The organism is Serratia sp. root2, from assembly GCF_031931805.1.
Classification (GTDB): domain Bacteria; phylum Pseudomonadota; class Gammaproteobacteria; order Enterobacterales; family Enterobacteriaceae; genus Serratia; species Serratia inhibens.
Genome location: NZ_JAUJXB010000002.1, coordinates 114,602 through 345,287 on the forward strand (window position 1 = coordinate 114,602; position 230,686 = coordinate 345,287).

At 56.6% G+C, this 230,686-nt stretch carries 203 protein-coding genes, 4 tRNA genes, 4 pseudogenes, 1 riboswitch and 1 other annotated feature (2 of these 213 cut by a window edge); of the genes and pseudogenes, 83 read left to right on the forward strand and 128 right to left on the reverse strand.

Features of this window, described 5'->3' with window-relative positions; genetic code table 11:
* The 7 genes in view from mraY to mraZ are tightly spaced (at most 42 nt apart) and all read right to left on the reverse strand, a layout consistent with a single transcriptional unit that may run on beyond the window.
* A protein-coding gene (gene mraY / locus QZQ97_RS14250) for a phospho-N-acetylmuramoyl-pentapeptide-transferase (RefSeq protein WP_004950137.1) crosses the window boundary here: on the reverse strand, window positions 1-538 show its 5' end (the start). 545 nt of this gene lie to the left of the window's left edge; the window shows 538 of its 1,083 coding nt (coding positions 1-538); its start codon is at window positions 536-538; its stop codon lies off the left edge, out of view.
* Entirely contained in the window at window positions 532-1,893 is a 1,362-nt protein-coding gene (murF, locus tag QZQ97_RS14255) for a UDP-N-acetylmuramoyl-tripeptide--D-alanyl-D-alanine ligase (protein WP_311994009.1), read from the reverse strand. Before murF ends, mraY begins: the two co-directional genes overlap by 7 nt.
* Window positions 1,890-3,377, reverse strand: coding sequence for a UDP-N-acetylmuramoyl-L-alanyl-D-glutamate--2,6-diaminopimelate ligase (gene murE / locus QZQ97_RS14260; protein WP_311994010.1), 1,488 nt, complete (start codon window positions 3,375-3,377; stop codon window positions 1,890-1,892). The genes murF and murE overlap by 4 nt, the downstream gene beginning before the upstream one ends.
* Complete coding sequence (locus QZQ97_RS14265; RefSeq protein WP_311994011.1) at window positions 3,364-5,127, reverse strand: peptidoglycan glycosyltransferase FtsI; 1,764 nt, start codon at window positions 5,125-5,127, stop codon at window positions 3,364-3,366. The genes murE and QZQ97_RS14265 overlap by 14 nt, the downstream gene beginning before the upstream one ends.
* A gap of 42 nt (window positions 5,128-5,169) precedes the next feature.
* Complete coding sequence (gene ftsL / locus QZQ97_RS14270) at window positions 5,170-5,490, reverse strand: cell division protein FtsL (RefSeq protein WP_004950132.1); 321 nt, start codon at window positions 5,488-5,490, stop codon at window positions 5,170-5,172.
* Window positions 5,487-6,428, reverse strand: coding sequence for a 16S rRNA (cytosine(1402)-N(4))-methyltransferase RsmH (gene rsmH / locus QZQ97_RS14275; protein WP_311994012.1), 942 nt, complete (start codon window positions 6,426-6,428; stop codon window positions 5,487-5,489). Before rsmH ends, ftsL begins: the two co-directional genes overlap by 4 nt.
* Window positions 6,429-6,430: 2 nt before the next feature.
* Window positions 6,431-6,889 carry a division/cell wall cluster transcriptional repressor MraZ gene (gene mraZ, locus QZQ97_RS14280; RefSeq protein WP_004950128.1) on the reverse strand — a complete coding sequence of 153 codons (459 nt, stop codon included), beginning with the start codon at window positions 6,887-6,889 and terminating at the stop codon, window positions 6,431-6,433.
* Window positions 6,890-7,760: 871 nt separating this feature from the next.
* Here mraZ and QZQ97_RS14285 point away from each other — a divergent pair.
* Entirely contained in the window at window positions 7,761-8,201 is a 441-nt protein-coding gene (locus QZQ97_RS14285; protein ID WP_311994013.1) for an L-alanine exporter AlaE, read from the forward strand.
* Between the two features lie 47 nt (window positions 8,202-8,248).
* Here QZQ97_RS14285 and cra read toward each other — a convergent pair whose 3' ends face one another.
* From cra to leuO, 5 genes are all read right to left on the reverse strand, one after another.
* Complete coding sequence (gene cra / locus QZQ97_RS14290; protein ID WP_004950124.1) at window positions 8,249-9,253, reverse strand: catabolite repressor/activator; 1,005 nt, start codon at window positions 9,251-9,253, stop codon at window positions 8,249-8,251.
* 217 nt (window positions 9,254-9,470) lie between these two features.
* Window positions 9,471-9,962, reverse strand: coding sequence for an acetolactate synthase small subunit (gene ilvN / locus QZQ97_RS14295; protein WP_004950121.1), 492 nt, complete (start codon window positions 9,960-9,962; stop codon window positions 9,471-9,473).
* Between the two features lie 2 nt (window positions 9,963-9,964).
* A complete protein-coding gene (gene ilvI / locus QZQ97_RS14300; RefSeq protein ID WP_311994014.1) occupies window positions 9,965-11,683 on the reverse strand; it encodes an acetolactate synthase 3 large subunit in 1,719 nt (572 codons plus the stop codon).
* 316 nt (window positions 11,684-11,999) lie between these two features.
* Window positions 12,000-13,808: an AMP-dependent synthetase/ligase gene (locus QZQ97_RS14305; protein ID WP_311994015.1), complete on the reverse strand. Its 1,809-nt coding sequence runs from the start codon at window positions 13,806-13,808 to the stop codon at window positions 12,000-12,002.
* A gap of 464 nt (window positions 13,809-14,272) precedes the next feature.
* Window positions 14,273-15,220, reverse strand: a complete 948-nt coding sequence (gene leuO / locus QZQ97_RS14310) for a transcriptional regulator LeuO (RefSeq protein ID WP_311994016.1) — start codon at window positions 15,218-15,220, stop codon at window positions 14,273-14,275.
* An 871-nt stretch (window positions 15,221-16,091) separates the two neighbouring features.
* On the opposite strand from leuO, the gene leuA reads away from it, so the two are divergent.
* Genes leuA through leuD form a run of 4 tightly spaced genes read left to right on the forward strand, consistent with a single transcriptional unit; the run spans window position 16,092 to window position 20,776 of the window.
* A complete protein-coding gene (leuA, locus tag QZQ97_RS14315) occupies window positions 16,092-17,666 on the forward strand; it encodes a 2-isopropylmalate synthase (protein WP_311994017.1) in 1,575 nt (524 codons plus the stop codon).
* A gap of 2 nt (window positions 17,667-17,668) precedes the next feature.
* Window positions 17,669-18,760: a 3-isopropylmalate dehydrogenase gene (leuB, locus tag QZQ97_RS14320; RefSeq protein WP_311994018.1), complete on the forward strand. Its 1,092-nt coding sequence runs from the start codon at window positions 17,669-17,671 to the stop codon at window positions 18,758-18,760.
* A 1-nt stretch (window position 18,761) separates the two neighbouring features.
* The gene (leuC, locus tag QZQ97_RS14325; RefSeq protein WP_006317581.1) at window positions 18,762-20,162 is read left to right on the forward strand and encodes a 3-isopropylmalate dehydratase large subunit; all 1,401 of its coding nucleotides are present in this window, start codon (window positions 18,762-18,764) and stop codon (window positions 20,160-20,162) included.
* Between the two features lie 11 nt (window positions 20,163-20,173).
* Complete coding sequence (gene leuD, locus QZQ97_RS14330; RefSeq protein ID WP_311994019.1) at window positions 20,174-20,776, forward strand: 3-isopropylmalate dehydratase small subunit; 603 nt, start codon at window positions 20,174-20,176, stop codon at window positions 20,774-20,776.
* Between the two features lie 134 nt (window positions 20,777-20,910).
* Here the strand turns inward: leuD and QZQ97_RS14335 are convergent, their stop codons facing one another.
* The 3 genes from QZQ97_RS14335 to sgrT form a co-directional block, all read right to left on the reverse strand.
* Window positions 20,911-22,383 (reverse strand): DASS family sodium-coupled anion symporter, encoded by a 1,473-nt coding sequence (locus QZQ97_RS14335; RefSeq protein WP_311994020.1) that lies wholly within the window; start codon window positions 22,381-22,383, stop codon window positions 20,911-20,913.
* A 142-nt stretch (window positions 22,384-22,525) separates the two neighbouring features.
* A complete protein-coding gene (locus tag QZQ97_RS14340; RefSeq protein WP_311994021.1) occupies window positions 22,526-23,731 on the reverse strand; it encodes an MFS transporter in 1,206 nt (401 codons plus the stop codon).
* 158 nt (window positions 23,732-23,889) lie between these two features.
* Window positions 23,890-24,066, reverse strand: a complete 177-nt coding sequence (gene sgrT, locus QZQ97_RS14345; protein ID WP_311994022.1) for a glucose uptake inhibitor SgrT — start codon at window positions 24,064-24,066, stop codon at window positions 23,890-23,892.
* An 87-nt stretch (window positions 24,067-24,153) separates the two neighbouring features.
* Here sgrT and sgrR point away from each other — a divergent pair, with 87 nt between their 5' ends.
* The 7 genes from sgrR (at window position 24,154) to ilvN (QZQ97_RS14380) (ending at window position 31,602) form a co-directional block, all read left to right on the forward strand.
* Window positions 24,154-25,815, forward strand: coding sequence for an HTH-type transcriptional regulator SgrR (sgrR, locus tag QZQ97_RS14350; RefSeq protein WP_311994023.1), 1,662 nt, complete (start codon window positions 24,154-24,156; stop codon window positions 25,813-25,815).
* Between the two features lie 37 nt (window positions 25,816-25,852).
* Window positions 25,853-25,978, forward strand: a riboswitch (TPP riboswitch).
* Window positions 25,979-26,033: 55 nt separating this feature from the next.
* Window positions 26,034-27,020, forward strand: coding sequence for a thiamine ABC transporter substrate binding subunit (gene thiB, locus QZQ97_RS14355; protein WP_311994024.1), 987 nt, complete (start codon window positions 26,034-26,036; stop codon window positions 27,018-27,020).
* A complete protein-coding gene (gene thiP / locus QZQ97_RS14360; protein ID WP_311994025.1) occupies window positions 26,996-28,603 on the forward strand; it encodes a thiamine/thiamine pyrophosphate ABC transporter permease ThiP in 1,608 nt (535 codons plus the stop codon). Before thiB ends, thiP begins: the two co-directional genes overlap by 25 nt.
* Window positions 28,590-29,294 (forward strand): thiamine ABC transporter ATP-binding protein ThiQ, encoded by a 705-nt coding sequence (gene thiQ, locus QZQ97_RS14365; protein WP_311994026.1) that lies wholly within the window; start codon window positions 28,590-28,592, stop codon window positions 29,292-29,294. The genes thiP and thiQ overlap by 14 nt, the downstream gene beginning before the upstream one ends.
* A gap of 88 nt (window positions 29,295-29,382) precedes the next feature.
* Window positions 29,383-29,499, forward strand: a complete 117-nt coding sequence (gene ivbL / locus QZQ97_RS14370; protein ID WP_208295193.1) for an ilvB operon leader peptide IvbL — start codon at window positions 29,383-29,385, stop codon at window positions 29,497-29,499.
* 111 nt (window positions 29,500-29,610) lie between these two features.
* Window positions 29,611-31,305 (forward strand): acetolactate synthase large subunit, encoded by a 1,695-nt coding sequence (ilvB, locus tag QZQ97_RS14375; RefSeq protein ID WP_311994027.1) that lies wholly within the window; start codon window positions 29,611-29,613, stop codon window positions 31,303-31,305.
* Window positions 31,306-31,308: 3 nt separating this feature from the next.
* Complete coding sequence (gene ilvN, locus QZQ97_RS14380) at window positions 31,309-31,602, forward strand: acetolactate synthase small subunit (protein WP_311994028.1); 294 nt, start codon at window positions 31,309-31,311, stop codon at window positions 31,600-31,602.
* Between the two features lie 81 nt (window positions 31,603-31,683).
* On the opposite strand, the gene QZQ97_RS14385 is transcribed toward ilvN (QZQ97_RS14380), so the two are convergent.
* Window positions 31,684-32,451, reverse strand: coding sequence for a DedA family protein (locus tag QZQ97_RS14385; RefSeq protein ID WP_311994029.1), 768 nt, complete (start codon window positions 32,449-32,451; stop codon window positions 31,684-31,686).
* Window positions 32,452-32,634: 183 nt separating this feature from the next.
* Here QZQ97_RS14385 and QZQ97_RS14390 point away from each other — a divergent pair, with 183 nt between their 5' ends.
* The 3 genes from QZQ97_RS14390 (at window position 32,635) to rluA (ending at window position 38,885) form a co-directional block, all read left to right on the forward strand.
* A complete protein-coding gene (locus QZQ97_RS14390) occupies window positions 32,635-34,998 on the forward strand; it encodes a DNA polymerase II (RefSeq protein ID WP_311994030.1) in 2,364 nt (787 codons plus the stop codon).
* Between the two features lie 269 nt (window positions 34,999-35,267).
* Window positions 35,268-38,174, forward strand: coding sequence for an RNA polymerase-associated protein RapA (gene rapA, locus QZQ97_RS14395; protein WP_311994031.1), 2,907 nt, complete (start codon window positions 35,268-35,270; stop codon window positions 38,172-38,174).
* 60 nt (window positions 38,175-38,234) lie between these two features.
* Window positions 38,235-38,885, forward strand: a complete 651-nt coding sequence (rluA, locus tag QZQ97_RS14400; RefSeq protein ID WP_311994032.1) for a bifunctional tRNA pseudouridine(32) synthase/23S rRNA pseudouridine(746) synthase RluA — start codon at window positions 38,235-38,237, stop codon at window positions 38,883-38,885.
* A 143-nt stretch (window positions 38,886-39,028) separates the two neighbouring features.
* Here rluA and djlA read toward each other — a convergent pair whose 3' ends face one another.
* Window positions 39,029-39,835 carry a co-chaperone DjlA gene (gene djlA / locus QZQ97_RS14405; RefSeq protein ID WP_212558482.1) on the reverse strand — a complete coding sequence of 269 codons (807 nt, stop codon included), beginning with the start codon at window positions 39,833-39,835 and terminating at the stop codon, window positions 39,029-39,031.
* A 228-nt stretch (window positions 39,836-40,063) separates the two neighbouring features.
* Here djlA and lptD point away from each other — a divergent pair, with 228 nt between their 5' ends.
* The 6 genes from lptD to apaH all read left to right on the forward strand — a co-directional run bounded on the left by lptD (window position 40,064) and on the right by apaH (window position 46,825).
* Entirely contained in the window at window positions 40,064-42,427 is a 2,364-nt protein-coding gene (gene lptD, locus QZQ97_RS14410) for an LPS assembly protein LptD (protein ID WP_311994033.1), read from the forward strand.
* A gap of 65 nt (window positions 42,428-42,492) precedes the next feature.
* On the forward strand, window positions 42,493-43,791 hold the full coding sequence (surA, locus tag QZQ97_RS14415; protein ID WP_311994034.1) for a peptidylprolyl isomerase SurA: 1,299 nt from the start codon (window positions 42,493-42,495) through the stop codon (window positions 43,789-43,791).
* Complete coding sequence (gene pdxA / locus QZQ97_RS14420) at window positions 43,778-44,770, forward strand: 4-hydroxythreonine-4-phosphate dehydrogenase PdxA (RefSeq protein ID WP_311994035.1); 993 nt, start codon at window positions 43,778-43,780, stop codon at window positions 44,768-44,770. Before surA ends, pdxA begins: the two co-directional genes overlap by 14 nt.
* Complete coding sequence (gene rsmA / locus QZQ97_RS14425) at window positions 44,763-45,581, forward strand: 16S rRNA (adenine(1518)-N(6)/adenine(1519)-N(6))-dimethyltransferase RsmA (RefSeq protein WP_311994036.1); 819 nt, start codon at window positions 44,763-44,765, stop codon at window positions 45,579-45,581. Before pdxA ends, rsmA begins: the two co-directional genes overlap by 8 nt.
* Before the next feature lie 12 nt (window positions 45,582-45,593).
* Entirely contained in the window at window positions 45,594-45,971 is a 378-nt protein-coding gene (gene apaG, locus QZQ97_RS14430; RefSeq protein WP_311994037.1) for a Co2+/Mg2+ efflux protein ApaG, read from the forward strand.
* A gap of 2 nt (window positions 45,972-45,973) precedes the next feature.
* Window positions 45,974-46,825 carry a bis(5'-nucleosyl)-tetraphosphatase (symmetrical) ApaH gene (gene apaH, locus QZQ97_RS14435; protein WP_311994038.1) on the forward strand — a complete coding sequence of 284 codons (852 nt, stop codon included), beginning with the start codon at window positions 45,974-45,976 and terminating at the stop codon, window positions 46,823-46,825.
* Between the two features lie 48 nt (window positions 46,826-46,873).
* Here apaH and QZQ97_RS14440 read toward each other — a convergent pair whose 3' ends face one another.
* The 4 genes from QZQ97_RS14440 to QZQ97_RS14455 all read right to left on the reverse strand — a co-directional run bounded on the left by QZQ97_RS14440 (window position 46,874) and on the right by QZQ97_RS14455 (window position 50,829).
* Entirely contained in the window at window positions 46,874-48,763 is a 1,890-nt protein-coding gene (locus tag QZQ97_RS14440; RefSeq protein ID WP_311994039.1) for a PhoX family protein, read from the reverse strand.
* A gap of 179 nt (window positions 48,764-48,942) precedes the next feature.
* Window positions 48,943-49,425 carry a type 3 dihydrofolate reductase gene (gene folA, locus QZQ97_RS14445; RefSeq protein WP_004950065.1) on the reverse strand — a complete coding sequence of 161 codons (483 nt, stop codon included), beginning with the start codon at window positions 49,423-49,425 and terminating at the stop codon, window positions 48,943-48,945.
* Window positions 49,426-49,567: 142 nt separating this feature from the next.
* Window positions 49,568-50,032 (reverse strand): threonine/serine exporter, encoded by a 465-nt coding sequence (locus tag QZQ97_RS14450; protein WP_043912103.1) that lies wholly within the window; start codon window positions 50,030-50,032, stop codon window positions 49,568-49,570.
* Complete coding sequence (locus QZQ97_RS14455; RefSeq protein ID WP_311994040.1) at window positions 50,029-50,829, reverse strand: threonine/serine ThrE exporter family protein; 801 nt, start codon at window positions 50,827-50,829, stop codon at window positions 50,029-50,031. The genes QZQ97_RS14450 and QZQ97_RS14455 overlap by 4 nt, the downstream gene beginning before the upstream one ends.
* 129 nt (window positions 50,830-50,958) lie before the next feature.
* On the opposite strand from QZQ97_RS14455, the gene QZQ97_RS14460 reads away from it, so the two are divergent.
* Entirely contained in the window at window positions 50,959-51,573 is a 615-nt protein-coding gene (locus tag QZQ97_RS14460; protein WP_311994041.1) for a LysE family translocator, read from the forward strand.
* A 138-nt stretch (window positions 51,574-51,711) separates the two neighbouring features.
* Here the strand turns inward: QZQ97_RS14460 and kefC are convergent, their stop codons facing one another.
* The 9 genes from kefC to pvcA all read right to left on the reverse strand — a co-directional run bounded on the left by kefC (window position 51,712) and on the right by pvcA (window position 63,450).
* Window positions 51,712-53,565, reverse strand: coding sequence for a glutathione-regulated potassium-efflux system protein KefC (gene kefC / locus QZQ97_RS14465; RefSeq protein WP_311994042.1), 1,854 nt, complete (start codon window positions 53,563-53,565; stop codon window positions 51,712-51,714).
* Complete coding sequence (gene kefF / locus QZQ97_RS14470; protein ID WP_311994043.1) at window positions 53,558-54,115, reverse strand: glutathione-regulated potassium-efflux system oxidoreductase KefF; 558 nt, start codon at window positions 54,113-54,115, stop codon at window positions 53,558-53,560. The genes kefC and kefF overlap by 8 nt, the downstream gene beginning before the upstream one ends.
* 181 nt (window positions 54,116-54,296) lie before the next feature.
* On the reverse strand, window positions 54,297-57,521 hold the full coding sequence (gene carB / locus QZQ97_RS14475; RefSeq protein WP_311994044.1) for a carbamoyl-phosphate synthase large subunit: 3,225 nt from the start codon (window positions 57,519-57,521) through the stop codon (window positions 54,297-54,299).
* A 17-nt stretch (window positions 57,522-57,538) separates the two neighbouring features.
* Window positions 57,539-58,687 carry a glutamine-hydrolyzing carbamoyl-phosphate synthase small subunit gene (gene carA / locus QZQ97_RS14480; RefSeq protein WP_311994045.1) on the reverse strand — a complete coding sequence of 383 codons (1,149 nt, stop codon included), beginning with the start codon at window positions 58,685-58,687 and terminating at the stop codon, window positions 57,539-57,541.
* An 81-nt stretch (window positions 58,688-58,768) separates the two neighbouring features.
* Window positions 58,769-59,089, reverse strand: coding sequence for a hypothetical protein (locus tag QZQ97_RS14485; protein WP_311994046.1), 321 nt, complete (start codon window positions 59,087-59,089; stop codon window positions 58,769-58,771).
* A gap of 68 nt (window positions 59,090-59,157) precedes the next feature.
* A complete protein-coding gene (gene dapB / locus QZQ97_RS14490; protein WP_311994047.1) occupies window positions 59,158-59,979 on the reverse strand; it encodes a 4-hydroxy-tetrahydrodipicolinate reductase in 822 nt (273 codons plus the stop codon).
* Between the two features lie 262 nt (window positions 59,980-60,241).
* Window positions 60,242-61,501: a glycosyltransferase gene (locus tag QZQ97_RS14495; protein WP_311994271.1), complete on the reverse strand. Its 1,260-nt coding sequence runs from the start codon at window positions 61,499-61,501 to the stop codon at window positions 60,242-60,244.
* A gap of 24 nt (window positions 61,502-61,525) precedes the next feature.
* A complete protein-coding gene (locus QZQ97_RS14500) occupies window positions 61,526-62,389 on the reverse strand; it encodes a TauD/TfdA dioxygenase family protein (RefSeq protein ID WP_311994048.1) in 864 nt (287 codons plus the stop codon).
* A 95-nt stretch (window positions 62,390-62,484) separates the two neighbouring features.
* A complete protein-coding gene (gene pvcA / locus QZQ97_RS14505) occupies window positions 62,485-63,450 on the reverse strand; it encodes an L-tyrosine isonitrile synthase (RefSeq protein WP_311994049.1) in 966 nt (321 codons plus the stop codon).
* 212 nt (window positions 63,451-63,662) lie between these two features.
* Here pvcA and QZQ97_RS14510 point away from each other — a divergent pair, with 212 nt between their 5' ends.
* The gene (locus tag QZQ97_RS14510) at window positions 63,663-64,565 is read left to right on the forward strand and encodes a LysR family transcriptional regulator (protein WP_311994272.1); all 903 of its coding nucleotides are present in this window, start codon (window positions 63,663-63,665) and stop codon (window positions 64,563-64,565) included.
* A gap of 306 nt (window positions 64,566-64,871) precedes the next feature.
* Here QZQ97_RS14510 and ispH read toward each other — a convergent pair whose 3' ends face one another.
* Genes ispH through ribF form a run of 5 tightly spaced genes read right to left on the reverse strand, consistent with a single transcriptional unit; the run spans window position 64,872 to window position 70,588 of the window.
* The gene (gene ispH / locus QZQ97_RS14515) at window positions 64,872-65,825 is read right to left on the reverse strand and encodes a 4-hydroxy-3-methylbut-2-enyl diphosphate reductase (protein WP_311994050.1); all 954 of its coding nucleotides are present in this window, start codon (window positions 65,823-65,825) and stop codon (window positions 64,872-64,874) included.
* Window positions 65,806-66,276 (reverse strand): FKBP-type peptidyl-prolyl cis-trans isomerase, encoded by a 471-nt coding sequence (gene fkpB, locus QZQ97_RS14520; RefSeq protein WP_311994051.1) that lies wholly within the window; start codon window positions 66,274-66,276, stop codon window positions 65,806-65,808. Before fkpB ends, ispH begins: the two co-directional genes overlap by 20 nt.
* A 1-nt stretch (window position 66,277) precedes the next feature.
* The gene (lspA, locus tag QZQ97_RS14525) at window positions 66,278-66,787 is read right to left on the reverse strand and encodes a signal peptidase II (RefSeq protein ID WP_006317538.1); all 510 of its coding nucleotides are present in this window, start codon (window positions 66,785-66,787) and stop codon (window positions 66,278-66,280) included.
* A gap of 13 nt (window positions 66,788-66,800) precedes the next feature.
* Window positions 66,801-69,617, reverse strand: a complete 2,817-nt coding sequence (gene ileS, locus QZQ97_RS14530; RefSeq protein ID WP_311994052.1) for an isoleucine--tRNA ligase — start codon at window positions 69,615-69,617, stop codon at window positions 66,801-66,803.
* Window positions 69,618-69,649: 32 nt separating this feature from the next.
* Complete coding sequence (gene ribF / locus QZQ97_RS14535) at window positions 69,650-70,588, reverse strand: bifunctional riboflavin kinase/FAD synthetase (RefSeq protein ID WP_311994053.1); 939 nt, start codon at window positions 70,586-70,588, stop codon at window positions 69,650-69,652.
* A 390-nt stretch (window positions 70,589-70,978) separates the two neighbouring features.
* On the opposite strand from ribF, the gene rpsT reads away from it, so the two are divergent.
* Window positions 70,979-71,242: a 30S ribosomal protein S20 gene (rpsT, locus tag QZQ97_RS14540; protein ID WP_006317535.1), complete on the forward strand. Its 264-nt coding sequence runs from the start codon at window positions 70,979-70,981 to the stop codon at window positions 71,240-71,242.
* 68 nt (window positions 71,243-71,310) lie between these two features.
* Here rpsT and nhaR read toward each other — a convergent pair whose 3' ends face one another.
* The 4 genes from nhaR to dnaK form a co-directional block, all read right to left on the reverse strand.
* Complete coding sequence (gene nhaR, locus QZQ97_RS14545) at window positions 71,311-72,210, reverse strand: transcriptional activator NhaR (RefSeq protein ID WP_004950031.1); 900 nt, start codon at window positions 72,208-72,210, stop codon at window positions 71,311-71,313.
* A gap of 196 nt (window positions 72,211-72,406) precedes the next feature.
* A complete protein-coding gene (gene nhaA / locus QZQ97_RS14550) occupies window positions 72,407-73,573 on the reverse strand; it encodes a Na+/H+ antiporter NhaA (RefSeq protein WP_311994054.1) in 1,167 nt (388 codons plus the stop codon).
* Window positions 73,574-73,815: 242 nt separating this feature from the next.
* Window positions 73,816-74,946 carry a molecular chaperone DnaJ gene (gene dnaJ / locus QZQ97_RS14555; protein ID WP_126480153.1) on the reverse strand — a complete coding sequence of 377 codons (1,131 nt, stop codon included), beginning with the start codon at window positions 74,944-74,946 and terminating at the stop codon, window positions 73,816-73,818.
* 106 nt (window positions 74,947-75,052) lie between these two features.
* Entirely contained in the window at window positions 75,053-76,966 is a 1,914-nt protein-coding gene (gene dnaK, locus QZQ97_RS14560; RefSeq protein ID WP_311994055.1) for a molecular chaperone DnaK, read from the reverse strand.
* 324 nt (window positions 76,967-77,290) lie between these two features.
* Here dnaK and satP point away from each other — a divergent pair, with 324 nt between their 5' ends.
* On the forward strand, window positions 77,291-77,890 hold the full coding sequence (satP, locus tag QZQ97_RS14565; RefSeq protein WP_311994056.1) for an acetate uptake transporter: 600 nt from the start codon (window positions 77,291-77,293) through the stop codon (window positions 77,888-77,890).
* Between the two features lie 46 nt (window positions 77,891-77,936).
* Here satP and QZQ97_RS14570 read toward each other — a convergent pair whose 3' ends face one another.
* The 3 genes from QZQ97_RS14570 to tal all read right to left on the reverse strand — a co-directional run bounded on the left by QZQ97_RS14570 (window position 77,937) and on the right by tal (window position 81,060).
* A complete protein-coding gene (locus tag QZQ97_RS14570; protein WP_311994057.1) occupies window positions 77,937-79,244 on the reverse strand; it encodes an MFS transporter in 1,308 nt (435 codons plus the stop codon).
* Between the two features lie 124 nt (window positions 79,245-79,368).
* The gene (mog, locus tag QZQ97_RS14575) at window positions 79,369-79,956 is read right to left on the reverse strand and encodes a molybdopterin adenylyltransferase (RefSeq protein ID WP_311994058.1); all 588 of its coding nucleotides are present in this window, start codon (window positions 79,954-79,956) and stop codon (window positions 79,369-79,371) included.
* Between the two features lie 150 nt (window positions 79,957-80,106).
* Complete coding sequence (tal, locus tag QZQ97_RS14580; RefSeq protein WP_006320070.1) at window positions 80,107-81,060, reverse strand: transaldolase; 954 nt, start codon at window positions 81,058-81,060, stop codon at window positions 80,107-80,109.
* A 381-nt stretch (window positions 81,061-81,441) separates the two neighbouring features.
* Between tal and QZQ97_RS14585 the strand changes: the two genes are divergently transcribed.
* The gene (locus tag QZQ97_RS14585; RefSeq protein ID WP_311994059.1) at window positions 81,442-82,866 is read left to right on the forward strand and encodes an alanine/glycine:cation symporter family protein; all 1,425 of its coding nucleotides are present in this window, start codon (window positions 81,442-81,444) and stop codon (window positions 82,864-82,866) included.
* Between the two features lie 278 nt (window positions 82,867-83,144).
* The gene (gene yaaA / locus QZQ97_RS14590; protein ID WP_006320066.1) at window positions 83,145-83,918 is read left to right on the forward strand and encodes a peroxide stress protein YaaA; all 774 of its coding nucleotides are present in this window, start codon (window positions 83,145-83,147) and stop codon (window positions 83,916-83,918) included.
* A gap of 58 nt (window positions 83,919-83,976) precedes the next feature.
* Here the strand turns inward: yaaA and thrC are convergent, their stop codons facing one another.
* From thrC to QZQ97_RS14615, 5 genes are all read right to left on the reverse strand, one after another.
* The gene (gene thrC / locus QZQ97_RS14595) at window positions 83,977-85,266 is read right to left on the reverse strand and encodes a threonine synthase (RefSeq protein WP_311994060.1); all 1,290 of its coding nucleotides are present in this window, start codon (window positions 85,264-85,266) and stop codon (window positions 83,977-83,979) included.
* 3 nt (window positions 85,267-85,269) lie between these two features.
* Entirely contained in the window at window positions 85,270-86,199 is a 930-nt protein-coding gene (gene thrB, locus QZQ97_RS14600; protein WP_004949998.1) for a homoserine kinase, read from the reverse strand.
* 1 nt (window position 86,200) lies between these two features.
* Window positions 86,201-88,660 (reverse strand): bifunctional aspartate kinase/homoserine dehydrogenase I, encoded by a 2,460-nt coding sequence (gene thrA, locus QZQ97_RS14605; protein ID WP_311994061.1) that lies wholly within the window; start codon window positions 88,658-88,660, stop codon window positions 86,201-86,203.
* A 25-nt stretch (window positions 88,661-88,685) separates the two neighbouring features.
* Window positions 88,686-88,804 (reverse strand) — a sequence feature (Thr leader region).
* Window positions 88,743-88,811, reverse strand: a complete 69-nt coding sequence (gene thrL / locus QZQ97_RS14610; RefSeq protein ID WP_071919942.1) for a thr operon leader peptide — start codon at window positions 88,809-88,811, stop codon at window positions 88,743-88,745. Its footprint overlaps the feature before it by 62 nt.
* A gap of 211 nt (window positions 88,812-89,022) precedes the next feature.
* Complete coding sequence (locus QZQ97_RS14615; protein ID WP_311994062.1) at window positions 89,023-89,709, reverse strand: tRNA/rRNA methyltransferase; 687 nt, start codon at window positions 89,707-89,709, stop codon at window positions 89,023-89,025.
* Between the two features lie 631 nt (window positions 89,710-90,340).
* On the opposite strand from QZQ97_RS14615, the gene arcA reads away from it, so the two are divergent.
* On the forward strand, window positions 90,341-91,057 hold the full coding sequence (gene arcA, locus QZQ97_RS14620) for a two-component system response regulator ArcA (protein ID WP_004949989.1): 717 nt from the start codon (window positions 90,341-90,343) through the stop codon (window positions 91,055-91,057).
* A 46-nt stretch (window positions 91,058-91,103) separates the two neighbouring features.
* Here the strand turns inward: arcA and creA are convergent, their stop codons facing one another.
* Entirely contained in the window at window positions 91,104-91,583 is a 480-nt protein-coding gene (gene creA / locus QZQ97_RS14625; protein WP_099063139.1) for a protein CreA, read from the reverse strand.
* A gap of 342 nt (window positions 91,584-91,925) precedes the next feature.
* On the opposite strand from creA, the gene robA reads away from it, so the two are divergent.
* The gene (gene robA, locus QZQ97_RS14630) at window positions 91,926-92,795 is read left to right on the forward strand and encodes an MDR efflux pump AcrAB transcriptional activator RobA (RefSeq protein ID WP_311994063.1); all 870 of its coding nucleotides are present in this window, start codon (window positions 91,926-91,928) and stop codon (window positions 92,793-92,795) included.
* Here the strand turns inward: robA and gpmB are convergent.
* Entirely contained in the window at window positions 92,792-93,439 is a 648-nt protein-coding gene (gene gpmB, locus QZQ97_RS14635) for a 2,3-diphosphoglycerate-dependent phosphoglycerate mutase GpmB (protein WP_119804527.1), read from the reverse strand. The two genes, robA and gpmB, sit on opposite strands and share 4 nt — an antisense overlap.
* 111 nt (window positions 93,440-93,550) lie before the next feature.
* On the opposite strand from gpmB, the gene yjjX reads away from it, so the two are divergent.
* A complete protein-coding gene (gene yjjX, locus QZQ97_RS14640) occupies window positions 93,551-94,090 on the forward strand; it encodes an inosine/xanthosine triphosphatase (RefSeq protein ID WP_311994064.1) in 540 nt (179 codons plus the stop codon).
* Between the two features lie 18 nt (window positions 94,091-94,108).
* On the opposite strand, the gene trpR is transcribed toward yjjX, so the two are convergent.
* Window positions 94,109-94,438, reverse strand: coding sequence for a trp operon repressor (trpR, locus tag QZQ97_RS14645; protein WP_004949979.1), 330 nt, complete (start codon window positions 94,436-94,438; stop codon window positions 94,109-94,111).
* Window positions 94,439-94,493: 55 nt separating this feature from the next.
* The gene (gene sltY / locus QZQ97_RS14650; protein WP_311994065.1) at window positions 94,494-96,422 is read right to left on the reverse strand and encodes a murein transglycosylase; all 1,929 of its coding nucleotides are present in this window, start codon (window positions 96,420-96,422) and stop codon (window positions 94,494-94,496) included.
* A 573-nt stretch (window positions 96,423-96,995) separates the two neighbouring features.
* Here sltY and QZQ97_RS14655 point away from each other — a divergent pair.
* The 4 genes from QZQ97_RS14655 (at window position 96,996) to ettA (ending at window position 101,197) form a co-directional block, all read left to right on the forward strand.
* On the forward strand, window positions 96,996-97,610 hold the full coding sequence (locus QZQ97_RS14655; protein ID WP_311994066.1) for a YfiR family protein: 615 nt from the start codon (window positions 96,996-96,998) through the stop codon (window positions 97,608-97,610).
* Window positions 97,607-98,854, forward strand: coding sequence for a diguanylate cyclase domain-containing protein (locus tag QZQ97_RS14660; RefSeq protein ID WP_311994067.1), 1,248 nt, complete (start codon window positions 97,607-97,609; stop codon window positions 98,852-98,854). The genes QZQ97_RS14655 and QZQ97_RS14660 overlap by 4 nt, the downstream gene beginning before the upstream one ends.
* A gap of 36 nt (window positions 98,855-98,890) precedes the next feature.
* Window positions 98,891-99,388, forward strand: a complete 498-nt coding sequence (locus tag QZQ97_RS14665) for an OmpA family protein (protein WP_311994068.1) — start codon at window positions 98,891-98,893, stop codon at window positions 99,386-99,388.
* 141 nt (window positions 99,389-99,529) lie between these two features.
* Window positions 99,530-101,197 (forward strand): energy-dependent translational throttle protein EttA, encoded by a 1,668-nt coding sequence (gene ettA / locus QZQ97_RS14670; RefSeq protein WP_311994069.1) that lies wholly within the window; start codon window positions 99,530-99,532, stop codon window positions 101,195-101,197.
* A 50-nt stretch (window positions 101,198-101,247) separates the two neighbouring features.
* On the opposite strand, the gene QZQ97_RS14675 is transcribed toward ettA, so the two are convergent.
* The gene (locus tag QZQ97_RS14675; protein ID WP_311994070.1) at window positions 101,248-102,159 is read right to left on the reverse strand and encodes a LysR family transcriptional regulator; all 912 of its coding nucleotides are present in this window, start codon (window positions 102,157-102,159) and stop codon (window positions 101,248-101,250) included.
* Window positions 102,160-102,257: 98 nt separating this feature from the next.
* On the opposite strand from QZQ97_RS14675, the gene QZQ97_RS14680 reads away from it, so the two are divergent.
* Window positions 102,258-103,259 (forward strand): zinc-binding alcohol dehydrogenase family protein, encoded by a 1,002-nt coding sequence (locus QZQ97_RS14680; protein WP_311994071.1) that lies wholly within the window; start codon window positions 102,258-102,260, stop codon window positions 103,257-103,259.
* Window positions 103,260-103,292: 33 nt separating this feature from the next.
* Here the strand turns inward: QZQ97_RS14680 and nadR are convergent, their stop codons facing one another.
* The 3 genes from nadR to serB form a co-directional block, all read right to left on the reverse strand.
* Entirely contained in the window at window positions 103,293-104,552 is a 1,260-nt protein-coding gene (gene nadR, locus QZQ97_RS14685) for a multifunctional transcriptional regulator/nicotinamide-nucleotide adenylyltransferase/ribosylnicotinamide kinase NadR (protein ID WP_311994072.1), read from the reverse strand.
* Window positions 104,553-104,608: 56 nt separating this feature from the next.
* Window positions 104,609-105,994, reverse strand: a complete 1,386-nt coding sequence (gene radA / locus QZQ97_RS14690; RefSeq protein WP_004949941.1) for a DNA repair protein RadA — start codon at window positions 105,992-105,994, stop codon at window positions 104,609-104,611.
* Window positions 105,995-106,207: 213 nt separating this feature from the next.
* Complete coding sequence (gene serB / locus QZQ97_RS14695) at window positions 106,208-107,185, reverse strand: phosphoserine phosphatase (protein WP_311994273.1); 978 nt, start codon at window positions 107,183-107,185, stop codon at window positions 106,208-106,210.
* A gap of 104 nt (window positions 107,186-107,289) precedes the next feature.
* Here serB and QZQ97_RS14700 point away from each other — a divergent pair, with 104 nt between their 5' ends.
* A complete protein-coding gene (locus QZQ97_RS14700) occupies window positions 107,290-107,973 on the forward strand; it encodes a YtjB family periplasmic protein (RefSeq protein WP_212558436.1) in 684 nt (227 codons plus the stop codon).
* A 160-nt stretch (window positions 107,974-108,133) separates the two neighbouring features.
* On the opposite strand, the gene deoD is transcribed toward QZQ97_RS14700, so the two are convergent.
* The 13 genes from deoD to QZQ97_RS14765 all read right to left on the reverse strand — a co-directional run bounded on the left by deoD (window position 108,134) and on the right by QZQ97_RS14765 (window position 120,601).
* Complete coding sequence (deoD, locus tag QZQ97_RS14705; RefSeq protein ID WP_006320026.1) at window positions 108,134-108,865, reverse strand: purine-nucleoside phosphorylase; 732 nt, start codon at window positions 108,863-108,865, stop codon at window positions 108,134-108,136.
* Between the two features lie 99 nt (window positions 108,866-108,964).
* The gene (gene deoB, locus QZQ97_RS14710) at window positions 108,965-110,188 is read right to left on the reverse strand and encodes a phosphopentomutase (protein ID WP_311994073.1); all 1,224 of its coding nucleotides are present in this window, start codon (window positions 110,186-110,188) and stop codon (window positions 108,965-108,967) included.
* Window positions 110,189-110,382: 194 nt separating this feature from the next.
* The gene (gene deoA / locus QZQ97_RS14715; protein ID WP_311994074.1) at window positions 110,383-111,708 is read right to left on the reverse strand and encodes a thymidine phosphorylase; all 1,326 of its coding nucleotides are present in this window, start codon (window positions 111,706-111,708) and stop codon (window positions 110,383-110,385) included.
* 69 nt (window positions 111,709-111,777) lie between these two features.
* Entirely contained in the window at window positions 111,778-112,557 is a 780-nt protein-coding gene (deoC, locus tag QZQ97_RS14720) for a deoxyribose-phosphate aldolase (protein WP_311994075.1), read from the reverse strand.
* A gap of 373 nt (window positions 112,558-112,930) precedes the next feature.
* The gene (locus QZQ97_RS14725; RefSeq protein WP_311994076.1) at window positions 112,931-114,208 is read right to left on the reverse strand and encodes a NupC/NupG family nucleoside CNT transporter; all 1,278 of its coding nucleotides are present in this window, start codon (window positions 114,206-114,208) and stop codon (window positions 112,931-112,933) included.
* A 198-nt stretch (window positions 114,209-114,406) separates the two neighbouring features.
* Window positions 114,407-115,183, reverse strand: a complete 777-nt coding sequence (locus QZQ97_RS14730; protein ID WP_311994077.1) for a TatD family hydrolase — start codon at window positions 115,181-115,183, stop codon at window positions 114,407-114,409.
* Entirely contained in the window at window positions 115,180-116,301 is a 1,122-nt protein-coding gene (locus QZQ97_RS14735) for a patatin-like phospholipase family protein (RefSeq protein ID WP_311994078.1), read from the reverse strand. The genes QZQ97_RS14730 and QZQ97_RS14735 overlap by 4 nt, the downstream gene beginning before the upstream one ends.
* A gap of 10 nt (window positions 116,302-116,311) precedes the next feature.
* Window positions 116,312-116,497: a CsbD family protein gene (locus QZQ97_RS14740; protein ID WP_006320012.1), complete on the reverse strand. Its 186-nt coding sequence runs from the start codon at window positions 116,495-116,497 to the stop codon at window positions 116,312-116,314.
* Between the two features lie 56 nt (window positions 116,498-116,553).
* The gene (locus QZQ97_RS14745; RefSeq protein ID WP_004955572.1) at window positions 116,554-116,715 is read right to left on the reverse strand and encodes a DUF1328 domain-containing protein; all 162 of its coding nucleotides are present in this window, start codon (window positions 116,713-116,715) and stop codon (window positions 116,554-116,556) included.
* A 155-nt stretch (window positions 116,716-116,870) separates the two neighbouring features.
* Window positions 116,871-117,485 (reverse strand): molecular chaperone OsmY, encoded by a 615-nt coding sequence (gene osmY / locus QZQ97_RS14750; RefSeq protein WP_004949915.1) that lies wholly within the window; start codon window positions 117,483-117,485, stop codon window positions 116,871-116,873.
* 532 nt (window positions 117,486-118,017) lie between these two features.
* Window positions 118,018-119,607 carry a peptide chain release factor 3 gene (gene prfC, locus QZQ97_RS14755; protein WP_311994079.1) on the reverse strand — a complete coding sequence of 530 codons (1,590 nt, stop codon included), beginning with the start codon at window positions 119,605-119,607 and terminating at the stop codon, window positions 118,018-118,020.
* Between the two features lie 168 nt (window positions 119,608-119,775).
* A complete protein-coding gene (gene rimI / locus QZQ97_RS14760) occupies window positions 119,776-120,219 on the reverse strand; it encodes a ribosomal protein S18-alanine N-acetyltransferase (RefSeq protein ID WP_311994080.1) in 444 nt (147 codons plus the stop codon).
* On the reverse strand, window positions 120,164-120,601 hold the full coding sequence (locus QZQ97_RS14765; protein ID WP_241921315.1) for a DNA polymerase III subunit psi: 438 nt from the start codon (window positions 120,599-120,601) through the stop codon (window positions 120,164-120,166). Before QZQ97_RS14765 ends, rimI begins: the two co-directional genes overlap by 56 nt.
* A 156-nt stretch (window positions 120,602-120,757) precedes the next feature.
* On the opposite strand from QZQ97_RS14765, the gene rsmC reads away from it, so the two are divergent.
* Window positions 120,758-121,801: a 16S rRNA (guanine(1207)-N(2))-methyltransferase RsmC gene (gene rsmC / locus QZQ97_RS14770; protein WP_311994081.1), complete on the forward strand. Its 1,044-nt coding sequence runs from the start codon at window positions 120,758-120,760 to the stop codon at window positions 121,799-121,801.
* A 58-nt stretch (window positions 121,802-121,859) separates the two neighbouring features.
* Here the strand turns inward: rsmC and QZQ97_RS14775 are convergent, their stop codons facing one another.
* Entirely contained in the window at window positions 121,860-122,852 is a 993-nt protein-coding gene (locus QZQ97_RS14775; RefSeq protein WP_062869563.1) for an aldo/keto reductase, read from the reverse strand.
* Between the two features lie 129 nt (window positions 122,853-122,981).
* On the opposite strand from QZQ97_RS14775, the gene QZQ97_RS14780 reads away from it, so the two are divergent.
* From QZQ97_RS14780 to QZQ97_RS14795, 4 genes are all read left to right on the forward strand, one after another.
* Complete coding sequence (locus QZQ97_RS14780) at window positions 122,982-123,926, forward strand: LysR family transcriptional regulator (RefSeq protein WP_311994082.1); 945 nt, start codon at window positions 122,982-122,984, stop codon at window positions 123,924-123,926.
* 72 nt (window positions 123,927-123,998) lie between these two features.
* Window positions 123,999-124,085 (forward strand) — tRNA-Leu (locus QZQ97_RS14785).
* Between the two features lie 36 nt (window positions 124,086-124,121).
* Window positions 124,122-124,208, forward strand: a tRNA-Leu gene (locus tag QZQ97_RS14790).
* A 44-nt stretch (window positions 124,209-124,252) separates the two neighbouring features.
* Window positions 124,253-124,339 (forward strand) — tRNA-Leu (locus tag QZQ97_RS14795).
* 83 nt (window positions 124,340-124,422) lie between these two features.
* Here QZQ97_RS14795 and QZQ97_RS14800 read toward each other — a convergent pair.
* On the reverse strand, window positions 124,423-124,713 hold the full coding sequence (locus QZQ97_RS14800; protein WP_311994083.1) for a DUF1435 domain-containing protein: 291 nt from the start codon (window positions 124,711-124,713) through the stop codon (window positions 124,423-124,425).
* Window positions 124,714-124,975: 262 nt separating this feature from the next.
* Here QZQ97_RS14800 and QZQ97_RS14805 point away from each other — a divergent pair, with 262 nt between their 5' ends.
* Entirely contained in the window at window positions 124,976-126,052 is a 1,077-nt protein-coding gene (locus tag QZQ97_RS14805; protein WP_311994084.1) for a GGDEF domain-containing protein, read from the forward strand.
* Window positions 126,053-126,104: 52 nt separating this feature from the next.
* Here QZQ97_RS14805 and QZQ97_RS14810 read toward each other — a convergent pair whose 3' ends face one another.
* Window positions 126,105-126,716: a TetR/AcrR family transcriptional regulator gene (locus QZQ97_RS14810; RefSeq protein ID WP_311994085.1), complete on the reverse strand. Its 612-nt coding sequence runs from the start codon at window positions 126,714-126,716 to the stop codon at window positions 126,105-126,107.
* A gap of 125 nt (window positions 126,717-126,841) precedes the next feature.
* On the opposite strand from QZQ97_RS14810, the gene QZQ97_RS14815 reads away from it, so the two are divergent.
* Window positions 126,842-128,032 carry an MFS transporter gene (locus QZQ97_RS14815; RefSeq protein WP_311994086.1) on the forward strand — a complete coding sequence of 397 codons (1,191 nt, stop codon included), beginning with the start codon at window positions 126,842-126,844 and terminating at the stop codon, window positions 128,030-128,032.
* A 35-nt stretch (window positions 128,033-128,067) separates the two neighbouring features.
* Here the strand turns inward: QZQ97_RS14815 and fucP are convergent, their stop codons facing one another.
* The 7 genes from fucP to QZQ97_RS14850 are packed head-to-tail and all read right to left on the reverse strand — an operon-like array spanning window position 128,068 to window position 134,273.
* Window positions 128,068-129,297: an L-fucose:H+ symporter permease gene (gene fucP / locus QZQ97_RS14820; protein WP_311994087.1), complete on the reverse strand. Its 1,230-nt coding sequence runs from the start codon at window positions 129,295-129,297 to the stop codon at window positions 128,068-128,070.
* Window positions 129,298-129,330: 33 nt separating this feature from the next.
* Complete coding sequence (locus tag QZQ97_RS14825) at window positions 129,331-129,690, reverse strand: L-rhamnose mutarotase (RefSeq protein WP_311994088.1); 360 nt, start codon at window positions 129,688-129,690, stop codon at window positions 129,331-129,333.
* Window positions 129,687-130,463, reverse strand: coding sequence for an SDR family oxidoreductase (locus QZQ97_RS14830; RefSeq protein WP_311994089.1), 777 nt, complete (start codon window positions 130,461-130,463; stop codon window positions 129,687-129,689). Before QZQ97_RS14830 ends, QZQ97_RS14825 begins: the two co-directional genes overlap by 4 nt.
* Before the next feature lie 23 nt (window positions 130,464-130,486).
* The gene (locus QZQ97_RS14835; protein WP_311994090.1) at window positions 130,487-131,326 is read right to left on the reverse strand and encodes an amidohydrolase family protein; all 840 of its coding nucleotides are present in this window, start codon (window positions 131,324-131,326) and stop codon (window positions 130,487-130,489) included.
* A gap of 14 nt (window positions 131,327-131,340) precedes the next feature.
* Window positions 131,341-132,618: an L-fuconate dehydratase gene (locus QZQ97_RS14840; protein WP_311994091.1), complete on the reverse strand. Its 1,278-nt coding sequence runs from the start codon at window positions 132,616-132,618 to the stop codon at window positions 131,341-131,343.
* 14 nt (window positions 132,619-132,632) lie between these two features.
* Window positions 132,633-133,478 (reverse strand): fumarylacetoacetate hydrolase family protein, encoded by an 846-nt coding sequence (locus tag QZQ97_RS14845; protein ID WP_311994092.1) that lies wholly within the window; start codon window positions 133,476-133,478, stop codon window positions 132,633-132,635.
* A 54-nt stretch (window positions 133,479-133,532) separates the two neighbouring features.
* Entirely contained in the window at window positions 133,533-134,273 is a 741-nt protein-coding gene (locus tag QZQ97_RS14850) for an SDR family oxidoreductase (RefSeq protein WP_062869541.1), read from the reverse strand.
* A gap of 235 nt (window positions 134,274-134,508) precedes the next feature.
* On the opposite strand from QZQ97_RS14850, the gene QZQ97_RS14855 reads away from it, so the two are divergent.
* Window positions 134,509-135,267 (forward strand): FadR/GntR family transcriptional regulator, encoded by a 759-nt coding sequence (locus QZQ97_RS14855; RefSeq protein WP_311994093.1) that lies wholly within the window; start codon window positions 134,509-134,511, stop codon window positions 135,265-135,267.
* A 235-nt stretch (window positions 135,268-135,502) separates the two neighbouring features.
* On the forward strand, window positions 135,503-136,645 hold the full coding sequence (gene ampH, locus QZQ97_RS14860) for a D-alanyl-D-alanine-carboxypeptidase/endopeptidase AmpH (protein ID WP_311994094.1): 1,143 nt from the start codon (window positions 135,503-135,505) through the stop codon (window positions 136,643-136,645).
* 46 nt (window positions 136,646-136,691) lie between these two features.
* Here the strand turns inward: ampH and hpaC are convergent, their stop codons facing one another.
* From hpaC to QZQ97_RS14915, 11 genes are all read right to left on the reverse strand, one after another.
* Window positions 136,692-137,204, reverse strand: coding sequence for a 4-hydroxyphenylacetate 3-monooxygenase, reductase component (gene hpaC / locus QZQ97_RS14865; protein ID WP_311994095.1), 513 nt, complete (start codon window positions 137,202-137,204; stop codon window positions 136,692-136,694).
* 17 nt (window positions 137,205-137,221) lie between these two features.
* Window positions 137,222-138,784 carry a 4-hydroxyphenylacetate 3-monooxygenase, oxygenase component gene (gene hpaB, locus QZQ97_RS14870; protein WP_311994096.1) on the reverse strand — a complete coding sequence of 521 codons (1,563 nt, stop codon included), beginning with the start codon at window positions 138,782-138,784 and terminating at the stop codon, window positions 137,222-137,224.
* A 160-nt stretch (window positions 138,785-138,944) separates the two neighbouring features.
* Complete coding sequence (gene hpaA / locus QZQ97_RS14875) at window positions 138,945-139,841, reverse strand: 4-hydroxyphenylacetate catabolism regulatory protein HpaA (RefSeq protein ID WP_311994097.1); 897 nt, start codon at window positions 139,839-139,841, stop codon at window positions 138,945-138,947.
* Between the two features lie 169 nt (window positions 139,842-140,010).
* Complete coding sequence (hpaX, locus tag QZQ97_RS14880; protein ID WP_311994098.1) at window positions 140,011-141,381, reverse strand: 4-hydroxyphenylacetate permease; 1,371 nt, start codon at window positions 141,379-141,381, stop codon at window positions 140,011-140,013.
* 11 nt (window positions 141,382-141,392) lie between these two features.
* A complete protein-coding gene (hpaI, locus tag QZQ97_RS14885; protein ID WP_311994099.1) occupies window positions 141,393-142,187 on the reverse strand; it encodes a 4-hydroxy-2-oxoheptanedioate aldolase in 795 nt (264 codons plus the stop codon).
* A 74-nt stretch (window positions 142,188-142,261) separates the two neighbouring features.
* On the reverse strand, window positions 142,262-143,065 hold the full coding sequence (hpaH, locus tag QZQ97_RS14890; protein ID WP_311994100.1) for a 2-oxo-hept-4-ene-1,7-dioate hydratase: 804 nt from the start codon (window positions 143,063-143,065) through the stop codon (window positions 142,262-142,264).
* Window positions 143,066-143,075: 10 nt separating this feature from the next.
* Entirely contained in the window at window positions 143,076-143,462 is a 387-nt protein-coding gene (locus QZQ97_RS14895) for a 5-carboxymethyl-2-hydroxymuconate Delta-isomerase (RefSeq protein ID WP_311994101.1), read from the reverse strand.
* Between the two features lie 9 nt (window positions 143,463-143,471).
* Window positions 143,472-144,329, reverse strand: a complete 858-nt coding sequence (gene hpaD, locus QZQ97_RS14900; RefSeq protein ID WP_311994102.1) for a 3,4-dihydroxyphenylacetate 2,3-dioxygenase — start codon at window positions 144,327-144,329, stop codon at window positions 143,472-143,474.
* A 163-nt stretch (window positions 144,330-144,492) separates the two neighbouring features.
* The gene (gene hpaE, locus QZQ97_RS14905) at window positions 144,493-145,947 is read right to left on the reverse strand and encodes a 5-carboxymethyl-2-hydroxymuconate semialdehyde dehydrogenase (protein WP_311994103.1); all 1,455 of its coding nucleotides are present in this window, start codon (window positions 145,945-145,947) and stop codon (window positions 144,493-144,495) included.
* Window positions 145,944-146,708 carry a fumarylacetoacetate hydrolase family protein gene (locus QZQ97_RS14910; protein ID WP_311994104.1) on the reverse strand — a complete coding sequence of 255 codons (765 nt, stop codon included), beginning with the start codon at window positions 146,706-146,708 and terminating at the stop codon, window positions 145,944-145,946. Before QZQ97_RS14910 ends, hpaE begins: the two co-directional genes overlap by 4 nt.
* The gene (locus QZQ97_RS14915) at window positions 146,705-147,337 is read right to left on the reverse strand and encodes a fumarylacetoacetate hydrolase family protein (RefSeq protein WP_311994105.1); all 633 of its coding nucleotides are present in this window, start codon (window positions 147,335-147,337) and stop codon (window positions 146,705-146,707) included. Before QZQ97_RS14915 ends, QZQ97_RS14910 begins: the two co-directional genes overlap by 4 nt.
* A gap of 357 nt (window positions 147,338-147,694) precedes the next feature.
* On the opposite strand from QZQ97_RS14915, the gene hpaR reads away from it, so the two are divergent.
* Window positions 147,695-148,147, forward strand: coding sequence for a homoprotocatechuate degradation operon regulator HpaR (hpaR, locus tag QZQ97_RS14920; protein ID WP_311994106.1), 453 nt, complete (start codon window positions 147,695-147,697; stop codon window positions 148,145-148,147).
* A gap of 228 nt (window positions 148,148-148,375) precedes the next feature.
* Here the strand turns inward: hpaR and QZQ97_RS14925 are convergent, their stop codons facing one another.
* From QZQ97_RS14925 to QZQ97_RS14945, 5 genes are read right to left on the reverse strand one after another with little or no spacing between them, the layout of a single operon-like run.
* On the reverse strand, window positions 148,376-149,164 hold the full coding sequence (locus tag QZQ97_RS14925; protein ID WP_311994107.1) for an SDR family oxidoreductase: 789 nt from the start codon (window positions 149,162-149,164) through the stop codon (window positions 148,376-148,378).
* Between the two features lie 4 nt (window positions 149,165-149,168).
* Window positions 149,169-149,966 carry a MoaF C-terminal domain-containing protein gene (locus QZQ97_RS14930; RefSeq protein WP_311994108.1) on the reverse strand — a complete coding sequence of 266 codons (798 nt, stop codon included), beginning with the start codon at window positions 149,964-149,966 and terminating at the stop codon, window positions 149,169-149,171.
* A 10-nt stretch (window positions 149,967-149,976) separates the two neighbouring features.
* A complete protein-coding gene (locus tag QZQ97_RS14935) occupies window positions 149,977-150,759 on the reverse strand; it encodes an SDR family NAD(P)-dependent oxidoreductase (RefSeq protein ID WP_311994109.1) in 783 nt (260 codons plus the stop codon).
* On the reverse strand, window positions 150,752-151,339 hold the full coding sequence (locus tag QZQ97_RS14940; protein ID WP_311994110.1) for a DUF3156 family protein: 588 nt from the start codon (window positions 151,337-151,339) through the stop codon (window positions 150,752-150,754). The genes QZQ97_RS14935 and QZQ97_RS14940 overlap by 8 nt, the downstream gene beginning before the upstream one ends.
* Window positions 151,314-152,807 (reverse strand): APC family permease, encoded by a 1,494-nt coding sequence (locus QZQ97_RS14945; RefSeq protein WP_311994111.1) that lies wholly within the window; start codon window positions 152,805-152,807, stop codon window positions 151,314-151,316. Before QZQ97_RS14945 ends, QZQ97_RS14940 begins: the two co-directional genes overlap by 26 nt.
* Window positions 152,808-153,299: 492 nt before the next feature.
* Between QZQ97_RS14945 and QZQ97_RS14950 the strand changes: the two genes are divergently transcribed.
* A complete protein-coding gene (locus tag QZQ97_RS14950) occupies window positions 153,300-153,947 on the forward strand; it encodes a response regulator transcription factor (RefSeq protein WP_311994112.1) in 648 nt (215 codons plus the stop codon).
* A 150-nt stretch (window positions 153,948-154,097) separates the two neighbouring features.
* On the forward strand, window positions 154,098-154,904 hold the full coding sequence (locus QZQ97_RS14955; RefSeq protein WP_311994113.1) for an alpha/beta fold hydrolase: 807 nt from the start codon (window positions 154,098-154,100) through the stop codon (window positions 154,902-154,904).
* Window positions 154,905-154,945: 41 nt separating this feature from the next.
* Here QZQ97_RS14955 and QZQ97_RS14960 read toward each other — a convergent pair whose 3' ends face one another.
* The 3 genes from QZQ97_RS14960 to QZQ97_RS14970 all read right to left on the reverse strand — a co-directional run bounded on the left by QZQ97_RS14960 (window position 154,946) and on the right by QZQ97_RS14970 (window position 157,496).
* Window positions 154,946-155,311 (reverse strand): cupin domain-containing protein, encoded by a 366-nt coding sequence (locus tag QZQ97_RS14960; RefSeq protein WP_241921334.1) that lies wholly within the window; start codon window positions 155,309-155,311, stop codon window positions 154,946-154,948.
* A gap of 21 nt (window positions 155,312-155,332) precedes the next feature.
* Window positions 155,333-156,634, reverse strand: a complete 1,302-nt coding sequence (locus tag QZQ97_RS14965) for an NAD(P)/FAD-dependent oxidoreductase (RefSeq protein WP_311994114.1) — start codon at window positions 156,632-156,634, stop codon at window positions 155,333-155,335.
* Window positions 156,635-156,734: 100 nt separating this feature from the next.
* Window positions 156,735-157,496 carry a response regulator transcription factor gene (locus QZQ97_RS14970; protein ID WP_311994115.1) on the reverse strand — a complete coding sequence of 254 codons (762 nt, stop codon included), beginning with the start codon at window positions 157,494-157,496 and terminating at the stop codon, window positions 156,735-156,737.
* 276 nt (window positions 157,497-157,772) lie between these two features.
* Between QZQ97_RS14970 and QZQ97_RS14975 the strand changes: the two genes are divergently transcribed.
* Window positions 157,773-158,900 (forward strand): iron-containing alcohol dehydrogenase, encoded by a 1,128-nt coding sequence (locus tag QZQ97_RS14975; protein WP_311994116.1) that lies wholly within the window; start codon window positions 157,773-157,775, stop codon window positions 158,898-158,900.
* A 258-nt stretch (window positions 158,901-159,158) separates the two neighbouring features.
* On the opposite strand, the gene QZQ97_RS14980 is transcribed toward QZQ97_RS14975, so the two are convergent.
* Window positions 159,159-160,088, reverse strand: a complete 930-nt coding sequence (locus tag QZQ97_RS14980) for a LysR family transcriptional regulator (protein WP_311994117.1) — start codon at window positions 160,086-160,088, stop codon at window positions 159,159-159,161.
* A gap of 251 nt (window positions 160,089-160,339) precedes the next feature.
* On the opposite strand from QZQ97_RS14980, the gene QZQ97_RS14985 reads away from it, so the two are divergent.
* The 4 genes from QZQ97_RS14985 (at window position 160,340) to QZQ97_RS15000 (ending at window position 165,853) form a co-directional block, all read left to right on the forward strand.
* Window positions 160,340-161,680: an aspartate aminotransferase family protein gene (locus tag QZQ97_RS14985; protein WP_311994118.1), complete on the forward strand. Its 1,341-nt coding sequence runs from the start codon at window positions 160,340-160,342 to the stop codon at window positions 161,678-161,680.
* Between the two features lie 12 nt (window positions 161,681-161,692).
* The gene (locus QZQ97_RS14990; RefSeq protein ID WP_311994119.1) at window positions 161,693-163,201 is read left to right on the forward strand and encodes a CoA-acylating methylmalonate-semialdehyde dehydrogenase; all 1,509 of its coding nucleotides are present in this window, start codon (window positions 161,693-161,695) and stop codon (window positions 163,199-163,201) included.
* Window positions 163,202-163,364: 163 nt separating this feature from the next.
* The gene (locus tag QZQ97_RS14995; RefSeq protein WP_311994120.1) at window positions 163,365-164,741 is read left to right on the forward strand and encodes an APC family permease; all 1,377 of its coding nucleotides are present in this window, start codon (window positions 163,365-163,367) and stop codon (window positions 164,739-164,741) included.
* A gap of 2 nt (window positions 164,742-164,743) precedes the next feature.
* Window positions 164,744-165,853 (forward strand): DmpA family aminopeptidase, encoded by a 1,110-nt coding sequence (locus tag QZQ97_RS15000; protein ID WP_311994121.1) that lies wholly within the window; start codon window positions 164,744-164,746, stop codon window positions 165,851-165,853.
* A 113-nt stretch (window positions 165,854-165,966) separates the two neighbouring features.
* On the opposite strand, the gene QZQ97_RS15005 is transcribed toward QZQ97_RS15000, so the two are convergent.
* The 8 genes from QZQ97_RS15005 to QZQ97_RS15040 form a co-directional block, all read right to left on the reverse strand.
* Window positions 165,967-167,217, reverse strand: a complete 1,251-nt coding sequence (locus tag QZQ97_RS15005) for a phospholipase D-like domain-containing protein (RefSeq protein ID WP_311994122.1) — start codon at window positions 167,215-167,217, stop codon at window positions 165,967-165,969.
* A complete protein-coding gene (locus QZQ97_RS15010; RefSeq protein ID WP_311994123.1) occupies window positions 167,210-167,860 on the reverse strand; it encodes a MotA/TolQ/ExbB proton channel family protein in 651 nt (216 codons plus the stop codon). Before QZQ97_RS15010 ends, QZQ97_RS15005 begins: the two co-directional genes overlap by 8 nt.
* 19 nt (window positions 167,861-167,879) lie before the next feature.
* Window positions 167,880-170,123 (reverse strand): TonB-dependent receptor family protein, encoded by a 2,244-nt coding sequence (locus QZQ97_RS15015; RefSeq protein WP_311994124.1) that lies wholly within the window; start codon window positions 170,121-170,123, stop codon window positions 167,880-167,882.
* Between the two features lie 41 nt (window positions 170,124-170,164).
* Window positions 170,165-170,905 carry an energy transducer TonB family protein gene (locus QZQ97_RS15020; protein WP_311994125.1) on the reverse strand — a complete coding sequence of 247 codons (741 nt, stop codon included), beginning with the start codon at window positions 170,903-170,905 and terminating at the stop codon, window positions 170,165-170,167.
* 1 nt (window position 170,906) lies between these two features.
* Window positions 170,907-171,314 carry an ExbD/TolR family protein gene (locus tag QZQ97_RS15025; RefSeq protein ID WP_311994126.1) on the reverse strand — a complete coding sequence of 136 codons (408 nt, stop codon included), beginning with the start codon at window positions 171,312-171,314 and terminating at the stop codon, window positions 170,907-170,909.
* Between the two features lie 358 nt (window positions 171,315-171,672).
* Window positions 171,673-172,593: a L,D-transpeptidase family protein gene (locus tag QZQ97_RS15030; RefSeq protein WP_311994127.1), complete on the reverse strand. Its 921-nt coding sequence runs from the start codon at window positions 172,591-172,593 to the stop codon at window positions 171,673-171,675.
* A 175-nt stretch (window positions 172,594-172,768) separates the two neighbouring features.
* Window positions 172,769-173,647 (reverse strand): helix-turn-helix domain-containing protein, encoded by an 879-nt coding sequence (locus QZQ97_RS15035; RefSeq protein ID WP_311994128.1) that lies wholly within the window; start codon window positions 173,645-173,647, stop codon window positions 172,769-172,771.
* A gap of 10 nt (window positions 173,648-173,657) precedes the next feature.
* Window positions 173,658-174,038 carry a hypothetical protein gene (locus QZQ97_RS15040; RefSeq protein WP_311994129.1) on the reverse strand — a complete coding sequence of 127 codons (381 nt, stop codon included), beginning with the start codon at window positions 174,036-174,038 and terminating at the stop codon, window positions 173,658-173,660.
* Window positions 174,039-174,155: 117 nt separating this feature from the next.
* Between QZQ97_RS15040 and QZQ97_RS15045 the strand changes: the two genes are divergently transcribed.
* Window positions 174,156-174,977 (forward strand): AraC family transcriptional regulator, encoded by an 822-nt coding sequence (locus QZQ97_RS15045; protein WP_311994130.1) that lies wholly within the window; start codon window positions 174,156-174,158, stop codon window positions 174,975-174,977.
* Between the two features lie 32 nt (window positions 174,978-175,009).
* Here the strand turns inward: QZQ97_RS15045 and QZQ97_RS15050 are convergent, their stop codons facing one another.
* The 7 genes from QZQ97_RS15050 to QZQ97_RS15080 all read right to left on the reverse strand — a co-directional run bounded on the left by QZQ97_RS15050 (window position 175,010) and on the right by QZQ97_RS15080 (window position 182,238).
* The gene (locus tag QZQ97_RS15050) at window positions 175,010-176,146 is read right to left on the reverse strand and encodes a porin (RefSeq protein WP_311994131.1); all 1,137 of its coding nucleotides are present in this window, start codon (window positions 176,144-176,146) and stop codon (window positions 175,010-175,012) included.
* A gap of 362 nt (window positions 176,147-176,508) precedes the next feature.
* Window positions 176,509-177,279 carry a 3-hydroxybutyrate dehydrogenase gene (locus QZQ97_RS15055; protein WP_311994132.1) on the reverse strand — a complete coding sequence of 257 codons (771 nt, stop codon included), beginning with the start codon at window positions 177,277-177,279 and terminating at the stop codon, window positions 176,509-176,511.
* Window positions 177,280-177,291: 12 nt separating this feature from the next.
* Window positions 177,292-178,686: a GntP family permease gene (locus tag QZQ97_RS15060; protein WP_311994133.1), complete on the reverse strand. Its 1,395-nt coding sequence runs from the start codon at window positions 178,684-178,686 to the stop codon at window positions 177,292-177,294.
* 44 nt (window positions 178,687-178,730) lie between these two features.
* Entirely contained in the window at window positions 178,731-179,654 is a 924-nt protein-coding gene (locus tag QZQ97_RS15065) for a 3-hydroxyacyl-CoA dehydrogenase family protein (RefSeq protein ID WP_311994274.1), read from the reverse strand.
* Between the two features lie 15 nt (window positions 179,655-179,669).
* Complete coding sequence (locus QZQ97_RS15070; RefSeq protein WP_311994134.1) at window positions 179,670-180,860, reverse strand: acetyl-CoA C-acetyltransferase; 1,191 nt, start codon at window positions 180,858-180,860, stop codon at window positions 179,670-179,672.
* Window positions 180,861-180,874: 14 nt separating this feature from the next.
* Window positions 180,875-181,528 (reverse strand): CoA transferase subunit B, encoded by a 654-nt coding sequence (locus QZQ97_RS15075; RefSeq protein WP_311994135.1) that lies wholly within the window; start codon window positions 181,526-181,528, stop codon window positions 180,875-180,877.
* An 11-nt stretch (window positions 181,529-181,539) separates the two neighbouring features.
* Window positions 181,540-182,238, reverse strand: a complete 699-nt coding sequence (locus tag QZQ97_RS15080; protein ID WP_311994136.1) for a CoA transferase subunit A — start codon at window positions 182,236-182,238, stop codon at window positions 181,540-181,542.
* A gap of 168 nt (window positions 182,239-182,406) precedes the next feature.
* Between QZQ97_RS15080 and QZQ97_RS15085 the strand changes: the two genes are divergently transcribed.
* Together QZQ97_RS15085 and yncE are read left to right on the forward strand one after the other, a co-directional pair.
* Window positions 182,407-183,309 (forward strand): LysR family transcriptional regulator, encoded by a 903-nt coding sequence (locus QZQ97_RS15085; protein ID WP_311994137.1) that lies wholly within the window; start codon window positions 182,407-182,409, stop codon window positions 183,307-183,309.
* Window positions 183,310-183,513: 204 nt separating this feature from the next.
* Entirely contained in the window at window positions 183,514-184,590 is a 1,077-nt protein-coding gene (yncE, locus tag QZQ97_RS15090) for a 7-bladed beta-propeller protein YncE (RefSeq protein ID WP_442995193.1), read from the forward strand.
* Window positions 184,591-184,626: 36 nt separating this feature from the next.
* On the opposite strand, the pseudogene QZQ97_RS15095 reads toward yncE, so the two are convergent.
* Together QZQ97_RS15095 and QZQ97_RS15100 are read right to left on the reverse strand one after the other, a co-directional pair.
* Window positions 184,627-184,794, reverse strand: a pseudogene (locus QZQ97_RS15095) (helix-turn-helix domain-containing protein); the annotation flags it as partial.
* Between the two features lie 151 nt (window positions 184,795-184,945).
* Window positions 184,946-185,257 (reverse strand): hypothetical protein, encoded by a 312-nt coding sequence (locus tag QZQ97_RS15100; protein WP_311994138.1) that lies wholly within the window; start codon window positions 185,255-185,257, stop codon window positions 184,946-184,948.
* Window positions 185,258-185,512: 255 nt separating this feature from the next.
* On the opposite strand from QZQ97_RS15100, the gene QZQ97_RS15105 reads away from it, so the two are divergent.
* Genes QZQ97_RS15105 through QZQ97_RS15115 form a run of 3 tightly spaced genes read left to right on the forward strand, consistent with a single transcriptional unit; the run spans window position 185,513 to window position 188,205 of the window.
* Window positions 185,513-186,892, forward strand: a complete 1,380-nt coding sequence (locus tag QZQ97_RS15105) for a glutamine synthetase family protein (protein ID WP_311994139.1) — start codon at window positions 185,513-185,515, stop codon at window positions 186,890-186,892.
* A 57-nt stretch (window positions 186,893-186,949) separates the two neighbouring features.
* A complete protein-coding gene (locus QZQ97_RS15110) occupies window positions 186,950-187,489 on the forward strand; it encodes a GNAT family N-acetyltransferase (RefSeq protein WP_311994140.1) in 540 nt (179 codons plus the stop codon).
* 14 nt (window positions 187,490-187,503) lie between these two features.
* Window positions 187,504-188,205: a trehalose-6-phosphate synthase gene (locus QZQ97_RS15115; protein ID WP_311994141.1), complete on the forward strand. Its 702-nt coding sequence runs from the start codon at window positions 187,504-187,506 to the stop codon at window positions 188,203-188,205.
* Between the two features lies 1 nt (window position 188,206).
* On the opposite strand, the gene sfnG is transcribed toward QZQ97_RS15115, so the two are convergent.
* Complete coding sequence (sfnG, locus tag QZQ97_RS15120) at window positions 188,207-189,298, reverse strand: dimethylsulfone monooxygenase SfnG (RefSeq protein WP_311994142.1); 1,092 nt, start codon at window positions 189,296-189,298, stop codon at window positions 188,207-188,209.
* A gap of 313 nt (window positions 189,299-189,611) precedes the next feature.
* On the opposite strand from sfnG, the gene QZQ97_RS15125 reads away from it, so the two are divergent.
* The 10 genes from QZQ97_RS15125 to QZQ97_RS15170 all read left to right on the forward strand — a co-directional run bounded on the left by QZQ97_RS15125 (window position 189,612) and on the right by QZQ97_RS15170 (window position 204,464).
* Entirely contained in the window at window positions 189,612-190,811 is a 1,200-nt protein-coding gene (locus QZQ97_RS15125) for a serine hydrolase domain-containing protein (protein WP_311994143.1), read from the forward strand.
* A gap of 277 nt (window positions 190,812-191,088) precedes the next feature.
* Window positions 191,089-193,269, forward strand: a complete 2,181-nt coding sequence (locus QZQ97_RS15130; RefSeq protein ID WP_311994144.1) for a carbon starvation CstA family protein — start codon at window positions 191,089-191,091, stop codon at window positions 193,267-193,269.
* A gap of 190 nt (window positions 193,270-193,459) precedes the next feature.
* On the forward strand, window positions 193,460-193,663 hold the full coding sequence (locus tag QZQ97_RS15135; protein ID WP_004953088.1) for a YbdD/YjiX family protein: 204 nt from the start codon (window positions 193,460-193,462) through the stop codon (window positions 193,661-193,663).
* 22 nt (window positions 193,664-193,685) lie between these two features.
* Complete coding sequence (gene yjiA, locus QZQ97_RS15140; protein WP_311994145.1) at window positions 193,686-194,648, forward strand: GTPase; 963 nt, start codon at window positions 193,686-193,688, stop codon at window positions 194,646-194,648.
* A 408-nt stretch (window positions 194,649-195,056) separates the two neighbouring features.
* A complete protein-coding gene (locus QZQ97_RS15145) occupies window positions 195,057-195,341 on the forward strand; it encodes a 2Fe-2S iron-sulfur cluster-binding protein (protein ID WP_311994146.1) in 285 nt (94 codons plus the stop codon).
* Window positions 195,342-195,356: 15 nt separating this feature from the next.
* Window positions 195,357-196,286, forward strand: a complete 930-nt coding sequence (locus QZQ97_RS15150; protein WP_311994147.1) for a diiron oxygenase — start codon at window positions 195,357-195,359, stop codon at window positions 196,284-196,286.
* A 269-nt stretch (window positions 196,287-196,555) separates the two neighbouring features.
* Entirely contained in the window at window positions 196,556-202,090 is a 5,535-nt protein-coding gene (locus QZQ97_RS15155) for a non-ribosomal peptide synthetase (protein WP_311994148.1), read from the forward strand.
* Entirely contained in the window at window positions 202,077-202,889 is an 813-nt protein-coding gene (locus QZQ97_RS15160; protein ID WP_311994149.1) for a cyclase family protein, read from the forward strand. The genes QZQ97_RS15155 and QZQ97_RS15160 overlap by 14 nt, the downstream gene beginning before the upstream one ends.
* Entirely contained in the window at window positions 202,886-203,623 is a 738-nt protein-coding gene (locus tag QZQ97_RS15165; RefSeq protein ID WP_122076910.1) for a tryptophan 2,3-dioxygenase family protein, read from the forward strand. The genes QZQ97_RS15160 and QZQ97_RS15165 overlap by 4 nt, the downstream gene beginning before the upstream one ends.
* Before the next feature lie 70 nt (window positions 203,624-203,693).
* Entirely contained in the window at window positions 203,694-204,464 is a 771-nt protein-coding gene (locus tag QZQ97_RS15170; RefSeq protein ID WP_311994150.1) for a thioesterase II family protein, read from the forward strand.
* Between the two features lie 3 nt (window positions 204,465-204,467).
* Here the strand turns inward: QZQ97_RS15170 and QZQ97_RS15175 are convergent, their stop codons facing one another.
* A complete protein-coding gene (locus QZQ97_RS15175) occupies window positions 204,468-205,637 on the reverse strand; it encodes an MFS transporter (protein WP_311994151.1) in 1,170 nt (389 codons plus the stop codon).
* Between the two features lie 104 nt (window positions 205,638-205,741).
* Here QZQ97_RS15175 and QZQ97_RS15180 point away from each other — a divergent pair, with 104 nt between their 5' ends.
* Window positions 205,742-206,509 carry an AraC family transcriptional regulator gene (locus QZQ97_RS15180; protein WP_311994152.1) on the forward strand — a complete coding sequence of 256 codons (768 nt, stop codon included), beginning with the start codon at window positions 205,742-205,744 and terminating at the stop codon, window positions 206,507-206,509.
* Here the strand turns inward: QZQ97_RS15180 and QZQ97_RS15185 are convergent.
* Window positions 206,506-207,540, reverse strand: a complete 1,035-nt coding sequence (locus tag QZQ97_RS15185) for a LacI family DNA-binding transcriptional regulator (RefSeq protein WP_311994153.1) — start codon at window positions 207,538-207,540, stop codon at window positions 206,506-206,508. The two genes, QZQ97_RS15180 and QZQ97_RS15185, sit on opposite strands and share 4 nt — an antisense overlap.
* Before the next feature lie 118 nt (window positions 207,541-207,658).
* Between QZQ97_RS15185 and QZQ97_RS15190 the strand changes: the two genes are divergently transcribed.
* The 4 genes from QZQ97_RS15190 to QZQ97_RS15205 all read left to right on the forward strand — a co-directional run bounded on the left by QZQ97_RS15190 (window position 207,659) and on the right by QZQ97_RS15205 (window position 213,148).
* Window positions 207,659-207,865 (forward strand): hypothetical protein, encoded by a 207-nt coding sequence (locus QZQ97_RS15190; RefSeq protein WP_311994154.1) that lies wholly within the window; start codon window positions 207,659-207,661, stop codon window positions 207,863-207,865.
* Window positions 207,866-207,931: 66 nt separating this feature from the next.
* Window positions 207,932-209,377, forward strand: a complete 1,446-nt coding sequence (ascF, locus tag QZQ97_RS15195; protein ID WP_311994155.1) for a PTS cellobiose/arbutin/salicin transporter subunit IIBC — start codon at window positions 207,932-207,934, stop codon at window positions 209,375-209,377.
* Between the two features lie 151 nt (window positions 209,378-209,528).
* Window positions 209,529-210,959: a 6-phospho-beta-glucosidase gene (locus QZQ97_RS15200; RefSeq protein WP_311994156.1), complete on the forward strand. Its 1,431-nt coding sequence runs from the start codon at window positions 209,529-209,531 to the stop codon at window positions 210,957-210,959.
* A gap of 383 nt (window positions 210,960-211,342) precedes the next feature.
* Window positions 211,343-213,148, forward strand: a complete 1,806-nt coding sequence (locus tag QZQ97_RS15205) for a hypothetical protein (RefSeq protein ID WP_311994157.1) — start codon at window positions 211,343-211,345, stop codon at window positions 213,146-213,148.
* A gap of 68 nt (window positions 213,149-213,216) precedes the next feature.
* Here the strand turns inward: QZQ97_RS15205 and QZQ97_RS15210 are convergent, their stop codons facing one another.
* Window positions 213,217-214,053, reverse strand: coding sequence for an HNH endonuclease (locus QZQ97_RS15210; protein WP_311994158.1), 837 nt, complete (start codon window positions 214,051-214,053; stop codon window positions 213,217-213,219).
* 311 nt (window positions 214,054-214,364) lie between these two features.
* Between QZQ97_RS15210 and QZQ97_RS15215 the strand changes: the two are divergent.
* From QZQ97_RS15215 to QZQ97_RS15230, 4 genes and pseudogenes are all read left to right on the forward strand, one after another.
* A pseudogene (locus tag QZQ97_RS15215) lies at window positions 214,365-214,415 on the forward strand (hypothetical protein); the annotation flags it as partial.
* A gap of 84 nt (window positions 214,416-214,499) precedes the next feature.
* The gene (locus QZQ97_RS15220; protein ID WP_311994277.1) at window positions 214,500-214,817 is read left to right on the forward strand and encodes a hypothetical protein; all 318 of its coding nucleotides are present in this window, start codon (window positions 214,500-214,502) and stop codon (window positions 214,815-214,817) included.
* A gap of 257 nt (window positions 214,818-215,074) precedes the next feature.
* Window positions 215,075-216,196 (forward strand): HNH endonuclease, encoded by a 1,122-nt coding sequence (locus QZQ97_RS15225; protein WP_311994159.1) that lies wholly within the window; start codon window positions 215,075-215,077, stop codon window positions 216,194-216,196.
* Between the two features lie 163 nt (window positions 216,197-216,359).
* The gene (locus QZQ97_RS15230; protein WP_311994160.1) at window positions 216,360-216,806 is read left to right on the forward strand and encodes a hypothetical protein; all 447 of its coding nucleotides are present in this window, start codon (window positions 216,360-216,362) and stop codon (window positions 216,804-216,806) included.
* A gap of 290 nt (window positions 216,807-217,096) precedes the next feature.
* Here QZQ97_RS15230 and QZQ97_RS15235 read toward each other — a convergent pair.
* Together QZQ97_RS15235 and QZQ97_RS15240 are read right to left on the reverse strand one after the other, a co-directional pair.
* Window positions 217,097-217,257: pseudogene (locus QZQ97_RS15235) on the reverse strand (IS3 family transposase); the annotation flags it as partial.
* Between the two features lie 98 nt (window positions 217,258-217,355).
* Window positions 217,356-217,991, reverse strand: coding sequence for a carbonic anhydrase (locus QZQ97_RS15240; RefSeq protein ID WP_062791058.1), 636 nt, complete (start codon window positions 217,989-217,991; stop codon window positions 217,356-217,358).
* 877 nt (window positions 217,992-218,868) lie between these two features.
* Here QZQ97_RS15240 and QZQ97_RS15245 point away from each other — a divergent pair.
* Window positions 218,869-220,287 carry a site-specific DNA-methyltransferase gene (locus tag QZQ97_RS15245; protein WP_311994161.1) on the forward strand — a complete coding sequence of 473 codons (1,419 nt, stop codon included), beginning with the start codon at window positions 218,869-218,871 and terminating at the stop codon, window positions 220,285-220,287.
* Window positions 220,284-221,615, forward strand: a complete 1,332-nt coding sequence (locus tag QZQ97_RS15250) for a DNA adenine methylase (protein ID WP_311994162.1) — start codon at window positions 220,284-220,286, stop codon at window positions 221,613-221,615. The genes QZQ97_RS15245 and QZQ97_RS15250 overlap by 4 nt, the downstream gene beginning before the upstream one ends.
* On the opposite strand, the gene QZQ97_RS15255 is transcribed toward QZQ97_RS15250, so the two are convergent.
* The 7 genes and pseudogenes from QZQ97_RS15255 to lptF all read right to left on the reverse strand — a co-directional run bounded on the left by QZQ97_RS15255 (window position 221,612) and on the right by lptF (window position 227,497).
* On the reverse strand, window positions 221,612-222,772 hold the full coding sequence (locus QZQ97_RS15255) for a phospholipase D family protein (protein WP_311994163.1): 1,161 nt from the start codon (window positions 222,770-222,772) through the stop codon (window positions 221,612-221,614). The genes QZQ97_RS15250 and QZQ97_RS15255 overlap by 4 nt on opposite strands.
* Window positions 222,773-223,116: 344 nt before the next feature.
* Window positions 223,117-223,371: an ogr/Delta-like zinc finger family protein gene (locus QZQ97_RS15260; RefSeq protein ID WP_128865696.1), complete on the reverse strand. Its 255-nt coding sequence runs from the start codon at window positions 223,369-223,371 to the stop codon at window positions 223,117-223,119.
* A complete protein-coding gene (locus tag QZQ97_RS15265) occupies window positions 223,368-224,093 on the reverse strand; it encodes an NAD-dependent aldehyde dehydrogenase (protein WP_311994164.1) in 726 nt (241 codons plus the stop codon). Before QZQ97_RS15265 ends, QZQ97_RS15260 begins: the two co-directional genes overlap by 4 nt.
* A gap of 496 nt (window positions 224,094-224,589) precedes the next feature.
* Window positions 224,590-224,832: pseudogene (locus QZQ97_RS15270) on the reverse strand (Arm DNA-binding domain-containing protein); the annotation flags it as partial.
* 165 nt (window positions 224,833-224,997) lie between these two features.
* Window positions 224,998-225,082, reverse strand: a tRNA-Leu gene (locus tag QZQ97_RS15275).
* 250 nt (window positions 225,083-225,332) lie between these two features.
* Window positions 225,333-226,403 carry an LPS export ABC transporter permease LptG gene (gene lptG, locus QZQ97_RS15280; protein WP_311994165.1) on the reverse strand — a complete coding sequence of 357 codons (1,071 nt, stop codon included), beginning with the start codon at window positions 226,401-226,403 and terminating at the stop codon, window positions 225,333-225,335.
* Entirely contained in the window at window positions 226,403-227,497 is a 1,095-nt protein-coding gene (gene lptF, locus QZQ97_RS15285) for an LPS export ABC transporter permease LptF (RefSeq protein WP_311994166.1), read from the reverse strand. The genes lptG and lptF overlap by 1 nt, the downstream gene beginning before the upstream one ends.
* A gap of 281 nt (window positions 227,498-227,778) precedes the next feature.
* On the opposite strand from lptF, the gene pepA reads away from it, so the two are divergent.
* From pepA to QZQ97_RS15300, 3 genes are all read left to right on the forward strand, one after another.
* Window positions 227,779-229,290 carry a leucyl aminopeptidase gene (pepA, locus tag QZQ97_RS15290; protein WP_311994167.1) on the forward strand — a complete coding sequence of 504 codons (1,512 nt, stop codon included), beginning with the start codon at window positions 227,779-227,781 and terminating at the stop codon, window positions 229,288-229,290.
* Between the two features lie 210 nt (window positions 229,291-229,500).
* Window positions 229,501-229,950 (forward strand): DNA polymerase III subunit chi, encoded by a 450-nt coding sequence (locus QZQ97_RS15295; RefSeq protein ID WP_012005017.1) that lies wholly within the window; start codon window positions 229,501-229,503, stop codon window positions 229,948-229,950.
* Between the two features lie 13 nt (window positions 229,951-229,963).
* Window positions 229,964-230,686, forward strand: the 5' portion of a protein-coding gene (locus QZQ97_RS15300) for a valine--tRNA ligase (RefSeq protein ID WP_311994168.1). 2,154 nt of this gene lie beyond the right edge of the window; only the first 723 of its 2,877 coding nucleotides appear in the window; its start codon is at window positions 229,964-229,966; its stop codon lies beyond the right edge, outside the window.

The following is a 230,686-nucleotide window of genomic DNA, read 5'->3' on the forward strand; positions in this document are numbered from 1 at the left end:
CCAACAGCACGTACAACAGGCCGAGCTGCGGCATGATGTCCTTAAAGAACGGCACAACCAGCTCGGTGGCTGGCGTGTCTTTTCCTACGGCATACATGGCGAAGGCGAAAATCAGCGCAATCACCGACTGCCAGAAGTATTTCCAGCGGGCAATCAGCCCCTTGGTGTCTTTACGCACCACTTTGCGGTAGTCATCGACAAAGCCGACGATGCCGTAGCCCACCAGCACGAACAGCACGCCCCACACGTAAGGGTTGGACGGATAAGCCCACATCAACACCGAAATGGTGATGGAGGTCAGGATCATGATGCCGCCCATGGTCGGCGTGCCGCGTTTGCTGAAATGCGACTCCGGGCCATCGTTGCGCACGACCTGGCCGAAGGACATCTCCTGCAGGCGTTTAATCACCCGCGGACCCATCCATAAGGAGAGAAACAACGCGGTCAGCAGGCTGACAATGGCCCTGAACGTCAGATAGGAGAAGACGTTGAAGCCGGAATAATATTTGACCAAATGCTCGGCCAGCCAAACTAACATGGTGCTTTCTCCTGTAACGCGCGTACTACCTGCTCCATTGCGGCACTACGTGAACCCTTGATTAACACGGTAATTACCGCATGTTCCGACAGTAATTCCGCCACGCGCGCGATCACTGCTGCCTTATCCTGAAAATGCTCGCCGTTACCGGAAGCCACGCATAGCGCCTGGCTTAACGGGCCGATACCTATCACTTTATCTACACCGGCCAGCCGGGCGGCTTCGCCCACCTGACGGTGACATTCTTCGGCATCCGCCCCCAGCTCGGCCATATCGCCAACGACCATTACGCGGTAGCCCGGCATCTCTGCCAGCACCTGTACTGCGGCGGTCATAGAGCCGACGTTGGCGTTATAGCTGTCATCGAGCAGCAGTTTGTCTTCGGCAAGCGCAATCGGGAACAAACGCCCCGGCACCCCCTGTAACTGTTTCAGCCCCTGACGCACGGCTTCGAGCGATGCGCCAACCGACATAGCGAGCGCCGCAGCGGCCAGCGCATTGGCCACGTTATGGCGGCCCGGCAACGGTAGCGTCACCGCCGCAGTGCCGAACGGGCTGTGCAGCGTAAATTGCGTGCCCCGGGCGTTCACCAGCACGTCGCTGGCGAAGAAATCCACGCCTTCCGCCGCCTGCGGCGAGAAGCGCCAAACGGTTTTATCGTTCAGCATGCTCTGCCAGTGTGGCCAGTCATTATTGTCGGCGTTGATGATTGCCACGCCGTCAGTCGGCAAGCCGGCAAAAATTTCACCTTTCGCCTGGGCGACGCCGGCCAAAGAGCCAAAACCTTCCAGGTGGGCAGCAGCCAGGTTATTCACCAAGGCGGTCTGCGGCCGCGTCAATGCCGTGGTATAGGCAATCTCGCCAATATGGTTGGCGCCCAGCTCAATCACGGCAAAATCATGCTGCGGCTGCAAACGCAGCAGCGTCAGCGGCACGCCGATATCGTTATTGAAGTTGCCCGCGGTATACAGCACTTCACCGCATTCGCGCAAAATAGCAGCGGCCATTTCTTTCACCGAGGTCTTGCCCGATGAACCGGTTAAGGCCACAACACGGGCCGGCACTTGCTGGCGCACCCAGGCACCCAGTTGCCCAAGCGCCAGGCGCGTGTCTTTCACCACCAGTTGCGGAACATCCACCAATAAGCGCTTACTTACCAGCAACGCCCCGGCACCTGCGGCTACAGCATCGGCAGCGAAGGCGTGAGCATCAAAACGCTCGCCCTTCAGCGCCACAAACAGGCAACCTGCGGTTACCTGACGGGTATCTGTCGTCACCTCAATAATTTGGCAATCGGCGCCGATCAACTCAGCGCTCAATACATCGGCCAGTACCTGAAGGGAGACAGGAATCATGCTATTACCCCCAGCAGACGTGCGACGGTGGTACGATCGGAGTAATCCAGGCGTCGGTTACCCACCAATTGGTAGTCCTCGTGACCTTTACCCGCCACCAACACCACATCTTGTTCTTTAGCCTGCATAATCGCGCTGGTTACCGCTTCGGCACGGCCGTGGATCACCAGTGCACGCCCGGCATCCAGCAGCCCGGTCAGGATATCGGCGATGATCGCCTGCGGCTCTTCGGTGCGCGGGTTATCGTCGGTGACCACGACTCGATCGGCGAACTGCTCGGCGATACCGCCCATCAGCGGGCGCTTGCCTTTGTCACGATCGCCACCGCAACCGAACACGCACCACAACTGCCCCAGGCAGTGCAGACGCGCCGCTTCCAACGCTTTTTCCAGCGCGTCCGGGGTGTGGGCGTAATCCACCACTACCGTCGGTTTGCCTGGCGCGTTGAACACTTCCATACGGCCGCATACCGGTTGCAGTCGATTGCCGGCTTCTACCAGTTTGTCCAGCGGATAGCCCAGTGACAGCAACGTAGCCAGCGCCAGCAACAGATTGCTGACATTGAAGGCGCCCATCAGGCGGCTTTCAATTTCGCCGTCGCCCCAGCTTGAGCTGAAGCGGACGGTGGCGCCATTATCGTGATAGCTGACCGCAGTGGTTTTCAACCAGCGGCCATGGCAACCCAATTGCAGGTTATCCTGCATGGTAACCGCCACCGCATCCGGCAGTTTGCTCAGCCAACGCTGACCAACTTCGTCATCGGCGTTAATGATCGCCTGCCCCACTTCGTGGCCGGCAAACAGCGACCACTTGGCCGCCTCGTAATTGGCCATGTCACCGTGGTAATCCAGGTGGTCGCGGCTCAGGTTGGTGAACACCGCGGCGGCAAACGGCAATGCCGCCACGCGGTTTTGCACCAGTCCGTGAGAAGAGACTTCCATCGCGGCGAAGGTTGCGCCCCGATCGACCAGCTCGTTTAATACGTGTTGAACATCCACCGCAGAACCGGTGGTATTCTCAGTAGGGCAAACCTGACCCAGCAAACCGTTACCGACAGTGCCCATCACTGCACTGGTTTCACCCAACAGTTGGCTCCATTGCGCCAGCAGTTGCGTGGTGGTGGTTTTGCCGTTGGTGCCGGTCACACCCACCAGACGCAGGCGCTCTGCCGGTTGGTGGTAAAAACGCCCGGCCAGAGCAGACAGGCGCTGGTTAAGCTGGCTTAGATAAATCACCGGCACACCGTGCATTTCCGTGATCGTGCCGTCTTCGGCCTGGCCTTCAGCTTCGGCAATCACTGCGGCGACACCCTGCGCGATAGCCTGCGGAATATAGCGGCGTCCATCCGTCTGATGGCCAACAACGGCGACAAACAGATCCCCGGCAGCCGCAATACGGCTGTCTAATGTCATTTCCCGCAGCGCGCGCCCGGGCGCCGTAGGCACCCATGGAGCGAGTAAATCGCGCAAATTACGATCTGCCACCTGAACCCTCTTTTTTGTTAATCACTAATTCGCTTTTATCAGCGGTGGGCAACGCATCCGGTTCGACGTTCATGGTGCGCAATACGCCGCCCATGATGGCGCCGAACACCGGTGCGGAAATTGCACCGCCATAGTACTTCCCACCCTGTGGATCGTTAATCACCACCACCAGAGCGAAACGGGGATTACTGGCCGGCGCAACGCCGGCGGTATAAGCGAGATATCGGTTGACGTATTTGCCATCCGGGCCGACCTTTTTGGCGGTACCGGTTTTAATAGCGATGCGGTAACCCTTGATGGCGGCTTTCACACCGCCGCCGCCCGGCAGGGCCACGCTTTCCATCATGTGCACCACCGTGCGCACCAGAGGTTCAGGGAAAATGCGTTCGCCAGCAACCGGAGGGTCAACCTTGGTGATCGACAATGGGCGATACACGCCCAGGCTGCCGATCGTTGCGTAGACTCGCGCCAACTGTAACGGAGTTACCATTAGCCCGTAGCCGAAAGAGAAGGTGGCCCTCTCTATGTCAGACCACCGTTGTTTTTTTGGGTATATGCCACTGCTTTCTCCGACCAGCCCCAAATTGGTCGCTTTTCCCAGTCCAAAACGAGAGTAAGTATCTACTAACGCCGAGGACGGCATCGCTAACGCCAGCTTGGTAACGCCAACGTTACTCGACTTCTGCAAGATCCCGGTAACCGACAGCTCCGCATAACGCGCCACGTCTTTAATTTCGTGGCCGTTGATACGGAAAGGAATGGTGTTCAGCACGCTGTTTTCTTTTACCACACCGTTATGTAACGCTGTCATCACCACCATAGGTTTCACGGTGGAGCCGGGCTCAAAAATATCGGTAATGGCACGGTTACGCATGGTGTCTTTAGGCGTACCGGCCATATTGTTCGGGTTGTAGGACGGGCTGTTCGCCATCGCCAGCACTTCGCCGGTATTCACGTCGATCAGCACCGCCGTGCCGGATTCAGCCTTGTTGAACGCCACCGCGTTGTTCAGCTCGCGATACACCAGCGCCTGCAGGCGTTCATCGACGCTCAACACCAGGTTATGCGCCGCCTGGCTGTCGACCGAGGAGATATCCTCGATCACCCGACCATAGCGGTCTTTACGCACGGTTCGTTCACCCGGTTGCCCGGTCAGCCAACGGTCGAAGCTCTTCTCGACGCCTTCGATGCCCTGGCCGTCAATGTTGGTCACGCCGATAATATGCGAGGTGACCTGGCCGGCCGGATAGTAACGACGCGATTCCTGACGCAGGTAAATCCCCGGTAGCTTCAGCTTGCGGATGTAATCGCCTACCGCCGGGTTCACCTGGCGCGCCAGGTAAACAAAGCGCCCTTTCGGGTTGGCGTTAACACGGGTAGAAAGCTGATCCAGAGGGATATTCAACGCGTCGGACAGCGCCTTCCAACGGCTATCCAGCGTAATGCCGCCACGCTCGTTCAGCTCTTTAGGATCTGCCCAAATGGCGTTGACCGGTACGCTCACCGCCAACGGTCGGCCGGCGCGATCGCTGATCATGCCGCGTGAGGTGGGCACCTCTTGAACACGCAGCGAACGCATGTCGCCTTCTTTCACCAGGCGGTCCGGATTGATGACCTGCAGATAGGCCACGCGCAGCATCAATCCCACCAGCGCCAGCAAAATACAGCCGCACAGCAACGCAAAACGCCAGCTTACAAAGCTGGCCTGATTTTCCGGGCGTTTCAACTTACCGGGGCGTGCTGCTTTCATGCGTTCCCTTTCTTCTCCGTGTCATGATTTCAGTTAAACTATTCATTGTTTAACGATGATATTTTCCTGCGATGGATCAACATGTTGCATCTGCAGTTTTTCGGTGGCGATACGCTCGACCCGGCTATGGTCGCCGAGGGCGTTCTCCTCCAAAATCAGGTTGCGCCATTCAATATCCAGAGCATCCCGCTCAAGCACCAACTGCTCGCGTTCAGCGGTCAGCAGGCGGGTACGGTGTGCGGTAGTCACCACAAAAATCGCAGAAATCAGTGAAGCGACCAGTAAAATCAATGGGATCTTGGCGTTACGCAGCAGATCGCCGCCAATCACCCCCACTAAACCGTGGCGTTCATTGCCAATCACGCGGGCATCCTCTCGGCAATGCGCAGTACTGAACTGCGCGCACGCGGATTTTCCGCCACTTCATCTTCCGAAGGCATCATCTTGCCCAGCGCTTTCAGCGTGCGCCCGCCCATACTGCGCAGTTGCTCTTCTGTCAGCGGCAAACCTGCCGGCACCTGGGCGCCACGACTGTGGTGACGCATAAAGCGTTTAACGATGCGATCTTCCAACGAGTGGAAGCTGATGATCGACAGACGGCCCTGAGGGGCCAACACTTCCAGCGCGCCGTCCAGTGCACGCTCAATCTCTTCCAGTTCACTGTTGATGTAGATGCGAATCGCCTGGAAACTGCGCGTTGCCGGATGCTTGTGTTTTTCCCGGAACGGACTGGCATTGGCGATCAGATCGGCCAACTCCTTGGTGCGCGTCATCGGCTCGACACGGTTTCTTTCCACGATGGCACGGGCAATGCGCTTGGCGAAACGCTCCTCACCGAAGGTTTTCAGCACCCAGGCAATGTCTTCCGCTTCCGCTTTCAGCAGCCATTCAGAGGCTGACTGGCCGCTTGATGGGTCCATGCGCATATCCAGTGGGCCGTCGCGCATGAAGGAGAAACCGCGTTCTGCGTCATCCAACTGCGGCGAAGAAACGCCCAGATCGAGTAAGACGCCATCAATCTGCCCCACCAATTCGCGTTCCCGCACATAGTGTGACAAATCTGAAAATGGGCCGTGTACGATGGTAAAACGAGGATCTTCAATAGACTTGGCGGCTGCAATCGCCTGTGGATCGCGGTCAATTGCCAACAAACGTCCTTCCGGCCCCAGTTGGGACAGAATCAGACGAGAATGGCCACCGCGACCAAAAGTACCGTCGATATATATGCCGTTACTGCGAATATTGAGGCCATTGACCGCCTCATCCAACAGTACGGTGGTGTGTTTATAGTTTTCCAACATGCTTATAGCGACAAGTCCTGTAGCCGCTCAGACAACGGTTCCTGAGTCGACTGTTCTGCGTCAATATCATCCTTGACTTGTTGATACCAGGTCTGTTCATCCCACAGTTCAAACTTGTTGAACTGCCCGACCAGCATCACTTCTTTTGTAAGCCCGGCGTGTTGACGTAGCGTAGTAGCTAGCAACAACCGACCGGCGCTATCCATCTGACACTCACTGGCATGCCCCAACAATAAGCGCTGAACGCGGCGCTCTGCGGGGTTCATACTCGACAGACGGGATAATTTTTGTTCAATAATTTCCCATTCGGGCAATGGGTAAAGCAGCAGGCAGGACTGATGGAGGTCAATGGTACAGACCATTTGGCCTTGCGATTGCTCGTTCAGCAAATCCCGATAACGGGTGGGTACGGCAAGCCGCCCTTTGCTGTCGAGATTGACCATCGTTGCCCCACGGAACATTCCTGAGCTACCCCTTCATGACCGTTTTCACCACTTTACACCACAAATTCCCACATAAGGGAGTTTACGGAGGGTATGAAAACCTTGTCAAGCCAGAGCACCGGCGCTTTGGCAATATTTCTCCCGTCATTTTGGGAGCTGACTCGCGAAAGGAACGTTCTTTATTCAATGAATGAAAATTAACATCATGATAAACGGGGAGAATTTTCTTAGCGGAAAGAGGGTGATTAAAAACCTGACAAATTGGCGATTAATTAACTCATTACTTCCTTCTGCAATCGATGTCTCATTTTTTAGCTCGGCAATCACAATCCTGTAACCCGCCTCGACCCGCACCGGCCAAGGCCCGGCGTTAACTCCCGCCGTTGACGAAATATGGCATAAGCCATTGAGTTAATAACGCTCAACGGTTATTGCACTTCAGGTCGGGCGCTATTTTACTTCAATTAAAGCGCCAGTGATAAGCCCGATGAGAAAATAAATTACTCGGATATTACGAAGCTAGCTATTTTCGATTTAAATCAGTTTGGTAAGATTATTCTCAAAATACCTGTTTACAATTATGGTTTCATTTCCTTACATCATTTATTCCCACAATTTTTGCTGTGAAAATGCACTTTATAATGAAAATAATCGTAACCATATGTTTTAAATCATAAAAGCAAGAAACCTCCCGTTTTAATCCCTTCACGCCAGATTCTGCCGCTCTTCCTAAGGATAAAAATCAGCCAACGGCAATAAATAAAAATATTCAGCTACCCAACAAAACGCATGCAGAGGAGTAAACTATAAAAAACGGAAAAATCAAGAATTAACAACTGTAATCAATAAAATTAACAGAGTATCAACCAGCAGTTACGGAGATTACGCCATGCTTTCGCCTGTCTCTTATTGGCGCAGCGCCGCCGCCGATACTTTTGCGCTGGTGGTGTACTGCTTCATCGCCGGTATGGCGATAGAAATCCTGGTTTCGGGCATGAGTTTTCACCAATCACTTTCCTCCCGCCTGGTGTCGATCCCGGTGAATATCCTGATCGCCTGGCCCTATGGGCGCTACCGTGACCTGTTTATTCGTCTCGCGAAACGCTTTCAGCGCGGGCAATGGCTACTGCGCAACCTCGCCGATTTACTGGCCTATGTCAGTTTTCAATCACCAGTGTATGCTGCCATATTGTGGAGCGTAGGTGCAGACGGGCAGCAAATTATGACTGCGGTGGCCGGGAATGCAGTGGTATCGATGGCGATGGGCGTAGCCTATGGCTACTTTCTTGAATACTGCAGAAAGCTGTTTCGGGTAACCGGCTATGTGTAAAGCGAAGAGGCAGGCAGGAAGCAACGTAGCCATCCTGCCTGTAGTATTTATTTACGGCTCAGACTACCGCGACGGAACAGATTACGGCGAATGCGCGTCAGGCCCGGTTTAGGCTTGCGCGGCTCATCCAGGCTGGCCAGCACCAGTTCCAGCACCCGTTCAGCTACATCACGGTGGCGCTGCGCTACCGCCAGTACCGGGCACTCGAGAAAGTCCAGCAGTTCGTGATCGCCGAAGGTGGCGATCGCCAGATCTGTCGGCAAGCGGCCGCGCTGTTTCAACGTCACATCCATGACTCCCTGCAACAGAGAGAACGAGGTGGTGAAAAGCGCCTGCGGCATCGGATGAGTTTTCAACCATTCAGCAAACAGTACGCCGGCGGCCTCGCGTTCATAACTGTTTGCGTACAGGTAATCGACAGGCCGTTCATCGCCTTCCCACGCCTGGCGAAATCCCTGCTCACGCAGGAAACTGACGGAAAGCTCCGGCAACGCGCCCAGATACAGCACCGACTCCGCCGGAAAAGTGCGAAGTTCTTGCGCCAGCGCGAAGGAATCCTCTTGGTCGGCCCCCACCACGCTGATGAAATGCTCGCGATCCAGTGCCCGGTCCAGAGCGATAATCGGCAAAGGATCCTTGGCCCAGCGCTGATAGAACGGATGTTCCGGCGGCAAGGCAGTGGAAACGATAATGGCGTCGACCTGGCGTTGCAGCAGGTGTTCAATACAGCGCATTTCGTTATCCGGCTGATCTTCCGAACAGGCAATCAATAGCTGGTAACCGCGCTGACGTGCCTGGCGCTCCAGATAGTTGGCAATGCGGGTGTAGCTGGTGTTTTCCAGATCCGGTATCACCAGGCCGATAGAACGCGTACGTCCGGCGCGCAACCCTGCCGCGACGGCATTCGGGTGATAGTTATGCTCCCTGACCACGGCCATCACTTTTTCGACGGTTTTATCGCTGACACGATACTGCTTTGCTTTGCCGTTGATGACATAACTGGCCGTGGTGCGCGAAACGCCCGCGAGACGCGCGATTTCATCCAGTTTCACGTTAACCCCTTAATGACGCTGAAAATAGAAGTGAAAGCCATGCTCGGATTAACCATCGCATCCCGTGCGGTTATTCAATCCAGCCTCTGCGATCTAACAGCAGAAAACACTGCCTAGCAACCGCTTTTGCCGAAAGGTGCCAGCAAACAGACAAAAAACACCTAAAAACAAAAGGCGCAGCCATGCCGCGCCCCTCAGATTATGCCAACATCACGCCTCAGCGCATGATTTTATCGCCGCGTGACACGCCGACGACGCCGGAACGCGCCACTTCGACAATTTCAGCCACTTCACGCACCGCATTGAGGAAAGCATCCAGCTTGTCGCTGGTGCCGGCCAGCTGAACGGTGTAAAGCGTCGCCGTGACATCGACAATCTGCCCACGGAAAATATCGGCGCAGCGTTTTACCTCTTCACGGCCATAACCGCTGGCCTGCAGCTTCACCAACATGATTTCGCGTTCAACATGCGCCCCCTGCACCAGTTCGCTGACGCGCAGCACGTCCACCAGCTTATGCAGTTGCTTTTCGATCTGCTCCAGCACTTTTTCATCGCCGACGGTCTGGATGGTCATGCGTGACAACGTAGGATCGTCGGTCGGCGCCACCGTCAGGCTTTCAATGTTATAACCACGCTGGGAGAACAGTCCTACCACACGCGACAACGCACCGGATTCGTTTTCCAGTAATACAGATAAAATACGTCGCATGATCAGGTCCTCTCCGTTTTGCTTAACCACATTTCGTCCATGCTTCCGCCGCGGATCTGCATTGGGTAAACATGTTCGGTCTCATCGACGGTGACATCGACAAACACCAGTCGTTCTTTCTCGGCCAATGCCTGAGCCAGTTTGCTTTCCAGCTCATCCGGCGTGCGAATGGCGATGCCAACGTGACCGTAAGCCTCTGCCAGTTTGACGAAATCAGGCAGGGAATCCATATAAGACTGCGAATGGCGGCCGGAGTAAATCATGTCCTGCCACTGCTTCACCATGCCCAAATAGCGGTTGTTGAGGTTCACCACTATCACCGGCAGGTTGTACTGCAACGCGGTAGAAAGCTCCTGAATGTTCATCTGGATGCTACCGTCGCCAGTCACGCACACGACGGTCTCATCAGGCAACGCCAGCTTCACGCCCAACGCTGCCGGCAGACCGAAGCCCATGGTGCCCAGGCCGCCGGAGTTGATCCAGCGACGCGGTTTGTCGAACGGGTAGTAGAGCGCTGCGAACATCTGGTGCTGGCCCACATCGGAGGTGACGTAAGCGTCGCCTTTGGTCAAACGATGCAGGGTTTCGATCACTGCCTGCGGCTTGATGGTACCGCTGTTTTTGTCATAACCCAGGCAATCGCGCGCACGCCACTGCTCAATGGACTGCCACCAATCGCGCAGCGCATCAAAGTCCTGCGCCTTATCGTCCTGCGCCAACAGTTCCAGCATCTGGGTCAGCACCTGTTTGGCATCACCCACGATCGGAATGTCGGCGTCGACAGTCTTGGAGATCGAGGTGGGATCAATATCGATATGCAGTACGGTGGCATCCGGGCAGTATTTTGCCAGGTTGTTGGTCGTGCGATCGTCAAAACGCACGCCGACGGCAAAGATCACATCGGAATGGTGCATGGTTTTGTTTGCTTCGTAAGTGCCATGCATACCGAGCATGCCGACGCTCTGGCGGTGCGTACCGGGGAAGGCGCCCAACCCCATCAGAGTGCAGGTCACCGGCAGATTCAGCTTCTCGGCCAGTTCCAGCAATTCTGCGTCGCAGGCCGAGTTAATCGCCCCGCCGCCAACGTACATGACCGGTTTTTTGGCCGACAAAATGGTTTGCAGCGCGCGCTTTATCTGCCCGCGGTGACCCTGCACCGTCGGGTTGTATGAGCGCATGCTCACTTCCTGCGGGTAGGCGTAAGGCATTCTGACCGCCGGACCAACGATATCTTTCGGCAGGTCGATCACGACCGGGCCCGGGCGGCCGGTTGAAGCCAGGTAAAAGGCTTTTTTCAGGATGCCGGGAATATCTTCGGTGCGCTTCACCAGGAAACTGTGCTTCACCACCGGGCGCGAAATCCCGACCATGTCGCACTCCTGGAAAGCGTCATAACCAATCAACGAGCTTGGAACCTGGCCGGAGAGCACCACCATCGGGATGGAGTCCATATAGGCGGTCGCAATACCGGTAATCGCATTGGTCGCACCAGGGCCGGAAGTCACCAGCACCACACCTACCTCACCGGTTGCGCGCGCATAGCCATCGGCCATGTGCACTGCGCCCTGCTCATGACGCACCAATATGTGATCGATTCCTCCGACCGTATGCAGGGCGTCGTAAATATCAAGTACCGCCCCGCCCGGATATCCGAATACATGCTTAACGCCCTGATCGATCAACGATCGGACGACCATCTCGGCTCCTGACAACATCTCCATGGGTTTGCCTCCAGGCTTACTTATTCTTGTCTGGCGCCGGAACGTAGCGCCTGTTGTGGGGCAATGCCCCAAAATTTTTGTGGATTGATTCTAACTGATTAACATAACGTCAGAATATTGGGCAGGCAAACGACAAAAAAGCTCAGCAATAGAGTGGTTATTGCCATGCAGCTGGGGATCAGGGGTTTACAAAAACAATGCACTAGCCTCTGGCGGATCAGGCTAGGCATTGTTTCGAGCAGGTAGGGAATTACAGAACTATATTAGGCAAGAATTATGCTGTTTTTTTAGCCGTGCACGCTGCCCGGCGACATCCTTAAGCCTGATCCCGGTACATCGAGTCAATTTCATGCTGGTAGCGCTGTAGAATCACCTTGCGGCGCAGCTTCAGCGTTGGGGTCAGTTCACCCAACTCCATCGAAAAGGCCGCCGGCAACAGGGTAAACTTCTTCACCTGCTCAAAGCGCGCCAGCTCTTTTTGCATGTCGCGCAAACGGCTCTCGAACATCTCTATAATGTGGCTATTGCGCAGCAGCTCAAGCCGATCCTGATATTTCAGATTGATGGATTTCGCATACTCTTCCAGAGACTCAAAGCTGGGCACTATCAAGGCCGAAACGAATTTACGCGCATCGGCGATGATCGCCACCTGCTCGATAAAGCGATCCTGAGCCAACGTACCTTCGAGCATCTGCGGGGCAATGTATTTTCCACCGGACGTTTTCATCAAATCCTTCAGACGTTCGGTAATAAACAGGTTACCGGCCTCGTCAATCGCACCGGCGTCACCGGTTTTCAGCCAACCGTCCCCGGTAAAAGAAGCGGCGGTTTCCAGCGGCTTATTGAAATAGCCACGCATCACAATGGGGCCGCGCACCTGAATCTCATTCTCTTCGGCAATGCGTACCTCAACCCCCGGCAAGGGTTTGCCGATAGATCCAAAGCGGAAATCGCCCTCTTCCCAGCAGGAAACGGTAGCGCAAGTCTCGGTCATGCCGTAACCATATTTGATGTTGACGCCCATCGCCTGGAAAAACAGAATGACATTGTCGTCAAGTTTGGCACCTGCCGCCGGCAAGAAACGCACCCTTCCGCCGAGGATGCCACGCAACTTGCTCAGGACCAGCTTGTCGGCCCAACGGTGGGAAAGGCTGAACAACTTACCCAACGGCTTACCGGCGCGCTCCTGCAAGAACTTGCGTTCACCGCAGACGATCGCCCAATGGAACAGCGCACGACGCAACCAGGGTGCGCGCGCTACCTTTTCGTGCACCGCGCTAAAGATTTTTTCATAGAAACGGGGTACCGCGCACATCAACGTCGGGCGTACTGCCGTCATGGCTTCACGCACCCAGTCAGTATTCGGCAGATACACATTCTGTGCGCCACTGTGCATGATGAAGAAGCTCCAGATGCGCTCAAATACGTGTGATATCGGCAAGAAGCTGAGGGAGACATCCTCCTCGTTCACCGTTAGCCGTTCATCATGCAGATAAAGCTGCGCGGCCAAATTGCTGTAATCCAGCATCACTCCCTTTGGCTCGCCGGTGGTGCCGGAGGTATAGATCAGGGTGAACAGATCCCGCAAATCGCATTCTGCAATGCGTTGCAGCAGTTGAGGCTTGAAGACCTCAACATCTGCCCCGCGCTCAAAGACGCTCAGGCGTTGAGCAATATCGCACCCGCGCAGATCGGTAGCATCGTCAAACGCGATGATATGTCTCAACTGCGGGCATACGCCACGCAGCGCAATGGCCGCATCCAACTGCGCCTGCTCGCCGACGAAGAGAATGCGGATATCCGCATCATTAATGATAAATGCTGCCTGGGCAGGCGTATTGGTGGCGTAAAGCGGTACGCTCACCGCCCGCAATTGCAGAATAGCCAAATCCGCCAGCGACCACGCCATGCAATTATTGGCAAAAATCGCGATGCGTTCTTGCACTTCTGTCCCCAGCGCCAGCAATGCGCTGGCGATGCGGTTAATGTGGGTATCGGCCTGCCCCCAGGTCAGCTGTGTCTCGCCATCAGGAGACCATTGGCGAAAAGCTGTGCGATCGGCACGATGGGAAACTTGGTGCTGTATACGATGAGTCAGATGGTATTGCAGCAAATTATTGATCATAGCGCTCTAAGCCTGAAATGAATCAAACAGTTAACCTTGAGCAGAGCATGTCACTCTGCATCTCAGCTTACACGTGTTTACTTTTTTTCGCGCAGTCTACCTACTCTCAAGCAGCGGGAAAAGAGATTTCAGCGTAGAAGTGTGAGCCAAAACTCAGCTTAACTTCATCATCCTTCAGATTGGACAAAGCGGCAGTGAAAAGATTTTATACCGACAACAAAATGCGGCCCCTGCGGGCCGGCGATTAAAATCAGTTTAAAACACCAATAAAAACAACAAATACAGAATATAAATTCATGTTAACTATTTTTCATAAAATAGACATGCTAACCATAAAAAAGTTATTTCCTCGACTAAAACCCAGAAACATCTTAATAAAAAGCAAGATAGTTCTTAGTTTTTAAACATGAGAAGAATCCCCTCATGGAAATGCTGTCTTTCTTTAGGATGAGTGCTTCCTGAATTCACCCTGGATTGCCGGCCTCAGTCAGAACGGATTTCATCCATTGATGCCCTTTATCGCGCTCAGAAGACTCATGCCAGGAAAGATAGCAGGTCGCTTTATTGTTTGCCGTGCATAAAGGAATCGCTTTTATTTTCAGTGATGCGGCTTGCTGCTGTACCAACCATGCAGGCGCGATGGCCACCATTTCCGTCTGGGAAACCAGGTTTAATACACTATATAAATCGGTACACTGCTGAGTAACGGCACGCCGCATGGCCTCCTCTATATAATAAGGCTTACTGAAAGCCCCATAACTTTCAAGAGAGACCACCGCATGTTGCTCAGATAAAACTTGCTCGGGCGTGAGAGTGGCCGTTATTCTCGGGTGCGCCTGTGCCACCGCCAACACCAGTTCATCGTCGAACAACGCCACACTACGAAACTCCGTCGAGTCAAAACGGCTGTAGCCAATAACAAATTCAACGTCCTGATAACGTAGCTGATGCTCAATATCATTGTTAATATATGACTTTATTTGCAAATTAAGTTGAGGGGCAATCAGTTTGACATGATTGATTATCTTGGCTCCCAATCTCAAATCAAGCGGACTGCAGAGAGACAGCGAGAAAGCCCGCGAACTGGTAAGTGGTTCAAACTCCGAGCCAGGCAACTCATTTTGCACCAATTGCAGCGCCTGACGCACCGGCCCAAACAACTGCCTGGCCCGCAGGGTGGGTTGTATCCCCCGCCCGCTACGCACGAACAGCTCATCATTGAACATCATCTTCAGGCGTGCAACGGCATTGCTCACCGCCGGTTGCGACATCCCCAAAGAAGTCGCGGCCCGCGTAATATTCTGCATTTGCATCACAGCGTCAAAAACAGTCAATAAATTAAGATCTACGCTGCGTAAATGAATGTCCGCAGGCTCTTTTACCATGGCAACTTCTGAATCATATTCAGCCATATATCACTCCACTAAATCCTGTGTAGATAATCCTATCCCTGTGCAGGACAAACAATGTGAAACCACACCGTGTTATTCCCACAAGATAAAATCAGTTATTCCTTCAATCGACCGATAGAAACCATCGCTATACTGCCGTGGCGCAAGCCGCATATGGGGTGCATATCAGAGAATTTCGCCGCAGCGGAAAAAAGGGCACCAAGACACTACGTCAAAATAGGTATAAAAATATTCAATACTATTAATAAGCGAAGTTTCAACTTTAATCCATACTATAAAAACATATCACTAACCGTCTAAAACAGATATTTACTTATGTAAATTTGGTTAATTTATTACTTTTCTCTTAACTGATAAATAAATCATATATTTTATAATGCAATCATTTACCAGGAAGATACCAACCCCTTATCCCTCCGACTGTCACATATCTTGACCGTTTCACGATAAATTTTAACGCAATAAGATGCAGAAGCAATTGCTGTAATCTATATTCGATTAATTTATGCTAAGTAGCGCGCAAAAACCTACCTATTTTTACGCTAACCAGATACGTTTTCACCGGATTATCCTCTACGGGTATCTTTGTCCAATTCACTGGTACCTGATTGCCCCTTTATTCAATCAGGTGTTGACATCGCCAGACCAATAACGTATCAAATTAGGAACGACACAATTTAAGAGAAGCTGAACCCTCATGATCCGTACTCACCGTCTACTAAGCCTACTACTTAACGCATCTTCTTTGCGCGGTATGCTGGTGGACAGAGTTCAGAGCTGATTCAGTCCCTCACTCATAACAAACCCGCGCTACTGCGCGGGTTTTTTTTTACCCGCTTAGCGTGAAATAAACACGATAAGGAACGCCCTGATGAGCCAACAAGTCATTATTTTCGATACTACTCTGCGTGATGGTGAACAAGCGCTGCAAGCCAGTCTGAGCGTAAAAGAGAAGATTCAGATAGCCATGGCACTGGAGAGAATGGGCGTCGACGTAATGGAAGTCGGTTTCCCGGTCTCCTCTCCGGGTGATTTTGAATCGGTGCAGACCATCGCCCGTCAGATCAAAAACAGCCGCGTATGTGGCCTGGCCCGCTGCGTAGATAACGATATCGACGTCGCCGCAGAAGCGCTGCGCGTCGCCGAAGCCTTCCGCATTCACGTGTTCCTGGCCACATCGACCCTGCACATCGAATCCAAATTGAAGCGCTCGTTCGATGAAGTGCTGGAGATGGCGGTACGCTCGGTGAAACGCGCCCGCAACTACACTGACGATGTGGAGTTCTCTTGCGAAGACGCCGGCCGGACGCCAATCGATAATCTGTGCCGTGTCGTGGAAGCCGCCATCAACGCCGGTGCCACCACCATCAATATCCCGGACACCGTCGGCTATACCACGCCGAACCAGTTCGGCGGCATCATCACCACCCTGTATGACCGCGTCCCGAACATTGATAAAGCCATTATTTCGGTCCACTGCCACGACGATCTGGGCATGGCGGTCGGTAACTCCATCGCCGCCGTACAGGCAGGTGCACGCCAGGTAGAAGGTACGCTGAACGGTATCGGCGAACGCGCCGGCAACACCTCGCTGGAAGAAGTGATCATGGCGATCAAAGTGCGCCAGGACATCATGAACGTGCACACCAACATTAATCATCAGGAAATCTTCCGCACCAGCCAATTGGTCAGCCAGCTGTGCAACATGCCAATTCCGGCCAACAAAGCTATCGTGGGTTCCAATGCCTTCGCCCACTCTTCCGGCATTCATCAGGACGGTGTGCTGAAGAACCGCGAAAACTACGAAATCATGTCGCCGCAGACCATAGGTCTGAAAGACGTGCAGTTGAACCTGACTTCCCGTTCCGGACGCGCTGCAGTAAAACACCGCATGGAAGAGATGGGCTATAAGGAACAGGACTACAACCTGGACACCCTGTACGCCGCTTTCCTGAAGCTGGCCGACAAGAAAGGCCAGGTATTCGATTACGATCTGGAGGCTTTAGCCTTCATTAACAAGCAGCAGGAAGAGCCGGAGCATTACAGCCTGGGCTATTTCAGCGTGCAGTCCGGCACCCACATTATGGCCACCGCCTCGGTGAAACTGATCTGCGGCGATGAAGAAAAAGCCGAAGCGGCAACCGGCAACGGCCCGGTCGACGCGGTTTATCAGGCCATCAATCGCATTACCGATTACCCGATCGAACTGGTGAAGTATCAGTTGACCGCCAAAGGCCAGGGCCGCGATGCGCTGGGCCAGGTTGATATCGTGGTGTCCTACAACGGCCGCCGCTTCCATGGCGTGGGTCTGGCGACCGACATCGTGGAATCCTCCGCCAAGGCGATGGTTCACGTATTGAACAATATTTGGCGCTCCCAGCAGGTAGAAAAAGAAAAACAGCGTCTGCAGCAAAGCAAACATCAAAATAATCAGGAAACGGTGTGAACATGACGAAGACTTACCATATTGCCGTCTTGCCCGGAGACGGAATCGGCCCGGAAGTAATGGCTCAGGCGCACAAGGTGCTGGACGCAGTGCGTCAGCGCTTTGATATCCGCATCACCACCAGCGAATACGACGTCGGTGGCATTGCCATCGATCGCCACGGCAGCCCGCTGCCGCAGGCTACCCTCAGTGGATGCGAGCAAGCCGATGCGATCCTGTTCGGCTCGGTGGGCGGCCCGAAATGGGAACATCTGCCGCCGGCAGAACAACCTGAGCGCGGTGCATTGCTGCCGTTACGCAAGCACTTCAAACTGTTCAGCAACCTGCGCCCGGCCCGCCTGTACCAAGGGTTGGAAGAGTTCTGTCCGCTGCGCGCCGACATCGCCGCCCGTGGTTTTGACATCTTGTGCGTGCGTGAGCTGACCGGCGGCATCTACTTCGGTCAACCGAAAGGCCGCGAAGGCCAGGGCATGCAGGAACGCGCCTTTGATACCGAGGTGTATCACCGCTTCGAGATCGAACGCATTGCGCGCATCGCCTTTGAGTCCGCACGCAAGCGCCGTAACAAAGTGACCTCTATCGATAAGGCCAATGTACTGCAAAGTTCCATTCTGTGGCGCGAAGTGGTGAACCAGGTTGCCAAAGACTATCCGGACGTATCGCTGTCACACATGTACATCGACAACGCCACCATGCAGTTGATTAAAGATCCGTCGCAGTTCGACGTGTTGCTGTGCTCCAACCTGTTCGGCGATATTTTGTCCGACGAATGCGCGATGATCACCGGTTCGATGGGCATGCTGCCTTCCGCCAGCCTGAACGAACAGGGCTTTGGCCTGTATGAGCCTGCGGGCGGTTCTGCGCCGGATATCGCGGGCAAAGGTATCGCCAACCCGATCGCCCAGATCCTGTCCGCGACCCTGTTGCTGCGTTACAGCCTGGGGGCCTCTGAGGCGGCCGACGCCATTGAGCGCGCCATCAACCAGGCACTGGAACAAGGTTACCGCACCGCCGATCTGGCCGGTGAGGGCAAGGCTATCAGCACCGATGAAATGGGTGACGTCATCGCCCGCTTTGTAGCTCAGGGGGCATAACATGTCGAAAACGTTATATCAGAAATTATATGATGCCCACGTGGTGTACGAAGCGCCGAACGAAACGCCGTTGTTGTATATCGATCGCCACCTGGTGCACGAAGTCACGTCTCCGCAGGCATTCGACGGCCTGCGTGCCATGGGCCGCAAAGTGCGCCAGCCGGGCAAAACCTTTGCCACCATGGACCACAACGTGTCCACCCAGACCAAAGACATTAACGCCAGCGGCGAGATGGCCCGCATTCAGATGCAGGAACTGATCAAGAACTGCGCTGAGTTCGGCGTTTCGCTGTACGACCTGAACCACCCGTTCCAGGGCATCGTGCACGTTATCGGCCCAGAGCAGGGCATGACGCTGCCGGGGATGACTATCGTCTGCGGCGACTCCCACACCGCCACCCATGGCGCCTTCGGTTCGTTGGCGTTCGGTATCGGTACCTCTGAAGTGGAGCACGTGCTGGCGACCCAGACCCTGAAACAGGGCCGCGCCAAGACCATGAAAATTGAAGTGACCGGCGTCGCCGCGGAAGGCATCACAGCGAAGGACATCGTGCTGGCGGTAATCGGTAAAACCGGCAGTGCCGGCGGTACCGGCCACGTGGTGGAGTTCTGTGGCAAGGCGATTGAAGCGCTGAGCATGGAAGGCCGCATGACGCTGTGCAACATGGCGATCGAAATGGGCGCCAAAGCGGGCCTGGTCGCGCCGGACGACACCACCTTTGATTATCTGAAAGGCCGCCAGTTTGCGCCTACCGGCGAGAACTGGGAACAAGGCGTCGCTTACTGGCGCACGCTGAAATCCGACGACGATGCCAAATTCGACGCCGTAGTAACCCTGCGCGCCGAAGACATTGCGCCACAGGTGACCTGGGGCACCAATCCAGGGCAAGTGATCGCCGTCAACCAGGCGATCCCTGCGCCGGAATCCTTCAGCGATCCGGTCGAGCGCGCCTCGGCCGAGAAGGCGTTGGCCTATATGGATCTGAAGCCGGGCATCAAGCTGACTGAAGTGCCGATCGACAAAGTGTTTATCGGTTCTTGTACCAACTCGCGCATTGAAGATCTGCGCGCGGCGGCGGCGATTGCCAAAGGGCGCAAAGTCGCCAGCGGCGTTCAGGCCATCGTGGTGCCTGGTTCCGGCCCGGTAAAAGCGCAGGCGGAAGCCGAAGGCCTGGACAAGATTTTTATTGAAGCCGGTTTTGAATGGCGTTTGCCGGGTTGCTCCATGTGCCTGGCGATGAACAACGACCGCCTGAATCCGGGCGAACGCTGCGCATCCACCAGCAACCGTAACTTCGAAGGGCGTCAGGGCCGCGGTGGGCGCACCCACCTGGTCAGCCCGGCGATGGCCGCTGCCGCTGCCGTTGCCGGCCATTTCGCCGATATCCGTGATATTCACTAAGGGGCACTACCGTGGCTAAATTTACTCAACATACCGGTTTAGTGGTGCCTTTGGATGCGGCCAACGTAGACACCGACGCCATTATTCCAAAACAGTTTTTGCAGAAAGTCACCCGCACGGGTTTCGGCCAGCACCTGTTCAACGACTGGCGCTTTCTGGACGATGCCGGCCAGCAACCGAACCCGGAGTTCGTGCTGAACAAACCTCGCTACCACGGGGCCAGCATTTTGCTGGCGCGCGAGAACTTCGGTTGCGGATCCTCACGCGAACATGCGCCCTGGGCGCTGACCGACTACGGCTTCAAAGTGGTGATAGCGCCAAGCTTCGCCGATATTTTTTACGGTAACTCGTTCAACAACCAACTGCTGCCGGTCACGCTGAGCGAACAGGACGTGGATACGCTGTTCAAGCTGGTGGCCGAAAACGAAGGTACCGAGTTTGTGGTGGATCTGGAAAATCAGACGGTGAATGCCGGAGGCAAAAGCTATCCGTTCGAGATCGACAGCTTCCGCCGCCACTGCATGATCCACGGGTTGGACAGCATCGGCCTCACGCTGCAACACGAAGCGGACATCTCTCGCTACGAGGCGCAACAGCCGGCGTTTCTGAACTGATCATCTTCTAATGCCCTAAATAATTGGAGCTGCGGCAAGGCGGCAAGTGAGTAAATCCCCTGGAGCTTAGCTAACTAAGTAACAGGGGTGCGCTTACGCAGCCAACACAGCGGCAGCTCCAAGTATCACGGGGATTACCAGTAACCCAACCACTTCCACCACGCCCCGCCGATCAAGATCCAGATCAGCAGGTTAATCACGCTCACCACAAAGCCGGTTTTCCACCATTCCCCCAGCGTCACATAACCGGAACCGAAAACTATAGGCGCGGTGCCGGTGCCATAATGGGTCAACGACATCATCAGTGAAGAGGCAAATGCCAGAATCAGCCCCAGCAGTGCCGGCGGTGCGCCCAATGTCATTCCGGCAGCCAGGAAGGCGGCAAACATGGCGGTAACGTGGGCAGTGGCGCTGGCGAAGAAATAATGCGAATAGAGATAGATGGCGGTTAGCAAGATGGCGCCGCCCACCCAGCTCATGCCCATATGGTCGATACCGCTGCCGACAGAGTGCGACAGCCAGTCAATCAACCCCAGCTTGCCGAGAAAGCTGGCCATCATCACCAGCGCGGAGAACCACACCACCGTATCCCAGGCTCCTTTGTGCTTGAGCACGTCCTCCCAGCTCAGCACACCGGTCGCCAGCAGTACGGCCAGACCGATCAACGCCGCGGTGGTCGGATTTACCAATAGCGCCGGGCCAAAGATCATCGCCGGAATGCCTGCCCACAGCGCCAACAACAGGGCAAACACCCCTAAAGTGATTTTCTCCGGCAGCGTCACCGGCCCCAACGCAGTGAGTTTTTCCCGCGCAAAATGCGGTGCGTCCGGCGTGCTTTTAATTTCCGGTGGGTACAACAGATAAAGCACCAGCGGTATGGCCACCAACGAACAAAGCCCCGGCACCAGTGCGGCGAGCGCCCACATCGACCATGACAGCTCCAGGCTGCCACCGGTGCCTTTGGCGATCAGACTGACAATCAAAGGGTTAGACGCGGTGGCGGTAATGAACATCGCCGAGCTCACCGGGTTGATATTGTAATTCACCAGTGCCAGATAACGACCAATCTTGCCGGAACTGTTCAGCTCCGGCTTGGATCCGAAGCTGTCGGCGATCGACTTCATTATCGGATGAATAATCCCGCCGCCACGTGCGGTATTACTCGGGGTAACCGGTGCCAAAGTAAGTTCCGCCAACGTCAATGCGTAGGCAATGCCCAGCGTCTTTTTGCCGAACAAGGAAATAAAATAGTACCCGATCCGCGAGCCCAACCCGGTTTTGTTGAGGCTAAAGGAGATCATGATCGAGAAACCAATCAGCCAAATCAGCTGATTGGAAAAACCGCTGAGCGCATCCTCCAGCGCCGCCCCCGGCTTGCCGGGATTAGTCACGCCGGTGATCGCCACCAGCGCAATGGCCACGACAGAAACGGCGCCAATCGGCATCGCCTTGCCGATGATGGCGATGATAGTGCCGATAAACAACGCCAGCAGATGCCAGGCATTGGGCGCAACCCCTTCTGGAACCGGGATAACAAACCAAATAAGCAAAGCGGCGGCAACGGCACACAGAGAGGGGACGGGTTTGAGCGGTGTTAGTTTGTCCATGGCATACCCAAATGGTCTAAACGGATCGGCATCTCAGCAGCAAGATGGGCTAGAGCGCCGCAATCGCGCTCCGGGTCCGTTTAGCTTGGGGTTCTGGCGTAATGTTCTCAATGACATGCGTCAATGTTAATGACGTTAGTGTTTACACTTCTCGTACGCGGCCGCTGATCCACAGCGCCACCACCGCCAATGCTGTCGCCAGCCAGTAAACCGCATAGTGCCCCAGGTTTTCCACCAGTGCACCTTGCAGCACGCCGGCCAGGATCACCCCGGTAGAAATGCTGTTGGTAAACAAGGTCGTCGCCGCACCAGGCCGCCCGGGCATCAGATCCTGGAAATAGAGCATGCCGATACCGGCGATGATGCCGATAAATATGGCGTTGAACAGTTGCAAGACCATCAGCGCCAGCTTGAATTTAAATACCACCAACCCGGCATAAAACAGAATGCCGGCCGCCACGGCAAACAGCATCATATTGCGCTTGCCGAAACGTTTGACGTAGTAACCGGCCAGCAGCATCGCCGGGATCTCCAGCCCGGCAGCCGTGCCCATTAACAACCCCGCAAGGTTCTCCGGCAGGCCCAGATCGGCGGTGATATACAGCGGCATATCGATGATGTAGAGGGTATTGCAAGTCCACATCAGCATAGAGGCGATAAACAGCCGCCGCACATCAGGGTTTCGCCAGGCGCTGACGGGCGCTATAGGGGTCGAAGGCGCCCCCGCCAGAGCATCGCCCTGCTCCACCGACTGGCCGCGCGGCACGGAAGGCAGAGTAAACCACACCAGCAAGGCGCAGATCGCGAAGGTGGCGGCAGCGATCATAAACATCCAGGTAAAGCCGTAGTTCAACGCCAGCGTGAACGCCAAAGGTGGGCCAATCACCCACGCCAGTGAAAGTTGCGCACGCATGACCGAACTGAACATCACTACTTCACGCGCCGAGCTGTCGGCATATTCCCGCGCCAGCGCGAAAATCTGCGGCATGGCGGTATTGGCAATCGCCGACATCAGCACCCCGGCGGTGATCAGCGTCAGGTAGTCGCGGTTGAAGGCAAACAACAGGCAGTTACCGACCGCCATCAGGCAACACACCAGGATCAGCGTGCGTCGGTCACCGCGCGTATCCGAACGCTTGGCCAGCAGAAAGCTGACGGCGATGCCGGCAATGGCATTGACGGTGTAGAACAACCCCACCCAAAGCGGACGCACCTTAACCTCGGTGGTTAGGAACAGGCTCAGCGTCGGTGCCAACAACGCCCCGGCGATCCCGGAAAGAAAAGCAATCAGCAGGAATGCGGCAAAGATGGGATTAAAGCGGCGCGGCAACCAGTACAGTCGTTTCATATCTTCGTCCCTGCCCCTAAAGCGGAAGACAAAACCTTAGGCTACGGTGAAAAAAATGCAAGGACATCGCCGCGGCCAATAATAAAAAAACCAGTGGGTATGACCCCACTGGCTGGTGAACAACACCATTACTCAGAAACATTTTTGCTACCGCAACCTCAGAGGTGCTCGCGATACTGCTTGTCCGTCATATCCTTGATATCCCACTGCGTCAGGTGGGCCAACATATCCAGCCGGGCCTGTTCCGGCACCAGGCCCAGCCAGTCGGCGTGCTGGCGACGCACCGCGCTGAAATAGCGCTGATAGAACTGTTTTGACAAGAAAGCTTTCATCATTCGCCCTCCCCCTTTCATTGAGGAAAATTATCGGCGTAATATGGGGAAAGATAAATTGATGAGTTGATGCCGGAGCGTTCCTCTTTTATGTCTACCTCACGTTTGCAACAGCAGTTCATTCGCCTGTGGCAGCGCTGCCACGGCGAGACCACCGACACCACGCTGCAAGAGTTGGCTGAAGTGCTCACTTGCTCGCGCCGTCACGTGCGTTCATTGCTCGGCGCCATGCAACAGCAAGGATGGCTGACCTGGCAAGCGGAATCGGGGCGCGGCAAGCGCTCGCGGCTCACCTTCCACTACACCGGCCTGGCGCTGCAGCAGCAAAGAGCGGAGGAGTTGCTGGAGCAGGACCGCATCGATCAACTGGTGCAACTGGTCGGCGATAAAAACGTGGTGCGGCAGATGCTGCTATCCCAGCTTGGGCGCAGCTTTCGGCAGGGTAAACACATCTTGCGCGTACTCTACTATCGGCAGCTGTACAACCTGCTGCCTGGCTCGGCGCTGCGCCGTTCGGAAACTCACCTGGCCCGGCAGATTTTCAGCGGCCTGACGCGAATAAACGAGGAAAACGGGGAACTGGAATCGGATCTGTCGCATCACTGGCAGCCGCTGACGCCCTTGCACTGGCGTTTTTATCTTCGTCCGGCGATACATTTTCATCACGGCCGCGAACTGGAAATGAACGATGTGATTAGCTCCCTCACTCGTCTGATCCCTCAGCCGCTGTTTTCGCATATCGAGAGCGTGACCTCACCGACGCCTTTCGTGATTGACGTGCACCTGCACAACCCCGATTACTGGTTACCCTGGTTGCTGGGCAGCGTGCCTGCCATGATCCTGCCGCGCGAGTGGCAAAGCATGCCGGAGTTCTCACGCCATCCGGTGGGCACCGGGCCGTACAGCGTGGTGCGCAACCACCGTAGCCAGATGAAAATCCACGCCTTCGATGACTACTTCGGCTACCGGGCACTGATTGATGAGGTGAATATCTGGGTGTTGCCGGAGCTCACCGAAGAGCTGGTACATTCCGGCGTGCAACTGCAGGCGGATGACACCGGCAACAACGAACTGGAAAGCCGGCTGGAGGAAGGCTGCTATTTCCTGTTGTTCGATCAACGCTCTCCTTTGGCGGCCGATCCGGCCATTCGCAGCTGGCTGTGCGAGCTGATTAATCCCATCTCGCTGCTGAGCAATGCCGGGTCGATTTATCAACGCTATTGGTCGCCGGCCTATGGCATCCTGCCGCGCTGGCATCACAATCGCGCGCTGGCGCAACAACCCAAGCCGGGCGGGCTAACCGAGTTGACGCTGACCTACTACAGTGAACACTCGGAATTCCATGCCATTCAGCAGGCAATTGAACCGCTGCTGGCGCTGCACGGAGTGCGGCTTAACGTGCAGGTGGTGAGCTACGACGCCTGGCATAAAGGGGAAGCGGCCAGCGATCTGTGGCTGGGCAGCGCCAACTTTTACCTGCCGCTGGAGTTTTCGCTGTTCGCCACCCTGTATGAGCTACCGCTGATGCAGCACTGCATGAATGAAGATCTCGCCGCAGATGCGGCGCTGTGGCGCGCCAATGCCCTGCCGCTGGCGGATTTTTGCCAACGGTTGGTCAACGGTCACCAGTTACACCCGCTGTTTCATCACTGGTTGCAACTGCACGGCCAGCGCAGCATGCGCGGCGTGCGAATGAATACCCTTGGCTGGTTCGATTTTAAATCCGCCTGGTTTGCGCCGCCGGAAGCATAAGCGCCTTTCGCCGGCGCCCGTTAGTCTCTACAATAGCGCCGTCTCAACGGGGTGCGAAACGGCGGCGGCGCGATGAAAACGCGGCGTGCAGGTTTTGCTGAGAACAAACCCGTCGAACCTGATCCGGTCAATACCGGCGGAGGGATTTGAGCATAGCGACCCGGTTTCATCACCTCGCCCTCAGATACCTTTGCCCCCTTATCTTTCAGGAGTGCAAAGTGGTCAAAAAAAGCCTGCCCTTATTACTGTTGTTGTGCGCCGTCCCGGTGTTTGCCAAGCCAACGCTGACGGTCTACACCTATGATTCCTTCGCCGCCGACTGGGGCCCTGGCCCGGCGGTGAAAAAAGCGTTCGAAGCAGACTGCAACTGCGAACTGAAATTCGTCGCGCTGGAAGACGGCGTTTCGCTGCTTAACCGCTTGCGTATGGAAGGGAAAAACAGCACCGCCGACGTGGTTCTGGGGCTGGACAACAACCTGCTCCAGGCCGCGCAACAAACCGGTTTATTCGCGCCTAGCCGCGTTGACGGCGCCAAACTGAGCGTGCCGGGCGGCTGGCAGGATAAAACCTTCGTGCCTTACGACTACGGCTACTTTGCCTTCGTTTACAACAAAGAAAAGCTGAAGAACCCGCCAAAGAGCCTGCAGGAACTGGTCAACGGCGATCAAAACTGGAAGGTGATCTACGAAGATCCGCGCACCAGCACCCCAGGCCTGGGCCTGCTGCTGTGGATGCAGAAAGTGTTTGGCGATAAAGCGCCGGAAGCCTGGCAGAAACTGGCAAAGAAAACCGTCACCGTCACCAAGGGCTGGAGTGAAGCCTACGGCCTGTTCCTGAAAGGCGAAGGCGATCTGGTGCTCAGCTACACCACCTCCCCGGCTTATCATCTGATCGAAGAGAAGAAAGACAGCTACGCCGCGGCCAACTTCAGCGAAGGTCATTACCTGCAGGTGGAAGTGGCAGGCCAGCTCAAGGCCAGCAAGCAGCCTGAACTGGCGGAACGCTTCATGCAATTTATGGTGACCCCGGCGTTCCAGAACACCATTCCAACCGGTAACTGGATGTACCCGGTGATCAAGACTCAACTGCCGGCGGGTTTTGATCAAATGACCGTCCCCCAGACCGCGCTGCAATACAGCGCCGAAGAGGTCGCCAAACAACGCGGTAACTGGATCCGAGCATGGCAAACCGCCGTCAGCCGCTGATCCCGCACTGGCTATGGCCGGGGCTGCTGGCCGCCGGCCTGATCCTGACCGTCGCCGCACTGGCGATGGGCTCGTTGTGGCGGCACGCACCGGAAAGCGATTGGCGTGGCCTGTGGCAGGACAGCTACCTGTGGCACGTAGTCCGCTTCACCTTCTGGCAGGCGTTGCTGTCCGCGCTGATCTCGGTGCTACCCGCCATAGCGCTGGCCCGCGCGTTGTATCGTCGCCGCTTTCCCGGCCGGCTGTTGCTGTTGCGGCTGTGCGCCATGACGCTGGTGCTGCCGGTATTGGTGGCGGTGTTCGGCCTGCTCAGCGTGTATGGCCGACAGGGCTGGCTGGCATTGCTGTGCGGCTGGCTCGGCATCAACTACCGTTTTTCTCCCTATGGTCTGCAGGGCATCCTGCTGGCGCATATGTTCTTCAATCTACCGCTGGCCGCCCGCCTGTTGCTGCAGGCATTGGAAAACATTCCGGTCGAACAGCGCCAACTGGCGGCTCAGCTTGGCATGAGCGGCTGGCAACAGTTCCGCTTCGTCGAGTGGCCGGCGCTGCGCCGCCAGATCCTGCCGAGCGGCGCGCTGATCTTCATGCTCTGTTTCGCCAGCTTCGCCACCGTGCTGTCATTGGGCGGCGGGCCGCAGGCCACCACCATAGAACTGGCGATCTACCAGGCACTCAGCTATGACTACGATCTCAGCCGGGCCGCCCTGCTGGCGCTGATCCAGCTGGCATGCTGCCTGGGGCTGGTAGTGCTCAGCCAGCGGCTGAGCCAGGCGCTGCCGGTCGGCAGCACCCAGGCCCACATCTGGCGCAATCCCGAAGACAGCCTGTGGCGTCGCGTCAGCGATTTTCTGCTGATCGCCGCCGCCCTGCTGCTACTGCTGCCCCCGCTGCTGGCGGTGATTGCCGATGGCGCCAACCAGACGATGGTCAGCGTCCTGCAACAGCAGGTGCTGTGGCAAGCGCTGTTCACGTCACTGCGTATCGCGCTCGGTGCCGGCACGTTGTGCGTGGTGTTGACCATGATGCTGCTGTGGAGCAGCCGTGAACTGAAGCTGCAACAGCGGCTGCGCTGGGGTCAAACGCTTGAACTGAGCGGCATGGTGATTCTGGCGATGCCGGGGATCGTGCTGGCCACCGGTTTCTTCCTGCTGCTGAGCGATACTGTCGGGTTGCCCCAGTCACCCTATGCGTTGGTGATCCTCACCAATGCGCTGATGGCAGTACCCTACGCCCTGAAAGTGCTGGAAAACCCGATGCGAGACCTGGCCGAACGTTACAACCCACTGTGCCTGTCGCTGGATATGCACGGCTGGCAACGGCTGCGCTGGATCGAGCTGAAAGCGCTGCGCCGCCCGCTGGCGCAGGCGCTGGCTTTCGCCTGCGTACTGTCGATCGGCGATTTCGGCGTGGTTGCCCTGTTTGGCAACGAACAGTTCCGCACTCTGCCTTTTTACCTGTACCAGCAGATCGGCGCCTATCGCAGCAATGACGGCGCGGTCACCGCACTGTTGCTTCTGCTGCTGTGCTTCCTGCTGTTTACCCTGATCGAACGCTTACCGGGCCGCCATGCTGACGCTTGAAAAACTGACCTATCTGTATGAACACCTGCCGATGCGCTTTGACCTGCGTATCCAACCGGGCGAACGTGTCGCGGTGCTCGGCCCCAGTGGCGCAGGTAAAAGTACCCTGCTCAGCCTGATCGCCGGTTTCCTGCCGGCCGCCAGCGGCAAGCTGCTGCTGAACGGCAGCGATCATACCGGCACGCCGCCGGCCAAAAGGCCGGTCTCGATGCTGTTTCAGGAAAACAACCTGTTCGCCCACCTGACGGTAGCGCAGAATATCGGATTGGGCCTCGACCCCGGATTGCGGCTGAACGCGGACCAAAAACAACAGTTGGCGCAGATCGCCCGCCAGGTGGGGTTGGAAGAGCATCTTCAGCGCCTGCCGTCACAGCTTTCCGGCGGCCAGCGCCAGCGTGCGGCCCTGGCCCGCTGCCTGATCCGCCAGCGGCCCATCCTGCTGCTCGACGAGCCTTTCTCGGCGCTCGACCCCGCGCTGCGCAATGAAATGCTGCAACTGTTGCAAGAGGTTTGCGACCAACGCAACCTGACGCTGCTGATGGTGTCGCACAACCTGGATGACGCCGCACGCATCGCGCCGCGCACCCTGTTGGTGGTCGACGGGCGGATTTATTACGACGGCCCCACGCAGGCGCTGTTGGACGGCAGCGCACCGGAAGCGCGGGTGCTGGGCATTTCGCACAAACCGTGATCTGCAGCGCGTTTTTTATGCTGGGCGAATAAACCTGTTGTGCGAATTTTTCGCCTGTGGTTTTATAAAAACCTGACTTTTATTACTGATGATAAGGTTCCCTGTGATCGCATCCTCGCTGACTTCGACCCTACTAGTTACCGCGCTACCAGCCGCGGTGATGGTCGTCGTGCGTGTGGTGGTGGTCGTCGGCAATGCGCCGTAGGGTCCGAATCAACGCATCGATTCCCAAACCCCGCCGGCGCAAACCGGGCGGGGTTTCTTGTTTTAGCCCCCTGCCCAGAAAAGCGAACCGGCCCTGAGAAAGGATAGGAACATGGCAATTTCGGGCACGTCACATCAAGGCCAACGCTTCACCGGCGCAGAACTGATCGTTCATTTGCTGGAGCGCCAGGGCATCACCACCGTAGCCGGTATTCCCGGTGGCGCGGCACTGCCGTTGTATGACGCGCTGAGCCAAAGCACCCGCATTCACCACGTGCTGGCGCGCCACGAACAGGGCGCGGGCTTTATGGCGCAGGGTATGGCACGCGCCAACGGCAAGGCGGCGGTCTGCATCGCTTCCAGCGGGCCGGGGGCAACCAACCTGGTCACCGCCATCGCCGACGCCAAACTCGATTCCATCCCGCTGGTGTGCATCACCGGCCAGGTGCCTTCTTCAATGATTGGTACCGATGCCTTCCAGGAAGTGGATACCTACGGCATCTCGATTCCCATTACCAAGCACAACCATCTGGTACGCGATATCCGCGAACTGCCGCAGGTGATTTGCGACGCGTTCCGCATCGCCGAATCCGGCCGCCCCGGCCCGGTATGGATAGACGTGCCGAAAGACGTACAAACTGCGGTTATCAGTCTGGATGAACTGCCGCCCGTCGCGGTGCCTGACACGGCGCCGGCCTTCGAAGCCGCCGCCGTGGCGCAAGCCGCTGCGATGATCAACCAGGCCAAACGCCCGGTGCTGTATCTGGGGGGCGGCATTATCTGCGCCAACGCTTACCAACAGGCGATTGAGCTGGCCGAACGCGCCAACCTGCCGACCACCATGACGCTGATGGCGCTGGGCGCCATGCCGGTACAGCACCCGCTGTCACTGGGCATGCTGGGAATGCATGCGGCCCGCAGCACCAACTTTATTCTGCAAGAGGCCGATCTGTTGATCGTACTGGGCGCACGCTTTGACGATCGGGCGATTGGCAAAACCGAACAGTTCTGCCCTAACGCCAGCATCATTCATGTGGATATCGACCGCGCCGAGCTGGGCAAGGTAAAACAGGCGAATATCGCCATTCATGCCGACGTCGGTCAGGTGCTGCAACAATTGTTGCCGCAAATTGAAGCGCAGCCGCGCAGCGAGTGGCTGGACACCGTCAACGGTTTGAAACGCGAGTTCCCGTTCAGTATGCCGAACGCCGAAGACCCGCTGAGCCACTACGGTTTGGTGCTGGCCGCCGCGCGCTGCGTGGATGAAAGCGCCATCATCACCACCGACGTGGGTCAACACCAGATGTGGGTGGCGCAAGCCTATCCGCTCAGCCGGCCGCGCCAGTGGCTGACCTCCGGCGGCCTGGGTACCATGGGCTTTGGCCTGCCGGCGGCTATCGGCGCGGCGCTGGCTGAACCGCAGCGCAAGGTGTTGTGCTTCTCCGGTGACGGCAGCCTGATGATGAACATTCAGGAAATGGCCACCGCCGTCGAGCATGATTTGGACGTGAAAATTATCCTGATGAACAATCAGGCGCTGGGGCTGGTGCATCAGCAGCAAACCCTGTTCTATCAGCAGCGCATCTTTGCCGCCGCCTACCCGAAACGCACCGATTTTATCAAGATTGCCGCCGGTTTCGGGCTGGATACCTGCGATCTGAACGCTGCAGAAGATCCGCAGGCCGCGCTGGCCGAGGCGATCCAACGCCCTGGCCCGTGCCTGATCCACGCGCTGATCGATATCAATGAAAAAGTCTTCCCGATGGTGCCGCCGGGTGCCGCCAACATCGACATGATTGGAGAATAAGCCATGTCAGAACAACACAATAATCCACAGGTGATCCTTGAGCTGGCGGTCCGCAACCATCCCGGCGTGATGTCGCACGTGTGCGGCCTGTTTGCCCGCCGCGCCTTCAACGTGGAGGGCATCCTGTGCATGCCGTTGAAAGACGGCAAACAGAGCCGCATCTGGCTATTGGTGGCGGACGATCAACGGCTGGTGCAGATGATCAGCCAGGTAGAAAAACTTGAAGACGTGTTGCAGGTGAAACGCCACAACGAAGACGTGCGGGTGTTTGAACAGCTGGAAGCGTTCTTCCAGTAATGTGAACAAGCACCAAGCCTTATCCCCTATGAATTTCACGCAGCAGCCTTGTTCGCTGCCGCGTGAAAGACGACGGGGATATCAACCGGCCAGTACTTTCCACAGCAGGTGACGGTACACCGGCATCAAAGGTTGTTGGCACAGATAATAAAAGGTGCCGAGCGCCAGTATCCAACCCAGCACGCAGGCCATCCGCAACCGCACCGGCGACAGCCAGTTGCTAAGCCGATCGGCGCTGCGCTTGCCTTCTCGCCACCAACGCCAGCTCAACCAGGCGGCCAGCCAAATCAGCACCACCACCGCAAACAGCAACCATTTGAATAACGCGCTGCTGGCGCTGGCGGGAATGTCTATCGCCACGCCGGCCAGAATACCCGGGAAGAAATAGACCGGCGGCCAAGCGATGCAGCCGATAATGTTAGGCAGGGCGAATTTGTACGGCGGCAGGTCGAGCATCCCGGCGACCATCGGCACCAGCGGGCGCGTCGGGCCGACAAAACGGCCAATCAGAATGGTCGCCATACTGTGTTGATGCAACGCATGCTCGGTCTTGTCGAGCATCGCCTTGTTCTTTTTCAGAAATGACCAACGATGCAGCGGCCCCTTGAAGGCGCGGCCGATAAAGTACGAGATCCAATCCCCCAGCAGGCAACCGAGGATCCCCGCCCCCCAGGCGTAATAGAAATCCACCTGGCCGCTGCCGATCAGCGCACCAATGCTGGCCATCATTACCGTGCCGGGCAGCAACAACCCAACCAGCGCCAGTGATTCCAGAAACGCGACAAACATGACGACCATCAGAGTGAAAGCCAATGACTGGGTGATCAAGTGCTGCAGATAGGCTTCCATATACCTCTACTCGTTATCAAAAGCGCGTGGGCGTGGGATTGTCCGGTGCGGCCGGAGGTGAGTCAACCGATGAATTGTATGCGTTTTTGGCAAAACCGCCCGGCAATGGACAATCACTGTATAAAAACCCATACTGTAACCTATGCCTATTGCCTTTCAGTTTAGCTTCTCAGGAACCGCGTAATGTCACTCCAACAGGGTTTTCTGCTCACCCGCCACTGGCGCGATACGCCCGCAGGTACCGAGGTGGAGTTCTGGCTGGCGACCGACCACGGGCCACAGCAACTTCGCCTGCCACCGCAGACCTCCGTCGCTTTTATCCCAGCCGAACAGCGCCAGCGCGCTGAGCTGTTGCTGCGTGAAGAGCGGCAACTGGAGCTGAAAACCCTGCCGTTGACCGATTTCCATCATCGCCCGGTACTGGGGCTGTACTGCCGCCAGCACCGTCAATTGATCAAACTGGAAAAGCTGCTGAAAGACGGCGGTGTCAATGTCTACGAAGCCGATATTCGCCCGCCGGAACGCTACCTGATGGAGCGTTTTATCACCGCGCCGGTGTGGTTCAGCGGCCGGCCCAATGGCAGCGGTCCGCTGCTCGACGGCCAGATGAAACCGGCACCGGACTACCGCCCGACGCTGAAAATAGTCTCGCTGGACATTGAAACCACCGCCCACGGCGAGCTGTATTCAATCGCGCTGGAAGGCTGCGGCCAGCGTCAGGTGTACATGCTGGGGCCGGCCAACGGCGGCAATGAACCGCTGGATTTCGAGCTGGAATACTGCACCAGCCGCCCACAGATGCTGGAACGGCTGAATCAGTGGCTGGAACGGCACGATCCGGACGCCATCATCGGCTGGAACCTGGTGCAGTTCGATTTACGCGTGCTGCAAAAACATGCCGAACGCTACCAAATCCCCCTGCGGCTGGGCCGTGGCGGCAACCTGCTGGAATGGCGCGAACACGGCTTCAAGCAGAATCACTTTTTCGCCTCTGCGGCCGGGCGGTTGATTATCGACGGTATAGAAGCGCTGAAATCCGCCACCTGGAACTTCCCTTCTTTCAGCCTGGAGTACGTAGCGCAGACGCTGTTAGGAGAAGGCAAATCCATCGATAACCCCTACCAGCGGATGGCGGAAATCGATCGGCGCTTTGCCGAAGACAAACCGGCGCTGGCGCGCTACAACCTGAAGGACTGCGAGTTGGTCACGCGGATTTTTGCCAAAGCCGAGCTGCTGACCTTCTTGCTGGAACGCGCGACCGTCACCGGGCTGGCAGCGGACCGCAGCGGCGGTTCGGTGGCCGCGTTCAGTAACCTGTATATGCCGCGCATGCACCGGCTGGGATTTGTGGCGCCCAACCTCGGCGAACAGCCGGAGGAACACAGCCCCGGCGGCTTTGTCATGGATTCACAACCCGGCCTGTATGATTCGGTGCTGGTACTGGATTACAAAAGCCTGTACCCGTCGATCATCCGCACCTTCCTGATCGATCCGGTCGGGCTGGTGGAAGGCATGCGGCACCCAGGCGATGCCGATTCTGTACCCGGTTTTCGCCACGCACGTTTCTCGCGCGGCAAACATTGCCTGCCGGCGATCGTCGAACAAATCTGGCAAGGACGCGAAGCGGCAAAGCGCCAACAGAACAAACCGTTATCCCAGGCTTTAAAAATCATCATGAACGCGTTATACGGCGTGTTGGGGTCAAGCGGTTGTCGCTTTTTCGATCCCCGGTTGGCTTCGTCGATCACCCTGCGCGGCCATGAGATCATGCGCCAGACGCGCGAACTGATCGAGGCACAGGGCTATCAGGTGATCTACGGCGACACCGATTCCACCTTCGTCTGGTTAAAACAGCCGCACAGCGAACAGCAAGCGGCGCAGATTGGCAGGGCGCTGGTGGAGCAGGTCAACCAATGGTGGCAGCAGCATCTTCAGCAACAATTCGGGCTGGAGAACGCGCTGGAGCTGGAGTTTGAAACCCATTACTCGCGCTTCCTGATGCCCACCATCCGCGGCGCCGAACAGGGCAGTAAAAAACGTTATGCCGGGCTGATCGTCAAACCCGACGGCAGCGAAGAAATGGTCTACAAAGGCCTGGAAACGGTGCGTACCGACTGGACACCGCTGGCGCAACAATTCCAGCAGTTGCTGTACCAGCGCATATTCAAACAGCAGCCGTATCAGGATTTTGTGCGTGAATACGTCAGCAAAACGCTTAACGGCGACTTTGACGATCGGCTGGTCTACCGCAAGCGCCTGCGCAGGAAACTGGAAGAGTATCAACGCAACGTACCGCCGCACGTCCGCGCAGCACGTATCGCCGACGACTATAATCGTCAACAGGGGCGGCCGCTGCAATATCAGAGCGGCGGCTGGATCAGCTACGTCATGACCGTGGCCGGGCCGGAACCCCTGGAGACCCAACAGTCAGCAATAGATTACCAGCATTATCTGGACCGCCAGTTGCAACCGGTGGCAGACGCTATACTCCCTTTTCTGCACGACGATTTTACCACGCTGGTGACCGGGCAGATGGGGCTTTTCTGACATTGCGCCCGCCAGGTGGGCTTTGGCGAAGGGTTAAGAAAAATCATCGGGTTTTGCAGGTGACGAACGCGCCGCCTTCCATTACCATAGCGCCCTTCCCAAATTCTGAACCACGCTGCGCCCATGCCGTCTCGCGACGCCCGCATGGCGTGAACAGCTATTGCCCGTCAAATTAAAATAAACCGGGATTAGCAAACGTTTGATACAGGTGCCGCGGCCCTCCCCGCCCGGTAACAAGACTTACTTAAAAAGAATCGAGCCGACAACATATGCCTTTTACACTTGGTCAACGCTGGATCAGCGATACGGAAAGCGAATTAGGTCTGGGAACCGTCGTGGCACTGGATGTGCGCATGGTTACCCTGCTTTTCCCCGCAACCGGTGAAAACCGACTCTATGCCAGAAGTGACTCGCCAATCACCCGCGTGATGTTCAATCCGGGCGACACCATCAGCAACCACGAAGGATGGGAGCTGCAGGTAGAAGAGGTCAAAGAGGATAATGGCCTGCTGACCTATATCGGCACCCGCCTGGACACCCAGGAAAGCGGCGTAGCGATGCGCGAGGTGCTGCTGGACAGCAAGCTGACTTTCAGCAAACCGCAAGACCGTCTGTTCGCCGGCCAGATCGACCGAATGGATCGCTTCGCCCTGCGTTTCCGCGCGCGTAAATACCAGAGCGAGCAGTATCGCCTGCCATTCGCCGGCCTGCGCGGCATGCGTGCCAGCCTGATCCCCCACCAGTTGCACATCGCTTATGAAGTCGGGCAGCGCCACGCGCCACGCGTACTGCTGGCAGATGAAGTCGGTCTGGGGAAAACCATCGAAGCCGGGATGATCATTCATCAGCAACTGCTGGCGGGCCGCGCCGAGCGCGTACTGATCGTGGTGCCGGAAACGCTCCAGCATCAGTGGCTGGTCGAAATGATGCGCCGCTTCAACCTGTATTTCTCGCTGTTCGACGACAGCCGTTACTCGGAAGCCAAACTCGACAGCAGCAATCCGTTTGAAACCGAACAACTGGTGATCTGTTCGCTGGACTTCGTGCGCCGTAACAAGCAGCGCCTGGAAGAGCTGGCGGACGCCCAGTGGGATCTGCTGGTGGTCGACGAAGCCCACCATCTGGCCTGGAGCGAAGAAGCGCCAAGCCGCGAGTATCAGGTCATCGAACAGCTGGCGGAACATATCCCCGGCGTGCTGCTGCTGACCGCAACTCCGGAGCAACTTGGCCAGCAGAGCCACTTCGCCCGTCTGCGCCTGCTGGATCCGAGCCGTTTCCACGATTACCAAGAATTCGTCAGCGAACAGCAAAAATACCGCCCGGTTGCCGATGCCGTTACCCTGCTGCTGAGCGGCGAACGTCTGGCCGATGACAAGCTGAACATGCTGGGCGAACTGATCGACGAACAGGACATCGAACCGCTGCTGAAAGCCGCCAATAGCGACGCAGACGGCGCCGAGCAGGCTCGCCAGGAACTGGTCACCATGCTGATGGACCGCCACGGCACCAGCCGCGTGCTGTTCCGCAACACCCGTAACGGCGTTAAAGGCTTCCCGCACCGCAATCTGCACCAGATCAAACTGCAACTGCCGACCCAATACCAGACCGCAATCAAGGTGTCCGGCATTATGGGGGCGAAGAAAACCGTTGAGGCGCGCGCGCGCGACATGCTGTACCCGGAGCAAATCTACCAGGAGTTCGAAGGCGAGAACGCCACCTGGTGGAACTTTGATCCGCGCGTGGAGTGGCTGCTGGATTACCTGGTGGCCAATCGCGATAAGAAAGTGCTGGTGATCTGCGCCAAGGCCGATACCGCGCTGCAACTGGAGCAGGTGCTGCGTGAGCGTGAAGCGATCCGCGCGGCGGTGTTCCACGAAGGGCTGTCGATTATCGAACGTGACCGCGCCGCCGCCTATTTCGCCTCAGAAGAAGACGGCGCTCAAGTGTTGCTGTGCTCGGAGATCGGTTCCGAAGGCCGTAACTTCCAGTTCGCCAGCCACCTGGTCATGTTCGACCTGCCGTTCAACCCGGATCTGCTGGAACAGCGTATCGGCCGTCTGGACCGTATCGGCCAGATGCATGAAATTGAAATCATGGTGCCGTACCTGGAAAACACCGCTCAGGCGGTGCTGGTACGTTGGTTCCATGAAGGTCTGGACGCCTTTGAGCACACCTGCCCGACCGGCCGCACCATTTATGACAGCGGCTACGAGCAGTTGATCGGCTTCCTGGCTGCGCCGACCGAACAGGAAGGGCTGGACGAATTCATTCACGCCTGCCGCCAACAGCACGACCACCTCAAAGCGCAGCTGGAACAGGGCCGCGATCGCCTGCTGGAAATGCACTCCAACGGCGGCGAGAAAGCTCAGGCACTGGCGGAGGCCATCGCCAATCAGGACAACGACGTCAACCTGGTGGGCTTTGCGCTTAACCTGTTCGACATCGTCGGCATCAACCAGGACGATCGCAGCGACAACCTGATTGTGCTGACGCCGTCCGATCACATGCTGGTACCGGACTTCCCTGGCTTGCCGCAGGACGGCTGCACCGTCACCTTCGATCGCGAGCAGGCGCTGTCGCGTGAAGACGCGCAGTTCGTCAGTTGGGAACACCCGATCATCCGTAACGGCCTGGACCTGATTTTGTCCGGCGATACCGGCAGCTGTGCGGTGTCCTTGTTGAAAAACAAGGCGCTGCCGGTCGGCACCTTGCTGGTCGAACTGGTGTACGTAGTGGAGGCTCAGGCACCGAAACACCTGCAACTGACCCGCTTCCTGCCACCGACGCCAATCCGCATGCTGATGGACCGCAAAGGCACCAACCTGGCGGCACAGGTCGAATTCGAAAGCTTCAACCGCCAGTTGAACGCGGTGAACCGCCATACGTCCAGCAAGCTGGTCAACGCGGTACAGCAAGACGTACACGCCATGCTGCAACAGGCGGAAAGCCTGGTTGAATCCCAGGCACGCGCACTGATTGAACAGGCGAAACAGGAAGCGGACGACAAGCTGAGCACCGAGCTGGCGCGTCTGGAAGCGCTGAAGGCCGTTAACCCGAACATCCGTGATGACGAAGTGGAAGCGCTGGAGTTCAACCGAAAACAGGTGCTGGTCAACCTGAATGAAGCAGGATGGCGCCTGGACGCTATCCGTCTGGTGGTGGTCACTCATCAGTAACCTGCGGCACGGGGAACTCCGGTTCCCCCTCCCCGTACAGTCACTTTCAGCGGAGCCAAGATGGAACCCTACAATCCCCCTCAGGACCCGATGCATATCCTGTATCAGGATGAGCACATTATCGTGGTCAACAAGGCGAGCGGCCTGCTGTCTGTGCCTGGCCGCGCACCGGAAAACAAAGACAGCCTGATGACGCGCATTCAGGCCGATTTTCCGGCCGCCGAATCGGTGCATCGTCTGGATATGGCGACCAGCGGGGTGATTGTGGTGGCGCTGAACAAGGCCGCAGAGCGTGAGCTCAAACGCCAGTTCCGCGATCGCGAGCCGAAGAAATCCTATATCGCCCGCGTGTGGGGCCATCTGGAGCACGATGAAGGGCTGGTGGATTTACCGCTGATTTGCGACTGGCCTAACCGGCCGCTGCAAAAGGTATGCTTCGAAACCGGCAAAGCCGCGCAAACCGGGTATCTGGTGCTGTCGCGCGATGCCGATGGCAGCACGCGGGTAAAACTGACGCCGATCACCGGCCGCTCTCATCAGTTGCGAGTGCATATGCTGGCGCTGGGCCACCCGATCCTCGGTGACGGGTTTTATGCCCATCCCGAAGCCAAGGCAATGGCGCCGCGGTTGCAACTGCATGCGCAAGAACTGTGCATCACACACCCGGCATTCCAGACGCCGATGCATTTCCGCGCCGAGCCGGATTTCTGAGCTCATCGCCCAGGGATACCCTAAATAATTCGAGTTGCAGGCAGGCGGCAACTAAGCGCAGCCCCGGTAGCGTACAAAAAGTACCTGCCCGGGGTAAGCGCAGGCAGCCAACACGCCTGCGGCTCGAAGTATGACGGGTATCGTTATTTGAAGCCTTTCTCGCGTTTGATCAGGTCATACGCCGCCTGAATCTCCTGCGCTTTCTGCTTGGCCATTTCCATCATTTGCGGCGGCAAACCTTTCGCCACTAGTTTATCCGGATGGTGTTCGCTCATCAGCTTGCGGTAGGCGCGCTTGATGGTGGTAGCGTCGTCACTGCTGCTGACACCCAGCACTTTGCAGGCATCCTCCAGCGTTGGCCCGCGCTGCGCTTGCTGATAGCCGCCCTGCTGACCACCGCCAAACTGACGCCCGCCTTCCATCATGCTGAGGAACTGATCGAACTGTGCACGCGAAATGCCCAGCTCTTCAGCGATCACATACAGCACCTGACGTTCGTTCGGATGCAGCGAGCCGTCGGCAAACGCCGCCTGGATTTGAATTTCCAGAAACATCCGAATCAGGTCAAAACGGCCGAAACAGATGCTGCGGAACTGCTGCAGCGTCTCTCTCAGCGGGAACTGGCTCTGTTTGCCTTCACGAAACGCCTGCTGCGCCGCCGTACGGGCTTCCCCGTGCAGTTGCAGACGATCCATAAACAAGCTGGCGATCTGAATATCCGCCTCGGTAACGCGCCCTTTTGATTTGGTCAGGTGACCCATCACCTGAAAAGTGGTGCGGAAAAACAGCGTTTGCCGCGTTTGCTGGTCGGCGAAAAAGCCCCGGCTGCGCTTATTGCTGCGCGCAGTGTCGATCATATGACCGACAATCAGCCCCAAAACTACACCCCAGAATCCCGCGCCAGCCCAAATGGCAACGATGACCCCGAGCAGTTTTCCCCAATACTGCATATACTCCTCAATTATCATGCCGAAAGCCGCCGGCTCCCTTCTGTCTTAGATAAGGGTTAAGGCGATTTTTCCCAGGATTTGGATTATCATACCTGTCATTTATCTTTGCGCCTAACGACGACGCAAGTAAACGGCAGGATTTAACACTAGCGCAACGCAGATGAGTGATATAGTCTCTGACCGTTTGCCGGACATGACGCCTCTGATGACGGAACACCAAAACCGCGTATGAAAAAAAGTTTCCCAACACTGCTGGCCACAATGATTTGGACGGCACTCTACAGTCAGCACGCGCTGGCTGATCTGGCCGAGCAATGCATGCTTGGCGTTCCTGTTTATGACAAACCGCTGGTCAGCGGCGATCCGAACAGCCTGCCGGTCACCATCCATGCGGATGACTCCAAAGCAGACTATCCGAAAAGCGCCCTGTTCACCGGCAACGTGAATATCGAACAAGGCAACAGCACCCTGACTGCCAAGCAAGTGGAACTGAACCAGACGCAAAATCCGGGGCAGACCGAACCGGTTCGTACCGTGACGGCAACCGGCGATGTGCACTACAGCGATAATCAGATCAAGCTGAAGGGCCCGAAAGCCTGGTCGAACCTGAATAATAAAGATACCGACGTCTATGAAGGCGACTACCAAATGGTAGGCCGTCAGGGGCGCGGCGATGCCGACAAGATGAAAATGCGCGGCGCCAACCGTTACACCATTCTGGAAAACGGCACCTTTACCTCTTGTTTACCTGGCGATAACAGCTGGAGCGTCGTCGGTTCCGAAGTGATCCACGACCGTGAAGAACAGGTCGCTGAAGTCTGGAACGCCCGCTTCAAAATCGGTGGCGTACCGGTGTTTTACAGCCCGTACCTGCAATTGCCGGTCGGCGATAAACGCCGTTCGGGCTTCCTTATCCCGAATGCAAAATACGGCAGCAACAATGGCTTTGAGTTCATGTTGCCGTATTACTGGAACATCGCGCCAAACTTCGACGCCACTATTACACCGCACTACATGTCCAAACGTGGCCTGCAGTGGCAGAACGAATTCCGCTATCTGTTGCAGCCCGGCCTGGGTCTGATGGAGTTCGACTGGTTGCCGGACGACAAGGAATACAGCAAGGACAATCCTGACGACAGCACCCGCTGGTTGTTCTTCTGGAAACACAACGGCGTAATGGATCAGGTATGGCGTTTTAACGTTGACTACACCAAGGTCAGCGATTCCAAATACTTTACCGATCTGGACTCGAAATACGGCTCAACCACCGACGGTTACGCAACGCAGAAATTCAGCGTTGGCTACGCCATTGACAACTGGGATGCCACCTTAAGCTCCAAGCAATTCCAGGTCTACGACGACACCGATCGCGCCAGTTCCGAATCCTATAAAGTGCAACCGCAACTGGACCTGAACTACTATAAAAACGATCTCGGTCCGTTCGATTTGCGTATTTACGGCCAGGCGGCCAAGTTCACCAGCGTCAACCCGTACAGCCCGGACGCCACCCGTTTGCATCTGGAGCCAACGCTCAACCTGCCGTTGACCAACGGTTGGGCCAGTCTGAATACCGAAGCCAAACTGCTGGCCACCCATTATCAGCAGGACATTCCTGACGGTTTCGCCAACAACTACAAGAGCCGTACCGGCAACGATGCGCCAGGCCTCGAGGATTCGGTCAACCGCGTGTTGCCGCAGTTCAAGGTCGACGGCAAAATGGTGTTCGACCGCAACATGAACTGGTCGGAGGGTTATACCCAAACCCTGGAGCCGCGCGTGCAGTACCTGTACGTGCCGTACCGCGACCAGAGCAACATCTATACCTACGACACCACTCTGCTGCAAACCGACTACTCCGGCCTGTTCCGCGACCGCACTTACAGCGGCCTGGATCGCATCGCTTCGCAAAACCGTGTTTCCACCGGTTTAACCACGCGAATTTATGATGACGCGCTGGTTGAACGTTTTAACGCTTCCGTGGGTCAAATCTACTACTTCAGCCGTTCACGCACCGGCGACCAGACAAGCGGTTACGACAACAATGACGATACCGGCAGCCTGGCATGGGCCGGCGATACTTATTGGAAGATTGATGACCATTGGGGCCTGCGTGGCGGGCTGCAGTATGATACGCGTCTTGCCAGCGTCTCATTGGGTAACGGCGTGCTGGAGTACCGTCAGGATGCAGAACGCGTTCTGCAGCTGAACTACCGCTACGCCACGCCGGAATATATCCAGACGGCGCTGAACACCGCACAGGTTCCAGCTTATCAGGATGGGATCTCTCAGGTGGGCGTAACCGGCAGTTGGCCGATTGTCGATCGCTGGTCAATCGTGGGCGCTTATTACTACGACACCCGCGCGCAACAGTCCGCCGATCAGTTGCTCGGTCTGAAGTACAACACCTGCTGCTGGGCAGTGACTCTGGGCTATGAGCGCAAGATCACCGACTGGAACAACAGCAACCAAAGCAGCGTTTATGACAACAAAGTTTCATTCAATATCGAACTGCGTGGCCTGAGCAGCGATCACAGCCTGGGCTCCGCGGAAATGCTGCGTTCCGGCATTCTGCCTTACCAGCGTGCATTTTGATACTTTGTAACACTTTGAAAACGAGAACTTTCACCCGCATTTGCGGATTACAGAATGGGAAATGTATGAAGAACTGGAGAACGCTTATTCTCGGATTGGTGGTTTGCGCCAATACCGCGTTCGCAGCACCCCAAGAAGTGGATAAAGTCGCCGCCGTCGTGGATAACGGCGTAGTGCTTGGGAGCGACGTGAACAGTCTGTTGCAGTCGGTGAAACTCAATGCGCAACAGGCCGGCCAGCAATTGCCGGATGACAATACGCTGCGTCACCAGATCCTTGAGCGTCTGATTACGGATAACATCCAGTTGCAGATGGCCAAGAAAATGGGGATCACCGTTTCCGATGCCGATCTGGACAAAGCCATCGGCAATATCGCCGCACAGAACAAAATGAGCATCGATCAGATGCGCAGCCGTCTGGCGTACGAAGGGTTGAACTACAACACCTATCGTTCCCAGATCCGCAAGGAAATGCTGATTTCTGAAGTGCGCAACAACGAAGTGCGCCGTCGCGTCACTATCCTGCCTCAGGAAGTGGACGCGCTGGCAAAACAGGTTGGCGCCCAGAACGGCAGCGATACCGAGATGAACATCAGCCACATCCTGATCCCGTTGCCGGAAAACCCGTCACAGCAGCAGGTTGACGAAGCAGAAGCCATGGCCAAAAAGCTGATGGGTGAAATCAACGGCGGTGCCGATTTCGGCAAACTGGCGATCTCCTATTCTGCCGACTCCCAGGCGCTGAAAGGCGGCAACATGGGTTGGGGCAAGCTGCAAGAAATCCCTACCCTGTTTGCCGAAAGACTGGTTAACGCCAAAAAAGGCGACGTGGTCGGCCCGATCCGCTCCGGTGTCGGTTTCCACATTCTGAAAGTGAATGATATCCGCGGCGCCAACCAGTCCGTATCCGTGACCGAGGTTCATGCACGCCACATTCTGCTGAAGCCTTCCGTGGTGCTGACCGACGATCAGGCGCGCGCCAAATTGCTGGCGGTAGCCGAAGCGATCAAGAGCGGCAACGCCAAGTTTGCTGACGAAGCCAAACAGCTGTCTCAGGATCCGGGTTCTGCACTGCAGGGCGGCGATCTGGGCTGGGCTTCTCCGGACATTTACGATCCGGCCTTCCGCGACGCGTTGATGAAGCTGAGCAAAGGCGAAGTCAGCCAACCCGTTCACTCTTCCTTCGGCTGGCACCTGATTCAGTTGCTGGATACGCGTCAAGTGGACAAAACCGACGCCGCGCAGAAAGATCGCGCTTACCGCATGCTGTTCAACCGCAAGTTTGCTGAAGAAGCGCAGACCTGGATGCAGGAACAACGCGCTCAGGCTTACGTGAAGATCCTTGACGGTAATGCACAACAATAATCGCATAGTCATCACCCCCGGCGAGCCCGCCGGGGTTGGGCCGGATTTAGTGGCAGCGCTGGCGCAACAGGATTGGCCTGTTGAGTTGGTGGTGTGCGCGGATCCGGCCTTGTTGCTTGAACGCGCCCGGCAGTTGAACCTGCCGTTGCAGCTTCGCGACTATCAGGCGGGCCAACCCGCCCAACCGCAGCGCGCAGGGACCCTGACGGTGCTGCCGGTCGCCACCGCTCATGCGGTGGTGGCGGGCGAGCTGAACGTGGGCAACAGCGCCTACGTGGTGGAAACCCTGGCACGCGCCTGCGACGGTTGTCTGAACGGCGAATTCGCCGCGCTGATCACCGGCCCGGTGAACAAAGGCGTGATCAACGACGCCGGCGTGCCCTTTATCGGCCATACCGAATTCTTTGCCGATCGCAGCCGTTGCGATCGCGTAGTGATGATGCTGGCAACCGAAGAGCTGCGCGTGGCGCTGGCGACCACTCACCTGCCGTTGTTGGCGGTGCCAGGCGCCATCACTCGTCAAAGCCTGTTCGAAGTCATTCGCATCCTCGACAACGATTTGAAAACCAAATTTGGCATCGCCCAGCCGCAGATTTATGTCTGCGGACTGAACCCGCACGCAGGGGAAGGCGGCCATATGGGGCGCGAAGAGATCGATACCATCATCCCGGCGCTCGATGCGTTGCGCGAGGAGGGCATCGTTCTTATCGGCCCGCTGCCGGCGGACACCCTGTTCCAGCCCAAGTATCTGCAACATGCCGATGCGGTGCTGGCGATGTATCACGATCAGGGTCTGCCGGTGCTAAAATACCAAGGGTTCGGCCGGGCGGTAAATATCACCCTCGGTTTGCCTTTTATTCGTACCTCGGTCGACCACGGTACCGCTCTGGAACTGGCCGGCACCGGCACCGCCGATGCGGGCAGTTTCAAAACGGCCTTGAATCTCGCCATTAAAATGATAATTAATTGTAATGAATAATAAAGTCCACCAAGGGCACTTTGCCCGCAAACGCTTTGGACAAAACTTTTTAACCGATCAGTTTGTCATCGATAGCATTGTCTCTGCCATTCACCCGCAACCGGGCGAAGCGGTGGTTGAGATCGGCCCCGGCCTGGGCGCACTGACCGAGCCGGTCGGCGCACGCATGGACCGCATGACGGTGATTGAGCTGGACCGCGATCTGGCGGCCCGCCTGGCAAACCATCCGCAGCTGAAAGACAAACTGACCATTCACCAGCAAGATGCCATGACGGTGAATTTCGCCGATATGGCCGAGCAGGCCGGCCAACCGCTGCGCGTGTTTGGCAACCTGCCGTATAACATTTCGACGCCGCTGATGTTCCACCTTTTCAGCTATACTCAGGCCATTCGCGACATGCACTTTATGTTGCAAAAAGAGGTGGTCAACCGCTTGGTTGCCGGCCCGAACAGCAAAGCCTACGGGCGTTTGACCGTGATGGCGCAGTACTACTGCAACGTGATTCCGGTGTTGGAAGTACCGCCAACCTCTTTCACTCCGGCGCCGAAAGTGGATTCCGCCGTGGTACGTCTGGTGCCGCACCAGGTGAACCCAAACCCGGTGGGCGATGTGCGTATGCTGAGCCGCATTACAACTCAGGCATTCAACCAACGCCGGAAAACCGTTCGCAACAGCCTGGGCGATCTGTTCACCCCAGAGCAGTTGACGGAATTGGGTGTCGATCCGACGTTAAGAGCAGAGAATATTTCTGTGGCGCAATACTGTAAGCTGGCTAACTGGCTTTCAGCCAATCCCGCGCCGCAGCAATAAGGAGTAGTGGTCATGATTGATTCGCCCCGTGTATGTATTCAGGTACAAAGTATCTACGTGGAATCACAGTCGATACCTGAGGAAGAACGTTACGTCTTCGCTTATACCATCACCATCCGCAATCTGGGGCGTTTCAACGTACAGCTGCTGGGCCGTTATTGGTTAATCACCAACAGCAATGGCCGCCAAACCGAAGTTCAGGGCGAAGGCGTGGTCGGCGAACAGCCGCTCATCCAGCCCGGCGGTGAATTCCAATACACCAGCGGCGCGGTTCTTGAAACGCCGCTGGGCACCATGGAAGGCCATTACGAGATGGTTGATCATCAGGGTCAACCGTTCCGCACCGCTATTCCCGTGTTCCGCTTAGCTATCCCAACGCTGATTCACTAACTATGTCGACATATCTTATCGGCGACGTTCATGGCTGTTTTGATGAACTGCAGTCGCTATTGGCTCAGGCTGCCTTCGATCCGCAAAACGATCGGCTGTGGCTGACCGGCGATCTGGTCGCCCGCGGTCCCGGTTCGCTGGACGTATTGCGCTACGTGCGTTCGCTCGGCCCCTCGGTGCGCATGGTGTTGGGCAACCATGATCTGCATCTGCTGGCCGTCTATGCCGGCATTAGCCGCAACAAACCCAAAGACCGCATTACCCCGCTGTTGGAGGCCCCGGACGCCGATGAGCTGATCAACTGGCTGCGGCGCCAACCGGTGCTGCAGGTGGATGAAGAGCTCAAACTGGTGATGGCGCATGCCGGCATCACGCCACAGTGGGACATCGAAACCGCCCAGCTGTGCGCCCGCGAAGTAGAAGCGGTACTGAGCAGCGACAGCTATCCGCTGTTCCTGGATGCCATGTACGGCGATATGCCGAACAACTGGATCCCGGAACTGAGTGGGTTGGCGCGCCTGCGTTTCAGCACCAATGCGCTGACGCGCATGCGTTACTGTTTCCCGAACGGTCAGCTCGACATGATCTGTAAAGATGCGCCGGGCACCGCCCCTGCACCGCTGAAACCCTGGTTTGAATTGCCGCGCTTAGTGGATCCTGAATACACCATTATTTTTGGTCATTGGGCATCGCTGGAAGGTAAAGGCACGCCAGAGGGTATTGTGGGCCTTGATACCGGCTGTTGCTGGGGAGGCGATCTGACCATGTTGCGTTGGGAAGACCAACGGTACTTCACTCAACCTTCGCACCGCCGCGACATACTTGACGGCGCGAATACGCTGGCAGCGTCATGATAAAACCGGGGCGGTTCGACGCTGCCCCGGCCTTTTCTGCTTATAAACTTAAGCGCCAATCACCCCGCCATCCTCACGCGTAATCATCAATACTGACGAACGCGGACGCGGACTGTTGTTCGGGAAATGAGAATCGCCTTCTTCACCCGGGTGCTGCACGTTGACGAACATCGTCTTGTAATCCGGCGTGAAGGTGATGCCGGTCAGCTCGCACGATTTCGGCCCAACCATAAAGCGACGGATTTCACCGCTCCGCGGGTCCCCCACCAACATTTGGTTATTCCCCTGCCCGGCATAATCGCCCTTGTTGCTGTACTTGCCGTCGGTGAGGATCCACAGGCGCCCTGCCTTATCAAAACCTAATCCGTCCGGGCTGTTAAAGGTGTTATCTGCGGTGATGTTCGGCGTACCGCGATTGACCCCTTCCGGGTGCGCGATCGGGTTGCCGCACAGCGCATAAATATCCCAGGTAAAAGAGGCTGCGGTAGCATCGCCGCCCTCATCCCAACGGATAATCTGGCCGTAAACATTGTTCGGTCGCGGATTGGCGGCGTTCAGCGGCATCCCTTCTTCACCCCGCTTGCTGTTATTGGTCAGCGTGCAGTAAGCGCGCCCGTCATGAGGGTTCACGGCGATCCATTCAGGGCGATCCATCCTGGTTGCCCCCACTTGCGCCGCTGCCTTGCGCGCGAAAATCAACACCTCAGCCTCATCGCGGAAGCCGTTTTCCGGCGTCAGGCCGTTTTTGCCGAACTCCAGCGCAATCCAGCGCCCCGTCCCCTTCAGCGGCGTGCCGCCGGCGTCACCGTCAAACTGCGCCACATAGAGTGTACCTTCATCCAGCAGGCTGCGGTTATTGGCCGGATTGGCGATATCGACCAGGCCTTTGGATACGTACTTATAGATATGTTCGCCACGCTCGTCGTCGCCCATGTAGACCACCAGACGCCCGTCTTTGGCGACGGTCACGGCGGCATTTTCGTGCTTGAAGCGGCCCAGTGCAGTGTGTTTGATTGGCGTTGACGTAGGGTTCATCGGGTCGATTTCAACGATCCAACCGTGACGGTTGAATTCGTTCGGGTTCTTCGCCACATCAAAGCGATCGTCATAGTCAGGCCAGTTGCGCTCCGGTTCGCTGACCTTCAGCGTATAGCGCTTCTGTTCCGCCGTGGTCTTGTAATCGGCCTGGTGGGTACCGAAATAGGTATCGAAATTCTCTTCGCAGGTCAGGTAGGTGCCCCAGGGGGTTTTACCGTTAGCGCAGTTGCCGAAGGTGCCCAGCACCTTGCGTCCGGTGGGATCGGCCGCGGTTTGCAACAGCGGATGGCCGGCTGCCGGGCCGCTGAACTGCATCTCGGTGTTGGCGGTGATGCGGCGGTTATAGCGCGAAGGACGTTCCACTTCCCAGCGTTGGCTATCCCCGGTGCGCTTCACCGCCACGATGGAAACGCCATGCGCCGCCTGGGATTTACGTACGTCCTCCAGGCTGGTGGCCTTGCTGCCGCCGTGGGCGAACAGATACTGCTCGTTAACGTATTCGTTGTTGATGGCCATCACGCCGTGATTGTCATCAATCGGGAAGAAACTCATGCCGTCATTGTTGTCGCCAAACTGCTTTTCCTGATCGGCGGCGCTATTGTTGCCCTGGGGGTCAAACGCGGCGGCGCCCTCCACCAACGGCTCCCCCCAGGAAATCAACACCTCGGCGCGATACCCCGGCGCGATCACCACCTCATCCACGGTGGAGGCCGCAATGCCTTTAAAGCCCAACAGCTTGTTCGGTGGCAAATCTTCGGCCAGCGCCTCGGCGGAAACCGTCCAGATACCGCCGCCAAGGAAACCCGCCAGGCCCACAGCGCCTGCGCTGCCGAGCAGCAGTTTACGACGGGTAGGATCGGTCAGGCGGTCGGCGTCTAATTGCTCAATTTTGCTCGTCATGGTTTCATTTCCTTTTTTAATGGCGCCGCGATCAAAATTCACCAGAGTTGCCGGGCGCTCGAAGTTGAGCTTCATACTAATCAGGAAGTGTGACGAAAATGTTACAACCAAAGGGCGCAAAAACGACAAAGGGCACAATCTCTTGTGCCCTTTGGGAGAAGGTGACTAACGCCCGAAAATCAACGGCGTTCTAAAATCTCAAAGCAGTAACTGTGAGAGTTCAGTTCGTCAGCGTCATGGAATTCGCTGAACGAGGTTTCCCACTCGTCCGGCTCATAGTCCGGGAAATGGGTGTCGCCACCGACTTCAGCGTCGATATGCGTCAGATACATGCGGTCAGCACGCGCCAGGAACTGGGTGTAGATATGCCCACCGCCCATGACCATCACTTCTTCGACATCACCGGCCGCAGCCAACGCTTCGTCCAGAGACGTAGCCCAGGTTACTCCGGTTTCACTGCCGGGGCGGCTGCTTAAAACGATGTTATGGCGGCCCGGCAGCGGACGACCAATGGACTCGAACGTTTTACGGCCCATAATAACCGGTTTATTCAGCGTGTTACGTTTAAACCACGCTAAGTCCGCCGGCAGGTGCCACGGCATGGCGTTTTCCATGCCAATAACGCGATCCGCCGCCAAGGCAGCGATCAGGCTGATAATCATTGTTAAACCCTGTGTAGGCAGCAAAATTGCTCACACTATACGTAAAGGCCTATCTGCCGTCGATAGGCTAATCAAGCAAGATGAATATATAAGATAGCTCTTATCAGTATATCTAATAACCAGGGTTTACGGCCGTCGGATTTCATACCCCGGGACGTTTTCGATACAGCCACAACCCCGGCAATGACAGCCCTATCGATAACGCGCCAACGATAAAACACGCCTTGAGAAAATGGGTCATCATGGTGGCCATCAACGCCTCGCTGTAACCCAGGTGCGAAATCTCCACTACGGTGATCATCGCGGTATAAGCGGAGATGCCCGGGAACATCGGGATTACCGCCGCCACGGTAAACACCTTCGGGTGCGCCAACAGCCAACGCGACCAGTAAATACCAATCATGCCGATTAAAATCGCCGCCAGAAACGACGCCCATTCGATGTTCATGCCTGCATGTATCATCAGCATGCGCGAACCCCGGCCGACTGCGCCGAGCAGGGCGCAATAGCGTAGCGCGCGCAACGGCACGTTGAACAGCATGGCGAAACCCAGCGCCGGTACCGCCGCCAGCAGCATCTCTTGCAGCAAAGCCCACAACAGACTCATGACCACCCCCGCAAATCCCACAGCGACATCGCCATCACCACGCCGATACAGGTAGCCAGCGTCAGCAGGCTGGCCATCGCCCAACGTGCCAACCCGGTATTGACGTGGCCTTTGAACATATCCGCTACCGCGTTAATCAGCGGGAACCCCGGCACCAGCAACAGCACGCTGGCGGCCATCGCCACGGTGGAGGTTTCGCTGAATGCCGGTAGCCGCAATAACAGGCCGGAAACCGAGGTGGCGACAAACGCCGTGAGGCAAAAGTTGATCAGCGGATTCATATGACGGGCGGTGAGCATCTGGCGCACCCACATCGCCAGGCCGCTGGCGATAAAGGTCACGGCAAACGCCTTGTTGTCGCCGCCGTTCAGCATGCTGAAACAGCCGCACGACAGCGCCACCATCAGTACTACCAGCCAGCGCGGATAACGCAGCGGGCGAATTTTCGCGAAGCGCCGGGCGACATCGTGCGCATCCGCCAGCCGATGCTCCGCCAGAATGACGATATGCTGCACCTCGGTCACCATCTGCATATTGATGCCGCGATCGATATTCTTGCGCGTGGTGGTCAGGCATTCGCCATGACTGATGGTGGTCAACACTATCGCATTGGCCGAAATGGAGCTTTCCACGCTGTCCATACCCAGCGCTATGCCCAGCCGGGTCGATAACTGTTCCACCACCATGCTTTCGGCGCCGTGCTGCAACAACAGCAAAGCGCATTGAATGCACAGGCGAGTGATTTCACGTTGTTGCCGGTGCGGCCCCGGCATTTCGATCGTTGCGGTTTGATTCATAGTGTCCCATGGTGCGCCCTGAATAAAAGTTCATCATATTGCCTAACAGGGCCCCAATGGGTTGATGCTAATCAGGAGAAGCGGCGTTATTATCAGCGCAATGACGCCTTTTGTGCAGAGACACAAACCATGCTTGAAACTTCGCTGTTCGTCGCCGGCCTTGCCGCCCTGGGCATGTTGTCGCCCGGTCCGGATTTTTTCCTGGTGATCAAAAATGCCGCCCGCTATCCGCGCCCAGCGGCCATGATGACCGCCGTAGGGGTGACCTGCGGCGTCGCTACCCACATGTCTTACTGCGTTGCCGGGTTAGCGGTGGTGATCACCACTACCCCCTGGCTGTTCAACGTGCTGAAATATGCCGGTGCGGTCTACCTGATCTGGGTGGGTATTCAGGCGCTGCTGTCGCGCGGGGGCGGCAAGTTGAACGTCAGTAACCTGCCGCAGCAACAGGTGAGCCTGAAAAGCGCTTTTGTTCAGGGCTATCTGTGCAACCTGCTCAACCCCAAAGCCACGCTGTTTTTCCTGGCGGTCTTCACGCAGGTGCTGCAGATCGACTCCGGGCTGGGCGAAAAACTGTGGTACGCGGGGATTATCCTGGGCCTGTCCGCCGTCTGGTGGCCAGTATTGGTGTTCTTGTTCCAGAGCGGACCGGTGCGTCGCGGGTTGGAAAAAACGCAGAAGGTGGTCGACAAGCTGCTGGGTGGCATGCTGATCGCGCTGGGCATCAAGGTTGCGCTGAGCTGATTTACCCGTCATACCTGTCGCCGCAGCTTTGTTGGCTGCGTACATTTACCCCGGTCACTTGGTTCACCAAGCTCCCGGGGATTCACGTACTTGCCGCCTAGCTGCAGCACCAGGCATTTTGGGTAAAGATCACCATGGTTAGCCTTTGGCTTCCACCACTTCGTCTTCCGGTGCCTTGCCGTCAATACTGCCGCGCCAACCGGTTTGCGGTACCTGAGCCAGCCGGTTTTGATCCTGCTCAATGGCCGCACTGAGCATTTCCTTAGCGCGCTGCAGGCTGGCGATGCGGAACTCGGTATCCTGGTAATTCTCCAGCGTGCTTTCCAGCATCTTCAGGTTGTAGCGGCGGAAGGTATCTGCCTTTTCCCTCGCCTCGTAGGCATCCAGCCCCAGTAACTCCAGTGTCTCACGGCCAATGCGCAGCGAACTTTCGAAGGTTTCGCGTTCCGGGCTTTCCACCCCTAACTGCCGCAACTGATACCAGTGATCGACATCGCGCGCACGCGCCACGATTTTCAGGTGCGGGAAGTGCCGTTTGGCCAGTTCGGTCAGTTGCAGGTTGGCTTCCACGTCGTCGATGGCGTTAATCAGCACCTTGGCGTGCGCCGCGCCCGCAGCTTCCAGCAGATCGGCACGGGTTGCGTCGCCGTAAAACACTTTGGTACCGAATTTTCTCAGCGTTTCAATGTGGTCAGGATCGTGATCCAACACCACGGTGTGTACGCCGTTGGCCAACAGCAAACGGCCGGCAATCTGGCCGAAACGGCCGAAACCGGCAATGATCACGCTGGCGTTTTCTTCATCAATCACATCCGCCGGGCGTTCGTCCTTCGGCGCATTTTTCTCCAGCCTTGCGGCCACCACCAGTAACAGCGGCGTCGCCGCCATCGACAAGGCTACCGCCAGCGTCAGCGATTTGGCCCAGTCCGGTGGTAACACGCCGGCCAGCTGTGCGGCGCCGAAGATCACGAAGGCAAACTCACTGCCCTGCCCCAGCAAAATGGCAAACATGCCGCGCTGGCGTTTTGGCACGCCCAGCCACGGCCCAATCAGCCACAGCAACGCCGCCTTGATCAGCATAAAACCCAGCAATAGCGAGGCAATCAGCAACGGATGATGGAACAGGGTGCCGAAGTCGATCGACATACCGACACCGATAAAGAACAGCCCAAGCAACAGACCCTTGAAGGGTTGAATGTCGCTTTCCAGCGCATGACGATATTCCGAACTCGCCAGCAGCACCCCGGCGAGGAAAGCGCCCATCGCCATCGACAGCCCGGCCATTTCCAGCAGGATGCCAAAACCGAACACCAGGAACAGCGCTACGGCGCTGAACACTTCACGCATGCCCGAACGAGCGACAAAGTGCAGCAACGGACGGGTGACATAGCGCCCAAGCAGCACCACGATCGCCAACGCGCCCACCACCTTCGCCGCCGACAGCGCGAACGCGCCCAGTGTGGTGGTCGCGCCGCTGCTGGCCAACAAGGGGATCATCGCCACCAGCGGGATCGCCGCAATATCCTGGAACAACAGCGCCGCGAACGAGCTGCGGCCAATCGGTGCCGGCATCAGGTTACGCTCGCTCATCGCCTGCATGGCGATGGCCGTTGAAGACAGCGCCAGCGTCAGACCAATCAGCAACGCCACCTTCCAGTCCAGCCCGAGGAAATAACAGAACGCGCTCAGCGCCAGCCCACACCCCACCATCTGGATACTGCCCCCGCCAAACACCGAGGCGCGCAGCGTCCACAGCCGTTTAGGATCCAGCTCCAGCCCGATGATGAACAACATCAGTACCACGCCAATCTCGGCAAAGGTCAGAATAGACTCTGCGTCGGAGACCAGCTTCAGCCCCCAGGGGCCGATAATGCAGCCGGCGATCAGGTAGCCGAGCACCGAGCCCAGTCCGAGACGCACTGCAATAGGTACGAACAGCGCGGCCGATCCGAGATAGATCAGCCCCTCAATCATCATCTTGTGATTATCCATGGCCGACTCCCTGATCCGCAGGCTCACTGTGTTCCATCAGATACTCTACCAAACGCTGGCGGTAGGCCTCGCCGGCGGCAATCAGCGCCGGTTCGTTACAGGTAAAGGTATTATGCACGGCAAAATACGGTTGCCAGTTCATGCCGCAGTAGAGTGCAGTCGCCTGCAGCGGCTGCCCCAGCGCGGCGAAATTTGGGTAATCGCCCAGTTCGAAATGATGCTCGTCCCCGCCGCTGGTGACCGCCCACAGGCAGTCTTTGCCCACCAGCGCATCGCCGTCATGGCCGTAGGCCCAGCCGTGCTCCAGCACCTTGTCGATCCACAGTTTCAGCAGCGGCGGCAGGCTGTACCACTGCATGGGATGCTGGAACACCACCATATCGGCGCGCTCCAACGCACGCTGCTCTGCGTTGATATCGATGTTGAAGTCAGGATACAGCTCATAGAGCGCACGCACTTCCACGTCAGGAATGTCTTTTACCGCCTGCAGCAAACGGTGATTGGCATGCGAATGCCGGGGATACGGGTGAGCGTAAATAATCAGAATCATGGGGGTCGTCGTTCCTTCATTCCGTGCCAATACATCAAGCATATACCAATCACATAGCCTGACAGTTTGCTGAATGATTGATAGCGGAAATTTCTAATTCAAGGCAACAAATTTGCTGAACAAGATAAAAAAATAAGGGCGCTGCATGTGCAGCGCCCTCTGGCATTACGGCATCACCGGATTACTTGGTGATGCGAGCGTGCAGCTCCTGCACCGAGGTAACCTGCTCGGTCGGATCCGCTTTCAGCGCCATCGCGGTGGCAAAGCCGCCGTTCAGGGTGGTGTCGTAATGCACCTTGTACTGCAGCGCGCTGCGGCGAATCAGCTTGGAGTCCTCAATCGCCTGGCGACCGGCCGTGGTGTTCACGATGTAGGTGTACTCGCCATTCTTGATACGGTCCTGAATGTGCGGACGGCCTTCATGCACCTTGTTGACCAGACGCGGGTTAATGCCCGCCTCGCCCAGCACGACCGCAGTGCCGTGGGTCGCGTCCAGCTCGAAGCCCTGTTTCAGCAGGCTTGCCGCCAGATCCACCACGCGGGCCTTATCGCCTTCACGCACCGACAGCAGCGCACGGCCTTGTTTCTTCATGCCTGACTGGCTGCCGAGCATGGCCTTGGAGAAAGCTTCCGCAAAGGTGCGACCAACGCCCATCACTTCCCCGGTAGAGCGCATTTCCGGCCCCAGAATCGGGTCGACGCCAGGGAACTTATTGAACGGCAGCACCACTTCTTTCACTGAATAGTAAGGCGGGATAACTTCTTCCGTTACGCCCTGCTGGGCCAGCGTTTTGCCCGCCATGACCCGGGCGGCTACCTTGGCCAGCGGCACGCCGGTGGCTTTGGAAACGAACGGCACGGTACGCGCGGCACGCGGGTTGACTTCAATCAGGTAGACTTCGTTGTTCTTCACCGCGAACTGTACGTTCATCAGACCGCGAACCTGCAGTTCGAACGCCAGTTTCTCGACCTGTTGGCGCATCACGTCCTGAATTTCTTTACTCAGGGTGTAAGCCGGCAGTGAGCAGGCGGAGTCACCGGAGTGCACGCCCGCCTGTTCGATATGTTCCATGATGCCGCCAATCAGCACGCGCTCACCGTCGCAAATGGCATCGACGTCCACTTCTACCGCATCATCCAGGAAGCGGTCCAGCAGCACTGGCGCGTCGTTGGATACGCTGACGGCGTTCTGGAAGTAACGGCGCAGGTCGATTTCGTCGTAGACGATCTCCATCGCACGGCCGCCCAGCACGTAGGAAGGACGTACCACCAGCGGGTAACCGATGCCGGCCGCTTTCTCTACCGCCTGTTCGATGGTGGCAACGGTGGCATTGGCCGGCTGCTTCAGGCCCAGACGATGTACCGCCTGCTGGAAACGCTCACGGTCTTCGGCACGGTCAATCGCATCCGGGCTGGTGCCGATAATCGGCACGCCCGCGGCTTCCAGCTCACGCGCCAGCTTCAGCGGCGTCTGGCCGCCGTACTGCACGATCACGCCTTTCGGCTTCTCGATGCGCACGATTTCCAGCACGTCTTCCAGCGTCACCGGCTCGAAATACAGGCGGTCGGACGTGTCGTAGTCGGTGGAGACGGTTTCCGGGTTACAGTTGACCATAATGGTTTCGTAACCGTCTTCGCGCAGCGCCAGCGAGGCGTGCACGCAGCAGTAGTCGAACTCGATGCCCTGGCCGATACGGTTCGGCCCACCGCCCAGCACCATCACTTTCGGACGGTCGTTGGTCGGGTTGGACTCGCACTCTTCTTCATAAGTGGAGTACATGTAGGCGGTGTCGGTCGCGAATTCCGCCGCACAGGTATCCACACGCTTGTAAACCGGGTGCAGGCCATAACCGTGGCGCAGCTTGCGGATTTCGCTCTCGGCTACGCCGGCCAACGTGGCCAGGCGTGCATCGGCGAAACCTTTACGTTTCAGGGTACGCAGGAATTCCTGGGTCAGGCCATTGATGCCGGATTCGGCAACCTGCTCTTCCAGGCGCACCAGCTCTTCAATCTGCACCAGGAACCAGCGATCGACGTTGGTCAGGTTAAACACGCCGTCTACCGACATGCCGGCACGGAACGCGTCCGCGATGTACCAGATACGGTCGCAACCGGCATCTTTCAATTCGCGACGGATTTTGGTCAACGCTTCCGGATCGTCCAGGCTCACTTTCGGGTCGAAGCCGGTGGCGCCCACTTCCAGACCGCGCAGCGCTTTTTGCAGCGACTCTTGCTGAGTGCGACCAATCGCCATCACTTCGCCGACGGATTTCATTTGGGTGGTCAGGCGGTCGTTAGCGCCGGCAAATTTCTCGAAGTTGAAGCGAGGAATTTTGGTAACCACATAGTCGATGGACGGCTCAAACGACGCCGGAGTGCGGCCGCCGGTGATGTCGTTCATCAGTTCGTCGAGGGTGTAACCCACCGCCAGCTTGGCGGCGATTTTGGCAATCGGGAAGCCGGTGGCTTTTGAGGCCAGCGCCGAAGAACGGGACACGCGCGGGTTCATTTCGATGACGATCAGGCGACCGTTTTTCGGGTTAACCGAGAACTGCACGTTGGAACCGCCGGTTTCCACGCCGATTTCACGCAGCACCGCCATCGAGGCGTTACGCATGATTTGGTATTCTTTGTCGGTCAGCGTTTGCGCCGGAGCCACGGTGATGGAGTCACCGGTATGGATGCCCATGGCGTCGAAGTTTTCGATAGAGCAGACGATGATGCAGTTATCGTTCTTATCGCGCACCACCTCCATCTCGTACTCTTTCCAACCGATCAGTGATTCGTCGATCAACAGCTCTTTGGTTGGTGACAGATCCAGGCCGCGCTCGCAGATCTCTTCGAACTCTTCGCGGTTGTAGGCGATGCCGCCACCGGTGCCGCCCATGGTAAAGGAAGGACGGATGATGCACGGGAAGCCAACGTCAGCGGCAACCGCCAGCGCTTCTTCCATATTATGCGCGATGCCGGAACGCGCAGTATCCAGACCGATTTTCTTCATCGCCACGTCGAAACGGCGGCGGTCTTCGGCTTTGTCGATAGCATCGGCCGTGGCGCCAATCATGGTCACGCCGAACTCGGCCAGCACGCCCTGACGCTCCAGCTCCAGCGCACAGTTCAGTGCGGTCTGGCCCCCCATGGTCGGCAATACCGCATCCGGGCGCTCTTTTTCGATGATTTTACGCACCACTTCCCAGTGAATCGGCTCGATGTAGGTCGCATCGGCCATTTCCGGGTCGGTCATGATGGTGGCCGGGTTGGAGTTCACCAGAATGACCCGGTAACCCTCTTCGCGCAGCGCTTTACACGCCTGGGCACCCGAATAGTCGAACTCACACGCCTGGCCGATGACAATCGGGCCAGCGCCGAGGATCAGGATGCTTTTTATGTCTGTACGTTTTGGCATTTTTTTACTGCTCCTGATTATTTGGCGTTAGAACGGTAAGTCTCGATCAGTTCGATAAAGTGGTCGAACAGCGGCGCGGCATCGTGCGGGCCCGGGCTGGCTTCCGGATGGCCCTGGAAGCTGAACGCCGCTTTGTCGGTGCGGTGAATGCCCTGCACCGTATGGTCGAACAGCGATTTGTGCGTTACGCGCAGTTCGGCCGGCAGGTTATTTTCGTCAACCGCAAAACCGTGGTTCTGTGCGGTAATCATCACGCAGTCGTTATCCAGATCTTTCACCGGGTGGTTGCCGCCGTGGTGGCCCAGCTTCATCTTCACGGTTTTCGCACCGCTGGCCAGCGCCAGCAACTGGTGGCCGAGGCAGATGCCGAACACCGGAATGTCGGTTTCCAGGAACGCTTTGATGGCGGTGATGGCGTAATCGCAAGGCTCCGGGTCGCCCGGGCCGTTGGACAGGAAAATGCCGTCCGGATTCATCTTCAAGACGTCCTCTGCCGGAGTCTGCGCCGGCACCACAGTCAGACGGCAGCCGCGATCCACCAACATGCGCAGGATGTTGCGCTTGGCGCCGTAGTCGTAAGCCACCACGTGGAACGGCAGCTCGGAGGCCGGCTTGGCTTCCGGCAGGTCGCCTTCAAGCGTCCAGCTACCCTGCTGCCAGCTGTAGGCTTCTTTGGTGGTCACTTCTTTCGCCAGGTCCATGCCTTTCAAACCCGGGAAACCCTGCGCCTTGGCCAGCGCCAGCGCGGCGTCCGGCGAGTCGGCGGCGATGATGCAGCCGTTCTGTGCGCCTTTCTCGCGCAGCAGGCGGGTCAATTTGCGGGTATCGATATCGGCAATCGCCACGATGTTATGACGCTTCAGGTATTCAGACAGGCCTTCTTCGCTGCGGTAGTTGCTGGCAATCAAAGGGAGATCACGAATGACAAGGCCTTGGGCGTGTACCGCGGAGGATTCTGCGTCGGAAGCATTGGTGCCGACATTGCCGATATGAGGATAAGTAAGAGTAACGATCTGGCGAGAGTAGGAAGGATCAGTGAGGATTTCTTGATAGCCGGTCATCGACGTATTGAAGACCACTTCCCCCACTGCCGTACCCTCTGCCCCGATGGCCCGACCGTGGAATTGGGTTCCGTCTTCCAGAACCAATAGCGCTGACTTAATCAAAACACCCTCCGAGGAATAATCAATCACAATATTTGCATATTAATTCAGATATCGCGATCTAAATCAATGCAAAAACCGCCCTCAAGGCCAATTTTTGGCAAATTGGGCGCATTTTAATGATGAGTGCTCCGCTTGTCTACCCAAAGCGCCATTTTTTCTCTTATTTTTGCACTTCTCAACGTTTAATAGGGTCAGCAGCCATAAAAACCCAGCTAAACTCGGGTGAGTAAACGGTTGCGAGGAAGAATGATGAAAAAGTGCGTTTCCAAAGGCTAATTCCTGGTAATAAAACATCAACAAGGGGAATTTTTGACGATAAAACGCAAGAAAACCATGAAAAATACGAGACACAACAATAAAAACAACAAAATGAGTCATTTTTAATGTTAAAAAAAAGGACAATAAAATTATTGTCCGTTAATCACATGGTTATGATCAATACAACCACATCACGATGGTATTCAAATCGATTACAACCGGTCTAAACCGAGTACGTCTCGCATATCAAACAGGCCTTTATCGCGACTATGCAGCCAAGACGCTGCCCGAACCGCACCGCTGGCAAAAGTCATGCGGCTGGAGGCTTTATGGGTGATTTCTACCCGCTCTCCGATGTCGGCAAACATGGCGGTATGCTCCCCGACGATATCGCCGGCACGAATGGTGGCAAAGCCTATGCTCTTGGGATCGCGCTCGCCGGTATAACCTTCGCGCGCATAAACGGCGCACTCTTTCAGGTCACGCCCCAGCGCACCGGCAATCGCTTCGCCCATTGCCAACGCAGTGCCCGAAGGAGCATCCACTTTATGGCGATGGTGCGCTTCAACAATCTCAATGTCGGTGTAGTCGCCCATCACCTGAGCGGCTTTTTCCAACAGTTTCAGTACCAGGTTGACGCCCACGCTGAAATTGGCGGCGAACACAATGCCAATCTGCTGTGCGGCGGCACGAATGGCCTCTTTGCCGGCTTCGTCAAAACCGGTGGTGCCGATCACCACCGCCTTGTTATGTTCGACACAGAAAGCCAGGTACGCCAGCGTACTTTCCGGGCGGGTGAAGTCGATCAGAATATCGAAGTCATCGACCACCTTTTCCAGGCTGTCGCTAACGATAACGCCCAGCGCACCCACGCCCGCCAGTTCGCCGGCATCGGTGCCGATCAGGCTTGAGCCCGGGCGCGACACCGCAGCCCCCAGCACTACGCCCTGCGCCTGATGTACCGCCTGGATCAACTGGCGCCCCATGCGGCCGCCGGAACCCGCAATCGCAATGCGGATTTGTGAATCAGTCATGCTTGCTCTCTTCTTGATTAGACGCCTACTCCATAGGCTATAGGTTTAGGGTAACTGCCCCACAGGATCACCGCCAGAAGATTCATTTCATAATTAGAAAATTATGATATCCCCCGCTTTTCATCAGTAATGTTGTCAATAGGTTAACAACCGGTCAAATAAAACCCGTTTTTCAATTGTACATAATCATGCAAATTTGATGAGAGAAACCTGCATAAAAAAGGCGCCGCAAAGGGCGCCCAGAGGTACTCGATTACGGCTTTCAGCCGGTTAAGGCGGCCACCTCTTCGGCAATCGCCACCAATGCATCATGGCGGGCATAGTCGGCCTGTACCAGCGCAGCACGCTGCCGATAAACCGGCTGTGACAGGATCTGCTGCACGGCCTGCCGCAGTTGCGGCTCATCCGGCTCGCTCGTATGCAGGTTAATCCCGCAGCCCGCAGCCACCACCCGAGAAGCCGCCTCGAGCTTATCTTCACCGGTACCGGCGACAATCAACGGCACGCCATGATCCAGCGCGTAGTTGATCGAGCCATAACCGCCATTGGTGATCAACAGCGCCGCCTGCGGCAGCCAGTGATCGAAAGAGATAAACGGCCGTACTCTGGCGTTATCCGGCCGTTGCGCCAGCACACCGTCAACCGAGCGGCCGCCGGTGGTCGCCAGCACCCGTACCTCTAACCCGGCCAGCGCTTTCAGCGTCGGAACAATCAACTGGTGCAGATCGACATTCGCCAACGTACCCTGCGTCACGATAACCAACGGCCGAGGATCCGCTTCATCCCACTCGCACTCGCCTTGTTGTACTGCCGCCGCACCGCGCAACGGGCCGATAAATCGCACGCCTGCCGGAAGATCCTCACGGGGATACTCCAGCGCCGGGGTAGCCAGTTGCAAAAAGCGATCGCAGCCGCCTATCAACGCATCCGTGAACGGCTGCTGCAACGGTCCGCCACCGGATTGCACCATCGCGGCATTGAAACGCTGCTGTACCTCATCGATCAACACGCGAGTGGCTTCGTCCACCAGTTGTTCACGTGGCAGTTCGAGCGGCAACAGCGCCGGGGGAATGCGCGGCCCGTAGAAAATGGAATCGCGTGAAGAATACGACAACGGCGTCACACCAATACCGATCACCGGCAGACGGTCAGTTGCCTGCAACAGCGGCAATACCCCGTAAAAGCAATTTTCCACTATCAGCAGATCGGTCACCTCGGCGGCTATCGCCGCCCTGAGTTGCCGGTCCAGCAACGGGATCGGCGCAGCGAAGAAATCCTTCAGCGCCAACGCCATCTGCGCATTGCCCGGCGGCAGCGCGGCGCGTTCGGGAAAATGCTGCTCCAGATAGCGATAATCGAAATCCACCTGCGCATCGAAGGGCACAAACTGCGCGCCCACCGCTTCGGCACGTTCGCGGAACAGCGCACCGGTCATCACCCGTACCCGGTGGCCCTGCGCAATCAGGTAGCGGGCAATCCCCAGTATCGGATATACGTGCCCTGGGGTGGCGACGGCCGCCATCAGTATACTTGCCATAATGTCCCGTTATGCCTCTGCGTTGGCCGGCTTCAGCGCCAGGTTGGCGCACACCGGATTGCTCTGAATATGCACGCGCTGTAGATGACGAGCGGAGCGGGCGGTGAAACCTTCACGTCCGTGCAGCAGCGAGAAGTTATCCGCCACCACCACATCGCCCTGCTGCCACTGGTGGGCGTAATAATGACGGGGATCGTAGAGATGCTGCTGTAGAGTCTGATGGAAAGCCTCTTGCTCTGCTTGCGGTACGCCATGATATTCAAGCGCATGCTGGTTAAGGAACTTCTTGCCCTCCGTCGGCGGTTCGTTGTAACGCATGATCAACCCGCTGCCGCTCGGATGCGTCACCACCAGCGGCGAACACACCTCGCCGCCATAGTGAACCACTTGCTTGATCCGATAAGAAATAGACACCTTCAGCCACTGCGCCAGCAGCGACTCATCGGCATTGGCCAGCAGCCGCGTAGTATCGACAAAGGTGGTACGGCCACCTTCATCCTGCGACGGTGCCGCCACGCAGTGGAATAACTGAAACTCCGGAATGGTCGGTTTGTACATGCCATCCCAGTGCAACGGGACGTAGCTGCTGTCGAAAATGTGATCTTTGGCGTCCGGCTGCTCCTTCACGTCCAGTACAGCGCCGAACGGCCACATCATGATCTCTCCCCAACCGCCGGCATAGCGGGTCAGCACCTGAGGATCGGTAAAACCGGAGTCGAAGCCGCGCAGCACCAGCAAATGATGTCTTTGCGCCAACCTGCGCAGCGCCGCTACCGGCAGATCGCCGATCTGTTGCCCGGGATGCTGCGGGGTCAGCACTGCGCCAAACGGCGTATTCAGTTCAATGCGGCAATTCAGTTGTTGATTGTCCATCGGTGACTCTCCTTGAAGCGAATTTGCTGCTCACACGGCAACCGTGCCGTTAAAACACGCCCGTCAACGTGGCGGGCGTAACGTGGCGTCGCGTGTTACGCCACCTGAGGTTGTTCGATCAGGTAATGGCTTGGCGTGCCGCGGATCGCCACCAGCTCACCCGCCAGTTGCTGAGCGTCTTTGCGCTTCATCAGCACGAACTGGCCGTTGACGTTTGCCGCCACACCGTGCCACGGCGTCAGCCAGTCGTCTTTGGTCGGCATCATATGGATGCCCATTTTCAGGCTGTCAGCGGGTTGCGGGTGGATCGACAGGCGTATCGCCGCGGGGAAATGTTGAGCCAGCAGGTTACCCCAGGCCCAACTGCGTTGTATCACGCCGCAGGCACGCTGTTTGGCGTCTTTCTGCAACGCTGCGTTGGAGCCGCTGTAACCCGGCAACTGGCTGTCTTCATACAGAAAACGGGTAATGGCGCGATACAGCTGCAACCCCTGTTCGTCCTGCATCAGTTGCTGTTTGATGACCTCCTCCGGTTCGGCGTAGCCGTCGACCAGCAGTTGACGCAGCAGGTCGTAGTCGTCGGTATGTTCCGCCAGCCCTTCGACGTCACCCAGGTTGAACACGCTCAGGTGCGTCGCCCCCACCTCGTGCAGCAGGTTTTCAATTTCGCGCTGATAATGGTTGATAGCATCGTCACTGACGCGGATCAAATCGCCGAACACATGGCCATCAGAGCAGATCACGATATGCGCGCCCGGCGGGTAATAAAGCTGGATGCGCTGACAGAGAGAATTAAGGAATATCAGCGATAGCCGTTCCGCCATATCGGGAACCGCGCCGATGACTTTATTGGTATTGGGCGATTTTGTCGGGAAGGCCGGCAGCACAAATTCGAGACGCTGATTGTTTGCAATGAATGCCCGAATACGCGGCAATTGCACCTGAGAAACGACCCGCTCTTCCTCAGTATTTGACGCATCAAGCCCGGGAAAGCGACGCCGATATTGTAATAGCTCATGCAAAATTTTTAATGACACGGTTTCAATATGGGCATTATCCACAATTAACTCCTGTTCAGATGTGGCGTAAGAAATTTATTCGCAAACGCAATAAGACTTATCAAAAAGAGGAATGACGCACAGGCAATAAGACTCACCGTGGCGTTTATCTGCTTCGGGAAATATAGAAGAGATAATGCTATATTATTAGCCCTTATAATTTGCAATCTTGGTTAAGTTGTACTTAACAAACTATGAGTAATATTCTAAAACGCATGGCTATTTTTTCTAAAGTTGTCGATTGCGGCGCGTTCAGCATGGCAGCCAAAGAATTAGGCATTACCACCTCAGCCGTCAGCCAGCATATCCGCCAGCTGGAAAACGAACTGGGCATTCAATTACTTCTGCGCTCTACCCGCTCACTGAGCCTGACCGAGGCAGGTCTGTGTTTTTATGAGGATTGCGTGTTGATGATCCATGCCGCCGAGCGGGGTCAACAGCGTATTGCCGCACTGCGCGGCGAACTGGCCGGTGAACTGCGCGTCGCCACCTCCACGGAGTTCGCCACCCATTATCTGGTGCCGGCGTTGCAAAGTTTTCTGGATGAACACCCGCGCATCACGCTGCGGCTGGAAATCCATGACGAAAAAATCGACCTGATAGGCCAGCGGATAGATTTGGCGATCCGTGGCGGCGTGCTGGCTGATTCCAGCTACGTCTCCACCCGCCTGGCACGCTTTCGCGAAGTGTTGTGCGCCTCTCCAGCCTACCTTGCCGGCCACGGCGTGCCGGAGACTCCACAGGCGCTAACCCGCCATCAATGGGTCACTTTCACTCCTTTGGGGAACCCGCAATTTGTCAGGCTGATCCACGCGAATGGCGATGAACACCGGTTACGCATGACCGGGCGCTTATTTACCAATAACGGCATGGCGATGAAAGAATTGGCGCTGGCCGGCAAGGGGATTATCCGTAATTTTTTTGTCAATGTTGAACGTGAATTGCGCAGCGGTGATTTGGTGGAAGTGTTGCCTGAATGGCGGTTACCGGAGATTAATTGCTATGCGATTATGCCACGCCGGGACAGCCAACCATTAAAGGTTCGCCGTTTACTGGAACATATGAAAATCCATTTAAAAGAAAAAGAACAAAATTCCGTAGACCAGTTACGCACTTAATTAAATAAGAAGTATCTGTAACACCAATTACTTTAGTTTTTTAACTTTTCAGCCGATTGCTGACCAGCACCAGAGCGTTATTTTTAGATTGCAGCCTAATGATATCATCTTTAATAACTTTATTTTCGCCAATATAAGCGTTTATCCAAGATCAATTCAAATAGTCAGAACGAATTTGGCTTTAAGTAACAGAAAATTTGAATCAACTCATCTCTATTTCTAAATCCTCTATTTTCCCGCTGCGCATCCCCAAAATGCAAAACGGGGAGCTGATAGCTCCCCGCGGTAACGCTTTTGCCAAAAGGCTTATTCGACCTGTCTGATATCAACACGCAGCTCTTTCGGTACTTCAAATACGATATTCTCTTCACGGCCGCTGACTTCATGCACATCCACACCGCCCATCGCTCTCAGGCGGCTGATGACATCCTGAACCAGCACGTCCGGCGCCGAAGCCCCGGCGGTCACGCCGATGTTACTGGCGTTTTTGAGCCAGGCTTCCTGAATATCCGCCGCGGAGTCGATCAGGTACGCCGGCTTGCCGACGCGCTGAGCCAACTCGGCCAGACGGTTGGAGTTGGAAGAGTTCTTCGACCCGACCACCAGCACCACATCCGCATCGCCGGCCAGGTTGCGCACCGCTTCCTGACGGTTAGTCGTGGCATAGCAGATGTCGTCCTTGCGCGGCCCGATAATGCTCGGAAAACGCTGGCGCAGGGCATCGATCACTTCTGAGGTGTCATCCACCGACAGCGTGGTCTGCGTCATAAAGCACAGGTTGCTTTCGTCCTTCACCTGCAGCTGCCACACGTCTTCCGGCGACTCCACCAGATACATGCCGCCCTTCGGGTTGCTGTACTGGCCCATGGTGCCTTCCACTTCCGGATGGCCGGCATGGCCAATCAGGATCGCCTCGGTACCCCGGCGGCTGGCTCGCGCCACCTCCATATGCACCTTGGTCACCAGCGGGCAGGTAGCGTCAAACAGCATGGTCAGATCACGGGCTTTGGCTTCTGCCCGCACCGCCTGGGAAACCCCGTGCGCCGAGAAGATCAGAATCGACCCGTCCGGCACTTCGGCAATCTCTTCGATGAACACCGCCCCACGCTCGCGCAGGCTGTCCACCACGTAGCGGTTATGCACCACTTCGTGACGCACGTAGATAGGCGCGCCGTAAATCTCCAACGCGCGCTCAACGATACTGATCGCACGATCAACCCCGGCGCAAAAGCCCCGTGGGTTAGCCAGCAATATTTGCATGCGTCTCCTCCTGCTGCGGGTCAATCTCCAGCACTTCGATATCGAAGCTCACCGGATGGCCCGCCAACGGATGGTTGAAATCAACGGTAATCGAATCTTCCGCTACTTCACGCACCACACCCGGCATTTCGCTGCCGTCGATGGCGGTAAACAACATGATGGTGCCAACGTCCGGCACCCCGGTTTCCGTGAAATCACGGTGTGAGAAAAACTGGACCAGATCCGGATTCTCTGCACCGAACGCCGCTTCCGGCTGCAGGGTAAAGGCGCATTTGTCGCCCGCACGCAGGCCGAGCAGTTGCTCTTCCAACGGTGCCGACAGGCTGCCGTCACCCAGGCGGAACAACGCCGGTTTACCGTTACCGCGGGTCGACTCTGCCGTTGAGCCGTCTTCCAGTTTCAGCGTAAAATGGACCAATACGGCGCTGTCACCGTTAACCTGAGCCGTCATATTACTCACCTTTACTCTTTGCGCCTTTGCTCGCCGGCGACAGGAAACCTTCCAGCACAATCATCGCCGCCCCCACGCAGATAAAGCTATCCGCCAGGTTGAAGGTCGGGTAATGCCAGTTGCCCACATAGAAATCGATAAAATCGACCACGAAACCGTGCCAAAGACGATCAAACAGGTTGCCGAGCGCACCGCCGATGATAAAAGCATAGGCGATGTTGTTCAGCTTCTGCTGCGCCTGGCTGCGGTACATCATTACCAGCAGCACCGCCACGATGGCGATGGCGATGCCGGCGAAGAACCAGCGCTGCCAGCCGCCGTGATCGGCGAGGAAGCTGAATGCGGCACCGTAATTGCGCGCATAAAACAGATTGAACGACGGGATCAACGGCTGGGACTGGCCCAGCACGAAGTTACCGAGGATCCACTGCTTGCTGGCAAAGTCCAGCACCAGCACCACTACCATCACCCATAGCCAACGCAGGCCGGTCGAACAGATTGGTTTACTCATCAGGCACTTGTTCTCAGGCGTAGTTACGCTTTTCGCCGTCGCCGGCTACGTTGATCACACAGCGGCCGCAGATGTCTGCGTGATCCGCCACCAGGCCGATGTCAGTAGTGTAATGCCAACAACGCGGGCATTTTTCGCCTTCTGCCGTGCTGAAGGCAATCTTCAGACCTTTCACCAGTTCGGATTCCTGCGCGTCCGCCGGCGCATCCGCCAGAGGTGCAACGCGTGCCGCCGAGGTCAGCAGCACGAAGCGCAGCTCGTCTTTCAGGCTATTAAGGCGCTCAGCCAGCTCGCTGTCGGCATACAGCGTTACCGCCGCCTCCAGAGAACCGCCAAGACGTTTATCGGCTCGCGCCTGCTCCAGAACCTTGTTCACTTCGCCACGCACTTTCAGCAGCTCGGCCCAGAAGGCATCGTTCATGCTTTCGCCTTCGGCCAGGCCGAACAAGCCGTCGTACCACTCCTCAGTGAACACGTACTGCGCGCGTTTGCCCGGCAGGAAGCCCCAGATTTCGTCAGCGGTGAACGACATGATCGGCGCCATCCAGCGCACCAGCGCTTCTGCGATGTGGAACAACGCGGTCTGGCAGCTGCGGCGAGCAACGCTGTCGCTCTTCGCGGTGTACTGGCGATCCTTGATGATGTCCAGGTAGAAGGAGCCCATCTCGACCGAACAGAACTGCATCAGACGCTGCACCACTTCATGGAAATCGTAGTTGGCGTAAGCCTGCTCGATATCCTGCTGCGCCGCCAGCGCACGGCCGACCGCCCAGCGATCCAGCACCACCATATCCTCCGGTGCCACACAGTCGGTGCTCGGCTCGAACCCGTTCAGGTTGGCCAGCAGGAAGCGTGCGGTGTTGCGGATACGACGGTAAGAATCGGCGGAGCGCTTAAGAATTTCATCGGAAACCGCAATCTCGCCGGTGTAATCGGTCGAGGCTACCCACAGACGCAGAATGTCGCCGCCCAGCTTGTTCATCACGTCCTGCGGACTGACGGTGTTGCCGATCGACTTGGACATCTTGCGGCCCTGGCCGTCAACGGTGAAACCGTGAGTCAGCACTTCCTTATAAGGCGCCTTGCCCTTCATGGCGGTGGAGATCATCAGTGATGACATAAACCAGCCGCGATGCTGATCCGAACCTTCCAGATACATGTCGGCGCCGTGGCCGTTGAACTCAGGGCGTACGTCCACGACCGAAGAGTGGGTTGAACCGGAGTCGAACCATACGTCCAGGGTATCAGGCACTTTCACGTAGTCGGCGGCATCGGCGCCGAGGATATCGGCCGCGTCCAGATCCCACCAGGCCTGAATGCCGTCCTGCTCTACGCGCTTGGCCACTTCTTCCATCAGCTCAACGCTCCGCGGGTGCAGTTGCTCGGTGTCTTTGTGCACGAACAGCGACATCGGCACGCCCCAGGTACGCTGACGCGAGATGCACCAGTCCGGGCGGTTGGCCACCATCATTTCAATGCGCGCCTGGCCCCATTCAGGGATCCACTGCACGCCCTTGATCTCTTCCAGCGACTGCTGACGCAGGCCTTTCTGATCCATGCTGATGAACCATTGCGGGGTGGCGCGGAAGATGATCGGCGTTTTGTGGCGCCAGCAGCATGGGTAGCTGTGCACCAGTTTTTCCACGTGCAGCAGCGCGCCTTTCTCGCGCAGCAGTTCGACGATCAGATCATTGGCCTTGAACACGAACTTGCCATCCAGCAGCGGGTAGGTGCCGGTCAGGTAGCAGCCGTTCGGCCCTACCGGGTTGGCCACTTCCAGGCCGTATTTCTGGCCGATCACGAAGTCGTCCGGACCGTGGCCAGGCGCGGTATGCACCGCACCGGTACCGGCATCCAGCGTCACGTGCTCGCCCATAATGGCCGGCACGTCGAAGCCCATAAACGGATGCTGGAAGCGCAACAGCTCCAGATCGGCGCCTTTGCAGCTGCCCAGCACCGTCCATTCGGTGATGCCGGCGCGTTTCATCACGCTCTCGACCAGCTCGGCGGCCAGGATCAGGCACTGACCGTCGACCTGCACCAGCTGATAGCTGAACTCCGGATGCAGCGAGATCGCGCGGTTGGCCGGCAGGGTCCACGGGGTGGTGGTCCAGATAACCAGCGAGATAGTGCCATTGAAGTGGCTCACGCCAAACTTGGCCGCTACCGCAGCCGCGTCGGCCGCATGGAACGCCACGTCGATCGACGGAGAAGTCTTGTCGTAGTATTCCACTTCCGCTTCGGCCAGCGAAGAGCCGCAGTCGGTACACCAGTGTACCGGCTTGGCGCCTTTCAGCAGGTGACCGTTGCTGATGATCTTGCCCAGCGCGCGGATGATGTTGGCTTCAGTTTTGAAGTCCATGGTCAGGTACGGGTGATCCCAATCGCCCAGCACGCCCAGACGGATGAAGTCTTTCTTCTGACCTTCAACCTGCTCGGCAGCATACTCGCGGCATTTCTGACGGAATTCCGCCGGGGTGAGTTTCTCGCCCGGTTTGCCGTACAGCTGCTCTACTTTCAGTTCGATCGGCAGGCCATGGCAATCCCAACCCGGAATATAAGGCGAGTCGAAACCGGACATCCCTTTAGACTTGATAATAATGTCTTTGAGAATCTTGTTAACCGAGTGACCAATGTGAATGCTGCCGTTCGCATACGGAGGGCCGTCATGCAAAATGAAGGATTTTTTGCCCTTTTTGGCAGTACGAATAATCCCGTACAGATCCTGTTCATACCAACGTTGCAGCATGCCAGGCTCACGCTTGGCGAGATCGCCGCGCATCGGGAACCCTGTTTCCGGCAAGTTCAGGGTATTCTTGTAGTCACTCATTAGATTCTCGGTTCCGTTTTCGGCTATAGAGATTAAACCGGTGTCTGTAGCCCGAAGAACTTTCGGGCCGTCACCACATCATTGGCGATTTGCTGCTTCAGCGCATCGAGCGAAGCAAAACGCTGTTCATTGCGCAATTTCGCGCGGAGCACCACGTCAATATGGCGCCCGTAAAGATCCATTGTGACATCCAGCAGGTGGACTTCCAGCTGCTGTCGCACGCCGGCAACGGTTGGGCGCGTGCCAATGTTGGCCACGCCCGGGAGCGGTTCAGGGCCCAGGCCATAAACATCCACTGCATAAACCCCTTTCACCGGCGCAACCAGGCGCTTCAGCGGCAGGTTGGCGGTTGGGAAGCCAATGGTGCGGCCCAGCTCATCGCCGTGCACCACCCGGCCTGAAATGCTGTACGGATGGCCCAGCAGCGCTTCTGCCTGCGCAAGGTCGTCATCGCGCAACGCATTGCGAATGGCCGTGCTGCTGATGCGTTGATCGCCTTCACGGAAGGTCGGCGTGCTGATCACCTCGAAGCCGTATTCTTCCCCGGCTTTCTGCAATAGCGGAAAATCGCCCTGGCGAGCTGCGCCAAAGCGAAAATCATCCCCGACCATCAGGAATTTTACGCCAAGCTTTTCCACCAGCAGTTCGGCGACGAACGCTTGGGCGGTATTGGCGGCGAAACGCGGATCAAACTTGACGCACAGCAGGTAATCAACCCCCGCCTGCGCCAGGTATTTGGCCTTGTCACGCAAACGCGTGAGACGGGCCGGCGCCTTGTCCGCTGCAAACATTTCCAGCGGCTGCGGCTCAAAGATCATGACCATCACTGGCAGCCCGAGGCGCTGCCCTTCTTGTTTCAGCTGCTCCAGCAACGCCTGGTGACCGCGGTGTACGCCGTCAAAGTTGCCGATGGTGAGCACGCAACCATGGTGACGTGCCCGGATATTGTGAACGCCGCGAATTAGCTGCATAGCTGGCTCAAAACAGTGGAAATCGCCGGATTATACCTTGTACAGCGGTTAAGGTTAACCCGCGATTGGTGCCTTTATGTAATAGACATACCATACCGGAGATAATCGGCAGGTGAAACGCCCTGACCGCAGTTTATCCGGCGCCATAAACGCGATTACCGACTACGGCCAATGGCTTGCGACCACCGCGACAAATCATTGGCGAATTTTCTCGCGAAAGACTGTATTCCCATGACCGAAGCTGGTAAAATCCTGCGCCATCACAACGTAGCAAGTGCCGCCCGTACAAACGGCGCTTATTTGCACAAATTCATTGACAAACGCAGGCCAAAAGGGCATATTCCTCGGCCTTCGAATTGTCCTCAATAGAATATATTTGGGAGTTGGACCTTGGCTAATATCAAATCAGCTAAGAAACGCGCCGTACAGTCTGAGAAACGCCGTAAGCATAACGCTAGTGGTCGTTCAATGATGCGTACCTACATCAAGAAAGTAGAAGCGGCAATCGTAGCTGGCGACAAAGAAGTAGCACAAAACGCATTCAACGTAATGCAACCAATCGTGGACCGCAAGGCTGCTAAAGGCCTGATCCACAAAAACAAAGCAGCACGCCATAAGTCAAACCTGTCGGCGCGCATCAACGCAATGCAATAAGCATCGTGTTGTCTGCTTGATAAAAAAAACCGGCTCAGGCCGGTTTTTTTACGTCTGCAATACCCGGTCTAGTAAGCAAACAGCGCCGAGAAATCCTTGTTGCAGACCCTTTGCACCGCCGGATGCTGGATCATTCGCTCGGCAAAGATGATGTAGTACTCTTCCTGTACGCTATCGATACGCCCAATCTCCACCACGTCATCATCGTTATAAGTGTCCTGCGCATACAGAGTCGGCGCAACGAAGATCGCGTTGTGGTACATGCCAAATGTCTTCATCAGTGCGGCATCATCAAATTCGCCCAGAATCTCCACCTGAATGCCCTGGGTGTTAAACCAGTTGAGCAGTTTACGCCCCAGCATCGAACGGCGGCCGGGTATCAACAGCTTGCGCTGCTCCAGACAGGCGGGAAACGGCAGATCCGGTGCCGGCTGACGACAAAAGAAGCTAATGCCGCACTCCCCCAGCTTGAGCGAAAACAACCCTTCCTGCTGGCTGGAATCCACCGGGCAGTCTGACAGGATCATATCCAGCTTGTGCTGGCTGAGCTGTTCCAACAGCATCTCATGCGTTGATTCAAAGCAACGCAGGTGAATTTGCTCGTTATCCACCACCACCGCCGTTTCCAGTACCTGACTCACCAGGCGTTTGGAAAGCGCATCCGCTACACCCACGTCGAACAGCAGGTTAGATTCTTTGCGATAATTGACGATATCCAGCATTTCCTGGCTGAGCATAAACATCTTGTCGGCGTAACGGAAAACCAGTTGCCCCAGCTCTGACGGCACCAGTCCACGCCCCTGACGCTTGAACAGCTTGCCGTCCAAACGTTCTTCCAGCGCTTTGATCTGGCCGGTAATGGTCTGCGGCGTCAGAAACAACGCTTCGGCGGCGCCGACCACCGAACCTTCTTTGCAGACCTGCCAAAAGTAGTAAAGGTGATTAAAGTTGATATGCGACATCCTCACGAGGTGCTCTCCTTAACGTTTCGCATCGGCAAAGGGTCTGCCGTGATGAGCGATTAATGTCCTTGCTGTATTTTCAGACAACCTGTTGCTGCATTCGTCCCAAACAGAATGGTCGAAGCTGAACATATTTTATACCGAACAGCTCCGACCAGCTATTTTAGTGTGTCCCCCGTCAACAGGGGATCCCCTAAAGGCGTTATCTGACTCTCGGTAACGACAGGCGCAACAGACCGTATCCCACTACTGCCGCGGTGGTGGAACCAATCAGGATACCCAGCCGCGAGTAGGTGCTTAATGCAGCATCGGCATCGCCAAAGGCCAGCGACGCGATGAAGATCGACATGGTGAAACCAATACCACAGAGCACAGAAACGGCAAACACCTGTTTGAAACCAATTCCTTCAGGCAATCGGGCGATACCCAGCTTCACCGCCAGCAGGCTAAAAGTGAAGATGCCCAAGGGTTTCCCGATAAACAGACCCGCTGCAATCCCCATTGGCAACAGCGAGGTCAGCCCGCTCAGCGACACGCCCTGCAATGAAACGCCGGCGTTGGCGAAAGCAAACAGCGGCAGTATCAGGAACGCCACCCAAGGGTGCAGCCCATGCTCCAGCGTCTCTGACGGCGATGGCCCCTTCTTCACATGCAGCGGTATCATAAAGCCGACGATCACCCCGGCCAACGTTGCATGCACCCCGGACTTCAGGATCGCCACCCACAACACCAGGCCGACAAGCATATAGAGCGAGGTTTTTCCCACGCCGCGCCAGTTCATCAACGCCAGCACGGCAATGGAAGCCGCCGCCACGCCCAGCGCAGCCATCGACACTTCATGGGTATAGAACAGCGCGATAATCACGATCACGCCCAGGTCGTCGATAATCGCCAGCGCCAACAGGAACACCTTCAGGCTGGTGGGTACGCGGTTCCCCAACAGCGCCATGACGCCAAGGGCGAACGCAATGTCGGTGGCCGCCGGGATAGCCCAGCCCTGACGGGTGACCTCATCCGCACCGTTGAACATCAAATAAATCAGCGCCGGCGCCAGCATACCGCCCAACGCGGCGATCGCCGGAAATACCGCCTTGTCACGCCCGGCCAATGAGCCTTCCATCAACTCACGTTTAACTTCCAGCCCGACCACCAGGAAAAAGATCGCCATCAGGCCATCGTTAATCCACAGCAGCAAGGGTTTGCCAATCTCCAGCGAGGAGATTTTCACCATGACAGGTAAATCGAGAAAAGCGTGATAAATCCCCTGAACCGGGGTATTGGCCATGATCAACGCGATAATCGCGGCCACAATCAGGATAATGCCGCCCGCGGCTTCCTGACGTAAAAACTGACGAATAATGTTGGTCACAATACGTCTCTCCACAGCATTGCGGGGCAGACACAAGCGCCCCAGGGACAATGTAATGGAATGAGTATAGACGCCGTTTAAGCTCGAAAAAATACGTTTATAAATGCTATAAGACTCGTAAAAACCGAACAATTGAAGATATGAGTCACACTTAAATTAGGGGTCAGTGAAAGGCCTTAGGCAATAAAAAACCCCGGACTCGACACCGGGGTTTCATGCAACAGGCTAATGAAAACAGTGAATTAACGCGTCAAATCGTCAAAAAACTTTTTCACGCCATCGAAGAAGCTCTTCGAACGCGGGCTGTTTTTATCGCCGGATGGGCCACCGAGGCTCTCTTCCAGCTCTTTCAGCAACTGCTTCTGCTTGTCGTTCAGGTTAACCGGGGTCTCCACCACCACGCGGCACAGCAGGTCACCCTGGCTGCCGCCACGTACAGATTTGACACCCTTGCCGCGCATGCGGAACAGTTTGCCCGTCTGGGTTTCTGCAGGTACCTTCAGCTTCACGCGGCCATCCAGCGTCGGCACTTCAATCTCGCCGCCCAATGCCGCCATCGCGAAGTTAATCGGCACTTCACAGTACAGGTTATTGCCTTCACGCTCGAAGATCGGGTGAGCCTTCACCTGAACCTGAACGTACAAATCCCCCGCCGGTGCACCATGCTCACCCGCTTCACCCTCACCCGCCAGGCGGATGCGATCGCCGGTATCTACGCCGGCCGGGATTTTCACCGACAGCGTTTTGGCTTTCTCTACCCGGCCGTGGCCGTGGCAGCTGTTGCAAGGGTCTTTGATGATCTGACCGCGGCCATGACAGTGCGGACAGGCTTGCTGTACGGTAAAGAAGCCCTGGCGCATTTGCACCTGACCCTGGCCATGACAGGTCGGACAGGTGACTGGCGAACTGCCGGGTTTCGCGCCGCTGCCGTGGCAAACGCCACACTCTTCCAGCGTCGGGATACGGATCTCTTTGGTAACGCCACGAACCGCTTCCTCGAGGGAGAGCTCCATGTTGTAGCGCAGATCGGAACCGCGGCTGGCGCGCTGACGGCGGCCACCACCGAAGATGTCGCCGAATACGTCGCCAAAGATATCGCTGAAGTCGGCGCCACCGCCGCCAAACCCGCCGCCACCGCCCATGCCACCCTGTTCAAAGGCTGCATGGCCGTATTGATCGTAGGCCGCACGCTTTTGCTCGTCGGTCAGGACCTCGTAGGCTTCCTTGACCTCTTTAAATTGGGCTTCGGCGTCTTTCTCCTGGTTGCGGTCAGGATGGTATTTCATCGCCAGGCGCTTGTACGCCTTTTTTATCTCACGCTCTTCCGCCGTCTTGGAGACGCCGAGAATCTCGTAATAGTCTTTCTTCGCCATTATTTCTCTTACCCTTAACATGCGTGCACGGGCGTAGAGTTGCCTCGACGCCCGTGCTGGTTTCCGGTAACGGCCTGGCGGCCGTTCCGTGCCCGCTTAAGGGCGATTATTTCTTGTCTTTGACTTCTTCGAACTCAGCGTCAACCACGTCGTCGTCTTTCTGCGCCGCGTTGTCAGCACCGGCATCAGCGCCTTGCTGAGCCTGCTGCGCCTGAGCCATTTCCAGCAGCTTGCCGGAAACCTGCACCAGCGCCTGAGTCTTGGCTTCGATATCGGCTTTGTCTTCGCCTTTAACCGCAACTTCCAGATCTTTCAGCGCCGCTTCGATAGCCGTTTTGTCTTCTGCCGGCAGTTTGTCGCCTGCTTCTTCCAACTGCTTACGGGTGCCGTGGATCAGGTGATCGGCCTGGTTACGGGTCTGCACCAGCTCTTCGAACTTACGGTCAGCTTCGGCGTTCAGTTCGGCATCGCGCACCATTTTCTGGATTTCTTCTTCGTTCAGACCGGAAGAAGCCTTGATGGTGATTTTCTGCTCACGGCCGGTATTCTTGTCTTTGGCGGACACATGCAAAATACCGTCGGCGTCGATATCGAAGGTCACTTCGATCTGCGCCATACCGCGTGGAGCAGCCTGGATGCCGTCCAGGTTGAACTGGCCCAGCGACTTGTTATCGTTAGCGCGTTTACGCTCACCCTGCAGCACATGGATGGTTACCGCAGACTGGTTGTCTTCAGCGGTAGAGAACACCTGGCTGTGCTTGGTCGGGATGGTGGTGTTTTTGGTGATCAGCGGAGTCATCACGCTGCCCATGGTTTCGATACCCAGCGACAGCGGGGTAACGTCCAGCAGCAGAACGTCCTTCACATCACCGGCCAACACGCCGCCCTGTACCGCAGCACCCACCGCAACGGCTTCGTCCGGGTTAACGTCTTTACGCGGTTCTTTACCGAAGAAATCAGCGACTTTCTTCTGAACCATTGGCATACGGGTCTGGCCGCCCACCAGGATCACGTCCTGAATGTCGGAAACCGACAGGCCTGCGTCTTTCAGCGCAACTTTCAGCGGCTCGATGGAACGCGCAACCAGATCTTCGACCAGCGACTCGAGTTTGGCGCGAGTCACTTTGATGTTCATGTGTTTCGGGCCGCTCGCGTCTGCCGTGATGTACGGCAGGTTGACGTCGGTCTGCTGAGCGGAAGACAGCTCAATCTTCGCTTTTTCTGCGGCTTCTTTCAGACGCTGCATTGCCAGCGGATCTTTACGCAGATCCATACCCTGTTCTTTCTTGAACTCTTCAACCAGGTAGTTGATCAGACGGCTGTCGAAGTCTTCGCCACCCAGGTGGGTATCGCCGTTGGTTGCCAGAACTTCGAAGGTTTTTTCGCCGTCAACGTCGTCGATTTCGATAATGGAAATATCGAAAGTACCGCCGCCCAGGTCATAAACCGCGATGGTGCGGTTGCCGACTTCTTTGTCCAGGCCGTAAGCCAGAGCTGCAGCGGTCGGTTCGTTGATGATGCGTTTTACTTCCAGACCTGCGATACGGCCGGCGTCTTTGGTCGCCTGACGCTGTGCGTCGTTGAAGTATGCAGGTACGGTGATAACCGCTTCAGTTACCGGTTCGCCCAGGTAATCTTCCGCCGTTTTCTTCATTTTCTTCAGCACTTCAGCAGAAATCTGCGGAGGCGCGATTTTCTGGCCTTTCACTTCGATCCAGGCGTCGCCGTTATCCGCGGCCACAATTTGGTACGGCATGATGTCTTTATCACGCTGTGCTTCTTCGTCCTGGAAACGACGGCCAATCAGGCGCTTGATCGCAAACAGGGTATTTTGTGGGTTAGTCACAGCCTGACGCTTAGCCGGCTGACCAACCAGAATCTCACCGTCTTGGGTATAGGCGATAATAGAAGGAGTTGTGCGGTCGCCCTCGGCGTTTTCCAGCACGCGCGCCTTACCACCATCCATAATTGCTACGCAGGAGTTGGTAGTCCCCAGGTCGATACCAATAATTTTGCCCATCTAAACGTCTCCACTAATAAATTCATAATCGGTCAGGTTGCTAACCTATATGCGGGCGATTTTTTGCTTTTCAACTGCCCGCTATCTCAGTCTTTCCCGCGGTCAGCAACTGCGGTTGCAAATAAGATGGGGCCATCCGACTCAGCATCAAGGGGCAAGGTGAAAAAAATTTCTTTTTTATCGTCACTCAGATCATTGTTTCCTGCTCAGGGGATCATTATGATGCCGCGCGCTCTGATGGAAGTTACGGGTTTTTCGGCCATTCAGACCATTTATGAATTTACTTAGCTATTTCCGTTAACTTTCTGTTATCGCAGAGGACATATGCACACCAACAAGTTGGCAAATCCCGGCCCGCTCGGCCTGATGGGCTTCGGGATGACCACCGTCTTGCTGAACCTGCACAACGCGGGCTTTTTCCCACTGACTTCCGTCATCATCAGCATGGGGATTTTCTTCGGTGGCCTGGCCCAAATTATCGCCGGCCTGCTGGAATACAAGAAGGGCAATACCTTCGGCATGACTGCCTTTATCTCCTACGGCAGCTTCTGGCTGAGCCTGGTCGGCATTCTGCTGTTGCCACGCCTGGGTCTGGCCGAACCGACCGATGCTACCGTATTGGGTGTCTATTTGGCGCTGTGGGGCGTTTTCACCTTGTTCATGTTCTTCGGCACGCTGTGCGCCAACCGTGCGCTGCAATTCATCTTTGCCAGCCTGACGCTGCTGTTCGCCCTGCTGGCGATTGGCAATATCACCGGCAACCACGCGCTGCTGACCTTTGCCGGTTATGAAGGGGTGATCTGCGGCGCCAGCGCCATTTACCTGGCAATGGCGGAAGTGCTCAACGAGCAGTTCGGGCGCAGGGTGCTGCCGATTGGCGAAGTGACGGCCAAACGTGCGGAACCCGCTCTGGCAATGGCGTAATCGCTTTTGGCCTGAAACAAAAAACCCTGCGTCGCAGGGTTTTTTTTCAGCTGTAGGAACCGGCGCGTTGCGCCTTGGTTTCACTGTTTAAATCGCGGTGCAGGTAGATGCCCAGCAACAGCCCGATGCCGGACAACGCCAGCACGTAGTAAGCAGGCGCTAACGGGGTTAACTTCATGATCAGCGTGACAAATATTGGGGTTAAACCACCAAAAATAGCGTATGCGACATTGTATGAGAACGAAATCCCGGTAAAACGCACTTCCGCCGGAAAAGCCCGCACCATCACGTAAGGTACCGCGCCTACGACCCCAACGCTGAAGCCCACCAGAGCGTAACAGGCGAACAGCATTTCCGGGTGCACCCCCACCGTCCGATAGAACAGCCAACTGCAGCCGGCCAGCAATAAACTGCCGACGATAAAGGTTTTGCTGGCGCCAAAGCGATCCGCCGACAATCCGGCGGCAATGCATCCGGCAATCAGCATGATGGTGGCAATGCTGTTGGCCTGCAGCGACAGCGCCGGGGCGATGCCAAACTGCTTTTGCAGATAGGTTGGCGTCATCAGAATGACCACCACGATACCGGCGGACAGTAGCCAGGTGAGCAGCATAGAGACCGCCACCTCCTTGCGATGATTAAGCACCACGGATTTTAGCGGCAGCTCCTTGGCCAGCGCTTTGCGCGCCTGCATCTCGACGAAGATGGGCGTTTCCTGCAGCCAGCGGCGCAAATACATCGCCACCAGCCCGAAGATACCACCGAGCAGGAACGGGATGCGCCAGCCGCCGCCGAGAATGGTTTGTTGGCTTAATGTGGTGTTGAGTACCGTCGCGACCAGCGATCCCAGCAGGATGCCGACGGTCAGGCCGGCGGTCAGCGTACCGCAGGCGAAGCCGATACGGCGGCGCGGCACGTGTTCGGCGACGAAGACCCAGGCGCCCGGCACTTCACCGCCAATCGCCGCCCCTTGCAACACACGCATCAGCAACAGCAGCAGCGGCGCGGCAATGCCGATATTGGCGTAGGTGGGCAACAGGCCCATCGCCAGGGTCGGTAACGCCATCAACAGAATACTCAGGCTGAACATTTTTTTGCGGCCAACCCGATCGCCGAAATGCGCCATCACGATGCCGCCCAGCGGCCGGGCCAGATAACCGGCCGCGAAGATACCGAAGGTCTGCACCTGTCGCAGCCATTCCGGCATGTCCGCCGGGAAAAACAGCTCGCCCATCACCGCGGCAAAGAAGACGAAAATGATGAAGTCATAAAACTCCAGCGCGCCGCCGAGAGCAGCCAGCGTCAGAGTTTTGTAGTCTTGCCGGTTTAACCGGCGATTATTATCGTGAGGCATAGGGTACCGTCGGAAAAGGCTGTAGAAGTAAAAGCCGCAGGCTTTCTGTAAACGAATTCTTACTATAGCGGCAAATTATTTTCACACCAGACGGACTGAAGCTAATCTCACAGATTGCTGAAATTTAGAGGTTTATCTCGCGGCGCGCGTTCTTCGGGCGAAATGCTGCTACCACCGCCTCCTGCGTTTCCACATAAGGCCCTTCGAGCAGTTGGATGCAATAAGGCACGCTGGCGAAAATGCCGTGCACCACCGTCTTGCCCTGCTCATCCCTCACCCCTTCCAGCGTTTCCTTGATCGACTTCGGCTGCCCGGGCAGGTTGATGATCAGCGCCTGTTTGCGGATCGCCCCCACCTGGCGTGAAAGAATTGCCGTTGGCACATAGTGTAGGCTGATTTGCCGCATTTGCTCGCCGAAGCCGGGCATCACGCGATCGGCTATCGCCAGGGTGGCATCAGGCGTCACGTCGCGTCGCGCCGGGCCGGTACCGCCGGTGGTCAGCACCAGATGGCAACCCATCTCGTCTACCAGCTCACACAGGGTCTGTTCGATAAGCGTCTGCTCATCGGGGATCAGGCGGGTTTCCACTTTAAAGGGTGAGACGAGCGCGGCGGTCAGCCACTCTTCCAATGCCGGAATGCCTTTATCCTGGTAAACGCCGCCGGAAGCGCGGTCGGAAACAGAAACCAAACCAATACGTAATATGTCCATGCGTAACCTCTACAGCCTGATGGGGTCGGGGCGGGTTCACTGCCCATCCCGTTATGAATCCTGAAATTATAAAGTGTCTGGGCCATCGCCGGGTGCGGCGAGCATAAAAAAAGGCGGCCGGAGCCACCTTTTTCGCGCTGATTGCGGTAATTACAGCAGATCGGCGATCATTTTTTCCAGCTTGCCCTGGTCTACGGCAAACTTGCGGATGCCGTCGGTCAGTTTCTCAACGGCCATTGGATCCTGGTTGTGCTGCCAGTAGAACTCAGGCTCGGTCAGCGCAGCAGGGCGCGCTTTTACTTCGCCGGTGTAAGCCAGTTTACGCTCCAGTGCGCCTTCGCTCTCTGCCAGTTCTTTCAGCAGCGCAGGGGCGATGGTCAGACGGTCGCAACCGGCCAGTTCGATGATTTCGCCCACGTTACGGAAGCTGGCGCCCATCACCACGGTGTTGTAACCGTGCTCTTTGTAATACTGGTAGATCTCGGTAACGGAAACCACACCCGGATCTTCGTTTGGCGCGAACTCTTTCTTGTCGCCATTGGCTTTGTACCAGTCGAGGATACGGCCAACGAACGGAGAAATCAGGAACACGCCGGCTTCAGCGCAGGCACGCGCCTGAGCGAAGGAGAACAGCAGGGTCAGGTTACAGTTGATGCCTTCTTTTTCCAGCTGTTCTGCTGCGCGGATGCCCTGCCAGGTAGAAGCCAGTTTGATCAGGATGCGATCGTTGCTGATGCCGGCATCGTTGTACAGTTTGATCAGGCGTTTGGCCTTGGCAACGCTGGCTACGGTGTCGTAGGACAGGCGTGCATCCACTTCTGTGGAGATGCGGCCCGGAACCAGTTTAAGGATTTCCAGACCAATGTTGACGGCCAGCTTGTCGGCGGCATCGGCGATCTGCTGTTCGCGATCGCTGCTCTGCTCGCGCGCCCAGGCAACGGCTTCGTCAATCAGTTTACGGTATTCAGGAATTTGAGCTGCATTGAGGATCAGCGAAGGATTGGTTGTGGCGTCTTGCGGTTGATACAGCTTCATTGCCGCGATATCGCCCGTGTCCGCAACCACAGTAGTGAGCTGGCGCAGGGAAGTTAATTTATCGGTCATGTTGGCATTATCTCATCGTTTGTGCATGAACTTTTGGCATCGTTCAACCATGCCCTGCCTTGATAATAACATGCGCAAGGCCCGGTGCAAGGCTGGAAAATCGCGGCCAGACGGCGTTGGTTTTTTCCTTGGGCGAGCAACCGTTTACGCCGATATCTTTCGTCATTTCCGAACTAATGAAAAGGCAATAACGTGCTATCGATGAAATGAATTATGTTAAATTCGCGCGAAATGAGGTGACAGAGCCGAAGAGATGAGAAAAATCTCAATTCATCTGAACCCGACGACTCTCGGCTAAGCTCTTGTAAAAACTCGCTCAAGGTATTTTCACCCGCAGTGGATACTGTGCGGTGCGCAATGAATTTCAACCAGGAGGGATCCGTGACGGACCTGATAGATTTTATAAACACCGTTTTGTGGGGTTCGGTACTGATTTATTTGCTGCTGGGCACGGGCATTTATTTCACCCTGCGTACCCGCTTTATTCAGGTTCGCCATTTCGGCCACATGTTTTCGGTACTGAAACACAGCAACAAGAGCGACGGCGCAGGTATCTCTTCTTTTCAGGCGCTGTGTACCACCCTGGCGGCGCGCGTCGGTACCGGTAATCTGACCGGCGTGGCGATAGCCCTTACCGCCGGCGGCCCAGGGGCTATCTTCTGGATGTGGGTCGTGGCGTTTATCGGCATGGCTACCTCGTTCGTTGAAAGCAGTCTCGCCCAGCTCTACAAAACCAAAGACGATCAAGGTAATTACCGCGGTGGCCCGGCCTACTATATGGAAAAGGGCCTGGGCATGCGCTGGATGGGCGTGCTGTTCTCCCTTTTTCTGATCATCGCCTTCGGTCTGGTGTTCAATGCTGTCCAGGCCAATTCCATCGCCCAGGCCTCCGCCGTCGCTTTCAACGCGAAGCCGCTCTATGTGGGGATCGGTCTGGTGTTGCTGAGCGGCATCGTGATCTTCGGTGGCATCCGTTCCGTCGCACGTGTGGCCGAACGGGTGGTACCGCTGATGGCCGGTGCCTATCTGCTGCTGGCTTTCTGGGTGATTGGCCACAACATTGAGCAGATGTCGGCGATCCTCACGCTGGTGGTCAACAGCGCTTTCGGGCTGCAGGAAGCGGCAGCCGGTGCCGTCGGCTATGGCATTTCTCAGGCAATGACCCAAGGCGTTCAGCGCGGTCTGTTCTCCAATGAGGCCGGCATGGGTTCCGCGCCCAATGCGGCGGCCTCGGCGTCACCTTACCCGCCGCATCCAGCCTCGCAGGGCTACGTGCAAATGCTCGGGGTATTCATCGATACTATCGTTATTTGCAGCGCCACGGCCGCAATCATTCTCTCCTCCGGCGTATTGGATCAGCCGGTAACCAGCATCAGCGGCATCGATATGACCCAGCGGGCCCTCTCCGCCGCCGTCGGCAATTGGGGGGCGCCCTTTGTCGCCGTCGCCATTTTCTTTTTCGCTTTCACCTCGATCATTGCCAACTATGCTTACGCCGAGAGCAATCTGGTGTTCCTTGAGCGCAACCACCCAGCCGGCCTGGCGATTTTCCGCTGCGCGGCGCTGGGTATGGTGATGTTTGGTGCACTGGCCGAGCTGCCGGTGGTGTGGAAAATGGCCGACACGTCGATGGCGTTGATGGCAATCACCAACCTGACGGCGATCCTGCTGCTGTCGCGCGTGGCGCTGAAACTGGCCAACGACTACCACCGCCAGCGCAAATTGGGGCAATTACCCACTTTCGACGCGAACCGTTTTCCCGAGCTGAAATCCCAGCTTGAACCTGGCGTATGGGATAAAGGTTAACTTTTACGGGTGCGTATCACTGCTCTCTTCCTATACCCTATGAATTTCGAGTTGGCCGCTCAAGCCGCATCCATGCGCTCGCGGCATTTGTACATCCCTGTACGGCACAGCTAGGCGGCAAAGCCGCTTACCCCAGGCGCTTATTTGAGTAAGTCACTGGCGTAAGCGCCTGCGGCCAACAACGCTGCAGTTTGAAAGGCGACGGGTATCAGACCCATTGCCCCTTTTTCTCGCGCTTTTTGCTACAGTACCCGTTCTTGGATAAACAGGATTTGGCCATGCTCGTTATTATTTCACCTGCAAAAACCCTTGATTACGAAAGCCCGCTGGCGACTGAACGCTTCACGCAGCCCGAATTGCTGGACAAGTCGAAGCAACTGATCAAAATCTGCCGCGAACTGACACCGGCACAAATCTCCAGCCTGATGGGCATCAGCGATAAACTGGCCGGCCTGAATGCCGCTCGCTTCAGCGACTGGCAACCTAAATTCACCCCAGACACCGCCCGCCAGGCGTTATTGGCTTTTAAAGGCGATGTGTATACCGGCCTGCAGGCGCAGGACTTCAGCGAAGAGGACTTTGATTTCGCTCAGCAGCACCTACGGATGCTGTCCGGCTTGTATGGCGTGCTGCGCCCGCTCGATCTGATGATGCCTTACCGGCTGGAGATGGGCATCAGGCTGGAGAATCCCAAGGGCAAGGACTTGTACGGTTTCTGGGGCGAGCAGATCACCAAAAAGTTGAACGAGGCGCTGGAACAACAGGGCGACGACGTGGTAGTCAATTTGGCTTCCGACGAGTACTTCAAATCGGTGAAACCGGCCAAATTGCACGGCACGCTGATCAAACCGGTATTTCTCGACGAGAAAAACGGCAAATATAAGGTGATCAGTTTCTACGCCAAAAAAGCGCGTGGGTTGATGAGCCGCTTTATCATCAAAAACCGCCTGACACAGCGCGAGCAATTGGTTGATTTTAATCTGGAAGGCTATGTCTTTGACGAAGCCGGTTCCCAGGGCAATGAACTGGTGTTCAAACGCCCCGAACAGTAAAAAAGAACGCAAAAAAAAGCCGTCGCAACGACGGCTTTCGTTTTTAGGCTGGGCGGTTTCAGGCCGGCAGAGCCATCAGGAATTTACGCAGCTCGGCGAAACCGGCTGGCAGGCTGTGAGACAGCAGCGGCAAATCGGCACGCAGCGCCAGTGCCTTCGGCAACGGCAGCTCCTGGCCGAGGATCTCTTCCACGCTCTCCTTGAACTTGGCCGGATGCGCAGTGCCGAGGAATAAACCAAACTCCCCTTCTTGCAACTGATCGCGCAGAGCGCGGTAAGCAATCGCAGCATGCGGTTCTGAGAGATACCCCAATTGCGCCAGTTCCCGCATGGTGTCTTTGGTGGTTTCATCGCTCACCGCCGCACGACCCAGCTCTTTCAACTGCCAGATTTTACGGCGGAACAGCTCCTCCACGCGCGGCCAGTTGTTCGGTTGGCTGACGTCCATCGCATTCGACAGCGTAGCGACCGTGGCGTGCGGCTGCCACTGGCCGTTGGTCAGGAAGCGCGGCACGGTGTCGTTGGCATTGGTGGCAGCGATAAAGCGCTTCACCGGCAGGCCCAGCGACTTGGCCAGCAGGCCGGCGGTCAGATCGCCGAAGTTACCGCTTGGCACCGAGATCACCAGTTGATTGCGCGCTTCCTGCGGCAATTGCGCCACCGCTTCGAAGTAGTAGCAAATCTGCGCCAGCAGGCGGCTGATATTGATGGAGTTTGCCGAGTTCAGGTGCAGCGCCTCTTTCAACTCCTGATCGTCAAAGGCCTGTTTCACCAGCGCCTGGCAAGCATCGAAGTCACCGTCGATCGCCACGGTGTGGATATTGCCGCCCAAGGTACAGAACAGTTTTTCCTGCAGCGGGCTGATTTTGCCCTGCGGATACAAGATGACCACGCGTACGTTTTTCAGGCCATAGAAAGCGTGCGCCACGGCGGCGCCGGTATCGCCGGAGGTCGCCGTCAGGATAGTCACCGGCTGATCGCCCGCCACTTCCGCCAGCATTTGCGCCATAAAGCGGCCACCGAAGTCTTTGAACGCCAGCGTCGGGCCGTGGAACAGCTCCAGACAGGCAATGTCGTCTTCTACTTGCGCAACTGGCGCAGGGAATTCAAACGCCGCCGCCACGCGCTTATGCAGCGCCTCTTCCGATACTTCATCGCCGATAAACGCCGACAGGATGCGGGTGCTGCGAGTGACAAAGTCCTGCTCCAGCAGGTGATCGATTTCGGTCAGTTCGAACTCCGGCAGCTCTAGCGGGAAAAACAGCCCTTGCTGTTTGCCCAGGCCCTGTTTGATCGCCTGTGCGAAGCTGACCTGCTCGTTGTGATCCTTAAGGTTGTACAGTTTCATGCGTTATCCCAGTAGTCGTGCGCCTGCGGTATCCAGACGGCAAATATGAACAAAACCTTCGTCGTTTTGCAGATAGTGATTGGTCAGCCAGTCGGCCATGCGTTGTGCGGTGGCGCCGTCGTCACAGACGGCGAACAGCGTCGGGCCGGAGCCGGAGATACCGCAAGCCAGAGCGCCGATGTCCTGCGCGGCCTTGCGCGCGTCGGCAAAGCCCGGCAGCAGGCGGGTGCGGTACGGCTCGGCAATCACGTCCTGCATCAGTTTGGCTGCCAGGCGCGGCTGCTGAGTGTGACAAGCATGGATAAAGCCCGCCAGATAGCGACCATGGCTGATGCAGTCCTGACGGCGGTACTGCGCGGGCAGAATTGCGCGCGCTTCGGCGGTGGACACCTTGATGCCCGGGTAGGCCATCACCCACAACCAGTCTTTAAAGCAAGGCACTTCCTGGCTGATGAAGCCCTCTTCTTCCAACATCAGTTGCAGGCCGCCCAGGTAGCAGGGGGCGACGTTGTCGTAATGCACGCTGCCGGAGATACGGCCTTCCAGCTCGCCCATCAGGCCCAGCAGCGTCATTTTGTCCAGCGGACGATTGCAGAATTCATTCATCGCCATCAACCCGGCGACTACCGAACAGGCGCTGGAGCCCAGTCCTGACCCGATCGGCATGTTTTTCTCAAGCCGCATCGCCACCGGGATCTGCCGGCCGATCTCCTGACAAAAACGCTCCCAGCACTGATAAACGATGTTTTCTTTCGGATCGTCGGGCAACTTGCTGACAAAGCGGCCGGCGTTTTGCAGGCTGAACGTTTCGGCGGCCTCCACGCTGACGCAGTCACCCAACAGGGTGCCGTCGATTGGCGACACCGCAGCACCCAGAACGTCGAAGCCGACGCTTACGTTGCCAATTGAGGCCGGTGCATACACCTTAACCATATTAAACTCCCAACTTCCATGACAGTGTGCGCAACAGGTCGGCAAATACCCCCGCCGCAGTCACATCATTACCGGCGCCGTAGCCGCGCAGCACCAAGGGTAATGGTTGATAGTAACGGCTGTAGAAGGCCAGGGCGTTCTCACCGTTTTTCACTTTATACAACGGATCGTTGCCGTCTACCGCATCAATGCGAACCTGACAGCGACCATCTTCGATCACGCCGACGTAGCGCAACACCTTACCCTGCTCGGCGGCGTTAGCCACGTTGCGGGCATATTCTTTATCCAGCTCCGGCAGGCGTGCCAGGAAGGTTTCCACATCACCGGAAGCGTCAAAGGACGGCGGCAGCGCCGACTCGACCTCAATGTCCTCCAGCTCCAGCTTGTAACCCGCCTCACGGGCCAGGATCAACAGCTTGCGGGCAACGTCCATACCGGAAAGATCGTCTCGCGGATCCGGCTCGGTGTACCCTTTGGCCTTGGCCTCCAGGGTCGCCGCCGACAGCGACATGCCCTCGTCCAGCTTGCCGAAAATGAACGACAGCGAGCCGGACAGGATACCGGAGAAACGCGTCAACTCATCGCCGGCATTCAGCAGATTTTGCAGGTTCTCAATCACCGGCAAACCCGCGCCGACGTTGGTGTCGTACAGGAACTTGCGGCGTGAACCGGCAGCGGCGGTGCGCAGCTGTTGATAGTAGTTCATCGACGAAGTGTTGGCTTTCTTGTTCGGCGTCACCACGTGGAAACCATCGGCCAGGAAATCCGCGTATTGGTCGGCAACCGCCTGGCTGGAGGTACAGTCGACGATCACCGGGTTCAGCAGGTGATACTCCTTCACCAGACGGATCAGGCGACCAAGATTGAACGGCTCTTTGGCGCCGGCCAGTTCCTCTTTCCAGCTGTCCAGAGCAATGCCGTGCACATTGGTCAACATGGCTCGGGAATTGGCGATACCGCAGATGCGCAGATCGATATGCTTTTGCTTCAGCCAAGGTTGCTGGCGATAAATCTGCTCGATCAAGGCACCGCCGACGCCGCCGACGCCGATGACAAACACTTCAATCACCTGATCGGTATTGAACAGCATCTGGTGGCAGACGCGAACGCCGGTGGTGGCGGAATCATTGCTGACTACCACAGAGATGGAACGCTCCGACGAGCCCTGAGCGATGGCGACAATATTGATATTGGCGCGCGCCAGCGCGGAGAAGAAGCGGGCCGAGATGCCGCGCAGCGTGCGCATGCCGTCGCCCACGACCGAGATAATCGCCAGCTTTTCCATCACGTCCAGCGGCTCAAGCAAACCGTCTTTCAGCTCAAGGTAGAATTCATCTTCCAGCGCACGGCGGGCACGCTGCAACTCGCTCTGCGGCACGCAGAAACTGATGCTGTACTCGGAAGAGGATTGGGTAATCAGCACCACCGAAATACCGGTGCGCGACATCACGGCGAACACCCGCGCGGCCATGCCGATCATCCCCTTCATCCCCGGCCCGGAAACGTTGATCATCGCCATATTGTTCAGATTGGTGATGCCCTTTACCGGGGTATCGCTATCCACATTTTCACCGCCGATCAGCGTGCCGGGGGCCTGCGGATTGGACGTGTTTTTGATCAGGCAAGGGATTTGGAACTGAGCAATAGGGGCGATAGTACGAGGGTGAAGCACGCTGGCACCGAAATAGGAAAGCTCCATCGCCTCTTGGTACGACATCGACTTCAGCAACCTGGCGTCCGGCACGGTGCGCGGGTCGCAGGTATAAACGCCATCGACGTCGGTCCAGATCTCGCAACAGTCGGCGCGCAGACAAGCGGCCAGCACCGCGGCAGAGTAGTCAGAACCGTTACGACCCAGCACCACCAGCTCACCTTTGTCATTACCGGCGGTGAAACCGGCCATCAGCACGATGTGATCCGCCGGTATCGCCGCTGCGGCGATGCGCAACGTGGATTCGGTGATATCTACAGTCGACTCCAGATAATGCCCTTGGGCCAGCAGCTTCTCTACCGGGTTGATCACCGTCACCGGGAAACCCTTGGCGCGGAATACGCCTTCCATGATGGCGATGGAGAGCTTCTCGCCACGGCAGATAATCGCCGCGTTCACACTGTCCGGACACTGCCCCAGCAGCGCTACGCCGTGCAACACCTGCTTCAGTTGTGCGAATTCCTGATCGACCAGGGTCTTCAGGCGATCGTATTCAAAACCTGGCAGAGCCTGCGCCAGGCCGCTCAGCAGATCCGCGAAGATACGCTCCGCATCGCTCATATTTGGCAGAATGTCTTGCCCGGCCACCGTTTTTTCAATCATCGCCACCAAGTGATTGGTGATCTTTGCAGGCGCGGACAATACCGTGGCTACCTGTCCCTGACGTGCATTACTTTCCATGATGTCGGCAACACGCAGAAAACGTTCTGCATTCGCTACCGAGGTTCCGCCAAATTTCAGCACTCGCATTTCTGATCTCTCCCGAATTTAAGCCGAAAAAAAAGCCCGCACTGGTTAGGTGCGGGCTTTTTTCTTTTGTTTCCTGTACGCGTCAGCCCGCCCCGTTACCTGTGGTTTCGGTGGTGGTAATAATTGTGATAATCAGGCTGATGTTTCGCATTTTTCTGTCTGTCTCATTAAATACTCTGTCCCCTCTATTGGTTAAAGCAATCGCTTTCCCAAGTCAAATTATTTCTTGTTTTTGCTCATTGGCCACCCCACCTGGCGAGTGAGTAATGCGATAGCAGAAAAACCAAATGACAGAACAAAAAAACAACCTGAAGGCATTTTTGCAGTGGATCATACTGCTTAATGGCCAGCACTTGCGGGTATCACTTTGTGAGCTTTTTTTCGATGTCATGCAGCAAAGTATGCAACATCGCCGTATCCCGTTGTGGCAGCGCGCCCAGCCTCTGATGCAGCCAATCGCGCAATTTTTGGTCATCACTGACCCCCAGCGCGCTCAATAATCCTTCGGCGCGCTGACGTAACGCTCGCAATTGCCCCTCATTGGCCATCGTCTCCTGCGGCGCGCTGACGCCCATCAATTCCGACAACTGGTAGCAATACACCATTACCGCCTGACCGAGATTCAGCGACGGGTAGTCTGCCTGCATAGGTACGCCGGTCAGCAGATCGGCCAGTTCCAACTCTTCATTGGTCAGGCCGGAATCTTCGCGACCAAACACCAGCGCCGCCTGATTCACCCACTGACCGCGCTCGCCCAACTGCCCCAACAGTTGCTGCGGTGTACAGTAATAATGGAAACGCGCGCGGCTACGGGCGGTGGTGGCTACCGTGAAGTCTACGTCCGCTAACGCCTGTGCCAGGGTGGGGTAAGTTTGCACGCCGTCGAGGATATCACCCGCCCCATGGGCGACCCAGCGCGCTGCAGGTTGCAGGTGCGCTTCGCTATCGACGATGCGTAACGAGGTGAACCCCATGGTTTTCATCGCCCGCGCCGCTGCGCCGACGTTTTCCGGCCGTGCCGGTGCCACTAAAACAATATGAAGCTGCATCAATACTCCACAGAAAGAGGAATCGCGAGTTTTTGACTGTTCGGGATAGTCTGATTATATTTACAACTGCGCAACAAAAATCCCGGCAATTGCTACAGAAATGTGTAAATGGGTTATTGAACAGATAAATTGGGTGTAATAGATATTATTACTACTTATGTTTTACTGTTCTTATTAATCAATATGTTAAAATAACGCCCCCATCAATAAGCTCATAATTGTAACCCATTAAGCGCAACAATGCTGAATCGTAGACAGAATTTGTGGTTCTGTGACTTAAGCTGGCAGTTCTGTAAGTGTTTTTCACAAAACTGTTAACGTGCTACAATTGAATTTGATATATGTCAACAAAGCGTAGTTTTGTTGGGTGATGAATTCGGCACGCACTGTTATATTGCTGTTAATAGGGTTAGGATAACCGCCGTTTTGGCACCTTTGGGGCGTAGGGAATAGCCGCTCCACCAAGCTAGCGATCTTGTTGACATTAGATGGAAAGTGCATCAAGAACGAGTTTACGTACTTTAGTCATTTGGTAAGAGGGAACGTGAGCGCTATCTCTGCCCTCGTCTAAGAAAACAAAGACTTCTGTACTTCCTATTTTCTATTTTGTTGGCAATTTTAGGTAGCAAATATGCAGACCCCGCACATTCTGATTGTCGAAGACGAGTTAGTCACTCGTAACACCCTGAAGAGCATTTTCGAGGCGGAAGGCTACGTTGTTCATGAAGCCAATGATGGTGCAGAGATGCACAACATCCTGTCTGAAAATGATATCAATCTGGTTATCATGGACATCAATCTGCCAGGCAAAAACGGCCTGCTGCTGGCGCGCGAACTGCGTGAACAGGCCAGCGTTGCGCTGATGTTCCTGACCGGCCGCGATAATGAAGTGGATAAGATCCTCGGATTGGAAATCGGCGCTGATGACTACATCACCAAGCCGTTTAATCCTCGTGAATTGACCATTCGCGCACGTAATCTGCTGTCGCGCACCATGAACCTGGGCAGCGTCGGCGAAGAACGTCGCCTGGTAGAAAGCTATAAATTCAACGGTTGGGAGCTGGACATCAATAGCCGCTCACTGATCAGCCCGGCGGGCGAGCAGTATAAGCTGCCGCGCAGCGAATTCCGCGCCATGCTGCACTTCTGCGAAAACCCGGGCAAGATCCAATCCCGTGGCGAGCTGCTGAAGAAAATGACCGGCCGTGAGCTGAAACCGCATGACCGTACCGTAGACGTGACCATTCGCCGTATCCGCAAGCACTTCGAATCAACCCCGGATACGCCGGAAATCATCGCCACCATTCACGGCGAAGGCTACCGTTTCTGCGGCGATCTGGAAGAGTAATTCCTCCCGCTCTAAAAACATCAGGGGTTCAGTTGAACCCCTGATTTTATTTCGCTTCGCCCCAAGGGATGATTGGCACCGCGCTCAGCGCATTCTTCGGTGAACCATCCACCACGCGGTCTGAATAGCTCAGATAAATCAGCGCATTGCGGGTAGCATCGTAGAAACGCACCACCTGCAGCTTTTTGAATACCAGCGACGTCCTTTTCTGGAACACCACCGTCCCTTCCGCCTTGCCGTTTTTAATTTTATCGTTCAGGGCAATCGGCCCCACCTGTTGGCAGGAAATAGCCGCATCCGCGGTATCTTCCGCTAATCCCAGGCCGCCTTTGATGCCGCCGGTTTTTGCCCGACTGATATAACAAGTTACATTTTTAACATCCGGATCGTCGAACGCTTCCACCACAATTTTGTGGTCCGGACCAAAGAGTTTAAATACCGTATCGACCGATCCTACCTGTTCAGCCTGCGCACTATTTACCGTTGCGCAAACTAAACCAAACAAAAATATCCATCCTTTTTTCATTCACTTAACTCCAACGGCTACCGCCTGAAAAAACAGGCTCAGCGATCAATATTGTTTATGTTTTAGGTCACAGAATCGGGATTTTTCTGGTCCGCACCGATCTTTTTAGCACAGAGCGTGAAAAAAATCTTTGAGAGTCTCGGAGGAAAAAAATTGCTATTATGCGGCGTCGTTATTTCTTTGCGCCCGTTTAAGGTGTGCCCTGTCCAACTCTTGCGCAGCGAGCTGCAAGAAGCAAAGAGTGCTACGCAAAATGGCTCATGGATTGGTCTGATAGCGCAAGCACCTGCGTAATGAATAAACAGTTCGGGTTCCCACCCTAAAGCTCTACGAGGAAGATCTATGGATCAAGCCGGTATCATTCGTGATCTGCTTAGCTGGCTGGAAAGCCATTTGGACCAACCTTTGTCGCTGGACAACGTGGCGGCAAAAGCGGGCTACTCTAAATGGCATCTGCAACGGATGTTCAAAGATATTACCGGTAACGCCATCGGCGCTTATATCCGGGCAAGACGACTGTCTAAAGCTGCGGTGGCGCTGCGTTTAACCAGCCGACCGATTTTGGATATCGCCTTGCAGTATCGCTTCGACTCGCAGCAGACTTTCACTCGCGCGTTTAAAAAACAGTTTGCGCAAACGCCGGCATTATATCGCCGGGCCGAAGACTGGAACGCGTTCGGCATCTGCCCGCCAATCCGCCTGGGTGCCTTCACCCTGCCGCAGCCGGAATTCGTCACGCTGGCGGAGCAGCACCTGATTGGCCTGACACAGAGCTATTCCTGCACGCTGGAGCAAATCTCCAATTTCCGTACCGAGCTGCGCTCACAGTTCTGGCGCCAATATCTGGGCGAAGCCGAGACGCTGCCACCGGTACTCTACGGGCTGCATCACTCTCGCCCGAGCCAGGAAAAGGACGACGAGCAGGAAGTGCTGTACACCACGGCGCTGGAACCGCACCACGTGCCGGATAAGGTACAGGAAGGCCAGCCGCTGGTGTTGCAGGGCGGTGAGTACGCGATGTTCAGCTATGAAGGGCCGGCCTCTGGCCTGCAGGACTTTATCCTGACGCTGTATGGCACCTGCCTGCCGGCGCTCAAACTGACGCGCCGCAAAGGGCACGACATCGAGCGCTTTTATCCCAAGGGTGACCGCCGGCCACCCCAACCGCCGACCGAGATCAACTGCGACTACCTGATCCCGATCCGCCGTTAACGCTGCAGTTCGTCCAGCGCGGGCATGTCCAGATGCGTGACATCGCCCGCCGTTTCCACAATCCAGCCGGAAGCCAACCACGGGCTCTGCTGATGGTCAACGCGCGACAACGAACAGTTACGCAAACGCAGACGGCGCTCGGCATAGGCCGGCAGCCCAAGCACGGTGCTGATCAGGCAGCCCAGCGCAATACCGTGGCTGACAATCAGCGGCTTACTGCCTTCAGGCAGCATCAGGCAACTTTCCAGCGAGGCGCGCATGCGTTCACCCAACTCGCTCATGGATTCACCTTGAGGGATACGGCCGTCAGCAGTACCATCGACCATCTGTTTGCGCCACTGTTCTTCCTGCGGCGTCAGGCTTTCGATCAGACGTTCTTCCAGCACTCCCATATGCAATTCACGCAAACGCGGATCGCTAATCACTTCGCAGCCACAAGCTTCTGCGATGATTTGCGCGGTGCGGCGGGTACGCCCCAGATCGCTGGTAATAACATGCGTGATGCCCTCTTTACTGACACGCCGGGCAACCAGATGCGCCTGATGTTCACCTTTGGCGGTTAACGGGCTGTCGGACTGGCCCTGGATACGGCGAGCCGCATTCCATTCCGTTTCGCCATGGCGAACGAGGTATACCTGTAACATTTTGCTTTTCCGTTATACTGCGTGAAACCTGAGTTTATCTTCGTCAGAAGTGGCTTGCGCAAGCTTCTGACATAGTGAATAGGCTCTTAGCTTAAGGATGCCAAACCCGTTATGTATCATGTTGTCGCTGCAACTACCAACCCGGCAAAGATCAAGGCTATTCAACTGGCCTTTGATGACGCCTTTGGCGCGGACCAATGTCGCATTGAATCTGTCGACGTCGCCAGCGGCGTCTCACTGCAACCGATAGGCAATCACGAAACCCGTACCGGCGCACGCCAGCGCGTAATGGAAGCCCGTCAGGTTCGCCCGGAGGCCGACTTTTGGGTCGGCGTGGAGGCAGGCATAGAAGAGAATATGACCTTCGCCTGGATGACGGTGGAAAGCCCGCATACTCGTGGCGAATCGCGCTCAGCCAGCCTGATGCTGCCGGAGGTAATTTTACAGGGAATTCGCGCCGGCCGCGAACTGGGTGCGGAGATGGCGGCCATCACCGGCAATACCGAGGTGAAGCGCCAGGGCGGCGCTATCGGCATCTTTACCGATGGGCGATTGAGCCGCACCAGCGTTTATCATCAGGCTCTGCTGCTGGCATTGGTACCTTTTCACAATTCTGTCTACCAAAGCCACAACGGCACGCCGAATAAATAACCGATACCGGGCGCGGCGCTATTGCGCATCGCCCAGTAACTGTTGCTCCAGCCACTGTTTCAGCGCCGGCGTCGCCGCTTTCAGGCTGTTCGAACCGCGAGTGATGGTGGCAATCCCCGCCCCCAGTTCATTCTTCAGCTCGCGCTGGCTCATCTCGCCGCGCATCAACTCCTGAATAATCCGTACCCGCGTGCCTAACGCCGTACGCTCATCCGGTGTCAGCAACAGTTGCATCAGCGGCTGATGCAACTCCTGAGCGAACGAATTTTGCAGCAGCGCGACAAAGCGCAGCCAATCCTCATTACCTTGTTCTGAAAGAGCCGGATCGTTAAGCGATAATTGCGTCATGGCAAGCCACCATACTATTTAACTAGTACAGCAGCATACCATAGCGCCGTCAAAATCAATAACGTCTCTGCCACTCGGCATCGGTCAGCACCTTGGCCGGGCGGTGCATCAAATAACGGTAAAACGCGTCGTAAGCCAGCACGTTCTTCACGTAGGAGCGGGTCTCCGAGAACGGGATGCTTTCAACAAAAGCGACCGCATCGACACGCCCTTCGCTGTTGCCCAACCAGGTATTCACCCGCGATGGGCCGGCGTTATAGGCTGCCGACGACAGGATACGGTTACGACCAAACTGCTGGTAGACGTACTCCAGGTAACTGGTGCCGATAGTAATATTGGTACGCGGATCAAGCAGTTGGCTCGGGCTTGAGTAACCGGGAATATTGTACATTTGCACGGTATGTTGCGCGGTCCGCGGCATCACCTGCATCAGGCCGCTGGCCCCCACCGGCGACTGCGCTTTCGGGTTCCAGGCGCTCTCCTGACGGGCGATCGCCATGGCGTAGCTCGGCGTGATGCCCTTGTCATCGGTAGCGCTGCGGAACTCTTGCGACCAGGCCACCGGGAAGCGCTCCTCGAGGTGATCCCACAGCTTGCCGACGATGGTCGCCTGCACGCTGAGATCGGCCCATTTCTGCTCGAAGGCATAACGCGCCAGCGCTTCCTGTTCAGGCCTGCTGCGGCTGGCAACGAACGAGGTCCACTCGCTGCGCGCCAGGTTATCCATGTTCCAGTACATCAGTTCACGCACGCGGGCGATTTCCGGCCCGTCCACCAGTGAGGCGCGGGGTTTTGCCGCCACCGCCACCATGACCGGGTACGGCTTATTCAGTTTCTGCGCCGCCACCATAGGATAGAAACCGCGTTCGTTCATCAGGCTGCGCAGGATCTCTTCACCCTCGCTGCGTTTGCCTTCATCCAGCAAGATACTCGCACGCCAGTAGCGCCATTCGTCTTTATTGCGCGATTCTGCCGGCAGGCGCGAAAGCCAGGTCGCCACACCCTGACGATCGCCGTTGCCCAACGCCATGCGCACACGGCGTTCCAGCAGCGTCGGAGACTGGCTGCGCAGGATGACCTTATCGCGCCACTGGGTCTGCTCGAAGGTCGCATCGCTGCCCATCAGGCGCCACGCCACCGCTTCTTCCAACCCCAACCGCTCGCTGTCGCTCATTTTCTGCAGGCGAGCGATACTCGGGATCATTGCGCGGGCATTTTCAGCATCCTGACGCGCCAGCCGCTCGAAAGCGATGCCGGTCGCCGCACGGGTAAAGTCAGTCGGCCCTACGCTGCGGGCAAAAGCCTCTACGGTGGCGGGATCGTTTTGCAGGCGCACCAGCGCATCACCCATGGTCTGATATTCTGACGGCAACTGGCGATAAAGGCCGTTAACCAGGCTGCTGTTGCCCTCTTTTAACGCCAGCTTCATGCGCTCCAAAGTATTCAGAGGCGTTTGCTTGCCGGCACCCTGCCAGACATTGAACAGTTTATCGCAAGCGCCCGGCAGCGTTTTACCGCTCATCCAGAGATCGTCCGCGCCGCTCCAGGCCGCCTGTTGATCGCCGGTAGCCCATTTGGCGTAGTAGTAGTTACAGCGTGCCGCGACCGGTTTGGGGGCCTGCGGGCTGAAAGCCAACAGAGTGCGCCAGTCTTCACGACGCGCCAACTCATTGACAAACCGAGGTGCCAGCGACTTGGCGGGCGGCAGCGTCGGGTGCTGCTTGATAAAGTCATTCACCTCGGAGAAACCGGCCTGGCTGAGATCCTGCGTCAATTCGCGGTATTCCAGATAAGGGTAAAGCGGATAATCACGCAACGTCGGCATCAGTTGTGCCACGACATCCATCTGATTACTGTCCCACGCCTGCTTGATTTGCAGGTAACGCTGACGCTGCGCGTCGAGAGAGTCCGCCATTGCCGCGCCCGAGAATGCCGTCAGGCACAGCCCCACGGCCAACAACCGCCACTTGTCTACCTTGACCATACTTACTCTTTCCTCGCTGGTTGTGTTGCCGGAACCCTTTCCCCCCTTGCCGCGCTGCGCCAGCGGTCAAGGCCCGGAGAAACCGGCTCTTCGAGTGTTTCGCGCCCTGAAGTGGAATACACATCAAAGCAAAAAAGGTGTGCAGAGCGATAAGCTCAGACATCTACCATAGACAGCGCAATTGCCTATCCATTCAACTACTGTAGAAGAAGAAGTTTATCGTCATGAGGGACGCCAGGTAAAAAACGTTTACCCTGGCTGACAAATTAAATAAAGGCGTCACGTAAATCGCCGCACTGCAGCCCAACGCCGCTTTCTTTGCCGAAAACGCCTGGCAAACTCCCCGGACCGTTTTTATACTGTTAAAAAAGATAGGATAAATCCGAGAAAATGGCACATAAAGCGCGCAACAGCGATATCTTATAATACAATCCGCGCCAATTATGGGTTAGATAGTGTTCATCACACAGTGCGATTGATAGTACTTAGTATTACGTTTACCCCTTCGGTCGGGTCAGGTTTCTCATTGTTAGATCACCGCTACCTTACTGCGGATGTTGGCAGGAATGGCAGATGAAGATGGCGAAAAATGCCGTGATGATAGCAGCCAGTACGAAAAGCTCATTCACGAGCTTCGTTTGCGCACGTCTGGGTGGCGACCGCCTGTTACCATTCATTGTGGTCTTGCTGATGGCGTTTCCCGGACTGGCCCGCTCCGACACGGGCAATGCCTATCAGAATCGCACTCATGCCGTCACCACCGTCGTGGTCGGCATCATCAGCTATGCCCGCTGGCCCAGTGAGCCCAAACCAATCCGCCTGTGCGTAACGGCGCAGACCCAATATGCCGAAGGCCTGTTCGATCCTATTTTGCTGAGCGCTCCCCGGCCGATCAAAGCCGAGCGAGTGCCCTTTGACAGCCCCCTGCTGAGCACCGGCTGCGACGTAATTTATTTGGGTAATATCAACGCTGGCCAAAAACAAAACTTTATACAGCGCATTCAAGGCCATTCCATTCTCAGCATCAGCGAGAACGACGGTGAATGCTCTGCCGGCAGCGCTTTTTGCCTGCAGATTGACGGCGACCAGGCCAGTTTCAAGGTGAACCTGGACGCTCTGGCACGCAGCGGCGTTCGCGTTCATCCTAACGTGCTGCAGCTGGCGCGCAAACAGGCGCCGCCGCTATGATATGGTTGCGCAAGAACCGTTCCGGGCATTCGCGGCCCACTCTGGGCCGGGTACTGCAACGAGCCAATCTCGGGTTGGCACTGATAGCCGTCGGCACCGCCGGGATTTTCTTGACGCTGGTGGCGCTGTTCGCGCTACGCGCCTACGCCAACCACAACCTGCACCTTATTGCGCGCTCCATCAGCTATACGGTTGAAGCTGCAGTGGTGTTTGGAGATCGCCCCTACATTCGCGAGGCGATGGTACTGATCGCCTCCAAAGAAGAAGTGTCGGAAGCCAAAATCCTGGACAACAGCGGTAACGTGCTGGCCAGTTGGCATCGTCCCAAGGATGGCCCGCTGCACGGCCTGGAGCAGATTGTCGCTCACTGGGCGCTGCCGGAGCCGGTGGTCTTGCCGATCACCCACGAGGGCAAACAGGTCGGCAAGGTCTGGCTGAGCGGCAATGGCGGCAGCCTGCTGCGTTTCCTGCTGCGCGGTATCCTGGGCATGATCGCCTGCCTGGTACTCAGTACCCTGTGCGCGCTGGTGCTTTCCCGCCGTATGCTGCTGGGCATTGTCAGTTCGCTGGATGATATCGCCAATGTGGCGCATGCGGTGCGGCGCGATCGCACCTTCGGGCTGCGGGTGCCGTCGGCACCCATTGCCGAACTGCACGAATTGAGCAACGACTTCAACGGCTTGCTCGATGAACTGGAGGCCTGGCAGGCGCACCTGAAACAGGAAAATGATTCACTGACCCACCGGGCGACCCACGACAGCCTGACCGGGTTGCCGAATCGCGCCTTTTTTGAAGGCCGGCTGAGCCGCGCACTGGGCGATATTGAGCCGACGGAAAAACTCGCGGTATTGTTTATCGACGGAGATCGCTTCAAGGAGGTGAATGACAGTTACGGTCACGCTGCCGGTGACGCGGTGCTGACCACCATTGCCGGGCGCATTCGCGCGCAACTGCGCGAAAGCGATCTGGTCGCGCGTTTAGGCGGCGATGAGTTCGCAGTGCTGTTGGCGCCGGTTCACAGTACGGAAGATGTGCTGCAAATTGCCGACAACATTATCGATTGCATGACCCAACCGATAATTTTGCCGAACGACGAGGCGGTGACGACCTCTCTGAGTATCGGTATTGCGCTTTACCCTGAACATGCACTAACGCCTCAGGGTCTTTTGCACGAAGCTGACGATGCGATGTATCAGGCAAAGCATCGTTATAACGGAGGCTGGCGGCTGGCAATACAGAAATAGAGCCCCAGTTATAAAATTAAAACCAGGGATTTGATTATGATACAGCAAACACTAAAAAACCGTTTTTCACTGCTGGCGATAATGTTTGTCGCCTTGCTCACCCTTGCAGGGTGCCAGAGCAAACCGCAGGGCCTGACGCCCGAGCAGATCGCGTTGTTGCAGTCTCAAGGGTTCAAACTGACGGATAACGGCTGGGAATTCGGCCTCTCCGACAAAGTACTGTTCGGCAACAACATCGGCAAGCTGAACCCGGAAAGTACCGAAACGGTTCAGAAAATGGGCCGTGCACTGATGAGCGTAGGCATCACCAAGTTCCGTCTGGATGGTCATACGGATAACTACGGTGAAGACAGCTACAACGACCAGCTTTCGCTGCGCCGCGCCGATGCAGTGGCCGATTTGCTGGCCAGCGTAGGCATCCCGCGCGCCAATATCGAAACCCGCGGCATGGGCAAGCGCGATCCGGTCGCCGATAACCGCACCTCCAGCGGTCGTGCGGAAAACCGCCGCGTCGCGATCGTCGTCACACCTTAAACTGCCGATATGCGCCTGTTAAAGGCGCATAAAGGGTTATACTTAGCGATCGCTGATGATGTCTGGGATCCGTGTTCGAAACGGGCTACACTCCGCAGCCAGACATCCTATAAAAACTGATATAGAGAGGCTTAGAGCAACGTGGCTCAATACGTCTATACCATGCATCGCGTCGGCAAAGTGGTTCCGCCGAAGCGTCACATCCTGAAAAATATCTCCCTGAGCTTCTTCCCTGGCGCCAAAATTGGCGTACTGGGCCTGAACGGTTCCGGTAAATCCACCCTGCTGCGCATTATGGCCGGTATCGATACCGATATCGAAGGTGAAGCGCGCCCGCAACCGGGGATTAAAATCGGCTACCTGCCGCAGGAACCGCAACTCAACCTGGAACACACCGTTCGCGAATCGGTTGAAGAAGCGATGGCCGAAGTCGTCGGTGCCCTGAAACGCCTTGATGAAGTGTACGCGCTGTACGCTGAAGAAGGCGCCGACTTCGACAAGTTGGCCGCTGAACAGGGCCGCCTGGAAGAGATCATTCAGGCCCACGATGGTCACAACCTCAACACCCAACTGGAGCGTGCCGCCGATGCATTGCGCCTGCCGGAGTGGGACGCAAAAATCGCCAACCTTTCCGGTGGTGAGCGCCGCCGCGTAGCGCTGTGCCGCCTGCTGCTGGAAAAACCGGACATGCTGCTGCTGGACGAACCGACCAACCACCTGGATGCCGAATCCGTGGCCTGGCTGGAACGCTTCCTGCACGACTTCGAAGGGACCGTAGTGGCGATCACCCACGACCGTTACTTCCTTGATAACGTGGCCGGCTGGATCCTCGAGCTGGACCGTGGCGAAGGTATTCCGTGGGAAGGTAACTACTCTTCCTGGCTGGAACAGAAAGACGCTCGTCTGGCGCAGGAAGCCTCAACCGAAGCCGCTCGCCGCAAATCGATCGAGAAAGAGCTGGAGTGGGTACGTCAGGGTGCCAAAGGCCGTCAGTCTAAAGGCAAGGCCCGTCTGGCGCGCTTTGAAGAGCTTAACAGCACCGAATACCAGAAACGTAACGAAACCAACGAACTGTTTATCCCACCTGGCACCCGCCTGGGCGATAAAGTGGTTGAAGTTAACAACCTGCGTAAATCCTACGGCGACCGCCTGCTGATCGAAGATCTCACTTTCGCGGTACCGAAGGGAGCCATCGTTGGCATCATCGGTCCGAACGGCGCGGGTAAATCCACGCTGTTCCGCATGATGTCCGGCCAGGAACAACCTGACTCCGGCAGCATCGTGCTGGGCGATACCGTCAAGCTGGCGTCGGTCGATCAGTTCCGCGACAGCATGGATAACGCCAAAACCGTGTGGGAAGAAGTGTCCGGCGGCCAGGACATCATGCGCGTGGGCAACACCGAAATGCCAAGCCGTGCCTACGTTGGCCGCTTTAACTTCAAGGGCGTCGATCAGGGCAAACGCGTGGGCGAACTGTCCGGTGGTGAGCGTGGCCGTCTGCATCTGGCCAAGCTGCTGCAGGTTGGCGGCAACGTGCTGCTGCTCGACGAACCGACCAACGACCTGGATATCGAAACCCTGCGCGCGCTGGAAAACGCCCTGCTGGAGTTCCCGGGCTGTGCGATGGTGATCTCGCATGACCGTTGGTTCCTTGACCGTATTGCCACCCACATTCTGGACTATCAGGATGAAGGTAAGGTGGAGTTCTTCGAAGGCAACTTTACCGAATACGAAGAGTACAAAAAGCGTACTCTGGGTGCCGATGCGCTGGAACCTCGCCGTATCAAGTACAAGAAAGTCATCAAGTAACATCAGGTTGACTATCTATGCTCTCAAGCCCGCATCTTGCGGGCTTTTTGTTATCCCCAATCCAGTGCCTGTGCATAGTCCACAAAAACCGGGTGCTGCAACACCACATCGATAAAACAAGCCAGCGCCGGCGAATTCAGCTTGCGGCTCGGGTAGACCAGATACAGCTCATTCCCCTCCGCCCGCCATTCCGGCAATACTTCCACCAGCTGCTTTTGCGCCACCACCTCGCGGCTGAGGAACGCCGGCAGCAGGGTAATGCCGGCACCGGAGATGGCACACTCGCGCGCATACAGCAGGTTGTCAGTGATATGCAGCATCGGCAGTTGCCAACGGTAATACTCGTCGCCCCGACGCAGGCTCCACGCAGGCCAGGCGCGGTGCGCAATGCAACGGTGCTGCTGCAACTGCTGCGGATGAAGGAGCGGCGGGAACTGCGCCAGATAGGCCGGCGCCGCCAGCAAATAACGCGGGGCATGCCCCAGGCGGCGGCCAATCAACGAGGAATCCTGTGGTTTGCCGGTGCGCAACGCGGCGTCATACCCCTCTTGCACCAGATCCACCATCGCGTCGGACACCGAGACTTCGAGCGAGACATCCGGGTACTGACGCTGAAAATCCGCCGCCAATCGCGCCAGCAGCGTCGCCCCCAACCCGGCGGGTGTCGAGATGCGCAACCGGCCGCTGGGGTTGTCACGCAGCCGTTGCAGCGCCAGATCGGCCCGTTCGGCAGCGGACAACATCTCCTGACAGTGCACCAGATAACGTTCGCCGGCGAAGGTCAGATTGAGCTGACGGGTGGTGCGGTTGAGCAGCCGCAAACCCAACGTCTGCTCCAGTTGGCTGACGCGCTGGCTGACGCTGGATTTCGGCAAGCCGGCACGGTTGGCTGCGCCGGTGAAGCTGCCGCACTCGGCCACCAGCGCAAACAGCGCCATGTCCTGCAACTGTTTAAACATCATTGTTCACCTCAAGCGAACACTTAGTTATTTATTGTCCATCTTATCACTCCCCACTCAGAGGTCTACACTGAGGGTATTCATTCTAAAGGAGCACAATCATGCCGATTAAAGCCATTGCCGTAGACCCGAAAAACCCCGCCGGTTTCATTGAAATCAACCCGGAAAAACCCGCACCAGGCCAATACGATTTACTGGTGGAGGTCAAAGCGGTGTCGGTCAACCCGGTGGATACCAAAGTCCACGCCGGCCTGCAAAAAAGCGGCCTGCAACAGCCGCGCATCCTCGGCTGGGACGCCAGCGGCGTGGTGCTTGAGGTGGGCAGCGGCGTCAAAGGTTTCAAAGCCGGCGATGAGGTTTGGTACGCCGGTGATATCACTCGGCCGGGCAGCAACAGCACTCAGCAGTTGATTGATTCGCGCATCGCTTCACATAAACCGCGCAGCCTGAACTGGGCTGAATCCGCCGCCATGCCGCTGACCGCGCTGACCGCCTGGGAAGCGTTGTTCGAGCACCTGAAAATCCAGGACGCGACGGAAGGTAAAACCCTGTTGATTATCGGCGGTGCCGGTGGCGTTGGCTCGCTGGCGATCCCGTTCGCCGCCCAGTTGAGCAAGGTGAAGGTGATAGCCACCGCTTCACGCCCCGAGTCGGCGGCCTGGTGCCGGGAGCGCGGCGCCGATCTGGTGGTGGATTATCATGATCTTAAAGGGAATCTGGCGCAGCAGGGCATTGAAACCGTCGATTATATCCTTTGCCTGAACGATACCGATGGCCACTGGAAAGCGATATCGGATCTGATCGCGCCGCTGGGCCACATCTGCACCATCGTGGAGAACCAACAGCCGCTCGATCAAAACGCGTTGAAGCTGAAAAGCGCCGCGCTGCATTGGGAATTGATGTTTACCCGCAGCATGTTTACCACGCCGGACATCGCTCAACAGGGAGAAATCCTCAAGCAGGTGGCGCAGCTGCTGGACGACGGAAAGCTGAGCACCACATTGAGTGAAACGCTGCAGGGGCTGACGGTGGAGACTCTGACCGCCGCGCATAAAAAACTGCTCGACGGGCATATGCAGGGCAAACTGGTGATTGTTTACTGAGGCAAGAGAGGCGCAGCACGCTGCGCCTCCGGCTTATTCCGGCGTGGCGCCCACCAGTCGGCTGGCATCGGCCGCCAACAGCTGTTTTACCAGTTCGACGCAGCGCAAGAAGCGCTCCTCGTAGTCGCTGGACTCCACGTGTGCATACTCGATATTGTTGGCGCGCAGCATCTCTTCCAGCAGGTGCTGGAATGCCTTGCGATCGGTCGGCGCGCCGAGACTGCGCAGGCCATCCGCTACCCACGGGGTGTTATTTTCCAGCAGGATCACCAGATCAAACCGGTACTCGTCGATCAGCGCCTGCACGAAGGGGTGTTCACGTCCTTCGTACTTTTTGCAAAACGCCTGGGTAGTGACAAAATCGGTATCGATAAATGCCACTTTGTTGGCGTATTTCACTGCAAAGTCAACGTACTGTGCCTGACCCAACGCGATCTTGTCGTAGTCGGAATACTGCAATGCCATCTCATCGCCACCCAGGTGCGAGAACACATAGTCGCGCCCATACTCCCAGGCGCTGGTGGTGTTAAAAATGTTCGCCAACTTGTTCACCAGCGTCGATTTGCCGCTCGACTCACCGCCGAGGATCGCCACGGTGCGCACGAAGAAAGGCTTCACTTCGGTCGGAATGTAATCCCAATAGCGGAACGGATCCTGACGGATCTGGCTGCCGCTGATGTTCATGAATGAACGTTCGGGATCGATCAGAATGGTTTCCATCGCCAGGTGCTCGCGATAACGCGGGGCGTCTTGCGTTTCGCTGGAATAGATAAAGCTCGGTACTATGCCCTTCTGTTCCATGAAGGCTTTCATCCCGTCGCTCCAAACGTTCCAGCCGTGCGGATAGGGTTCGATACCCTGCTCGTCGAACGAATGAATATGGATGTTTTTCTGGTACTTGAAGGTTTGCAACAGCCAGCGCAGACGGTCGCTGACCGTGGGCTGTTGCGACATCGAACTGTTCTCGAACAGTTCCCGGTCACGCGGTTCGTCGTGACACAAAATCACGTGCAGCTCATCCACCTGGCTGCAAGCGCGCTGAATCAGGTAAATATGGCCGGTGTGCAGTGGGTAAAATTTACCAAACACCACACCGACCTTTTTCTCGCGACGCGGGAATTCCAGGCCCAGAAAACGGTGCAACGCTTCCAGTTTCTGAGCGCTTGGGCTTTTGATTTTGTCGTTCAACAGCTGGCTGAGGTAACCTTTGGTCATGCCGCTGGCATCCGCCACCTGCTGCAGGGTACAGCTCTTCTGCTTGATAGATGCCTTCAGGTAGTCGAATTGCCGCATAATCCCTCCGTTTAATATGCTAAACAAAATAGCATATTCTGCGCATCACATGGCAATTAATAGAATTGTTCCAGCACGTCCAGGGCGTCCGCCAGCTTCTTCACGCCGAACACCTGCATATTTGCCGGCGGCTTTTTCGGCACGTTGGCGTGCGGCACGATAGCCCGCTTGAAGCCGTGCTTCGCCGCCTCGGAAATACGCTCCTGCCCGCTCGGCACCGGGCGAATCTCTCCCGCCAACCCCACTTCGCCGAACACCACCAGATCGTTCGGCAACGGGCGATCGCGCAGGCTCGACACCAGCGACATCAGCAACGCCAAATCGGCGCTGGTTTCACTGACTTTCACCCCGCCGACCACGTTCACAAACACATCCTGATCCGACATCTGCAACCCACCGTGGCGGTGCAACACCGCCAGCAGGATCGCCAGCCGGTTCTGCTCCAGGCCGACCGCGACCCGGCGCGGGTTAGACATCATCGAATGATCCACCAGCGCCTGGATCTCAACCAGCAGCGGCCGGGTTCCCTCCCAGACTACCATCACCGAGCTGCCGGAAGTGACTTCGTCACCACGGCTGAGAAAGATGGCTGATGGGTTGCTGACTTCACGCAGACCCTGCTCGGTCATGGCGAATACCCCCAGCTCATTGACCGCACCGAAGCGGTTTTTATGGCTGCGCAGAGTACGAAAACGTGAATCGGCATCGCCGTCCAGCAATACCGAACAGTCGATACAGTGTTCCAGCACTTTAGGCCCGGCCAGCGAGCCGTCTTTGGTGACGTGGCCAACCATGACAATCGCCACGCCGCGCGTTTTGGCAAAGCGCGTCAGGTAGGCCGCGGTTTCCCGCACCTGCGCCACGCTGCCCGGCGAAGACTGAATATCCGCCATGTGCATCACCTGGATCGAGTCTATCACCATCAGCTTCGGCTGCTCTTGTTCGGCGATCAGGCAGATCTGCTCGATACTGGTTTCCGACAGCATGTTCAGGTTACCGGTCGGCAACCCGAGGCGGTGAGCGCGCATCGCCACCTGTTGCAACGATTCCTCGCCGGTGACGTACAGGGTTTTCATCTGCTCGGACAGCTTGCACAGCACCTGCAACAGCAGAGTACTTTTACCGGCTCCGGGGTTGCCGCCGATCAGGATCGCGCTGCCCGGCACCACGCCGCCGCCCAGTACGCGGTCAAACTCAAGAAAGCCGGTGGAAAAACGCGGCAACTCGTCCAGGCTGATGTCCGAGAGTTTTTGCACCTTGCTGATGCCGGCATCACCGGCATAGCCGCTTAAACGCTCGGAGCGAGAAGAAGAGGACACCGCAGCCAGACGAACTTCTGTAATGCTGTTCCAGGCGTGACAAGCGCTGCACTGTCCCTGCCAGCGCGGATAATCTGCGCCGCACTCATTACATACAAACGCCCGTTTTGCTGCTTTTGCCACGTATTACCTCAATCTTTTGTTTATACCCTAAATAATTGGAGTTGCATCACAACAAAACCAACGGTTTTGTTGAACAGCGCTTGCGCTGGCCCCAACGGGGCGAGGCCTGGCCGAGTAACGCAGCCAGAGCGAGAATCCTCAGTCACTTACTTAGGTAAGTGACTGAGGTGAGCGCACGCAGCTAACACAGAGGCAGCTTCAAGTATGACGGGGTTAGCGAACTTCGTGTTTCAGGCTGCCGGTCAGTACGCACAGCACGCCCATCAGATCGGCATGGCGAATGGACACCTGCGCCTTGTCATACACTTTCGGTTTGGCGTGGTAGGCAATACCCAGCCCGGCCGCCTGTATCATTTTCAAATCATTGGCACCGTCGCCGATAGCCACGGTCTGCTGCGGCGGAATACCCAGTTTTTCCGCCAACGCGACCAGCGTATCGGCCTTGAACTGCGCGTCAACTACCGGCCCCAGCACTTCGCCGGTCAGTTTGCCGTCGCGGATCCCCAGTTCGTTGGCCGCCACCGCCACCAGCTTCAGCTTATCGCGCAAATACTCGGCATAGTAAGTGAAGCCGCCGGAAGCGATTGCCACATGCCAGTCCATCGCCTGCAGCTTGCGCACCAGGTTGATCAACCCCGGCATCAGCGGCAGTTCATCGCGTACCTGTTTGAGGATATTGGCATCGGCACCTTTCAGCTTCCCAACGCGCTGACGCAGGCTGGCGGTAAAATCCAGCTCGCCGCGCATTGCGCGTTCGGTCACTTCCGCCACCTCATCACCCACGCCCGCCAGCTTGGCGATTTCGTCGATGCATTCAATCTCGATCGCGGTGGAGTCCATGTCCATCACCAGCAGCCCCGGGGTGCGCAAATGGGGGATCTTGCCGAGCGGCGCTACGTCCAGCCCGTTCTCCGCCGCCAGTATTTTGGCGCGCGCCGTCAGAGTGCCCGCCAGCCGCACGACCTGATAGTCCTCTACGCACCAGGCGGTGACGATCACCATCGCCGCACCCAGCTTGCGCTGGAAATGAGTAATGCGCGTTTTATCCAGTTCTCTGCCATATAATAGCCAACCGGTATGACCCGCCCGATAATCCAGCGGCATCACTTCGTCGCCGCTCAGCGAAAGGGGAAGACCCGGCCATTGAGAGATCTCTGCCGGGAGATCGCAATAGGTCAGACTATTCGACATCATTAACTCCTGAAAAAACGCTGCATGATAAAACGACGCATCAAGCTATCCTATCGCCATTGGTTCTGGCAACATAAAGTGTCCAAGATGCCCAAGGAACCTGAATGGCTCGCGCTAAACTGAAATTCCGCCTGCACCGCACCGCTATTATCCTGATTTGCCTGGCTTTGCTGGTGCTATTGATGCAGGGCGCGTCCTATTTTAGCCTGAGTCACCAGTTGGCGCGATCCGAACAGGTGGAAGAACTGGCGCAAACGCTGACCAAACAGGTGGCCTCCAGCCTGGCGCCGCTGCTCGATGACGACAGCGACGTCGACAACCAGCGCGTAGACGCCATCCTCAAACAGCTTACCGACCACAGCCGCATTCTGGACGCCAGCGTCTATCAGTTGGACGGCACGCTGGTTTCCCACGCCGGTGAACAGATCAGTATACGCGATCGCCTGTCACTTGACGGCAAACGTGCCGGCAGCTATTTCAATCACCAGTTGGTGGAATCCATTCAGGGCAAAGACGGCCCGATAGGTTTTATCCGCATTACGCTGGACACCCACGTGCTGGCGACCGAGTCCAAACAGGTGGATAACACCACCAACCTGCTGCGCCTGATGATCCTGCTGGCGCTGGCCATCGGTATTATTCTGGCGCGTACCCTGCTGCAACATCGCCGCAGTCGCTGGCAGCAATCGCCGTACCTGCTGACGGCCAATACGCCGCTGGAAGAAGGCAATACGGTGGAAGACGACGACGACAAGCCACAGGATAAAGAAGAAGCGAAACAGCCTTAAGCCAGGCACATAACTTGCTCGACATTATTCATGTGTGAATAGATCGGTGAATAGATTACTGGCGCCAACTACCTGTACGGTAAAGCATTCGAAGAGAATTCTTGCGGAGGATGAATAGATTGGTGCAGAGGCGCAGCAGGATGCTGCGCCCGCAGTATTGTTACTCTTTGTCGCCCAGCAGCACGGATTCCAGCGCGATAACGATCATCTCGTTAAAGGTGGTTTGGCGCTCTGCGGCGGTGGTGGCTTCGTGACGCAGAATGTGGTCGGAAACGGTACAGATGGTCAGTGCCTTACAGCCGAACTCTTCATACAGCTCAGCCGCTACGCCGTAGATGCCGGCCGCTTCCATTTCTACGCCCAGGATGCCGTACTTCTTCATCACCTGGAACATGTCCGGATCCGGCGTGTAGAACAGGTCGGCGGAGAAGATGTTGCCCACGCGCGCCGGGATACCTTGTGCCGCCGCAGCGTCTACCGCGTTGCGCACCATGTCAAAGTCGGCGATCGCCGCATAGTCATGATCTTTAAAACGCATGCGGTTCACTTTGGAATCGGTGCAGGCACCCATGCCGATCACTACGTCACGCAGTTTGATATCGTCGCGCACTGCGCCGCAAGAGCCCACGCGGATGATTTTTTTCACGCCGAATTCGGCGATCAGTTCACGCGCATAAATGGAGCAGGACGGGATACCCATACCGTGGCCCATTACGGAGATTTTGCGGCCTTTGTAGGTCCCGGTGAAGCCCAGCATGCCACGCACGTTGTTCACTTCCACCGCGCCTTCCAGGAAGGTTTCCGCAATGTATTTTGCACGCAGCGGATCGCCCGGCATCAGTACTACGTCAGCGAAATCACCCATTTCAGCATTAATGTGCGGCGTAGCCATAATTCTCTTCCTTCAAATCGTATTAAATAAAAACGTTAAACGTATAAGCCTTTGGATGTCGAGCCGCAACCAACAACGCTGCGGCTCGAAATATGGGGCTTAGAACATGGATTTACCGTAATCCATCGGCGACACGCCAAAATAGTTGGCAACGGTCTGGCCGATGTCGGCAAAGGTCTCACGGTGGCCCAGCGAGCCCGGCTTCACTTTCGGGCCGTAAACCAATACCGGAATGTGCTCACGAGTGTGGTCGGTGCCCGGCCAGGTCGGGTCGCAGCCGTGGTCGGCGGTGAAGATAATGATGTCTTCATCTTTGACCAGTTTCAGCAACTCCGGCAGGCGGCGGTCAAACAACTCCAGCGCGGCGGCATAACCCGCTACGTCGCGGCGGTGGCCATAAGAAGAGTCAAAATCAACAAAGTTGGTGAATACGATGGTGTTGTCACCGGCTTTTTCCATTTCGATCAGGGTCGCGTCAAACAGCGCGTCGATGCCGGTGGCCTTCACCTTTTTGGTGATGCCGACGTTAGCGTAGATATCGGCGATTTTACCGATCGACACCACTTCACCGCCCTTCTCGTCCACCAGTTTTTTCAGCACGGTAGGCGCCGGTGGCTCTACCGCCAAATCGTGACGGTTGCCGGTACGCTGGAACTCACCCGGCTTGTCGCCGAGGAACGGACGCGCGATCACGCGGCCAATGTTGTAACCGCCTTCGGTCAATTCTTCGCGGGCGATTTCACACAGCTCATACAGACGGTCCAGACCGAAGGTCTCTTCGTGACAGGCAATCTGGAACACCGAGTCGGCTGAGGTATAGAAAATCGGCTTGCCGGTTTTCATGTGCTCTTCGCCGAGTTGATCGAGGATCACGGTGCCGGAGGAGTGGCAGTTACCGAGGTAACCGGGCAGATTGGCGCGCTCCACCAGCTTGTCCAGCAGTTCCTGCGGGAAACTGTTGTGCTCGTCACTGAAATAACCCCAATCGAACAATACCGGTACGCCGGCGATTTCCCAGTGGCCTGACGGCGTATCTTTACCGGAAGAAAGTTCGCTCGCATAAGCGTAGGCACCGATGATATCCGCATTACTGTCCAGCCCCTGCGGGAAGGTACCGGTGGATTCTTCCGCCGCTTTACCCAGGCCCAGACGGCTCAGGTTAGGCAGGGTCAGCGGGCCCTGACGGCCAACGTTGGCTTCACCGCGCGCGCAAACCTCGGCAATGTGGCCCAGGGTATCGGAACCCTTGTCGCCAAAACGCTCGGCATCTTCGCTTGCGCCGATGCCGAATGAGTCCAATACCATAATAAATGTGCGTTTCATCTGTGTTCTCCTGCGTGTTCTCACGCTATTGCGGCTGCAAAACTGCAATCGCCCTTAATTCTCTAAATTTATACCCAATGGATTTCGAGTTGTAGCTAGGCGGCTAGCGTGTGTATCCCCAGGAGCTTACTCAAGTAAGTGACTGGGGTGCGCGCATGCAGCCAACAACGCTACAGCTTGAAAGACGATGGGAATCACTCTTTAGTGATGCGCTTGTAAACCACTGGCGTCGCTTCCGGCGCCTTGTCACTCAGCACCATAGCGCTGCGTACCGCTTCGGCCGCCTGCTGCCAACTCTCTTCGTCGTTGGCGTGGATCACCGCCAGCGGCTGCTGGGTATCCACTTTATCGCCCAGACGCGCCATGCCGGTCAGACCGACGCTGTAATCGATACTGTCGGTCGCGCGGCGACGACCACCGCCCAGAGATACCACCGCCATGCCCAGCGCACGGGTGTCCATCGCGTTGATAATGCCCTGTTTTTCAGCGTAAACCGGCTTGCTGAGCGTCGCGGCCGGCAGATAGCTGTCGTAGCGCTCGACGAAATCGGTCGGGCCCTGCTGCGCCGCCACCATGCGGCCAAACACTTCTGCCGCTTTGCCATTGTCCAGCACTGCCTGCAATTTGGCTCGCGCGTCGGCGTCATCTTTCGCCAGGCCACCGGAAAGCAGCATTTCCACGCACAGCGCCATCGTCACTTCCCGCAAGCGCGGGTTGCGGTATTCGCCGGTCAGGAAACGCACCGCTTCGCGCACTTCCACCGCATTACCGGCGCTGGAGGCCAGTACCTGATTCATATCGGTCAGCAGTGCGGTGGTTTTACACCCTGCGCCGTTGGCCACGCCAACGATCGCCTGCGCCAGATCGGCCGACAGCGCATAGGTCGGCATGAAGGCACCGGAGCCGACTTTAACGTCCATCACCAGCGCGTCCAGCCCTTCCGCCAGCTTCTTCGCCAGAATAGAGGCGGTAATCAGCGGGATAGAATCTACGGTAGCGGTGATATCGCGGGTAGCGTAAAAACGTTTGTCCGCCGGTGCCAGCGAGCTGGTCTGGCCGATAATCGCCACGCCAACGTCCTGAATAATCTTGCGGAAGGCACTGTCGTCCGGGAAAATGTTAAAGCCCGGGATCGCCTCCAGCTTGTCCAGCGTGCCGCCGGTATGGCCCAAACCACGGCCGGAAATCATCGGCACGTAGCCGCCACAGGCCGCCACCATCGGGCCGAGCATCAGCGAAGTGACATCGCCCACGCCGCCGGTGGAGTGCTTGTCGACCAGCGGCCCGTTCAGCGACAGGCTTTTCCAATCCAGCACGGTGCCGGAATCACGCATCGCCATGGTGAGCGCCACGCGCTCCGGCATGGTCATATCGTGGAAATAAATGGTCATCGCCAGCGCGGCGATCTGACCTTCGGAAACCACATTGTCACGGATGCCATTGATGAAGAAGCGGATTTCCGCCTCGTTCAACGGCTGACCGTCACGTTTTTTACGAATAATTTCTTGTGCCAGGAACAAAGCATCCCCCTGATTGAGCTAATGTAGGGTGCAGGCAGGCGCTGCGTCGCGCCTTGCCGACGTTATCGATCAGTATCCGCTGCCGGGCGCTGCGGTGCTGTGGCCCAGCGTCGTCAGCAGGCTGGCTAACAGGCTGGAGGCGCCGAAACGGAAATGACGCGCGTCGGCCCAGCCTTCACCCAGAATACGATCGGCAAGTTGCAGATAATGCAGCGCGTCTTCCGCCGTGCGCACGCCGCCGGCCGGTTTGAAGCCCACCGTTTTGGCGACGCCCAGATCGCGGATCGTCGACATCATCAACTCTGCGCTTTCCAGCGTGGCGTTGACCGGCACTTTACCGGTAGAGGTTTTGATAAAATCGGCACCGGCGTTAATGGCAATTTCCGACGCTTTACGGATCAGATTGGCCTGCTTCAATTCACCGGTTTCAATAATCACTTTCAGCAGCACGTTGGCCGCCTGGCAGGCTTGCTTGCACTGTTTCACCAGCTCAAAGCCGACCTGCTCATTACCGGCGATCAACGCGCGGTAAGGGAACACCACGTCGACTTCGTCGGCACCATAGGCGATAGCCGCACGGGTTTCCGCCAGCGCGATGTCGATATCGTCGTTGCCATGCGGAAAGTTGGTGACGGTCGCGATGCGGATGTCCGGCGTCCCTTGCTCACGCAGGGCCTTGCGCGCCACGGGAATAAAGCGCGGATAAATGCAGATGGCCGCGGTATGGCCGGCCGGACTGTCGGCCTGACGACACAGCGCGATCACTTTCTCATCGGTGTCGTCATCGTTCAGCGTGGTTAAATCCATTAGGGCCAGCGCACGTTGCGCTGCTGCGGTTAATTCGGTCATAAAACTCTCCAACTGCGAACCTGTGTGTTGGCGAGCGGACTTGGTTCCTTGAAGATAGCGCCGGGGAACGGGTTCCCACGGCGGCAACTGAGATCCTTCTCACCGCACTTGGCCCTGCATATCGAGCAGGGTCAGTAATAGCTATTTGAACACGATCGCCCGGGGCAATTCGCGCTCAGAGTCACACTATATGAAATAACACTGTAACAGGCCGGAATTATATGTGAAGAACATCACAAAATAACGCGATATCGTTCACAAATTCGCTAAAGAAACGGATGCAGACGACGAGCACGACATCGCGTGCCCGTCTTAGAGTATAGGCGGTGTCCAGCAAGAGGGCTTGGCAAGCCATTGCGGAACCTTGCCTGGCTTACAGCGCCAAAAAGAACCCGGCGATGGTGGCACTCATCAGGTTGGAGAGCGTGCCGGCCGCGACCGCCTTCAGGCCGAAGCGCGCAATATCGTGACGACGGTTCGGCGCCATGCTGCCCAAACCGCCGAGCAGGATCGCCACCGATGACAGATTGGCAAAGCCGCACAGCGCAAAAGAGATGATCGCCTTGGTATGCGTCGACAGCACCTGCAACCCTTCCGCCGCCACCACGTCGTCCGGGCGTAAATAAGCGCCGAAGTTCATGTAAGCGACAAATTCGTTGACGATAATCTTCTGGCCGATAAACGAGCCGGCGGTCATCGCCTCATGCCACGGCACGCCGATCAGGAAGGCGATAGGTGAGAAGACCCAACCGAGCATCAGCTCCAGCGACAGCTGCGGGTAGTCGAACCAGCCGCCGATACCGCCAAGGATGCCGTTCAGCAAGGCGATCAGCGCGATAAACGCCAGCAACATGGCGCCGACGTTCAACGCTAGTTGCATGCCGGATGCCGCACCGGACGCCGCAGCATCGATCACGTTGGCCGGGCGGTCATCTTCGGCGATCAGTGTCGTCGCATCGTCTTTATCGTGGGTTTTTTCGGTTTCCGGCACCATCAGCTTGGCGAACAGCAGCCCGCCCGGCGCGGCCATAAACGACGCGGCGATCAGATACTCCAGCGGTACGCCCATCTGGGCATAGCCGGCCAGTACCGAACCGGCCACCGAAGCCAGGCCACCGCACATGACGGCGAAAAGTTCTGACTGGGTCATGGTGGCGATATACGGACGCACCACCAGCGGGGCTTCGGTTTGACCGACGAAAATATTGGCGGTCGCCGACAGCGATTCGGTGCGCGAGGTGCCCAACAATTTGTGCAAGCCGCCGCCCAATACGCGGATCACCAGTTGCATGATGCCGAGGTAATACAGCACGGCAATCAACGAGGAGAAGAACACGATCACCGGCAACACGCGCAGAGCGAAAACGAAACCGCCGCCACCGAACACCTCAAACATCTTGTCGGAAACCAGCCCACCGAAGATAAACGAAATCCCCTGGTTGCCGTAGGCGATTACATTAGCCACACCGGCCGACATGCCGCCGAGAATGCTGCGGCCCACCGGCACGTACAGCACCAGCGCGCCAATGGCCACCTGAATGATGAATGCCCAGACAACGGTGCGCAATTTAATGGCGCGTCGGTTGCTGGAGAGCAGCACGGCGATGGCGATCAGTGCCGCCATCCCTACCAGGCTCATGATGAGTTGCATGCAAAGTATCCCTGTTGCGAAAAAGAAATGCATCCCTACCCGGTAGAAACGAGAGGTCCGCCAAAGAGTGATTTCGGGGTGCGATTATACGGAGCGGGGCAGCACCCGCACCGATTTATGTCACAAATGCATACAACAGGAAGCAAATAAAAATCTTATAACGTGATGAAAATCACGTTTTTTTGATGATTTTATCGTTCAAAGATGAAACAGGGCGCGGGTGTTGTGTTGCAGGTGGGCGGCAATGTCATCAGGGGATTCCGAGCGCAGTTGGCATAATATCCGGAACACCTCTGCGGCACGTTCAGGGCGATTCGGTTGCCCCTGGTAACCGGCCAGCGGCATGTCCGGCGCATCGGTTTCCAGCAGCAGTGAGGTCAGCGGCAACTGGGCCATTACGCTGCGGGTTTTCTGCGCTCGCTCATAACTGATGGTGCCACCGACACCAATGTAATAGCCCAGGCGAATAAATGCCTGCGCCTGCGACAGGCTGCCCGCAAAGCCATGGACCACGCCACGGCGCGGCAATGACACGCGGCGCAACGCGGCGGCCAGTTGATCGTGTGAACGGCGAGAATGCAGGATCACGGGCAGATCATGCTGTTTTGCCAACTTCAGCTGGGCTATCAACAACCGCTGCTGGCGCTCAAACTGCGGGTTTTCCATGTACAGATCGAGCCCTATCTCACCAACCGCCACCAGCTTCGGCGGCCGGCTGGCCAGGAACCCGGCCAACTGCTCAAGCTGCGGTTCCTGATGCTGGGCAACATACAGCGGATGCAACCCCAACGCGGCATACAGTGGTTGATGATCGCGCGCCAGTTTCAACACCCGCGCAAAACGATCGGCAGTCACCGTCGGCACGATAATGCGCCGCACACCCGCTTGTTCGGCCAGCACCAGGCTCTCACCCTCATGGCCGCTGAAAGGCGGAAAATCGAAATGGCAGTGGGTGTCGGTAAAATCGTGACTCACAGCCCGCCCCCCTCGCCCGGCGGCACGTCACCCGGCAGGATAATTTTCGGCGTAACCAGGCTGGCTTCCGGTTGCGCCGCAAGGCCTTGCGGATGATTGACATCGGTTATGATCGGCGATGGCATTCTGACATTCTCCGGCTGGAGCAGACGGCGCGACAGCGCTTTTTTCACTTTAATGCCGTCCCGCTCCTCTTGCTGCATCAGCCAGTGGCCAACGGTCGCCAGGAAGTAGCGCCCACAGCGGCGACCCAGATGATAATCCTGATTCAGCGACGTCACGCGGCTGCCCAACGCATTGCTGGCCAAGGGTTTCGGCGGGAAAATCTCAAAGATGCGCAGCTTGCCCGGCGGTTTCTCAATAAACTGCTGAATGCGGTGATAGCTTTGCTCATGGTGTTGCAGGATGCGCACCATCTGCTGCAGGCTGCTTTCGCTCAGCCAGTGCTCCATGCGTTTCATCCACTGCGGCGTGTAATACATCTGAGAAGGCACGGTACGAATGACCACAATAGTGTCGGCACCGCGGCGATAGGCCTCTTCAACGGGGATCGCGTCACTGATGCCGCCGTCTTGATAGCTGACGCCGTCCAGCTCTACGCCCATGCGATAAAAGCCGGGGATAGCGCTGGAAGCTTTGATCGCCGGCAACCAACTGGCACGCTGCGCCGGCAGGTAAGTCGGTTCGAAGTCATCGCTGCGGCAGGCGCACATCAGGAATTCACGGCCATCGACCAGATGCTTTTCGGCCACATCCATCGCCAACGGCAAATGTTGCGAGGTCGTGTCGACCAGCCAGTCGAGGTCAATCAGATGCCCACCGCGCACAAAGCGCAGCGGGTTAAAGAAGTCAGCGGTGGTGGTATAGCGGGTGATGACCCGTCTTGCGTAGCCCATCTGGCCGCAAATAAAGGCCGAGAGGTTTTGCGCGCCGGCAGAAGTGCCGATCATCAGGTCAAAAGGGTTAAAGCGGGCACGCTGAAACTCGTCCAGCACGCCGGCGGTAAAAATGCCGCGCTGCCCGCCCCCTTCACACACCAACGCCATTTTACCGGGCCGGTATGGTTTATACGCCAGCGGTTCTATATTGCCGAGCGTGATGGGTATTCTGTATCCCAACCCAGTATCCTCAGTGAGACGTTTTTTCCGAGGATACCTCGTCTTGCTCTCTTCCGTAATCCTCTTGCAGTACGCCAGAGAGGCAGTCATTGCTGCCCATCAGCCAAATGCAGTCACTGCCGGACCATTCCGCCACGGCCTGACATACCTGTCCCCTCAGCTGTTTCCAGCGTCCGAGGATGATGTCGCTGTTCATGACACACCTCTCTACTGCAAGAAAAGGAATCAAGCTTTGTTACACTTTGAGGGAAGCTACGGGCGTCGGCGGCCGGTAAACAGGCTGACCAGGAACAGGATAATACCCACGACGAAGACGATTTTTGCGGCCCAGGCGGCGGTACCCGCCAGCGTCCCAAAACCTAACGCCGCAGCAATCAATGCAATGACTAAAAAGATAATGCCCCAACGAAACATAAGCCTCTCCTTACCATAGTGAAAAAAATCATCACAGCCTGGGTCCTTCTCGGACATCCTCAGGTTGCGGGTTAATTTCTTTTTTTGGTGGTGCATCCTGGGTTGCCCGCGTGGCCAACCCAGGATCTGGTGCTTGTTGTTACGCGTACCAATAATTATGGCTTAACGACCAGGTCGTTCTTGACGCTTTTCACGCCGTCGATAGCCTTGGCGATGCTCTCTGCCCGTTCAGCTTGCGCCTGGGTTTTCACTTCGCCGGAAAGCTGCACCACACCGTCGGTAGTCTCTACTTTCACGTTGCGAGAAGGCACGATGTCATCGGCCAGCAGTTTGGCTTTCAGTTCGCTGGTGGTCGCTGTGTCACCGGCGTAAGCCTTCACCGACTGCTTGGCTTCATCTTTCACATGCAGCTTGTCGCTGACGGATTTCACGCCTTCCACTTTACCGGCCACTTCAACCGCGTGCTCGGCCTGCGCCTGGCTGCCGACAAAACCGCTCAGAGTCACGGTGCCTTTTTCCGTTTTCACGGAGATGTCGGTGCTTTTGATGGTTTTATCGTCGACCAGCGCACTTTTAACTTTAGCCGTTGTTGCGCTGTCATCCATGTAACCGTCAACTTTTTTCATGGAGCTATCGATTTTGGCACCCGCGCTATCAGCGGCACTTGACGCTTTATTGAGCAGCGTATCTTCAGCCAGCGCGCTGCCACTAACCAGTACGGAACCCAAAACAACAGCCATCAGTGATTGTGCAAATTTGGTATTTTTCATCGATCTCTTCCTTTGGTTACGGATCCAAATTATTGCGGATCCTTCAGCCGCCATGATGCGACCCACTCAGTAAATACTTCACGATTTCTATACGATCAAACGTTCACGCTAAAACGATTGCTGTCACACAAGGATTATTGCAACACCTGTGCCAACCTTAAAATACCATTACAAATCAATGATAAATAAAAAATAGCTCATTATTCAACCCAAAAACTGTCGCCGATCAGCGACAATGGTAACGAGTAAAAACAACAATTTAGCTATCTCATTGATCTTTAACAGAACGGCCTGTCTCCAATTGGCAACACTGCCGAACAACTCTCTACCCATAAAGTAAAAAGCAGTGAATTACGCTTAATGGATACGCCCTCCCCTGTTAAATATAGACTATAGGGAGGAAAATGCAGGGAATACCGGTGAAACCCTGGCGGCTGGGGGGCTAAAGGAACTGATGAGGGAGATTTATTAATTAGCAGAATGTGGTGCGGCAACATAACAACGGGGCGCCCTAAGGCGCCCCGTTGTTCTATCAGTGTTCGCGCGTCTTGCGGAACACCACTTCCGGATAACGCTCCTGCGTCAAATTCAGGTTCACCATGGTTGGCGCGATGTACGACAGATTGTCGCCACCGTCCAACGCCAGGTTAAGCTCACTCTTGCGTTTGAACTCTTCGAATTTTTTCACGTCGCTGCACTCAACCCAACGGGCGGTCGAGACGTTGACCGACTCATACAAGGCTTCCACGTTGTATTCGCTTTTCAAGCGTGCAACCACCACGTCGAACTGCAGCACACCCACCGCACCGACGATAAGATCGTTGTTGGCAATTGGCCGGAACACCTGCACTGCCCCTTCTTCGGACAGCTGAACCAGGCCTTTCAGCAGCTGTTTCTGCTTCAGCGGATCGCGCAGACGGATGCGGCGGAACAGCTCCGGCGCAAAGTTCGGGATACCGGTGAACTTCATGTTTTCACCTTGGGTGAAGGTATCGCCGATCTGAATGGTGCCGTGGTTGTGCAGGCCGATAATGTCGCCAGGATATGCCTCTTCCACGTGCGAACGGTCGCCCGCCATGAAGGTCAGCGCATCGGAGATCACCACGTCTTTGCCGGTACGTACCTGGCGCAGCTTCATGCCTTTCTCATAACGGCCGGAAACCACACGCATAAAGGCTACGCGGTCGCGGTGTTTCGGATCCATATTGGCCTGGATCTTGAACACGAAGCCGGTGAATTTATCTTCCGCAGCCACCACTTCGCGGGTGTCGGTGTTGCGCGGCATCGGCGCAGGCGCCCAGGTCACCAAACCGTCCAGCATATGGTCCACGCCGAAGTTGCCCAGTGCGGTACCGAAGAAGACCGGAGTCAAATCACCGCTCAGGAAAGCTTCACGATCGAACTCGTGAGAAGCGCCTTGCACCAGTTCCAGCTCTTCACGCAGCTGCGCGGCCAGATCTTCGCCCACCGCGACGTCCAGTTCCGGGTTGTTCAGGCCCTTGACGATACGCACGTCCTGAATGGTGTGGCCTTTGCCGGTCTGGTAAAGGTAGGTTTCATCCTTGTACAGATGATAAACCCCTTTGAACAGCTTGCCGCAGCCGATAGGCCAGGTGATTGGCGAACAAGCGATTTTCAGCTCACGCTCAACCTCGTCCATCACTTCCATGGGATCGCGAATATCGCGGTCCAATTTGTTCATAAAGGTCAGGATCGGGGTGTCGCGCAGACGGGTAACTTCCATCAACTTACGGGTACGATCCTCAACGCCTTTCGCGGCGTCAATCACCATCAGACAACAGTCAACGGCGGTCAGGGTACGGTAGGTATCTTCGGAGAAGTCCTCGTGCCCCGGGGTATCCAGCAGGTTAATCAGACACTCGCGGTACGGAAACTGCATCACCGAGGTGGTGATCGAAATACCACGCTGCTTTTCCATCTCCATCCAGTCGGACTTGGCGTGCTGGTTGGAGCCGCGGCCTTTTACCGTACCGGCGGTCTGGATAGCCTGTCCGAACAGCAATACCTTTTCGGTAATGGTGGTTTTACCGGCATCGGGGTGCGAGATGATGGCGAAAGTTCTTCTTTTCGAGACTTCGCGGGCAAATTCACTAGGAGACATGTTTTTCAGATTCTACGGTTAGTCCGCCCTGCGACATCATCAGAACGCGCCGCGCACGGCGCCAGGCAAAGCGGTAAATAAAAGATAATAGCCGGGCATTTTCGCTGATTTGTCAACCGGTGACAATCAATGCTTTTCCCGGCGAGAAAGATAGGCCAGGTACACCCGCTATGCCAGCGGCAGCGCCATCACTATCGCATCTTCACGCCCGTTGGCGCTCGGATAGTAATTACGGCGGAGAGTCACTTCGTTAAAGCCGAGATCTTCATACAGCGCAATGGCCGCACGGTTAGAGGCGCGCACTTCAAGCCACAGCGTGACGACGCCGCGGGCTTCCAACTGCGCAATCAGCGCTTCCAGCAGAGAACGGCCGAAACCGCGACGCTGCCAGTCAGGATGAATCGCAATATTGAACAACGTCGCTTCATCGAGCACGATCTGGGTAATGGCGAAGCCCGCCATCTGCCCTTCGGCGTCCAGTTTCAGGTTAAGGTAGCGATCGCCCTGATTGCCGGCAAAGGTGGCTTGCGTCCAGGGAAAGGCGTGGCTGGCCTGCTCAATCTTGAAGGCCGTGGCCAGATCGGCCGCCGTCAGGGTAGAAATAGTGTTCATGATGACAAATCTGCTGCCAGAGTGCGCGCTTGGCACTCGCGTCGAGGGAAAGCTCGGCCAGTGCCGGGCTGTGTAGTTGTGCGCCGGCCACCGCGAGCGGCTCCGCGACGCCCAGCCGCCAACTATTGCATTCGGTATCCTCAGGCAGCATCGCTACCTGGTCCGGCGTCAGGCCATAGGTTTGCGCCGGGGTCAGCCCCAGGCTGCGCAACACGTCGCAAAACAGCGGATCGTTATGCTCAGGCAGCGGCTGCGCCACCACCAACAAACGCACATCGGGCGGCAGGCTGACCGCTACTTCGCCCTGCAACACGCCCGGGCGGCGCAATGTCCACTGCGTAATACCCAGTTGTTGTAACAGCCAGTCGCGTTTTGATGCCATGCCGATTCCTGTCAGGAGCTACCCGTTGTGGTGCGCCATGCCTGCCATGCGCCGCGCTATGCTAACAAACCCGCGCGGCCTGCGCCAACAAACCCGTCGAACATATCGCCACAAAGCTCTATAATCCCCAGCTTAATTTCCAGGAGCAAAAAACCGATGTCTGCATTAACCCCCGCCAGTGAAGTCATGCTGCGCCACAGTGATGAGTTTATTGAACGCCGCGTACTGTTCGCCGGTGACCTGCAGGATAGCCTGCCGGCCCAATTCGAAGCCGCGGACGTACGTGTCCATACCCAGCAATACCATCACTGGCAGTTACTGAACCGGGCGATGGGTGATAACGTGCAGTTCGGTCTGACCCTGGATGCCGAATTCGTCGCCGAATGCGATACGTTGATCTACTACTGGCCGAAGAGCAAACAGGAAGCGCAGTTCCAGCTGTGCAACATTCTGGCGTTGCTGCCGGTAGGCGCAGAAGTGTTCGTGGTGGGCGAGAACCGCAGCGGCGTGCGCAGTGCGGAACAGATAATGGAAGACTACGCCACCTTGGTGAAAATCGACAGCGCCCGTCGCTGTGGCCTGTATCACGGTCGCCTGGATACCCAAACCGAATTTGATTTGGACGACTGGTGGGAAAGCTACCCGCTGCACGATCTGGAAGTGAAAACCCTGCCGGGCGTGTTCAGCCGCGATGGGTTGGACGTAGGCAGCTCGCTGCTGCTGTCGACCCTGGAAAAACACATGAAGGGCAAAGTGTTGGATCTGGGCTGTGGCGCCGGCGTCATGGCCTCAGTGCTGTCGAAACTGTCGCCTAAGGTGAAGCTGACGCTCAGCGACGTCAACGCCGCCGCAGTGGAATCCAGCCGCGCTACGCTGGCCGCCAACGGTATCGAAGGCGAAGTCATCGTCAGTAATGTCTATTCCGACATTACCGGCCGTTTCGACATGATCATCTCCAACCCGCCGTTCCACGATGGCCTGCAAACCAGCCTGACCGCAGCCGAAACCCTGATCCGCGGTGCGTTAAAACACCTGCCGATAGGCGGTCGTCTGCGCATCGTGGCCAACGCCTTCCTGCCGTACCCGGACATTCTGGACGCCACCTTCGGCAGCCACGAAGTGCTGGCGCAGAACGGACGCTTCAAGGTATATCAAGCCACCGTCGCCCGCGCGCCGCGCGATGCGAAGAAAAAGAAGTAACGGCTAGCCGCTGAATATCATGACCAAGAGCGCAGCGTTTCCACGCTGCGCTTTTTTTTTAGCCATTGATGTAGGTCATCGACTCCGCGCCATAGCGCGGGCCCGCCGCCGCCTGGAACGGGAACACCGCTTCAATCGCCGCCAGTTCGGCCTCGCTCAACGTCAGCTCAGCCGCCGCGATATTCTCCTCCAGATAACGACGACGCTTGGTGCCCGGGATCGGCACAATGTGTTCGCCCTGCGCCAATACCCAGGCCAGCGCCAGCTGTGACGGTGCGACGCCTTTGCGTTTCGCCAGCTCAGCGACCTTTTCCACCAGCGCCAGATTGCGGGCAAAGTTCTCGCCCTGGAAGCGCGGGTTGCTGCGGCGGAAATCGTCGGCGTCCAGATCCTCCGGCCGCTGGATCGCCCCGGTCAGGAAACCGCGCCCCAGCGGGCTATAAGGCACAAAGCCGATGCCCAGCCGCGAGCAGGCCGCCAACGTTCCCTGCTCGGCATCGCGCGTCCACAGAGAATATTCGGTTTGCAATGCGGTAATCGGGTGCACCTTGTGCGCACGCTCAAGCGTGGCGACCGAAGCCTCACTCAGCCCGATATAACGAATTTTACCTTCGCTGATCAGGTCCGCCATGGTGCCAACCACTTCCTCAATCGGCACTTCGGGATCCACACGGTGCTGGTAGTAAAGATCGATCACGTCCACCCCAAGCCGCTGCAGGCTGCCCTCCACCGAACGGCGGATATATTCCGGCCGGCTGCTGACGCCCCGGGCGGCGGGATCGGTCGGATCGCGCAGAATGCCGAATTTGGTGGCCAGGAAGACTTGATCCCGTTTGCCCTTGATCGCTTTGCCAATCAGTTGCTCATTGGTATGCGGTCCGTACATATCGGCGGTATCCAGCAGGGTTACCCCCAGTTCCAGCGCCCGATGCAAAGTGGCAATGGCTTCTTTTTCATCGGAATCGGTCGAGTAAAAGTCACTCATGCCCATGCATCCCAAACCCAGAGCGGAAACGACCGGCCCGTTAAACCCTAATGTGCGCTGTTGCATTGTGCTGCCCTCTTGCTGTTTTTTAACCGGAGTGGTGTCGCAACAAAGTCTGGTTGTTTACCCTATAAAGATAAATAATGCAGATTACTCATCACTGTTCAAAAATCGCTAACAATTACGGACGGTAAAATGGATCAGGTTCAGGCCATGCGTATTTTCACTCGTATCGTCGAACTGGGCAGCTTCAGCCGGGCAGCCGAGCGCCTGCAACTGCCGCGCGCCACGGTCAGCAACGTGCTGAAACGGCTGGAGCAGCGTCTCGGCGTACGGCTGCTGATCCGCACCACCCGTCAGGTGCAGGTGACCAGCGAAGGCACGCTCTATTATCAGCGTTGCGTACAGCTGCTGGGCGCGCTGGAAGAAGCGGATACGTTGTTCAGTCGCCATAAGTTGCAGCCTTCCGGCAAGGTGCGTATCGATATGCCGCATTCGCTGGCGCGTGAAATCGTTATCCCGGCGCTGGATGATTTTTATCGGCGCTATCCGGACATTACGCTGGCGTTAGGCGCCAATGACACCCACGTGGATCTGCTGCGCGAAGGCGTGGACTGCGTGCTGCGCGCCTGGGAAACCGAGGACGACAGCCTGGTGGCGCGACGCATCGCCATGCTGCCGCAGTTGACCTGCGCCTCTCCCGGTTATCTGGCGGCGTTCGGCGTTCCCAAGTCCATTGACGACCTGCAGCAACACCGCGCGGTGGGGTATTTTTCCCTCGCCAACAACCGTGATTACCCGCTGGAATTTTGCCGCAACGGGAAACTGGAACTGCGCGAGCTGCCCACCAGGCTGAGTGTCAGCGGCGCCGATGCTTACACCAGTGGCTGCCGCGCCGGCATCGGGCTGATACAGGCGGCGCGCTATTCACTGGCACCGTGGCTGGAAAGTGGGGAATTGGTGGAAGTACTTGCGGAAACGCCACCGCCGCCGATGCCGATTTACATCATGTATCCACCCGGCCGATTTCTTGCGCCGCGGGTCAGAGTATTGATTGACTGGCTGATTTGGCTGTTTGAAAACCCTAAAAGCAGCGATATGGCTGTTTTTCCAGCAAACGCCCGCAATCAGGGGAAATAACTATTGACGTACCCGCCAAAATCTCTAGAATTCGCCTCCGTGGTAACGTTACTCCGGTAATGTTTTGGGTATGCGAAGGTGGCGGAATTGGTAGACGCGCTAGCTTCAGGTGTTAGTGTCCTTACGGACGTGAGGGTTCAAGTCCCTCTCTTCGCACCAAATAACCACATGATTTATATTGCACGCAGCATCGATGCGAAGGTGGCGGAATTGGTAGACGCGCTAGCTTCAGGTGTTAGTGTTCTTACGGACGTGAGGGTTCAAGTCCCTCTCTTCGCACCAAGCGGGCGACGTAATATAAATCTAAAAGCAACAACATCGACTGTGCGAAGGTGGCGGAATTGGTAGACGCGCTAGCTTCAGGTGTTAGTGTCCTTACGGACGTGAGGGTTCAAGTCCCTCTCTTCGCACCAATTGATGAGTTTCCTCCGGTAGTTCCTCTGAAGTCACCCCCAAAAATACCAAAGACTCTCCGCTCAAGCGGCTTTTTGCGTTTTTAGCTGAAGCTGAAGCTGAAATTCAGGCTGACCGCCGCCAATCCACCGGCCAGCGCCATGCACGAAGGCAGCAGCAAATAATGACGCCAGCGGCTGTTAAACAGCATAACCAACGTCGCTAACATGGCGATCACGATGAGCGTGCGCAGTTGCATCATATCCAGGTTGATCAACGCCAGTAACGGCATTAAGGCGCAAGGCAGCAAAACGCCCCAGGCGCTGGCCAGACGGTTGCCAAGGCACCAGCTAACACCCCACAATCCACATGCGGTAATCATGGCTGCAATCATGATAACCCTACCCTTTAAGTGATAATGATAACCAATATCATATAACACTTTTTTTCACTGCGCATCATTTTCGCCGCAGCGGCCAAACGCGGATGACAGCATGGTGAAAAAATGATAGTTTGCCATAAGAAAAGTCTTAGTCGCAGTAGCGTGCTAATAATCACAATTAAAAACCATTTAGTACGGGTGTTTAATTTGCACTGAAAGAATTTTTCTAACCTTAATTTTTCGACAGATCGATATTGTAAAGAGTGAACTCCGTATGAACGCGCGTTCTTATCAGGAACTGCTGACCAGCAAGCACCGCTTATCATTGTTTTTATTTTTGTTGATGAATGCGGCGTCTTCTTTATTTACAATATTGGTCCCATTTCAGGATAAGCCTGCATTTACCCTGCCTTTATTAGCCATACCGCTATTTTGTCTGGCTGCATTGTTATTTACCCTGCATTCCATGCGGCAATTCGTCAAAAAACTTAATCTGTTTGCCTGCGTTATTGGCCTGCTGTGGGCGGCACATATTTACATTAAAAGTCAGTATTATGCGCCCAATAATCAAAGCTTTTTATTAATTAGCCTGTTCAGCATGTTCTTTATCAGCGCCATTGCCTTAACCGATAATTTTATCGCTTTTTGTCTGCATGCCGTCCCTTCCGCGCTGGTCATTCTATTACTGGATGGTATGCACAATACCGTACGGATAGTATTCACCACGGTGCTGCCCATTATCGCTTTCTCAATCCATCACCTCATGCTCAAACGCAGCGAAGCCTTTACCCAGACGTTGGTGGCTAATCTGTATAACGAACGAGACAGGTTCAGTAATTTAAGCATGATCGATCCGCTAACCGGCCTTTATAATCGGCGTGGACTGGAAAACAAGATCAATATGTTGCCGGAATCCCAATCGGGTCGCCATTTCGTTCTGCTGCTCGATATCGATCACTTCAAAGCCTATAACGATAACTATGGGCACACCATGGGCGATCAAGCGCTGGTACAAGTGGCTATTGCCATCCGCGACTCGGTACGTTCGCGCGATATTGTGGTGCGCTACGGCGGGGAAGAGTTTCTGGTACTGCTGACCAACGTCAGAGAAGATTACGCCGCGCAACTGGCTGAAAGAGTGCGCCAACGCGTGCAAGAATTGAAAATTCCCCACCGCTTTAACCAATTAGAGGTGACTACCGTCACGCTCAGCGCCGGTATCGCCATGCTGGACAAGCTTGACGTGTCCTCGGCGATCCGCGCGGCCGATGCGGCGCTGTATCTGGCTAAAAACAACGGCCGCAACAACATTCAACTGGCAGATAACGTCCAGGTTGCGGCGACCTTGTGACCCGCTAACCATCCCGCGTCATGATTTTCGGGGGGGGGATAAGCGAGCAACCTCAGGCATTCGTCGCCGAGTCCGGCAAAGGCTTCAACCCGTTCAACAACAGTTCCACGCCATCCAGCGCCTGCGCCAGCGCCTGGGTTGCATCAGGGCGATTGGCAATCCAAAAAGCCGCGTCCATCAAGCCGCCATTAATCAAATGCGCCAGCACTTCGGGCGAGGTTGGCGCGATATGTTTTTCTTCCATCAACGTTTTCAGCATACGGGTCATCGAAGCGACACAGTGCTGTTTGCCGGCCTGCAAATGCTCCGCACCAAGCACGGACGGCGAATCGCGCAGCAAAATACGTTGCACTTCCGGTTCCATCGTCATTTCAAGATAGGCCCGGCATCGCCCTTTGAATGCACTCCAGCAATCTGGCGCCTGGGCGGAAATATCGGCCAGGCGCGCATCCATTTCCGCATCAATTTCTTGCGCTACGGCAAGAAACAACCCTTTTTTATCGCCAAAGTGGTGATACAGCGCGCCGCGCGTCATGCCGGCCTGCGCCGTGAGCTCATCCATCGCCGTATCGGCATACCCGATGCTGCCAAATTGCCGACGCGCGGTCGCAACCAGCTTTTTGCGCGTTTCCTCGATCATTTCCGTTCGTGCTTTACGTGCCATTTTGATGCTCCGGGCTTAGCGGTGATGACGTTATAATTGACATACACATCGTATGTCAATTAGGTTTACATACGTCTCGTATGTCAATGAGGCCGAACCTTACCCATCAATACTCTGGAGTTTTCATGGCCAACCCTTACCTCGAGCTTTTCAGCGCACCGGGCAGCAAAGCATTTTCCCTTGCGGGGCTTATCGCACGCATGCCCATCTCCATGCTCGGGATCGGCATTATCACCATGCTCGCACAATTGCGGGGGTCTTATTGGTTGGCAGGAGCCGTAGCGGCGACCTTTGCGTTTTCAATGGCGCTGCTGGCGCCGCAGATCTCACGCGCGGTTGATCGCCTGGGGCAGCGCCGCGTGTTGCCTTGCGTCACCGCCGTCAGCGTAGCGGGCATGCTGTCATTGTTGCTTTGTACGCATTATCAGGCACCCGATTGGACCCTGTTCGTCTTCGCGGCGGTATCCGGTTGCATGCCCAGCATGCCGGCGATGGTCAGAGCCCGCTGGACCGAAATCTTGCGTGGAACGCCGCGCTTGCACACCGCCTTTTCGTTTGAGTCCGTGCTCGATGAAGTCTGTTTTATTATCGGCCCCCCCATTTCAGTAGGCCTCAGCGTAGCGATCTTTCCAGAGGCGGGGCCATTGGCAGCCGCCATTTTGCTGACGATGGGCGTCACAGCCTTTGTCTGGCAAAAGCGTTCGGAACCGCCGGTTTATCCTGACGACAGCGCGGATCGCGGCTCCGTCATTAAGCAGGCGCCAATGCAGATACTGGTGCTGGCTTTAGTCGCATTGGGCACCATTGTCGGCACCGTCGACGTCATCAGCGTCGCCTTTGCCGAACAGCGTGGACAGCCAGCCGCAGCCAGTCTCGTCCTGTCGGTTTACGCCATAGGCTCTTGCCTGGCCGGGTTGGTTTTCGGTGCCATGAAAATCCCGGTTCCCCTGCCCCGCCTGTTTTTATACGCCGCTCTGGCCACGGCGATAACCGCCTTGCCCTTGCTGCTGGTTGACGATATTTTCACGCTGGCGGCCACGGTATTTGTCGCGGGCTTGTTCTTTGCCCCGACCATGATCATTGCGATGGGGTTGGTTGAAAATATCGTTCCGCCCTCCCGGCTAACGGAAGGGTTAACCTGGATGATCACCGGGCTGGGGATTGGCGTAGCGCTCGGCGCCGCTCTGGCAGGATGGGTTGTCGATGAAGCAGGGGTAAAAGCCGGGTTCATCATCACGCTTTCTGCCGGCCTGGTGGTATTGCTGGTCGCCGCCGGCGGTTACCGATTAATGCAAAAATCCGTGCATGCGGCCTGATTGCCCGCCGCTGCCCGAGCCGGCGGGCCGTGGGTCTAGCGGCGGCGCTGCTGCATGCCGTAGACAAACACCACGGCAAAGCACAGCAACGGCAGCAGGTACGACAGCGCGGTGCTGTATCTGTCCGCCAGTGCCCCCATAAAGTAAGGCATGATGGCGCCGCCGACGATCGCCATGATCATAAAGGAACTGGCGCGTTTGGTGTGTTTACCCATATTTTTCACCCCCAGGGCGAAAATGGTCGGGAACATGATCGACATAAAGAAGAACACGCCAATCAGCGCCACCACCGAGATCCCATCGATACTGAGCATCACCACGCCGCACAGCAGAATATTGATCAGCGAGTAAAACATCAGCAGCGTGGCGGGTTTCACTCTGCCCATCAGCCAGGTGCTGAAGAAGCGCCCGATCATAAAACAAATCATGGCGATGGAGAGCAGGTAGGAGGCACTCTGGTTAGAAACATCGCTCCAGTGTTCGGTGGCGTAGTTAATGAAGAACGCCCCCACGCCGACCTGCGCCGCTACGTAGAAGAACTGGGTTATCACCCCGCCGACAAAGTGCTTGTGCTGCCACAACCCTTGCGCAATTTCACCCTGTTCCGGCTGCTCTTCCTCACGGATATCCGGCAGCCGGGTGCGGCTGAACAGCAAGGCAATCAGCAGCACCAGCACGGCGATCGCCACATAAGTCACCTTCACTGCGCTCTGATCACCGCCGCTTGCCCCCTGGGTGGCGGAGAAAAACAGCGTACCGCCGATCATCGGCCCGATGAACTGCCCCAGGCCGTTAAAAGACTGAGCGAGGTTGAGCCGCCGTTCCGCGCCCTGCGTATCGCCCAGCACCGTAGCGTAAGGGTTGGCCGCGGTTTCCAGGCAACCCAGGCCGCAGGCAATGACAAACAGCGCAAACAGGAAGGCGCCGAAGCTGTTGGCGGAGGCCGCCGGCACAAACAACAGAGCCCCCAGCGCATACAGACACAGCCCTACCAAAATGCCGGCCTTGTAACCTTTCTTATCCATAAAATAGCCAGCGGGCAACGCCACCAGGAAATAAGCGCCGAAATACGCCGCCTGCAATAATCCCGACTGCGCCTTGGTCACGTGCAGTGTTTCCTGAAAATGTTTATTTAATACGTCCAACAGGCCATACGACAGCCCCCACATAAAGAACAGGCTGGTGACCAGGATAAAGGCCCAGCGTACATTGGAGGTCGCCTTGACGCCCAGCTGTGGCGGGGCCGCACTTTTTTCAGCAAGCATTGATATATCCTCGGGTAGGGTAATGAGATGTTGTTATTGCTGTTGCAAAGAGAATATCCGCTCCATCGCCACCCATTTTTCGCCCTGCGGCGTCCAGGGGGTGGCCACCTGGTATTTCCACATCAGGGCTTCCCAGCGCTGCACATGGGGATTGTTCTGGCCGGCGGCGTCAAACCGTCCGGCATCGAACGCGGGGCTGACTTCAACGATCATGAACAGCCGGGTGCCCAGCCGGTAAATCTCCATATCCAGAATGCCGTGCTCGCGCAGATGTTCGGCAATTTCCGGCCAGACGCGTTGGTGGTGGCGCTGATACTCCTCAATCAGCGCCGGTGAATCGACCAGATCGAGCGCCTGGCAAAAGCGCTGCGGCAAACCCGCCGTGCCGCTCATGTGATCGCCCGATCAAGGTGCAAATAACCACCGTCCACCGACAGCCACTGCCCGGTGGTGTGCGACGATCGCGATGAGATCAAAAACACCGCGGTGTTGGCGATTTCCTGCGGCGTGGTCATCCGCTGTTCGAACGGAATGCGCGCGGTAATTTTCTCAAGCTGCTGCTCCGGCTGTTCGAAGGTATTGATCCAGCGCTGATACTGCGGCGTAATCACTTCCGCCGGTACGACGGCATTCACTCGCACGCCGTCGTGACGCAGCGACACCGCCCACTCGCGTGTCAACGCCAGTACCGCCCCCTTGGCGGCGGTATAACCGCTGGTGCCGCCCTGCCCGCTGAGTGCGGTTTTGGACGCGATGTTGACGATGGCCCCCTTGCTGCTTTGCAACGCCTGCTGGCACAGGTGCGCCATCAGATAGTAATGAATCAGGTTTTTCTCCAGCGATCCGACAAACGCCTCTCGCCCCGCTTCCAGCCCTACGCCGTCGTTCACCCCGGCGTTATTCACCAACCCGTCGAGGCGGCCGAAGGTTGCCAGGGTTTGCGCCACCGCTCGCCGGCAGTCGTTTTCTTCGCAAAGATCGGTGATGATCACGTCGCTTTGCGGCTGCAATCGGCGCAGTGCCGTCAGGAAATCCGCCTCCGGCTCCGCGTTGGTGACAATCACCGGAATCGCCCCTTCTTCCGCCAGCAGGCGGGAAATGGCGGCACCGATGCCGGAACCGCCGCCGGTGACGATCACCACTTTATCGTTCAGATACAAATCCATGACTCAACTCCGTTAATTCGTCGCTAACCCCTGGCCAGGCTGTAAACGCGGCTGGCAGTACCGCCCCAAATTGCCGCCTGCTGTGCAGGGCTCAGCGCGGCGACAGCCTGTTCGCACAGGTGATAAACCTGGCCGTAATCGCCGGCCAGCAGGCACACCGGCCAGTCGGAACCGAACATCAGCCGCTGCGGGCCGAATGCCTCCAGCGCCACCTCAAAAAACGGCAACAGCTGCTGCGCCTGCCAATCGCCGCCGGGCGCTTCGGTGATCAAGCCGGACAGCTTGCAGGCCACGTGGGGCAGCGCCGCCAGCGGTTTGATTTGCTGCGCCCAATGTTGCGCGCCACGGGCGATATCCGGCTTGCCGAGGTGATCCAGCACCAGCCAGTAATCGTCGTGCCGGGCGGCAAACTGCGCCGCAGCCGCCAGCTCCCGGTGGGTGACCAGAATGTCGTAGACATAACCGTGCCGCTGCAGCGTCTGCATGCCGCGCCTCACATCCTGCCGCTCCAGCCAGGCTGCCGGTTGCGGCTCATCCTGAACCAGATGACGCAGGCCGCGCAGCAGCGGCTGTTGGCGCAGTTCATCAAGCCGCTGCGGCAGTTGAGGCGAGGCAATGTCCAGCCAACCCACCACGCCGGATATGCCACGGCTTTGCTGCACCTGCGCCAGCAGCGTTTGGGTTTCCTGCTCGCACTGGCGGGCCTGCACCACCAGCGCGCCGTCGAAACCGTGGCGTTCCAGCAGCGGTCCGAGCTGCGCCGGGCCGTAGTCCTGGCGCAGCACCGCCATCTGTTCGCTAATCCACGGATACTCCTGCGACCGGTAGCGCCAGTAGTGTTGGTGAGCGTCGATACGCAGCATGCCGTGCTCCCGTTTCAACCGCGAAACCGATACTGTTCGATCGACGCAGGGTGCATCTCGATCGAATAGCCAGGGTGTTGCGGCGGCATGTAGGCCGCGCCCCTGATGTCGCAAGGATGAATAAAATGCTCATGCAGGTGGTCAACGTATTCGATTACTCGCCCGTCGTGGGTACCGGCGATGCACAGGTAATCGATCATCGACAGATGCTGCACGTATTCGCACAGCCCTACGCCACCGGCATGCGGGCACACCGGCAGGTTGTATTTCGCCGCCATCAACATCACCGCCAACACCTCGTTGACCCCGCCAAGGCGGCAGGCGTCGATCTGCACCACGTCAATCGCCCCGCGCATGATGAACTGCTTGAACATAATGCGGTTCTGGCACATCTCGCCGGTGGCGACCTTGACCGGATGGATCCCTTCGCGGATGCGGCGATGCCCCTCGACGTCGTCCGGGCTGGTCGGCTCTTCGATAAACCAGGGTTTGGCGAACGCCAGGTGCTTCACCCACGGGATGGCGTCGTTAACTTCCCACACCTGGTTGGCGTCGATCATCAGTTGGCGATCGGGACCGATCACCTCGCGGGCGATGCGCACGCGGCGGATATCGTCTTCCAGGTCGCGGCCCACTTTCAGCTTCAGGTAGGAGAAACCGGCGTCGACCGCTTCCTGACACAGCCGACGCAGCTTGTCGTCCGGGTAGCCCAGCCAGCCGGCGGAGGTGGTGTAGCACGGATAGCCTTCCTCCAGCAGCCGCGCCAGACGCTGTTCTTTGCCCTCGGCCCGCTGCTTCAGCAGGTTGAGCGCCTCCTGCGGCGTAATGCAGTCGGTGATGTAACGGAAATCGATGCAACGCACCAGCTCCTCCGGCGTCATCTCCGCCACCAGCCGCCACACCGGTTTGCCCACGGATTTGGCCCACAGATCCCATACCGCATTCACCACCGCCCCGGTCGCCAGGTGGATAGCGCCCTTGTCCGGCCCAATCCAGCGCAGTTGGCTGTCGCTGGTAAAGCGCCGCCAAAAAGCGCCCATATCGGCGGCGATCTCCTCAAGCCGGACGCCGACAATCTGATGCTCCAGCGCGCGGATCGCCGCGCAGCAGATCTCGTTGCCGCGGCCGATGGTAAAGGTCAGCCCGTGGCCGCTCAGATCGGCGTGGTCGGTCTCCAGGATCACGTAAGCCGCCGAATAGTCCGGATCCGGATTCATCGCGTCGGATCCGTCCAGCCCCAGCGAAGTGGGGAAACGAATATCTTCAACCCGCAGTGCGGTAATCGTCGTCATGATGCGGTTCCCCATCAGGCCTGTACGGTTGTTTGACGCTGTTCACCCAGTCCCTCGATGCCCAGACGCATCGTCTGCCCGGCCTTCAGGTAGACAGGATGCGGCTTCTGCCCCATGCCCACTCCCGGCGGTGTGCCGGTAGAGATCACGTCGCCCGACTGCAGGCTCATAAAGCGGCTCAGGTAGCTGATGATGTGCGGAATGCGGAAGATCATGGTGCTGGTGTTGCCGTCCTGATAGCGTTTGCCGTCCACTTCCAGCCACAGGTTCAGGCGGTGAGGGTCGGCAATTTCATCGGCGGTCACCAGCCAGGGGCCGGTGGGGCCGAAGGTGTCGCAACCCTTGCCCTTGTCCCAGGTGCCGCCGCGCTCAATCTGGAATTCACGCTCGGAAACGTCGTTAATGACGCAATAGCCGGCGACGTGGCGCAGGGCATCCTGCTCACTGATATAGCGCCCGCCCTGGCCGATGATCACGCCCAGTTCTACTTCCCAGTCGGTTTTGACCGAATCGCGCGGAATTTGCACATCGTCGTTTGGCCCCACTACCGCGCTGGTCCATTTGCTGAACACCACAGGTTCGCCGGGGATCGCAGCACCCGTTTCCGCCGCGTGATCGGCGTAATTGAGGCCAATGCAGATAAACTTGCCGATGTGGCCGACGCACGGCCCCAGGCGCGGTTGCCCCTCGACCAGCGGCAGTTGGTTGATATCCAGCGCACGCAGTTTTTCCAGTGACGCCGGCAGCAGCGCCTCACCGCTGACATCGGCGATATGCTGCGAAAGGTCGCGGATCTGGCCGTTATTGTCCAACACCCCCGGACGCTCCTGCCCCGGAACCCCATAGCGTAAAAGTTTCATAGATTCCTCAATCCTCCGTAGAAGCGCCTTCGACGACGCCGCAAAAAGTAAAAATCAGTTGCTCCAGCCGCCGTCGATAATCTGCACCGTGCCGGTGGTATAAGAACTGGCATCCGAGGCCAGATACAAAGCCAACTGGGCAATCTCGGCGGTAGTGCCGATGCGGCCAATCGGCTGGCGGGCGACAAACGCCTGATAAACCTCTTCCTCGCTGCGCCCCTGTTCACGCGCCTGCTCGGCAATGCGCTGGCGCAACGACGGCGACTCCACCGTGCCGGGGCAGATGGCGTTACAGCGAATGCCCTGGGTAACGTAATCCGCTGCCACCGAACGCGTCAGGCCGATCACCGCCGCCTTGGTGGTGCTGTAAGCAAAGCGGTTCGGCACCCCTTTCACGCTTGAGGCGACCGAAGACATATTGATAATCGAGCCGTTTTTACGCGCCAGCATCCCGGGCAGAAAAGCGCGGATCATGCGAAACATTGCCGTCACGTTTAGCTCGTTGGCGAACGCCCACTGCGCTTCGCTGCATTCCAAAATCGATCCGCTGTGCACCACGCCTGCGCAGTTAAACAGCACGTCGACTGGCCCGAGGGTTTCCGCCGCTGCGGCTATTGCGGCCGGATCGGTCACGTCAAGCGTCAGCGCCTGAATGCCGGGCAGCCCCTGCAGTTGGCCGATGTTGATATCGGTGGCGATCACTTCCGCGCCCGCCTCGGCGAACAGCCTGGCGGTGCTGAAACCGATACCCTGTCCGGCGGCAGTGATCAGCACGCGTTTCCCGGTTAAATTCATTTTTGCTCCCTCGGCCTAAAGGTCCAATGGTCAGGCCATTAAAGGCGATTAAAGGTCAGACCTTTAACATGACAAAAGACGCTTTACGCGTTATCGTTTGGTGAGAATGTAATGAGACACACTTAAAACAGCATTTTGATTAACCAACTTTTTACACTTGATTAACCATTACTCAAGCAGCTTGACGAATAACTGTGCGCTGAATCACTTATCGCTAAACAGCTCAAGGTAACCCATGCCCATCACTCGACTGGAAAACCCTCGTATTTACAGGCAGATAGCCGACCAACTAAAGCGGCTCATCGAGAACAATGAATTTCCCCCGGGCAGCCGCCTGCCGTCCGAACGGGATCTGGCCCAGCAGTTACAGGTCAGCCGCGCCTCGGTACGTGAGGCGCTGATCGCGCTGGAAGTGATTGGTCTGGTCGATGTGAAAGTCGGTAACGGAGTGATCGTGCGGGCGCAGGCACCGATTTTGGCCTCGCAGGAGCCGGTGATGGCGCAGGCCGGGCGCGACCAATGGGCGGAAATCGATGACGAACTGAATATCGAACTGGATTTTAACGCCGAGTTGCCGCCGTTCTCGCTGCTGCAAACCCGTTTGTTGATCGAACCGGAAACCGCCGCGCTGGCGGCGCGCCACGCCACCGACGAAGAGTTGGCGGGAATTCGGGCGGCCTACGAGCAAAACTGCCGCGATAACCGCGCCGGATCGGCCACCCATCCCGGCGACCGGCTGTTCCATATCCGCATTGCCCAGGCCAGCGGCAACCCGGCCTATGCGTTCGTCATCGGCCACCTGCTCGGCCACCGCTACGGCAGCATGTTCCGCGTGCTGCAGCGTCACTATACGCCGGAGGATATGCCGCACCGTTCAGAACAGGAACATAGGGCGATCCTGGAGGCGATCGAAGCGCGTGACGTGCGCGGCGCACGCAAGGCCATGAAAGCGCATCTGGATGAAGTGATCGCCATCTTTACCCGCGCGCAATAGGCCGTTTCGGCACGGCGGGGGCAAGGGTAAATATTTTGACGGACCGCTCTTTTTTCCACATGCAGCCGGGGCCAAGGCACATTACACTGGCAGCATATCGCACCCTATGGCTTTCAAGTTGCAGCGAGCGCAGGTAACAACGCCGCAGCCTGGAAGACGACGGGTATAGGCCGTGTCTCAATCACGCCACGGCCCGGGCCCTCTCCCTGCAGCCTTTTAACATGGATAACGATCGTTGAAGAACTCTTTCCGCGCTTCATTGCTGGCGTTGAGCCTGTGCGCTTCGCCACTGGCCGCTCAAGCTGCCGACCCGCAACTGGCCTCGCAAATCGTCGACCAGTATGCCGAACACATTTTCTTCAACAGCGGCGCCACCGGTATGGCGTTGGTGGTGATTGATAACAATCAGGTGGTTAACCGCAGCTTTGGCGATACCAAGCCGGGCAACGATCTGCGCCCGCGCCCGGATTCGCTGATCCGCATCGCCTCGATCACCAAGCTGATGACCAGCGAAGTGATGGTCAAAATGGCGGCGGAAGGCCGGGTCAAGCTGACCGATCCGCTGCGAAAATACGCCCCACCGGGCGCCTCCGTGCCGGCCTATAATTCGCGCCAACCCATCACCCTGCTGAGCCTGGCGACTCACACCAGCTCGCTGCCGCGCGAACAACCGGGCCAAAAACCGGCGAAAACGCCGGTGTTCACCTGGCCGACCAAGGCACAGCGCTGGCAGTGGCTCGAACACGCCAACGTCACCGTGCCGCCGGGCGTGCGCGCCGCCTATTCCAACCTGGCCTATGATCTGCTGGCAGATGCTTTATCGCGGGCGGCAAACAAACCCTACAGCGCCCTGCTGCGCGAAAAAATCACCGCGCCGCTCGGTATGGTCGACACCACCCTCACCCCCAGCGCCGAACAGTGCTCGCGCCTGATGGTGGCGGCTGCCGGGCCAAGCGCCTGTCGCGATACCACCGCAGCGGGCGGCAGCGGCGGGGTTTATTCCACCCCGCGCGACATGCAGCGCTGGATGCAACAGTTCCTCTCTTCCAACACCGCCGGCGCACGTAAATCGACGGCGGCCAGCGAACAAACCATGTACTTCCAGCGCAACGATCTGGTGTCGCTGAAAGGCATGGACGTGCCGGGTGAGGCAAGCGCGTTGGGATTGGGTTGGGTGTATATGGCACCGAAGGACGGCCTGCCGGGCATTATTCAGAAAACCGGCGGCGGCGGGGGTTTTATTACCTATATGGCGATGATCCCGCAGAAAAATATCGGCGTCTTCGTGGTGGTAACCCGCTCAGATCTGACCAAATTCACCAATATGAGCGATCCGGTTAACCGGCTGGTGGGGGATTTGGCGGCCAATAAAAGCTAGCGCCGCCGAGTGGATTTCGGGGCGAGCAGGCTCGCCCCACTAACACTCACGCCAGGATCATTTCGTGCATCACCGGGTGGAAGTTGCGTTTGAAGTAGATCAGACCGTTACCGGCGGCACTCACCAGGATCTGGCGGATCTGCACCAGATACACCTGGTGGGTGCCGATGCTCTGGATCTGCGCGATCTCCCCTTCCAGGCTGGCCAGCGTATTGCGCAGGACCGGCTGGCCCAACGGCCCACTTTGCCACTCCTCCAGTCGGAAGCGCTCCTCCATGCTGACGTCGGTCATGCCGGCGAAATGGCGTGCCATCAGCTCCTGCTCATGGTTCAGCACGTTGACGCACAGCCGCTGATTCTCCTGGAAGACCGGGTTCATCGCGCTGTTGCGGTTAATGCAAACCAGCAGTGTCGGCGGCGTATCGGTCACCGAGCAGACTGCGGTAGCGGTGATGCCGCAGCGCCCCGCCGGGCCATCGGTAGTCACAATATTCACCGCGGCAGACAGGCTGGCCATGGCGTCGCGAAACAGCAGACGGTGTTCATTTTCCTGAGACATACAACCCTCCTCCTGAATTACTTCAGCAGATTATCCAGCTGATTAATATCGCCATTGTTATGCAGGTGCGGCACTTTCCAGCCGTGCTGATCGTAATCGGACAGGCACTTGTCGACCATCTGCATCATCTGATCCATGGTGCCGGATCCTTGCGCGTGGCGCAGACACTGCAGGCGGATCTCATCCTGACTGCCGGCATAGTTGATCTCATACAGCTCATGACGGCCGCCGAACTCGCTGCCGATCGCATCCCACATCAGCTTGAGGATCTTGATGCGCTCAACATGATCCATTCCATCGGATCCGCGCACGTAGCGAGCCAGGTATTTGTCGATCTCCGGGTTGTTCATGTCGCGCACGCTGGACGGCAGATAAATCAGCCCGCTGGTAACGTTCTTCTCGATAATGTGCTTCACCTTGGTGTAGGCCATCGGTGCCATCACGCGGTAGGTCTGCAACGCGGCGGAATCCGGCAGATAGGCACCGTTTTCCCATTTTGTGGACTCCGCGCACATCGCATCGCTCAGCGACCAGAACAGGTTGCGCCAGGCTACCACTTCGCCAAGATCGGCCTGCACGCCGCGGAACTCCAGCACGCCGGTACAAGACAGGCTCTTTTGCAGCAGCGCGGTGATAAAGTCCATCTTCACCGCCAAACGCACGCAGGCCTGCAGCGGAAACAGCCGGGCGAAACCGCCCTGGGTGCTCCAGCGACGGCAGCGATCGAAATCGCGGTAGATCAGCACGTTTTCCCAGGGGATCAGCACGTGATCCATAATCAGGATCGCATCGTTCTCGTCAAAGCGGCTTGAGAGCGGGTAATCGAACGGCGATCCGGTCGCGCCGGCCACCAGCTCATAGGAGGCGCGGGAAATAAGTTTCACCCCTTCGGCCTCCATCGGCGCCACAAACATCAGCGCAAAGTCCGGGTTATCGCCCATCACCTGAGCGGAGCCGAAGCCGATAAAGTTGTAGTGGGTCAACGCCGAGTTGGTCGCTACCACCTTGGCGCCGCTGACGATAATGCCGGCGTCGGTCTCTTTCTCCACCTGGATGTAAACGTCTTTCACCTCGTTGACCGGCTTGTGGCGGTCAATCGGCGGATTGACGATAGCGTGGTTAAAGTACAGGCCGGTTTCCTGAATGCGCTTGTACCAGTGGCGGGCGTTATCGGCGAACTGGCCGTAAAACTCCGGATAAGCGCCCAGCGCGCAGCCGAAGGCTGCCTTGTAGTCCGGGGTGCGCCCCATCCAGCCGTAGGTCTGGCGCGACCAGTCGGCGATGGCGTCACGCTGCTGACGCATTTCTTCCGGGCTGCGGGCGTAGCGGAAGAACTTGTGGGTGTAGCCGCCGTTGCCGGTGTCGGTATTCCAGCACAGGCGATCCTGGCTGACCGGATCGTGCAGCGAGTCGTACAGTTGGCCGACCGAAGCCGCCGCATTGCGGAACGCCGGGTGGGTGGTGACATCCTTCACCCGCTCGCCGTAGATATAGATTTCGCGGCCGTCCTGCAGGCTTTTCAGGTATTCGGCGCCGGTGAACGGGCGTTTGCTGTCGGCACGAAAGTCTTCTGGTTTCATCGGGTGATCCTCGGCAATGGATGCGTTCTTTGTTAAAAAAATGTTTTCCTTTGGTTGCTTAATTGAAGCCCCCAACGCCGATTTCGAGAAGAGACTTTTGCGGCAATCGCCGGTACTTTTCAGGCAAATTGGCCGCCATCGCGGCGAATTGTGATCCAGGTTACGAAAGGGGATGTTGTGCGGCGCGGTAGGTCGAAGGCGAGCAGCCTTCCAGGCGATTGAAAAAACGGGCGAAGTAGGCCGGGTCCTTGAACCCGAGGCTGTAAGCGGTCTCATGCACGGTACAGGCGCTGAACAGCAGCATACGCTTGGCTTCGCGCAGCAGCCTGTCGAAGATCAGCCGTTTGGGGGGTTGGTTGGCGAAGCGGCGACACAGGTCGTTCAGCCGTGATTCGGTCACCCCCAGCGCCTGCGCGTAGTCCGGTACCGACAGATGATCGCGGAAGCGTTCATCCACCATTTTGTTGAAACGCTGGAACAATTTCAGCTCGCCGCGCACCCCGCCGGTGGCGGTATCCTCCAACGCGGCATTGCGCAGCAGCAGGGTAAACACCGCCTGCGCCAACAGCGCCAGCGTCTGCTCGCGGCCGGCCAGCTGCTGGCCGAATTCACGGCGGATCAATGCCCAGTAATGGCTCAGCGCCGTCAACTCCTGTGGGGCGTCCGCCATCGACAGACAGATGCCCGGCATATCGAGCGCCAGATTGCTGCCGGGGTACAGCCGTTCCAGCAGCGGCCAAATCAGCTCCTGGCGTACCGTCAGCACGTGGCCGTCACTGACCGGCTCGGTGAAGAACGCATGCGGTACCGAGGGCGGCGTCAGGATAAACAGCGGCGCCTGCACCGAATAGTGCTGGCTGTCCAGCTGCAATTCAATCTTGCCGGTCTCCAGAAAATGCACCTGGAAGAAACGGTCATGCCAGTGCACCTGCATGTCGCGGCCAAAAAACGCCGCCAGACCGGCAAAGGTTTCGTAGTGCACCTCATCGGCGGCGTAGCGCGCATCGTATTCTTTGCAGATGTCGATATTGGCGATAAAACCGGTACTTTTCTGCACATCATCCTCCCTCAGCGATGAGATCAGTGATAAGCCTTTTATCAGGCGTCATTGTCGCAGGCAGTTTGGCCATGGACAGCGCACAGGAACCCGAGCGTACACGCAGTACGTAAGGGTTCCGAGCACTGCCCCAGGCAAAAATGGCAAGTAAAATAGCCTAATATCAGGTTTATGGCGTGGCCCGCGGACGCGAGCCTTGCATCGGAATGCGCCAGACGATCAACGCCCCTATGACCAACAGCGCCGCCACGAAATACAGCCCGGCATTAAAACTGCCGGTAAGATCCTTAAACCAACCGATCAACAGCGGGCTGACCGCCGATCCTATATTGCCGGTGGCGTTGATCACTGCGATCCCTATCGCGCGCGCTTCCAGACTGATGGATTGATCCGGCGTGGTCCAGAAGATCGCCATCGCCGTGAAGGAACCCACCGAAGCCATGACGATCCCAAGCAGTTGGATCAGGCTGTGATCGGTGGCGGAAGCCAGCAACCAACCGGCGGCGGCAAACAGGTACGGCAGCGCGGTATGCCGCTTGCGCTCCTGCAGACGATCCGATCGTTTGCTCCACCACACCATGCCGGCGATGGTGCAGATCTGCGGGATCGCCGCCAGAATGCCGATCACGATATTGCTGCTGCCTTGATTGAAGCTCTGCAAGATCTGCGGCGTCCAGATGTTGATGGCGCTCAGGGTATTGGTCAGGCAAAAATAGGCCAGCGTGTACATCAGTACGATCGGGGTGAACACCTCACGCCACAGGCTGCGCTGCTGCATCGCCCGATTGCTGCGCGGCCCGTTGGGTTGCACCAGTTGCAGCTTGTCGGCGTCCATCATCGCCTTCAGGCTGGCTTTCTCTTCGTCGGTCAGCCATTTGGCCTTGGCCGGCGTATCGTCGAGATAGAACCACACCACCACGCCCAGCAACACCGAAGGAATGCCTTCCAGCAGGAACAGCCATTGCCAGCCCTTGAGGTTCATCACCCCGTCCAGCGCCAGAATGTAGCCCGATACCAGGGAACCGATAGCCATCGTCACCGGCATGGCTATCATAAACAGCGCGTTGGCGCGGGCGCGGTAAAACGCCGGGAACCAATAGGTGAGATACACCAGAATGCCGGGCAGGAAACCGGCTTCGGTGATGCCGACGATCATGCGCAGCACGTACAGGCTGGTCGGGCCGGTGGCGAACAACGTGCAGGTCGAAGCGATGCCCCACAGCACCATGATAGTCGCGATCCAGCGCCGCGCGCCGACGATCCCGAGCATGATATTGCTGGGAATGCCGAAGATCACATAGGTGACGTAAAACAGCGTCGCCGCCAGGCCAAACATGGTCGAACTGAGGCCGAGATCCTTGCCCATCGTCAGCCCGGCGAAACCGATGTTGATGCGGTCGAGGAAAGAGAAAACAAACAGCACAAACAGGAAAATAATCAGTCGCCGAAATAGCTTTTTAATCACCGATTGCTCGGCTGCGGTTAACGCTTTATGTTGCTGCGCCGGGTTGACCGGCGGCAGCGAATCGACGTGGTTCATGATTGCTCCGATTAATAAACGCTCGGGGATCGCGCTTCCGGTCTACCCTGCTTGAAGTCGCTCGCCAGCGATTCCGCCGCACGCGCCAGCAGAGTGGTGTCCACCCCAACGGCGACAAACAGCGCGCCGGACGCCAGATAACGCTGCGCCAGTTGCGGATCGGCCATCAGGATGCCCGGCGCTTTGCCGGCCGCACTGATACGCGCGATGGCGTCGTCAATGGTGCGTTGCACTTCCGGGTGCTTCGGGTTGCCGGCAAAACCCATGTCGGCGCTCAGATCCGCCGGGCCGATAAACACCCCGTCGACGCCTTCCACCTGCAGGATAGCGTCCAGATTTTTCACCGCCTCGCGGGTTTCGATCTGCACCAGCACGCACATCTGCGCATCGGCCTGCAGCAGATAATCCGGTACCCGATTCCAGCGCGAAGCCCGCGCCAGCGCACTGCCGACGCCACGTACGCCGTGCGGCGGATAGCGGGTGGCTCGCACCGCCTCGCGCGCTTGTTCGGCATTCTGAATCATCGGGATCAACAGGGTTTGCGCACCGACGTCCAGCAACTGTTTGATGATCACCGCATCGTTCCACGGCGGGCGCACCACCGGGTGACTGGGGTAAGGCGCTATCGCCTGCAACTGGCCCAGCACCGTCTGCACGTTGTTGGGCGCGTGTTCGCCGTCGATCAGCAACCAGTCGAAGCCGGCACCGGCCAACAGCTCCGCGCTGTAGCCGCTGCACAGACCCAACCACAGGCCAATCTGCGGGCGTTTTTCCTGCAATGCCTTCTTAAAAGAATTGGTTAACATCTCTTTCTCCGTGGTAAACGGGCACAGTGTGCAGCGCCCCAGCCCCTTGAAGCTCGGCCTGCCGAACCTGCCTGTTAAACGAACCGGCAGCTGATGCAGCCCATCGGGCCATAATCAACGTGAAAAGTGTCGCCGCGCCGCGCGGGCACCGGCCGGGTAAAGGAACCGCCGAGGATCACCTGGCCGGCCTCCAGCTCTACGTCATAAGGGAACAGTTTGTTGGCCAACCAGGCGACGCCGTTGGCCGGGTGGTTGAGCACCGCCGCCGCCACGCCGGACTCTTCGATTACCCCGTTGCGATACAACAACGCACTGATCCAACGCAGGTCCAGCGCGTCCGGTTTGATCGGCCGCCCGCCCATCACCACCCCGGCGTTAGCGGCATTATCGGAAATGGTGTCGAACACCTTGCGCGGCCTCTGAGTCTGCGGATCGACGTTATGGCTGCGCGCATCGATGATCTCCAGCGCCGGAATGATGTAATCGGTGGCGTTGTATACGTCGAACAGCGTGCAGTTCGGCCCGCGCAGCGGTTTGGCCAACACGAACGCCAGCTCCACCTCGACGCGCGGCACGATAAAACGATCGATCGGGATGTCGCTGCCGTCGTTGAAGAACATGTCGTCCAGCAGCGCGCCGAAATCCGGTTCGGTGATCTGCGAGCTGACCTGCATGGCGCGCGAGGTCAGGCCGATCTTATGGCCCTTCAACGTGCGGCCTTCGGCGATCTTCAGCGCCACCCACTGCCGCTGAATGGCATAAGCGTCCTCAAGGGTGATCTCGGGGTGATCCAGCGACAGCGCGCGGATCTGTTCGCGGCTCTGTTCCGCCTGGTGCAAGCGCTGCACGGCACGGCTAATCAGCTCTTTATCCAACATTTACGGCCCCTTACTCTTTGCGAAATAGCGCATGGACATTGTTTTGCTTGTAGTTCAGCACCGGATCCAGCTCTTCAAGGGTGAAGGACAGCGCCAGATAGCGGCTGGCCATCAACGCGGCAAAGTGTTGCTTAATCAGCGCAAACAGCATTTCCCCTACCTGTTCACGGCTCTCCAGGCTGCGGCCGTGGCCGATTTTCAACGTCATGTGCACGAAGGCGTAATCCTGCTTGCCGTCGGCCATTTGCCAGGTGTCCAGCCAGATGGCGCGGCTGCGTATCCCGGCCAGCGGGAAGATGCCGGTATCCGCCAGCGCCTGATTGACTTTGGCGAACAGCGCGGGCAAATCCGCCTCACGACGGAGGTTGTCGGTACATTCAGCGTAAAAATGGGGCATGGATGCTCCTCAGGCTTCGGTCGGCAGCGGGAACACGGCGTTGACCTGCCCGGTGCCGGAACTGGCGAACAGCGGGGTGACGAACTCCACCTTGCCGTCATACTTATCCCAACCCAGCAGGCCAAGCAGCATCACGGTGTCGTGCATGTTGCCTTCGCCGTAGCAGTAGTCGGCGTACTCCGGCAGCATTTCGCAAAATTCGCGGAACCGCCCTTCCTCCCACAGCTTGACGACCCGTTCGTCCATCTGCTGGTCAAACTGGCGGGTATAGCTGTTCATGCCCTCTTCGGCGCGCTGATCGTCGATAAAGCGGTGCGACAGCGAACCGCTGGCCAGCACCGCTACGGTGCCGTCGTATTTCTCGATGGCGGTTTTGATCGCCTCGCCCAGCCGACGGCTGTCGGCAAAGTCGTGCACCGTACAAAATGCCGAGATCGACACCACCTTGAAATGCTTGTCGCCGTTCATGTAGCGCATCGGGACCAGCGTGCCGTATTCCAGCTTCAGGCTCGGGATGTCATGCGCCTTGGCACGCACCCCCAGTTTGCAGGCTTCGTCGGCGATCATCTGGCCCAGTTCCGGGTTGCCGTCGTAGTCGTAGGTCATGTCGCGAATAAAATGCGGCAGCTCGTTGCTGGTATACAGGCCGGAGAAATGCGCGCTGCAATTGATGTGATAGGCGCTGTTCACCAGCCAGTGGGTATCGAACACGATGATGGTGTCGACGCCCATTTCGCGGCAGCGCGCACCGATCTCTTTATGACCGTCGATCGCCGCCTGGCGGCAACCGAAGTTTTTGCCAGGCATTTCCGACAGATACATCGACGGAACATGCGTAATCTTGGCGGCCAGAGCTAACTTGCCCATACATCCTCCTATCCCCTTCATCCTTGAAGCTGCATCTGTGTTGACTGCAAGCGCTCACCCCAGTCACTTACTTAAGTAAGCTCCTGGGGATTCCCGCTCTGGTCGCCTTGATGCAACGCCAATGATTTTGGGGATATTTTCAGTTTTAAAACATGGCGCTGATTCAAACGCCCCAGCGCGGGATGGGATGATCACCCATGGAAATACAGACGTTCTTCATCTCGGCGAACACTTCAAAGCTGTATTCCCCGCCTTCACGGCCGGTGCCGGAGGATTTCACGCCACCGAACGGCTGACGCAGATCGCGTACGTTTTGGGTGTTGACGAAAACCATGCCCGCTTCAATATTGCGGGCCAGGCGCAGGACCTTGCTCACATCCTGCGTCCAGATATATGACGCCAGGCCATACTCGACGTCGTTGGCCATACGCAAGCCGTCTTCTTCCGATTTGAACGGCAGCAGGCAGGCCACCGGCCCGAAGATCTCCTCCTGCGCGATGCGCATCCGGTTGTCGACGTCCGCCAGCACCGTCGGGCGCAAGAAGTTGCCGTGGCTCAGCCCGGCCGGTTTTTCCGGGCCGCCGGCCAGCAAGGTTGCCCCCTCCTCCACTCCCAGGCGGATATAGCCGGAGACTTTTTCCCAGTGCTGCGGGCTGATCAACGCCCCCACCTGGGTGTTGGGATCCTGCGGATCGCCCACGCGCAGGCGGTTGGCGCGTTCGGCGAAACGTTTGACGAATTCCGGGTAGATACTTTCCTGAATGAAAATGCGCGAACCGGCAGTGCAGCGTTCGCCGTTGATCGAGAAGATGGTGAACAGCGCGGCATCCAGCGCGCGTTCGATATCCGCATCCTCAAAAATCAGCACCGGCGATTTTCCGCCCAGCTCCATGGAAAATTTCTTCAACCCGGCGCTCTCGATAATACGGCGGCCGGTGGCGGTACCGCCGGTGAACGACACGGCGCGCACGTCTTTATGGCGCACCAGCGCGTCGCCGGCGGTAGCGCCGTAGCCCTGCACCACGTTGAGCACCCCGGCCGGGATGCCGGCTTCCAGCGCCAACTCGCCCAGACGATCAGCGGTCAACGGCGACAGCTCGGACATTTTCAGCACCGCAGTGTTGCCCAGCGCCAGACAAGGCGCGGTTTTCCAGGTGGCGGTCATAAAGGGCACGTTCCACGGCGACACCAGCGCGCACACGCCAACCGGCTGGATCAGCGTGTAGTTGAGCATCTTGTCGTCCACCGGGTAGGTGCGGCCGTTCATCTGCTGGCAGATTTCGGCGAAGAACTCGAAGTTGTGCGAGGCTCGCGGGATCAGCACGTTTTTGGTTTGGTGGATCGGCAGGCCGGTATCGGCGGTTTCCATTTCGGCGATTTGCGGCACGTTCTCGTCAATCAGCTCGCCCAGGCGACGCATCAGGCGTGCGCGCTCTTTCATCGGCGTATTGGCCCATTTCGGGAACGCCGCTTTGGCGGCGGCCACCGCCTGGTCGATCTCCAGTTGCCCGCCGGACGCCACCTCCGCCAGCACCTCGCCGTTAGCCGGGTTGCTGGTGGTGAAATACTCTTTGCTGGCGACGTTCTTGCCGTTGATCCAATGGTTAATGGTTTTCATCGCAAGCTCTCCTCGTAATCTTTTTCACTGATGATGTGGTTAACCAGACGGCCGATACCCTCGATTTCCACCACCACCTCGTCGCCCGGCTGCACGTCGGCCAGCCCTTTCGGCGTGCCGGTGGCAATCATGTCGCCCGGTTGCAGCGTCATGAATTCGCTCAGGTAAGCGATCAGGAACGGGATATCGAAAATCATGTCGGCGGTGCTGCCGCGCTGGCGCAGCTCGCCGTTGACGTAGGTGCTGAGCGCCAGGCGGTGCGGATCGGCAATGTCATCACGATCGACGATGTACGGCCCAATTGGTGTCAGGGTGTCGCGGCTTTTCACCCGCAGGTTCGGGCGATAGTAGTTTTCCAGATAGTCGCGGATGGCGTAGTCGTTGCACAGTGTGTAACCCGCCACATAGTCCATCGCCTGTTCGCGGCTGACGTTGCGGGCGGTTTTACCGATCACCGCCACCAGTTCGGCTTCGTAGTGCATATATTCCACACCGGCCGGGCGTACCGACACCTGGCGGTGGCCGGTCAGGGTGTTCGGCGCTTTCAGGAACACCAGCGGTTCTTCCGGCGCCTTGAATTCCAGCTCGCTGGCATGGTCGGCGTAGTTGAGGCCCAGGGCAAACACCGTGCCCTGCGCCGGCGGCAGCCACTCGGCGTCCCGTTCCTGCAACACCGTGCCGTCCGGCAGGGTAACGCGCAGCTGGTCATCCACACGGGCGTTAACAATCTGGCCATGATGGCGAATACGGGCGTGTCTCATGATAATTCTCCTGCCTGCGTCACGCGGTTGGTCAGAGTGGGCAGACCGGCGGCGCGCACCGTCACTTCATCCCCGGGTTTGATCTCTACCCGCTGATGCGGGGTGCCAATCAGCACCGCGTCGCCCGGTTGCAGGGTAATAAAATCGCTGATGGCGGCGATCAGTTCAGGCACCGAGCGCACCAGATCGGCCGTCGACCAGCGATCCTGCTCCACCCCGTTGATTTCGGTGACGATCTCAAGCTTGCCGGTTGCTGACAGCTGGCCGATCTCCCCCAGCGGGCAAAAACCGTCGCGGCACTTCGCCTTGATCGCCGGGCGGTAAAAGCTGCTTTCCGGCAGGCTGACGTCGTTGGCCAGCGCATAGCCCGCCAGATAATCCGCCACCCGCTCGGCCGGCACCTTACGAACGGTATCGCCGATCACTACCGCCAGCGTAGCGCCGCTCTGCACCTTCTCACCGGCCGGGAACGGGATCGCCCCGCCGTTGGCAAGGTGGGTATTGCGCGGTTTGATAAACCACACCGGGGTCTTGGGCGGGGTGTTATAGGGCGGCTCATGGAACGCCTGATCCCAGGCGTCAATCTGGCTGCGGTGGTTCAACGCGACGGAAAATACGGTGCCTTTCATGCAAACTCCTCTTGTGACAGAACATGACAACCGGCATTCATTAATATATTAACGATTAGTTTTATACGCTGTTTAAGGTTTACGCAACGCGGTTGGATTGATTTGTGATCCTGATAACAAAATATTCACAACTCAGGATAATTAGCGATATTATTCAAAGTGTTAATCATTTTTTGGCGTATTTTTACCCGCCAGCCGCTTTTTCGCTTTATACGTTGGGGTAAAACTGGCTATTATTAAGTTATTAACAAATCAGGCTTTGTAGGGGCGTACTCTATTGCGCTCGTGGGCTCAGCATGCTGAGCCCCTACGATAAGGGCCGACATACCGAACACCTTGATAGTAAAGGCCAAACCTATGCATGAATCCTTAACCATTGCCCTGCTGCAGGCGCGTGAAACCGCCATGGGTTTTTTCCGCCCGATCCTGAAAAGCCACAATCTGACAGAACAGCAGTGGCGCATCATCCGCGTGCTGGCCAACAACCGTTCGATTGAATTCCACGAGTTGGCGGCGGAAACCTGCATCCTGCGCCCCAGCCTGACCGGTATTTTGTCGCGCATGGAACGCGATAAGCTGATCTTCCGCCTGAAGCCGGTTAACGATCAGCGCAAGCTGTACGTTTCGCTGACCCAGCCGGGCCAGGAGTTGTACGACGTGGCACGCCATCAGGTGGAACAAGGTTACCGCGAGATTGAAGCCGCGTTTTCGCAGCAGAAGATGGATCAACTGATGACGTTGCTGGACGAGCTGATCACCCTGGGCGACAAACTGCCTGCCAACGTAACCGCCCATCCCACCAAGAAATGATTCAATGAATCGGCATCCTCAAATGAACGGGCGTTGCAGCCAACAACGCTGCAGCGTCAAGTAAGAAGATAATTTGCCTCCGGCAGCAGTGCGCTGCCCTCCCATGATTCAATCACCGGAATTCTCAAATTAATTGGCGTTGCAGCTAGGCGGCCAAGGCGTAAATCCCCAGGAGCTTACTCAAGTAAGTGACTGGGGTGCGCGCCTGCAGCCAACAACGCTGCAGCGTCAAGTAAGAAGAGAATTCGCTTCCGGCAGCAGTGCGCCGCCGTCCACCACCAGCGTCTGGCCGGTGATATAGGCCGCCGCCGGCGAGGCGAGAAACACCATCGCCGCAGCGATGTCTTCCGGCTCCCCCAGCCGCCCGAGCGGCACCGCGGCGGCAATCGCCTGATTGACTGCCGCGCCGCCCAGATTGGCCATTGCCGGCGTACGGATCATCCCCGGCTCCACGCCGTTAACCCGAATGCCCGCCGGTGCCAACTCCAGCGCCGCCGCGCGAATAAACCCGTTCACGCCCGCCTTTGAAGCGGCGTAGTGTGCCAGCCCCGGATAAGCCACCCGCGGCCCGGTCACCGACGAGGTCACCAGCATGCTGCCACCCTGGCGGCGCATCCACGGCAGCGCCGCCTGCGCCAGAAAGAACGGTGCCATCAGATTAACGCTCAGCGTGCGTTGCAACAGCGCGGCGTCAATGTCGGCAAACGGCGTCAGCGGGAAGTAGGCCGCATTGTGGACAACCACGTCCAGCCGCTGATGCTGCTCCCCCACCGCCGCGACCCGTTCGGCAATCTGCGCCGCATCGGCCATATCGCAGGCCATGGCCTGCACCCGCCAGCCTTGCCGCTGCAAAGTGTCCGCCGCGTCCTGCGCCTTGCTCAGTTGCAGATCGGCCATCACCACCGTCGCACCCAGGCGGGCAAAAGCCTCGACAATCGCCAGCCCGATGCCCTGAGCGCCGCCGGTCACCAACACCACCTGGCCGCTGAAAGCATCGGCCGCATAGGTTGCGTTCATCGGCTTATCCCCTTGGATGGCGGGTAGTGTTCAGCACCTGCGCATGAGCGCCCACCGCAAAATTGCTCAGCGCGCTGAAGTCGCTGCCCTGATAGCCGAGGATCTTGCCGTCGGTACGCATCGCCTGCAGATCGATCATCACCACGCCCAGCGTCGGCACGATCTTCTCGCGCCACACAAACAGGTACAACTGCTCGGCGACTTTCACGTAGTGGCAACGATCGACGTCCGCCAACCCTTTCTCCACGCCGTCCAGACACTGCCACGCATAGAAATTGTCGTTAAGGTAGATGTGCTCGTAACGCTCGGTCGGGCTGTAGGTGTACATATTGCGCATGCCGATCAGTTCGTCGGTGAAATGCGGCAGCGCGGCGGCCGTATTATCCAGCGTACCGAAGCGGAACTCGGCGTTGACCGCCGTGAGCGGCAACCCTTGCTCAACGCGGCTGAACGCATCCAGCCGGGTTTGCTGCTCGTCCGGCAATTGGCCGTACACCAGGGTAAAATTGCCCTGATTGCGATCGCACACCAGCGTAATACTGGCGTTGTCTTGTGAAGGATCGAGAAAATCGATAAACAAAATGCCGGAGCGAATGCTGGTGGCACGATAAGCGATACCCTCGCGCGCACCCCAGTTCAGCGTTTGGTCATCGGTAAAATGGCACTTCAACGTTTCGCCATCGGCAAAATGCAATGTCAGCGTGCTGCCGCTCAGCCCGGGTTGCCGTTCCAGCGTATTGCTGTGCGGCGCAAAGCCTGCCGCCAGTGCGCCAACCTGAATAAATACCGCTTCTGAACTCATCTGATTCTCCTTAAAGGGAAGTAAAAGCCAACGTCGGCACGTCGACGATGGTAGAGCCGCCATCGGCCACCAGTGCCGCGCCGGTAATGATTGACGCCTCGGCCGAACAGAGAAAACGGCAGATGCCGGCGATCTCTTCCGCGCTGGCCGGCCGACGCAGCGGCACGTCGCGGCACACCCGTTGATAAGCCTGCTCCAGCGAGATCTGATGGGCGTCCATCAGCGGCTGCATCTCCTCGTCCGCCATCGGCGTAGTCACCCAACCGGGGCACACCGCATTGGCGCGTACCCCGAGCGGGCCATAATCGCGGGCGATGGAACGCATCAGCCCGATCAACGCATGTTTGGCAGTGACGTAGCCGCATACCTCCGGCCCGGCAGCCAGTGAGGCGATAGAAGCGACAAACAGCAGGTTGCCACCGGTTTTCACCAACTCCGGCAGGCAGGCGCGCGCGCTGGCGAAAGCGCTGTTGAGATTGCTGTCCAGCGCGCCTTGCCACTGCGCGTCGCTCATGTCGGTAATGCGCCCAACCCCCATGCCGCCGGCGCAGCCAATCAGGCAATCGATGCGCCCGGCCTGCTGCAAAATGGCCGGCAGCAGGATGCTGTTCCAACTTTCGCCGCTCGACGCATCGCCCATCAACGCCACGGCACCGATTGCCGCCGCCAGCGCCGCCAGCGGCTCGCGGCGGCGGCCGATGATAAACACCCTGTCGCCCTGGGCGGCCAGCAGCCGGGCACAGGCGGCCCCCACGCCGGTGCCGCCGCCGGTGATCACCACCACTCTATTCATCCAGTTTCTCCATCAGTTGGCCGATCATCAGCAGGCTGCTTAGCAGTAACCGCCGCTGTTCCGGCTCCAGCCGCAGGTAGCGACGGCCGGCCGGCAACCGGCTGACCACTTCAGACGCGGCAAAATGTTCGATATCCAGCCGCCAGCAGCCGTCGGCCACGTTCAGTTGGATGCTGCGAAAATCGAGCTGCTCCAGCGTCTGGCCAATCTGCGGGTAACGCTGCAAAGCGCCGATCACCCGCTGCGCCGTGGCATTGTTCCGGGTGGCGCGATAAACCACGCCCTTGCGCCGCAACCAACCACCGGCAGTCATGCGCAGCGCCAGCGGCTCCGCCAACGTGCTTGTTCCCTGCAAGCGGAAGCGGTGGCTGACGATATGCGCCATAAACAGCGAGCTAACCCGTTCGCTGACCTCAATCACCGGCCCCTGCGGCAGCGTCAGGCGCAGTTGGCACGACGCCAGACGTTCGCAGGCGTAGGGCTGCAGATTTTGCGCCAATCGAGTGAGCGTCACACCCGGCTGATAACCTGCAGGCTGTCGCCGCCACACGCGGTTAAGAGAGGGAAGTAAGCCGATCAAAGTGCGCCTCCTCGTTTTCCGTTTTGGCGAAGGCGGTTTCCAGCACCTGCTCGACCGGCACCGGTTTGAACGGGTTGACCTTCTGCACGCACAGCGTCCAGAACAGTGCATAGGCGGCGGTCATACCGATCATGATGCTGAAGGGGATATAGACGTCACGCGGGTTCATGCCTGGCGGAGTGATGTAGATAATCGCCAGCACAATGCCGACGCTGGAGACGATTTGCGGCAGCGGGAACCACGGCGATCTGTAGGCGCGCGGCAGATCCGGCCGCCGGATACGCAGGATCACCACTGAACAAGTCACCAACAGATAAGCCACGCCCCAGGCGCACACCGCCGCCAGCACCAGGGGAATAATGCGCTCGAGATTGCCCTGTATGACGAAGGCGTGTACGCAGGGGATCAGCACCGCCACCAGAATGCCCACCACCGGGGTTTTAAAACGCGGATGCAGATAAGCGAAGATGCGCGGCAGCGCGCCGTCCAGCGCCATGCCGTACAGAATGCGTGGTACCGCCGCCATCAACGTGTTAATGGTTGCCGCCCCGGCCAGCAGCAGCCCGATGCCCAGCCAGTATTTGCCGAACTCGCCCATAACCTGCCCGGCAAAGGCAGGAATCGCCATCGGCGTATCCAGCAGATGAACGCCGTTGGCGGCATCCACCACCACATTTTCCACCTGATGACTGAGCGCGGCGCCGTAAAGCGCCATGCAGACCGCCACGCCGCACAGCCCCAGCGACATTGCACGCGGGATCACGCGGGCGGAACCTTTGATCTCCGGCGCCATCGGCGTCACCAGTTCACAGCCGACAAACATAAACATCGCCATGCCGATCAGACTGAACACCGCAAAGGGATCGCCCAGGCTCAGCGTGCTGCCGAACCAACCTTCCAGCGGCACCGCATGCGGCGACAGCAGCCCGGCGATACCGAAGATCACCAGTGTGCTCCACATGGCGAAAGTCAGCACGATCTCCGCCTTGCCGAACGCCTCGATGCCAAACGCATTGAGCAGGCCGAACAGGATCACCAACCCGACGCCAATCATCCAGGAGGCGTTGTGGGTTTCCATCAGCGTGTTGAGGTGCTCGAAATTCACCAGCGCCATGATGCCGGAGAGAATGGTTTCGGCGGTGCCGGCAAAGATATGCACGATCAGATAGGCCGACAGCGCGCCGGTAATGGCAAAAAAGCGGCCCATGCCGCAGGCGATATAGTCATACACCGAGCCGGAGGTCGGCAGCATCGCCGCCGCCTCCGAGAAGGTGGTGAGTTGGGCTTGCATCATGATAAAGGCAATCAGCATCGCCAGCGCGAAGGTGTCGCCGCCAATACCGAAACCGCTGGTCACGGTGAGGATCACCGGACTGGCCATAATCACCCCGACCGAGCTGGCCAGCGTAGTGGGAAATCCGACCTTGCCCCGCTCAAGGTGGGCGTGAAGCCGCGACGACAGGTTCATGGGTAGTTCCTCTTATAGTTTTGCCCTGGTGTTGCATTTGCAGGTTTACGCCGCTGTTGGCGGTGATCTCACTATAGAGAGGAAAGGAAAATGCTGGCTATCGTCCTTAAGGACGAGGCCGAACCATAGCTTTTTCCTCTTATCTTTTTAGCCCGGCCAGCCGTTATGGTTTGATCTCGATGCGGGTATATTTGGGAGGGACGAAGAAGGAATCTATGCCCAGCGCGGCCGCACTGACGGGGAAATCACTGTAAATTCAGCGAGAAGAAAACAGCGATTTTATTAATATATTAACGAAATAGTGACGTCAGACCGAAAATCGATCACCCCACGCTCAATCGCTGCTTTGTTATTTATGTATTTTATTGCAATCAGGCTCACGTTGTTAATATGTTCTTATTGTGTTGCTGAATTGCTGCAACTATGCTGACATCGTTCATATATTGAACGACGCATTATCCAAGATCGCAGGGTAAAGGAGGGAAATGAATCATGTACAACACATCATCCGATGCCTTTATCAACAGCTGTCTGACCACCATTGCGCATCTGATCCCGGTCTCCGCCGGGGTGTTTTACCTGGTCAATCAAGATCTGCGGCCAGAACACTATATTCTGCACGGCATTTCCGATAAAACGCATCAGCAGTATCTGACCCATTTTCAACAGATTGATCCGCTTAAACCCGCCAATTTCCACCAGCAGGATATCAGCATGGTCGGCATGAGCCCGGCGGCTATCGCCAATAACCGCCACTATTATCATGATTTTATGCTGCCTAATAACATGCTCGATATGACGGAGATTTTTATCCGCCAGCGTAAACGCATTATCGCCGGCGTATCTTTGATCCGCGATACGCCGTTTACCGAGGTGGAGCGCGGCCGCCTGCGCGCGGTATTGCCGCTGATAGAACTGGCGACACGTGATCTGCTGCCCGGCGGCGAAGCCCAGTTGCTGACCGCCAAGGAGCAGGAGATCGTCAATATGGTGCGCGAGGGGGCCAGCAATAAACGCATCGCCCTGAAGCTGGGCATTTCGCTTTCGACGGTGAAAACCCATATGCGCAATATCTTTGCCAAAACCGAGGTAGTGAACCGCACCGAATTGGTGGCCAGCAGCTTTATTGCCCTCGGTTAATTAACCCATAGCGATTGCTTATGGCTGTGCGGACGCGACGCTTCGACATGTAGTTCCCCTCTGGACCACCGCACATTGTGCCCCTACGCCATTCCCGCTTTGCCGCTACGCTGAATAGGGTTTCCGTTATCTTGCCGATGAGAAAATACTATGTCTGAACAAAAGATTAGCTTTATCAAAGGTGGCCATGGCGATATTGCGGTGCATGACTGGAACCATGATCGGCCGCGCTTTCTGGCGCTGCTGGTACACGGTTACGGCGAGCATCTTGGCCGTTATCAGTACGTGGCGCGCACGCTGGAGGCACAGGGCGCACGCGTGTTTGGCCCCGACCATCTCGGCCATGGGCTGTCACAGGGCGAGCGCGTATTGATTGAGGATTACGACGCCGTAGTCGACGACGTTCGCCGCGTAGTAGAGCATTTTCAGCAGCTACATCCAGGCGTGCCGCTGGTCGTCATCGGTCATTCGATGGGCGGCATGATCGCCACCCGTTATACCCAGCGTTATCGCGAAGGTATCCGCGCACTGGTGTTATCCGGCCCGCTGCTCGGCGAAAGAACCCTGATCTCCGACTTGCTCGACCTGCCCGCTATCCCGGACGAACCGCTGGATACCGCCACTCTGTCGCGCGATCCGGCCGTTGGCGAAGCCTATCAGGCCGATCCGTTGGTATGGCACGGGCCGTTCAAACGCCCGACGTTGCGCGCCATGCAGCAGATCCTGGCAAAAATCAACGCAGGTCCGGGTTTCGGCACGCTGCCTACGCTGTGGATACACGGCGATGACGATCGACTGGTGCTGATGGCCGAATCGCAGACCGCCATCGATCGGCTGAAGGGCAGCGATTTCGACGCAATGATCAATCCCGGCGGGCGGCATGAGAGTTTTAACGAGACCAACAAAGATCAGATATTGAAGCAGGTCACCGATTTTATTGGGCGGGTACTGGGATAGCGGATTTCCCCTCTCCCGACGGAGAGGGGCTAACGTTGAGATCAACCTTCGACGATGGCGAGATAGTGTTTTACAAAGCGATCGGAGGTAATTTCCCAGCGCACCGGCGTGCCCTTCTCGACAAACCACGAATCCCCGGCCTGATACTGTACGGATTTCCCGGTGTTCTCATCGGTCAGCGTCGCGGTGCCTTCCCACACCGTGGCGTGTTCGGCAAACGGATACTCCATCACAAAGATGCCGCGCGTACAGCTGAAAACGCCGCAGTTCAGGTTATCGGTCGGCTCACCGAAAAGAGTCGCTACCCCGACGTTCGGTGAACCTGCGATCACTCTGGCACCCAGATTGCTGACGCTGCCAATCTCCAGCAGTTCAGGCAGCGGCTGCTTAAGCAGTAATGGTTTCATGTCTTTCTCCTCTGATAAGAATTAACGACGGCCTTTCCAGTAGCCGGATGTCTGGTGCCAGGCCTTGCCGGCGGTGGTCATCACCCGGCGCAGCCGGTCTTTGCCGAAAATGTTGGCGTGCGGGATCGAACTCATCAGATCGTAACGATCGGATCCTTCGCTCATGCCCTCCGCCAACACCTTGCAGACGATATGGCTTGGCGTCACGCCAAAGCCGGAATAGCCCTGTACGTAGAACACGTTGTCATGCTGCGGCAAAGTACCAATCTGCGGGAACAAGTTGGCGCTGCAGCACAGCGGCCCGCCCCAGGCCAGATCGATCTTCACGTCCTGCAGGTACGGGAATACTTTCAGCATCAGGTTGCGGTTCCAGGCTTTGAGATCCGCCGGGATGTATTCGATCAATCGGGTGGCGCTGCCGAACAGCAGGCGGTTTTCATTGGTGACCCGGTAATAATCGATCACCGGGCGAATATCGCTGTAGGCACCGCGGATCGGGCTGATGCGCCGGATCAGCGCCTCGGACAGCGGTTCGGTCGCCAGCTGGAAAGCGTAGGTATTAATGGTTTTGTTATGGATGAACGGCTCCATGCCGTTGAGAAAGCCGTTGCACGCCCACAGCATCTTGTTGGCGCGCACCGATCCCATGGCGGTGCGCACCTTGATGCGCGAACCGTACTCGACGTTAAGCACGCTGCTGTTTTCGAAGATTTTCACGCCGTAGCCGCTCAATGCCTTGGCCTCGCCCAACAGCAGGTTGAGCGAGTGTACGTGGCCGCCGCCCATGTGCTTCAATGCGCAGGTGTAGGCGTCGGATCCCACCACCTGCTTCACTTCCGCACCGGTATAAAGTTCGATCTCTTCATCCGGCGATACCGCCTTGAACTCTTTCAACCAACTGCGCAGGGTTTTCTCCTGGCGCGCATTGCTGCCAAGGTAGCCGTAACCAAAGCAGAAATCGGCGTCGATAGCGTATTTCTTGATGCGCTCACGGATAATGCCGGCGCCGAGGTTGCTGATTTTGAAGATGGTTTCCAGCCCGGATGGGCCGACGTGGCGTTTAATTTTTTCCAGATCGTGACCGATGCCGGCCATGACCTGTCCGCCGTTGCGCCCGGTGCCGCCGTAGCCCAGATGGCGCCCTTCCAGAATGGCGATGTTGGTGATGCCCTGTTCCGCCAGCTCCAGTGCGGTGTTGATACCGGAAAAGCCGCCGCCGATGATCACTACGTCAACGTCCAGATCTTCTTCCAGCGTCGGGAAGCGCAGATCGTATTTTTTGGTTGCCGCGTAGTAGGTTAACGATTCGATATTATTGTTCACTGCCGCACTCCCGAAGACCCTATGCCCTACAGCGGATTATCGGGAGCGGCCGGAAAAGCCGCCATGTCCCCTTAGGGACATTTGCTACAAAAAATTAACATTATGATGCGATGCGGCGATTCGGCGCGGCCAACAATAGGCTGAACAGTTCGGCCTGCGAACCGATAGCCAGCTTGCTGTAGATGTTCTTGCGGTGGTTTTTCACCGTCCCCAGGCTGATGAACAGCCGGTCGGCAATCTGTTGCGAACCGCAACCGCTCAGGATCAGATCGACAATTTCGCGTTCTCGCGGGGTCAACAGATAACGCACCTGCGCGGGACTGTTCTCTGCCGTATCCGGCAATACCGGCGCGGCGACCACTTCGCCATGCAGACGCGCGATGCTTTTGAGCAACGTCAACGCGCCCCTTAACTCAGCCAATTGCGGATAACGCACCCCCACCGTCTGGCGCACCGAGCCGAAAAATACCCCCAGCCCGCGTTCCGACGTCAGTGGCAGCAGCACGCCGGCTTCGTCGTGCCAGCCGGTTTTACGGTAGAAATTACGGTAATAATCCGTGTGATAGAAACCGCATGGTGCCAACTGACGCAGCGAAAACACCTCGCCGCTGTCACCACCGTTCAGCACCTGATAAAACGGATCCTGCAGGTAAGCGCCCTGCTGGTAGATTTGGTTGACCGCATCGCTGTTTTCGCGCTCGGTTTTGAGCAGGCAACGCGGCGCATGGCCGCGTTCGAAGGCGTAAACAATGGCGTTGTCGAAGGCGAAGAAGCCTTCCATCCAGGCCAGCAGGCTGGGATAAAACAGAGGGGTCGCTACCGCGTCAATCACCGCCGATAATCGTTCGACCTGAATATTCATCTCCGCCCTCGCCATCATTAATAAATTAACAATTACCTTGTTCCGGATAAAACCGGCGGTGTCGTGGCCCGCTTGTTATAAAATGCACTCAGCAGCGCCAAATGCAAGGTTTTGCTTGCTCACATGTTAAACAAATCACAGCTTCGCCAGATTACGGCAATCCGCCGCGCGCGATCCTGGTTAATATATTAATGAATGGGTTTCCGGCAGTGAAAAGCAGTGGTTCACCCGCCGATGCTGGCTTATGCTGTGGTTTTACCGCGCCAAGGAGAGAACATGACCCCCAGCCTGACGATCGCCAACCGGCATACCTGGTTCGGCCACGGCAGTATTAGCCAACTGATCCCACTACTGGCCGCCGATCCCCAGCCGACATTGCTGTTCAGCTGCCGCTCATTCCTCAATGGCGCGGTGCATGCTTCGTTGGCAGAGACCCTGAGGCCGCTGCTGATCGGCACCGAAATCGTCAGCCACGAGGCCTCGCCGCAGGAGATCGACGCCTGGGTCGCGCGTTGGCGCGGCAAGGCGCTGCGGGTGGTAGCCATAGGCGGCGGCAGCGTACTGGATGCCGCCAAGGCGTTTGCTGCCTTGGTGGAGCACCCATTGCCGACGCTGCGCTATATGGAAAAGATCGGCGATACCAAAATCAGCGGCGCTACCCTGCCGCTGATCGCCATCCCGACCACTGCCGGCACCGGCAGTGAAGTGACCCAGAACGCGGTGATCACCGATACCCGGTTCAGCAAGGTGAAAGCCTCGCTGCGCCATAACAACTTCGTGCCGCATACCGCCATCCTGGATCCGCAGCTGCTGGAGGGTGCACCGGACAAGGTGCTGGCCTACTGCGCCATCGACGCCTTTACCCACCTGTTCGAAGCCTATCTGTCCAAAACCGCCAGCGCCATGACGCGCGAGATGTCACTGACCGGCATCCGCCATTTCCTGGACGCCTGGCCGGCGCTCAACCGCAGCGATCGCGCCCGTGAAGCCATCATGCAGGCCTCTTACCTTGGCGGGCTGACGCTGAGCGCTGCCGGGCTGGGGGTGATCCACGGCATTGCCGGCGAGATTGGCGCGTTGCACGATTACCACCACGGCCAGGTCTGCGGCCGCCTGCTATTGCCGTTCCTCGAACTGCTGGCGCAAAGCGAGCAACCGCAACAGCGCGCGCTGATGAACGATCTGGCCGCGCGCCTGTTCCCCGATCAGCAGGACAGCCCGGAACGCTATCTGATCGAATTCATTACCCGCAACGCCATCGCGCCGTTCTGGCAGGATGACCTGCCGATTTCCAGCGACGAACTGGCGGTGACGCTGGAGAAATCCAACAGCAAGAACTCGTTGATCGACTATACCGCTGCGCAACGGCAACTGATGATCGAAAGCGCATTCCGCGTCGAATGATAATATAATGAGATCAAAGCAATAGCGGGAGATCGGAAATGGGTATCATCAGCTGGATTTTCACCGGCATCGCCATTGGCATTCTGGTTGGCGTGCTGCTAAAGATTTTTGGCAAGAAGAAAAAGCAGTAAGCGGGTTTTAAAGGCAAACAGCGCCGAAAGCCTGTTCGAATAAACCGCCTTTACGCAGCAGGTAACGGCGGTTTTGAGCAATTGATAGGCGATTTTTGGCAAGGCGTCGAAAGCCAGGAATAAGCGTTCATCCTCCCTCATGCGCCGCCAGCAGGCACTCGTGGAATGCCTTCACCACCCGTTGCGGGCTGGGTGAACGCCGCACCACACAAGAATATTCACAGTGGTAGCGGAACAACTCCGGTTTAATCGCCCGCATCATATTCTGCGCGACGAAAAACGCCGCATAGTGGTCGGGAAGAAAGCCGACATACTTGCCGGAGAGGATTAAGGTCGCTATCGACTCCTGAGCAAAACCCGTCGCCTTGCGCTGCAAATGCTGCTGCAAACTTAACGCCATATTCGGCGAATGGTAACCCAATCCTGCAAAGGCATAATTGTGCAACAGATCCCAATTCAGCATGTCGTGATGATCGGAAAATAACTCATGCTGCGCACCGCAATATAAGAACATCCTCTCATTGAATAAAGAACTATAAGATAAACTTTCCGCATTGCGGTGCATTGGAATAACGCCAATCTGAAACTGCCCGTCAATAACGCCACGCTCAATGGTATTTATCGGCTCCACGTACATTTGCAAAGACACGTCCGGCGCACGCTCGCTGAATAACGCAATTGCCCGGCCGATGTGCGCCTGCGGATTACTGACCGTATGATCAAATATTGCCACGTGCAGTTGGCCACCCATGCGTCGATGCACGTCATCCACCCCACGGCGAAAAGCCTCGGTGGCCGCCAGCAGGTTGATGGTTTCCTGGTAAATCAACAGCCCTTCGTCGGTGACGGCGAAGCCTTCCCGCCCGCGCTGGCACAGCGTCAGCCCCAGCCTTTGCTCCAGATCCTTGATATGTTTGCTGATGGTCGACAGGCTGATATTCAGCTCCAGCTCGGCGGCGCTCATTCCTCCGCAGTCGACCACCGCTTTAAACACCCGCAGCAACCGCAGATCCATATCCGACAACTGCCCTAAAAGCGCGCGTTTTTTTACTTGCATAAAACCTTAAGTAAGTTTCGACATATGATTATTCACATTAGTGAAGAAGCGGAACATAGTCAATTTCACTCAACAATTCATTAACACGTTTATTTATACCCTATAGCTTTCAAGTTGCGGCCAGCTCGCTCATCCCCAGGCGCTTACTCAGTAAGTAACTGGTGTGAGCGAGTGCAGATAACAACGCTGTAACTTAAAAGATGACGGACATATTTAATTAACCGTACCTGTTCTCCTACCCGGAGGGAAAAATGGCTGATTTAAATCACCGCGAAAATAAACCCGATCGTGAATGGTTAGAAGCACATTGGATGCCATTTACCGGCAACCGTAATTTTAAAGCCAACCCGCGAATGATAAGTCACGCTGAAGGCACTTATTATACCAGCCAGGATGGGCGTAAGATTTTTGATGGTTTATCCGGCCTATGGTGCTGCGGATTGGGCCACGGCCGCCAGGAAATTGCCGATGCGGCCCACCGTCAACTTTCTCAGTTGGATTATTCCCCGGCGTTTCAATTCGGCCACTCATTATCTTTCGAACTGGCGAATAAAATTAAGGCCATGACGCCGGCCGGGCTGGATTATGTATTTTTCACCGGCTCCGGCTCCGAAGCGGCGGACACCTCGTTAAAAATGGCGCGCGCCTACTGGCGGGCCAAAGGCCAGGCAGGAAAAACCTGTTTTATCGGCCGTGAAAAGGGCTACCACGGCGTTAACTTTGGCGGTATTTCGGTGGGCGGCATCGCCGGTAACCGCAAGGCTTTTGGCGCAGGGGCGGAAGCGGACCATCTGCCGCATACCCTGCTGGCGGGTAACGCCTTTTCGCGCGGCATGCCCGCGCAGGGCGCCGAGCTGGCGGAAGAACTGAACCGAATTATCGCGCTGCGCGATGCGTCGACCATCGCGGCCGTGATTATCGAGCCCTTCTCCGGCTCCGCCGGGGTGATAGTGCCGCCAATCGGTTATCTGCAACGCATACGCGAAATTTGCAGCCAAAACAACATCCTGCTGATTTTTGACGAAGTGATCACCGCCTTCGGCCGCTGTGGCGCGTTGACCGGCGCCGAGGCGTTCGGCGTCACGCCAGACATCATGAATATCGCCAAACAGGTGACCAACGGTGCGCAGCCGATGGGTGCGGTGGTGGTCCAACCGGCGATTTACGATGCCTTCATGCACACCGACGAGCCGGAATACCTGCTCGAATTCCCGCACGGTTATACCTATTCCGCCCACCCGGTCAGCTGTGCCGTGGGGCTGGCGACGCTGGATATCATTGAGCGCGAACAGATGATCGAACGGGTACAGGCATTGGCTCCCTATTTCGAACAGGCGGTACATGGCTTGCAAGGCTGCAAGCACGTCACCGATATCCGCAATGTTGGCCTGGCGGCAGGCATCACACTGGCGGCGCGGCCAGGGGAAGCGGCGCGCAGGCCGTATGAAGCGGCGATGCACTGCTGGGAAAACGGGTTTTACGTCCGCTATGGCGGCGACACCCTCCAACTGGCACCGCCGTTTATCAGCAGCGAAGCGCAGATCGACTCGCTGATCAACGCCTTGGGCGACGCCCTCAACGCAACCGAATAAGGAGCGAATGCCATGCCCATTTCACATTGGATCAACGGCCAGCCCGCCGCCGGCGGCACCCGCAGCCAACCGGTGTTCGATCCGGCGACCGGGCTATCGCACCGGCAGGTGCTGCTGGCGGACTCCGCCACGGTGGAAAGCGCCATCGATGCCGCAGAACGGGCCTACCCAGCCTGGCGAGACACCCCACCGCTGAAGCGCGCCAGGATCATGATTCGCCTCAAAGCGCTGCTGGAACAGCACGCAGAGCATATCTGCCGGCTGATTACCGCTGAACACGGCAAGGTACTCAGCGATGCTATGGGCGAATTGCAGCGCGGCATAGAGAATATCGAATACGCCAGCTATGCGCCGGAATTGCTGAAAGGCGAGCACAGCAAGGACGCCGGGCCGGGTATCGACAGCTGGAGCGAGTTTCAGCCGCTGGGGGTGGTGGCGGGCATCACGCCGTTCAACTTCCCGGCAATGGTGCCGCTGTGGATGTGGCCGATGGCGGTCGTGTGCGGCAATACCTTTGTGCTGAAACCGTCCGAACGCGTGCCCTCCGCCACGCTGTATATCGCCCAGTTGGCTTCAGAAGCCGGGCTGCCGCCAGGGGTGCTGAACGTCGTCAACGGCGATCGCGAAGCGGTGGACACCCTGTTGCACGATGTGCGCGTCAAGGCGGTGAGCTTTGTCGGTTCGACACCGGTGGCAGAGCACATCTACCACACCGGTTGCGGCCAAAATAAACGGGTGCAGGCTCTGGGCGGCGCGAAAAACCACGCGGTGGTGCTGCCGGACGCCGACATCGCAGGCAGCGTCAACGCCTTGATGGGGGCGGCATTCGGCTCCTGCGGCCAGCGCTGCATGGCCATCCCGCTGGTGGTCGCCGTGGGGGATGACACCGCCGACGCATTGATTGCCGGGCTGCGGCAATCAATGTCCGCCATGCGTGTCGGCATCGGCAGCGACAACCGCAACGACATGGGGCCATTGGTCACTCAACAGCATTATCAGAAGGTGAAAGGCTATATCGAACAAGGTGTTGAAGAAGGCGCAACCCTGGTGGTCGATGGCCGCACGTTGGCGGTGCGGGATGACGACGGACAAATCAGCCAGGGCTATTTCCTCGGCCCTACGCTGTTCGATAACGTGCGTCCCGGCATGCGGATTTACCAGGAGGAGATCTTTGGCCCGGTGCTGGGCATGGTGCGCGTCGGCACGCTGCAGGAGGCGATGGCGATGATTGACGCCCACGAATACGGCAACGGCACCTGCCTGTTCACTCGCGACGGCGAGGCGGCGCGTTATTTCTCCAGCCATATTCAGGTCGGCATGGTAGGCATCAACGTCGCGCTGCCGGTGCCGGTGGCCTACCACTCGTTTGGGGGTTGGAAGCGATCGCTTTTTGGCGATCTGCACGCCTACGGCCCGGATGCCGTCCGGTTTTACACCAAACGCAAAACCATCACCCAGCGCTGGCCTTCGTCCAGTGACGCCCAACATGCCACCTTCAGCTTCCCGTCCGGGCAGGGGTAATTCCATAATAAAAATAATGATTTTAGAGGGGCGAAGACATTCGCCCTCTTTTTCCACGCGCTCCCTTTAATCAGGCCCGGGCAACGACATGCCATCGCAATGTTCTATCGCACGATCGCCGTCCGCAATATCACTCACTTACGCGTTGTTAATGGGGTATTGAATGAAAGAGCACACACCAGAACATAAATTCAAAGGCAATCTCAGCGTCCTGGACGTGGTGATGATTACCGCCTCCGGCGTCACGCCGGCCAGCTCGATCTTCGTCATTGCCCCCTTGGCGATCGCCAGCGCCGGCAGCGGCGCTTTTATCTCATTCCTGATCGCCGCCTTTATCGCCGCGACCATCGCCCTGTGTTATGCCGAGCTGGGTGCCGCCCATCCCAGCGCAGGCGGCGAATACAGTATTGTCAAACGGCTGTTCGGCACCCTGTGCGGGCTGCAAACCTATTTGTTTATCCTCAGCGCCGCGCTGTTTGTGCCGGCAGTGCTGGCCACCGGTGCAGTGCCCTATCTGAACACCGCGTTGGGTACCCAATTTGACGCCTCCACCGCCGGCATGATCACCATCTTGATCGGCGGCGGCTGCGCTATTTTCAATATCAAAGCCAACGCCCTGCTGACCGGCGCCTTTCTGGTAGTCGAGATCGCGGTGCTGGGTTTAATCGCCTGGCTGGGGTTCAGTCACCCCCACCAGAGCACGGAGATCTTCACTGCGCCGGTCATGCTGGACCCGCAAGGCGTGCTGGCACCGGTCTCCATGCCCTTGATCGTCGCCATGGTCGGCGTCGCGCTGTTTTCCTACAACGGCTACGGGGCGGCGGTGTATATGGCGGAGGATATGCGTGAACAGGGCAAACCTATGGCCACCGCCATCATGCTGACGCTGGCGATCGTGGTGCTGGTCGAGCTATTGCCCTTCACCGCCCTGCTGATCGGCGCGCCCTCGTTAGCCGACATGGCCAAACAGGCCGATCCGGTCGGCTATGTGGTCAGCCAACTGGGCGGCCCGACGCTGGCACGGGTGGTCAGCGGCGCGATTTACCTGTCGGTGTTCAACGCCATTATCGCCATCGTGGCACAGTTCAGCCGGATGATGTTCTCCAGCGGGCGTGATGGCTTTTGGCTCCCGCAGGTGAATCGGGCGCTGAAAAAAATCCATCCTCGCTTCGGCACGCCGTGGATCGCCACCCTGCTGTTCGGCATCCCCTCGGCGCTGCTGGCCTTTTGCTCCAACCTTGGCGATCTGACCTCATTTACCGTGATCCTGCTGCTGCTGGTATACATCATCATGGCGGTAGCCGCGCTGATAAGCCGCCGCCGGACGCGTTTCCACCATCCCTATCTGATGCCGCTGTGGCCGCTGCCGGTGGCGATCGCCCTGCTCGGCTGCCTGTACGTACTGTGGACAATTTTAATCGCCAGCAGCCTGAAAGACTTTATTATCATTGCCGGCATCCTCTGTTTTGGTCTGACGCTGAGTTACATGCGCAACCGGCAAGCCGCCCCTCTTGTTGAACCCTCGATTGAAGGAGAATAACCATGTCGCAACGCGCTCAGGAGTTGGGTATTAACATCGGCCACGGCACACCCGGTCCGCTGAACGCCATCACCGACGTGCCCGGCGTTCGCGTCGGCCACGCCGGCATCCACGCCGATCTGGCCGATGGCCGCAGCGTCCGTACCGGCGTCACGGTGATCGAACCGCGTACCGGTCAGGCGCGGCAGTCGCCCTGCTTTGCCGGCGTTCACGTGCTTAACGGCAACGGCGACGCCACCGGCCTGGAGTGGATCCGCGAAGCCGGCCTGCTCACCAGCCCAATCGCCTTTACCAACACCCACAGCGTCGGCGTAGTGCGCGATAGCCTGATCGCGCTGGAGCGCGAAGCCTTGTCGCCGGCTGACGACGCGGTGTACTGGAGCATGCCGGTGGTGATGGAAACCTTCGACGGCCTGCTGAACGACATCAACGGTTTTCACGTCAAACCCGATCACGTTCGGCAGGCCCTGCAGGCTGCGCATGACGGGCTGCCGCAGGAAGGAGCGGTAGGTGGCGGCAGCGGCATGATCTGCCATGAGTTCAAAGGCGGCATCGGCACCGCTTCGCGCCGCCTGCCCGCCGAACGCGGCGGCTGGACGGTTGGCGCCATCGTGCAGGCCAACCACGGTAAACGCCAGTCGCTGCTGGTCGGCGGCTACCCGGTAGGCCGCCATCTGGGCCATATCGCCTCGCCGTTCACCCCGCAACTGCCGCATCCGGGCATGGGGTCGATCGTCGTCACGCTGGCCACCGATGCGCCGTTGTTACCGCATCAGTGTACCCGCCTGGCCCAGCGCGCCAGTATCGGCATCGCCCGTACCGGCGGCGGCACCGAGGACTCGAGCGGCGATATCTTTCTCGCCTTCGCCACCGGCAACGACGGTCTGCCCCCCGCCGACTACGCCAACAAAGGCGCGTTCACTACCCCGTTGCGCATGGTGAATAACGATTACATTTCCGATCTGTTTGCGGCGGCGGCCGAAGCGGTGGAAGAGGCGATAATCAACGCCCTGCTGGCAGCCAATACCGTTTCCGGCAACGGCCATCGGGCAGAAGGGCTAAGCGCGGAGCAATTACTTATCGCCCTGGAGAAGGCCGGCTGGCGGCGGTGAAAAGCCAAGGGCGCAGTGGTCAACCGCGCCCGCCATTGATCGCCTCGGCGTCGCAAAGCCCAAAACCCGCAATCAAGCCCGACAACGCAGAGCGCGGGCTTTTGGGGCGCGACCTAGGACTCGCCGCCCGGTTTCGGCGCCGGGTAGTCATAATCCAGTTTCAGCGGTTCGGCGTAAACGCTGTCCCACAGTTGACCGTAGAGTTTATCCAGCCGCTGGCTCATCGCCGGGCTGTGCAACACCAGTTCCAGGTTGCGCGAGTTATCCAGATAGCCGCCGGTCCAGTTGCTGGTGCCCACCCAGGCGATTGCGCCGTCGATAGTCATCAGCTTGCTGTGGATCACCCGGGCGAACGGAATGAAACCCTGGCTGGCCGGCGGAATGGTCACCACCTTTATTTGCACGTTCGGCACCAGCGCCAGGCTTTTCAGCCAGGCGATATCCGGTTTTTTGGTGTTCCAGTTGGCCACCATCAGCTCGATCTGCACGCCGCGCGCGGCGGCGCTGCGCAGGGCGTTATCGATGACCGCGTAATAAGGCCGGCTGCGTTCGGGGCCGTAAGACAACGGCGCATAGTCCATCACCTGCACCCGTACCCGCTGTTTGGCGTTCGCCAACAGACGCGGCAGTTCAACCTGCGAGTCAATCACGCCGGCCGGGTTATAGGCGCGTGGGCTGGCGACCAGATAGTTGCCCTGCGGCGTTGCCGCCGTGGGCTGATACGCCAGTTGCGGCACCGGTTTATCCGCCGTCAGCAACGCCTGTGCCCGCCAGTCCTGCTCGAAGATCGCCTGGATCTGCCCGACAACCCCGGCATCGCTGATGCGCAGCCCGGTTTCATGGATATGTTCCAACGCCCGCCAGTCGAAGTTCTGGCTGCCGACAAACGCCTGCTCGCCGTCCACCAACAGGTATTTGGCATGCAAAATACCGCCGCTCAACCGCTGGTAAGGAATTATGCGCAGCTCCAGGTTGGGGATCGCCTTCAACTGTTCCAGCGTCTCCGGGGTGGAGATACGGATCCCCTTCTCTTCCATCAGAAAACGGATTTTCACCCCGCGCTCACCCGCCGCTTTCAGGTGTTGCAGCACGCCGTCCAGCAGCGAACCCTGTTGGTTCGCCACATAGAACTGGCCCAGATCGATGCGGGTTTTCGCCGCATCGAACATCTGCTGCCACACCTCGGCGGTGTTGCGCAGGTCATCCGCCTGCAACGCGGTTTCCACCGGCGCGGTATACACCAGCTCGTAGCCGGGAATATCAAAACGCGCCGCCGCACTTTGGCTCAACATCAACAGACAGCCACCCCATAACGCCGTGTAAAGGCGGCCCAATGGCCGCCGTGGTTGATGGCCATTAGGCATAGCGCGGTGCCTCACTGTCAACCCATTGCTCGCGGCTGTCGTTTTCCGGGCGGCTGGCCGGTGCACCGGCACGGATCAACAACACTTTCAGCAGTTCGTTGATGCGTTCCATGCGGCTTTGCAGGTAGTTGTTGCCCACCAGGCACAAGAGCGCGATGGCGATCCCCAGCCCGGTGGCATACAGCGCGGTCCCCATGCCGGCGGACACCAGGCTCGGTTCGGATACCCCGGAAGCGGCCAGCGCCTTAAAGGTTTCGATAATCCCCATCACCGTCCCCAACAGCCCCAGCAGCGGAGCGGCGGTGACGATGGTTTCCAGCAGCCACAGGCCACGCGCCATCAGCGGTTTGCTCAACAGATATTGTGCATCGACCAAGTCGCCTATCGCTTCGCGGTCACCGGCGCGGTGCTTCTGCTCCAGTACCGGTGCGATCACCGCCAGCGGCAGGCTGTTGCGCTGGGTCAGTTCGTCCGGCAGATCGGCGGCGCGATGCACGTCCGGCGTCAGCGCCTGCTCCAAACGACGGGCCTGGCGCTGGGTGTAGGCAAAATACAGCGCGCGTTCGATAATGATCACCAGCGCAATCGCCAGCGCGGCGTACATCACGTAGAAAATAATGTCGTGCAATAAATTGGCATTCATAATATACCCCTAAAATGAGTTAAAAGGTGGCTTCCAGCGACACGCTGAAGGTGCGCTCTTCCCCGACGTTGTAATACGGCGTACTGGCTTTCACGCCGCCATAAGGCGCGGCGTTGAAGGTGGTGGTACGTACCGAGGTCAGGTATTCCTTGTCAAACAGGTTGCTGACGCCAAAGCGCAGCGCTGCGCTTTTGATGATTTTCTTGTCCACCGGCAAATGCACCCCCGCCGCCAGATCGAACACCGTGCGGCCGCCGATCTTCTCGTCGTTGGTCAGATCGCCGTAGAACGAACTGACGTATTTGCCGCTGACGCTGCCGTAATACAGGCCGTCGTCGTAGCCCAGCGTCATGTTCAGCAGGTTTTTCGGCACGTTCGGCACCTCTTTACCGGACGTCGGCAGCGGCAACCCGCCGTTGCTGACGATGTCGTTCTTCTGCTTCGACTGGGTATAGGTGTATGAGGTGTAGTAGTTAAAGTTGTGCGGCAATTGGCCGCTCCACTCCAGCTCCAGCCCTTTGTTCTCCACGTTGCCGATATTCATCATCTCGTAGTCGCCGGACGAGTTGGTGGTGGAGACCTGACGATCGCTGTAGCGCATATAGAACAGCGTGGCGCTCATCAGCATGTCTTCCTGCTGGAAACGCCAGCCCAGCTCGTGGTTCCAGCTCAGTTCCGGCTTGGTGCTGATCGAGTCGCCGACGTTGTACAGCACGTAGTTCGGTGGGGTACGCATGTTGCGCGTCAGGTTATAGAACACCTGATTTTCCTGGTTCAGCTTGTAGCTGGCGCTGAAGTTCGGCAGGAACTCGTGATAAGTGGCATCGCGCTTCTCCGGCGCGTTGTACAGGCTGCCCCGGTTGTCCCCTTTACGTTCCACGTACTGATAGGCCAGCCCGCCGACGAAGGTCCAGTCCGGCGTGGCGTACCAGGTATCCTGCAGCCACACTTTCTGCGCCGGGGTGATGGTGTATTGGTTACGGCCCTGCACGGTATTGCCGTTGGCGTCCTGCACCTGATCGGAACCGCCCGGCTTGCCCGAAATCTGTGCCGGGTTGCCGTCGTCCTTGATGCTGATAAACGGTTGGGTCTGCAACTGACGCGCGCGTTCATACCAGTAGCCGATATCCAGGCTGTGCTGGTCGTTGATGTCCCACTTCAGCTTGGTGGTAATGCCGGGGCGCCAGGTCTGGGTCCACGACGGGCGGTAATAGGTGTTGGACTGCAAATTGCCGAGATCGTACTGCCCGGCCTTGTCCGACGTATTGGACAGCACCGACGCCGTCTGGCCGGTGAAGCTGCCGCCGTTGCCCCAGTAGTAATACGGCTGCAGGGTCAGCGACAGATTGTCGCGCAGCTGCAACTTTTGGGTGAATGACAGCGTGAAGGTGTCGAACGGGTTGCGGTTGAGCTTGTAGTACTTGTTCAACTGGCCCTTGCTGTTGTATTCCGGCGTAGTGGCATAGTCGGTATAGCGCCCGTCGCTTTCGAACTGTGCCTTGCTCAGGGTGTTGTAGTTGACGTTCTGCTGGCGGTTGTACTTCATGATCAGGTTGCTGCTGTTGCCGTTGCCGTCTTCGTACAGCGAGTTCATCTCGAATTTGTTGGAATATTCGCGCCCTTCACCGCGCCATTTTTTCGCTTCGGTGTGAGAATAGGAGATCCAGTTGCTGAAACCGTTGTACTCGCCGGTTTCCAGACGGGCAAAGGTTTTGCTCAGGTTGTTGCTGCCCAGCGTCTGTTTGACGAAGCCGCCGAAATCTTTTGCCGGCCGGCGCGTCACCATGCCGATATTGCCGCCGCTGGAACCGATATGCGGGCCGTCCGCCTCGGATGATCCCTGGGTGACGAACACTTCCTCCAGGTTCTCCGAGTCACCCAGCAGGTTCGGGTAAACCGCATAGTTGCCGGAGTCGTTGATCGGGATACCGTCCATCGACAGACCGATCTGATCCGAGTTCATGCCGCGCATGGTGTAATCGACGCCGCTCAGGCCGCTGGCGTCGTTACTGTTGACGTTCAGGCCCGGGGTGTATTTCAGTTTGTCGATGGCGTTGGCCGCCGCCGGCATTTTATCCATCGCCTCTTTGGTGACGGTGGAGCGCGCCTTGGCGCTGTCGTCCTGCACCATCATGCCGCCGCCCAGCGACTGCCCTTTCACGCTGATGGTACCGACGTCGGTGGTGTCCGCCGCCAGCGCCGCGCCCGGCAGCATCGCCGACATCACCGCCAGATAAATCCCAGATCGATTGAAAGACTTCATTGTTTCCATCCCCTAAAAAATCAAACTGTTATGCCAGGTCACTAAGGCGCCTGATAATTGAACGTGGCTGAAAATCGTTTTGTCGTTTGCCCGGCGAAAGCGTCGTTCGGGAAAGGCTTCACCTGGCTGATGCTTTGCAAACTGCTCATCGCCGCGCGGTTGAGCAGCATGCTGGCAGCCTTGTTGGCGATGCCGGAAGAGAGCACCCGGCCGCTGCGATCGACCTCCAGCCAGACCTCGACGTTGCCCTGCGGCCGTTCGAGCGAAGCCTGGCGTCCGCTCGGGTAGCGCTTACGCTGTTCCAGTTCGCGGCGCAGTGCCTGCAAATAACCGTTTTCGATCGCCTGGGCGTTGACCTTCGGCGCGGCAGGTGCGGCCGGCGTTGGCGCAGGCTTGCTGACCAGCGCTTTCGGCGCAGGCTGTGCGGATACCGGTTTGGCCTTTTCTACCGGTTTGGCTTTCTCTTTCACCGGTTTGGGCTTGGGTTTTGGCTGCGGTTTAGGGAGCGGCTTGGCCTCGATAATCGGCGCCGGCGCCGGCACCACAGGTTCAGGAATGGGTTCCGGTTCCGGTGGCGGGGGTTCGGGTTGCGGCGGGGTTTCCACCGGCGGCGCCGGCTGAGGTTCCGGCTCCGGCTCGACCAGCGCCAGTTCCATGGTGGTGTCGTCATAGCGTGGCTGGATTTTCAGCGCCGCCTGCTGGCTGGCGAACAGCAAACAGCCCGCCACGATCAGCGCCGGCAGCCAGCTGAAAAGGTGACGTGAACGATAGAGCAGGTACATGTCACAGCTTCCGTGTGGCGATAGAGACGGAATAGAATCCGCCCTGGCGCAGGTTATCCATCACCGCCACCAGCCGCTCCACCGCAACGCCCTTGTCGCTGTTGACGATAATGGTGGTGGTCTGGTTTTCCTGCTGCTGCTGTTTGAGCGTGCCGACCAGCGCGTCAAGCGCCACCGGTTGGCCGTCCAATTGCAATTGCTCCTCTGCCCCCAGCGTGATGATCGCTTTCTTCTGCGGCTTCAGTTGCTGAGCGCTGCCGGCAGAGGGCAACTGGGTCTTCAGCCCCAGCGCCGGGATCACGTTCAGGCTAATCAGCACAAAAAACACCAGCAAAAACATCATCACGTCGATCATGGGGATCAACTCGATGTGCGCCTTGTTCTTTTTCGGTTCGTTCCAGTTACGCATGGCTCTCCCTCCCAAAAGCAAAGCAGCCAATATAGGAGGCGTTTGTTTACCTTTCGTTACGCTTTTGTGATCTTATTCTCACAGAGAGGGTATTTTGCGAGGATTGTTTCAGGCGAAACCTGGCCGGACTGGTTATATAACCAATTAATTAATTGATATTTTTTATGTGATAATCGCAAGCGTATGTGCAAGGCAGGCAAAATAGCGGTGAGTGAATGTTATTACTCTAACAGGCCACAGCAAAACCTTCAGACCCTGTTTTTACGAGAAGAAAATAGCCGCGGCGTGGTACGCAAAATAGCGATTTTCAGCCAAAAAAAAGACGCCCGCAGGCGTCTTGTTCACATCACCGAATCAATCAGTTCACTTTAACCGGCATACCGGAACGGGCTTTGATCGCCGCGTCCACTTCGCTCTGGTTAACGGCAGGATCCATCACCACTTTGCCCACTGGCGCAGAAAGGGTTAACGGCACCGGATCTTTGGATTTCAGTTCTTCTTCGTTGGCGGAAAGCGGGTTGTGCACTTCCACGTAACGGGAACCGTCCGGCTCAACGGTGGCTTTCACCGGCTCGTTGATAAACTGCACGCGGGTGCCGACCGGCACGTTGTCGAACAGATATTTGATGTCGTCGGCACGCAGACGCACACAGCCGTGGCTCACGCGCAGGCCGATACCGAAGTTGGCGTTGGTGCCGTGGATCGCATACAGGCGGCCAACGTACAGCGCATACAGGCCCATCGGATTGTCCGGACCTGCCGGGAACACCGCCGGCAGGATCTCGCCGTCTGCCGCGTATTCTTCACGCATTTTGGCGGTTGGCGTCCAGGTTGGGCCGTCTTTTTTGCGCTGTACCGAGGTTACCCAGTTCAGCGGGGTGTCTTTACCCAACTGGCCGATACCGATTGGCAGCACGACCACGGTGTTGGTGCCTTTCGGGTAGTAGTACAGACGCATCTCGGCGCTGTTGATGATGATGCCCTGACGCGGGGCGTCCGGCAGGATCAACTGCTGTGGAATGGTCAGAGTACTGCCTGCTTTCGGCAAGAACGGATCCACGCCCGGGTTGGCTTCCAGCATATTGCTCAGGCCCATCTGGTATTGAGCGGCAAAGCTCTCCAGCGGCAGTTTGCTGTCTTCCGGTACGGTAATCTGGATGTTTTCACCCACCAGACGGCTGTCTTTGGCAGGTAAAGGATAAACGACAGCGAAGGCAGCCTGGCTGAATGCAACCAGCGCCGTAAACAGGGTTAATAACGCGCGAATGTTCATTTTCATCTTCGTGTTGGTCGGTGGCCACTGGCAGATTATTGATATAGGTTATTTTCGGCCATAAATGACCGGATGCGCATTATATGTGCACATTGAACTAAGTGCTAAACATTACCGGTGTCATGGCGCACTTTTTTGTAACCTGCTGCGGCGTGAAGATGAATTACTGTGAAAAACGCCGCTAAAGCGCGGCGGTTGACGGCGTCGTTCGGCGTATGGGGATCAGGTATTCACAACGGATTGCCGTGCTCGCTCCGTTGCACACCCCACCCGGCGTTGGGTAAAAACGCTCGATATCCTGCCCAGGCCGGCGGACCGCTTTCATCATCGGGATCGCGGTGTCGTACAGGCGGGCGATAAAGTTTTGCAATTCTTCCACCTTGCCCTGATAGACAAAACTGGCGTAGTCGCCTTGCTCGATAAACACCGCCTCGCCTTCCGCCTGCTGATCCGCCAGCGCCACGGTATAGACCACGCGCTTGCCACCGCGTTGGCGGTTGTCCGCTTCCAGGCTGGTGAGACCATACACCACCGTTGGTGGTTCGGCTTGCGTGCGTACCATTTGGCGCCAGGCGTGTTGGCGTAGCTCGTGTTTCGAATGCGGCAGTTGCCCCAGGGCGTAGCTGCCCCGCAGGGAACGCCCCACCAGTTGCATGGCCGGCAGGGTAACGATGTCCGCCTGCGGCAACGGCCCTTCACTCAAACGCAGCGGCGGCTGCATACCGTGGCTGGCCCAATCCGGGCTACGGCGATAGCCGGCCGGCGGCAAACCGAACTGCTTTTTGAAACAGCGGGTGAAGGTCTGCTGGGAATCAAACTGGTATTTATCGGCAATGCAGGCCACGCTGATGTGGGTGAGCCGCAACTCACGCGCAGCCGCGCTCAGCCTTCTGCGCCGGGCGTAGGTCCCCAGAACATGGCCGGTTACCTGTTTGAACAGCCGCTGCAAATGCCACTTGGAATAGCCGGATTTGGCGGCGATATCGTCCAGCGTCAGCGGCTGGTCAAGATTTTGCTCAATCCAGTCCAGCAGCTGCGTTATCACCTGTTGCTGATACATGGATTCCCCCTTATTGACTCAGTAAAGCCAACGCCAGCAGGCGCGCCCGCGCCTCGTCGGCGGCCACCAGCACCGGATAGCCCCAAAATTTGGCGGCGTACTCGGCGAATTCTTCGGCCATCGCGCATTGCGCCTCGTCCGGCTCCAGCATGATCATGCCCTTCACCCACAGCTGCAGCGCTTCACGGTTGTCGCGCTTCCACAGCGCCACCTGGGTGCGTTGGTCGCGATCGGGTTGATCGCCGGCGTCCCCCACCCGGCGATCGGACAAAATGACAAAGGGCTCGGCACGCGCCAGCAGCGCGCTGAACTCGGCCAGTTCGGCCTGCGTATCGCGCCCGTTTTGGCGCATCCACACCAGCGGAAAGTTAACGGGATCTAGAGACATCATCGGCATCCTTGAAAAAGCGCTTGGCACAGGCGCTTACTTTATCGGCGGCGACGCTAGACCGCATTGCGCAATCAAGACATAATATTTTTCAATCACGCCAAATTGAGAATAATTCTCATGACAGTCCAGATCGTCCGGCCGCGCTTTGACATCGACCAGGTGCCGCGCACCATTTTCGCCGTACAAAGCTCGACGATTGATGAAGACTGGGAAGTCGCTCCTCATCGTCACCACAAGGCGCAGCTGATCTACACCGTACGCGGCATGATCCGTTGCGAAGTGGCCAACGGGCTGTGGCTGGTGCCGCCGCAGTGCGCCCTGTGGATGCCCGGCAACGTGTTGCACAATGCCCAGGGCGCCGGTTCGACCGAAGCCTACTGCCTGTTTGTCGATCCCCTGGCTGCCGCTCACCTGCCGCAGAACTGCTGTACGCTGTCGGTATCACCGCTGCTGCGCGAACTGCTGCTGCAGGCCAGCACCTTCGATCCCTTTTACGACGAGCAGGGGCCGGAAGGACGGCTGACGACGGTGTTATTGGATCAGTTGGCGACCGCGCCGATAGAAAACCTGCACCTGCCGGTGTCCGACGATGCGCGCATCCGCCAGCTGATGGAGCGCATGCTGCATAACCCGGCGGATAAATCCACCCTCAGCCAGTGGGCGCAGCGTATCGGCATGAGCGAACGCTCTCTCAGCCGCACGCTGCAACAGCAGATGGGCATGAGCTTCGGCCACTGGCGGCGCCAGCTGCACGTGATGCTGGCGCTGCAGCGGTTAACTCAGGGGGAAAGCGTGCAACGGATTGCGCTGGATCTGGGTTACGAGAGCGCCAGCGGCTTCGTCACCATGTTCAGGAAAGCAGTGGGCAAACCGCCGGCGCGCTATCTGGCGGAGAGAAACGCCTCGGGCCAGACGGCCGGCGGCATTATCACCATGTAAAAAAGCCGGCTTTCGCCGGCTTGAACGTTGCATCAGAAATCGTAAAACACCGTGACCCAGGTGGAATCCGGCTCTTTGTCGCTGGTGTGGGCCAGCGTGCGTTCTACGTACACCGACAGCCCGTAGCCGATGGTGGTGCCCGCGCCAAAGTAAACGTGATTGGCGTGGTATTCTTCGTCGCCATTCAGCTGCAACGAGTCCGCCGCTACGTAAGGCTGGATCGATTTCAGGTACGGCTTATCGATATTGAAGGTGTAGCCGACGAAGCCTTCCACCCCGTAGCCGCTGCCGGCGAAATAATGCGACAGCGTGCGTTCGCGGGTGCTCGGCACATAGTCCTTGTAATAGCTGGCGGTGCCGACGATATACCAGTTATTCGGCTGCCAGGTCAGCGCAGTGCCGGACAGCTGCTGGTGATAGTCTTTCTCGTTATACAGGTTGTCTTTCATCTTCGCGTCGGTGTAGCTGTAGGCGGCGCTGAAGGTGAATTCTTTCGTTACCTTATAGTCGAAGCCCAACCCGCCGCCGCCCTTGCGGCGATAGCTGAGATTATCCGCGGTGTGCAGATCGTCTTCCGGTAATAAATAGTTGGCGTACAGAGTGACCGGCCCAAAATCATTGGTGTATTTAATGCTGTTCTTCGGTTTATTACCGCCGTCATAGTCGCCGGAAATACCGATGCCGGTGCCGCCCGCATGACCGTCGTTATCCCAGACGTCGCTTTTAATGCCGACCACGGAGTAATAAATACCGTACTGATGGCCGTAGGTTAACGTGCCGTAGCGGTCGTCCTTAAAGCCGGCGTACAGCTGGCGCTGGCGATCGCGCTGGCCATCTTCGTTGTAGTGGCCGTCCCAGCTCAGCGCGTGCGCGAGATCGACGCCCCACTCGTAGTAGCCGATGATCGAGGTGTCCTGCGTCAGCGCATAGTCGCCGCTGAAGCGGAAACGGGTGCCGCCGTCGTGGCCGTTTTTGTAATAACCCGGTTCAGGACCGTTATTGAAGATCCACTCGGGGCGAATGCTGCCGCCCACTTTTAAACTGAGCGGCGCCAGCAACACATTGCTCTGCGGGTTTTTATCTAAAATGGTGATCTCAGCCTGCGCGCTGCCGGATAACGCCGACAGCACGACGCCGCCAATGAATATTGGCGTTGTTATATTTCTCATTATTACCCCTGCCCGAAAAAGTTATTTTTATTAATACGGTGGTCTTAAGCCACGCATAAACAATTACCCGATGTGCGCAAATGGCGCAAGAGTTAAAAATTCATGTCATAGCCTATCGTTATCTTAAGCAGGATTAATTTTCGCCACAAAAGTATTCAACTGTAACCAAGAGAAAGTGGATGTAATATATCGCGCAATTAGTAAACTGCCCCACGCGATTTAATCGGAAAAATAACCAAGCTTTTACCCGGAAACTTTCATAGCTAATAACAAATAAATATTATTACCCCCAAAAAACCATCACTCGTGGGTATTATTTATGGCGGGAAAAACGGAGCGCAGCGGCGCGCTCCGGAGGGAAATTACTGCGCCAGCCAGCCGCCGTCCATATTCCAGGCAGCGCCACGCACCTGCACCGCCGCTTCGCTGCACAGGAACAGGGCCAGCTCGCCGAGCTGTTGCGGGGTAACGAACTCCAGCGAAGGCTGCTTCTCCGCCAACAGATCGTCGCACGCCTGCTGCGGATCGACCCCGGCGGCGATGCGCTGGTCGATTTGCCGCTGCACCAACGGCGTCAACACCCAGCCGGGGCAAATGGCGTTACAGGTGATCGGCGTGCGCGCGGTTTCCAGCGCAAGGGTTTTGGTCAGCCCCACCACGCCGTGCTTGGCCGCCACATAGGCCGATTTGTCCTTCGAGGCCACCAGCCCGTGTACCGAGGCCACGTTGATAATGCGCCCCCAGTTGCGCTGGCGCATGCCGGGCAACGCCAACCGGCTGGTGTGGAATACCGATGACAGATTGATGGCGATAATGGCATTCCACTTGTCGACCGGGAATTGATCCACCGGCGCCACATGCTGAATGCCGGCGTTGTTCACCAAAATGTCCACCCCGCCGAACTCGCGCCCGGCGTAGCGCATCATGTCGGCGATCTGCTCAGGATCGCTGAGATCGGCGCCGTGATAGCCGGGCGCCTTCCCCAGCCGGGCGATCTGTTCGCGCGCCTGCTCCACGTCGCCGAAGCCGTTGAGGATCACGCGCGCGCCGGCGGCAGCCAGGCTGGCCGCCAGCCCGAGGCCGATGCCGCTGGTCGAGCCGGTCACCAGCACGGTTTTGCCTTGTAAACTCATGGTATCGCTCCTTTAAACAATGCCGGTCAGGTAGAACACGCCGATCACGAACAGCACTGCGGCGCTCTTGATCAGGGTGATGGCGAAGATGCCGCCATAGGCCTGGCGGTGGCTGAGACCGGTGATCGCCAACAGGGTGATCACCGCGCCGTTGTGCGGCAGGGTATCCATGCCGCCGCTGGCCATCGAGGCCACCCGGTGCAGCACCTCCAGCGGGATCTGCGCCGCATGGGCAGCGGCGATAAAGCTGTCGGACATCGCCGCCAGCGCAATGCTCATGCCGCCAGAGGCCGAACCGGTGATACCGGCCAGCAGGGTGACGCTGATCGCCTCATTCATCAGCGGATTGGGGATGGCCGCCAGCGCCTTCGACAACACCAGAAAACCCGGCAGCGCCGCAATGACCGCACCGAAGCCGTATTCCGAGGCGGTATTCATCGCCGCCAGAATCGCCCCGCTGACCGCCGTTTTACTGCCCTCCGCCAGTCGCCCGCGAATATTGCGGAAGCCGAAAATCACCACCAACGCAATACCCGACACCAGCGCCGCTTCCACCGCCCAGATGGCGGTGATCTTGCCGACCTCGGTTGTGATGGGTTTAGCCAGCCCCGGCAGCGTCAGCTCATGGCTGGTGCCGTACCACTGCGGGATCCAGTGGGTAAAACCGAGGTTGAGCAGCCCGACCAGGATCAGCGGCATAATGGCGATCAGCGGATTGGGCAGGTTGATGTTGTCCGGGGTTTCCGGCTCGTTGAGCAGTTCGGTGCCGTAGCCTTCCCCCTTCGACTGCGCGTTGCGCCGCTGACGCTCAAGATACAACAGCCCAACCGCGATGATGAACAGCGAACCGATCAGCCCCAGCCAGGGTGCGGCCCAGGCATTGGTGCCGAAGAAACTGGTCGGAATGATGTTCTGGATCTGCGGCGTGCCGGGCAGGGCGTCCATGGTGAACGAGAACGCGCCGAGCGCCACCGTCGCCGGGATCAGCCGTTTGGGAATGCCGCTCTGGCGGAACAGCTCGGCCGCGAAGGGGTAGACCGCAAAGGCCACCACAAACAGCGACACGCCACCGTAGGTCAGTAGCGCGCACACCAGCACAATCACCGGGATGGCGTGGCGACGGCCGAGGATGTTGATCGCTGCCGCCACTATCGAACGGGAAAAGCCGGACAGCTCAATCAGCTTGCCGAACACCGCCCCCAGCAGGAACACCGGGAAGTAGAGTTTGACGAAGCCGACCATTTTTTCCATAAACAGCCCGGTGAAAGTCGGGGCCACCGCGCCGGGATCGGTCAACAGCACCGCACCCAGCGCGGCGATCGGGGCAAACAAAATCACGCTGTAGCCGCGGTAGGCGGCCAGCATCAGTAATCCCAGTGCCGCCAGGGCAATCAAAACGCTCATCATCGCTCCTCAATATCGTTGTTATTGTCAGGTACAGAAGTGAGAAGTTAAGGCTTCAGCGCGAAGCGCAGCTGGTGCGCCCGCCGTTGTTGAATTCGCTCCCTGCGGGCCTTATCCCAGAGATAAAACCCCTGGCCGCTACGCAGCCCGGTATTGCCCTGGCGCAGACGATCTGCCACCAGCGTCATCATGCTTTCGTTGGTTGCCAGCTCCGGCAACAAATGACGGGCGATGTCCGCCACCGTCTCCAGCCCGGTCATGTCGGCGGCCTCCAGCGGGCCGACCATCGCATAGCGCCGCCCCAGCGAGGCGCGCATCACCTGATCCACTACCTCGGCGCTGGCGATGCCGCTGTGTACGATATGCAGCGCCTCACGCAGCACCGCAAACTGCAGCCGGTTGCCGACAAAGCCCGGCGCGGCGCGGTCCAGCACCACCGCCTCCAGCGCCATGCCGCTCAACAGCGCCTGCACCGCCGCCAGATGACGCGGTTCGGTGGCGCTGCCGGGCACGATCTCCACCAGCGGGATCAGGTGCGGCGGGTTCCAGAAATGGGCGATCAGCAGCCGCTGCGGATGAATCATGCGCACCGCCAGCTCGTCCGGCGGCAACCCGCTGGTGTTGCTGGCGATCACCGCGTCGTCGGCGATCAACCCCTCCAGTTGCTCGTACAGCGCGTGCTTCAGCTCGAGCCGCTCGGGGATCGCCTCGATCAGCAACCGGGCGCGCGCCACGTCGTCAAGTTGGTCGGTCACACTCAGCCGAGCCAGCGCGGTTGGGCTATCGGCGGCGGCAAACAGCCCCACATCGCTCAGTTCCGCCAAAATGCTGCCCGCCACTGCCGGCACCTCCGCCAGCCGCCGCGGGTCCGGATCGTACAGCAGCACCGCGTGGCCGTGGCGGGCAAAGTGGGTGGCGATGCCTACCCCCATCAGCCCGGCGCCCAGCACCACATAGTCAGGTGAACGCATCATGATCTCCTCGGGTTATCCAACGCGCTCAACCGCCAGCGCCACGCCCTGCCCGCCGCCGATGCACAGCATCGCCAGCCCCTTGTTCACTTCACGGCGCTGCATCTCGTGCAGCAGCGTGACCAAAATGCGGCAGCCGGAAGCGCCGATCGGGTGACCCAACGCTATCGCCCCGCCGTTGACGTTAACCCGCTCGGTATCCCAGCCCAGTTCCTTGCCTACCGCCAGCGCCTGCGCGGCGAAGGCTTCGTTGGCTTCGATCAGGTCGACCTCGTCCAGCCGCCAGCCGGCTTTCTCCAGGCAGCGGCGCGCGGCGGGCACCGGGCCGATGCCCATGAACGCCGGATCGACGCCCGAGGCGGCATAACCGGCGATGCGCGCCAGCACCGGCAACCGCAGCTCGGCGGCTTTTTCGGCGTTCATCAGCAGTACCGCCGCCGCACCGTCGTTCAGCGATGACGCATTACCGGCAGTCACCGTGCCCTCTTTGCGAAACGCCGGGCGCAGCCGAGCCAGCCCTTCCAGACGGGTATCGCCGCGCGGCTGCTCATCGTGCTCGACGCGCTGCGGTTCGCCTTTCGGCTTCGGCACCGACACCGGGGTGATCTCCTGCACAAAGCGCCCGGCCTGCTGCGCCGCCTGGGCCTTCTGCTGCGACGCCAGCGCAAACCTGTCTTGCTCCTCGCGGCTGATGGCGTACTTCTCCGCCAGATTTTCGGCGGTGATGCCCATGTGATAATCGTTGAAGGCGTCCCACAGGCCGTCGTGGATCACGCTGTCGACCAGTTGAGCGTGGCCGAGGCGCAGACCGGCGCGCGCACCGTTCATCAGGTAAGGTGCCTGGCTCATGCTCTCCTGACCACCGGCGATGACGGCCTCTGCGTCGCCGCAGCGGATGGCCTGCACCGCCAGCTGGATGGCCTTCAGGCCGGAGCCGCAGACCTTGTTGACGGTCAGCGCCGGTACGCTGTGAGGCAGCCCGGCGTTCAACGCGGTTTGGCGCGCCGGGTTCTGGCCGCAGCCGGCGGTCAGCACCTGCCCGAGGATCACCTCATCCACCTGCTGCGGCCGCACGCCGCTGCGTTCCAGCAGCGCTTTCACCACCAGGGTGCCGAGATCCACCGCCGTCAGCGGCGCCAGCGCGCCGTGAAAGCTGCCCACCGGGGTGCGGGTGGCGGCCACAATAACCACTTCACGTTGTTGCACATTCACCTCCAGCTTCAGAAACGCATTTCAGGCACCGTCGGCGGCACAATCAGCCGGCCGGCGGTTTTGGCGACGATCTCTTCCACGCTGACGCCGGGCGCGCGCTCGCGCAGCACGAAGGCGCCGTCTTCAATTTCCAGATAGGCCAAATCGGTCAACACCTTGCGGATGCAGTTGGCGCCGGTCAGCGGCAGCGTGCAGCGCGGCAACAGCTTGGATTCGCCGCCCTTCGAGGCGTGGGTCATCACCACGATGATGTTTTCCGCCCCCGCCACCAGATCCATCGCGCCGCCCATGCCCTTGACCATCTTGCCGGGGATCATCCACGAAGCGATGTTGCCCGCGACGTCCACTTCGAACGCGCCCAGCACGGTAAGATCGACGTGGCCGCCGCGGATCATGGCGAACGACTGCGCCGAGTCGAAGATCGACGCGCCGATGCGCGCGGTCACGGTCTGTTTGCCGGCGTTGATCATGTCGGCGTCCAGCTGTTGCTCGGTCGGGAACTCGCCCATCCCCAGCAGGCCGTTTTCCGACTGCAGCATCACGTCCATGCCCGGCGGCACGTAGTTGGCCACCAGCGTCGGGATGCCGATGCCCAGATTGACGTAGTAGCCGTCTTTCAGTTCCTGCGCCACGCGCTGCGCCATTTGTTCACGGGTAAGCATGCCTGTTCTCCTTATGCCCGCAGGGTGCGCTGCTCGATGCGCTTTTCGAAAGTGCCCTGGATCAGCCGGTCGACGTAGATGCCGGGAGTGTGGATCGCCGCCGGATCCAGCTCGCCAGGCGCGACGATCTCTTCCACCTCCACCACCGTGATACGCCCGGCGGTGGCCATCAGCGGATTAAAATTTTGGGCGGTATGACGGTAGACAACGTTGCCGAAGTGATCGGCCTTCCAGCCCTTGATGATGGCGAAATCGCCGGTGATGGCGGTTTCCATGATGTAGGGGCGGCCGTTGAACTCGCGCACCTCTTTGCCCTCCGCTACCGGGGTGCCGTAGCCGGTGGCGGTGAAGAACGCCGGAATGCCGGCGCCGCCGGCGCGGATTTTTTCCGCCAGCGTGCCCTGCGGCGTCAGTTCCACCTCCAGCTCGCCGCTGAGCGCCTGCTGTTCGAACAGTGCGTTCTCGCCAACGTAGGAGCCCACCACCTTGCGGACCTGACGGGTCTCCAGCAGCAGGCCGAGACCGAAACCGTCGACGCCGCAGTTGTTGGAAACTACCGTCAGGCCACGCACCCCGCGGCGGCGGATCTCATTGATCAGGTTTTCCGGGATGCCGCACAGGCCGAAACCGCCCGCCAGCACCGTCATATTGTCCGTCAGGCCGGCCAGTGCTTCCTGATAGCTGCCGACGCGTTTGTCTAGCCCTGCCATATCCTTGCCCCTGAATTCTGTGGCGCAGGGCGGTATGCCCTTGCTTGCGTCAGGGCATCTTCAGGTCACAAAAATGATTTGTTAATTTTGTTTTTATGCCCCATTCATTTAGAATTTTTATTAATCATCCGTTAACCTTAAATTTACAAAGAGTTAACCAAAACAAAAATGAAAATGAGCATCAAACAGTTACGCGCGTTTTTAGCGGTAGCTCACACTCTTAACTTCGCCCAGGCGAGCGAACGGCTGAATATTTCGCAGCCGGCGCTGAGCCTCACTATTCGCGGGCTGGAAGAGGTGCTGGGCGGCCAGTTGCTGTTGCGCACCACCCGCCGCGTGACGCTGACGCCAGAGGGCGAAAGCTTCTTCCCAATGGCGCGCCAACTGCTGGCAGACTGGGACAACGTGGAAGAAGCAATGCACCAGCGTTTTACCCTGCAACTGGGCAAGGTGTCGATCGCCGCCATGCCGTCGTTCGCCGCCAACCCGCTTCCGCCGATCCTCAAGGCGTTTCGCGATCGCTACGCCGGGATCAACGTGGCGGTGCACGACGTGATTAACGAGCAGGTGTTCGAGATGATCCGTGAAGGCCGGGTGGAAATGGGCATCGCCTTTGAGCCGGAACCGAGCGATACCCTGCACTTCACTCCACTGTGCAACGATCGCTTTGTGGCGGTAGTGCCGAAAGATTCACCGCTGGCGGGCAGGCCGCAGGTGAGCTGGAAGGAGCTGCTGACGCTGGACTTTATTACCCTGCAGCGCCCTTCGGCGGTGCGTTTGCTGCTGGAGCAGGAGTTGGCAAGAAGCGGGAGAAACCTGGAAGTGGCATTTGAAAGCCATCAGTTGGTGACGGTCGGCCGCATGGTGGCCAATGGGCTCGGTGCCAGCGCGGTACCGGCACTGTGCGAACAACAGATGGGCGAACTGGGCGCGGTGTGCGTGCCGCTGGTCGGCCCGATTATCGAACGGCGGGTCGGGCTTATCCGGCTCACCCAGCACCGCCTGTCTTCCGCAGCCCAGGCGCTTGCCGGGGTGATCGAAACGCGCATGGCCGCGGCCGCACGGCGCTAACCTCCTCCACACTGTGATTTCCCACCCACCCCCTGCCGAAATAGCTCCCCTTCGCCATGAATAATGATTACTATTCGCAAATACAAGGATCGGCGCGCAACGACGCGACCGGCCGGATTTTCCCTTTTATTCAATGTTGAGCTTTCCTGGCTCCAGGGCAACCGCCCTGTGGGCGATATGCTTTGTTAACTCCATGGAGAGGTTATGAATTCTGCAACCACCACCAGCCGCCGCTTTGGCGCACGCGCCACCTTCCCGCTGCTGCTGCTCACGTCAATGCTGTTTTCCACCCCGCTGCTGGCCCAGGGCGAACCGGAACTGCTGCGCAAACCGGTCGGTAAAGGCGCTTATGAGATGGTCTACAGCCAGGGCGAGAACGCGCTGTATCTGGCCACCTCGCAAAGCCGCAAGCTGGACAAAGGCGGCGTGGTGTATCGGCTGGACCCCAAGACGCTGGACATCACCCAGGTGATTCACAACGACATCAAACCTTTCGGCGCGGCCATTAACAGCAAAACCGATACGCTGTTCTTCGGCAACACCGTCAATAACTCGGTCACTGCCATCGACGGTAAAACCGGTGAGGTCAAAGGCCGCCTGGTGCTGGATGCGCGTAAACGCTCCGAGACGGTAAAACCGCTGGCACCGCGTGAGCTGGTGGCCGACGCCGCGACCGACACCCTGTACATTACCGGGCTGGGTGAATCCAGCGTGGTTTGGGTGGTAGACGGCAAAGACCTTACCCTGCGCACCACCATCACCGAAACCGGCAAGTACGGTACCGGTCTGGCACTGGATGCGGCCGCAAGCCGCCTGTACGTGACCAACGCCGACGGCGAGCTGGTGACTATCGACACCAAAACCAACAAGGTGCTCACCCGCAAAAAGCTGGATGAAGCCAAAGAGCACTTCTTCTTGAACCTCAGCCTGGATCCGGCCACCCACCGCGCCTTTATCACCGACTCCAAGCAGGCGCAGGTGCTGGTTGTCGACACCCGCGACGGCACTGTCCTGAGCAAAATCGAAGTGCCGGAATCACTGGCGGTGCTGTTCAACCCGACGCGCAATGAAGTTTACGTGACCCACCGCAAGGCGGGCGAAGTGAGCGTGATTGACGCCAAAAGTTACAAGCTGCTGCACACTCTCAAGACGCCGACCCACCCGAACAGCCTGGCGCTGTCACCGGATGGCCAGACGCTGTACGTCAGCGTCAAACAGGCCTCCAGCCGCGAAAAAGAAGCCACGGCACCGGATGACGTGATTCGTATCGCATTGAAATAATCAAGCCCGGGGGCGCTTCGGCGCCCCTTTTGGCCTTTAAACTCTAAATCCAACGTGCTTGCCGTCCGGCAGCTCGACATCCAGCCGCAGAGTTCCGCCCATGGCTTCCACATAGCGCTTCAATGTCGATATCTTCAGCTCATTGCCACGCTGCTCTATCGCCGCGACGGAAGGCTGGGAGATACCCAGATTATTCGCCATTTCTTCGATTCGTTACAGGCTCTCCGGGGTACGCGAGGCTAGCATGTCTTTTAAAGTACCCATTAAATTATCCCTCGGCATGGGCTTATTTCACTGCCTCAAATGATAGGCCGTAGCCTATATTCGCAATACCCAAATTGGATGCACCAGAGTATCAGCGGCCAAACAGCCCGTCGGCTTCCTGGACCACTGCCTTTTGGGTCGCCCGCCGGTAGAGGCACAGTTCTTTGCCCGGCTTGTTCTTCATAAACGGCTGCGGGTAGCGCCCGCTGATCAACAGCGCCGAGTAGCCGACGCTGTCATCATAATGAATGATCGCCCCGGCGGCTTTGGCCGCTTTCAATCCGCTGGCCTTCAGGCAGGCAGCCTGCAGCGCTTTATCGCCCTTGGCCCAGGCCGCTTCGGACGAGGCTGCCGCGTTGAAGGCGATGATGACGGCGGCAAATACGATAATGATTCTGAGCATGGCTCTCTCCAACTTGTTTTGTTCTCCGCAGTATATGCAGCCTTTTATTATTCAACCATCAGAGCCACACGCATTATTTACAGCTTTTTTATTCTGCGCGGAAATAAAGTTACGGCGTTTTTACAGACAGTTTTCAGGGCCACGGATAACATCATTACATCGCCATTATGGCCTCACGAGACGGATGCCTCATGTGTTTATACCCTACCTTGTTTATGACTGAACCCGCGTTTTTCATTAAGCTCGGGGGCCACCATGTATTCTAATATTATTGGTTTTAACCCTCTGCTGGCGGATATTCCCGCTTCGCGGTCTCGCTCATTTCGCAAAGAAGTCGAACAGTATTTACAGCGCTATCCGGATACCGAACACGTCGATATTTACCTCAACGATCTGAATGGCCAGTTTCGCGGCAAGCGGCTGCCGGTTGCCGAACTGTTCTCGCTGGATAAGGGCTGCTATTTCCCCTTATCGATTTACGCCATGGATCTCGGCGGGCGGGTGATCGAAGAAAGCGGACTGGGCCAGCAGGCGGGCGAACCGGATCGCTTGTGCCTGCCGGTGCCCGGCACGCTGCGGCCCTGCGCCCGCGATCCGCAACGCCATGCTCAACTGCTGCTGACGATGAAAAATGCCGATGGCGACGCCTGCGAGCTGGAACCGCGCGTGGTACTGCAACAGCTGCTCGGGCGCTTGCATGCCAAAGGCTATTACCCGGTGGTGGCGGCCGAGCTGGAGTTTTATCTGCACGATCCACAGCAACTGCCCGCCGGGAGCAGCCACAGCCCAACGCAGAGTTTTTCTGTCGATGCGCCGGAGCGCCACCACGCGCTGCTCAATGAGATTGAGCATCAGGCCCGGCTGCAGGCGCTGCCGCTGACGGGGATCGTGGCCGAGGCGGCCTCCGGCCAATATGAGTTGAACCTGCACCACAGTGCGCGGGTGCTGGAAGCCTGTGACCAGGTGCTGGCCCTGAAACGGCTGACGCGCCAGATGGCGGAAAAACACCACCAGCACGCCTGCTTTATGGCCAAGCCCTGCGCGCAAGCCGCCGGCAGCGGTCTGCATTTTCATATCAGTTTGCAGGATGAACAGGGCCACAACCTGTTGGCCGGCACGCCGGGTGAACCGAGCGCCACCATGACGCAGGCGATCGCCGGGATGCTGGCGCTGATGCCGGCCTCGATGGCGATATTCGCGCCGAACATCAATGCGTTCCGCCGTTTCCGCCCAGGCATGCACGTGCCGCTGCGCGCCTCCTGGGGCCACAACAACCGCACGGTGGCGCTGCGTCTGCCCTGCGCCGACAGCGCCAACCAGCGGATCGAATACCGGCTGGCCGGTGCCGACGCCAACCCTTATCTGGCGGTGGCGGCGATGCTGAGCGGCATGCTGTACGGGCTGGAGCACCCACTGCCGCTGCCCCCGGCGGCCTGCGGCAACGGGTATGAAAACGATGACGCGGCGGCGCTACCGCTTAGCCAGCAAGAAGCGCTCACGCTGTTCCGGCAAAGCCTGCCGCTGCGCGAAACGCTCGGCCCGGCGTTTACCTCACTGTGGCACACCTGCAAAACCGCCGAATTGCGCCGTTTTGAAGAGCAGGTCACCGAGGCGGAAATAAGCTGGATGCTGTAACGCCGTGGTTTCCCCCCGGTGGCGACCTTATTTATTGGCAATGCACAGAGGACGACGATGAAGTATCAACCTCGGTCGGTAATAACCGACAAAAATAATCAGCCGAACGCAGTAAATGATGGGCCGCTATTCACCTGGCATAAAGGTGCATTGACGATCAGCACCGATCGCCGGCTATTGGACATCGATTTTATTCATCACTTTCTCCGTCATTCGCACTGGGCGCAGGGGATCGACCGCGCCACGCTGGAGCACGCTATTCGCCACAGTCTGTGCTTCGGCCTGTACCGAAAAAAACGCCAGATCGGTTTTGCCCGGGTGGTGACGGACCACGCCACCTTCGCCTGGTTGAGCGACGTGTTTATCACTGCCGAATACCGCGGCAATGGGCTGGGGCAATGGCTGATGCACAGTTGCCTGGAACATCCGCTCATGAGCGGGCTGCACCGTATCATGCTCTACGCCAGCCAGGCGCCGTGGCTGTACGCCAAGGCAGGCTATGAACCGATCAACCAGCCAGACAGGGTGTGGACCATCACGCAGCCCGCGATTGATCAGCCCTCCGGCGCACTCAATATCCCCCAGTCTGTGCACTGAGTAAGGAAAGCCCCATGTCCCGTTTGGTTTTGATCTCAAATAAGCAGTGTGACAGCAAGGATCTGGCCTGCGCCACGCAGGCCCTTTCGCCCGGCAGCACGAGTGAGGCGGAGCGGGGATTGTGGCTGGGCTGGAACGGCGACGTACAAAACTTTGGCGAGCGCCCGGTCAACTATCGGCACAACGTCGGCTATGAACAGGTGACCTTCCCGCTGTCGATCGACGAGTTTTGCCGCCACTATCAGGGCTACTATCACGATGGCCTGTGGCCGGTGTTCCACAACCAGCCGGAGAAAGCGCATTTCACGCCGGAGAATTACCGGGCTTACCGGCAGCTCAACCTGCATTTCGCCGACATCGCCTGCGAGTATGTTTGCCCAGACGACATCATCTGCATCGATGATTACCAGTTGCTGCCCTGCGGCCAGGCGCTCAAGGAACAGGGATTGCTGAACCCGAGCGCGTTCTTTTTTCACCTGCCGTTCCCGTCGGCGGCGCTGCTCAGGCAGATCCCCGAGCACCGCGGGTTAATCGAGTCGCTGTTTTTCTACGATCTGATCGGCTTTCAGTCGCTTGACGACCGCAATAACTTCCTCAGCTATCTGGCCAGCGAATACCCGCTGGAGATGTTGCCCGACGACCAGTTGCAGGTTAACGGGCACATCTTCGCCACCGGCCTCTTCCCGGCCGGGATCAACGCCAGGAAGATTTACTGATTCAGGCTGCCGCCCGCTGGCGTTCCAGTTCACGCACCAGCGGGATCACCTCTCTGCCGAAGAACTCCACCTCTTCCTGGAAATGCAGGAACGCCAGCAGCATCAGGTTCACCCCGGCGTCTTTCAGCGCGATGATGCGCTCGGCAATCTGCTGCGGGGTGCCGATCAGGTTGGTTTTAAAGCCGTCGTTGTACTGCACCAGATCCTCGAAGCTGGATTTGGCCCAGTTGCCTTCGCCCTCCGGCGAGGCCGCCCCGGCGTTCTTCACCTCGTGCTCGAAGCCTTTTACCGCCGCCGGATTGGCGTTGTCGATGATCTCCTGCAACACCGCCTGCGCGGCCTGCTCGGTATCGCGCGCAATGACAAAGCCGTTCACCCCGACCTTCACGCGGTGGCGATTGGCCGTCGCCTTGGTCTGGAGATCGTCCACCTGCTGCTTGATGCCCTCTACGCTGTTGCCGTTGGTGAAATACCAGTCCGAAACCCGCGCCGCCATGTCGCGCGCCGCACGTGAGCTGCCACCCTGGAAAATCTCCGGCAGCGGATCCAGCGGTTTGGGTTTGAGCGAGTAGTCGCGGTAGCGATAAAAATCGCCGGCGAAGGTGAAGCTGGGCTCAGTCCAGATGCCGCGCAGGCAGCGGATAAACTCTTCCGAACGCAGATAGCGCTCCTCGTGATCCAGCCACGGCTCGCCGATGGCCTTGAACTCGCCGCGGAACCAGCCGCTGACGATATTGACCGCAATGCGCGCATCGGACAGGTGGCTGATGGTGGCGATCTGCTTGGCCGCCAGCGTGGGGTTCCACGGCCCCGGCAGCAGCGCGGCGATCACCTTGAGCCTTGAGGTGGCATCCAGCAACGCCTGCGAGAACGACACCGATTCATGCTGGTTATCCGCCCCGTAACCGGCGGTGAAGCGGATCTGGGTCAGCGCGTAGTCAAAACCGGCGCACTCGGCGATTTGCGCCAGCTTGCGGTTGTAGCCGATATCCCAGCCGGTACGCTGCGGGATATTGCTGATCACCAGCCCACCGGACACGTTCGGCACCCAGTAGGCAAACTGAATCGGCTGCTGCTCGTTCGATTTGGACATGCTTTCTCTCCCTTTTTCTGAATGTCGGTGCCGTTATGCGGCGTTTATATAACCATTATTTATTTATAGATATTAAATAACTAAATTTGGTTATAAACCGATTAGCAGGATGCGTGCCAACCGCCTGATCAGTCGATCTAATTGAAAAATAAAAGGTTAGCGAGAGAAGTAAAACAGAACCTGTTGCATTGGCAGCAGCGGCTGTCGGGCGGGTGTTGCCCATGCAGCAGCGAGCGACGCCCTCCATCACTGTGCAAAATATAAGCTATCTTGATTGAACGCCCCTTCCGGCGTGTTGATAGAGGAAAGCACCATGCCTGACTATAGCTATCGCCCGCCGACCACCGACCAGTTGGAGCAATTGATCCAACAAGCCAGCGACCAGCAAACCGAGCCTTTCCCCGATGGGGTGGGTATTGCCATCTGTTGGGATGGCGGCGATTTCCCCGACCCAGGCGGGATTTACCGGTACGGTAATTTACGCGATTGGGATAACAATTCCATGGCATTCACCGATGACGTGCTGTTTAAAATTGCCTCCTGCAGCAAGACCTTTACCGCCACCGCCTACGCTATGGCCCTGCAAAAAGACATGATTGATGACGACACCACCGTCGGGGATATCGTGCGTCCTTCCACCCTCGGCAGCAATTATCTTGATATTCCCCTGCGCAGCCTGGTGAATTACACCTCGGGTTTTCCGGCCGATAATGTGCCGGGATCCGGCACCCTGCCGACGCCTTTTCCGGTTCCTTATGAAGTTGACGAGATGTTCGGGTTCCTGCGCGGCAATCCCTTTGAACCTGAAGAAACCGAGCTCGACTATACCTACTCGAATCTGGCTTTCTCTTTGCTGGGCTGGTTGCTGGCCGAAAAAATCGGCCATGCCAAATTTGCGCAACTCATCGACGGCTGGATTTTCCGCCCATTGGGGATGAACGATTCGCAGTACAGCCCGCCGTATATCAAGGGCACGCTCTCTACCGGGCCTAAACCGCCCGCTGCACCGAAAATGCTCCCTCGTTGCTATACCTATAGCGCCGGCGACAATGGCAATGACGGCACCTACGAGCTCGCATCGCCCAGTTCCGCCAACTTCGACGCGTATTACGGCGGTGGCGGCGTGATGACCTCACCACGGGATATGCTGCAATGGCTGAGGTTTAATCTGGGCCTGAATAAGAACCTGCCGTATAGCGAAATCCTGCTGCAAAAACTCCATACGCCCACAACCGGTGTCACCGCCGGTACGTCACAGCTGTGCATGGGATGGTTCATGACCCCGGCATCCGCTCTGTCACCGGCAAGGCTCTATAAGGATGGCGACCTGGCGGGCGCCAACAGCTATCTGTTGCTGATAGCCAGCGACGCCCCCGGCCAAATCGCTTCTCCTGCCGGGGTTAGCGTAATGGTGAACGTTGAGGGGTTGACGGTGAATGGCACCACTCTTGCCACCTGGCTCGCCAAAAAAGTGATGGCGATAATGAGCGGCGAGGAAACGCCCCCCGTTTGACTCAACCCATTAAGCTGCTGCATACGGCATCGGCTGCGCCCGATGCCGTTCACCCCGAACACGGCCCCAACCGCTTACCCGCCCATTTCAACCGTTCGCCCAGCGCAGGGAACCGCTGACTGAAATTCACATGTCTTCCCCTCTCCAGACCCTTGATGATGAGCTGTTGCCAAACCTACGGCTCCACCGTTATTCGCACCCCGGCCACGCGCCTGAAACATCTTATAAGCGGATTAACTCACTCATTTTTTGCAGATTAGAATATTAAGGACACCTCATGAACCGAGAGGGGATTTTAAAACACATTCCGTGGATGCTACTGGGGATACTCGGTGCTTCCTGCCTGGGCGTGGTTGCGCTGCGCCGTGGCGAACACATCAGTGCGCTGTGGATCATCGTCGCGTCGGTGGCGGTGTATCTGGTGGCGTACCGGTATTACAGCCTGTATATCGCCACCAAGGTGATGAAGCTGGACGCCTTCCGCGCCACCCCGGCGGTGGTCAACAACGACGGCCTGAACTATGTGCCGACCAACAAGAACGTGCTGTTCGGCCACCACTTCGCCGCCATTGCCGGCGCAGGCCCGCTGGTCGGCCCGGTGCTGGCGGCGCAGGTCGGTTACCTGCCCGGCACACTGTGGTTGTTGGGCGGCGTGGTGCTGGCGGGGGCGGTGCAGGACTTTATGGTGCTGTTCATCTCCTCGCGCCGCAATGGCGCTTCACTCGGCGAGATCATCAAAAAGGAAATGGGCCCGGTGCCGGGCACCATCGCGCTGTTCGGCTGCTTCCTGATCATGATCATCATTCTGGCGGTGCTGGCCCTGATCGTGGTGAAAGCCCTGGCGGAAAGCCCGTGGGGCGTGTTCACCGTCTGCGCCACCGTGCCGATCGCGCTGTTTATGGGCATTTACATGCGCTTCCTGCGCCCCGGCCGGGTGGGTGAAGTGTCGGTGATTGGCATCGTGCTGCTGGTGGCGTCCATCTGGTTCGGCGGCGTGATCGCCCAGGACCCGTACTGGGGCCCGGCGCTGACCTTTAAAGACACCACCATCACCTACACGCTGATCGGCTATGCGTTTGTCTCCGCCCTGCTGCCGGTGTGGCTGATCCTGGCGCCGCGCGACTATCTGGCCACCTTCCTGAAGATTGGCGTGATTGTCGGGCTGGCGATCGGCATCGTGATCCTCAACCCCGAGCTGAAAATGCCGGCGGTGACGCAGTTTGTCGACGGCACCGGCCCGGTGTGGAAAGGCTCGGTGTTCCCGTTCCTGTTCATTACCATCGCCTGCGGCGCGGTTTCCGGTTTCCATGCGTTGATCGCTTCCGGCACCACGCCGAAGCTGTTGGCCAATGAAAAAGACGCGCGCTTTATCGGTTACGGCGCGATGCTGATGGAATCCTTCGTCGCCATCATGGCGCTGGTGGCGGCCTCGATCATCGAACCGGGCCTGTACTTCGCCATGAACACCCCACCGGCTGCACTGGGCATCACCATGCCGGACCTGCACCGTTTGGGTACCGAAGACGCGCCGATGATCATGGCGTCGCTCAAAGATGTGACCGCGCACGCGGCAGCGACCGTCAGTTCCTGGGGCTTCGTCATCAGCCCTGAACAGATCCTGCAAACCGCCAAGGACATCGGCGAGCCTTCGGTGCTGAACCGAGCCGGTGGCGCGCCTACGCTGGCGGTGGGTATCGCCCACGTATTCCACCAGATCATCCCTGGCGCCAATATGGGCTTCTGGTATCACTTCGGCATTCTGTTCGAAGCGCTGTTTATCCTGACCGCGCTGGACGCCGGCACCCGTTCCGGCCGTTTTATGCTGCAGGACTTGCTGGGCAACTTTGCGCCCTTCCTGAAAAAAACCGACTCGCTGGTGGCCGGTATCGTCGGCACCGCCGGCTGCGTGGGGCTGTGGGGCTACCTGCTGTACCAAGGGGTGGTCGATCCGCTCGGCGGCGTGAAGAGCCTGTGGCCGCTGTTCGGCATCTCCAACCAGATGCTGGCGGCCGTGGCGCTGGTGTTGGGCACCGTGGTGCTGATCAAGATGAAGCGTACCCAATACATTTGGGTCACCGTGCTACCGGCGGTGTGGCTGCTGATTTGCACCACCTATGCGCTGGGCCTGAAGCTGTTTAGCGATAACCCGCAGCTGGAAGGTTTCTTCTTCCAGGCCGGCGAGTACAAACGCAAAATCGCCGAGGGCGGCGCCGAGCTGAGCACCCAACAGGTGGCCAACATGCAGCATATCGTGGTGAACAACTACACCAACGCCGGGCTGAGCATTCTGTTCCTGCTGGTGGTGTACAGCATCATCTTCTACGGGGTGAAAACCGCGATGGCGGCGTATAAAAACCCGAATCGCAGCGACCAGGAAACGCCGTACGTGCCCGTGCCCGAAGAGAAGCCATCCCACGGCGTAACTGAGGGGGACGTCAAAGTTTCGCCGCAGCACTGATGGCGATTTAACGGATACCCTGCATAATGAAAGCTAAGTAGTACCCAATGGATTTCGAGCCGCAGCACGGCGGCAAATGAGCGCCCCCCAGGAGCTTACACAAGTAAGTGACTGGGGTTCGTGAGTGCAGCCAACACCGCTGCGGCTCGAAAGACGACGGGTACGCAGGGTAATTTTTTGGGAGAAGGCCATGTTCGGAAATCTCGGCCAGGCGGGGAAATATCTCGGACAGGCGGCGCGCATGCTGGTGGGTGTGCCCGACTACGATACCTACGTCCAGCACATGAAAGACAACCACCCGGACAAGCCGGTGATGACCTATAAAGAGTTTTTCCGCGAACGCCAGCAGGCCCGCTACGGCGGCGACGGCAAAGGCGGTATGCGCTGCTGCTGATTTGAGTCAATAAGGACCCGACATGAAACCCATCGCCGTCACCATTTTGACCGGCTTTTTGGGCGCAGGCAAAACCACCCTGCTGCGCCATATTCTGAACGCCAACCACGGCTACAAGATTGCGGTTATCGAAAACGAATTCGGCGAAGTGCCGATCGACAACGCGCTGATCGGCGACCGCGCCAGCCGCATCACCACCCTGAGCAACGGCTGCATTTGTTGCAGCAAAGCCAACGAACTGGCAGACGCGCTGCTGGACCTGTTGGACGGTGTCGACAGCGGCCAGTTGGAATTCGACCGGCTGATCATCGAGTGCACCGGCATGGCCGACCCCGGCCCGATCACCCAGACCTTTTTCTCGCACGAGCTCATTTGCGAACGCTTCCTGCTGGACGGCATCATCACGCTGGTGGACGCCGCGCACGCCGAGCAACAACTGAACCAGTTCAGCATCGCGCAGGCGCAGGTGGGCTACGCCGACCGCATTCTGCTGAGCAAAACCGACGTGGCGCCGGACTGCGAGGCACTGACCCAACGCCTGCAGCTGATGAACGCCCGCGCACCGGTTTACACAGTGACGCACGGCGATATCGACCTGAGCCTGCTGTTCGGCATCGAAGGTTTTACGCTCAACGACAGGCTGAACCTGACGCCGCCCGCCCCGCTGTTCCGCCGCATTCCGCAACCGCAGAACAACATCCGGTCGATCGTGGTGTACCACGACCTGCCGCTGGAACTGATGCAAATTTCAGAAGTGATGGAAGGCCTGCTGCTGGAGTACGCCGACAGCCTGCTGCGCTACAAGGGCATTTTGTCGATCAAGGACGAACCGCGCCGGCTGCTGTTCCAGGGCGTGCAACGGCTGTATAACGCCGACTGGGACCGCGAGTGGCTGCCGGATGAGGAACGCCGCAGTACGCTGGTGTTTATCGGCGTGGATTTGCCTGAGGAGGAGATTCGGGGGCGGATTGGCGGGTTGGGTTGAGATAGCGCCGTTGCGTACTGCACCAGCCAAAGGGTAAGCGAAAGCTTGCCCTTTTTCGTTAACGGGACGAGGTCCCTCCAACAGAAGTGAATATTCAACGCCCCCGCCGGCGGTCGCTACCAAATAAAATAATTTTAAAATCAATTATTACAAAGACACTTCTTGCAATATGAACATCTGCACCTGTAAAAATAAAAAAAGAAATAATTAACGAATTAACCATTAAAAAATAAAAAGACAACGCAAACATTAATGAAATGTTAAAGTTATTAACCATTCATGTTGACAATAAACAACTCAGAAGCTACTGTTATTCCGCCATTAAGGCACATAAATAAAAATATCATTCAATCAGGGAAGAATAATGGAAACCACACCATTTAATTAATAGCCAAGGGAATCCCCGCCATGATTTCACAATCAAAAACCGCCCACTATCAGGTTATTCTTGATGGTGAGGACACAGGTAGCTTTTGCTCCGAGAAGTCACTATTAGATAACTTTGAGAGTAAAGGTATCGATATTCCACATTTATGTCGCGCAGGAAAATGCGGCTGTTGCAAAATGTTGTTAGTCAAAGGTGAAGTGCGTCATGGAAAACAAAGCGCCCTGGCCGAAGATGAGCTTGAGGAAAATATTATATTAGCTTGCTGTGCCTATCCGCTGTCGGATATTGAAGTCGAACTCTACTAAAGAAGGATTCTTTCCGTGAGTATAATTGAAACAACCCTGAAAAAATGGGATCGCGCTGCTATTGTCCGTTCCCGTCCGCGTCGCATACTTAATGAGCAAGATTACCAATCCAGGCAATATTTCCCTACGGAACGCCTGCCGCTTTGCATGCACCCGCGTGTGGCAGCGTTAGGTGACGAAGCGCTGCGCTATATTCAGGTCCAAACGCTTTATCACTATCTGAATGGCATTGCCAACATTGAGCTGGATATTATTAATGACTCAACCTACAAACTATACAAAAATACCGCAGGCGTCGATTTCCCCGCGGATATGCGCCTGGATGCATTAACCGTCGTTGTAGATGAGTCCTATCATGCTCTGGTCGCACTGGACCTTATCAATCAGGTCGAACAGATGACGGGCATAGCGCCGCTGAGCATGCCGAAAGACACCGAAGCGTCCTTCGCGCTCGCGCTCGCGCTTGGTCAGACCCCGGATGAACACCGTGAATTATTCCGGCTGGTGTGCGTTTCCCTGTCAGAACAGGCGTTAACCACCGATCTCATCGATGTCATCGACAATGAAAATATTTTCCCCTCCTTCTATCAGATCATGAAAGACCATGTCGCGGACGAAGGCCGACACGCCCGCTTTTCTCAACAGATACTTGGGCATATATGGCGCCACAGCGATACGCATGCAAAAGAGGCGATGAAACGCCCCATCCTGACCTTTATTGAACACTATACGACGGATGCCATCGCTAAAGAATTTAGCGCCCGGATGCTAGGTCATTTGAATATGGATGCAGAAGCCATCGCCGCCGTCATTCACGACACTTACCCACCTGCCGACACCAAGCCATGGGAAACCAATAATATTGTTACGCAGCAGATGCTGCTGGCACTGGATAAAGCGGGCATACTCGAAGACCTGCCGATTTCAAAAATAACGCAGGCATAAAACAGACAAACCGAATTAAAACTGGGCATCAGCACCGGATGCTCACGTTACACTATTACTAGGAAGCCAATGTGGAACTATTAAACATAGTATTCTCAGGTGATATCCATTGCGGGGAAGCGCTCACCTCAGAAATACAAGAATATGGACATCATATTTACCCGTTATCTTCACCCCTCCTACCAGCCGAAAAAATCGACCTGATAATAACGACAAACAATCATCAGGAGGAATTACAACGACTGCAGAAATTATCTGAAAACGTTCTGGTGATATCGTCCAATAAAGAAATAATCACCGATATTGATAGTTTACAAAAACAAGAATACTTATCCCTGTATTTTATTCAAAAAGAAAAAACCGGCTACCTGTGCGGCAGCCTGATACCCGATGCCCGACATAGCCAACGAAATAACGCAGCGCAGCTGAAAGACTTAATCTGCGACGTAGTGGTCTCTCTGTCACGCGGCATACCGCCTGACAATATCAGTTTGCCTCCTTGCATCGGCCAGAAATGTTATTCCGCTCCGCCAGAACGCCTGCGCGCTTTGATCGTCACGCTTTTACAGCGGCTGGGTGACCAAACCCAGGGGCGTTGCGCGACCGATCTCTGTTTCGTCACCTGGCGAAAAGAGGCTGACTTCCATACCCTTGCCGAAGATCAGGTCACGCCGGAGAATCAAAACCTGCGGCATTTCTTCTTCAATGAAACCGGCATTCTCAAACAAAACCGATACGCGCAAACCCATGCGATGATCTCCCTGGCCCCCGCCGGCGATGGCGTGTGGGTCACGGTCACCGGGGACGATGCCCGTTTCCAACGCTTCACCGACTATCTGGACGCGCTGCTCACCTCTCAGGACGATCCCGCTACCGCGCCGCTGGTCATTTCGCCTGATGAAATACGCCAGTTGGCGTCCTTCAATGATACCGCGGACGCGGCCCTGCTTTCCCAAGATATTGTCACCCTGTTTCGCCGTACGGCGGCGGCAAATTCGGCGCTTATCGCCTTGCACGCCGACGACAGAGAATACAGCTACGCTGAGCTCGATGACGCCTCCGACAGAATGGCTTGCTGGCTGCTCGAACACCGCGGCGACGTAGACGGCCACGACATTATCGCCGTATCCATGCAGAAATCCGCCCTGCTGCCGATCGTGATGCTGGGCATCCTGAAAAGTAATAAGACCTATGTTCTGCTCGACCCGCAGGCCCCGGCAACCCGCAATCAGAATATCCTTGATGATGTGCGGCCCACGCTGATCCTGGCCGATACCCTTCTGCAGGCGGGGAATGCGCCGTGCATTGATCCGGCAACCATTAACTACCAGGCAATGACCCTGCCGGCGTCACATCTTCCCCGGCCGTCTGATGGCCTGGCTTACCTCTGTTACACCTCGGGCACCACCGGCAAAGCCAAAGGCGTCATGATCACTCGTGAGGGGCTTGCCAATGTCGCGCAAAACCATCGCGACTTCATGCGGTTGGAAACCGGCAGTAAAGTCCTGTCGATTGCCTCTCTGGGTTTTGACGCTTTTGGCTGGGATGTTTATGGCGCCTTGATCAGCGGATCAACGCTCTACCTCGCCCCTGCGGCATTGCATACCGAAACCGATGCCTTATTCCGTTACCTCGCGCGGCACGAGGTGAACCATATCACCATTACCCCGGCCATCCTTGAGTTGCTGCCGCGTGAAGCCTGGCGCGGATTAAAATCGATGATTGTGATGGGCGATGCACCGCCGGCGGATGTGGTGGCCTGGTGGGCAGAGCAAACTCGTCTGTGCAACGGCTATGGCCCGACAGAGGCCACCATCGCCACTTCTCTGTGCGAATACCGGCCCGGCGTGGCCTGGAACTGCATTGGCAAACCGCTGAAGAATTACCGCTGCCATATCCTGGATGCGCACAATAATCTGCAGCCTCTCGGCTTCGAGGGTGAATTGTGCATCGCCGGCCACGGCCTTGCCCGCGGTTATTTGAATCAGCCCGAATTGACCGGCGAAAAATTCATCACGATCGCCCTACCCGGCAGTCAGGGTAAAGAACGCATTTACAAAACGGGCGATGTCGCCAAATGGGATAAACAGGGCAATATTATTTTTATTGGCCGCAAAGACCATCAGGTCAAGATCCGCGGCGTGCGCATCGAAATTGGCGAAGTGGAAACGGCCATTCGCACCCATCCGCAGGTAGAAAGCGTGTGCGTGGTAGCCAAACCGCAGGCCGCCGGCAAAGCGCTGGTGGCGTTTGTGCAAGCGTCGTCGCCGGCGCTGACCGCCGATGGCTTGCGGCATTCGCTGGCCCCTCTGCTGCATGCCGCCGCCATTCCGACCGCTTTCGTGTTCTTGCCTGCATTGCCGTTGACCACCAATGGCAAAGTGGCGCGCCAACAGTTGGAAAACTGGGTTATAGAAGACAATGACGGCGATATGGCGCTGCCGGAAACCGAAACGGAAGTGATCCTGGAGCGCATCGTGACCGAGGCCATCGGTTGTACCCGCGCCGACGTCACGCAAGACTTTATCTGCCTGGGTGCACACTCACTTACCATGAGTAAAATCGTTTCGCTGGTCGCCCGGGATTTGTGCTGTCGTCTGAATATCGCCGACCTTTTCCAAAACAATACGATACGCAAGCTGGCGGAATATATTGAGAATAAGGCGGTTTCCGCAGACAGAGCCGTTCCCATCGGCGAGCAACGCCGGGCGGCGCTCAGCCCCCAGCAAAATTTACTGTGGTACCTGAGCGCGCTGAATCCTGATGATTGCAGTTATAACCTGCCCATTGCGGTGGAGATCCGCGGGCCGCTAAATCTTTCGCTGTTCGAGCAGGCCATCAATTTCATTTATGAAAAACATGAAAGCCTGCGTACTCAATTTGGCGAGGCTCAGGGCATCGCCTATCAGCATGCGCTGCCGCATATTCCCATTAACCTTGCCGGGCATACCCTTACCGGGCAGCATCCGCCTCTGGAAGACAGGGTGAAACAGCTTTGCGCCGTCCCCTTCGATATTACCCGCCGCCCGCCGGTCACCCTGCGTTTGGTGCAGTACCATGACCAGCACCACGTGTTAGTGTGGGTGAAACACAACATTCTGACCGACGCCTGGAGTGAGGACCTCATCCTCAACGATCTTTGGCGGCAATACAATCATCTGTGCGGCGGAGGCCCCTACGCACTGCCGGCGCCAGAGGTTCAAACAATTGATATCGTCAATGATGTCGGGGAACCCCGCCTCGAGAGCGATATCGCCTACTGGCAGCAAAAACTGCACGCGTGCAGAGAGTTGGATTTCCCCCTGGACATGCCTCGCCCCCTGGCACCGACGCATGCCGGCGAACGCATATGCCGCCGGTTGGATCCCGCCATCGCGGGGCTGCTGGAACAGCGCGCCAGGGTATTGGGCGCGACTCCCTTCGTTGTGCTTACCGCAGCACTGACCTATCTGCTGAGTAAATACACCAACCAAGACGATATTGTCATTGGCAGCGCCATCGCCGCGCGCGACAACCTTTACCTCGAGCAGGTGAGCGGATTCCACGTCAATACCGTACCGCTGCGCACGGTACTGAGCGCGAGTGACACCCTGGCAACCCTGATCGGTAAAATGACGGAAACCTGTACGGGCGCCTATCGGCACCAACAGCTGTCCTTCGACCGCATTCTCCACCAGCTTGATTACGAGCGCGTATCGAACAAAAACCCGCTGTTCCAAATCATGGCTATTCTGCAAAACGCCGGGGACGTGTGTCAGGCCGGCCTCCATGATTGCTCATTGCAAAAATTGCCGGTGTCTTCGGGTTTCTCGATGTTCGACATGACCTGGAACTTCAGCCTGACCGCAGACGGCATCAGCATTGAGCTTGATTACGCCAGCGAATTGTTTCACGCCGCCAGATTGCAGATGATGCTGAACAATTATGAACAGGTGCTGCATCAGCTGCTGACGCAATCCCCCTCGATGGCGCTTGCCGCTATCAACCCACTCAGCGAGGCAGAGCAAACCCGACTTTTACAGCTGGCAAGCAATACGACGCAGAGCGCGCGTGGGACGCTGATCGAGCAAATTCATGACCTGGCACGCAGGCAGCCGGATTCGCCGGCGGTGAGCTGCGAAAAAGAGAGTTACAGCTACGAGCAACTGTGGCGCCTCTCAGAGCATGTCGCCCATTACCTGAGCGCGCTGGACAGCAACGCGTTTTCTGTCGGCATCATGATGGAAAAGAGCTGCAGGGTGGCGGCGCTGATCCTCGGCGCGCTCAAGGCCGGCAAATACTATATTCCCATTGATGTCCATTACCCGGCGGATCGCGTGCGGTACATGATTGACGATGCGCGCACGAAAATCCTGGTCACCGACGAAGCAAACGCCGCAGTGCCGGCGGATTGCCCGCACGTGACTTTCGAGTCAATACTGTCTGCCCGCCCCGCCGTTGAGCAAACGCGTTCGAATGGAGAAAAGGATCCGCTGGCTTACATCATGTACACCTCCGGCTCTACCGGCAACCCGAAAGGCGTGATGATTAGCCACAGCAATCTGAACAATTTCACCAATGACTTTGCGGACCGGCTGGCCCTGGGGCCTGCTGACAAGATGTTGAGCCTGACGAGCATCAGTTTCGATATTTTCGGTCTGGAGCTGTTTTGCTCTCTGGCCTCGGGTGCCCATGTCGTGCTGTGCCCGCGGGAAACCGCCATGGATCCCGTCAGGCTTTATCATTTTATCGAGCAGCAGCAACCCAGCGTCATTCAGGCCACCCCTACCGTCTGGGGCACCATCGTCAGTCATTTACCGGCGGCGGGCAGCCGACCGCTGACGGTGCTGTGCGGCGGCGAGAAAATGCCCGTCGCGCTGCTTTCACAGCTGCGGCGCATCGCCACTCAGGTGCTGCAGGTCTATGGGCCGACGGAAACCACCATCTGGTCAACCTGCGCCGATCTGACCTTTGAGGGCGACAGCACCTGCATCGGCACGCCGATAAACATGACCGAGGCTTTCATCATGGACTCGACCGGCGGCCTGGTGCCCAGCGGCGCTTTCGGCGAGCTTTGCCTGGGCGGCGCCGGCGTATCTCCGGGCTACTGGAACAACGGTGCGCTGAGCGCCCAGGCGTTCGTCAAACGCCAGGTCCTTGGTACCGTCCATTACCTGTATAAAACCGGCGACATCGCACGCTTCAACAGCCGTGGGCAATTGGAATATCTGGGCCGTAACGATCACCAGGTAAAAATTCGCGGCCATCGCATTGAGCTCAGCGAGATCGACCTCAATTTATCCGCCATGGATAGCATCGCGCATGCCTTGAGCCTGATCGTCGGAGAAGGGAATAACGCCAGGATCGTCAGTTACCTGCAAATGGTGCCCGGCGCGGAGTTAAACGAGAAATCCGTGCGCGCGGCGTTGAAAGGCAGGCTGCCCAACATCATGATCCCCTCCAGCTTTATGGTGCTGTCCGCTTTCCCGCTGACCAACAACAACAAGATCGACGTTCGCAGGCTACCTGCCCCGACGATAACCTACTCGGCCTCCGAAACGGATTACGTGCCGCCGGCCAGCGACGCGGAACACGCCATGCAGGAAATCTGGCAAGCCGTGTTGATGCAGGAACACATCAGCGTGACGGACAGTTTTTTCAGCCTGGGCGGCAACTCGCTGCAGATCCCACGGCTATTGCACGCCATTCGCCAGGCGATGCACATTTCCCTCACTATTCGCGAATTCATCCTGCACAGCCAAATTCGCGAGCTGACCGCGCTGGCGCTCACCAAAACCAGGGAGGAAGCGGATGGAGTGCATTGAGGTGACCTACCGCGGCCGGCGCCACCGAGTGCATCACCATGAGCGGATCCCGCTGTCCGCCATGCTGACATTCGGCGACAACCCAACCAATATCTACGGCGTGGCACCGGCGAGCGCAGCGCCCCTGCGCTACGGCGATTCGCTGGCCAGCGTAGAGCATGGGGGGGCATGCAATGCCTCCCGCATCTCTTTGGTGCCGCATTGTCACGGCACCCACACGGAGTGCGCCGGGCACATCATGCCTGGCGAACATAACGTGGCAGAGTTGGTTTTCGAGCCATTCATTGCCGCCACGCTGATTCGGGTGCCGCTGCAAAGGGCGGGCGAGATGTCGGAAACTTATAATGCGAGCGCCCGGGGAACGGACCTGGTCATTACCCGCGCGGCGATCGACGATGCCCTGTCGCAGGTGGCGCCGCATTATCTTCAGGCGTTGGTGATCGCCGCCAAAGCGCCGAGCTGGCGGCTGGCGGATGAAATACCGCCTTATTTCAGCCACCAGGCGATGGCGCGCATCGTCGAGCTTGGCGTACATCACCTGTTGGTTGATGTGCCTTCGATTGACCGATTGCACGATGACGGCAGGATGGACAACCACCGCTGCTTTTGGGGAATGGGCCTGCCGACGGCGGAGGCGCGCGCAAGATTGCGCTGCTCCGTAACGGAAATGGCGCAGGTTTCGCCGGCAACCCCGGCCGGCAGCTATTTCCTGTCATTGCATTTGCCGGATTGTTCGGGCGACGCCCTCCCCAGCAAACCAATTTTGTTTCCGTTCTCCCGAGGGAATGACGCAGCATGAATTACTCAAGTTATTTGCAGTTAAATCAGCTACTCGCTTTGCAGCAACCGGCCTCGCCGCCGAGCGAACACCGCAACGAGAACCTCTTCATCATTACGCATCAGACGTATGAACTGTGGTTCAAACAACTGATCGATGAGCTCCACTGCCTTATCGATCTGATAGAAAACGGTGACATAGCCGCCGCCAACAATGGGCTGATCCGCATCAACGCCATCACGAAAACCGTGGTGAACCAGATTGAGGTGATTTTCACGCTGAAATTCCATGAGTTCCAAAAATTTCGCGGTTACCTCGGCTCCGCCAGCGGATTTCAGTCCTACCAATTTGCAGGCATTGAGGCGCTGTTGGGTAAAGCGAACGGTAAAAAGTTGCAGCAGTACGGTGAAGATCCGGCCATTCAGAAAATGCTTGGCGCGATCATTCGCCCAATCTCGCTCTGGCAAGCGGTTCAGCGCCACCTGCTGCTGCTCAACGATCGCCAGGGACAACAGGCCGAGTCCTTCAAGGCCATCATAAAAACCGTGCTGGAGGAAGCGTCCAGCGAGTCGCTGTTGCTGAATCAGCTGCTGGATCTGGACTCGCTGCTGCAGGAATGGCGCTATCGGCACGTCAAGCTGGTGGAAAGAACCATTGGCCAACGTAAAGGCACCGGCGGCTCCGCCGGTTCCGATTACCTGAAATCCACGCTGTTTACGCCGATCTTTGACGAACTGTGGGAGGCGATCAACTGATCGCCTTAGCCGAAAACCCGGGGATCGCGCGATCCCCTTCCCCTTCATCCTGAACGGCGATTAACCTGCCATGCACAACATACCCTTCCGGGGAGCCGAGCGATGCCTGAAAGCGCTGACCCCCACACGCCAGGGCAAATTGCGACTGATTTGCTTTCCTCATGCCGGCGGTAGCGCCGGCACCTTCCGCGCCTGGAGCGGCCTGCTGCGCCCGGACATCGAGCTGTTCGCCATGCAATATCCCGGGCGTGAAGACCGGGCGGACGAAGCGCCGGCGTGCCAGCACCGCAGGCTGGTGGCCGAACTGCAGCAGGCGTTGGCCCCCCTGCAGGACAAACCCTGCGTCTTTTTCGGCCACAGCCTTGGCGGCCGGTTGGCCCTGGCGACCGCACTCTCAGCCAGGCTGCCGCCCATAGGGTTGATCGTGTCCGCCTGCTCCACGCCCTACGCGGCAAAGCACGGTCATTTGCTGCGCCTGACGCGCAGCGCGCTGATTGAAACACTTCACGAGTCCGGGCAAACGGCTGAAATCACCGATGAAAGCGCCGACTTGCTTGACGCTTATTTGCCGCTGATCCGCGCCGATCTCCTGCTTGCCAGCCAGCTTATTTTCCCACGGGAAACACATTTGCCGATCCCGCTGGCGGTTTTTTATGGCGAGGACGATCTTTGGGTCGACAGGCAGGATCTGGCGGATTGGCGGTTGCTGGCCGGGGGCGAAGTGCATGAACGACGCTTCCCCGGCAGGCACCTTTTTTTGAACGAACAGCGCAATGCGGTGATAGAGGCGCTTCATGCCTTGCTGGCGGGCCCGCTGAGCGCCCCGCCAACTCCCCGCTGAGGGTTACGCCTGCTCGCTGTTGCGTTTACCCAATGCGACGGTGCGTTCGCCGCGCACGACGGTCCACGCCAGCAGCAGCGCGCAGGCGCTGCTCGCCATCAGCACGATGCCCGGCCGCTGCGCCATCCCGGCCAGCACCAGCCCCGCCGCCAGCATCAGGTAATACATCAGGCCAAGAATTGCGCCCGCCGTGCCCATGCAATCCTTATAATTCCGCAGTGCCCGCGCCAGAATATTGGGGATCGCGATGCCGTAGGCCATCACCACCAGCATCATCGGCAGCACGAACCACAGCTTATCCTCCAACAGGAACACCAGGCCGCCGCCGATCAGCGCCAATACGCAGGCCAGCATCAGCAGCGGCGTAAACAACCACTGTTTGGCGATGAGAAACTTGTTGATTGCCGCGCCGATCCCGACGCCGGCGGCCAGCACCAACCCGGTATAGCCAAACCACTGCGGCGGAATGCCCAGCGCTTCAAACCGAAACGGTGCCAGCTGGTAATAGCTGAACATGCAGACGTTGAACAGGGCCACCAGCCATGCGCTGCGCCAGATATCGCCGTCTTTCGCCATGCGGCCAAACGTGCCGAAGAAAGAACTTTTCACCACCTGCGCCGGGCGCGTTTCCGGCAACTGCCATGCGGCATAGGCCAGCAGCAAGGCGGCTAATGCCGCCAGCCCGGCGAACACCCCCTGATAACCCCAGTAATGGGTCAACAGGGCGCCGCTCAGCACCCCCACCGCGGGGCTGACCGCCATCGCAATCCCCATCACGGAAAACACGCGCGCCAGCTCATAGCCGTCGAACCGGTCGCGAATGGCGGTCTGAGTGCCTACGGAGCCCACCGCCGCGCCAAACGCCGCCAGCACCCTTGCCGCCAACAACAAGGTAAAGCTGGTGCTGAAGATGGCGATGATCGACGCCAGCAGATACAGCGCCAGACCGGCCAAAATGGTGGGGCGCCGGCCGATCACGTCACACAAACGGCCCCAAACGACCACCCCGAATGCGAAAGCGAAAAAGTAACAGGACAGGGTTTGCGCCGCGGCCTCCGCGCTGACGTGAAAACCGTCGGCAATGTGCGTGAGCGCCGGGCTATAGATCGTTTCCACAATCTGGGGAAACATCATCATCAGTGTCGCCAGGGTAAGGGTCAGTCTGCGTTGCATGGTACATCCCGTCTCCAAAAAGAAAGTAGGCCACAAAGTAGCACCTTCCCCACCCTGACCATTACAATATAAAAGACAAAAAACTTATAAAATCGGACACATTTATGGCATGGCTCAGCGCACAGGACGAATTTGATCCCGATGCTATCAACAATAGCGTGTTAGGCATTGCGGCCGAACTGGCGCAGCATGATTCCGGGCCGCACTGGCACCACATGGGGCAGTTGCTGTTCAGCCAGCGGGGTTGTATGCGCATCACACTCAATGAAAGCATTTGCCTCCTGCCGCCGGCACGCATTGCCTGGATCCCACCCAAGGTGGTGCACCGCGTTCAGGTTACCGGCGTGGCGGGCTATCGCTCGGTTTATCTCGACAACCAGCGCTACCCCGGCCTTTCGCCCCATCTGGAAGTGCTGTCGGCCTCTTCTTTGCTGCGGGAAGTGCTGGAGCGGATCGCCCTCGCCGACTTTGCCACCCAGTGGGAAAGCGGCCCCAGCGCCAATATTCTTGCCGTATGCCTGGACGAAATACGGCATGCGCAGCGCGAACCGACCTTATTGCCGCTGCCCAAGGACCGCCGCTTACGGCAACTGGCCGGCATGGAGGAAGTGCCGCCGCTCAATGAGCTGGCGCGCTACAGTGGCGCTTCGGAGAAAACCATCAGCCGCATCTTTCGCAAGGAGACCGGATTGAGCTACCAACAGTGGCGCCAGCAATGGCGTTTGATCAAAGCCATCGAGCTGCTGGCGGAGGGATACGGCCTGTCGGATATCGCCGGTAAGCTTGAATTCTCCAGCGACAGCGCCTTCTCAACCTTCTTTAAAAATATGACCGGCAGCTCGCCGCGCGCCTATATGCTGATCCGCCGTTAATGGCCCGCCTTCTCTGCCGACAAATACGGCCCCGCCGCCACCGAATCGCGCAGGATCAGGCTCGCCGGGAAGGTCGGGCGTTTGCTCAGTTCGCCGCCGTCCAACATCGACACCAGGCGGTTGATGGTTTCCTTAATCATCTCGGTTACCGGCATTTTCATGCTGGAGAGCGAGGGAATGGTGTAAGGCGCCAGCGGGATATCGTCGAACCCGATCACCGACACGGCGGACGGCACCGGGATTTGGCATTCCGCCAGCCGCTTCATGGCGCCGATGGCCATTTCGTCGTTGCTGGCGACGATGGCGCTGAACGCGTGGCCGCCGGCCAGCAGCGCATCGACCGCCGCCATGCCGCTTTGCGCATTCCACTTGCCTTCGACAATCAACGCGTTGTTGACCGCAAGGCCCTGTTCCGCCAGCGCGGATTGGTAGCCGGAGAGCCGCTCCAGCCCGGTGGGCGAATCCAGCGAGCCGGTGATAAACGCGATATCGCGATGCCCAAGTTGGATGAGGTGCGCCACCGCTGCGGCGCTGGTGGCGTGCTGATCGCTGAAGATGCAGTAGCTGTCGTTCAGCCTTAAGCGGCGGTTGATGACCAGTATCGGCTGTTTGTGTTGGGAGATGATCTCGTCCATTTGCGCGATGGAGAGAAAACGCGGGTAGATGATCACCCCGTCGCAGCGCAGATCCAGCAGGAATTCAATGGCGGCCTTTTCTTCTTCTGCGGTGTGCTTGCCGTCCGCCAGGATCAACTGACGGCCGTTTTCTTCCATGATGCGGGCGGACTGAGACATCAGCTCGCTGAAGTAGTTACCGCTGTACAGGGTGTTGGTGACCACCAGCCCGATGGTCTGGGTGGTTTTGGTCGCCAGATTGCGCGCCAGCAGGTTGGGCCGATAACCCGTTTCGGCGATGGCTTTATCCACCAACTCGCGCTTCTCCGGGCTGACATAGCCGCTGCCGGACAACACGCGGGACACCGTCGCCTTAGAAACGCCGGCCTTTTTAGCCACCTCAAGTATTGTTGCCATCTGTGCGCCGTCAAAATCCATTGGATGAGCGCAGTCTACCCAAGACGCCCCCCGTTTGAAATGTTTTCACGCCCGCCAGCGCGGGCACTCCTGATCTAAAAGTGACCAGCTTCACGAAATGAAAAACCAAAAAATCATAATTCTTGCCAACAACAAAATAGATCTACATTATTTTGTGAAACCGGTTTCTTGTGGGCGTTTCATTGAGATGGAACGGCGGATCGCCCAAGCGCGTACTTATACCCTAAATAATTGGAGCGGCATCAAGGCGGCCAGCGAGTCTCATCCCGATGAGCTTACTCAAGTAAGTGATTCGGGTGAGTGAGCGCAGCCAACACAGATGCAGCTTCAAGTATGACGGGTATACCCATAATCTAAGAGACGATACTCCATGCCGAAGAACTACACAGAGATCTCGCAGGCCATCGTGAATGCGGTGGGCGGCCCCGGCAACATCGACGCCGTGACGCACTGCATGACCCGCCTGAGATTCGTCGTTAAAGACAAGGCGCTGATCGACACCCCCGCGCTCAAAGCGATTAATGGCGTGCTGGGCGTGGTGCACAGCGGCGAGCAGTGCCAGGTGATCATCGGCAACGAGGTATCGAAAGCCTACCAGGCGGTGCTGGCGCTCGGCCTGCCGGGTAGCGCCCCCGCCGCCGCGCCCGCAAAACGCAAAATCACCCTGAAAGGCATCGGCGCCGGCATTCTCGATGCGCTGGTGGGCACCATGTCACCGTTGATCCCTGCCATTATCGGCGGCTCGATGGTGAAGCTGTTGGCGATGATGCTGGATATGGCCGGCGTGTTCGAAAAAGGCTCCTCGACCCTGATCATCCTGAACGTGATCGGCGACGGCGCGTTCTTCTTCCTGCCGGTGATGGTCGCGGCCTCTGCGGCGCTGAAGTTCAAAACCAACATGTCGCTGGCGATCGCCATTGCCGGCGTGCTGCTGCACCCCAACTTTATCGATCTGATGGCCAAGGCGGCGCAGGGCCAGGCCGTGGAGTTCGCCTACATCCCGGTGACGGCGGTGAAATACACCTATACGGTGATCCCGGCGCTGGTGATGACCTGGATCCTGTCGTATATCGAGCGCTGGGTCGATCGCATCACCCCGGCGGTGACCAAGAACTTCCTTAAGCCGATGCTGATTGTGCTGATTGCCGCGCCGATCGCGATCGTGTTTATCGGCCCGCTGGGCATCTGGATCGGCAGCGGTATTTCGGCACTGGTGTACACCGTGCACGGCTATTTGGGTTGGCTTTCCGTCGCCATTATGGGCGCCATCTGGCCGCTGCTGGTGATCACCGGCATGCACCGCGTGTTCACCCCGACCATTATTCAGACCATCGCCGAAACCGGCAAAGAAGGCATGGTGATGCCTTCGGAGATTGGCGCCAACCTGTCGCTCGGCGGCTCTTCGCTGGCGGTGGCGTTCAAAACCAAAAACCGCGAACTGCGCCAGACCGCGCTGGCCGCTGCCGCTTCCGCCATTGTGGCGGGGATTTCCGAACCGGCGCTGTATGGCGTGGCGGTGCGGCTTAAACGGCCGTTAATCGCCAGCCTGATCAGCGGCTTTGTCTGCGGTGCCGTCGCCGGTATCGGCGGGCTGGCCAGCCATTCGATGGCCTCGCCCGGCCTGTTCACCAGCGTGCAGTTTTTTGACCCGTCGAACCCGATGAGCATTGTCTGGGTGGGCGGCGTGATGCTGCTTTCCGTGGTGCTGTCGTTTGTGCTCACGCTGATTTTGGGGTTCGAAGACATTCCGGAAAGCGAAGTAACCACCCCGGCGACCACTGCGCCTGCGGCGAATACCGCTAACGCGACCCATTAACGCACCATTTTTATACCCTAGATAATTGGAGTTGCATCCAGGCGGCAAGGCCGTACATCCCCAGGAGCTTAGTCAGCTAAGTGACTGGGGTGTGCGGGCGCAGCCAACACAGAGGCAGCTTCAAGTATGACGGGTAATTATTGAGGATTGCATGTCTGACTTAACATTCCCGCAAGGGTTTTTATGGGGCGGCGCCTTGGCCGCCAACCAGTCTGAAGGGGGTTATCTGGAGGGCGGGAAAGGGCTGACCACGGTCGACATGATCCCGCATGGCGCCAATCGCATGCCGGTGAAGCTGGGCCTGGAGAAGCGCTTTACCCTGCGCGAAGACGAGTTTTACCCGAGCCACGACGCGATCGATTTTTACCATCGCTACCGCGACGACATCGCGCTGATGGCGGAAATGGGCTTTAGCGTATTCCGCACCTCCATCGCCTGGAGCCGGCTTTACCCGAACGGCGACGAGCTGACGCCCAACCCGCAGGGCATTGCCTTCTACCGCAGCCTGTTTGAAGAGTGCCGCAAATACGGCATCGAGCCGCTGGTCACCCTGTGCCATTTCGACGTGCCGATGCACCTGGTGACCGAATACGGCTCCTGGCGCAACCGCAAGATGGTGGCGTTTTTCACCCGCTATGCCCGCACCTGCTTCGAAGCCTTCGACGGGCTGGTGAAGTACTGGCTCACCTTCAATGAGATCAACATTCTGCTGCACAGCCCATTCTCCGGCGCCGGGCTGGTGTTCGAGGCCGACGAAAACCCCGAGCAGGTGAAATACCAGGCCGCGCACCACGAACTGGTGGCCAGCGCGCTGGCCACCAGCATCGCGCATGAGGTGAACCCCGCCAACCAGGTGGGCTGCATGCTGGCGGGCGGCAATTTTTATCCCTGGTCCAGCAAGCCGGAAGACGTGTGGGCCGCGCTGGAGAAAGACCGCGAGAACCTGTTCTTTATCGACGTGCAGGCCCGTGGCGCTTACCCTTCTTACTCCGCCAGGGTGTTCCGCGAAAAAGGCGTGCGCATCGCGATGGAGGAAGGCGACGCCGAGATCCTGAAGAACACAGTCGATTTCGTTTCCTTCAGTTATTACGCCTCGCGCTGCGCCTCTGCCGACATGAACGACAACAACAGCAGCGCCGCCAACGTGGTGAAATCGCTGCCGAACCCGCACGTGCCACGCAGCGACTGGGGCTGGGGCATCGATCCGCTGGGTTTGCGCATCACCATGAACATGATGTACGACCGCTACCAAAAACCGCTGTTCCTGGTGGAAAACGGTCTGGGCGCACACGACGAGTTCAATGCCGCAGGCGAGATAGAGGACGATTACCGCATCAGCTACCTGCGGGAGCACATCCGCGCCATGGCCGACGCCATCGCCGACGGCGTGCCGGTGATCGGCTACACCACCTGGGGCTGCATTGACCTGGTGGCGGCCTCGACCGGCGAAATGAGCAAGCGCTACGGCTTTGTTTACGTCGACCGCGACGACCAGGGCAACGGCACCCTCGCCCGCACGCGCAAGAAATCCTTCTGGTGGTACAAGAAGGTGATTGCGAGTAATGGGGCGGATTTGGGGTGATGGGGTTGGTGGCCTGATTTTTACCAGGCTTTCGGTGCTGAGTGATGCTTGCAACTTTGTTGATTCAATAATTCTAGGGGGTGAGCTTTAGCCCCCCTTCTTACAGCAGAAAGGATCCGTGTTAGTGGGAATATAATTGAACAATACTCCTCCTACAATCCATTATAAAAACCACACAAGAAAATAATTGCAATTTAAATTATTTAAACTAAATTAAATAGCAAAATAATAATAAATAAGCATCAGAAATAAACTATAACCATTACGTGTACAATCAGAATTAATCACTACTAGGCGCAAATATTAAATTATTAATAGGCATCATCTTGATTCATCTTAAATAATGTTGTAGAACCAAAAAAAACTACAATGGTGATGCTATTATGGATAACCTTATCAAAGAAAACATTTCTCCTTTCCTATCAATTCTTTTGGCTGAAATCAATGATGGTAAAAATCATCTTGATGCACACAAAGCAGTTTTTGATATCATAAGTACAGAAGGTAGAGCCCCCAATACTGTCGATCTCTTCGGAACAAAGGGTGAAGACATAGGTGAATTAGGAAGTAGTTACTTCACGCCGTACAAGATAAGAACCATACCAACCTGGTTAAAAGGGTCCGAATTATTAGACTTAGAAAATCATGTTTTTGTTTCTATTTCTGTAGGGAATTATATTGCCTTTTACTTCTCAGAGAAAGGTATGAAAGATGAAATAAGAAGTTACTTTAGCAAGAGCAGGCTTTTATTTTTGACAGCAATTGACATTAAGAAATTGAATTACAACTTCATCAATGAAGATAATGTAAAAATGCTTTGGCTATTAGGAATTCATGGAAAAAACAGTTTTAAAGCTGATTCTAAAGTTCTAGGTGGCGATAACGTTGCCGATACATTAGACCCTCTAAATGATCAGTCATATATGATGTCTGCTGTAAGAACTGAAATTGGGGATACAAAAAGATCCATTGGCCTCAATCCGTTCAAATCATCAATATGGAGAGGGCCATGTAAAGATTGGAGTACTTTTGAAAACAGAGTTGTGGAAATATTAGACATACTAAGTAAAAACAGCAAAATAGAAGACACCCCCATAGGTATTTTGGCGTACCCCATCTCAGAAATGAAGGGAATCAAAACCCCCTATGAATTCTCAATAATTGATTGTGATTTTTTTCCTGAAGAAGATGGTCAGCGGAGAAAAGAATTATTAAAAAAATTGAAAAATAATTACTTTGTAGAAGTTAACCCATCTTTAGCCAGTCACAACATAAGCATTACAATTTACTATAAGAACCATAATATTGGTGAGATAAAGGTTGAGCCAGAGATAAATGATTATGCAGTATCCTTCAATATAGTAAGTAAAAATTATAAAACTAGAAAGCCTTTCGAAGACTATATAAAAATATTCCAATATCCTGAGTTGATTAAATGTTGGTATGAGTCTGGTCACGCATTAATAAATGGAATGCTATTTAAAACTGACTATAGGGATGTTTCATACAACTCATTCCTATGGGCCGGATTTGAAGGTTATAACATAAAACAAGAAAAACCTGAAGTTAATAATTTAATTTCACTAGATAATATTGGAAAACAAAATTCTCTTTTCTGTTGGGTAAAAAAAGGATGGAATGGGAAATGGATAAAACCAGAAAATTTCAATACTACTGAGAATCCTTTAGGTTGGCTTTACTGTGATGATGGAGCTGGAGAAAAAGCCGATTTCATTCATGTAGTAGAACATGATGAATTAATAATATTATCCCTAATCCATGTTAAAGCAGCAAATACAGAGAGTAAGAACCGAAGAGTCTCCGTTGGTGCTCATGACATTGTGTTAAACCAAGCTATTAAAAACCTTAGATATTGCAGCAGAAAAACACTTTCCAAAGATTTGCGAGATAGATTTGATAATTCCACCAGAAAGTATTGTTGGAAAGATGATAATCCGACCAACCCTGAAGATTTCATTAAGTACTTAGAGAGTATAGAAAAAAGCAGCAACTTCCGAAAAAGAGTTATTGTAATACAACCGCACACACAAAAAAGTTGCTATCATGACAATAATAATAGCAACATAAAAAAACAATTAGATGTGCTTCTAGTCAGCACTGATAATGCTATCCGAGCCTCAGGAGCCGAATTTCATATAGTAGGTCTCGATGACTCCGGAAAAAAATAATTGCATGGTAGCTTTACTAGGAGAATATTAATCATCATAATTCCCCAGTCCTGACATTACAGTTATAACTACTCCAATTTTTGCTGCTGAATCATCGACTTTAACTCATCAATAGAGAGAGTTCTATCTTTTTTACGATGGATGATACTGTGACAATTAGCGCAAACCGGCACCAAATCTGTAGCTGGATTAACGGGTTTCTCACCGCCAAGCTCCGAGACCGGCAACAAATGATGGATGTGGATAAATCCCTCTGCATACTCACCATAAAATGCCTTGAAGTTGAAACCACAGACGCAACATGTAGTGCCATGTAATTTCACTGCTTGGTTATTTAACAGTGGTTTACGTTCGTACTTGGTCGTGAAGTAGCTGATTTTTGCGCCTTCAAGATGGGTTGCTTCAGACTCAAAACTGTCGTTGTAATCCCCTTCCTCTTCCATCGCCTTCTCTTCCGGCACTACTACTGCACCCAGCTCCGCATGCTCGACTATCGCTTCAAATATTTCTTCGGTTATAGGGCGTACGCCGCCTGAACGCCAGTAATTTAGCTTACGATGCTCAGGAATATCTTCGAAGTAACCATCGGCCCTTTTGGCCAATAACGCTTTAGTAAACGGTTGGAAATCTATTATGACTGCGTATTGCTCGCCATCTTCACCTTTAGGATCGGGATAAATACTGCCGATAGTCCCAATGGCAAAATAATGTGGCTTAGGAGAAAGTGGTTTCTTATTTTGATCTTTCACTTTTTCTGCCCCCTTACCCCTTTTCCCCCCTTTGTAGTAGACCACGCGAGTTCCGGGTTTGAGCATTTCCACGTAACGCTTAGGGAAGTGATACTCCTTACCAGGCGTATCATTCCATTTTGACTTGTCCATCTCTGCAATCACGGCATACAGCATACGAATACTCACAGCAAAGTAATAACTTTAATGAATATATCGGAACCTATTAATTTTTCAAATGAGTTGGATGTGTACAATAGATTATTGTGTTTAGTTTTTGAAGGTGATGATGTTAGAAATTATTTGCTGCGATCTTTATTCCAATATTGGCAGTAATCACCTGTAATTTTAAACTAGCTATTTTATCGCCAATAGCACAACGATATAATTTTGCTCGCTGCGGCACAATCCGCAGCCGGAGTTAGCGTTCCGAACATACACTGAGCAGCATTATGTATATAATGCTGGGGCTTTGAACATCCAGAATCATGGTGGCCCAGGCGGAGGCTTCGCAAGAAGCGCCGGTTTCCTTAGTGTCCGGTAACGCTAACTCCGTTTGGGCTACCACCATGGGTTTAGCGTCTCACGTGGTAGCAACGCACCACACTAAGGAGAACAGCCACATGGAAAACATTTCCACCTCACAATCCACCACAAGTACCCTCACCCTCTATCGCGAACTGTTCAACCAACTCGATCTCAGCACCTTAGACTCGTCACAGCTCTTAGACTTAGCCGCACTCTCCGCCGAACAAGCCGAAGGGTTATGTCATGGCCTGATGTTATGCGGCAACCTCCTGCAAAAGCATCCGCAAACCGATGACGCCGGCTGGGAACAGCTGAATCACTACCTCAATGCTACGGCTCACTTGGTGCCCGCCCTGTGCAACCTTTATGGCCGCGCACTGCGGGAGATGGAGTGCCAGGAGCTGGCAGGTTAAAAACAGATAAAAATGATAATAATAAGGACGGTATTAGTTTGGTGCCGTTCTTATCCCCTCCAGAAAATCCCATAGATTTCGATTACATATCACGATAAATACATTCACTAAGGTAGGCATTTTCCCCCTGGCCTGGCATAGTTAACGCATTCGATAAATCGATGAGCTAACTGCTGGATGACTACGTATGGCTACCGCCTACTGGCAGTAAGCCCACGCATTGCCCAGAACCTGTTCTGCAATGAGAGGGGGATGTTTTGACTATTAAGATAGAAACGTTATCTTCGAAAGAGGCTGTTTTAAAAGCTATTGAAGAATATAAAGCGCTGGGTTGTGATGCGCTTCTTGAAAAATATAACGTCAAACGAATTAAAAAATGCGTACTCCGTTATAATAATGAAAATTACGACATCAGAGTCATCGCCGCGGCCACCTATATTTATCAATTCGGAAAACCACTAGAAAAAATAATATCTAATAGTGTTTCCAAGATAGCTATTCAGGCACTTAAAAATCTCGGTTTCGATATCGTAGAAACACCACACCCTATTGAGCACTTAGTAAAGGGTAAACTGTACACGCGTAAAGAGCTCATCGACCTCTACGGTGGGCAACTCCAGGGCGGCATCTGGACGCCGACAGAGTTCCCCGTCATCTTCATTTTCACCGGTGAAAGTGGCGAGGCTTATGGGTACAAGGATGGATGGTCTGCTGATGGCAGTTTCTCCTACACAGGAGAGGGCCAAAAAGATGACATGAAGTTTATTAGAGGTAATAAGGCCATCCGTGACCACAAAGAGAATGGCGAAGATATATTCCTCTTTGAAGATAATAAGAAAGATAAGGGTGTAAGATTCGTTGGAATGTTTGAATGTGATACTTGGGATTACATTGACTGCCTGGATTACAAAAAAGATAAAATGAGGAAAGGGATAGTTTTTAATCTATTCCCTGTATCTTCTGCTCGAGAAGTTGATCATGATATTGATACTTCAGAAGTAGCCCCGAAGAAAGAAACACTCGAACAGCTACGTGCCAAGGCGATAAAATCATCCATGATGACGGGCCAACGCCAGCAAGGCGACAGTAAGAAATCTTGGTTCAAACGCAGTGAGGACGTGAAAAAATACGTTCTGCAACGTGCGAATGGCATTTGTGAGTCGTGCGACCAGCCTGCGCCGTTCAAGAAAAACAACGGTGAGCCGTACTTAGAACCCCACCACACAAAACGACTGGCCGATGAAGGCCCCGACCATCCGCAGTGGGTGGGCGCTATCTGCCCTACTTGCCACCGACGGATCCATAGTGGGAGTGATGGGATGGACGTTAACAAAAAGCTTATGGCGAAGTTGGAATTGAAAGAGACTGATTTTAAATAGTTATTTCTTAAAAAACATGCGAGAAATTACCCATGTTGTTTATGATAGGATGGAGTAGTTTTTCCTATACCAATAGTTTATTTTTACACATGAAGCACTTGATTAACCATTTTAAACACAAACAATCATCATCAATCACAATTAAAATAGAAGGATGTAACTTATGCAATCTAGTAATGATGAGCCTATCGAAAAACGCATAGTTAATTATAAGGAGTACATTGACTTTTTTAGAAACGATGCAAACATGCAAGGTATATGGTTGTTCGTCGCCACCTTAGGATGTTGGGGGGGGGTAACTCACTCCGTTATTCGCCTGGCAGCAATGATTATATTGCTTTTTATTTTCTTTTATTTAATAAACTCTAATAACAAAGAAAAACGCCCCTTCCAAAAAATAGAATCAGAAATAGAGTCATTAATTACCTCACAGTTAGAAGGTGATGAGAAAAAAGCTAGGCTATACGATTTGGGTCAACTTTCCCGTTACAGAAAGTCTGTTAAAAACATACTGAAACACTCACCCATACTCCTAGCTTGCTACACGTTTTACATGATTAGTTTTATATATTTTTTACACGGCATTTTGGGAGGTTTAAAATTAGGATAAATCATAAAATAGCACCAACCACAAGTCAGTCTAACTATGTTTGGGCTGACAATTACATTATATCTTTACATATCAACACCAACGAAAATCATCGATCAAATCCACAAGATAATTTCATTGAAATAAATTAAAAAATACATTCTAATTAAAAATAGAAAATCCAGTTCTAAGCATGTGCATTTTATTTTAATATGCTTTTAGTGATCATCCAAAATACTGATTATGCCCCTAGTGGAAATCGCCATGCATAAGATCCGGTTCACTGAACACCGGTTGTAAGCATACCGGTTTTAGTTCCACGCACTTTTTGATATTTCTGGTTTTTCAGCCATCAGCCGGTACTCTTCCGGCATCAGGTCATTCAGGGATTCATGAGGTCGCTCACTGTTGTGTTCATTCAACCTGAGATCGGCTCTATCTCCCGTGCTTCGTTCAGCGTTGTGAACAGATAAAGAACATTATTAATTACATTCAACTCATTAGACCTATCCATAAAAAAATCCACGCCGGTGCGTGGATTCAATTTCATCGCCAAGGCCAGGTATCACGTTATTCGAAGCAAACGTCGGGGTTATCCGCCAGCGAAACGAAATTCTTCGTATTTTTATCCAGCGTGCGGATCTCGCCACTTTCGATGTCGTACACCCAGCCGTGCAGACGCAGGCCGTTGTTGCGCAGACCCACGGCAACGGACGGGTGAGTCTTAATATTATTTAGCTGAGCTATTACGTTCTCTTCAACCATAGCGTTAACTTTGTCGGTTTCGCTATCCCACGTTTTCTTCTCTACCACCGCTTTTGCCGCGTCCGCATAGTGCAGCCAGTGGGCAACAGCAGGCATCGGGTCAAGGCATTGGCAAGAAGCTATAGCCTTCATGGCGCCGCAGTTCGAGTGGCCGCAAATCACGATATCCGTAACGCCAAGCGCCACAACCGCGTATTCAATGGTCGCCGACACCCCTCCCGGCTCCGGGCCAAAGGAAGGAACGATGTTGCCTGCGTTACGGATAACGAAAAGCTGCCCCGGCTCTTGCTGAGTCACAAGCTCCGGCACCAGGCGGCTGTCAGAACACGAAATAAAAAGCGCTTTAGGGTTCTGGCTGGAGGCAAGGCTGCGGAAGAGCTCCTGACGCTGAGGGAAAATCTCTTTCTGGAAGCTGAGGAAACCTTCAATGATATGTTGCATAACACGCTCTCTGGATCTGTAGTCTCGATAACATGATAAGCATCACTTCCCGTTAGTCCAGCACATCTTAGAGGGAAATGAACGTTCAAGGGACTGCGGAACGTGCCTGCTAAGTAAGGGCGTTTCATTAGCGCCAGACCTTCTTCCGCAATGAGCCGGAATGACTCGACTCTATTCCCCCATTATTGCGATTGCAGCATCTCTATTACCCGGATGTAGCCAAATTTTAGGTTACAGGTCGGTGGCACTTCATGCGTCAGGTTCTTGAGCCCTTTTTCGGCGCTCTCAGGAAACAAATCGCTCCATCAGCCATTTGATTCATTTCCTCTTTAGGTTTGGTGCTCACGGCTTGGTCACACTGCATCATTTTTGGAGCACATTTTTATAGAAGTGGCAATGACGAGGTGCAGCAATCCGTTGATGAAGATAGTCGGGGTCAGATAAGGAAAACTTGCGGAGCAAAATCGCAGACACAAAAAAACCACCTTTCGGTGGTTTCTTACCCGCACTGTACTAATGGTGCGAAGGCCGGACTCGCACAAAACAAATAACACAATAAAAAAAAAGGATTTTTTATAAAAAAATTAAAGCAGACCACCAATTTGACCACCAAACGTAAACTACAAACTATCGACTGATACCTACAGTTATTTAAGAAAAAAGAATCATTTCTCTCTCAGGAAAACAGAACTGACGTAACCCACAGACTCCTCCCTCTCTATAAATAACATTTTGATATATTGATTGTTGTTTTTTTTAAAAAAAAGAATATTAGAAACTGGAATTTTACGAGGACTATCTATATTATGATGAAATGACTAGACCGAAGAAAAACTCCAATCTTAGAAAAGCAATGTGCGAACGTTTCGTGGTCGCGATGCAACAGTTAAACCTCACGCCCCAAGAACTATCACGCATTCTTGGGTACACGAATTACGCTACTATCTCCAAGGTTTTAAAAGGAGAGGCGTTTGTAGATACGGAAAAATTACATATTATTTCAAATCTTGTTACCCCAGAAGGTAAGCGAGTTGATATAAACTGGCTAATTAGTGGCCAAACGACAAGTAAGGAGCAACTAATGCTTACCAATGAGATTGAAAGTTTAGCTTGCTCATTAGAAAAAAACATGAACGTAAACAGTAATAATTTTTATGAACCTAATGATTTTAGCCACATCAAAGAGCTTTCCTATGGAGTTGAGAAAACCGGTAACATGTTAATTCATGGAGATAATCTTGATGTGATGTCAGTATTGGCAAAGCAAGCGCCTGAAAGTGTACGATGCGTATATCTCGATCCACCATATAACAATGGTGAAAGTTATTTACATTATTATGATAATATGAGTCATGAAGAATGGTTAAATGCAATAACTCTGAGATTGCGTTTAGTTAAAGATGTTCTCAAACTGAATGGCAGTGTTTGGATATCTATCGATGATTCTGAGTTACATTATCTAAAAGTTGCTGCGGATAAAGTTTTTGGAAGAGATAACTTTGTAGCAACAATAATTTGGGAAAGACGCACAACACGTGAGAATAGGAAAGCATTCTCTCGAAATCACGAATATTTATTAGTATATGCAAAGAACGCAACTTTATGGACAAAGTCAAGAAACTCACTTCCTCTTTCAGAAGAAGCATTTGAACGTTATAAAAATCCCGATAATGACCCAAGGGGTGTATGGCAGTCGATTTCCGCAAATGTACAAGATGGGCATGCTACCCCCCAACAATTTTATAAAATAAAATCACCAAGTGGTAAAGTTAACATCCCTCCCAAAGGTCGGTGTTGGATATATTCTGAAAAAAAAATGTTAGATGAAATAGCAGCAAACAACATTTGGTTTGGAAAAGATGGTAATGGTGTTCCGCGCATAAAAAAATTTCTTTCAGACAGAAAAGAAGGACTTGTTCCTGAAACCATTTGGCAGGCAAAAACAGTAGGTACTACAAGTGATGCGAAAAAGCATCTTTTATCATTATTTAAAGAAACTACTATTTTTGACACGCCTAAACCAGAGAATTTAATCTCAAGAATACTTCATATAAGCACTAATCCTGGTGATATAGTTCTTGACCCTTACCTTGGTTCAGGAACAACTTGTGCCGTCGCTCATAAAATGAACAGAAAATACATAGGGATAGAGTGTGGTAACCACATTGAGTCCCACTGTGTTAATAGAATGAAGAAAGTTATTGATTCTGAGACTGGTGGGGTCTCACTAGATTTTAACTGGATGGGTGGTGGTGGTTACGATTTTTACAGGCTAAATAAGAAAAATAAAAAATGAAAAAATATAACTTTAAACCTATATACTACTTAGGCGCTAAGTCAAGATTTCTTGCAGACATCAACTCTGCAATTGATGACATATCCCCGAAAGGAGGTCGTGTTTGTGATCTATTTTCAGGTTCAGGAGTCGTTGGGGGATACCTTTCAAAAACCAGACCTGTAACTGCTGTAGATATTCAGGAGTACTCTCGTATCTTGAGTTCAGCAATCCTTAATCCTGCCGGAATGAATTCAAAATATATTGAGGAGATAATAAGTAACATAAAACATTCGGAATTACTCAATGAGATAATTGAATGTGTAACACCAATGCTAGAAATCGAAGAAAATTATATATCGCAAGCAAATATCGGCAGACCAGATTCTTTAGTACACCTTTTAGAATCGCCTCCATTGACTGTTTGGAACAAAGACTCTGCTATAGTAGACTCAAGCCTTAATGAGGCAAAAGAGAAATCAATTCGATCTCTAATGAATAAAGGGCTATTAACCAACCCAAACACAACGGTATTAAGATATTTTGGTGGAATTTACTTCTCATTTTATCAATCAATTATTTTAGACATGATATTGCACGAGTCAGAGAAATATGATGGTGAGGTAAGGGACACATTAAAAGCCGTAGCACTCAGCACGGCTAGTAGTTTAGTAAATACCGTTGGGAAACAGTTTGCACAACCTTTGCGCCCACGAAACAAAGACGGTTCAATAAAATCTAACATCACAAGTTTAGTTAATAGAGATCGTACTATAGATCCTTTACAAAGCTGCACAGATTGGTTGCATAGATATTCTTCACTTCCACTGACTGATGGTAATTCAATTGCACTACGCATGGACTATAAAGATGCAATCACTGAGTATGGAGACGAACTATCTGTTATTTATGCAGACCCACCATATACCCGAGATCATTATAGCCGTTTTTATCATGTTCTAGAAACGATGAGTCTACGAGATAACCCTAGCATTTCAACCTCTATAAAAGGAGGAAAAATCGAGTGGAGTAGAGGTATTTACAGAGAAAATAGGCATCAGTCGCCATTCTGTATACGCTCATCTGCTCCAAGTGCGTTTGAAGATCTTTTTAAAAAATCTAGTGATTATAACATTCCACTAGTTTTGTCTTATTCTCCACACGAGGATGGAGATGGAACTCATCCTCGTGTTGTTTCTACAAATAAAATAATAGAGATAGCAAATGCTTTTTACAAAAAGGTTAGTTTTATATCCATTGATGGTATAGCACATAACCAATTGAACCGCCGAGATCTTAATCTTAAAAAAAGAGCATGTGCTGAGGTCATTTTGAAATGCTCCTTTTAACCTTCACTGAAGTCAAGATTTTTCCAGAGCGGTGACTCTGGCCAAACTTTCTTTACCTGATGCGCTAGGAATATTATTCGGCGCATCTTTTTCCCTGGCGATGGAACTGCTTCATCTAGTAATTTTTTCATTTCTTCGTGCTCTTTAACACCTGGCATTAATAGCATATACAAAAAGGTTCTGACTGCAATCTTCACAAAAATACCCAAAGGCCTTCCATCTTCAGGATACGGAAGATCACTTGCTGCATCGAGTTCAAAACGGTAGTTATGGCTTGATACTGTTACGGCAGGCCTAACCTCAGGCTCTCCGATAACCCCATTATCATTTACATGGAAGAAATATACCCTCACATTATTTTTTTCAGTTGATGCGCCAAAAAAGTTAATGAAATTTTGAGCGTCGAAATTTGCTTGTTTCCATCTACTTCCTGACTTTGGTATTTCCGCCACCAGAACGTCCATTGTATTAACAACATTCGGAATAGCATCCACATCTATTACTGACTCATTTAAATCGATGGTATCACTGGCTGAGCTTTCTTTTTTAACTGTGAGTGACTTAAGTATTTTTTTTCGCTCAGAGTTTCTTTCTAAAAGAGTTATTACCTCTTGACTATCTATATCATGAAATTTCTCCGGTTCACAAACTAAAAACCTTCCCCATTTTTCTTTAATTTTGTTAAATTCAGAATTAATTAATTCATTTACATCGAAAGCTTCAACATTCCATCTTAATCCTCCAGCAGTTAGGTTCCCTGAACCGGTAATTATTACCCCACCACTATCCTTTTCAAACCATATGAACTTAGGATGAAAAATGGTTCTCGCGCTATCAGGCAGGTAGGCTTTTACACTTAAATTTTCATATTTACTCCTAATTAAATTTAATTCATTTGCTGCGGATGTGTCGGTAATTGCATCGACACCTACAATTAATTCAAATTTGCTTCTTCCTAGAAAATCTGTAAAAATCTTGTCATTAATAAGTAGCTTAACTCCTCCTTTAGACATAAATGCAAATGAACCTGCGCCTCGTGTAGCTCCTTTGCATGCATCTAAAATAGCATCAACTAAGTATACGCTTTCTGAATCATTGGGATTTTGTATTAGAAATTCCATTCCTTCCTTCTCATTAAAAGTTACGTTAGAGCGCAATGATCACCTCCGTTAAACCCATCAAAAGAGGCGATATCTTGCAGTACTACTTTTATCATAAGTTACTTCATTTTTACGCATCAAAGTTGTTCTGCGTGCAATGCTATCCCCGCCACGCCTGCGCGCTTCATGTGTCGCTTTTCATGCAGTTGCATGAACGGCCGCAGACCGTGCCAGCACTGGTGCGGCAGGGGATGAAAAGTGCATTTTCTTGCATGCAAAATCATGCACCCTATGCATGCACGCGCAGTTTGAGGTAGGCTAGCCAGGAAAAAGGCTGTTTTTGGACTTGGGGACGGTAAAAGCCCCGCAGCAAAATCAGCATTGCAGCGGGGCCTGCTCAATCAGTGAAGTGTTTGATTTCGGCTATAACGGCGGTAACGGTTTAATGTCCTTTTTTCCGGCGGCGGTAAATCATCACCGGTTACCGTCTCCGCTTTTATAGGCTGACATAAAATCTTATCGACGCTCTCCACCGTTTTAAAGGTGCAGGAACACACGATGTTCTGGCACTGGTAATAGGCTTCTTTCGTCCGCTCCGTGATATAGCGACTGGTACGGGTATAAGACGAATGAGTACACAGTGGGCAACGCATCATGATTTTTCCCCCTTCTGTTGCAAGCGCTGACGTTTTTCCGCCAGTTCCCTCGCAACCTTCATCCGTGTCATCGGGCTATTTTTCAGTTCTGGCAACACTCCCGTCTCAGCAGGGATCGTCAGACCGATGTCATTGAGCACCGGGCGTTCAATGTTCTGTAGCGCTGTGGCCGCAGTAACACGACCACTCAGCGCCCCCAGCAGGCGTTTTTCAAGCATTTCCTGCGGGTCGCGCCAATATACGCCGTAAGCCTGTTTCGCCAGCGCGCAGGCATTAATCACCTCGGCGCTGAGGATGACGGCATTGAGGGCATCGACGGCCTTATCCATCGCATGTTCGGCAAAGGCCTTCAGGGCCGCTTCGTGCGCCGTCACCACTTCCGGGGCTGTTCTGCCGCAACTGAGGTGAAGCTGCATTTTGTCCAGCTCCATTTCTTCAACCAGACCGTCGAACTCTTTCGCCAGCTCCCGTTTGGAAATCCGGCTGTGATGCTGCGCTTGCAGTTCCGGGGTCATTTCCCCGCGCAGCTTACGAAACAAAGTGCGCCACTGGCTTTCTGCCTCATGACTTTCCACTTCCGTGTCTTTCTTCTGTTGATGACAGCGGGCAATCCCCGTAATGACGTCTGTCAGTGCCTGATAGTTTTTGTCGTGGGCGGCGCGGGCATCACGCAGGGCTTGCAGCTTGTCGTTGATGTGCTGGGGTAATGCAGTCGTGCTCATGGGGTTATCTCCGGTGTCAGTCAATGTGAGGCTATTCTGCTGACTGCCGTATAACATCGCCATTCATCCCGGTTGGACTGTCCGCAGGACAACAGCCCCAAGAATTGACTGCAAAACCACCAAGGAGGTTTTAGTTCTTATAAAAACTATTCACTACTGTTCACTTTAATAAAAAAAGTATATAAATCAGCAAATAAAGTAGTTACTAGTTTATCTAAAACTATTCACCTAGTGTTCACTACTGTTCACCCGGCTCAAAACAGCCTTTTTTCTGGCTAGCCTTTTCTGAATACGTTGAACTGTTTATGTCTATTAATAACTAACCATTCATTGTTAATTCATTACTGCGGTTTTGCCTCTGTTTGCCAATATAGGCCAAAACGTACACTCAATTGAAAATCAAGGAAAAAATCTCTAACACCACACAACATCCCCTTGTTGCCACCCCGCAAAATATTCTCATAATAGGGCACTACCAGACAAACCCACACAGCGCCGGTGAGATCCCATCGGCAAGTAGCGCTCTTGCTTCGTCACGTTTTTCACGTGCTTTCGCCAGTGTCACAATCGGGTAGGCACCAAAGGCAATTCGGCTTTCTTTACCTTCGTGGCGGAATTTTAGGTACCAGCGTTTTGAGCCGTTTGGTTTGACTAAAAGGTATAAACCGTGGGAGTCAGTGATTTTGTATTCTTTGTCGCGAGGCTTTGCTGTGCGGGCTGCTACGTCTGTTATTGCCATAAATTGGGGGTCAAACCTTTATCGAACCGAGCTGACCCCGATTGTGACCCCCAAAAGATCTGGATGTCAACGGATGTACTCGGACGGATTCAGGCCAAAAAAAAAGCCTTTCGGCTTTAATTTCAGTAACTTACGGACTGTTACGGACGTTCTCAAACATACTAATGGTGCCGAAGGCCGGACTCGAACCGGCACGTATCTCTACGGTTGATTTTGAATCAACTGCGTCTACCGATTTCGCCACTTCGGCACTGCAAGTAGTATGCGGAAAACGGGTGAATTATACCTTTCAGCGATCCGCATGCAACACTTATCCGTTGTTCAATGAGTTAAGTGCTGAAAAAATCGTCTCTGGGGTCACATTGTGCCCATTTTGCGGGCGCAGCATGCAGCGCGCCAACGCCTACCCCGCCGTAACCACGCCCCACATCCCACCAGGCCCCAGAAACAAAAAAGGCGCAGCCCAATGGCTACGCCTTCTTGAACTGCCCGTAATGCCGCTACTTGCGTTTCAGCAGCATATACACGCTGATCAGCAGGAACAGCATACTCGGCAGCAGCGCGCCCAGCACCGGCGGCATGTTGTACACCAGGCTCAGCGGGCCGAAGATCTGGTCCAGCACGTAGAACAGGAACCCGAAGCTGATGCCGGTCACCACGCGTACGCCCATCGGCACGCTGCGCAGCGGCCCGAAGATGAACGACAGCGCCATCAGCATCATCACCGCCACAGAGAGCGGCGAGAATACCTTGCTCCACATGTTCAGCTGGTAGCGGTTGGCTTCCTGGCCGCTCTGCTTCAGGTACTTCACGTAGTTGTGCAGGCCGCTGATGGAGAGTGAGGTTGGGTCCAGCGCCACCACGCCCAGTTTGTCCGGGGTCAGGTTGGTTTTCCATTCACCGGTCAAGGTTTGGGTGCCGGTCACCTGTTTTTCATTGGTCAGGTCGGAAGTATCCACCTGCGAAAGCTTCCACACGCCGTCTTCAAAGCTGGCGGTGGCGGCATAGCGCACCGTCTCCAGCCTGCGCTGGTCGTTGAAGTGGTAGATGTTGACGCCGGAAAGCTCTTTCTCGCCCGCCACACGCTCGATGTAGATGAAGTCGTTGCCGTCCTTCGCCCACAGGCCGTTTTTGGTGGAAAGCAGCGAACCGCCGTACATCTGCTGCGCACGGTAGTTGCGCGCCATCTGGTCGCCCTGCGGTGCCACCCACTCGCCAATCGCCATGGTCAACAGCACCAGCGGGATAGCGGTTTTCATCACCGAGCCGGCGATCTGCATGCGGGTAAAACCAGAAGCCTGCATCACCACCAGTTCACTGCGCGTCGCCAGTTGCCCCAGCCCGAGCAAGGCGCCCAGCAGGGCCGCCATCGGGAAGAAAATCTCGATGTCCTTCGGCACGCTCAGCAGGGTAAACATCCCCGCGCTCAGCGCCGAGTACTCGCCCTGGCCCACTTTACGCAGCTGATCGACGAACTTGATGATGCCGGAAAGCGACACCAGCATGAACAGCGTCATGATGATGGTGTTGAAAATCGTCTTACCGATATAACGGTCTAAAACGCCAAACATCAGGCCGCTCCTCTCAGGCGTGCGCGCAGCTTGCGCATCGGCACGGTATCCCACAGGTTTAGCGCCAGCGCGATCGCGAAGTACGCCGCATTGACCACCCACAGCCAGATCATCGGGTCCAGCTTGCCCTTGCCGCCGTTGGAACGCAGCGAGGTCTGCAGCAGGAAGAAAATCAAATACAGCAGGATGGCCGGCAGCATGCTCAGCACGCGGCCCTGGCGCGGGTTCACCACGCTGAGCGGCACCACCAGCAGCGCCATAATGGCCACGGACAGCACCAGCGTCAGGCGCCAGTGGAACTCGGCGCGCGCGTCTGGGTCATCCGACTGCCACAGCGTCTGCATCGACATCTGCTCGGCCTGGTTGCCGTCCACGGTAACTGCGCGGTGGCCCACCACCGCTTTATAGTCGTTGAAATCGGTAATGCGGAAGTCGCGCAGCAGCGCGGTGCCCTCAAAGCGGGTGCCCTTGTCGAGCGTCACCACCTGCGAACCGTCTTTCATTTGGTTGATCTTGCCGTGCTCGGCCACCACCACGGAAGGGCGCTGGTTGCCGTTCGGCCGCAGTTGCGCCAGGAACACGTCGTTGAAGGTGCTGCCCTTGACGTTGCCGATAAACAGCACGGCGTTGCCGTCTTGCGAGGGTTTGAACTGCCCTTCCGCCAGGCCGGCGATGCTCGGGTTGGCTTTCGCCTCGCTGATCACCACGTCCTGATAACGGGAAGCCAGCGGGCCGGCCCAGAACACGTTTACCGCCGCCACGGCGGAGGTTATCAGCGCCAGCACCATCGCGGCGATGATCAGGGTGCGTTTACCCAATCCGCAGGCGTGCATAACGGTGATTTCGCTGTCGGTATACAACCGCCCAAGCGTCATCAACAAGCCGAGAAACAGGCTTAATGGCAGGATTAGCTGCGCCATCTTCGGCACACCCAATGCAAGCAGAGAAAGGACTAAATTTGTCGGGACATCGCCGTCCACCGCGTCGCCTAACACCTTGACCAGGTTCTGACAAAAGAAGATCAGAAGCAGGATGAAAAGGATCGCGATTTGGCTCTTTAGCGTTTCCCGTACCAGATATCTTATGATGATCACGCTTATTACGCCTGTGAAAACTTGTCTTTTTGCAGGAAAATCGATAGTTTCATCGCTAATCCGCCATTTATTCTCATCATATGGCAACCGTCATAGCTAAAATAGTATTACAACATCTAGCATTTGGGTGTCCTATAGGAACTTGCTTATAGTCGCCAAAACAGAGCAATTTACGCCGTTCAGGTTAACATAGTTAGTTAACTCAATGGCGGGAGTTCATTACGGCGTTGCGTCATTCTAGCCGTAGCTTCCGCCTTTGTCTTTAAGATTCAGGAGAGTGCATGGAGTTCAGTGTAAAAAGCGGTAGCCCGGAAAAACAGCGCAGTGCCTGTATTGTAGTCGGCGTTTTCGAGCCGCGCCGCCTGTCCCCTATCGCAGAACAACTCGACAAAATCAGTGATGGTTATATCAGCGCATTGCTGCGCCGTGGCGAACTGGAAGGTAAAGTCGGGCAGACATTACTGCTGCACCATGTACCTAACATTCTCTCCGAACGCATCCTGTTAATCGGCTGTGGCAAAGAGCGCGAGCTCGATGAGCGCCAGTACAAACAGGTGATCCAAAAAACCATCAATACCCTTAACGATACCGGCTCCATGGAAGCGGTCTGCTTCCTGACCGAGCTGCACGTGAAAGGCCGCAACACTTACTGGAAGGTGCGCCAGGCGGTAGAAACCGCCAAAGAAACGCTCTACACCTTCGATCAGCTGAAAAGCAATAAAGTGGAGCCGCGCCGTCCGCTGCGCAAAATGGTGTTCAACGTGCCGACCCGTCGCGAGCTGACCAGCGGCGAACGCGCTATCCAGCACGGTCTGGCGGTGGCTTCCGGCATTAAAGCGGCGAAAGATCTCGGCAACATGCCGCCGAACATCTGTAACGCCGGTTACCTGGCCTCCCAGGCTCGCCAACTGGCGGACGCCTTCAGCACCAACATCGTTACCCGCGTCATCGGCGAGCAGCAGATGAAAGAGCTGGGGATGAACGCCTATCTGGCGGTCGGCCACGGTTCGCAGAACGAATCATTGATGTCGGTGATGGAATATAAGGGCAACCCGAACCCGGACGCTAAGCCGATCGTGCTGGTGGGCAAAGGGCTGACCTTCGATTCCGGCGGTATCTCGATCAAACCTGCCGAAGGCATGGACGAGATGAAGTACGACATGTGCGGCGCAGCCACCGTGTACGGCGTGATGCGCGTAGTGGCGGAGCTGAACCTGCCGCTGAACGTGATCGGCGTGCTGGCCGGCTGTGAAAACATGCCGGGCGGCAGCGCTTATCGTCCGGGCGACGTGCTGACCACCATGTCCGGCCAGACCGTCGAGGTGCTCAACACCGACGCCGAAGGCCGCCTGGTGCTGTGCGACACCCTGACCTACGTAGAGCGTTTCGATCCGGAGCTGGTGATTGACGTCGCCACACTGACCGGCGCCTGCGTGATCGCGCTGGGCCACCACATCACCGCGCTGATGTCGAACCACAATCCGCTGGCGCACGAACTGATCGGCGCGTCCGAGCAGGCCGGCGACCGCGCGTGGCGTTTGCCGATGGCCGACGAGTACTACGAGCAGCTGGACTCCAATTTTGCCGATATGGCGAACATTGGCGGCCGTCCGGGGGGTGCCATCACCGCCGCCTGCTTCCTGTCGCGATTTACCCGCAAGTACAGCTGGGCGCACCTGGACATCGCCGGCACCGCCTGGCGTTCCGGCAAGGCCAAAGGGGCGACCGGGCGTCCGGTAGCGCTGCTGGCGCAGTTCCTGTTGAACCGTGCTGGACTGAACGGCGACGATTAAATCTGAGCGGTAATTCAGGTATAATCCCTCAAGGGTACAGCATGCTGTACCCTTGTATTTTTAGTAATGGCGCACAATTTTATAAACCCGATAGCTTTCGAGTTGCAGCAAGGCGGCAACCGAGAGAATCCCCAGGAGCTTACACCGGTAAGTGACTGGGGTGAGGGAGGGCAGCCAACACAGCTGCAGCTTGAAAGATGAAGGGGTTAGATGAAACAGGCAACGTTCTATCTTATCGAACACGCAGAACCGGCAGGCGCGCTCAGCGCGCATGAGGCCGTGGCCTGCGCCGTTGCCGCAGAACGCTGGCGTTCCGGCAAGCGGGTGTTGATCGCCTGCGAGAGCCAGGAACAGGCCCAGCGGCTGGACGAAGCGCTGTGGCAACGCGATCCGCACCAGTTCGTGCCGCACAACCTGGCTGGCGAAGGCCCGCACTACGGCGCGCCGGTAGAGCTGTGCTGGCCCGGCAAGCGCGGCAACTCACCGCGGGATCTGCTGATCGCCCTGCTGCCGCAGTTTGCAGATTTTGCTACTGCTTTCCATGAAGTGGTAGACTTCGTCCCTTACGAAGACACCCTGAAACAGTTGGCGCGCGACCGATATAAAGCCTATCGCAGCGTCGGCTTCCATTTGACCACGGCAACGCCGCCAACTCACTGAACAACGATATAAAATGGAAAAGACAAACAGTCATCTCGATACCGCATACGACCCGAAAGAGATCGAACAGAAGCTGTACGATCACTGGGAAAACCAGGGTTACTTCAAGCCAAACGGCGATACCAGCCAGGAAAGCTTCTGCATCATGATCCCGCCGCCGAACGTCACCGGCAGCCTGCACATGGGCCACGCTTTCCAGCAGACCATCATGGACACCATGATCCGCTACCAGCGCATGCAGGGGAAAAACACCCTGTGGCAGGCCGGTACCGACCATGCCGGTATCGCCACCCAGATGGTGGTTGAGCGCAAGATCGCCGCAGAAGAAAACAAAACCCGCCATGACTATGGCCGCGACGCGTTCATCGACAAAATCTGGCAGTGGAAAGCGGAATCCGGCGGCACCATCACCCGCCAGATGCGCCGTCTGGGCAACTCCGTCGACTGGGAGCGCGAGCGCTTCACCATGGACGAAGGCTTGTCCAACGCGGTACGCGAAGTGTTTGTCCGCCTGCACAAAGAAGATCTGATCTACCGCGGCAAACGCCTGGTGAACTGGGATCCGAAACTGCGCACCGCCATCTCCGATCTGGAAGTGGAAAACCGCGAGTCCAAAGGCTCGATGTGGCACCTGCGCTACCCGCTGGCCGACGGCGCCAAAACCGCCGAGGGCAAAGATTATCTGGTGGTCGCCACCACCCGTCCGGAAACCGTGCTCGGTGATACCGGCGTGGCG

What these genes read in the sequence shown, in the direction of transcription:
- QZQ97_RS15165 (WP_122076910.1), top strand. Translation starts at nt 202,886, where the DNA reads ATGAATTACTCAAGTTATTTGCAGTTAAATCAGCTACTCGCTTTGCAG.
- robA (WP_311994063.1), top strand. Translation starts at nt 91,926, where the DNA reads ATGGATCAAGCCGGTATCATTCGTGATCTGCTTAGCTGGCTGGAAAGC.
- QZQ97_RS15115 (WP_311994141.1), top strand. Translation starts at nt 187,504, where the DNA reads ATGTCCCGTTTGGTTTTGATCTCAAATAAGCAGTGTGACAGCAAGGAT.
- QZQ97_RS14915 (WP_311994105.1), bottom strand. Translation starts at nt 147,337, where the DNA reads ATGAAAGGCACCGTATTTTCCGTCGCGTTGAACCACCGCAGCCAGATT.
- QZQ97_RS14335 (WP_311994020.1), bottom strand. Translation starts at nt 22,383, where the DNA reads ATGGACAAACTAACACCGCTCAAACCCGTCCCCTCTCTGTGTGCCGTT.
- sgrT (WP_311994022.1), bottom strand. Translation starts at nt 24,066, where the DNA reads ATGATGAAAGCTTTCTTGTCAAAACAGTTCTATCAGCGCTATTTCAGC.
- QZQ97_RS14990 (WP_311994119.1), top strand. Translation starts at nt 161,693, where the DNA reads ATGCCCATTTCACATTGGATCAACGGCCAGCCCGCCGCCGGCGGCACC.
- QZQ97_RS15020 (WP_311994125.1), bottom strand. Translation starts at nt 170,905, where the DNA reads ATGTACCTGCTCTATCGTTCACGTCACCTTTTCAGCTGGCTGCCGGCG.
- murF (WP_311994009.1), bottom strand. Translation starts at nt 1,893, where the DNA reads ATGATTCCTGTCTCCCTTCAGGTACTGGCCGATGTATTGAGCGCTGAG.
- hpaI (WP_311994099.1), bottom strand. Translation starts at nt 142,187, where the DNA reads ATGTTAACCAATTCTTTTAAGAAGGCATTGCAGGAAAAACGCCCGCAG.
- surA (WP_311994034.1), top strand. Translation starts at nt 42,493, where the DNA reads ATGAAGAACTGGAGAACGCTTATTCTCGGATTGGTGGTTTGCGCCAAT.
- QZQ97_RS14500 (WP_311994048.1), bottom strand. Translation starts at nt 62,389, where the DNA reads ATGGACAATCAACAACTGAATTGCCGCATTGAACTGAATACGCCGTTT.
- QZQ97_RS15050 (WP_311994131.1), bottom strand. Translation starts at nt 176,146, where the DNA reads ATGAGAAATATAACAACGCCAATATTCATTGGCGGCGTCGTGCTGTCG.
- QZQ97_RS14830 (WP_311994089.1), bottom strand. Translation starts at nt 130,463, where the DNA reads ATGGATTTGTATCTGAACGATAAAGTGGTGATCGTCACCGGCGGCGGT.
- rluA (WP_311994032.1), top strand. Translation starts at nt 38,235, where the DNA reads ATGGAACCCTACAATCCCCCTCAGGACCCGATGCATATCCTGTATCAG.
- QZQ97_RS15200 (WP_311994156.1), top strand. Translation starts at nt 209,529, where the DNA reads ATGTCTGACTTAACATTCCCGCAAGGGTTTTTATGGGGCGGCGCCTTG.
- QZQ97_RS14615 (WP_311994062.1), bottom strand. Translation starts at nt 89,709, where the DNA reads ATGCAGCTTCATATTGTTTTAGTGGCACCGGCACGGCCGGAAAACGTC.
- deoC (WP_311994075.1), bottom strand. Translation starts at nt 112,557, where the DNA reads ATGACCGAATTAACCGCAGCAGCGCAACGTGCGCTGGCCCTAATGGAT.
- QZQ97_RS15295 (WP_012005017.1), top strand. Translation starts at nt 229,501, where the DNA reads ATGAAACAGGCAACGTTCTATCTTATCGAACACGCAGAACCGGCAGGC.
- hpaB (WP_311994096.1), bottom strand. Translation starts at nt 138,784, where the DNA reads ATGAAACCAGAAGACTTTCGTGCCGACAGCAAACGCCCGTTCACCGGC.
- ilvN (WP_311994028.1), top strand. Translation starts at nt 31,309, where the DNA reads ATGTCAGAACAACACAATAATCCACAGGTGATCCTTGAGCTGGCGGTC.
- QZQ97_RS14455 (WP_311994040.1), bottom strand. Translation starts at nt 50,829, where the DNA reads ATGAATCAAACCGCAACGATCGAAATGCCGGGGCCGCACCGGCAACAA.
- QZQ97_RS15055 (WP_311994132.1), bottom strand. Translation starts at nt 177,279, where the DNA reads ATGAGTTTACAAGGCAAAACCGTGCTGGTGACCGGCTCGACCAGCGGC.
- QZQ97_RS15040 (WP_311994129.1), bottom strand. Translation starts at nt 174,038, where the DNA reads ATGATGTCTCTAGATCCCGTTAACTTTCCGCTGGTGTGGATGCGCCAA.
- QZQ97_RS15035 (WP_311994128.1), bottom strand. Translation starts at nt 173,647, where the DNA reads ATGTATCAGCAACAGGTGATAACGCAGCTGCTGGACTGGATTGAGCAA.
- lptD (WP_311994033.1), top strand. Translation starts at nt 40,064, where the DNA reads ATGAAAAAAAGTTTCCCAACACTGCTGGCCACAATGATTTGGACGGCA.
- QZQ97_RS14495 (WP_311994271.1), bottom strand. Translation starts at nt 61,501, where the DNA reads ATGGCGGCCGTCGCCACCCCAGGGCACGTATATCCGATACTGGGGATT.
- hpaX (WP_311994098.1), bottom strand. Translation starts at nt 141,381, where the DNA reads ATGAACCACGTCGATTCGCTGCCGCCGGTCAACCCGGCGCAGCAACAT.
- QZQ97_RS14460 (WP_311994041.1), top strand. Translation starts at nt 50,959, where the DNA reads ATGCTTGAAACTTCGCTGTTCGTCGCCGGCCTTGCCGCCCTGGGCATG.
- QZQ97_RS15105 (WP_311994139.1), top strand. Translation starts at nt 185,513, where the DNA reads ATGTATTCTAATATTATTGGTTTTAACCCTCTGCTGGCGGATATTCCC.
- rapA (WP_311994031.1), top strand. Translation starts at nt 35,268, where the DNA reads ATGCCTTTTACACTTGGTCAACGCTGGATCAGCGATACGGAAAGCGAA.
- creA (WP_099063139.1), bottom strand. Translation starts at nt 91,583, where the DNA reads ATGAAAAAAGGATGGATATTTTTGTTTGGTTTAGTTTGCGCAACGGTA.
- rsmH (WP_311994012.1), bottom strand. Translation starts at nt 6,428, where the DNA reads ATGTTGGAAAACTATAAACACACCACCGTACTGTTGGATGAGGCGGTC.
- QZQ97_RS14995 (WP_311994120.1), top strand. Translation starts at nt 163,365, where the DNA reads ATGAAAGAGCACACACCAGAACATAAATTCAAAGGCAATCTCAGCGTC.
- kefC (WP_311994042.1), bottom strand. Translation starts at nt 53,565, where the DNA reads ATGGATAATCACAAGATGATGATTGAGGGGCTGATCTATCTCGGATCG.
- hpaE (WP_311994103.1), bottom strand. Translation starts at nt 145,947, where the DNA reads ATGAAAACCATTAACCATTGGATCAACGGCAAGAACGTCGCCAGCAAA.
- QZQ97_RS15240 (WP_062791058.1), bottom strand. Translation starts at nt 217,991, where the DNA reads ATGCAACATATCATTGAAGGTTTCCTCAGCTTCCAGAAAGAGATTTTC.
- QZQ97_RS14840 (WP_311994091.1), bottom strand. Translation starts at nt 132,618, where the DNA reads ATGACGACGATTACCGCACTGCGGGTTGAAGATATTCGTTTCCCCACT.
- arcA (WP_004949989.1), top strand. Translation starts at nt 90,341, where the DNA reads ATGCAGACCCCGCACATTCTGATTGTCGAAGACGAGTTAGTCACTCGT.
- QZQ97_RS14510 (WP_311994272.1), top strand. Translation starts at nt 63,663, where the DNA reads ATGGCTATTTTTTCTAAAGTTGTCGATTGCGGCGCGTTCAGCATGGCA.
- mraZ (WP_004950128.1), bottom strand. Translation starts at nt 6,889, where the DNA reads ATGTTCCGTGGGGCAACGATGGTCAATCTCGACAGCAAAGGGCGGCTT.
- QZQ97_RS15135 (WP_004953088.1), top strand. Translation starts at nt 193,460, where the DNA reads ATGTTCGGAAATCTCGGCCAGGCGGGGAAATATCTCGGACAGGCGGCG.
- QZQ97_RS14700 (WP_212558436.1), top strand. Translation starts at nt 107,290, where the DNA reads ATGGCTCGCGCTAAACTGAAATTCCGCCTGCACCGCACCGCTATTATC.
- QZQ97_RS15000 (WP_311994121.1), top strand. Translation starts at nt 164,744, where the DNA reads ATGTCGCAACGCGCTCAGGAGTTGGGTATTAACATCGGCCACGGCACA.
- ileS (WP_311994052.1), bottom strand. Translation starts at nt 69,617, where the DNA reads ATGAGTGACTACAAGAATACCCTGAACTTGCCGGAAACAGGGTTCCCG.
- satP (WP_311994056.1), top strand. Translation starts at nt 77,291, where the DNA reads ATGCACACCAACAAGTTGGCAAATCCCGGCCCGCTCGGCCTGATGGGC.
- QZQ97_RS14740 (WP_006320012.1), bottom strand. Translation starts at nt 116,497, where the DNA reads ATGAACAGCGACATCATCCTCGGACGCTGGAAACAGCTGAGGGGACAG.
- QZQ97_RS15145 (WP_311994146.1), top strand. Translation starts at nt 195,057, where the DNA reads ATGATTTCACAATCAAAAACCGCCCACTATCAGGTTATTCTTGATGGT.
- thrA (WP_311994061.1), bottom strand. Translation starts at nt 88,660, where the DNA reads ATGCGAGTGCTGAAATTTGGCGGAACCTCGGTAGCGAATGCAGAACGT.
- QZQ97_RS14780 (WP_311994082.1), top strand. Translation starts at nt 122,982, where the DNA reads ATGGATCAGGTTCAGGCCATGCGTATTTTCACTCGTATCGTCGAACTG.
- ilvN (WP_004950121.1), bottom strand. Translation starts at nt 9,962, where the DNA reads ATGCGACGTATTTTATCTGTATTACTGGAAAACGAATCCGGTGCGTTG.
- apaH (WP_311994038.1), top strand. Translation starts at nt 45,974, where the DNA reads ATGTCGACATATCTTATCGGCGACGTTCATGGCTGTTTTGATGAACTG.
- sfnG (WP_311994142.1), bottom strand. Translation starts at nt 189,298, where the DNA reads ATGTCCAAATCGAACGAGCAGCAGCCGATTCAGTTTGCCTACTGGGTG.
- lspA (WP_006317538.1), bottom strand. Translation starts at nt 66,787, where the DNA reads ATGAGTAAACCAATCTGTTCGACCGGCCTGCGTTGGCTATGGGTGATG.
- ascF (WP_311994155.1), top strand. Translation starts at nt 207,932, where the DNA reads ATGCCGAAGAACTACACAGAGATCTCGCAGGCCATCGTGAATGCGGTG.
- folA (WP_004950065.1), bottom strand. Translation starts at nt 49,425, where the DNA reads ATGATTATCAGCCTGATCGCTGCCTTGGCGGCGGATCGCGTTATTGGC.
- QZQ97_RS14925 (WP_311994107.1), bottom strand. Translation starts at nt 149,164, where the DNA reads ATGAACGCAACCTATGCGGCCGATGCTTTCAGCGGCCAGGTGGTGTTG.
- osmY (WP_004949915.1), bottom strand. Translation starts at nt 117,485, where the DNA reads ATGAAAAATACCAAATTTGCACAATCACTGATGGCTGTTGTTTTGGGT.
- sgrR (WP_311994023.1), top strand. Translation starts at nt 24,154, where the DNA reads ATGTCTACCTCACGTTTGCAACAGCAGTTCATTCGCCTGTGGCAGCGC.
- kefF (WP_311994043.1), bottom strand. Translation starts at nt 54,115, where the DNA reads ATGATTCTGATTATTTACGCTCACCCGTATCCCCGGCATTCGCATGCC.
- QZQ97_RS15045 (WP_311994130.1), top strand. Translation starts at nt 174,156, where the DNA reads ATGACAGTCCAGATCGTCCGGCCGCGCTTTGACATCGACCAGGTGCCG.
- QZQ97_RS15075 (WP_311994135.1), bottom strand. Translation starts at nt 181,528, where the DNA reads ATGCTTACCCGTGAACAAATGGCGCAGCGCGTGGCGCAGGAACTGAAA.
- leuC (WP_006317581.1), top strand. Translation starts at nt 18,762, where the DNA reads ATGTCGAAAACGTTATATCAGAAATTATATGATGCCCACGTGGTGTAC.
- QZQ97_RS15030 (WP_311994127.1), bottom strand. Translation starts at nt 172,593, where the DNA reads ATGAAAATGAACATTCGCGCGTTATTAACCCTGTTTACGGCGCTGGTT.
- QZQ97_RS14930 (WP_311994108.1), bottom strand. Translation starts at nt 149,966, where the DNA reads ATGAGTTCAGAAGCGGTATTTATTCAGGTTGGCGCACTGGCGGCAGGC.
- leuA (WP_311994017.1), top strand. Translation starts at nt 16,092, where the DNA reads ATGAGCCAACAAGTCATTATTTTCGATACTACTCTGCGTGATGGTGAA.
- deoD (WP_006320026.1), bottom strand. Translation starts at nt 108,865, where the DNA reads ATGGCTACGCCGCACATTAATGCTGAAATGGGTGATTTCGCTGACGTA.
- QZQ97_RS14985 (WP_311994118.1), top strand. Translation starts at nt 160,340, where the DNA reads ATGGCTGATTTAAATCACCGCGAAAATAAACCCGATCGTGAATGGTTA.
- yaaA (WP_006320066.1), top strand. Translation starts at nt 83,145, where the DNA reads ATGCTCGTTATTATTTCACCTGCAAAAACCCTTGATTACGAAAGCCCG.
- QZQ97_RS14285 (WP_311994013.1), top strand. Translation starts at nt 7,761, where the DNA reads ATGCTTTCGCCTGTCTCTTATTGGCGCAGCGCCGCCGCCGATACTTTT.
- hpaD (WP_311994102.1), bottom strand. Translation starts at nt 144,329, where the DNA reads ATGGGCAAGTTAGCTCTGGCCGCCAAGATTACGCATGTTCCGTCGATG.
- QZQ97_RS14305 (WP_311994015.1), bottom strand. Translation starts at nt 13,808, where the DNA reads ATGATCAATAATTTGCTGCAATACCATCTGACTCATCGTATACAGCAC.
- QZQ97_RS15080 (WP_311994136.1), bottom strand. Translation starts at nt 182,238, where the DNA reads ATGGCAGGGCTAGACAAACGCGTCGGCAGCTATCAGGAAGCACTGGCC.
- ribF (WP_311994053.1), bottom strand. Translation starts at nt 70,588, where the DNA reads ATGCAGCTAATTCGCGGCGTTCACAATATCCGGGCACGTCACCATGGT.
- QZQ97_RS14800 (WP_311994083.1), bottom strand. Translation starts at nt 124,713, where the DNA reads ATGATTGCAGCCATGATTACCGCATGTGGATTGTGGGGTGTTAGCTGG.
- ilvB (WP_311994027.1), top strand. Translation starts at nt 29,611, where the DNA reads ATGGCAATTTCGGGCACGTCACATCAAGGCCAACGCTTCACCGGCGCA.
- QZQ97_RS14975 (WP_311994116.1), top strand. Translation starts at nt 157,773, where the DNA reads ATGACCCCCAGCCTGACGATCGCCAACCGGCATACCTGGTTCGGCCAC.
- QZQ97_RS15180 (WP_311994152.1), top strand. Translation starts at nt 205,742, where the DNA reads ATGGCATGGCTCAGCGCACAGGACGAATTTGATCCCGATGCTATCAAC.
- QZQ97_RS14440 (WP_311994039.1), bottom strand. Translation starts at nt 48,763, where the DNA reads ATGACGAGCAAAATTGAGCAATTAGACGCCGACCGCCTGACCGATCCT.
- QZQ97_RS15230 (WP_311994160.1), top strand. Translation starts at nt 216,360, where the DNA reads ATGCAATCTAGTAATGATGAGCCTATCGAAAAACGCATAGTTAATTAT.
- QZQ97_RS15205 (WP_311994157.1), top strand. Translation starts at nt 211,343, where the DNA reads ATGGATAACCTTATCAAAGAAAACATTTCTCCTTTCCTATCAATTCTT.
- ivbL (WP_208295193.1), top strand. Translation starts at nt 29,383, where the DNA reads ATGATAAGGTTCCCTGTGATCGCATCCTCGCTGACTTCGACCCTACTA.
- thrC (WP_311994060.1), bottom strand. Translation starts at nt 85,266, where the DNA reads ATGAAACTGTACAACCTTAAGGATCACAACGAGCAGGTCAGCTTCGCA.
- QZQ97_RS15005 (WP_311994122.1), bottom strand. Translation starts at nt 167,217, where the DNA reads ATGCCTAATGGCCATCAACCACGGCGGCCATTGGGCCGCCTTTACACG.
- QZQ97_RS15100 (WP_311994138.1), bottom strand. Translation starts at nt 185,257, where the DNA reads ATGCTCAGAATCATTATCGTATTTGCCGCCGTCATCATCGCCTTCAAC.
- QZQ97_RS14765 (WP_241921315.1), bottom strand. Translation starts at nt 120,601, where the DNA reads ATGGCATCAAAACGCGACTGGCTGTTACAACAACTGGGTATTACGCAG.
- rsmA (WP_311994036.1), top strand. Translation starts at nt 44,763, where the DNA reads ATGAATAATAAAGTCCACCAAGGGCACTTTGCCCGCAAACGCTTTGGA.
- hpaH (WP_311994100.1), bottom strand. Translation starts at nt 143,065, where the DNA reads ATGTTGGATAAAGAGCTGATTAGCCGTGCCGTGCAGCGCTTGCACCAG.
- dnaK (WP_311994055.1), bottom strand. Translation starts at nt 76,966, where the DNA reads ATGGGCAAAATTATTGGTATCGACCTGGGGACTACCAACTCCTGCGTA.
- ilvI (WP_311994014.1), bottom strand. Translation starts at nt 11,683, where the DNA reads ATGGAGATGTTGTCAGGAGCCGAGATGGTCGTCCGATCGTTGATCGAT.
- dnaJ (WP_126480153.1), bottom strand. Translation starts at nt 74,946, where the DNA reads ATGGCGAAGAAAGACTATTACGAGATTCTCGGCGTCTCCAAGACGGCG.
- QZQ97_RS14945 (WP_311994111.1), bottom strand. Translation starts at nt 152,807, where the DNA reads ATGAACCTGTCGTCGCGGCTTCACGCCCACCTTGAGCGGGGCAAGGTC.
- QZQ97_RS15130 (WP_311994144.1), top strand. Translation starts at nt 191,089, where the DNA reads ATGAACCGAGAGGGGATTTTAAAACACATTCCGTGGATGCTACTGGGG.
- QZQ97_RS14725 (WP_311994076.1), bottom strand. Translation starts at nt 114,208, where the DNA reads ATGCAACTCATCATGAGCCTGGTAGGGATGGCGGCACTGATCGCCATC.
- QZQ97_RS15125 (WP_311994143.1), top strand. Translation starts at nt 189,612, where the DNA reads ATGCCTGACTATAGCTATCGCCCGCCGACCACCGACCAGTTGGAGCAA.
- QZQ97_RS14815 (WP_311994086.1), top strand. Translation starts at nt 126,842, where the DNA reads ATGGCCAACCCTTACCTCGAGCTTTTCAGCGCACCGGGCAGCAAAGCA.
- dapB (WP_311994047.1), bottom strand. Translation starts at nt 59,979, where the DNA reads ATGACTGATTCACAAATCCGCATTGCGATTGCGGGTTCCGGCGGCCGC.
- leuO (WP_311994016.1), bottom strand. Translation starts at nt 15,220, where the DNA reads ATGGCTGAATATGATTCAGAAGTTGCCATGGTAAAAGAGCCTGCGGAC.
- QZQ97_RS15170 (WP_311994150.1), top strand. Translation starts at nt 203,694, where the DNA reads ATGCACAACATACCCTTCCGGGGAGCCGAGCGATGCCTGAAAGCGCTG.
- lptG (WP_311994165.1), bottom strand. Translation starts at nt 226,403, where the DNA reads ATGTTTGGCGTTTTAGACCGTTATATCGGTAAGACGATTTTCAACACC.
- prfC (WP_311994079.1), bottom strand. Translation starts at nt 119,607, where the DNA reads ATGTCTCCTAGTGAATTTGCCCGCGAAGTCTCGAAAAGAAGAACTTTC.
- QZQ97_RS15260 (WP_128865696.1), bottom strand. Translation starts at nt 223,371, where the DNA reads ATGATGCGTTGCCCACTGTGTACTCATTCGTCTTATACCCGTACCAGT.
- leuB (WP_311994018.1), top strand. Translation starts at nt 17,669, where the DNA reads ATGACGAAGACTTACCATATTGCCGTCTTGCCCGGAGACGGAATCGGC.
- QZQ97_RS14745 (WP_004955572.1), bottom strand. Translation starts at nt 116,715, where the DNA reads ATGTTTCGTTGGGGCATTATCTTTTTAGTCATTGCATTGATTGCTGCG.
- QZQ97_RS14835 (WP_311994090.1), bottom strand. Translation starts at nt 131,326, where the DNA reads ATGCTGCGTATCGACGCTCACCAACACTACTGGCGCTACCGGTCGCAG.
- apaG (WP_311994037.1), top strand. Translation starts at nt 45,594, where the DNA reads ATGATTGATTCGCCCCGTGTATGTATTCAGGTACAAAGTATCTACGTG.
- thiQ (WP_311994026.1), top strand. Translation starts at nt 28,590, where the DNA reads ATGCTGACGCTTGAAAAACTGACCTATCTGTATGAACACCTGCCGATG.
- fucP (WP_311994087.1), bottom strand. Translation starts at nt 129,297, where the DNA reads ATGCTTGCTGAAAAAAGTGCGGCCCCGCCACAGCTGGGCGTCAAGGCG.
- thrB (WP_004949998.1), bottom strand. Translation starts at nt 86,199, where the DNA reads ATGGTTAAGGTGTATGCACCGGCCTCAATTGGCAACGTAAGCGTCGGC.
- QZQ97_RS14955 (WP_311994113.1), top strand. Translation starts at nt 154,098, where the DNA reads ATGTCTGAACAAAAGATTAGCTTTATCAAAGGTGGCCATGGCGATATT.
- QZQ97_RS14675 (WP_311994070.1), bottom strand. Translation starts at nt 102,159, where the DNA reads ATGATGTTTAAACAGTTGCAGGACATGGCGCTGTTTGCGCTGGTGGCC.
- thiP (WP_311994025.1), top strand. Translation starts at nt 26,996, where the DNA reads ATGGCAAACCGCCGTCAGCCGCTGATCCCGCACTGGCTATGGCCGGGG.
- QZQ97_RS14825 (WP_311994088.1), bottom strand. Translation starts at nt 129,690, where the DNA reads ATGAGCGGCACGGCGGGTTTGCCGCAGCGCTTTTGCCAGGCGCTCGAT.
- deoB (WP_311994073.1), bottom strand. Translation starts at nt 110,188, where the DNA reads ATGAAACGCACATTTATTATGGTATTGGACTCATTCGGCATCGGCGCA.
- QZQ97_RS15210 (WP_311994158.1), bottom strand. Translation starts at nt 214,053, where the DNA reads ATGCTGTATGCCGTGATTGCAGAGATGGACAAGTCAAAATGGAATGAT.
- QZQ97_RS14665 (WP_311994068.1), top strand. Translation starts at nt 98,891, where the DNA reads ATGATACAGCAAACACTAAAAAACCGTTTTTCACTGCTGGCGATAATG.
- QZQ97_RS14450 (WP_043912103.1), bottom strand. Translation starts at nt 50,032, where the DNA reads ATGAGTCTGTTGTGGGCTTTGCTGCAAGAGATGCTGCTGGCGGCGGTA.
- QZQ97_RS15015 (WP_311994124.1), bottom strand. Translation starts at nt 170,123, where the DNA reads ATGAAGTCTTTCAATCGATCTGGGATTTATCTGGCGGTGATGTCGGCG.
- mog (WP_311994058.1), bottom strand. Translation starts at nt 79,956, where the DNA reads ATGGACATATTACGTATTGGTTTGGTTTCTGTTTCCGACCGCGCTTCC.
- trpR (WP_004949979.1), bottom strand. Translation starts at nt 94,438, where the DNA reads ATGACGCAATTATCGCTTAACGATCCGGCTCTTTCAGAACAAGGTAAT.
- fkpB (WP_311994051.1), bottom strand. Translation starts at nt 66,276, where the DNA reads ATGACGGCTCAGGTTAACGGTGACAGCGCCGTATTGGTCCATTTTACG.
- QZQ97_RS14680 (WP_311994071.1), top strand. Translation starts at nt 102,258, where the DNA reads ATGCCGATTAAAGCCATTGCCGTAGACCCGAAAAACCCCGCCGGTTTC.
- rsmC (WP_311994081.1), top strand. Translation starts at nt 120,758, where the DNA reads ATGTCTGCATTAACCCCCGCCAGTGAAGTCATGCTGCGCCACAGTGAT.
- pdxA (WP_311994035.1), top strand. Translation starts at nt 43,778, where the DNA reads ATGCACAACAATAATCGCATAGTCATCACCCCCGGCGAGCCCGCCGGG.
- QZQ97_RS15185 (WP_311994153.1), bottom strand. Translation starts at nt 207,540, where the DNA reads ATGGCAACAATACTTGAGGTGGCTAAAAAGGCCGGCGTTTCTAAGGCG.
- QZQ97_RS15010 (WP_311994123.1), bottom strand. Translation starts at nt 167,860, where the DNA reads ATGAATGCCAATTTATTGCACGACATTATTTTCTACGTGATGTACGCC.
- QZQ97_RS15065 (WP_311994274.1), bottom strand. Translation starts at nt 179,654, where the DNA reads ATGCGTTCACCTGACTATGTGGTGCTGGGCGCCGGGCTGATGGGGGTA.
- rimI (WP_311994080.1), bottom strand. Translation starts at nt 120,219, where the DNA reads ATGAACACTATTTCTACCCTGACGGCGGCCGATCTGGCCACGGCCTTC.
- pepA (WP_311994167.1), top strand. Translation starts at nt 227,779, where the DNA reads ATGGAGTTCAGTGTAAAAAGCGGTAGCCCGGAAAAACAGCGCAGTGCC.
- ispH (WP_311994050.1), bottom strand. Translation starts at nt 65,825, where the DNA reads ATGCAAATATTGCTGGCTAACCCACGGGGCTTTTGCGCCGGGGTTGAT.
- QZQ97_RS14340 (WP_311994021.1), bottom strand. Translation starts at nt 23,731, where the DNA reads ATGAAACGACTGTACTGGTTGCCGCGCCGCTTTAATCCCATCTTTGCC.
- QZQ97_RS15220 (WP_311994277.1), top strand. Translation starts at nt 214,500, where the DNA reads ATGGAAAACATTTCCACCTCACAATCCACCACAAGTACCCTCACCCTC.
- QZQ97_RS15110 (WP_311994140.1), top strand. Translation starts at nt 186,950, where the DNA reads ATGAAGTATCAACCTCGGTCGGTAATAACCGACAAAAATAATCAGCCG.
- QZQ97_RS14935 (WP_311994109.1), bottom strand. Translation starts at nt 150,759, where the DNA reads ATGAATAGAGTGGTGGTGATCACCGGCGGCGGCACCGGCGTGGGGGCC.
- QZQ97_RS14895 (WP_311994101.1), bottom strand. Translation starts at nt 143,462, where the DNA reads ATGCCCCATTTTTACGCTGAATGTACCGACAACCTCCGTCGTGAGGCG.
- QZQ97_RS15175 (WP_311994151.1), bottom strand. Translation starts at nt 205,637, where the DNA reads ATGCAACGCAGACTGACCCTTACCCTGGCGACACTGATGATGATGTTT.
- QZQ97_RS15245 (WP_311994161.1), top strand. Translation starts at nt 218,869, where the DNA reads ATGCAACAGTTAAACCTCACGCCCCAAGAACTATCACGCATTCTTGGG.
- QZQ97_RS14810 (WP_311994085.1), bottom strand. Translation starts at nt 126,716, where the DNA reads ATGGCACGTAAAGCACGAACGGAAATGATCGAGGAAACGCGCAAAAAG.
- QZQ97_RS14980 (WP_311994117.1), bottom strand. Translation starts at nt 160,088, where the DNA reads ATGCAAGTAAAAAAACGCGCGCTTTTAGGGCAGTTGTCGGATATGGAT.
- QZQ97_RS14970 (WP_311994115.1), bottom strand. Translation starts at nt 157,496, where the DNA reads ATGAATATTCAGGTCGAACGATTATCGGCGGTGATTGACGCGGTAGCG.
- QZQ97_RS14910 (WP_311994104.1), bottom strand. Translation starts at nt 146,708, where the DNA reads ATGAGACACGCCCGTATTCGCCATCATGGCCAGATTGTTAACGCCCGT.
- QZQ97_RS15025 (WP_311994126.1), bottom strand. Translation starts at nt 171,314, where the DNA reads ATGCGTAACTGGAACGAACCGAAAAAGAACAAGGCGCACATCGAGTTG.
- QZQ97_RS14385 (WP_311994029.1), bottom strand. Translation starts at nt 32,451, where the DNA reads ATGGAAGCCTATCTGCAGCACTTGATCACCCAGTCATTGGCTTTCACT.
- yjjX (WP_311994064.1), top strand. Translation starts at nt 93,551, where the DNA reads ATGTATCATGTTGTCGCTGCAACTACCAACCCGGCAAAGATCAAGGCT.
- QZQ97_RS15060 (WP_311994133.1), bottom strand. Translation starts at nt 178,686, where the DNA reads ATGATGAGCGTTTTGATTGCCCTGGCGGCACTGGGATTACTGATGCTG.
- yjiA (WP_311994145.1), top strand. Translation starts at nt 193,686, where the DNA reads ATGAAACCCATCGCCGTCACCATTTTGACCGGCTTTTTGGGCGCAGGC.
- nadR (WP_311994072.1), bottom strand. Translation starts at nt 104,552, where the DNA reads ATGCGGCAATTCGACTACCTGAAGGCATCTATCAAGCAGAAGAGCTGT.
- QZQ97_RS14855 (WP_311994093.1), top strand. Translation starts at nt 134,509, where the DNA reads ATGCCCATCACTCGACTGGAAAACCCTCGTATTTACAGGCAGATAGCC.
- QZQ97_RS15250 (WP_311994162.1), top strand. Translation starts at nt 220,284, where the DNA reads ATGAAAAAATATAACTTTAAACCTATATACTACTTAGGCGCTAAGTCA.
- djlA (WP_212558482.1), bottom strand. Translation starts at nt 39,835, where the DNA reads ATGCAGTATTGGGGAAAACTGCTCGGGGTCATCGTTGCCATTTGGGCT.
- carB (WP_311994044.1), bottom strand. Translation starts at nt 57,521, where the DNA reads ATGCCAAAACGTACAGACATAAAAAGCATCCTGATCCTCGGCGCTGGC.
- QZQ97_RS14265 (WP_311994011.1), bottom strand. Translation starts at nt 5,127, where the DNA reads ATGAAAGCAGCACGCCCCGGTAAGTTGAAACGCCCGGAAAATCAGGCC.
- QZQ97_RS14845 (WP_311994092.1), bottom strand. Translation starts at nt 133,478, where the DNA reads ATGAAACTTTTACGCTATGGGGTTCCGGGGCAGGAGCGTCCGGGGGTG.
- QZQ97_RS15160 (WP_311994149.1), top strand. Translation starts at nt 202,077, where the DNA reads ATGGAGTGCATTGAGGTGACCTACCGCGGCCGGCGCCACCGAGTGCAT.
- QZQ97_RS14850 (WP_062869541.1), bottom strand. Translation starts at nt 134,273, where the DNA reads ATGAATTTAACCGGGAAACGCGTGCTGATCACTGCCGCCGGACAGGGT.
- QZQ97_RS14570 (WP_311994057.1), bottom strand. Translation starts at nt 79,244, where the DNA reads ATGCCTCACGATAATAATCGCCGGTTAAACCGGCAAGACTACAAAACT.
- QZQ97_RS14390 (WP_311994030.1), top strand. Translation starts at nt 32,635, where the DNA reads ATGTCACTCCAACAGGGTTTTCTGCTCACCCGCCACTGGCGCGATACG.
- QZQ97_RS15190 (WP_311994154.1), top strand. Translation starts at nt 207,659, where the DNA reads ATGAAAAACCAAAAAATCATAATTCTTGCCAACAACAAAATAGATCTA.
- serB (WP_311994273.1), bottom strand. Translation starts at nt 107,185, where the DNA reads ATGTCGAATAGTCTGACCTATTGCGATCTCCCGGCAGAGATCTCTCAA.
- QZQ97_RS14775 (WP_062869563.1), bottom strand. Translation starts at nt 122,852, where the DNA reads ATGCAACAGCGCACATTAGGGTTTAACGGGCCGGTCGTTTCCGCTCTG.
- QZQ97_RS15265 (WP_311994164.1), bottom strand. Translation starts at nt 224,093, where the DNA reads ATGAGCACGACTGCATTACCCCAGCACATCAACGACAAGCTGCAAGCC.
- hpaR (WP_311994106.1), top strand. Translation starts at nt 147,695, where the DNA reads ATGCATGAATCCTTAACCATTGCCCTGCTGCAGGCGCGTGAAACCGCC.
- QZQ97_RS14950 (WP_311994112.1), top strand. Translation starts at nt 153,300, where the DNA reads ATGTACAACACATCATCCGATGCCTTTATCAACAGCTGTCTGACCACC.
- QZQ97_RS15085 (WP_311994137.1), top strand. Translation starts at nt 182,407, where the DNA reads ATGAAAATGAGCATCAAACAGTTACGCGCGTTTTTAGCGGTAGCTCAC.
- hpaC (WP_311994095.1), bottom strand. Translation starts at nt 137,204, where the DNA reads ATGTCTCAGGAAAATGAACACCGTCTGCTGTTTCGCGACGCCATGGCC.
- sltY (WP_311994065.1), bottom strand. Translation starts at nt 96,422, where the DNA reads ATGGTCAAGGTAGACAAGTGGCGGTTGTTGGCCGTGGGGCTGTGCCTG.
- QZQ97_RS14960 (WP_241921334.1), bottom strand. Translation starts at nt 155,311, where the DNA reads ATGAAACCATTACTGCTTAAGCAGCCGCTGCCTGAACTGCTGGAGATT.
- QZQ97_RS14805 (WP_311994084.1), top strand. Translation starts at nt 124,976, where the DNA reads ATGAACGCGCGTTCTTATCAGGAACTGCTGACCAGCAAGCACCGCTTA.
- tal (WP_006320070.1), bottom strand. Translation starts at nt 81,060, where the DNA reads ATGACCGATAAATTAACTTCCCTGCGCCAGCTCACTACTGTGGTTGCG.
- QZQ97_RS14655 (WP_311994066.1), top strand. Translation starts at nt 96,996, where the DNA reads ATGAAGATGGCGAAAAATGCCGTGATGATAGCAGCCAGTACGAAAAGC.
- gpmB (WP_119804527.1), bottom strand. Translation starts at nt 93,439, where the DNA reads ATGTTACAGGTATACCTCGTTCGCCATGGCGAAACGGAATGGAATGCG.
- QZQ97_RS14660 (WP_311994067.1), top strand. Translation starts at nt 97,607, where the DNA reads ATGATATGGTTGCGCAAGAACCGTTCCGGGCATTCGCGGCCCACTCTG.
- yncE (WP_442995193.1), top strand. Translation starts at nt 183,514, where the DNA reads ATGAATTCTGCAACCACCACCAGCCGCCGCTTTGGCGCACGCGCCACC.